This window comes from Mesorhizobium sp. M0816 (assembly GCF_040320005.1).
Taxonomy (GTDB): Bacteria; Pseudomonadota; Alphaproteobacteria; order Rhizobiales; family Rhizobiaceae; genus Mesorhizobium.
This window is the reverse complement of the sequence record NZ_JAMYOT010000002.1, coordinates 1-229,073: the sequence shown is the minus strand read 5'-3', so window position 1 is coordinate 229,073 and position 229,073 is coordinate 1. Positions and strand designations below refer to the sequence as shown.

The following is a 229,073-nucleotide window of genomic DNA, read 5'->3' as shown; positions in this document are numbered from 1 at the left end:
ACCGATCGAGAAATGCGCGCTCGCCGCCGCGTCGCCCATCAGCGCCAGGTTCTTGTAGGACCAGCGTTCGCACAAGACGCGCGGGAAATTAATCCACGCCGAGCCGCGGATATGATTGGCGTTGGTCATCAGCGCGTGGCCGCCGAGATGACGGGCAAAGATGCGCTCGCAGACGGCAATCGATTCCTGCTGCGACATCGCGCCGAAGCCGAAGCGCTGCCAGGTCTGCTCGCTGCATTCGACGATGAAGGTCGCGGTATCGCTGTCGAACTGGTAGGCATGCGCCCACACCCAGCCATGCTCGGTCTTTTCGAAGATGAAGGTGAAGGCGTCGTCGAATTTCTGGTGGGTGCCGAGCCAGACGAACTTGCATCTACGAATGTCGATATCGGGCTTGAACACGTCGACGAAGGCGCTCCGCGCTTTCGAGTTCAACCCGTCGGCGGCGACAACCAGGTCGTGCGTCTCCATATATGGCTTGGGATCGGCGATGTCGGTTTCGAAGACCAGCTTGACGCCGAGTTCGCGCGCCCGCCGCTGCAGCAACGTGAGCAGCCGCTTGCGGCCAATGCCGCAAAAGCCGTGACCGGTCGAGACCGTGCGCACGCCATCATGGATGACGGCGATATCGTCCCAATAGGCGAAATGCTTGCGGATCCAGACGGCGCTGACCGGGTCGTTCTTGGTCAGGTTCTCCAGCGTTTCGGCCGACAGCACGACGCCCCAGCCAAACGTATCATCGGCACGGTTGCGCTCGAACACCGTGACCTCATGCGCGGCATCCCTGAGCTTCAGCGAGATGGCAAAGTAGAGCCCGGCTGGTCCGCCGCCGAGAACCGCAACTTTCATCGTGCGATCTCCTCTTCGCTTCTGTTTGTCGAGTTTACGCCTGAGACGGATTAATTCAAGCTTGAAGTTTCAGGATTGAAACAATCCGCCCCAGAAACCCAACTTGCCGGCAGTCGGCTTGCGCAGGCCGGGGACGCCCCGGGCTATTTTTCCGGGTTCTTCGGGCTCCACAGCACCGTCTCCGCTTCTTTTTCATAGGCCATGCCATTGGGATAGCTGATCGCTTCCAACTGCAAGCCCCAGGGCGCCTGGAAGTAGAGGATGGTCTGGCCGGCGGCCGGGCCTTCGGTAACCGGCAGCGGTCCCATCCGCGTCTTGACGCCCTTGCCGTCAAGATAGGCTTTTGCGGCGGCGATGTCGTCGACATAGAAGGCGATATGGAAGCCGCCTATGTCGCTGTTGCGAGGCGTCAGGTCCTTCTGGTCCGGCGCGGTGTATTTGAACAGCTCGATGTTCGACCCGTGTCCGCAGCGGACCAGGGTGATCTCCTCAATCACCGCCTTGGGATCGACGCCCAGCAGATCCTGCATGAATGTGCCCTTGTCGTCGGCGAACGGGCCGAACGACATCGCCTTCTTGCAGCCAACCACCTCGGTGAAGAAATCGACCGCCTGCTCCATGTCGGGGACGGTGACGCCGGTGTGGTCGTGGCCACGCATGCCGGGAATGGAACTGGCGTAAGCCGTGCCGATGCCTCCCAGCACGGTGGCGGTGAGCACTGCGTAGCGGATTGCATTCTTCATGTCAGTCATCCTCCATCGCGGGACATTTTGCCGGGTGCACGCCTGAGGCCCGCTCTTTAGCGTGCGAATAGGATTGTGTTTCATGCCGGCGCCTTTGCGGTGGGAAGTAGCCAGGCATCATCGATCTCGGGCAGCGGAATGGCGGCGAGGAGGTCGCGCGTGTAAGCCTGCTGCGGCTGCTCGAACAAAGTATCCGTCGCACTGGCTTCGACGATCGCCCCTTCGCGCATGACGATCACTTGCCGGCAGAGCCGCCGAATGACAGAAAGATCATGGCTGATGAAGGCAACGGTCAGGCCCATTTCGGCGGCGAGTTTTTCCAGCAGCGTCAGGATCTGCGCCTGCGTCGACACGTCGAGGCCTGAGACGATTTCGTCGGCCAGCACGAATTTCGGCGACAGCGCCAGCGCGCGGGCAATGCCGACGCGCTGGCGCTGGCCGCCCGACAGTTCGTGGCGATAGCGGCTGGCGAAGCCTTGCGGCAGGCCGACGCGCTGAAGCGCTTCAGCAACTCGGGCTTTCAGATTGTTGCCGAGGCCATTCTGCTTGAGTGGTGCGGCGATGATGCTGGCGATGGTGCGGCGCGGGTTGAGCGACGACATCGGATCCTGGAAGATCATCTGCAGATTACGGCGCAGCGGCCGGAGCTCGGCCTCAGGCAGATGTGTGATGTCGCGGCCGTCGAAGATGACCTTGCCGGCGCTGGGCTCCAGAAGTCGCACCAACGCGCGGCCAAGCGTCGATTTGCCGGAGCCGGATTCGCCGACGATGCCGGTCACCGATCCCTTTGGCAGGTCGAAATCCAGCCCTTTCAGGATCTCGGCCAAGGGCGCGCGGCCGATCAGCGGCTTGCGCGTCATGTCGGGCAGCGCGACCTTCAGCCCACGCACGGAAAACAGCGGCTCAGCCATGCGGGCGCCTCCAGGCCTGATCGGCGGCGGCGATCTCCGCGGCTAGCCCGGCCAGTACCGCCTCGTCCACGGGTTTCAGCGAAGTGAAGGGATCGGTGTAGCGCGGCGTCGCGGCCATCAGCGCTCGCGTGTAGGGGTGCTGCGGGGCAGCGAAGAGAGCAGCCGTCTCGGCCTCCTCCACCACCTTGCCGGCATAGAGCACCGAGACCTTCTGGCTGATCTTGGCGACGACGCCGAGATCATGGGTAACGAACAGGATCGCCGTGCCGTGCTCGCGCTGCAGCTGCGCGATCAGCCGCAGGATCTGCTTCTGCACGGTCACGTCGAGCGCCGTGGTCGGCTCGTCGGCGACGATCAGCCTTGGTTCGGCCGCAAACGCCGCGGCGATCAGCACGCGCTGGCGCATGCCGCCGGACAGCTCGTGCGGATAGCATTTGAGGACACGCTCGGGGTCGCGGATCTGCACCTCGTCCAGCAATTGGCGGATGCGTGCATCGGCCTTCTCGCCGCTCCAGCCGAGGATGCGCACCAGCCGGTCGGTCATCTGCGGGCCGATGCGGCGTGACGGGTTGAGCGCGGTCAGCGGGTCTTGCGGGATCAGCGCCGTGCGCGCGCCGATTAGCGTGCGCCTTGCCTTTGGCTGAAGCTTGCCGAGGTCCTCGCCCTCGAGCAACATATCGCCTTCGACGATACGCACGCTCGAAGGCAGCACGCCGAGCACCGCCTTGCCGATCATCGTCTTGCCGGCGCCGCTCTCGCCGACCAGCGCGCGCACCTCGCCGGGCTCGACGGCGAGCGACACCGAGCGCAGCACGCGCAAGCCATTAGGCAGCACCGCGCTAAGGCTGCGTATGTCGAGGCAGGGTTTCGCCAGCGCGTTCATCGCAGCACCGGATCGAAACGTGCCCTGAGGCCCTCGCCAAACTGGCTGAATGACAGCACCGTCAGGATCAGCGTGACCAGCGGGAACACCAGCACCCACCAGGCCTGATGGATCGACAGGCGGCCCTCGGCGATGATGCCGCCCCAGGTCGGGTCGTCGGTCGAGATCGACAGATTGACGAAGGACAGGATCGCCTCGACGATGACGGCAATGCCCATCTCCAGCGACAGCAGCGCCACGATCGACGGCACCACATTGGGCAGCACCTCGCGCAGCATGATGCCGATGCGGCCGTAGCCGGCGATGCGGGCGTTCTCGACATAGTCCATGCGCGACTGGCCCATCGTCTCGGCGCGGATCACCCGGCAGAAGCGCGTCCAGTCGATGACGGCAATGGCAATGATAACCGAGCTCAAGCCGGTGCCGAGCACTGCGACCAGAAGGATGGCAAACAGCACCGGCGGAAACGCCATCCAGACATCGACGATACGCGAGATGATGCGGTCGGCCCAGCCGCCGAAATAGCCAGCGATCAGCCCCAGCGTCGAGCCGACCAGGCAGGCGGCAAGGGCTGCCGCGAAGGCGACGATGAAGGCGATGCGGGCACCGAAGATCAGCCGTGACAGAAGATCGCGGCCGAGGCTGTCGGTGCCGAGCCAGTAGCCGGGCTCAGCACCGCTCAGCCAGAACGGCGGCAGCCGCTCCAGCATCAAATCCTGCGCCAGTGGGTCCTGCGGCGCGACCAACGGCGCAAAAATCGCGGCCAGCAGCGCAATCAGCAGCCAGCCGCCGGCCAGCCACAGGCGTGCCCGCGAGCCATGTCTCGAAATGCGGGCCTCATCCATGGCGCAGCCTCGGATTGAGCAGGGCGTACATCATGTCGACGGCAAGGTTGATCAGCACGAACAGCAGCGCGAAGACCAGCACGATGCCCTGGATCAGCGGCAGGTCGCGGTTGATGACGGCATCGATCGCCATGTTGCCAAGACCTTCATAGGAAAACAGTCGTTCGACAATGACCGTGCCGCCGATCAGGAAGGTGAACTGCACGCCGACCAGCGTCAGCGTCGGCAGGGCCGCGTTCTTCAGCGCCTCGCGCAGGATGACCTGCGTTTCCGAAAAGCCCTTTACCCGCGCCAGCACGACGTAGTCGAGGTCGAGCACTTCCTTCAGCGACTGTTTCAGCAGCTGCGAGATGATCGCGGCCAGCGGCAGCGCCAGCGCAATCGCCGGCATCAGCATGTGTGCCAGCAGGTCCCTGGTCAGGTCGAAGCGCAGCCGTACGAAGCTTTCGAACAGATAGAATTGCGTGGCGAAGGGCAGGTCGAGCTGCGGCGACACCCGGCCAGAAATATCGAAGATGGGCACCAGCACGCCGAACAGAAGGATCAGCACCAGGCCCCACAGGAAATCGGGAATCGAGAGCGCCGCACCGCTGGCAATGTCGATGCCGGCTTCGACCGCGGTGCCGCGTTCGCGCGCGCCGAGGATCGCCGTCGTGCCACCGATCGCCAGCGCCATCACAAGCGCGACGATGGCGAGTTCCAGCGTCGCCGGGAGGCGATTGAAGACCAGCCCAAGCACGTCCTGCCGCAGTGAGATCGACGTGCCGAAATCGCCCCTGACGACACCGGCCAGCCAGATGAAGAACTGCTGGACGATGGTCTTGTCGAGCCCGTAAAGCGCGCGCAGCCGCGCGATGTCGGCATCGGTCGCGCCGGGCGGCAGCATCATCGCGATCGGGTCGCCCGGCGCGACACGGATGACGATAAAGACGACGACGGCCACACCGAACAGCGTGATCGCCATCGTCAGAAGACGGATCAGGAATCTTTGCAGCAGCATGGTCGCCCGTGGCGGAAAATGCGCGCCGTCATTCCGGACGGCGCGCGACAAACCGAAGACTGTCTCAGGCCGGGCTCATCAGCGCCGGCAGAAGTGCGCCCGACACATGCTGCACGACATTGACGCCCTTGGCATGCACAATCGGCTGCGCATACTGGATCAGCGGCAGCACATAGGCCTGTTCGGCGATGTATTTGTCGACGGCCTTCCAGCCGGCAATGCGCTTGGCCTCGTCCTTCTCGCCCCATAGTGGATTGATCATGTCGATCAGGTCCTGGCTGTCCCATACCGAATGCGGGCTTGGGCCATACATGGCAAAGCCGGTCGACGTGGTGGGATCGCCGATGGCATTGCCCCAATTGTAGAAGGCCGCCGGCGCCAGCTTGTCGGCGGCGCGCAGCTCGTAGTGCTTGGCGATCTCGTAGACCTCGATCGTTGCCTCGATGCCGACCTTGCGCCACATGCCGACGATCGCCTGGATCATCTCGTAGTCCTTGGGCTTGAAGCCCTTGGTCGTCTGTATCGTGAACTTGACCGGCTTTTCCGGCGAATAGCCGGAGGCGGCCAGCAGTTCCTTGGCCTTGTCCGGATTGTGCTCCACCTTGATCGACGCATCGTGGGCCTCGTATTCCGGCGTCTCCAGCGTATCGATGGGCTGGCCGTAACCGCGCAGCAGCCGGTCGACCAAAAGCTTTTTGTCGACCGCCATCACCGCCGCCTGGCGCACGTTCTTGTCCAGCATCACGTCGATGTCGTTGAAGAAGATCATGCCGATGTCGGAGACGTTCTTGCATGAGCCGGCAAGTCCATCCTTGGCGATCAGGCGGTCATATTCCTCATAGGGGATTTCCAGCGTCACCTGCGAGGAACCGGACTCGATCTCGGCGACGCGGCTCGCCGCATCGGTGACGAACTTGATGGTTACGTTTTCGAAGGCCGGCTTGCCGCCCCAGTAGTTCGGGTTGGCCTTGAGCCGCAGGAAGGCGTTGCGCTCGAATTTGTCGACCATATAGGGCCCGGTGCCGATCGGGGCTTTCTCAAAACCCTCGGCGCCGACCTTTTCGTAATAGGCCTTCGGCATGATGTAGCCGGTCAGGAACGACATCCACTTGAAATACACCGGGTCGAATTGCACGACGTCGCCGGTGATCTTGTTGCCGTCGATCTTGAAGTTGTTGACGTTCTTCCAGACGAACTGGATCGGGTTGCCGGTCTTTTCATCGCCCGCCCGCTGCAGCGACCAGACCACGTCTTCGGCCGTGAATGGCGAGCCGTCATGCCAGGTGACGCCCTCGCGCACCGTCATCATGATCTTGCTGCGATCCTCGTTCCAGCCCCATTCGGTGAGCAGGCCGGGCGCGAAAGAAAGATCCGGCTTCTGCGGGATGAACTGGTCGAACACCGACTGGTAGAGACCCTGGATGGTCGGGTTGACCGCCGAAGGCCCGGTGGTCGGGTCCCAGGACGGCAAATTGACATTGTAGGCGATGGTCAGTTCGCCGGCAGCCTTGGCGATTTGCGGCAGGCCGAGCGCCGTGGCGCCAAGTGCGGCCGCGCCATATCCGAGCAATTCTCGTCTGTTGATTGTCATGGTCGTTCCCCTGTTGCTTTTATGCGCGGTGTCGTTGTCAATCGGTGGGTTCAGGCTCCTTGGGCAACCGCGCCTTGTCCTCCTTCACCCTAGATGAAAAATGGAGCCTACCTCCCGCCAAGTTGTTGCGCGAGCATGTAGCCCGACGCCGCCCCGGTGCCGGCGCCGGGCCATGTTGCCGCCCCGGTCAGGTGCAGATTGCCGACCGGCGTGTTCCAGCCGGCGTAACCGCGCGCCGGCCGGAACAGGAAATTCTGCGCCAGATGATGGCTGCCGCAGATCTGGTCGCCGCCGACAAGGTTCGGGTTCTCGCGTTCGAGGTCGATGGGCGAGAACACGGCGCGGCCGAGGATCTTCCGACGAAGGCCGGGCGCATAGCGCTCGATAATGTCGAGGACACGCTCGGCGTAGTGCTCCCTAGCCTCGTCCCAGTGAGCCGCCGCGATCGTGCCCGCTGCATCGCCTGCAATCTCGGCTGGCAGCATGCGCACCTGCACCCAAAGTACGTGCTTGCCGTCCGGCGCGCGCGAGGGATCGACGGCCGTCGGCTGGCCGACGACCAGCACCGGTTCGTCCGGCAGCACCCCTGACATCGCCTGCTGATAGGTCCGCGACATGGCATCGAGCGACGGCGACAGATGCACATAGGCGAACTGCCGAAGCTCGGCGCCGGCGCGCCAGTCCGGCAGGTCGTCGAGCGCCAGATGGATCATCAACGTCCCCGGCGCGTGGCGGAATTTTTTCACGGCCGTGTCGAAGCCGGTGTCGCCCGATCCGTTAGGCAACAGTTTCCCGGTCAGCGCCTTGGGCGCGACACCGGCGATGACGGCCTTGGTGGCTGTGTGGGTCTCGCCGGAAGCGAGCCGCACGCCGGTCGCTTTGCCGGCCGAAACCGTGATCTCGGCGACATCAGCCCCAGTGACGATCTTGCCGCCGGCGGCCGTGAGCATGCCTGACAAAGCGCGGATGATGGTGTCGGCGCCGCCTCTGCCGAGCACCATGCCGAAGCACTGGTTGGCCATGGATTCGAGGTAAGGGAACACCGCGCCGCCGGCGATATCGGGCGCGAAATCGAGATGCATGCCCCAGGTGGCCAGGGTCGCCCTGACATGCGGTGACTGGAAAGTCTCCTCGAGCCACGCGCGGGGTGAGGAAAGCAGTAATCGACCGGTATCGAGCGCGCCGGCCAAACCCTTCTTGCGCCAGAGGTTCCAGGCGGTGCCGGCGAGCGCACGGCCGCTCATCGGCGAGCCCAGCAGCCGGAACAGATGCTCGGCCTCCGCCGGGAATGCCGCAACCAGACGGCGCCATGTCTGTGCGTCGGCGTCGGAAAAAGCGGCCATGCGCGAGGCGGTCTTTTCCAGGTCGCTGCTGACGCCGAACCAGCTTCCGTCCGGGAAGGCGCTGGCAAAGCAATCGGCCACCGGCGCGAATTCCAGCCCGTGGGTTTTCAATTCATTTGCATATTTCTTGTGAAAGGCCGAGCCGGCGAACAGGCTGAGATTCATCGCGCCGAAATCGTGCCGGAAGCCCGGAAGCGTCAATTCGCGCGTCTGGACGGCGCCGCCGATCGTTGCATTACGCTCGAAAACTGCCGTTTTCCAGCCTTTGAGCGCCAGATGCGCGGCGCATGCCAGACTGTTGTGGCCTGCTCCGACAAATATGGCGTCGAACTCGCTCACGCCCCGTCCCATTTCCTTTATGCTTAAAGATAATTGCAGATGCATATGTTTTCGTCTAGTAGGATATTAAGGGCCGCGAGAGCCTTCAGCACCATCGAGAAAGAGGGAACAGAGACCATGGACACACAACAACTTCTAGGCGAAGTCGCCGGCCAGCTGCTTTCAGGCGCCATCCAGGTGGTCGACCTGACGGCGCCGCTCGGGCCCGACACGCCACTGATCAAGCTGCCGCCGGAACTGGCGGTCGACACGCCGAAGATCGAGATCCACGCCATCTCCGCCTATGACAAGAATGGCCCGTGGTGGGCGTGGAACTGGCTCAAGCTCGGCGAGCATTCGGGCACGCATTTCGACGCACCCAACCACTGGATCACCGGCAAGGATTATCCGGACGGCGCCACCGACACCATTCCGGCGCAGAACTTCGTCGGCCCGGTCAATGTCATCGACTGTTCGAAGCAAGCGGCAGCCGATCACGATTTCCTGCTCACCGTCGATCACATCAAGGCATGGGAAGCCGAACATGGCGCTATCAACCCCGGCGAGTGGGTGGTGATGCGCACCGACTGGTATAAGCGCAACGGCTCGGAAGCCGAGTTCCTCAACGCCAATGAGACCGGACCGCACACGCCTGGCCCGACCGCCGAAGCCATCCAGTATCTGATTAGCAAGGACATCAAGGGCTGGGGCAGCGAGACGATCGGCACGGATGCTGGAAAAGCAGGGGGAATGGAGCCGCCGTTCCCGGCGCATAGCCTGATGCACAAGGCTAACCGCTACGGCCTCGCCAGCCTTTGCAACCTCGACCGGCTGCCGCCGAAAGGCGCGATCCTCATCGCGGCGCCGCTCAAGATCGAGCACGGCACCGGCAGCCCGATCCGCGCGTTGGCGTTGGTGCCAAGGCAATAGGATAGCTGCGGTCTTCGGGAGAAGATCATGTGTGGAAGTGGCACTGTGGTGACGGAGTGGGAGGGGCAGCCTTGCAAAGCTGCGGCTCTACGGCGCCGTAGAGCGCCAATCTCTGCAATTGAACTCCTGCCGGCTAGGAGCACGCATCGATGAGCGCTCCCGATCACATCGTCGTCGGCAGCGGCATCAACGCGCTGGTCTGTTCGGCGATGCTTGGCGGCAAGGGGGCGAAGGTGCTGGTGCTCGAGCGCAACGACCGCATCGGGGGCTGCATGCGCACCGAAGAAATCACCGCGCCCGGCTTCATCCACGACGTGATGGCGACGACCTTTGTCCTGTTCATCACCTCGCCGGCCTATGCGGCGCTGGGCAAGGATCTCGCGCGGCACGGCCTGGAGTTTTGCAACACCTCCACGCCGACCGGTGTGCTGCGCCCGGACGGCAGCCATGCCGTCCTGCGCACAGATCGTATCGCCAATGTAGCGGCGATCAATGCGCTTGCCGCGGGCGACGGCGACCGGCACGCAAACGATGTCGGCGAGATCGAGCGCAACGCCGGTCTGCTGTTCGGACTGCTCGGTGGCAGCCTGTGGTCCTACCCGACGGCCAGGCTGCTGGCGGGTGAAGCCAGGCGGCGCGGCCCGCGTGGCCTTGCCGCCTTTCTCGGCAGCGCGCTGGTGCCGGCGCGCGGTTGGCTGGAAAGCACCTACCAGTCGGAAACCATGCGAGCGCTGTGGGCGCCCTGGGTGCTGCATGCCGGCCTCGGACCTGAGGACGTGTTCTCCGGCCAGATCGCCAAGGTCATCGCCTTCGCGCTTGAGGCGGCCGGCGCGCCGATCGTCAAGGGCGGTGCCAGGAATCTGCTGGCCGCCTTCCAAGCCCTGATCAGGGAACGTGGCGGCGAAATCCGCACCGGCGCCGACGTCGCGGCTATTGTCCAAAGCGGAGGCCGCGCCGCCGGCGTGCGGCTGGCTTCGGGCGAAACGATCAACGTGAACAAGAGCGTCATCTGCTCGGTCACGCCGACCCAGCTCTACGAGCGGCTGCTCGGCGACGCGGCGCCGAAAGCAGACGTCGAGGCAGCGCAAAAATACCGCTACGGCAAGGGCAATTTCCAGATCCACTATGCCTTGGACAAGCCGCCGGCATGGCGCGGCGAGGGCCTGGACAAGGTCGCGCTGCTGCATCTGACGCCGGGGCTCGACGGCGTCTCGAAGGCCTGCAACGAAGCCGTGCGCGGCATGCTGCCGGAGGTGCCGACCATGTGCGTCGGCCAGCCGCACGCGCTCGACCCATCGCGCTGCCCGGCCGGCAAGGCGGTCCTGTGGCTGCAACTGCCCGAGGCGCCACGGCATATCAAGGGCGATGCCGCCGGCAAACTGCAAACACCGGCAGACGGTCGCTGGACCGAGGCGCTGCGCGAAGCCTATGCCGACCGTGCCGAAGCGATCCTCGCCAGCCATATCGATGGGTTCAAGGACAGCGTCATCGCACGCCGCGCCTGTTCGCCGACCGACCTGGAAGCTATGAACATCAATCTGGTCGGCGGCGACCCCTATGGCGGTTCCTCGGCTATCGACCAGTCGTTTCTGTGGCGGCCGTTCAAGACGAGCCGCAATCACGCCACCGAGGTCAGGGGTCTCTACCACATCGGTGCCTCGACCCATCCGGGTGCTGGCTTGGGCGGCGGCTCCGGCTTTCTCCTGGCGGGGAGGCTGTGATGGAACAGAAGGTTGAAAAGCGCCAGCGCATCTCGACTTTGGGCCAGATCGGCCTGCAGCAATTCGCGCCCTATCTGATGAACCGCATCATGGGCCGCTACAACGCCACCTTGCGCGACAATTTCCGCAAGCAGGGCCTGACCATTCCGCAGGTGCGCACGCTGGCGGTGTTGTCGGTCACCGATGGCGTTACCGTCAACGATCTCTCGGTCTATACCGTCATCGAGCAGTCGACCTTGAGCCGGACGCTCGACACGCTGGAGGGGCAAGGGTTTGTGCGGCGCGAGCAGGGGGTCACCGACAGCCGTATCCGCCATGTATTCCTGACCGACGATGGCCGCGCCGAGTTCGCGCGCGCCTGGCCGGCCATGCACGACGCTTTCGAGGCAATGTTCGACGATGTCGACGATGCCGAATACGCGGCGCTGATCGCGACATTGCAGAAGATGCTGAAGAACATTCGCAAGCACGACATCTGATCTTACGCGCCGCCATCGGGGCGGTAACGGAAGGAGCCCAAAATGGCCGAACGGTCTTTTGCCAAGGAAGTCGAAAAGCTCAGGCTCGGCGCCGGCGAGGAGTTTTCCGGCGAAGGCATTCTCGCCATCACCAAGGCGCTGCTGCAATGCGGCGTCGGCTATGTCGGCGGCTATCAGGGCGCGCCGATCAGCCATTTGATGGACGTGCTGGCCGACGCGCAGGATATCCTGGGCGAGCTCGGCGTGCATTTCGAGGCGAGCGCCTCGGAAGCCACGGCCACCGCCATGCTTGCCGCATCGGTGCATTATCCTATCCGCGGCGCGGCGACCTTCAAGTCGACGGTCGGCACCAATGTCGCCTCCGACGCGCTCGCCAATCTCGCTTCCGGCGGCGTCACCGGCGGTGCATTGATCATCGTCGGCGAGGATTACGGCGAAGGCTCCTCGATCATGCAGGAGCGCAGCCACGCCTTTGCCATGAAGAGCCAGGTCTGGCTGCTCGACCCGCGACCGAACCTGCCGTCGATCGTCAAGGCGGTGCAGGACGGCTTCGAGCTGTCCGAGGTTTCCAACACGCCGGTCATGCTGCAGGTCCGTATTCGCTGCTGCCATGTCCACGGCCATTTCATCGCCAAGGACAACAAGCGCCCGGCAATGACTGTGGCCGATGCGCTCGAGGCGCCGCGCCGCGACACCGGCCGCATCGTGCTGCCGCCCGCGTCCTTCCTGCACGAGAAGGAAAAGGTGCAGAAACGCTGGCCGGCGGCGGTGGATTTCATCCGCACCAACAAGATCAACGAGTTTTTCGGCCCGGAGCACGGCTCGGTCGGCATCGTCATGCAGGGCGGCATGTACAATTCGGTCATCCGGGCGCTGCAGCGGCTTGGCCTCGCCGACACTTATGGCGACACCGACGTGCCGCTCTATGTGCTCAACGCCGTCTATCCCTTAGTCGACGACGAGTTCCTGTCTTTCTGCGAAGGCAAGGACGCCGTCCTCGTCGTCGAGGAAGGCCAGCCCAACTACATCGAACAGGCCTTTGCCGCGATGCTGCACAAGGCCGGCCGCGGCACCAGGCTCGTCGGCAAGGAACATCTGCCTATGGCCGGCGAATATACCGGCCAGGTGATGCTCGACGGCATCGGATCGTTCCTGCGCGCCACCATCCCGCATCTGCTGCCAAGCGAGGTCCGCGCGCCGAACAAGATCGGCGACGGGCTCGACACCGCCGACCTGATCAACGTCGTCCCGGGCCGGCCGCCCGGCTTCTGCGTCGGCTGCCCGGAGCGGCCGATCTTCGCCGCCACCAAGCTGGTCGAGCAGGAGCTGGGCAAGCACCACATCGCCTCCGACATTGGCTGCCATCTGTTCTCGATCATGCCGCCTTTCGAGCTAGGTGCCACTACCATGGGCTACGGGCTGGGGCCGGCCTCGGCTTCGGCGTTCAATTCGCCCGATGCCAAGCGCCGCTCGATCTCCTTCGTCGGCGACGGCGGCTTCTGGCACAACGGTCTGACCTCGTCGATCGGCAACGCGGTGTTCAACAAGAACGACGGCGTCATCGTCATCGTCGACAATTTCTATTCGGCCGCCACCGGCGGCCAGGACATCCTGTCGTCCCGCGCCGGCAACAAGACCAAGTCGACCAAGCACCCGATCACCGAGGCGGTGAAGGGCATGGGCGTCAAATGGCTGCGCCACATCGACCGCACCTACGACGTAACCAAGATGCAAGACACGCTGCGCGAGGCGCTGACGACGGACGAAAAGGGCCCGAAAGTCATTGTCGCCTCGTCCGAATGCATGCTCAACCGGCAGCGCCGCGAAAAGCCGCTGGTCGACAAGGCGATCAAGGGCGGGGCGCGCATAGTCAAGCCGAAATTCGGCGTCGACGAAGATATCTGCACCGGCGACCATGCCTGCATGCGGCTTTCCGGCTGCCCGTCGCTGTCGGTGAAGTCGCTGGACGACCCCCTGCGCGACGATCCGGTGGCGCATATCGACCAAAGCTGCGTCGGTTGCGGCAATTGCGGCGAGGTCGCCGATGCGGCGGTGCTCTGCCCATCCTTCTACCGCGCCGATGTCGTGCACAATCCGAGCCGCTGGGACCGTTTCCTTGAAGCCGCTCGCCGCGCCATGATCGGTCTCTTGCAGCGGCGCCGTGAAAGCCGGCGCCTGATATTCGCCGATGCTTGACGCCGTGCCCTCATCGCGCTCGAAAGCCGGCGCCCCCGAAGACGAGCGCGTCATCAAGCTTGCCGTGCTGGCGGTCGGTGGCCAGGGCGGTGGCGTGCTGGCCGACTGGATCACCGACGTCGCCGAGCGCAACGGCTACGTCGCGCAATCGACCTCGGTCGCCGGCGTCGCCCAGCGCACCGGCGCCACCATCTATTATGTCGAAATGTGCCCCGACACCGGCCGCCTGCCGGTCTTCGCGCTGTCGCCGTCGCAGGGCGACGTCGACATCCTGATTGCCGCCGAACTGATGGAGGCCGGCCGCGCCATCATCCGCGGCTTCGTCACGCCCGAGCGCACGACGCTGATCGCCTCGTCGCACCGCATCGCCGCGGTCTCGGAGAAGATCGAGCCCGGCGACGGCCGCGCCTCGTCCTCCAAGGTGCATGCCACGGCGGAAGCCGCGGCCAAGCGCTTCATCGCCTTCGATATGGAGAAGATCGCCGCCGACAATGGCTCGATGATCTCGGCCAGCCTGCTCGGCGCGCTGGCCGGCTCCGACGCCTTGCCGTTTACACGCGAGAGCTACGAGCAGGCGATCGGCGCCGGCGGCCGTGGTGTCAAGGCCAGCCTCGCCGCCTTCGGCGCCGCCTACGATCGGGCGCGCGGCATCGCGAGTGCGCCTTCGGGCGACAAGACTGCAGGGCCGGCAGCCGCTGAAACCGGCTCGGGCGCAACGGCAAAGGTGAGCGGCCCGCAAAGTCTCTTGCGAGGCTGGCAGCAACTGGCCGCCCGGGTCGATGCTTTGCCGGCTCCTGTCGCCGACATGGCGCTTCGCGGCCTGAAAAAAGTGGTCGACTATCAGGACGTTGCTTATGGCGGCGAGTATCTCGATAGGCTCGACCGGGTCGTCGCTCTGGACGATGCCGAACACGCCTACGCGCTGTCGATCGCCGCCGCCAAGCATCTGGCCAACGCCATGTGCTACGACGACATGATCCGCGTCGCCGACCTGAAGACGCGCTCTAGCCGCGACCGACGCGTACGCCGTGAGGTTGGCGTCAAGGACGGCTCGGTCCTGCAGGTGACCGAATATTTCCATCCGCGCATCGAGGAATTCTGCGGCACGCTGCCGGCCGGGCTCGGCAGCTACATCGAGGCGCGGCCGAAGCTCGCCGCCTTCCTCGACCGCCGCATCAACCGCGGCCGCCATATCCGCACCGACAGTTTCGCCGGCTTTGCCGCTTTGTGGTTCATCGGCGGCCTGCGCCGCTGGCGCCGCCGCCTGCTGCGCCACAAGGTCGAGACCGCGCATCTCGAGCGCTGGTATGCGCTGGCGCTGGGCCAAGTCGGCGAGGACTACGCGCTTGGCACGGAGATCCTCAACTGCCGCCGGCTGATCAAGGGCTACAGCGACACCCACGCCCGCGCGCAGTCGAAATTCGACCGGGTGCTGTCGGCACTCGACCTGGTCAAGGGCCGCCCGGACGCCGCCGACTGGATCCGGCGCCTGCGCGAAGCCGCGCTGAAGGACGAGAAGGGCGACATGCTCGACGGCGCGCTGAAGACCGTGGCGTCGCTGGGTGATAGCGACGTTCCATCGAGTTGATCTGTGAAATGGTCCCGTTTAATTCATCGAGAATTTTGGTGCCGCTTAGGTGACTCGAACACCTGACCCCATCATTACGAATGATGTGCTCTACCAACTGAGCTAAAGCGGCCCGGGAAGCCGAGCTTCCAGGATGGGCTGCGTGATAGACGCAACCGGCCGCGAATTCAAGATGGCAGTCGCGATTTCAGGACGAGGCAATTCGTGCCGCCTCCGGCCGGGCGCAAGGGCAGCCGCCGCGCCGATCTACCATTGGCCGCGCGATGCCGCATCGGCACGCCGCGCGACCGCCACGTTGGCCGTGACCGGAAAATCAGCGAAAAATGTTGATTCCTTTACCGAAAACCGCCGAAATAAGCTTTGTACCCCTCGGCAAGGCAGAATGCGGCCGCTCGCTTGTTGATTGATTGGTCGCCTGCGGCTAACGATCATGACAAAGTGAGTGAAATTGCAGAGGGAATTCGCTTGGACGCGATCGAAAAAGCGATCCGCAATGCCTTCGAGAAAGGCAATGCCGACGACCGGGCGTTTCGCGAGCGGGTCTATCGATCGGCTTTCGCGGCACTCGACCGTGCCCTGCAGGCCAATCCAAACGTCACCGTGGAGGTCGCCATCAAGCGCCGCAAGGCGGTCCAGGCGAAGATCACCGAAATCGAATCGGAATTCCTGCCGGCGGTTGCCGACGTTGCCGCGCCGACCGACAGTTTAGAGGCAGCACCGGAGGTGGAGCCTCCGGCCGAAGCCGAAGCCGAGCCCGCGCCGTCGCCCGATGTCGTCGTTGACGGTCCGGCGCAGCCGCCCGAATCCGATGCGCCCCGGTCGCGCGTCCTGCCGGTCGTTCCCGACATCATGCCCGATGCGCCTGTTCCCGAGGCGCCGGTTATCGACATGGGGGCCTCGGTTCCGACCGAAGCCGACGTCGAAACCGACGACGCGGAAGTGACGCCCGACCGCGACGACCGGCGGGCGAGGCGGCGCCGCCTGCCCTTGACCGCGATCTTCTTCGGTGTGACGCTGCTCGCAGCCGCCGGCATCGGCCTTTATTTCGCCAACCAGACCGGCGTCTTCAAATCGGCGACCGAGCTCGACACAGCGCCACCGGAAGCGCCGCCAACGGTCGATGGCGAAGATTTCACGCCGGACGACACCGCTTCGCCGCCAAAGCAGGGCGAGGAGGACCAGGCGCGCGACTGGATCAACGTTTTTTCGCCGGGTGACCCGACGCAGGTCAATGCACCGTCGGACGCCAAGGCCGACGTCATCCAGGACGAAAGCGGTTCCTTCCTGCGCATCCGCTCGGGGGCATCCGGCTCGGCCATCAGCTTCGACGTCGGACAAGGCGTGTTGGAAAAACTAGCCGGCAAGCATGCCACATTCGACATCATCGCGCGCTCCGAGGAGGGGCAGGAGACGCAGATTTCCGTCGATTGCAATTTCGGCGAACTCGGCGACTGCGGCCGCAAGCGCTATGCGGTCGGTCGCGAGCGCAATGAATATCTGTTCGACGTGCGCTTTCCCGACAAGCGTCCGGGTGCTGCCGGCACCATCGCCATCAATTCCGACTTCGACAAGCAGGGCAAGTCGGTCGACATCTACGAGATCCGCGTTTCAGTCGTTCCCTAAAGCACGTCGCGTTCGGACCGGCCTCATGCGACGCACTTTAGGTTCTTGTTTTGGTGCATGTCGTTACCGCAAAACCGCTGCACACTTTTTGCGCCACATGCACTAACTATCGAGCAGCGCCTGCAGCGTCTCGATGCGGTCGGCTTCGGCCGCCGGCTTGTCCCAGCGCAGCCGCGAAATGCGCGGAAAGCGCATGGCAACGCCGGATTTGTGCCGCGTCGAGCGGTTGAGCCCTTCGAAGGCTACCTCAAGCACCAGCCCGTTCCTGCGGTCGGCACGCACCGAGCGGACCGGGCCAAAGCGCTCGATCGTATTGTCGCGGACATATTTGTCGATCTGCCTCAGTTCCTCGTCGGTGAAGCCGAAATAGGCTTTTCCCACCGGCACCAGCTCCTCCGATCCTTCCGGCCCGGACCAGACGCCGAATGTGTAGTCGGAATAGAAGCTCGAACGCTTGCCGTGGCCGCGCTGGGCATACATCAGCACCGCGTCGACCGTGTGCGGATCGCGCTTCCATTTGAACCACGGGCCCTTCGGCCGCCCGGCCACATAGGGCGAATCCCAGCGCTTCAGCATGACGCCTTCGATGACCGGATGCAGCGGCTTGCGGCGCAATTCCTCCAGCGTCTGCCAGTTGGTGAATTCGACCAGCGGCGACAGATCGAAGCGGCCCGGATCGAGTGTCCTGACGAAGGCCTCGAGCCGGCCGCGCCGTTCGCGGAAGGGAAGTCCGCGCACATCCTCGTCACCAATCTGCAGCGCATCGTAGCAGCGCATGAAGGCGGGGTATTGCTGCTGGATCTTGGGTGACACGCTCTTGCGGTTCAGCCGCTGCTGCAGGTCCGAGAAGGTGCCCGTCGCCTGCCTGGGGTCACCGACCAGAAGCTCGCCGTCGAGGGCGCCGGAAAAATCCATCGCCTCGGCAAGATCCGGAAAGGCGCCGGAGACATCGTCACCGGTGCGCGAATAGAGCCGGCGAATGCCGCCTTGGCAAACCGCCTGGACGCGGATGCCGTCCCATTTCCATTCGGCCGCGTAGTCGGCCGGGTCGAGCTTTTCGAGGTCGCCGTCGCCGACGGCATTCGACAGCATCACCGGCCTGAACAGCGCCAGCGCCGTCTTCCTGGGTTTTTCGGCCTTGCCTTCGAGCCAGGCGAACAGCGCGAGATAGGGCGGCGTCAGCCCGTGCCAGAGTTCCTCGATCTCGGCGACATCGACCTTGCCGAAATCGGCCAGCGCCTGCTTGGCGAGCCGCGCCGAGACACCGATGCGCAGGCCACCGGTGACCAGCTTTATGATGGCAAAGCGCGCCGAAGTGCTGGCGCTGTCGAGCAGCCGGGCCAGCACCTGCGGCCCGTCGGAACGGCTCGCCGCCTGCAGCTTCGCCACCACCTCGGCCAGCGTCGGCTCGTGGTTCGCAATGTCGACCGGCGCCTGCGGCCAGACCAGCGACACGGTCTCGGCCAGGTCGCCGACATAGTCGTAGGAATAGCCGAACAGCACCGGATCCATGCGCTCGATCACCAGTGTGCGCAGCATCGCCGGCTTGACCGCGGCGATGGACAGATCGCCGGTGATGGCAGCCAGCGCCAGCCCGCGGTCCGGATCCTCGACGCTGCGGAAATAATCGGTCAAGAGCGTCAGCTTGCCGTTGCGCGACGGCGTCAGCACCAGCCGGTCGAGAAGCTCGGCGAAGCGGTTCATGGGAGGGGCGACGCCAATGGGAAAGGCTTGCGTTCTGTCGCGCCCCCCTCTGTCCTGCCGGACATCTCCCCCTCAAGGGGGGAGATTTGCTGTCGCGACTGCTTTCGCCAATTTCCAACGTTGCAGGATGAGCGGCAAAACCAAAGCTGCCGATCTCCCCCCTTGAGGGGGAGATGGCCGGCAGGCCAGAGGGGGGCGCCGTAGAGCGCCGTACCGGCGATTGCTGGATCCAAAAACACCATCAATCGCCCTCGTCCTCATAGCCAACGAGATGCAGCGGCCGAGCCGCAATGCCTTCGAGTTCGCACCAGCGCACCAGAGCCTCCTCGCGGCCATGCGTTACCCAGATTTCTTCGGCGCCGGTCTCCTTGATCGTGGCGGTCAACTCGTCCCAGTCGGAGTGGTCGGAAATGATCAGCGGCAGCTCGACGCCGCCCTGCTTGGCGCGCTGGCGGATGCGCATCCACCCTGAGGCGAAGCAAGACATCGGATCGGGAAAACGCCGCGCCCAGCGATCGGCGAAGGCGGATGGCGGGCCGACGACGATGGCGCCGGCAAAGTCGCTTTTTTGGCCGGTCTCGACGGTCGCCGGTTCCAATGTGCCGAGATCGATATTCTGGCTCTGGTAATACTCGCTGAGCTTGGCCAGCGCGCCGTGGATGTAGATCGGCTTTTCGTAGCCGGCATCGCGCAGCAGGCGCATGACACGCTGCGCCTTGCCCAGCGCATAAGCGCCGACCAGATGCGTGCGCTCGGGAAACTGTTCGGTCGATTTCAGCAGCCGGGCGATCTCTTCGGAATCGGGCGGATGCCGAAACACCGGCAGGCCGAACGTCGCCTCGGTGATGAAGACGTCACACTTGAGCGGCTCGAACGGCTCGCAGGTCGTGTCCTTCTGGCGCTTATAGTCGCCGGACGCGACGATGCATGTGCCCTGATGCGCGACCTTGATCTGCGCCGAGCCCAGCACATGGCCGGCCGGGTGAAAGCTGACGGCCACACCGCCAAGCGCAATCGTCTCGCCGAGCACGGCGGCTTGCGTCGTTCCGGCAAAACCTTCGCCGTAACGCAGCCCCATGATATCGAGCGTCTGCTGCGTCGCCATTACCGAGCGGTGGCCGGAGCGGGCATGGTCGGAATGGCCATGTGTGATCAGCGCCCGGTTGACCGGCCGCACCGGGTCGATGAAGAAATCGCCGGGCGGGCAATACAGCCCTTCCGGCCGGGGATGAAGCAGGTCGCTGGCGCGCATGGCCCCAAGATAGGCGCTAATTCCGGCGCGGGAAGCCTGTTGTAAGTCACTGCTGACTCCAGCATAGAGCGCAAGCCGGCTGCAAACACCCGGCGGAACCCGATCGCATGAAACCGCTCCAGACCTCGTCCGGCGATTTGACCGCCGACCGCCGCGCCGACTATGCCGAAATGCTCTATGCATCCGGCGATCATGCGGCAGCGGCGGAATTGCTGCTCGGCGCGCTCGAACTGGCGCCGCAATGGCCAGCCGGCTGGTTCCGCCTCGGCGAGATGCAGGAAGCGGCAGGCGCGCCCGATCGTGCCGCGCAGGCCTGGACGACGGCACTGCGGCTCGACCCGGCGGACAGGCTCGGCGCGGTGCTCAAGCTGCAATTGATCGGCAGGGCAGCGGCGGCCCCGGCGCCGCCCAGCGCCTTTGTCGAGACGCTTTACGACCACTATGCCGGGAGCTTCGAGGGTGAGCTGGTCGACAGGCTCGGGTATCGTCTGCCCGAATGCCTCGACCGCGCCATCCAGGCAGCACGGCCGGGCCGGTTTTCGCTGGCGCTCGATCTCGGCTGCGGCACCGGCCTCATGGGCCAGAGGCTGCGGCCGATCGCCGATCGGCTGGAGGGCTACGACATCTCGACCGGCATGCTGAGGCAGGCGCGCGCCAAAGGCGTCTACGATCTGCTCGTCAAGACGGACCTGCAGGATTTTTGCTATTCTGGCCCGAAAGCCGATCTGGTGACGGCGGCCGATGTGTTCATCTATGTCGGCGCACTCGAAAAGGTGGTGAACAAGATTGCCGGAATGCTTGCCGGCGGCGGTCTGTTTGCGTTCTCCGTCGAGACGCTCCTTGGCGGCCACTCGTCTGGCAGCGGCGATTTCGCCTTGCTGCCGTCCCGCCGCTACGCGCATTCCCAAAGCTATGTAGAGCGGGTTCTGGACGCCAACGGCTTTTCGGTCCTGTCGCTGCAGGCAACAATCATCCGGCAGGATCGCCGCCAACCGGTCGAAGGGCTGGCCGTAGTGGCAAGCTTGCTTTCCGGCAGCGTAAAATCTGGCTAAGACTCCTGCCGCTGCGCATGAGAAGCCGCAGCTGCGAACGACAAGGAGCACGTTCATGCGCTGGAACATGATGGTCTTGGCGTCTTGCCTGGCGATGGCCGGCTGCGTCGGCAATTCGATGTCCGAACGGCAGGACGAAAACGTCCAGTCCTCGCTGCTATATGACAATGTGCCTTGCGATCAATTGCTGGCGCAACGAAACGGCCTGGCGCAGCAATATCATTTGCCGGTGGACGCCAAGCCGTCCTTCTCCAACCCGGCGACGGGCTTTGGCCCGTTCACGCCGGACATGCGCTCGAAAGCCAAACGCGACGCCGACCAGGCAAGCGGCAAGATCGACGCCATGAACCGGTCGATCAGCCGGCGCGAATGCGGCAAGCCGGCCAAGCAGAACAAGCTCGGCCTGACCTGACCGGATCCTAATCCGCTACCTTCCATTGCTCGCGCGAGGCGCTGGCGGGATAGACGCCGAGAATGCGCATTTCGCGCGAGAAGAAGGCGAGCTCGTCGAGTGCCAGCTTCACCAGCGGATCGTCGGGATGGCCCTCTATGTCGGCGTAGAACAGCGTCGCTGTAAACGCGCCGAGCTGGTAGCTTTCCAGCTTGGTCATGTTGATGCCGTTGGTGGCAAACCCGCCCATCGCCTTGTAGAGCGCTGCCGGCACGTTGCGGACGCGGAAGATGAAGGTCGTCATCATCCTGGCGTCGGCCGAGGGACGTTCGGCCCATTGCTTGTTCTTGGTCAGCACGACGAAGCGGGTGACGTTGCTGTCGGTGTCCTCGACATTCTCCTCAATGATGTCGAGCCCGTAGAGGGTCGAGGCCAGCGCCGGCGCCAGCGCGGCCATGGTGCGGTCCTTCATCGCGGCGACCATCTTGGCGGCGCCCGCGGTGTCGCCGGCAACCGTCGCCTTCCAGCCGTTCTTGCGGATGTATTTGCGGCATTGGCCGAGCGCGTGGATGTGGCTGTGCACGGTCCTGATCTCGTCGCGCCTGACGCCGGGCAGCACCATCAGCTGGAAATGGATCGGCAGAAAGTATTCGCCGATGATGTGCAGCTTCGATTCCGGCAAGAGGTGATGGATGTCGGCGACGCGGCCGGCAATGGTGTTCTCGATCGGGATCATCGCCAGATCGGCCTTGCCGGTCTCGACCGCGTTGAAGACGTCCTCGAAGGTCGGGCACGGCAACGGCTCCATCGACGGGAACATGTTGCGGCAGGCGGTGTCGGAATTGGCACCCGGCTCGCCCTGGAAGGATATTTTGTTGGTCTTTTCAGGCATGCGCAGTGTCTCGGGATTGGGGGAGGAATTTCTTAGTTGGAAAGGAGCGCCCTGGCGCGTTCTAGATCGTCCGGCGTGTCGACGCCAAGCGGCACCGACTGCACGATCTCCGCATCGATGCGCATGCCGGCCTCCAGCGCCCGCAACTGCTCCAGCCGCTCGCGGCGCTCCAGCGGCGACGGCCTCAGCGCAACGAAGCGTTCGAGCGCGGCGCGGCGATAGGCATAGAGGCCGATATGATGGTAGAGCGGGCCTTCGCCCCAAGGGGCGGTGGCGCGGGTGAAATAGAGCGCCCTGAGCCGCGTCGTCGAGAGTGGCGAGCCGACCAGCTTGACGACGTTCGGATTGGTCTTTTCCTCGTCGCGTACGATCTCGACGCAGAGCGTGGCGATATCCACCGCTGCGTTCTCGAAAGGCTTCAGCGCGGCGCCGATAACAAGGGGGTCGATGGTCGGCAGATCGCCCTGCACATTGACGATGGTCTCGACGCTGTTGCCGGGATCGAGAATGGTCAGCGCTTCGAAGATGCGGTCGGAACCGGTTTCGTGGTCCGCCCGCGTCATCACCGCCTCGAAACCATGCGCGCGCACCGCCTCCGCAACGCCTTGCGTATCGGTGGCGACGACGACCCGGCCGAGCCCCGCCTCGGCAGCACGGCGGGCGACGTGGACGATCATCGGAGTGCCGGCAATGTCGGCCAGCGGCTTGCCCGGCAGGCGCGTCGAGGCCATGCGGGCCGGGATCAGGATGAGGGTGGACATGAGGCGGGCAGGGGCTCGAAAAAGAGGAGGACAAAAGTGGCAAAAGGTCTCACTGGCAGCGCCCTTATAGGTGTTGCAACGCCGGAGCAAAAGACCTAGTTTCCGCGCGATTTGACCGCCTCGCAGGGTGGTTCACGATACCGACGGACGGAGTGGACGGATCGGTCCGCCGGAAAAGGGAGCCTGGGGCGTATGGATTCCAACGAAGTCAACAAGCTGCTCGCCGGTCTCCTCGGAACCGTGTTCATCGTCTTTTCCATTGGCATCGTGTCCGACGCGCTGTTTGCCTCGCCGGCGCCGGAAAAGCCGGGCTTCGCCATCGAGGCGACCGAGCCCGCCGAAGGCGGCCCGGCCGCTCCCGCCGCGGCCGTGAAGCCGATTGCCGAGCTGCTGACCACTGCCAACGCCGAAGCGGGCGCCGCCATCTTCAAGAAATGCCAGGCTTGCCACTCCGGCGAAAAGGGTGGCCCCAACAAGGTCGGCCCCGATCTCTGGGACATCATCGACCGTCCGGTCGCCGAGCATGAGGGCTTTGCCTATTCGGCCGGCATGAAGGAGTTCTCCAAGGGCGGCAGCGAGAAGTGGACCTACGACAATCTAAACCACTTCATCACCTCGCCGAAGAAGTTCGTAAAGGGCACCGCGATGGGCTTCGCCGGTCTGCCGAAGGATGAGGACCGCGCCAACGTCATCGCCTATCTGCGCACGCTGTCGGACAATCCGAAGCCGCTGCCGGCGCCCGGCGCCTCGGCCGAAAATGAGGCCGCCAAGCCGCCCGAAGGTGCGGCCCCTGCCAAGCCGGCAGAAGGCGCGGCGCCAGCCGCTCCGGCGCCGGCTGCGCCCGCAAAATAACAAAACTGTAATGGCATAATCCTTGAAAAAGCCGGGTTCAGCCCGGCTTTTTCGTTAGGAAAAATGCATATGCAACGACAAAGCCGCTCGGTTGCGGTTTTCAGCGCCGCCAAATGATCTAGATTGGGCCCAGACGCTATGGTGACGGCGCTATATCGCGAAGAGGAGAACGCATGACGGTTGGCCGAGCGCGGACGCTTCTGAAATCAGTGCTGATGCTGGCCGCTTTTGCCGGCGGATTGCAGGCGGCCTTCGCGGACGAATGGCGTACGACCTCCTCGCTGATCGGCGAATCCAAATACGGCGACAACTTCCAGCACTACGACTACGTCAATCCGGATGCGCCGAAGGGCGGCACAGTGAACTCAGTGGTGCTCGGCACGTTCGACAGCTTCAACCCCTATATCGTGCAGGGTTCGCCGGCCGCCGGCTTCGCGCAGTTCGGCGGCGGCCTGCTCTACGACACGTTGATGGAGCAGGCGACCGACGAGGGCAGCACCAGCCATCCGCTGATCGCCGACGCCTACAAATATCCGGCCGACTATTCCTCGGCGACCTACCGGCTCGATCCGCGGGCGAAATGGCATGACGGCCAGCCGATCACCACCGAGGACGTGATCTGGTCGTTCCAGGTGCTGAAGGCCAACAGCCCGATGTACAGCCGCTATTTCGAAAACGTCACCGACTCCGTCGCGGTGTCCGACCGCGAGGTCGAATTCCACTTCAGCCAGAAGGGCAACCGGGAGCTACCGAAGATCATCGGCGATCTCGTTGTGCTGCCCAAGCACTGGTGGGAAGGCACCGACGCCAACGGCAAGAAGCGCGACGTCACAAAGCCGACGCAGGAGCCGCCGCTCGGCTCCGCCGCCTACAAGATCGCCAGCTTCAAGCCTGGCTCCGAAATCATCTGGCAGCGCGTGCCCGATTACTGGGCGGCCAAGCTGCCCGTAAAAATCGGCCGCGAGAATTTCGACAGGCAGCGTTTCACCTATTTTCTCGACGACAATGCCGCCTGGCAGGCCTTTACCAAGGGCGGGCTGGACGACATCAAGCCGGAGAACAGTTCGAGGCGCTGGAACACGGCCTATAATTTCCCGGCAGTTCAGGCCGGCGACGTCATCAAGAAGGAATTCAAGACCGCGTCGCCCGAACCGATGCAGGCCTTCATGCTCAACACCAGGCGCCCGCTGTTCCAGGATCGCCTGGTGCGCGCCGCGTTGATGTATCCGTTCGATTTCGAGACGATGAACCGGACCCTGTTCTTCGGTTCCAACACCCGCACCAGCAGCTATTTCCAGGGCACCGAACTGGCGTCGAGTGGCCTGCCGCAGGGCAAGGAACTCGAAATCCTCGAGCAGTACCGTGACAAGCTGCCGCCTGAAGTCTTTACCCAGGAATTCAAGCTGCCGGTCTACGACAACCCGCAGGCTGAGCGCAAATACCTGAAGACCGCGGTCGATCTGTTCGCCAAGGCAGGCTGGATCATCAAGGGCGGCAAGATGGTCAACGCCAAGACCGGCGAACCGTTCAAATTCGAGATCCTCGGTTGGAACGACACCGACCAGGTCATCGCCAGCCCGTATATCGCCAATCTGCGCAAAATCGGCGTCGACGCAACGCTGCGCCTGATCGACCAAACCCAGTATATCAACCGAGTCACCCACTTCGACTTTGACGTGGTCACTTCGATACTCGGGCAGTCGGACTCTCCCGGCAATGAACAGCGCGATTTCTGGAGTTCCAAGGCCGCCGATTCGCCGGGATCGCGCAATTACGCCGGCATCAAGAATCCGGTCGTCGATGCGCTGGTCGACCGCATCATCTTTGCCACCGACCGCGACGATCTGGTTGCCGCCACCCATGCGCTCGACCGGGTGCTGCTGTGGAACTACTATGTCGTGCCGCAATATTACCGCGCCGTGGTTTGGCTGGCCTACTGGAACAAGTTCGGTATGCCGGAGAAACAGCCCGCCTATAGCGGCGTCGACCAGAATTCCTGGTGGATCGACCCGGACAAGGAAAAAGCGCTGGCCGCCAAATATAAGAGTGGCAATTGATGGCTGCGCTGCCCCGTCGCGATTTCCTCGCCCTTGGCGGTGCGGCCGCCGCTGCAGCGCTGCTGCCCGGCCGGGCTTTCGCCGCCATCCCGACCGGCGTGAAACTGCACGGGCTGTCTGCCTTCGGCGATCTCAAATATCCTCCGGATTTCACGCATTTCGACTATGTCAATCCAGACGCTCCCAAGGGCGGCCGGATGAATTTCGGCCCGCCGAACTCCACCCTCAATCAGAGCTTTCTGACTTTCAACACGTTGAACTCGCTGGTGTTGAAGGGGGATTCGCCGCCGCGCACCGAGCTCTGTTTCGATTCGCTGATGGCAAGGGCGCTCGATGAGCCGGATGCGGTCTACGGCGTGCTTGCCGAATTCGTTACCTTGTCGCAGGACCGCAACGGCTTCCGCTTCAGCCTGCGGCCACAAGCGCGCTTCCATGACGGCTCGCCGCTGACGGCTGAGGACGTTGCCTTCGCCTTGAACCTCTACAAAGACCGGGGACACCCGAACCTTTCCCAAGCGCTGCGGCATATGACGGATGCGGTCGCAATCGATCCGCTTACTGTCAGCCTTACCTTCAACGGCAAACAGTCGGCGCAGAATATCCTCGCGATCGCCGTAATGCCGATCGTGTCCAAAGCCTTCTATACGGCCAATGATTTCGACGCCTCGACGATGACCCCGCCGCTCAGCTCCGGGCCGTACAAGATGGGACGGGTCGTGGCCGGGCAGACTATCGAATATGAACGCGTCGCCGATTATTGGGGGCGCGATCTCGCCGTGAACCGCGGGCTTAATAATTTCGACCGTATCCGTATCGATTTCTACCTTGATCGCCAGGCAGCGTTTGAAGCGTTCAAGAAAGGCGATACGCATTTTCGCGAGGAGTTCACCGCGCGCGTATGGGCGACCGGCTACGACTTTCCAGCGCTGAAGGATGGCAGGGTCGTCAAACGCGAATTTCCCGGCGAGAAATCGCCCGACATGCAGGCTGTCGCGCTGAACCAGCGCCGGCCGCAATTCCGCGATGTGCGCGTGAGACAGGCGATCGCCTATTGCTTCGATTTCGAATGGACCAAGCGGGTACTGTTTTTCGGCTCCTACGAGCGCTCGCAATCGAACTTCGAACGATCGGATTACAAGGCCGAGGGCCTGCCCTCGCCTCAGGAATTGAAACTGCTTGAGCCGTTTAGAGCCGAGTTGCCGCCGGAAACCTTCGGCGAACCGGTGGTGCAACCCGTCTCGGACCGTTCCGGTCACGACCGTAAGCTGCTGCGCGAAGCTTCGAGGCTGCTTGCCGAAGCCGGCTGGAAGCGAGCGGGCAATTTCGTCGTCAATGAGAAGGGCGAGCGACTGCGGGTGGAAATGCTGGCCGAGGACGAGGGTCTCGTTCGCATTTTCGCGCCGTGGTCCGAGAATATGAAGGCGATTGGCATCGACGCTTCGATCCGGCAGGTCGATTCGACGCAATTTGAAGCGCGGCAAAGCAACTACGATTTCGATTTCAACATGCTACATTGGTTGATCGGGGCGACGCCTACTGCCGACGGCCTGGAAATCCTCTACAATTCCCGGATGGCGAAAACGCCGGGGATGCGCAACTATCCGGGCACGGAAAGCAAAGCCATCGACGCGCTGATCGAGGCAGCCGGCAAGGCGCAGAGCCGGATCGAACTCGTCACAGCGCTCAACGCGCTCGATCGGGTCTTGCGCGCGCGGCTAGACTGGATTCCAACGTATCATCTGGCGAATCACCGGGCAGCCTTCTGGGACATGTTCGGCTTTCCCGCTCAAAAGCCGGATTACGACTTTCCGGTCGAGGCGCTGTGGTGGTTCGACAAAGACAAGGCGGCAAAGATTGGCAAAGCCTGAGATTTTTGCACAAGCGAGGCAGGGAACCTGATGGGCGCCTATATACTGCGCCGCATCCTTTTGATGATCCCGACCCTATTCGGCATCATGGCGGTGTCATTTGCCGTCATCCAGTTCGCGCCGGGCGGGCCGGTCGAGCAGGTCATCGCCAGGCTGACCAACCAGGGCGGCAGCGATCGCCTCGGCGGCGGCGGCGGTGATGCCGGCGGCGCCAATTTCGACGTCGCCGGCGACGTCGGCTCGAAATACCGCGGCGCGCAAGGGCTCGATCCGGAATTCATCAAGAAGCTGGAGAAGCAGTTCGGCTTCGACAAGCCGCCGCTCGAGCGCTTCGGCATGATGCTGTGGAACTATCTCCGCTTCGATTTCGGCGACAGCTATTTCCGCGACATCTCGGTGCTCGACCTGATCCTGGAAAAGATGCCGGTGTCGATCTCGATCGGGCTGTGGATCACGCTTTTGTCCTATCTGATCTCGATCCCGCTCGGCATCCGCAAGGCGGTCAAGGACGGCTCCACTTTCGACGTCTGGACCAGCGGCGTCGTCATCGTCGGCTACGCCATTCCGGGCTTCCTGTTCGGCATCTTGCTGATGGTGCTGTTTGCCGGCGGCTCGTTCTGGGACTGGTTTCCGCTGCGCGGCATCACCTCCGACAATTGGGACCAGCTGTCGTGGCCGGCGCGGATCGTCGACTATTTCTGGCATATGACCTTGCCGCTGACCGCGCTGGTATTGTCGGCCTTCGCCACGACGACGCTTTTGACCAAGAATTCCTTCCTCGAGGAAATCCGCAAGCAATATGTCGTCACCGCCCGCGCCAAGGGCCTGTCGGAGCGGCAGGTGCTTTATGGCCACGTCTTCCGCAACGCCATGCTGATCGTCATCGCCGGTTTTCCCGGTGCTTTCATCTCGGCCTTTTTCACCGGCTCGCTGCTGATCGAGAACATATTTTCGCTCGACGGCCTCGGCCTGCTCGGCTTCAACTCGGTGGTGCAGCGCGACTATCCGGTGGTGTTCGCCAATCTCTTCATCTTCTCGCTGCTTGGCCTGTTCGTCGGGCTTTTGTCCGACCTGATCTATACCTGGGTCGACCCGCGCATCGATTTCGAGCGGAGAGACGTCTGATGGCGCAGGCCTCAGCCGAAACGGCGCCGGCTCGGATCGCGCGGCCCTTTCTGTCGCCGCTCAACCAGCGGCGCCTGCAGAACTTCAAGTCCAACCGGCGCGGCTACTGGTCGTTGTGGATATTCCTGTTCCTGTTCGTGCTGTCGCTGGTTTCGGAATTGGTCGCCAACGACAAGCCGATCATCGCCTCCTACAAGGGCGAGATCCTGTTTCCGGTCCTGGTCGCCTATCCCGAGGAGAAGTTCGGCGGCTTCTATGCCGTCACCGACTACCGCGATCCGGTGATCCAGGACGAGATCAACGCCAATGGCTGGATGGTCTGGCCGCCGGTGCGCTACTCCTACCAGACCGTCAACAACGCTATTCCCGAAGCAGCACCGACCAAGCCGTCCTGGCTCTACGACAAGAAGACGCGCTGCAACCAGTATCCGAAAGGCGAGGCAGACCCCAATTGCAACGTCGGCAACTGGAACTGGCTGGGCACCGATGACCAGGCCCGCGACGTGCTGGCGCGCGTTATCTACGGCTTCAGGGTCTCGGTGCTGTTTGGCCTGATCCTGACTGCCGGCTCAGCGCTGATCGGCGTGGCGGCCGGCGCTCTGCAGGGCTATTTCGGCGGCTGGACCGACCTTCTGTTCCAGCGTTTCATCGAGATCTGGTCGGCGATCCCGGTGCTGTACCTGCTCTTGATCGTCGCCGCCATCCTGCCGCCTGGCTTCTTCATCCTGCTCGGATTGATGCTGCTGTTCTCCTGGGTGGCACTGGTCGGCGTGGTGCGGGCCGAGTTCCTGCGCGCCCGTAACTTCGAATATGTCAATGCGGCGCGCGCGCTCGGCGTATCCAATGTCACCATCATGTTCCGGCATCTGCTGCCCAACGCCATGGTGGCGACGCTGACCTTCCTGCCCTTCCTGCTCAGCGGCTCGATCTCGACGCTGACCTCGCTCGACTATCTCGGCTTCGGCCTGCCGCCCGGCGCCGCGTCGCTGGGTGAGCTGTTGAAGCAGGCGCAGCGCAACCTCAACGCGCCCTGGCTCGGCATTTCCGGCTTCGTCGTCATCTCGCTGATGCTGTCGCTGCTTGTCTTCGTCGGCGAGGCCACCCGCGACGCCTTCGATCCGCGCAAGACGTTCAGATGAGGGCGATGCAGGCTGGCATTCGGCATGTTATATTCCGGAAATGGCAATGAATAGGATCATCCTTGAACACTACCCGGCATCGAAGCTCCCGGATGAACTGCGAAAAGGCATAGCTCCGAGCGCCTCGGTCAAAGTGACAGTGGAGGAGGAGGCCAACAGGCCCCTTGGCCGCGAACAATTGCTTGAACTCATGCGGGATGCTCAGGCCAACGCGCCGGGAACAAGCCTCGACGAGGCTGTCGCGCGTGTTCGTGCCCTCCGCGATGAGTGGGAGGATTGATGGCTGCAGTCCGGCTTTACGTCGACACCAACATTTTCATCTATGCCTTTGAAAACAATGATGCGCTTGCAAAAAAACTGCTTCAGCTCATTTCACTGAACGAGGGCAGAAAGCAGCCTTTCCTGGCGACGAGTGAGATCGTGCTCGCGGAGTTGATGGTCGATCCCTTGAGAAAGAACAATGAGCGACTGATCGAGCTCTACGACAATATTTCAATCGGCAATGCCTTCATCTCAATTGGGACGATAACTCGCGACGTTCTCTGGCACGCAGCACAGTTACGTTCGGAATTCCTTTCCTTGAGATTACCAGACGCGATCCATCTTTCCACAGCGATGCACTTCGGCTGCACACAATTTCCGACCGCGGATACGAGATTGAAAGAGACCTATTCCATCGCACCAACTCGTCTCGTCCCACGTCAAATGGCAGCCAAAATATCGATCATACGACCGGAAATTTCCGCCTTGGACAGGGTTGTCGCGGAAGTTGAGCTATGACCGCCCCTCTCCTTTCGGTCCAGGACCTCAGCGTCGCCTTCACGCAAGGCGGCGACCAGTCGATCGCCGTCGACCATATTTCCTTCGACCTCGCCAGGGGCGAGACGGTGGCGCTGGTCGGCGAATCCGGCTCCGGCAAGTCGGTCACCGCGCTGTCGGTTCTGAAGCTGCTGCCCTATCCGACCGCCAGCCACCCGTCGGGAAAGATCCTGTTCCTCGGCGCCGACCTGCTTGCCGCCGACGAGAGAGACCTGCGCCGCGTGCGCGGCAACAAGATCACCATGATCTTCCAGGAGCCGATGACCTCGCTCAACCCGCTGCATACGATCGAGCAGCAGATCGTCGAGGTATTGAAGCTGCATCAGGGCCTGGGGGATCGCAAAGCCAAGGCGCGCACGCTGGAACTTCTGCACGAGGTCGGCATCCGCGAGCCGGAGAAGCGGCTCGACGCCTATCCGCACCAGCTTTCCGGCGGCCAGCGCCAGCGCGTCATGATCGCCATGTCGCTGGCCAACGAGCCTGAACTTTTGATCGCCGACGAGCCGACGACGGCGCTCGACGTCACCGTCCAGGCGCAGATCCTCGAGCTGCTCGCCGGCCTGAAAAGCCGCAAGAACATGTCGATGCTGTTCATCACCCACGATCTCGGCATCGTCAGGAAGATCGCCGACCGGGTCTGCGTGATGACCAAGGGCAAGATCGTCGAGACCGGCCCGACCAAGGAGATATTCGCCAATCCGCAGCACGCCTACACGCGGCATCTGCTTGCCGCCGAGCCGAAAGGCAAGCCGCCGGCGGCCAACCAGGCCGCCAAGCCGGTGATGGTCGGCAAGGACGTCAAGGTCTGGTTTCCGATCAAGAAGGGCTTCTTCCGGCGCACCGTCGACAATGTGAAGGCGGTCGACGGCATCGACGTCACCGTGCGGGCCGGCCAGACGCTTGGCGTCGTCGGCGAATCCGGCTCAGGCAAGACGACGCTCGGCCTGGCGCTGGCCAGGATGATCTCGTCGACCGGGACCATCCAGTTCAACGGACGCGGCATCAATCAGCTGTCCTTCAACGAAATGCGGCCGCTGCGGCGCGAGTTGCAGATCGTCTTCCAGGATCCGTTCGGTTCGCTCAGTCCGCGCATGTCGGTCGCCGAGATCATCGAGGAAGGGTTGAAGATCCACGAGCCGAAGCTGTCTCCTGATGGGCGCGACGAGCGTGTCGTCGACGTGCTGAAGGAAGTCGGCCTCGATCCGGCGACGCGCAACCGCTATCCGCACGAATTCTCCGGCGGCCAGCGCCAGCGCGTCGCCATCGCGCGCGCCATGGTGCTCAACCCGCGTTTCGTCATGCTGGACGAGCCGACCTCGGCGCTCGACATGAGCGTGCAGGCGCAGGTCGTCGACCTCTTACGCAGCCTGCAAGCCAAGCACGACCTCGCCTACCTCTTCATCAGCCACGATCTGAGGGTCATCCGCGCGCTCGCCAACGAAGTCATCGTCATGCGTAACGGCAGGATCGTCGAGGCCGGTCCTTCCGAACAGATTTTCGGCAACCCGCGGACCGACTACACAAAGGCGTTGATCTCGGCCGCCTTCAAGATCGAAACGGCGCCGGTCGGCATCGTCAGCGAGTAGATTTTCGCCAGAGATCATGCACAAAATCAAAACACTGCCGCGCCTTGCGCGTCGGAACGCGAACGCTGTTGGTAAAAAGGGAAAAACAATCCACAATGGAAAAAGGCCGCATCCTGCTTGCCCTCACCGGTATTCATCCGCTGCGCTGGCGCGAACTGCTGTCGGCGGAGCGCGAGGTGGTGCTCGAGCCGAATGGCGCCGGCGATCCCTCGATTACCTATGCTGTGGTGTGGAAACAGCGGCCGAACCTGTTGTCGTCGCTGCCCAATCTGCGCGCCATCTTCTCGATCGGCGCCGGCGTCGACCACATCTTCGCCGATCCCACCTTGCCCGACGTACCGGTCGTCAAGGTGGTGGCCGACAACCTGACCCAGTACATGACCGAATACGTCGTCTGGCGGGTGCTCGACCACCATCGCCAAGGCATGCTCTACCGCGCCCAGCAGCAGAAGAAGATCTGGCATGAACCGCAGCAGCGGCCGGCCAGCGACATCTCGGTCGGCATTATGGGGCTCGGCACGCTTGGCCGCGCGGCGGCATCGGTGCTGTTGTCGCTCGGCTTTCCCGTCAATGGCTGGTCGCGCAGCGATCGGCCGATGCAAGGTGTCTCGACTTACGCGGGCGAGGCCGGCCTGATCCCGTTCCTAAACGCCACCGACATCCTGGTGGTGCTGCTGCCGCTGACGCCGCAGACGCACGGTATCATCAACCACGGCGTGCTGAAGGAGCTGCGGAAGCGCAACGGCCTCGGCGGCTCAGTGCTGATCAATGCCGGGCGCGGCAGGCTGCAGAAGGACGCCGACATTTTGCGCGCGCTGGACGACGGCACGCTGAAGGAAGCCAGCCTCGACGTTTTCGAGGTCGAGCCGCTGCCGAAGACCAGCCCGCTATGGAGCCACCCCAAAGTGTTCGTGACGCCGCATGCGGCGGCAACTTCCGATCCGGTCCACCTGGCGCCGATCATGCTGCGCCAGATGGATGCTTTCGAGAGCGGCGAACCGCTGGAAAATGTGGTGGATCGCGACGCCGGGTATTAATTTTTAGAGCGCCGCTTTCCAGTCTCAGCCCCAGCCGAGCGGCACGTAGTCGATCTCCATAAACGCCTCGACTTCCGGGATCCAGCGGTCGCGGACGAAGGCGACGTGGTCGGGATGGTCGTTGTAGCCGGAATAGGCCCGCTGATCGGCGAACTCCATCGAGAAGCCGAAGCGGTAGTCGTTCTTGGGACTGACCTGCCGCAACTGCTCGAAATGCGTGACGCCCTTTATCGCCGTGAGAATCCTCTTGGCGTCGGCGAGGAACCGTTTTTCCTCGAGCGAATGCGGCGGGTGTTTCAGCGTGAACACGACGGTGTGACGGATCATTTTTTGCTCCTGCGATATCTTCGTGTCACGCGCTGTCAGCCCAGGCGCGGATGAGGTTATAGGCGATCGCCCCCTTCGGCGGTGTCATCAGGCCGCCCGGATGCTCGCGGGCCAGCATCAAGAGCACCTCGTCGCGAAAGAACCAGCGGCAATCTTCCAGCTCGTTGAGGTCGGGCTGGATATCGTCGTTGAGCGGTTCGCCGAAGCAGCCGATCATCAGCGAATAGGGAAACGGCCAGGGCTGGCTGGCGTGGTAGACGACACGGCCTAGCCGGATGCCGGCTTCCTCCAGCGTTTCGCGGCGCACCGCCGCCTCGATCGTCTCGCCCGGCTCGATGAAACCGGCGAGCGCCGAATACATGCCGGGCCCGAAATGCCGGCCGCGGCCGAGCAGGCATTTTTCGCGTGTTGCCGTCAGCATGATCGCCACCGGGTCGGTGCGCGGAAAGTGCTCCGTACCGCAGGCCGGGCAATGCCGCTTGTAACCGCCCGCCCGCATCTCGGCTTCGGTGCCGCATTTGCTGCAGAAGCGATGGCTGGCATGCCAGGCGAGCAGCGCCGCCCCTTGCGCCAGCGCGCCGGCCGCCGCTTCGTCGATCAGCCCCTGCATATAGACCGAGCGATAGTCGATCGCCTTGATCGTCTCGGGAAGCTGCTCGGGCTCGACCCCGGCCGGCACCGCCAGCACCGGGCCGCTTTCGGAAAAACCGAGCAGGACGCCGTTTTCGAGCGACGCTTCGAGCGGTCGGCATTCGGCCACGCCGAACCAGGGGTCGAATGCGCCTTGCGCAAGCTTCAAATAGAGCCGGCCGCCACGCATCAGCAAAAGCCGCGCCGAGGGATCGGCGAGTGCCTTTTCGACGGAATCGTCGGCGCGGTTTTCGGACTGCCGGTCGATAATGTTGCCGGCGAAGCCGACGAACTGGCTCGGCTCGCGCAAGGGCGCGTCAAACAGGCGAAAGCTCATGCAGACTCGGGAAGGTTCAAGGTGGACACGGGAGAGGCTTATAGCGCTGCCTTGATCTTTTCCGCAAACTTGCGAAGGTCGGAGCGCTGATAGGGCTCGCGCAGGCCGTGCCCCCACACCGGGCCGGGCCAGCCGGGATCGCCTTCCGAGCGCGCAATGACGTGTACATGCAACTGGCGCACGATGTTGCCGAGTGCGCCGGTGTTGATCTTGGTGCAGCCGGTCACCCGCTTCAGCGCCAGCGCCACCATGTTGGTCTCGAAGGTCAGCATCGCCTGGTCCAGCGGCGTCATGTCGTGGATTTCCTCGATGCCCGGCCGCTGCGGCACCAGCAGCAGCCATGGCCAGCGGCGGTCGTTCATGACGCGCAATTCGCACAGGCCGAGCCACATCAACTGTTCGCTGTCGGCTTCCAGCTGGGCGTCAAGCGTGAATCCGGCCTTGAGGCCCGGCAGCATCGGCGTTTCCCTCACTTTTTGACGTTTTTTGAACTCCATCGACGCTAGAGCGGCTTCCGAAGGGCCGCAAGGGGCAGCAACCAACATTGGCCGTCGCGGCGCTGATTGTGCGCGAAGAAGTGAGGGCCCGGGCAAATTGCATCAGGTTGGCGCTGCCCCGCCGAGGTCGACGATTTTGATCGCGGCCACATTTTGTTCTTGCTTTGTGCCGGCAGCTATGCTACTAATTTCGCTATGGTGATTATTCGCACCAACGACCCGCCCGCCGAGGCGGGTTTTTGGTTTCAGCTTTCGCCGTCGCTCAAGGCCCCTATCATCCGCACTTGCATTTCATCGCCGGATTGCCGATATGGAGGCTGGGAGGTTGGTGGTGGACGGTCCACTCGCCAACCGGGTCAGGTCCGGAAGGAAGCAGCCCTAACGAGCCCGGAACGGGTCATTGTTCCAGCCTCCCGCCTCTTCGCCTTTTGCCCTGACATTGACGGCGCCAAGCCGAGCGGGCGAAACTATGCGCAGGAATCGGCCGCCTCCAGTGGCAGCCCTTGGAGCTTAACGGGCGAATGAGCGAAGCCGGAAACGAGGCCGGGAAATTGGACAAGCCTGCCGCCTACCGCGTGCTGGCGCGCAAATACCGACCGTCGAATTTCTCCGAACTGATCGGCCAGGAGCCGATGGTCCGCACGTTGACCAATGCCTTTGCCACCGGCCGCATCGCCCAGGCCTGGATGCTGACCGGCGTGCGTGGCGTCGGCAAGACGACGACCGCGCGCATACTCGCGCGGGCCCTGAACTACAAAACATCGACCGTCGACCAGCCGTCCGTCGACCTTGCCGTGCTCGGCGAGCATTGCCAGGCGATCATGGAAGGCCGGCATGTCGACGTCATCGAGATGGACGCCGCCTCGCATACCGGCATCGACGACATCAGGGACATCATCGAGCGTGTGCGCTACGCCCCGGTGTCGGCGCGCTACAAGGTCTACATCATCGACGAAGTGCACATGCTTTCCAACCAGGCCTTCAACGGCCTGCTGAAGACGCTGGAAGAGCCGCCGCCGCACGTCAAGTTCATCTTCGCCACCACCGAAATCCGCAAGGTGCCGATCACCGTCCTGTCGCGCTGCCAGCGTTTCGACCTCAGGCGCATCGATGCGGCAATGATCAAGGCCGACCTTGCCAGGATAGCCGGTCTGGAGGGCATCGAAGTCGAAGACGATGCGCTGGCGATGATCGCGCGCGCGGCCGAAGGCTCGATGCGCGATGCGCAGTCGATCCTCGACCAGGCGATCGCCCATGGCGGCGGCGCGGTCAGCGCCGAAGCGGTGCGTGCTATGCTCGGCCTTGCCGACCGTGCCCGCATCGTCGACCTGTTCGAACATGTCATGAAGGGCGACGTCGCCGCCGCACTTGCCGAATTCCGTGCCCAGTACGATACCGGCGCCGATCCTGCCGCGGTGCTGACCGACCTTGCCGAGTTCAACCATCTGGTCACCCGTCTGCGTTTCGTGCCGGCTGCCATCGACGACGCCTCGCTGTCCGAGGACGAGCGCCGGCGCGGCGCCGATTTCGCCAGCATGCTGTCGGTCAAGGTGCTGTCGCGGACGTGGCAGATGCTCTTGAAAGGTATTCCCGAGGTGCAGACCTCCAACCGCCCGGTCAGCGCCGCCGAGATGGTGCTGATCCGGCTGGCCCATGCCGCCGACCTGCCGACGCTGGACGAGGCGCTGAAATCGCTGGAGAACGGCGGTACCCTGCCGGGCACTGCGCCGCGCGTGAATGGCACGCCGGCAAGCCCCGGCCCCGCAAACCATGCGCCTGCAAGCGGTGGTGCCGGCGCCGTGGCGCAGGCGCGGATGCCGATGGCCAATGGCGGCGCCCAGACAATGCGTCTGGTCGAGGCCGAGCCGGTGCCGACCAACTTCGTTACTCCGCCGGAGCCGGCGGTCGAGGCGCCGCCGGTGCCGGTGAAATCGCTGGCCGACATTGTCGCCCTTGCCGACGCCCAGCGCGACATGGCCTTCAAGGTGTTGGTGAAGCGTTGCGTGCGCCTGGTGCGCGTCGAGCCCGGTCGTATCGACGTCAGCCTGACCGACGATGCGCCGAAGATGTTGCTCAACGATTTGACCGCCAAGCTGCGCGCCTGGACCGGCCGCAACTGGCTGGTGTCGCTGTCGAAGGAAGAGGGCGGCCAGACCTTGGCCGAGCTGGAATCGACAAAGCGCGAAAACGCCTTCCTCGATGCCAAGAGCGACCCGACGGTCGCCGCCATCCTGGCGCGCTTTCCCGGCGCCAAGATCATCGACGTGCGCATTCCCGACGCGCCGGAAGCCGACGAGGCCGACGTGCCGGTCGAGCCGCCGGCCGACGACGACGAAACCTGAAACAACCAGCACCAGCTGCAAAGGACCGTGCGATGAAAGACCTTCTCGGCATGATGGGCAAGGCAAAGGAAATGCAGGCCAAGTTCCAGGCCATGCAGGATGAGATCGCCACGCTGGAAGCCACCGGGCAGGCCGGCGGCGGCCTGGTCAGCGTCACGCTGACCGGCAAATTCGAGATGAAGTCGCTGAAGATCGACCCGTCGCTGTTCAAGGAAGACGAGGTCGAGATTCTCGAGGACCTGCTTCTCGCTGCCCACAACGACGCCAGGACCAAGGTCGAGCAGATCATGCAGGAGAAGACCAGGGCGCTGACCGCGGGCCTACCGATCCCGCCGGGAATGAAACTGCCGTTCTAAGGCTAGTGCATGTCGCGCAAAAGTGTGCAGCGGTTTTGCGATAACGACATGCATCAAAACAAGAACCTAAAGCGCGTCGCATGAGGCCGGTCGAACGCGACGCGCTAGTCAATCGGTATGCCGTTACAGTGGCCGAAGAGTGCAGCGGCCCAGTGCTCGCTCTACCGCCAGCTGTGTCTATTAGGCAACTCCCCACACTTAATAACGCTTTAGCCATCTTTTTGCCTGAAAGTGTCTCATTCTTGCCGCAACCAGAGGCGGGCTGGCAGCAGAATTGAGGGGACACCTGTTGATCTCTACCCGATGGAAGACGCCGTTGCGGCTCGGCGTCGTTATCTCGCCGCTGTTTTTGGCCGCTTGCAGTCAGACCGCCTCGCACGGCATGTCCAGCCTGACCGATGCTATTACGCCGAGTTTCCTGAGCTCGCGCTCCTACAATTCCACGCCGAAGGAAAAGGAGTGCCTGGAGCGGGCAATGTTCTTCGAGTCCAACCGGTCGAGCCGTGACGGCATGATTGCGGTCGGCACGGTGGTGATGAACCGGCTGCGGTCCGGCAATCACGGCAACACCATCTGCCAGGTCGTCGGCGAGCGCGGGCAGTTCGCGCCGGGCGTCATGACACGGCCGATGAATTCGAAGGCGATGCCCGACGTCGAGGAAGCCGCCGAGGCGGTGCTCAAGGGCGAGCGCAAAGCCAAGCTGAAGAACACCATGTTCTTCCACACCGCCGGCCTGCGCTTCCCCTACAAGAACATGCACTACACCATGGTCGCCGGCGGCAATGCCTTCTATGAAAAGCGCGGCCGCAACTGGCAGCCGCTGCCGGACGAACCGGTGGTCGCCATGGCCCAGGCCAAGCCGCAAGCGCCTGCCGCTCAGGCCATACTTGTCGCCTCGGCGGAGCCGGCACGCAGCGCCAAGCCGACATTCGCCAAAGCGACCTATGTGACCGCCGCGGCATCGCTGCCGGCAAAGCAGACAAGGGTGACTGCCGGGATGGCAACCGCGGCGAGGGCGACACCGGAGAAGCCGATGCTTGTGGCGCTGCAGGAACCAATGCAGGAGCCGGATGCGGCCCGTTTTGGCGGAACCGTGAGCGAGCGGCCTGTCACCTCCTTCCAGGCCGCGCCGGCAGAGCCGACAATGTCGTTCGAGGCGACGCCCGAGAACACCGACGCCATCGGCGCGATGATCGCCGGCCAGACCCGGCCACTGGAAGAAAACTGAGGGCGGCAGCACTGGCCGCGACGTCGGCCTTCCCTTCTCCCACAAGGGGAGAAGGGAAGAGCGGAGCCCCTGGCCGCTCAACTGTTCCAAAGCGTGCGGAAAAATCCTAAACCGGTGCGATGTCGAAGCGAATCGCCGGTCCCGAGATCGAACGCCTGATCCAGCTGCTGGCCAAGGTGCCGGGGCTCGGTCCGCGTTCGGCACGCCGCGCCGCGCTCCACCTCATCAAGAAGAAGGAACAGCTGCTGGCGCCGCTCGCCGCCGCCATGGGCGAGGCGGTCGACAAGGTGCGCATCTGCTCGACCTGCGGCAATGTCGATACCTCAGATCCATGCATGATCTGCACCGACCCCCGCCGCGACCCCACTACGCTCATCGTCGTCGAGGACGTGGCCGACCTTTGGGCGCTGGAGCGGGCGACAGCCATGAACGTGCGCTACCATGTGCTCGGCGGTACGCTGTCGCCGCTCGACGGCATTGGTCCTGATGAGCTAAACATCCGTTCGCTGGTCGATCGCGTCGCCGGCGGCGAAGTCAAGGAAGTGATCCTCGCCGTCAACGCCACGGTCGAGGGCCAGACCACCGCGCACTACCTCACCGACCAGCTTTCCGGCTTCGACATCAAGGTGACGCGCCTGGCGCACGGTGTTCCGGTCGGCGGCGAACTCGATTATCTCGACGAAGGCACGCTGGCCGCCGCACTGCGCTCGCGGACGGTGTTTTGAGCACGTTGGGGGAAGGGGTGCTCTTGAGATGATTGCGTTCCGTCGCGCCCCCCTCTGTCCTGCCGGACATCTCCCCCTCCAGGGGGGAGATCGGCAGCCTCGACATCCCCGCCAAGCTTGCGACGTTGAAGATTGGCGAAAACAGACGCGACAGCCAATCTCCCCCCTGGAGGGGGAGATGTCCGGCAGGACAGAGGGGGGCGCGACAGAACGTCGGCTTTGTGGATTGGCGATCTTTCTTGCAGTCCTCTTTGCCTTCCTCCTCGCCACCCCCGCCTCGGCGGCAAAGATCGACGACCAGTTCCGCGCCTGGCTTGGCAACGACCTCTGGCCCGAAGCCAAGGCCAAAGGCATCTCCAGGAAAACCTTCGATGCCGCCTTCGAAGGCGTCAAGCCGAACCTGAAGCTGCCCGACCTGGTGAAGCCGGGCGAGAAGGCGACGACGCCGCAGAAGCAGCATCAGGCCGAGTTCGGTTCGCCGGGCGCCTATTTCGCTGAAAAGATAGTCCGAGCGGTGACCGCCGGCGGCCGCACCCGCGAGGCGACCAACGCTAGGACGCTTGCCGCGATCGAGAAACGCTACGGCGTGCCTGGCGAAGTGCTGCTGGCGATCTGGGGCCGCGAGAGCGGCTTCGGCGCGGCGAAGATGCCTTATGACGCCTTCGAGGTGCTGGGCACCAAGGCGTTCATGTCGACCAAGAAGGAATTCTTCCGCACCGAGCTCTTGGCTGCGCTCGAGATCGTCGAGCGCGGGCTTGCCCCGGTCGGCGCGATGAAATCGTCTTGGGCAGGCGCGCTTGGCCAGCCGCAGTTCATGCCGACATCGTTCCTCAAGCATGCCGTCGATTTCGACGGCGACGGCCGCACCGACATCTGGAATTCGACGCCCGATATACTGGCATCGATCGCCAATTATCTCGTCCATTATGGCTGGGTCAGGGGCCGCGGCTGGGGCTTCGAGGTGACTGTGCCGGACAGCGTCTCGTGCTCGCTCGAAGGTCCGGACCAGGGCAAGAAGATTTCCCAATGGGCTGATATGGGCATCAGGCGTGTGTCGGGTAAACCGTTCCCGGCGAGCGAACTGAAAGCCGAGGGCTTTCTTTTGATGCCGGCCGGGCGTAGCGGCCCGGCCTTCATCGTCACCCCCAATTTCTATGTGCTGAAGCAGTATAACACCAGCGATCTCTATGCCCTGTTCATCGGCCATGGCGCCGATCGCATCGCCCATGGCGACAGCAATTTCTCGGGCAATTGGGGCGCGGTCGGCGGGCTCTACCGCTCCGACATCGCCGCCCTGCAGCGGGCGCTGGAAGCTAAGGGCTACGATGTCGGCAGCGCCGACGGCCTGCCTGGCTTCAAGACGCGCCGCTCGATCGGCAAATGGCAGGCCAGCAACGGCCGTTCCGCTACCTGCTTTCCCGACGCCGACCTGGTTACCGCGCTGAAATAGCCGGATTTTCGCACCGCCGGTCTGGCCCAATCGACCGTTCTGCAAATGCTCGTTGCCGCGCTCGAAACCGCCGGATATGGTGAACCGGAACCGCACAAAAAATTGCCAAGACAACGGTCCGGGGATCACCGTTCGACGCGGCAAGAAATGCCACAACCCTGAGCCGGGAACTCAGGTCAACAAAAACAGGGAACAGTTAAAATGATGATGGAAAAGTTTGCTCTACGCTCCCGCTTCTTGCTCGCGGGCGCGGCCATGTCCGCGCTGCTTCTGGCCGGTGCGCCTGCCTTCGCGGTCACGCCCGCCGACACGCTGGTCGAGGGTTTCGCCATCGACGACATCATCACCATGGATCCGGGCGAAGCATTCGAATTGTCGACCGCAGAGGTCACCGGCAACACCTATGATCTTCTGGTACGCCTCGACCTCAGCGACACATCCAAGGTCAAGGGCGATCTCGCCGAAAGCTGGAGCGTCTCCGACGACGGCCTGACCTACACATTCAAGCTCAAGCCCGGCCTCAAATTCGCCTCCGGCAATCCGATCACGGCGGCCGACGTCGCCTATTCGTTCGAGCGCGCCATCAAGCTCGACAAGAGCCCGGCCTTTATTATCGGCCAGTTCGGTATCGATGGCGGCAACGTCACCGAGAAGGCCAAGGCCGTTGATGACACGACGTTCCAGTTCACCGTCGACAAGGCCTATGCGCCGAGCTTCGTCTTGAACTGCCTTTCGGCGACCGTCGCTTCGGTCGTCGACGCCAAGCTGGTCAAGGAGCATGTCGCTGCGGTCACCCCGAGCGCCGACTACAAATGGGACAATGATTTCGGCAACGCCTGGCTGAAGACCGGCTATGCCGGCTCCGGTGCCTTCAAAATGCGCGAATGGCGGGCCAACGAGGCCGTCGTCCTTGAGCGCAACGACAATTACTACGGCGAAAAAGCCAAGCTTGCCCGCGTTATCTATCGCAACATGAAGGAAAGCTCGGGCCAGCGCCTGGCGCTCGAAGCCGGCGATATCGACGTCGCCCGCAATCTCGAGCCGAACGACCTCGATGCCATCGCCAAGAATGCCGACCTCACCACCACCAGCGCGCCGAAGGGCACGGTCTATTACATCAGCCTCAACCAGAAGAACCCGAACCTCGCCAAGCCCGAGGTTCGCCAGGCTTTCAAATATCTGGTCGACTACGACGCCTTGAGCACGACCATCCTCAAGGGCATCGGCGAGATCCACCAGACCTTCCTGCCCAAGGGCGTGCTCGGCGAACTGGACGAGAACCCGTTCAAGTTCGACGTCGCCAAGGCCAAGGAACTGCTCGCCAAGGCCGGCCTCGCCGACGGCTTCAGCGTCACCATGGACGTGCGTACCGGGCAGCCGACGACGGGCATGGCGGAATCGATCCAGCAGACGCTGGGACAGGCCGGCATCAAGCTGGAGATCATCCCCGGCGACGGCAAGCAGACGCTGACCAAATACCGCGCCCGCAACCACGACATCTATATCGGCCAGTGGGGCCAGGACTATTTCGATCCGAACTCCAACGCCCAGACCTTCGCCAGCAACCCCGACAATTCGGATGAAGGCAAGACCAAGACGCTGGCCTGGCGCAACGCCTGGGACATCCCGGACTTGACCAAGCAGACCGAAGCCGCCCTGCTCGAGAAGGACGCGGCCAAGCGCGCCGCAATGTACCAGGATCTCGAGAAGAAGATCCTCGATACCAGCCCCTTCGTCATCATCCACCAGCAGCTGGAAGTGGCCGGCCTGCGCAAGAACCTCAAGGGTTTTGCGCTCGGCCCGAGCTTCGACACCAACTTCGTCGGCCCCGTCTCGAAAGAGTGATGCCGGGGAGTGACGCCGGCGGACGCGCCGTATGAGTGTGGCTGAAAGCGAGGTGACGGCAGGGCGCGGCGGCGCCCGCGCCGTTGCCGTGGCCTCATCTATCGCCCGGTTCCTGGTCATCGCGATAACGACCTATCTCGGTCTGCTCGCGGTGACCTTCTTCATCGGCCGCGTGATCCCGATCGACCCGGTGTTGGCGGTGCTCGGCGACCGGGCGCCGGCCAACGTCGTCGAACGAACGCGCCGCGAGATGGGCCTCGACCTGCCGCTGGTCGAGCAGTTCTACATCTATGTCAAACATGCCCTGAACGGTGATTTCGGCACCTCGGTGCTGACCACCAATCCGGTGATGACCGATATCCGCCGCGCCTTTCCGGCGACGCTCGAACTGGCGACGTTGGGAACATTGATCGGTTCGGTGATCGGCGTGCCGCTTGGCGTGCTGGCCGCCGTGCGGCGCGGCAGCGTCATCGACCAGATCGTGCGCATCATCGGCCTTGTCGGCTATTCCGTGCCGATCTTCTGGCTGGGGCTGCTGGCGCTGGTGCTGTTCTACGCCAAGCTGCAATGGGTCGCCTTTCCCGGCCGGCTCGACGTCGTCTACGAATACACCTTCACGCCGATTACCGGCTTTTACCTGCTGGATGCGCTCTGGCAGCGGCAGTGGGATGTATTTGCCGATGCCTTCCGCCACATCATCCTGCCGGCTTCGCTACTCGGCTATTTCTCGCTCGCCTACATCAGCCGCATGACGCGCTCGTTCATGCTGAACGAACTCACCCAGGAATACATCGTCGCAGCGCGCGCCAAGGGCCTGTCGGAAACGCGCATCATCTGGGGTCACGCGCTGCGCAACGCCGCGGTGCCGATGGTCACGGTGATCGCTCTGTCCTATGCCGGGCTGCTCGAAGGCTCGGTGCTGACCGAGACAGTGTTTTCGTGGCCGGGCATCGGCCTCTACATCACCAACTCGCTGCAGAACGCCGACATGAATGCCGTGCTTGGCGGCACGATCATCATCGGCTCGGTCTTCATCGCCATCAATCTATTCTCCGACCTGCTCTACCGGCTGCTCGATCCAAGGACCAAGGCAGGATGAGGACCAAGGCAGGATGAGCACGGAAGCGATTCAAACCCGCCGCGACTGGCTGCTCAGCGAGCGGCCGGCGTCGCGCGTGCAGGCGAGGCTCGGCCGCGCCTATGTGGCGTGGCGGCGCTTTTCCGCCAACCGGCTGGCGTTTGCCGGCCTGCTCATCATCGTCGCCCTGCTGGTGGTCGCGGCATTCGCCGATGTGCTGGCGCCCTATTCGCCGACATTCGGCGACCTCAAGGGCTCGCGGCTGCTGGCGCCGAGTGCGGCGCACTGGTTCGGCACCGACGATCTCGGCCGCGATATCTATTCGCGCATCATCTTCGGCTCGCGCTGGACACTCTACGTCGTCATTCTGGTTGCCATTATCGCCGCGCCGATCGGCTTGCTGGTCGGCACCGTCGCCGGTTACGCCGGCGGCTGGACCGATGCGATCCTGATGCGCATCACCGACATCTTCCTCGCCTTTCCGAAGCTGATCCTGGCGCTGGCCTTTGTCGCGGCGCTCGGCCCCGGCATCGAAAATGCCGTGCTTGCCATCGCCATCACCTCGTGGCCGCCCTATGCGCGCATTGCCCGCGCCGAAACGCTGACGGTGCGCAATTCCGATTATATCAAGGCGGTGCAATTGATGGGCGCCTCGCCGTTTCGCATCGTGCTTCGCCACATCATGCCGCTGTGCATCTCCTCGCTGATCATCAGGGTGACGCTCGACATGGCCGGCATCATCCTGACCGCGGCCGGCCTCGGCTTCCTCGGCCTCGGCGCGCAGCCGCCGCTGCCCGAATGGGGCGCGATGATCGCGTCGGGCCGCCGCTTCGTGCTCGACCAGTGGTGGGTGGCGGGTGCTCCGGGCTTTGCCATCCTCATCGTCAGCCTCGGCTTCAACCTGCTCGGCGACGGACTGCGCGACGCGCTCGATCCCCGAAGTGGCGACCAATGAGTGGCGACCAATGAGCACGCTTCTCGAAGTCAACGACCTGCGCGTTACCTTCCCGACGCGCACCGGCCTGATCGAGGCGGTGCGCGGCGTCTCCTTCTCGCTCGGCCGCGAGCGGCTCGGCATTGTTGGCGAGAGCGGTTCGGGCAAGTCGCAGACCGGCCGCGCCATCATGGGCGTCACCCCGCCGCAGGCCGAGGTGACCGCGAAGACGCTCGCTTTTGACGGCATCGACCTGCTGGCCGCCCCGCCGCGCGAGCGCCGCGCGCTGCGCGGCAAGCGTATCGCCATGATCCTGCAGGATCCGAAATATTCGCTCGACCCGGTGATGAGCATCGGCCGCCAGATCGTCGAGACGCTGCGCACGCATGAGAAAGTCTCCAAGGCCGAAGCCCGCGACCGCGCGCTGGCCATGCTGGAGGCTGTGCAGATCCGCGATCCGGCCCGTGTCTTCGACCTGCATCCGCACGAGGTTTCCGGCGGCATGGGCCAGCGCGCCATGATCGCCATGATGCTGATCGCCGGGCCGGAAATGATGATCGCCGACGAGCCGACCTCGGCACTCGACGTCACTGTCCAGCTCGACGTGCTCGGCATCCTCGACCGGCTGGTCAGCGAGCGCGGCATGGGGCTGATCTTCATCTCGCACGATCTGCGCCTGGTCTCGTCCTTCTGTGATCGTGTGATCGTCATGTATGCCGGCAAGGTGGTCGAACAGCTCAAAGCCTCGGAGCTCGGCCGCGCCCAGCATCCCTATACGCGCGGCCTGCTCAACTGCATGCCCAAGATCGGCGCCGACCGTCACCCGCTGCCGGTGCTCGACCGCAAGCCGGAGTGGGCAGCATGACGGCAGCCCTTTCCGTCGACAGGCTGGAGGTGGTCTTCGACCGCTTCCGCGCGTTGAAAGGCGTCAGCCTCGAGGTCGAATCCGGTGAATCCTTCGGCCTGGTCGGCGAGTCCGGCTCCGGCAAGTCGACGTTGCTCAGGGCAATCGCCGGCCTGGCGCCGGCCGCATCAGGCACCATCGCGGTCAACGGCAAAATGCTCGGCGCGCGTCGCGACAAGGCGTTCTACCGCGAGGTGCAGATGGTCTTCCAGGACCCGTACGGTTCGCTGCACCCGCGCCAGACCGTCGACCGCCTGCTTCAGGAGCCGCTCGCCATTCACGGCTTCGCCGACGGCGAAAAGCGCATCCAGCGGGCACTCGACGAGGTCGGCCTCGGCACCGGGTTCCGTTTTCGCTATTCGCATCAATTGTCCGGCGGTCAGCGCCAGCGCGTGGCGATCGCCCGCGCCCTGATTCTGGAACCGTCGATCCTGCTGCTCGACGAGCCGACCTCGGCGCTCGACGCTTCGGTGCAGGCGGAGGTGCTGAACCTGCTGGAAGAGATCAGGCGCCGCCGCAAGCTGACCTTCCTGATGGTCAGCCACGACCTAGCCATCATCACCCACATGTGCGAACGGCTGATGGTGATGCAGAACGGCGAGGCGATGGAGAATCTGACCGCGGACGATCTTGTCGAACGCCGTGTCACCAAGGATTATACGCGCAATTTGCTGAGGGCCAGCGAGGGGTTCGTGAGGACGTAGTTTAACATTCCAGGTCGCGCTCTGTCGCGCCCCCCTCTGTCCGGCAGGACAGAGGGGGGCGCGAAGGAACTCAACTTCCGCCTTAGGCCCCGCTACCCTCCACAATGGCACTGCTATCTCCCGCCTCACCCTCCTGCCGCCTCTTTCGGCTCCTTGATCCGAAACCACGTCACATAGAGCGCTGGCAGGAACAGCAGTGTGATCGCCGTGCCGGCGATGATGCCGCCCATCATGGCATAGGCCATCGGCCCCCAGAACACTTCGCGTGCGATCGGGATCAGCGCCAGGCTCGCGGCCGCCGCCGTCAGCGCGATCGGCCGCATGCGATGCTCGGTCGCCTCGATGACGGCGGCCCAGCGGTCCTTGCCCACGTTCACAAGATCCTCGATCTGGACGATCAGGATGACAGAATTGCGGATCAGGATGCCGATCAGCGCCAGCACGCCGAGGATGGCAACGAAGCCGAGCGGTGCCCCGCTCGGCACCAGCGCGGCCACCACGCCGATCAGGCCGAGCGGCGCCACCGCCACGACCAGGAACAGGCGCTGGAAGCTCTGCAACTGCACCATCAGGATGGTCGCCATGATGAACAGCATCAGCGGCACCACGGCGGCTATCGGTCCCTGACTGTTGGCGCTTTCCTCGACCGAGCCGGCGGTGGCGATCGAATAGCCCGGTGGCAATTTGGCGATGAAGGCGTCGACCGACGGTTTCACCTCGTTGACCACGGTGGCGGGCAGCACGTCGCCGACCAGCCCGGCGCGCACGGTGATGGTCGGGATGCGGTCGCGGCGCCACACTGTCGGCTGTTCGAGCTCGTAGCGGAAGTTCGCCACAGCGGCCAGCGGGATCGCCTCGCCGGTTCCGGTTGGCAATTGCATGTTCTGCAGTGTGCCGATCGAACCCCGTTCGGCCTCGCGCGAACGGGCCACCACATTGATCAGATAGGTCGCGTCTCGCACCTGGGTGATGGTGGAGCCGCCGACCGTGCTGTTCAGCGCGCTGGCGATGTCCGAAGAAGTGATGCCGAGTTGCCGTGCCTTGTCCTGCAGCACGTCGACCCTCAGCACGCGCTCGGGCTCGTTCCAGTCGAAAGTGGGTGCGGCCAGCTGCGGATTGGCGGAAATGATGCCGGCGAATTCCTGCGCCAGTGTCCGTACCGTCTGGACGTCAGGACCGCCGACGCGGTACTGCACCGGCCGCCCGACCGGCGGCCCGAGTTCGAGCGGCTTGACGAAGGCGTCGGTGCCGACGAACTCGTCGCGCAGCAGCTTTTCGAGCGCCGGCTTGACCCGATTGCGCGCCTCGATGCTCTTGGTGACGATGACGGTCTGGCCGAAATAGGGATTGGCCGGTTGCACGTCATAGGCCAGCACGAAGCGAACCGCGCCCTGGCCGATATAGGAGCTGAAGTGGTCGATATCGGGATTGCCGACCAGCGCCCGCTGTTCGAACCGCTCCATCTGGTCCCGGGTCTCGGCAATTGAGGAGTTCTGCGGCAGATTCCAGTCGACGATCAGTTCGGGACGGTCGGATGGTGGAAAGAACTGCTGCTGGACGAGGCCAAAGCCGCCGAGCGACGCCGCGAACAACAGCACCGTGGCGATGATGGTCAGCCAGTGATGGCGCACCGATCCGACGAGGACGCGCCGGAACAGCGCGGTGAAGCGGCCGGGCTTTTCATGGTGCTGCTTCATCGTCGCCGGCAGGATGGTGACGCCGAGCAGCGGCGCAAACAGCACCGCGACGATCCATGACACCAGGAGCGACACGGCGATGACGACGAACAGCGTGAAAGTGTATTCGCCGGCGGCGCTGTTGTTGAGGCCGATCGGGATGAAGCCCGCGACCGTCACCAGCGTGCCGGTCAGCATCGGAAAGGCGGTCGAGGTATAGACATATGTCGCCGCCTTGCGCAGATTGTCACCGACCTCCAGCCGAGCCACCATCATCTCCACCGCGATCATGGCGTCATCGACCAGAAGGCCGAGCGAGATGATCAGCGCGCCGAGCGAAATGCGCTGCAGCGATATGCCGAGATAGGCCATGACCGTGAAGGTGATGGCCAGCACCAGCGGGATCGACAGCGCCACCACGAAGCCGGCGCGCATGCCGAGGCTGATGAAGGACACGGCAAGCACGATGGCGACCGCCTCGAACAGGGCGCGCGTGAAACCGGAAACCGCCTCCTCGACGATGACAGGCTGGTCGGCGACCAGATGCACGCCGACGCCGACCGGCAGGTCGGCCAGCACCTTGTTCATCTCCTCGTGCAGGGCCTCGCCGAACTCCAGCAGATTGGCGTTGGGCTTCATGCCGATGGCAAGGCCGATCGCGTCCTGCCCGTTGAAGCGGAACAAGGCCGTCGGCGGGTCGACATAGCCGCGCGAAATCGTCGCCACGTCGCTCAGCCGGAAGAAGCGATCGTTGACGCGCAAATTGATGGCGCGAAGGCTCTCTTCCGAGGTGAACTGGCCGCCGACGCGCACGCTGATGCGCTCCGGCCCGGACTGAATGACGCCGGAAGGCGTGATTGCGTTCTGGGCCTGCAGGCTGGCCACGATCGCTTGCTGGTTGAGGCCTAATGCCGCGATCTGGCGGGTCGAGAATTCGAGGTAGATCGCTTCGTCCTGGGCACCGACCAGATCGACCTTGCCGGCGTTCGGCACGGTCAGGATCTTTGTCCTGACATCCTCGACATAGTCGCGCAACTGACGCGGGGTCAGCCCGTCGGCGGTGAAGGCATAGATGTTGCCGTAGACGTCGCCGAAGCGGTCGTTGAAGAATGGTCCCTGCACGCCTTGCGGAAACTGCGCCCAGATGTCGTTGACCATGTTGCGCACCTGCAGCCAGGTCGGCACGACGTCGCGCGCCTTGGTCGTCGGCTTCAGGTTGACGAAGATGACGGTCTTGCCGGCAGAGGTGACGGATTTGGTATAGTCGAGACTGTCGAGCTCTTCGAGCTTCTTCTCGATGCGATCGGTCACTTGCCGCACCGTCTCGTTGACCGATGCGCCCGGCCAGTTGGCCTGGATGACCATGGTCTTGATGGTGAAGGCGGGGTCTTCCTCGCGGCCGAGATTGAGATAGGCAAAGACGCCGGCCACGACGAAGACCAGCATGAAATACCACACCAACGAGCGATGGCTCAGCGCCCAGTCGGAGAGGTTGAAGCCTTTCATATGGCCTCTCCCTCAGAGATCTTGACCTTCTGTCCCTCGGTCAGGCTGTGGACGCCGGCGGTGACGACGCGCATGCCTGCATTGAGGCCCTCGGCGACGGTGAAAGTGGCGGCACCCTTGGCGGCAATTTTGATGTCGCGGGCACTCACGCTCGACGTCTGCTGGTCGACGATCCAGACCTTTTCTCTGCCGTTCTTCTCCAGTAGCGCCGACAGCGGCAACTCGATCGTCGGCGTGATCTTGGCAATGCGGGTCGCCGTCACCGTCGAACCAAGCCTGAATGCCGGCGGCGGATCGATGAGCGTCAGCCGGACGCGGCGCGTGCGGGTCGAACCTTCGGCCTGCGGGGCGATCTCGCGCAGCTTGGCGTCGCTGCGTATCGTCGGCCGCGATTGCAGGATGATCTGGAAGGGCGTGCCGAAGGCGAGATCGCCGGTCAACTGGTCGGGAATGTCGACGACTGCTTCGCGTGGATCAGAGCGCGCCACCGTGACGACGGTCTGGCCGGGCGAGACCGTCTGGCCGACCTCGGCGCCGACGGCGGTGACAACGCCATCGAAGTCCGAGAACAACCTGGTATAGCCAAGCTGTTCCTGCGATTTGGCCAGCGCCGCATTGGCCCGCTCGACACCGGCCGCGGCGGCCTGCCTGGCTTGCCGCGCGGCGTCGAAGACGGCCTGCGAGGTGTTAGCGGCGACAAGCAACTGGCGCTGGCGCTCCTCGCTGGCGGCGGCATTGGCAAATTGCGCCTGCGCGTTGGAGAGTTCTGCCTTCGCCGCCTGCACGGCAAGCTCCAGCGCCGTCGGATCGAGCGCCGCGATCGTCGTGCCCCTGGTGACGATATCGCCGACCCTGACATCGCGGACGACGACCCGGCCAAGCAGGCGGAAGGCAAGGTCGGCGCTGAACTGCGGTTCGACAGATCCGGCGAATCCGAAGGTCTCTACGGTGCGGGGCTCGACCACCACCGACAGCACAGGCCGGATGATCTCGGGCGGCTTCTCTTCCGATTGCGAGCAGGCGCCGAGCACGAGCCCAAACAGGGCAGGAACAAGCGGGGCAGGGCTGCGCAGGAGCCGGTTCATTGCTCCGCTCCCGCTATCTCGACGGTCTGGCCGGGGCTGAGCAACTGGCCGCCGGCGGTGACGACGGTTTGGCCTGCCTCGAGCCCCTTGTCGATGATGACCGAGCCGGATCCGAAGGCCAGCACCTCCACCTGTCTCGCTGCCACCGCCTTGGTCGCTTGATCGACGACCCAGACGGCCGGCTTGCCCGCGCTCGAGGTCAATGCCTGCCACGGCACGATGACGGCCTTCGACGGCTGGGCGCTGACCGAGCCGATGACGGCCGCGCCGAGCGGCATGCCCGCGGGCGTGTCGGGAATGGCGACCTTGACCCGGATCGAGCCTGAAGCCGGATCGACCGCCGGCGAGATTTCACGCACCTTGCCCATCGCCTTGATCTGCGGATCCGACAACAGCGTGATTGTCACCGCGGGTGCTGCCGGCGTCTTTGCTACCATCGTTTCCTCTACGTTGAAGACCGCATCGCGGTCGCCATCCTCGGCAAGGGTGAAGACGGTCTGCGCCGCCTGCACCACCTGCCCGGCTTCGACCTGGCGCACTGTGATCACGCCTGCCGCACCCGCCTTGAGTTCGGTGAAGGAAAGGTCCTCTTTAGCATTGGCGAGCGAGCTCTGAGCGGCATCGACGCTGCCTCGCGCCACCTTCGACGCCTGTTCGGCCGCATCATAGTCGCGCCTCGTGGTGTAGCCCTGGGCAAGCAGTGTCTTTTGCCGTTCGAAGGCGGCGGCGGCCTGGGTCAATTGCGCCTGCGCGGCGTCGAGATCAGCCTGCGCCGAGCGCAAGTCGAATTCCTGTTCCTGCGGATCGATGCGGGCGAGCACGGTACCTTGATCGACATGCTGCCCGACGTCGACAAGCCGTTCGGCGACGCGGCCGCCGACCCGGAACGAAAGATTGTTTAGCGTGCGCGCCGCGATCACACCGGTGAGCGAAGTCCTTGGCGCATAGTTGGCGATCGCCACGGTCTCGGTGAGGACCATCACAGGCAGTTTCTTCGCGGCGGCCTCCTGCTTCTGGCAACCGGCCAAAAGCAAAGGCAGCATTGCCATTGCGCAGGCTAGAATTGTGGAGGCAGGAAAAGACAAATGGGTTTTGACCGGCGGCGGCGAGACGGACGATGTCGCGTTCCTGCTCATAGCTCCCTCAACCGCGCGGACCGCCCCCTGTAGCAAGACGGCGCGGACAATGGCGAGGATAATTGATCCCCGCAAAAAGGAAACCTCTTCTCGTACGCGTATAGGCGGTTGGGTAAGCTGGCCAGTTAACGCATCGGCGACAGGCCCAATCACCCGCCGCCAGTGCCAACTTGAGGAAAACCTGAAATAAGCCCAGAAGAGTCTCAACAGCCATCAAACGAGAGCGGGCGCCGGCCCGGTGAGGGATACGATGACAAATTCAGCCATTTCCGAACGCAAGAGCCAGTCGATTTCGCGCGGCGTCGGCATGACCACTCAGATCTATGCCGATCGCGCCGAAAACTCGGAGATCTGGGATGTGGAAGGCCGCCGCTACATCGATTTCTCGTCCGGCATCGCCGTCGTCAACACCGGTCACCGTCACCCCAGGGTGATCGAAGCGGTCAAGGCGCAGCTCGACCGCTTCACCCACACCTGCTATCAGGTCGTGCCCTATGAGAGCTATATCAGGCTGGCCGAACGGCTGAACGGCATGCTGCCCGGCAAGTTCGACAAGAAGACGATTTTTGTCACCACCGGCGCCGAAGCGGTCGAGAACGCGATCAAGATTGCGCGCAACGCCACCGGCCGGCCGGCGGTCATCGCTTTTTCCGGCGGCTTCCACGGACGCACCTTCATGGGCATGGCGCTGACCGGCAAGGTCGTGCCTTACAAGGTCGGCTTCGGCGCCATGCCGGCGGATGTCTTCCATGCGCCGTTCCCGGTTCCGCTGCACGGCGTGTCGGTCGCCGATTCGCTGGCTGCGCTCGACCGGCTGTTCAAGGCCGATGTCGATCCGGCCCGCGTCGCCGCGATCATCGTCGAGCCGGTGCAGGGCGAGGGCGGCTTCTACGAGGCGCCGCGCGATTTCATGACCGCATTGCGCAAGATCTGCGATCAGCACGGCATGCTGCTGATCGCCGACGAGGTGCAGACCGGCTTTGCCCGCACCGGCAAGATGTTCGCCATGGATCACCACGAGGTGGCGGCCGACATCACCACCATGGCCAAGAGCCTGGCCGGCGGCTTCCCGTTGGCGGCGGTCACCGGGCGCGCCGATGTCATGGATGCGCCGAACCCCGGCGGGCTCGGCGGCACCTATGGCGGCAGCCCGATCGGCGTCGCCGCGGCGCATGCCGTGCTCGACGTCATCGACGAGGAGAAGCTCTGCGACCGGGCCAACACGCTGGGCAACCGTCTGAAGCAGCGCCTGCAAGCGATCCGCGACGAAGCCCCGGAAATCGTCGATATCAGAGGCCCCGGCTTCATGAACGCGGTCGAGTTCAACGATGTGGCGAAGGGGCTGCCGTCGCCGGAACTCGCCAATGCGGTCCGGCTGAAGGCGCTCGACAAGGGCCTGATCCTGCTCACCTGCGGCGTCTACGGCAACGTCATCCGCTTCCTCGCGCCGATCACCATCCAGGACGGAGTCATGAACGAGGCGCTCGACATCCTGGAAAGTTCGATCCGCGAGGCCCGCGCTGCCTGAGCGATACGATTATCCTGCCGCGCGGGCCGGCTCTGCCTGCTGGAAGGCGGCGAGCGCTGCCTTCAGCCCGTCGGGCCCGGTCGCGACAGTCTGCGGCGACGGCGAAAAGCCGGCGCCGAGCATCTTGCGGCCAAGCATGTGGTCGCCGGGCCGGTTGACCGATTCGATGCCGAGCAGCCGGCTTGCGGCATAGTGGTAGATCGAGAATTTGTTCTCGGCCACGTCGCCCAGCACGACATGGCTGTCGCCGCCCGAAATCAGGCCGACCATCTGCAGCTTCATGTCGCCGATATCGGACCAGAACCACGGCACCGCCGAGTAATTGTCGGTGTGGCCGACGATGGTGCGCGCGGCGAGCCGCGCCTGGTCAGTGGCGTTCTGTACCGATTCCAGCCGCACATCGCCGCCGGTGAACCAGTGCCGGTAGGAGGCGGCATCGCCGATGGCGAGGATTTCCGGCACCGACGTGCGCATCTGCTGGTCGACGCGGATGCCGTTGGCGATGGCAATGCCGGCGGCTTCGGCCAATTCGACATTCGGCACGACGCCGATACCGATGACGACCACCTGCGCCGGCAATCTCTCGCCAGATGAGGTGATTGCAGCCGAAACACGGCCGTTCTCGCCCTCCAGCCGTTCGATGGTGGTGCCGGTAAGAATGCGCACACCGGTGGCCTCCAGCCGCTGGCGCACATGGCCGGCGATGACCGGTGCCACGGCGCGGCCGAGCAGCCGGTCGACCGCCTCGACCACCGTAACCTTGCGGCCTGCCGCGGTGAGCGTCGCGGCAATCTCCAGGCCGATGAAGCCGCCGCCGAGGATGACGACCTCCTCGCTTTGCGCGCTCAATTCGCGGATCAGGCGGGCATCGCCGAGCGAGCGCAGCGACACAACGCCAGAAAGCTCCGAACCCGGCAGCGGCAGCAGGCGCGGCCGCGCGCCGGTGGCGAGGATCAGCCGGCCGAACGGCAGCACGCCGCCGCCCGATATCTCCAGCCTGCGGCCGCCTACGTCGATCCGCTCGACCCGGATGCCTGGCCGGAAGTCGATGGCGCTGCCGGTATAAAAAGCCTCGCCGCGCAACGGCTGCGGCTTTGCTTGCTGATCCTTGATGAAGGTCTTCGACAGCGGCGGCTTGTGGTAGGGCAATTCGTTTTCGTCGCCGACCAGGATCACCGGGCCGTCATAGCCTTCTTCGCGCAGGCTGGCGGCCGCTTGCACGCCCGCATGACCCGCACCGACAATGACGACCCCGTTCTTCATAACAGCCCGATTCCTCATCCAAATCTAGGACGTCTCGCCAGGTGGCGATTGTCCGGCGCCGCCGCAAGAGCGCCGATCCGGGTCGCACCCGGAACGGCCGCCTGTCAACTGCGTCATGCGCCGGCATTCCTCATACGTCGGTGTTAAAGTTGACAGTTCTAGTTTAGAATAATTCTAAACTATTGTTTCAATTGAATTTTTTCTATGCCACCAGTTGACATCCGGCGTCTTCGCCGTTTTATGGAAGCTCGCGCGTCAGCGCATCCCTTTGATGTCTGGGCCTTGAACCCTTTCGATTGGAGGCATTTCGGTGTCTTTCTTCCGCGAACCGCGCGATGGCGCGACCCTTCTTTGCCCGCTGGCAACTGCCCGCCGCGGCGCCGGCATTTCATTGATTCCCGAGGAGAGACAATCATGAGAACGATGATCACGGCGCGGTATGGCGGCAGGCTTGCGGCGATCGGCGCCACCGCGATGCTGACGGCGGCCGTGTTCGTGCTGCCGGCCAAGGCGCAAACCGATGCCAAGGCGGTCATCAAGACCTATTCCGACATTGCGCTCGCCAAATACGAGGATTCGCTGATCACGGCCGAGGCGCTCGACAAGGCTGTCGATGCGCTGCTCGCCAAGCCATCTGCCGAAACGCTGAACGCCGCCCGCGAGGCCTGGAAGGCATCGCGCGTTCCCTATCAGCAGACCGAGGTCTATCGCTTCGGTAATGCCATCGTCGACGACTGGGAAGGCGAGGTGAACTCCTGGCCGCTCGACGAAGGCTTGATCGACTATGTCGCCAAGAGCTACGGCACCGAGTCGGACGCCAACGTGCTCTACACCGCCAATGTGATCGCCAACAAGTCGATCGAGATCAACGGCAAGAAGGTCGACGCCACCGACCTGACGCCGGAGTTCCTCTCCGGCACCCTGCAGGAGGCCGGCAGTATCGAGGCCAATGTGGCGACCGGCTATCACGCTATCGAATTCCTGCTTTGGGGTCAGGACCTGCACGGCACCGGTCCGGGCGCCGGCGAACGGCCCTACACCGACTACGACCTCGCCAATTGCACCGGCGGCAATTGCGACCGTCGCGGACAGTATCTGAAATCGGCGAGCGACCTTCTGGTTTCCGATCTAAAGGATATGGTCGACGACTGGAAGGAAGGCGGCGCCGCCCGCAAGAACCTTGTCGATGGCGAGCTGAACGCCGCCATTTCGACCATCTTCACCGGCATGGGCTCGTTGTCCTATGGTGAGCTCGCCGGAGAGCGGATGAAGCTCGGCCTCTTGTTGCACGACCCGGAAGAGGAGCACGATTGCTTCTCCGACAATACCTACAACTCCCATCTTTACGATGCGATCGGCATCCGTGCCGCCTATCACGGCAGCTACAAGCGGCTCGACGGCACTGTCGTCGAGGGGCCGTCGGTGGCCGACATGGTCAAGGCGGCCGACCCGGCGGTTGACAAGGAATTGTCGGACAAACTGGACGTCACCGTCGCCAAGATGGAGGCCATCAAGGCGCGGGCGCTTGCCGGCGAGGCCTATGACCAGCAGATCGGAGAAGGCAACACGGAAGGCAATGCCACCGTGCAGGCGGCGATCGACGCGCTGGTCGATCAGACCAAGTCGATCGAACGCGCCGTCGGCACCCTGAAGCTCAATGCGATAGCCTTCGAGGGTTCGGACAGCCTCGATTCACCGGACAAGGTGTTCCAATAAACTATCGAAACCACCAGCCACACGCCGCAACGAAGCGCCGTTAGCCAGAGCGACAAATGCTGATCTGCCATTGCAACATTATCACCGAAAAGGAGATAGAGCAGACGATCGTCGGACTGCTGGATGAGGACCCCTGGCAGCTGATCGTGCCGGCCAAGGTCTATCACGCCATGCACAAGCGCGGTCGCTGTTGCGGCTGCTTCCCAAATGTGGTCGAAACGATCATTCGGGTCACCGAAAATTACCATGCCCGCTCGGCGGCGAGTGGCGTGGACATCGTTTCACACCTGGATCGCGTCAGAGGCCTACGCGTCCAATACGGGAGCAGAACCCATGAAAGGCGAACAGCAGATCATAGAGCGGCTTAACGAGGCTCTGTTTCTGGAACTTGGGGCGGTCAATCAATACTGGGTGCATTTCCGGCTGCTGGAAGACTGGGGATACGCCAAGCTAGCGAAGAAGGAACGCGCTGAATCGATCGAGGAAATGCACCATGCCGACCGGCTCGTGGCGCGCATCATCTTCCTCGAGGGCCATCCGAACCTGCAGTCCGTGGCGCCGCTGCGCATCGGGCAGAATGTCAAGGAAGTGCTCGAATCCGATCTTGCCGGCGAATATGACGCGCGCACCGCCTACAAGCGTTCGCGCGAGGTTTGTAACGAAGCAGGCGACTACGTGACGATGAAGCTGTTCGAGGAATTGCTGGCTGACGAGGAAGGTCACATCGACTTCCTCGAGACGCAACTCGACCTGCTCGCCTCGATCGGCGAAGAAAAGTACGGCCAACTCAACGCAGCGTCGGCCGACGAGGCGGAATAAGGACATGCCGGAATGCGGCGCCCCCTAGATTTCATGCGCCGCTTGCGGCCGGCCGAGCATTGTGGCCTGCCGCCTCAGAAGAAGCCGCGATACGGTATCCTTCGCGGCGCCTTTCTTGCCGTGGTGGCGACGCTCACAGCCTCGGCGCTGGCCGGGGCGCCGCAACCGGCGGGGCTTGCCACCAGCCGCACGGATCTGACGCCGAAGGATCTGGCGCGCGTCATCGCCATCACCAGGCCGACCAGCGATTTCTCCAAGCCCGAGCAATTCGAGCTGATGCAGGGCGGCGCCGGCACCTCGAAGAAGGACGTCAACAAGGACGCCTTCTCGCAATCCTCTGCCAACATCAGCTTCGAGGAAGAGGGTACCTTCAAGCTCGGCAACGCCATTTTCCGCAAGAACTGGGTGTCCTCGCCATCCTCGACACAAGCCTCGGATGGGCTCGGCCCGTTGTTCAACGAGCGCGCCTGCCAGAACTGTCATCTGAAGGACGGCCGCGGCCATCCGCCCCAAGGCGACAGCGGCACCACCTCGATGTTCCTGCGCCTGGCAAGGGAAGCCAGTACCGAGGAGGAGAAAGCCGCGCTCGCCGATCACAAGGTGCTCAACTTTCCCGACCCGGTCTATGGCACACAACTTCAGGAGCTAGCCGTTCCCGGCCTGCAGGGCGAAGGCAGGATGCATGTCGATTATCAGGAGCAAAAAGTAAAACTGGCGGACGGCAGCGTCGTGTCGCTGCGCAAGCCGAGCTATTCGGTCGACGGTCTCGCCTACGGGGCGCTCGATCCACACACCACGCTGTCGCCGCGCATGACGCCGCCGATGATCGGCCTTGGCCTGGTCGAGCAGATCGCTCCTGCCGACATCCTTACGCGTGCCGATGCGGCCGACCGCGATGGTGACGGGATTTCCGGCAGGCCAAACATAATACGCGACGCCAGCAGCGGTGAACTGACGCTCGGCCGTTTCGGCTGGAAGGCGCAGGCGGCATCGATCCGCCAGCAATCGGCCGACGCTTTTGCCGGCGATATCGGCATTTCGACGCCTGAGGTGCCGAAGCACTGGGGCGATTGCAGCGCCGCGGAAAAGACCTGCCTTGCCCAACCTAACGGTGTACAGGAGCGCCTCGGTCCGGTCGAAGCGCCGCCGCCGGTCATGGACCTCGTGACCTTCTATTCGCAAAACCTTGCCGTGCCGGCCCGGCGCGATCTCGACAGACCGGACGTGCTCGCCGGCAAAAAACTGTTCTACGATATGGGCTGCATCTCTTGCCATACGCCGAAATTCGTCACCCGTCGCGGCACCCCGAACAAGGCGCAGGCCTTCCAGCTGATCTGGCCTTATTCCGATTTCCTGCTGCATGACATGGGACCCGGCCTTGCCGACGGACAGGCGGTGGGCGAGGCCACGGGAAGCGAATGGCGCACGCCGCCACTGTGGGGCATCGGGCTCACCCAGACCGTCAGCGGCAACACCTTCTTCCTGCATGACGGGCGCGCACGAAGCCTGGCCGAGGCGATTCTGTGGCATGGCGGCGAGGGCCAGAAGGCGCGTGACCGCTTTGCCGCTGCCGATGCGGCCGACCGCGCCGCGCTGATCAAGTTTCTGGAGTCGCTCTGATGCGGAAGCGTCTTGCATTCGCTCTGATGCTGGTCCTCGCCGGTGCGCTGCCGGCATCCGCGGCGGTGAAGGCTTCGGATGTGATCCAGCGGGCGATCGACGGCTTCGTCCGCCCGGCCTATGCCAGACTGCATGACCATGCGGACAGCTTGGCCAAGACCATGCACGCGCTTTGCCAAGCGCCCTCGCGAGACAATCTCGATGCGGCACGCGCCGAATTCTCGGGTGTCGTGGATGCCTGGTCGGTGGTGGAAATCATCCGTTTCGGGCCGATCGCGGAAAACAACCGGCTTGAGCGCATGCTGTTTTGGCCGGACCGCAAGAGCATCGGCCTGAAGCAGGTGCAGGCGGCACTTGCCGGCAAGGATCCGACAGCCGCCGATCCGGCCCAGCTGGCTACAAAGAGCGTCGCCATGCAAGGGCTCGGCGCACTGGAATTCGTCCTCTACGGCGACGGAGCCGGTCAATTGGTCGGCAGGGACGACGCCTATCGCTGCGCCTACGGTGCGGCCATTGCCGGCAATGTCGAGACGATTGCCGGCGAGGTTGGCGATGACTGGAACGAGCCCAACGGCTTTGCCGCGCTCTGGGCCAATCCGGGTCCGCAGAACGCGCTCTACCACCACGGAACTGAAGCGGTGACCGAACTGGTCGGCGTCTTCATCAACGAGCTGGAAATGGTCCGCGACGTACGCCTGAAAGGCTTCCTGGGCGCCAAGCCGGAGGCCGACAAACCGAAACAGGCGATCTATTGGCGCTCGCAAAACACCGCCCGCTCGCTGACCGGGAATCTGGCCGGCATGGACACGCTGTTCCAGGCCTCGCAGCTTGGCGACGCGCTGCCGCCCGATGCGCGCTGGATGGCAGAATCGGTCCACATCCAGCTCACCAACGGGATCGAGGCGGCCAAGGCGATCAGGGGACCGATCGACAAGGCACTTGCCGATCCGGCGCTGCGCCAGAAGCTCGACTATTTCTCGCTGGTGACATCCAGCCTGACGACCCTGATCGGCACCAGGCTGACCGCCGAATTCGGCCTGACCGCCGGGTTCTCGTCATTGGATGGCGACTGATCATGAGGACGCCGCTGATCGATCGGCGCGATTTCCTGAGGGCCGCCGGCGCTGGTTTCGTAGCGGCGATGGCGCCGTCGGCCTGGGCAAAGACACTCGACGCCGACGCGGTCTTCGCCACCGCTTTCGTCAAGCGCGACGGCAGCTATGGCGCGGCCGTCCTGTCCGAGGCCGGCAAGTTGTTGCACACGATCGATCTGCCCGATCGGGGTCACGACGTTACCTTCGACCCGGTGTCCAAGCGTTCGGTGGTGTTTGCCAGGCAGCCGGGCACCTTTGCTGTCGTCTTCGACCATACCGGCCGCGGTGAACCGCGCACCATTGCCAGCGTTGCCGGCCGGCATTTCTTCGGCCATGGCGTGTTCTCGGCCGATGGCACGCTGCTCTACGCAACCGAGAACGATTTCGACAATGCCGCCGGCGTCGTCGGCGTCTATGACGCGCATGCGAAATTCAAGCGCATCGGCGAGTTCCCGACCTACGGCACAGGCCCGCACGAGCTGTTGCTGCTTTCCGACGGCAGGACGATTGCTGTGGCCAATGGCGGCATCGAGACGCATCCGGATTATGGCCGCGCCGAGCTCAACATCGCAACGATGAAGCCTTCCTACGTTCTGGTCGACCGCCTTACCGGAGATCTCACCGAAAAGCACGAATTGCCGCCGGCGCTGCACCAATTGTCGATCCGCCATATGGATGCCGACCGGTCCGGCACCGTCTGGTTCGGCTGCCAGTACAGGGGGCCGGGTACCGATCGTCCCCCGCTGGTTGGCCGCGCGCCGCGCGGCAAGGACTTGCAATTGCTCGATATGTCGCAGGATGTGCTCTCCGGCTTCAGGAATTATATCGGCTCGGTCGCCGCCAACCCTGCCGCCGGCACCATCGCCGTGTCTTCGCCTGAGGGCAATTCGCTTGCTGTGATCGACGCGGCCAGCGGCCGCATCGTCGCCACCAAGGCGCTGGTCGAGGTTTGCGGCGTTGCAGCCGATGGGGAAAGCTTCATGGCGACGACCGGCGCCGGCGATATCGTCGAGTCCGGTGGCTCGATACGTTCCGAGCCGGACTATGTCTGGGACAATCACGTGCTGCGTATCGAGCAGGTCGGCTAGTCCCGATACCTATTGTGGCGATTGCGTGCGTTGGAACTTACATTCTTGGACCCGCGCCGAAGCCAAGTCGCCTGACGATTTATCCATTATTCCCTTGCGGGGATCAGCCCTGGCGGGCAGAGGGAAGTTGTTTTCGAAACTGTCTCAACCGGCCGCTTCATGAAATTGCTTGCCATCGACTGTGCCGCCAATCTCTGCGCCGCCTGCGTCTACGACGCGGCGGCCGGGAAAGAACTCGGCCGTTCGGTGCTCGATCTCGGTAAGGGTCATGCCGAGCATCTGATGGGTGTCATCGAAAAGGCGTTGGGGACCAGCAGAACCGACTATTCCGGCCTCGGCGCCATTGCCGTTTCGACGGGTCCGGGCTCCTTCACCGGTCTGCGCGTCGGCGTCTCGGCGGCGCGCGGCCTTGCGCTGGCGCTGAAAATCCCGGCGATCGGCGTGACGACTCTGGAGGCCCTGGCGGCGCAAGCGAGAGCGGCATTTCCCGGTCGCGCCGTGCTCGCCGCGCTCGATGCAGGTCGCGAGGAGATCCATGCGGCACTTTACGATGAAGCATCCGTTTTGATTTACGGTCCCTCGGTGACCACGCTCTCGCAAGCCGCCGCCAAGGCGGTTGACAGCTCCGCGGTTCTGGCCGGTACGGCGGCAACGCAAATTGCCGCCTCGGCCGGGCGCGCCTTCGACGTCGGCGCGACAGCGGCCACCGCCGACATCGCCGTCTATGCCCGGCTGGCCGCCGCCCAACGTGCCGGTAAAAAGGGCGAGGGCGAAAAGCCGAAACCACTCTATCTGCGCGGCGCCGACGCAAAGCCTCAGGCAGGCTTTATTCTATCGAGGCAAGACCATGATCCCAAAAAGTGGAAACCGGTTTTGGGAAAAGATCATGGTCCAAACGGAAACAAGTCCTGATGCGCATTCCTTTCCTCCAGTCGCGCCGCAGGGACTATGCGCTCGAGCCGTTGACGGTTGCCGATAGCGCGGCCATGTCGGTGCTGCATCGCGAGGATTTCGCGCGGCCGTGGACCGACGACGAATTCGCCGCGCTGCTCGAGCAGGACACGGTGTTCGGCTATGCCGCGCGCGAGACCGGACAGGGTGCCAAGCCGCCGGTCGGCTTCGTGCTGGCGCGGCTCGCGGCCGGCGAGGGCGAGATCCTGACGGTCGCGGTGGCACGCTCGCATCGGCGCCGGGGGCTCGGCTGGCAATTGATGGATGCGGTGCTGCGCGAACTGCACGCACAGCGCGCCGAGGCGCTTTTCCTCGAGGTCGACGAGACCAATGTCGCCGCGATCGCGCTCTACCGGCGGTTCGGCTTCCGCGAGGTCGGCAAGCGCGCCAACTATTACAAGTCGCCGGAGCACGGCCCGACCGGCGCGCTTGTCATGCGCCGCGATCTTCGCTAGCCAAACGCCGGGGTGGTGCGGATGATCGGAAAAATCAGGATTTTCCTGGCCCTGGGGCTGGTTGTCGTCGGCTCGCTGGTGCTTGTGCCGCTGCAGATATTGTCGATGCGGACCGGGCTCTGGCGCGAGACCTTCATCCTGAAAATCTGGCACAGGATGATCGTCAGGACGCTGGGGCTGCGCATCCATGTCAAGGGGACTCTGTCCGAACAACGCCCATTGCTGGTTGCGTCCAACCACATCTCCTGGACCGACATCATGGTGCTGGGGTCGATGGTCGACGTGACGTTCATCGCCAGGGCCGACATGGCCGGCTGGCCGTTGATCGGCATGCTGTCGAAGCTGCAACGCACGGTCTTCATCGAACGTGAGCGTAAGCGTTCGTCGGGCGACCAGGCGAGCGAGATCGCCGGCCGCATGGCCAAGGGCGACGCCATGGTGCTGTTTGCCGAAGGCTCGACCGGCGACGGCAACATGATCCTGCCGTTCAAGAGCACGCTGTTCGGCGCCGCTACAATGGCGATTGCGGAAGGGGCGGCCGAACAGGTCTTCATCCAGCCGGTGGCGATCGTCTATACGCGCCTGCATGGCGTGCCGCTCGGCCGCCGGCATCGGCCGGTTGCCGCCTGGATCGGCGACGAGGAGCTGATGCCGCACCTCAAGGTGCTGATGGCCGAGGGCGCCCTCGACGTCGAGGTGCATTTTGGCGAGGCGATTGCTTTCTCCAAGGGCTCCAGCCGCAAGGAGACAGCAAAGCAGATGGAACGCCAGGTACGCGAGATGGTACAAGCGGCGCTCGCCGAACCGCGTCCGAGCCGGTAGGCTGCGCAGGTTCCGGCCAGATTCGTCTGTTTTTTGTCGGGGAAAGGCGCTAGAAGCCGCGAAATGGAATTGAACACGATAGAACGCGACGACATCGGCGCTGCCGCCGAAGACCTGGTCGTTCCGCCTGCCGCGACCAGAAAGGTCTTCGTCAAGACCTATGGCTGCCAGATGAATGTTTACGATTCGCAGCGCATGACCGATGCGCTGGCGGCCGACGGCTATGCCGCGACAGACGCTATCGGCGAGGCCGATCTGGTGCTGCTCAACACCTGCCACATCCGCGAGAAAGCGGCGGAAAAGGTCTATTCCGAACTTGGGCGCATCCGTGAGTTGAAGGCCGAGCGTGCAAAGGCCGGGCGCGAAATGCTGGTCGGCGTCGCCGGCTGCGTGGCGCAGGCCGAGGGTGCCGAGATCATCCGCCGCTCGCCGGCCGTCGACCTGGTCATCGGCCCGCAGACCTACCACCGGCTGCCCGGTGTGCTGGCGAGGGCGCGTGGCGGCGAAAAGATCGTCGAGACCGACTATGCCGTCGAGGACAAGTTCGAGTATCTGCCGCAGCCGAAGCGCGCCGAACTGATCAGGCGCGGCGTGACGGCGTTCTTGACCGTTCAGGAAGGCTGCGACAAGTTCTGCACCTTCTGTGTCGTGCCCTATACGCGCGGCTCGGAAGTCTCGCGGCCGGTGGCACAGATCGTCGCCGAGGCCGAGCGCCTGGCGGATGCCGGCGTGCGCGAGCTGACGCTGCTCGGCCAGAACGTCAATGCCTGGCATGGAAGAGGCGAAAACGGCGGGGAATGGGGCCTTGGCCGACTGCTGTTCAGGCTGGCCGAGATTCCAGGCCTGGCGCGGCTGCGCTACACGACCAGTCATCCGCGCGACATGGAGGATGAATTGATCGCCGCCCATCGTGATTTGCCGACGCTGATGCCCTATCTACATTTACCGGTGCAGTCCGGCTCCGACCGCATACTCAAGGCGATGAACCGCAGGCATATGGCCAAGGACTATCTGACGTTGATCGACCGCATCCGTGCCGCACGGAACGACATCGCACTGTCCGGCGATTTTATTGTCGGCTTTCCCGGTGAGACGGAAGCGGATTTCGAGGCGACCATGCAGTTGGTCGAAGACGTCAACTATGCCTCGGCCTTTTCGTTCAAATATTCGCCGCGCCCCGGCACGCCGGGCGCCGAGATGAGCGATCACGTGCCGGAGGCCGTCAAGGACGAGCGCCTGCAGCGGCTGCAGGCGCTGCTGCTGAAACAGCAGCAGGATTTCGGCACCAGCCTGGTCGGCAGGACCATCGACACGCTGATCGAAAAGCCGGGCCGCCAGGCCGGCCAGAAGGTTGGCCGCTCGCCCTGGCTGCAGCCGGTTATTGTTGATGAAAAGGCCGGCGAAATCGGTGACATTATCCAGGTACGAATCACGAAGACGGGCTACAACAGCCTGTTCGCCGAATTGGCCTGAAGGTCTCGGCAGATGAGGAGAGACGGTTGAGCGCTGCTGAAGTGAAGAACCTGCCCCAGAACCTACCCTCGGGGGCCTCGGATATCGCGCACATCGTACTGACTTTCGACAACAACAAGCTTGCCAGCGCCCTTTACGGCCAGTTCGACGAGAATCTGGCCCGACTCGAGCAGAAGCTCGGCGTCGATATCCGCTCGCGCGGCAATCAATTGACCATCAAGGGCTCTTCCTCGGCCGCCGAGCAGGCACGCCGCGCCTTGGACAATCTTTACGGCATTCTGCAGAAAGGCACCGACATCGGCCAGTCCGATGTCGACGGCGCCGTGCGCATGGCGATCGCCAGCGACGACCAGCTGACGCTGCCGACGCTGGAGCGCAAGGGCAAGGTGTCCGCCGCCCAGATATCGACGCGCAAGAAGACCATCTATGCCCGCTCGCTCAACCAGGACGCCTACATGCGCGCGCTGGAGCGGTCGGAACTCGTCTTCGGCATCGGCCCGGCCGGCACCGGAAAGACCTATCTGGCGGTGGCGCATGCGGCAATGCTGCTCGAACGCGGCATGGTCGAACGCATCGTGCTGTCGCGCCCCGCGGTCGAGGCGGGCGAACGGCTTGGCTTTCTGCCGGGTGACATGAAGGAGAAGGTCGATCCCTATCTGCGGCCGCTCTATGACGCGCTCTACGACATGATGCCGGCCGACAAGGTCGAGCGGGCGATTGCCGCCGAGGTCATCGAGATCGCGCCGCTGGCGTTCATGCGCGGCCGTACGCTGGCGCACGCTGCCGTCATACTCGACGAGGCGCAGAACACTACGCCGATGCAGATGAAGATGTTCCTGACCCGCCTCGGCGAGAACTCGCGCATGATCGTCACCGGTGATCCGACCCAGATCGATCTGCCGCCAAACACCAAGTCCGGCCTGGTCGAGGCGCTGAGAATCCTCGACGGCGTCACCGGCATGGTGACGGTCCGCTTCAACGAAGGCGACGTCGTCAGGCATCCGCTGGTCGCCGAGATCGTCAAGGCCTATGACCGCGACGGCAAGCTGGCCAGGGGCCTGGGTGTCGAAAGCTGATATGATTATGCGGCCGCATGGCTGAGGAGCAAAAGGCGGGGGGGCCGCTTCCCGTCGAGATCGACATCGCGATCGAGGCGGGCGACTGGCCCGACGAGACGACGCTGACGCGGCTGGTCGACCACGCCGTCTCGGCCGGCTTTGCCGAAACCGGTGCCGACGGCCGTTCCGAGCTCAGCATCGTCTTTTCCGACGATGCCCATATCCGTACGCTCAATGCCGGCTGGCGCGGCAAGGACAAGCCGACCAACGTCCTGTCTTTTCCGGCTTTTCCGTTTGCCAGGGGCGGGCCTCTGCCGCCGATGCTCGGCGACATCGTGCTGGCCGCCGAGACTGTCGCGCGCGAGGCGGCACTGGAAGACAAGCCCATCGAGGACCATATCTCCCATCTCGTCATCCATGGCCTGCTGCATTTGCTGGGCTATGATCACGAAACCGATGCCGAAGCGGAACTGATGGAAGCGACAGAGCGCGCAGCACTTGCGAGGCTTGCCATTCCCGATCCCTACACGTAATTACAAAAGACCAATTGACCGGACGATGATGAACGACAAACCAGAGACTGCCGCCCGCTCCGACGCCGGCAGTGTGATCAAGCCTTCCGAAACGACGGAAGAGGGCTCGAGTCCGAGTACCTCGACCGGCAGCTTCGCCAGCGAGGCATCGCCTGCCGGTCCTTCCCTGTTTGATCGCGTGCTCGGGCTTTTCAGGCACCGCAACGGCACCAGCCTGCGCGAGGAGATTGCCGGTGCGCTTGCCGAAACGGCGAGCGATGCAGAATCCTTCTCGCCTGGCGAACGCGCCATGCTCAACAACATCCTGCGCCTGCGCGAAGTGCGCGTCGAGGACGTCATGGTGCCGCGCGCCGACATCGAGGCGGTCGAGATCACCACGAAGCTGGGTGATCTTCTGGGGCTGTTCGAGCAGTCCGGCCATTCCCGCATGCCGGTCTATTCGGAGACGCTCGACGATCCGCGCGGCATGGTTCATATCCGCGACGTGCTGGCGCACATCACCAAGGTCGCCCGCGTCAGAAAGGGCAGGACGACAAGGAAAACTCCGGTCGCGACGGTTCTCGATCTCGCTCAGGTCGATCTGGCGCGCACCATCGGCGATCTCAACCTGATCCGACCGGTGCTGTTCGTGCCGCCGTCGATGCTCGCCTCCGACCTGATGGGGCGGATGCAGACGACGCGGACCCAGATGGCTTTGGTCATCGACGAATATGGCGGTACTGACGGTCTCGTCTCGCTCGAGGACATCGTCGAGATGGTGGTCGGCGACATCGAGGACGAGCATGACGAGGACGAGCCGATGATTACCCAGGCCGGCGAAGGCGTCTTCATCGTCGACGGCAAGGCCGAGATCGACGACGTCGCCAAGATGATCGGCGAGGATTTCGCCGCCGGCGAGCACGGTGAATATGTCGACACGATCGGCGGCATGATCTTCAACACGCTTGGCCGGGTGCCGGCGCGCGGCGAAGTGGTGCAGGCCATACCCGGCTTCGAGTTTCATGTGCTCGACGCCGACCCACGCCGCGTCAAGCGCGTGCGCATCGTCGAGACCCTGAAGGGCGAGCGCCGCCGCCGCGCCGTCCGCACCGAGCAGGCTTGAAGGACGCGGCTTGCCCGATGCCGGTTGAGGACCCGTTCAAGCACTCAACCTTGGGCTCGGGTGTCTTCTACCAGAATCCGCGGGCCGCATTGACATGGCTTGAAAAGGCTTTCGGCTTCGAGCCGAGCATGGTGGTCAGCGATGCTAATGGCAGGCTCGTCCATTCCGAGATGCGGTTCGGCGACGGCTATATCATCGTCGATTCCGAATGGGCCGACCCTATAGCCAGCCCGGCTTCAGTTGCAGGCAAGAACACGCAGTCGGTCTATGTACGTCTCAAGGACGGGATAGATGCCCACTGCGATCGTGCAAGGGCGGCGGGAGCCGAGATCGTCGAGGGGCCTGCCGACCAGCTCTACGGTGAACGGCAGTACAGGGCGCGCGATCCTGAAGGCCATATCTGGACCTTTTCCCAGACTGTCCGCTCCGTCCCACGCGAAGAGGCTGAGCGGCTGGGCGGACTGAAGATCGAAGGCTGGCATCGATAGCTATGAGCGGACTTGTTCGCTCTTATCCGGTTTGGAGCCAAGGCCGCGGCCTGATAAATCTTGCTTCCTGATTCGCACGACTCGGAAGCATAGATGGAGCGCCAGGCCGGCCGGATAATTCTGCTTTGGGGCTGGCGGCGCGCGCTGGTTGCGTTTCTTGCCGGGGCGCTGGCGGTTCTTGCCCAGGCGCCGTACGATTTCTTCGCCGTCTGTTTCGTTTCGTTTCCCCTGCTGGTGTGGCTACTCGACGGCGCGACCGGCGAAGCCTCGGACGGTTTTCTGCGGCGCTTGCTGCCGGCTTTCGCCATCGGCTGGTGGTTCGGTTTCGGCTACTTTCTTGCCGGTCTCTGGTGGGTCGGCTCGGCGCTGCTGGTCGAGGCCGACAGCTTTGCCTGGGCCTTGCCGTTCGCGGTGGTCGGCATCCCCCTCGCGCTCGCCTTCTTCTATGGCTTCGCCGCTGTGGTCGCCCGGCTGTTGTGGAGCAATGACATCGGCCGCATCGCGGCACTTGCCTTCGGCTTTGCCTTGGCGGAATGGCTGCGCGGCTTCCTGTTCACCGGCTTTCCGTGGAATGCCGTCGGCTATGCGGCGATGCCGGTACCTTTGCTGATGCAGAGCGTCTCGGTGACCGGCATGGTCGGCATGGACGCGCTTGCGGTCTTCGTCTTTGCGCTGCCGGCGCTGCTTGCGGCGCGCCGGCATCTCCGCCTCGGCGCGGCATTGCTTGTCGTTCTCGTCGCCGCCCATGCCGGCTTCGGCTATATCCGGCTCGCCGCCCCCGAAAAGCCGGCCGCCCGCAGCCTTGACGTCCGTATCGTGCAGCCTGCCGTCGACCTTACGGAAAAATGGGATACCTCGGTGCGTGACCGTATCTTCGCCACCATGATGGGGCTTTCGGCCAAGGCGCCGGAACCCGGCCATGACAGGCCGCAATTGATCCTGTGGCCGGAGACGTCCGTGCCGTTTCTGTTCACCGAACGTCCGGATGCCCTGCCTGCGATCGGAGAGATGCTTGGCGATGGCCAGATGCTGGTCGCCGGCGTCGTTCGCGAGGAAGGCGGCTCGGCGGCCGGCAGCCGTTACTACAACTCTGTGGTGGCGATCGACGAAAGGGGCGAAATCGTCGATGCCGTCGACAAGGTCCACCTGGTACCCTTCGGCGAATACCTGCCTTTCGCCGATCTGCTCGGCCGCTTCGGGCTTGAGCAGCTTGTTGCCGGTCCAATGACCTTCGCGGCGGGCAATGAGCGGCATCCGATCGCGCTGCCCGGCGGTATCCGGGCGCTGCCGTTTATTTGCTATGAGGTCATCTTTCCCGATCTGGTCGCAGTTGACGCAACGTCAGCCGAGCTTATTGTGAACGTCACCAATGACGCCTGGTTCGGCGACACGCCGGGGCCGTACCAGCACTTCAGGCAGGCGCAGATCCGGGCGGTGGAGAATGGGGTGCCCCTGTTGCGCGCGGCTAATAACGGCATTTCGGCCGTTGTCGACCCGCGCGGTCGCATCGTCGACGCGCTGGCAATCGATGCACGCGGCGCGATCGATGTGCGGGTGCCGATCTCCAACCAAGCCATCGTTTCCTCCGGCCAGCGACGCATTAACGGAATGCTGATCATGTTTTTGCTTGCCGTTGCGGCATGCATTTTGAACGTAAGGCAAAGGCTACGGGCGAATTGACAGCCGACACATTAGAAACTCATACTGTAAGCGCCTGAAAATTTTCGAAGTCGATAAGGTCGTTCTGTTGGGGCACGGGCCGCGGCGTCGTTTGGGCAGCAAAATAGAAAAAGCCGGAAAAATTCGGCGAGGAAAAAATGACAGAAGAAAACAAGAAAAAGCCGAATCCGATCGACATCCACGTCGGAAGCCGCATCCGGCTTCGCCGCAATATGCTGGGAATGAGCCAGGAAAAACTGGGTGAAAACCTCGGCATAACGTTCCAGCAGATCCAAAAGTACGAAAAGGGCACCAATCGCGTCGGCGCCAGCCGTTTGCAGGCAATCGCCTCCATACTCGGCGTCCCCGTCGCCTTCTTTTTCGAGGATGCGCCCGGTCAGGAGCCCGTGGGCAACCGTGGATTTGCCGAGGATGCTTCGATGACCTCCGCCGTCGAATTCTGCGGCAGCCCGGAAGGCCTCCAGCTGAATCGCGCCTTCGTCAAGATCGCCGACGTGAAAGTGCGCCGCAAGATCATCGAGCTGGTGAAGTCGCTTTCCACCGACGAAGTCGATTGACTGGCCCGTGAAGAGTTCAACAAGGAAGGGGTCGCCGTAGCTGGGCATGCAATTTCTCGCGGCTGCGCGCATTGAGGGATGTTCATTCCGCAGATGCGCTGAAGCGCAGGTCGATTTCGCTCGACACGCTTCCTCGAAGCCGTTTTCCTCAGTCTGTTGGTGCAAGGGCTGATCGCAGTGCGCCCTGCCGCCGTCTCGGGATGCAAAGATAATAACGTCAAAATTCATGCCAGAACGGCTGCATGGCTTGACGAGCGACGCCCGGCACCGTTAACAACTGGCGCGCCAAAATCGGCGGCCTGCCGATATTTTTTTCAAGAGGGGACACCCGTGACGCGGCACAATTACTTCTTCACCTCGGAATCCGTTGCCGAGGGCCATCCCGACAAGGTCTGCGACCGCATCTCCGACGAGATTGTCGATCTCGTCTATCGCGAAGCCAGAAAGACCGGCATGGACCCGTGGAAGGTCCGCGTTGCCTGCGAGACGCTTGCGACGACCAATCGCGTTGTCATCGCCGGCGAGGTGCGCGTCCCCGAGACGCTGCTCAAGAAGGACAAGGAGGGCAACGTCCTGAAGGATGCGGCCGGCCATCCGATTGTCAACCCGGCCAAGTTCAAGTCGGTCGCTCGCAAGGCGATCCGCGAAATCGGCTACGAGCAGGCCGGTTTCCACTGGAAGACAGCCAAGATCGAGGTCCTGCTGCACGGCCAGTCGCCGGATATCGGCCAAGGCGTCGATAACGCCTCCGACCGGCAAGGCGAGGAGGGAGCCGGCGACCAGGGCATCATGTTTGGCTATGCCTGCCGCGAAACCCCGGACCTGATGCCGGCGCCGATCTATTACAGCCACAAGATCCTCGAATTGCTGGCGGCTGCGCGCCATGAAGGCAGCGGTGATGCCGGCAGGCTCGGGCCGGATGCCAAGAGCCAGGTCACCGTCCGCTATGTCGACGGCAAAGCGGCGGAAGTGACGCAGATCGTGCTGTCGACCCAGCATCTCGATGAGACGTGGGATTCGAAGAAGGTGCGCAACGTCGTCGAGCCCTATATTCGCGAAGCACTGGGCGACCTGAAGATTGCCGACAATTGCAACTGGTATATCAATCCGACCGGCAAGTTCGTCATCGGCGGGCCTGATGGCGACGCCGGCCTGACCGGCCGCAAGATCATCGTCGACACTTATGGTGGGGCTGCGCCTCATGGCGGCGGCGCTTTTTCTGGCAAGGACACCACCAAGGTCGACCGCTCGGCGGCCTATGCGGCGCGTTATCTCGCCAAGAACGTGGTTGCCGCAAAGCTCGCCGATCGCTGCACCATCCAGCTTTCCTATGCGATCGGTGTCGCCCAGCCGCTGTCGATCTACGTCGACCTGCACGGCACCGGCAAGGTCGACGAGGCAAAACTCGAGCGTGCACTGCGCGCCGTGATGGACCTGTCGCCGTCCGGCATCCGCCGCCACCTCGATCTCAACAAGCCGATCTATGCCAAGACGTCGTCCTACGGCCATTTTGGCCGCAAGGCCGGCCGCGACGGATCCTTCTCCTGGGAGAAGACCGATCTCGCCAAGGCGCTCAAGGACGCTCTCGCCGAACCGGTCGCCGAAGCAGTCGCCGCCTAACCGCGGCGCCTATGGATCCGAAGGACCGGCCAAGCCGTGCGACCGAGGCCTTTTTCGGTCGCCGGCGCGGCAAGACCATTCGACCACAACAGGCAGCGGCGCTGGAGAGCGGCTTCGCCGCCTACAGGCTCGATCTGACGGTTGAACCGCCGGCCGACTTGCGCAGCCTTTTCGAAGCCGAAGTTTCGGCTGTCCAGCTCGAAATCGGTTTTGGCGGCGGCGAACATCTTCTGCACCGTGCTACGGCCAGCCAGGCGACCGGCTTTATCGGCGTCGAGCCTTTCGTCAACGGCATGGCCAAGATGATGATGGCGGTCCGGGAGCGGCCGCTTGCCAATCTGCTCGTCTATGACGACGACGCCACACGTCTGCTGGACTGGCTGCCGCAGGCTTCGCTTGACGGCATTGATCTTCTCTATCCGGATCCGTGGCCGAAGAAGAAGCACTGGAAGCGGCGCTTCGTCAGCCCGGTCAATCTCGACCGCTTCGCGCGCGTCCTGAAGCACGGCGGAAAGTTCCACTTTGCGTCCGATATCGATAGCTATGTGAACTGGACGCTCCTGCATTGCCGGGCGCACGACGCCTTCACGTGGCAGGCAAGCGAAGCAGCCGACTGGCACCGGCCCTATGATGGCTGGCCGGGGACGCGCTATGAGGCCAAGGCCATTCGCGAAGGCCGACGGCCCGCCTATCTCACCTTCGTGCGGAAATAAGCGGGAAAGTAGAGCTGAGCACAAGGCGAGCGGGCCGAAGGCTCTCGGCGCTCACTTGGCTCAGAAGCGACGGATCTTGTCGAAGGCTGCCGGCTCCATGCCGAGATTGCGCAGATCATGCGCACGCGGCTTGCGACCGCTTTCCACAGCCCGCGACGCGGCTACGGCGCTGCCGAACACGCTAAAGACATCGCCTATGGCTGAAAAAAATCCACGATTGTTCATGATGGTACCCTTTTGAGCGCAGTGAGCGCTCCAATTGTGCAATGCAACATAGATAGTCGTGTGTGGCCGGTGCTCAAAGGGGGATCACTGCATGGGCGCCATGCATTTGGCGCAGCGCTGCGGACTCGGAGCCTTGCCGTCATGCAGGACGGGCTTGAAACGAGGACCACGATCGTCTATATGAGCTTCAAATTCTTGGTCGCTATGACGAAGAGTGGGTCCACCCGGTCCCGCTCTTTTTTATTACCTGCCGACCAACAGAAATCGAGTGACAGGACCGAATGACAGTGACGGCAAGCGAAGGCGACGACCGCATCATCCGCGAAAGCGGCATCGATGCGCGCATCGCGCTGATCGTTCAGCCGGTACTGCGCGCCATTGGTTTCCGCTTGGTACGTGTGCACCTGTCGGGCCAGAACGGGCTGACGCTGCAGATCATGGCCGAGCGCGAAGACGGCACCATGACGGTCGAGGATTGTGAAGAGGTCAGCCGGGCGGTGTCGCCGGCGCTCGATGTCGATGATCCGATCGAGAAGGCTTATCATCTCGAAGTGTCGTCGCCGGGCATCGACCGGCCGCTGGTCCGCAAATCGGACTTTGCAGCCTGGACCGGCCATCTGGTGAAGATGGAAACATCGGTTCTCGTCGCCGACCGTAAGCGCTTCAAGGGCAAGATCGCCGAAAGCGACGCGGACGGTGTGCTGATCGAGCGTGACAAGGCCGCTTACGGCGAGGAGCCGACGGTACGTGTTCCCTACGATGCGATTGCCGAAGCGCGGCTGATTCTGACCGACGACCTTATCCGCGATGCGCTCTCGAAGGACAATCGGGCGCGCAAGGAAGCCAGGAAACGCCGCGGCGAACCCGAAGACGCACCAGAGGGTGCGGAAGACGAAACCGAACAGGAAATGTGATTGGGCTGCCGGCCGTAAAGGTCGGCAACAAGCTCGGGAGAAAGAAGATGGTTGTAAGCGCCAACAGGCTTGAACTGCTGCAGATCGCCGATGCGGTCGCGCGTGAAAAGTCGATCGACAAGTCGATCGTCATCGCCGCCATGGCCGATGCGATCCAGAAGGCCGCGCGCTCGCGCTACGGCCAGGAAACCAATATCCGCGCCGACATCAATGCCAACACCGGCGAGATGAAGCTGCAGCGGCTGATGGAAGTGGTCGAGAAGGTCGATGACTACGCGACGCAGATTGCCATTTCCTCGGCGCGCGAGCGCAATCCGGACGCCCAGCTCGGCGATTTCATTGCCGAACAGCTACCGCCGATGGATTTTGGCCGCATCGCCGCCCAGTCCGCCAAGCAGGTCATCGTGCAGAAGGTGCGCGAGGCCGAGCGCGACCGGCAATATGACGAATACAAGGACCGTATCGGCGAGATCGTCAACGGCACCGTCAAGCGCGTCGAATACGGCAACGTCATCGTCGATCTCGGCCGCGGCGAAGCGATCATCCGCCGCGACGAGCTGATTCCGCGCGAAAACTACAAGTATGGCGATCGCGTCCGTGCCTATGTCTATGACGTGCGCCGCGAACAGCGCGGCCCGCAGATCTTCCTGTCGCGCACCCATCCGCAGTTCATGGCGAAGCTGTTCACCATGGAAGTGCCGGAAATCTACGACGGCATCATCGAGATCAAGTCGGTCGCCCGCGATCCGGGTTCGCGCGCCAAGATCGCTGTCATCTCGCGCGACAGCTCCATCGATCCGGTCGGTGCCTGCGTCGGTATGCGCGGCAGCCGCGTCCAGGCGGTCGTCGGTGAATTGCAGGGCGAGAAGATCGACATCATTCCGTGGTCGCCTTCGGCGGCGTCCTTCATTGTCAATGCATTGCAGCCGGCGGAAGTCGCCAAGGTCGTGCTCGACGAGGATGCCGAGCGCATCGAGGTCGTCGTTCCCGACGATCAGCTGTCGCTGGCCATCGGCCGCCGCGGCCAGAACGTCCGTCTTGCCTCGCAGCTGACCGGCTGGGATATCGACATCCTGACCGAGCAGGAAGAGAGCGAACGCCGCCAGAAGGAATTCGTCGAACGGTCGTCGCTGTTCATGGAAGCCCTCGACGTCGACGAGATGGTCGGCCAGGTGCTCGCTTCCGAAGGCTTCACCAGCGTCGAGGAGGTCGCGTATGTCGACTCCGGCGAAATCGCGTCGATCGACGGCTTCGACGAGGACACGGCTTCGGAAATCCAGACTCGCGCCCGCGAATATCTGGAGAAGATCGAAGCCGAGCATGACGAGAAGCGCAAGGCGCTCGGCGTCAAGGACGAGCTGCGCGAGATTCCCGGCATCACCACCGCCATGATGGTGACGCTCGGCGAGGACGGCGTGAAGACGATTGAGGATTTCGCCGGCTACGCCGCCGACGACCTGACCGGTTGGAAGGAACGCAAGGACGGCGAGACGAAGGTATTCCCGGGTGTGCTCGCCAACCACGGCGTATCACGCGCCGATGCCGAGCAGATGGTCCTGGCCGCTCGCCTGAAGGCTGGCTGGATCACCGAAGACGAGCTTGCCGCCGAGGGCGTGCCGGCTGACGAAACCGTCGGTGCGTGAGGTGAAACCGCATCGCACCGAACCCGCCCTTGGACGAGATGAACGATCGCACCTGCATCGTCACCCGCAGGCAAGCCGAACCGGATGAACTGATCCGTTTCGTCGTCGGCCCGGATTCGGCCGTCGTTCCGGACATCAAGAGAAACCTGCCCGGCCGCGGTTGCTGGGTGACGGCCGACCGCCTACATATAGAAAAGGCAGCGGCCAAAAACCTGTTTGCCCGTGCTTTTAAGGCGCAGGTGAGCGTGCCGGCCGATCTTGGCGGCATGGTCGACGCGCTGCTTTCCAGGTCCGCTCTGGGCATGCTTGGCCTGGCCCGCAAGGCGGGCGCCACAGCGCTCGGAGCGACCAAGGTCGAGAGCGCCGTGCGCGGCGGACTTGCACTTTTCGTGCTCCACGCGACCGAGGCTTCCGACGATGGCGTCCGCAAGATAAGCCAGGCGCGACGGGCAACCGTCCACCTCGGCGGGCCTGCGATCCGCGCTTACAAACTTTTCTCCGAGGCCGAGTTGAGCTTGGCATTGGGGGGTACAAATGTGATACATGCTGCCGTCCTCGCGGGAGACGCGGGCAGGGCGGTCCAGAAGCGCATGGTTGCGCTCGACCGATATCGGGGCGGTTCCCCGGACGATCTGGCAATGCTTGCGGCCGTTGCTGACGAAGATGATGCCGCAGAGGATATGGAATGAGCGATACGAAATCGGGCGACGACAAGACGCTGAGTGTTACGCCGAAGAAGACCTTGACGCTGAAGCGCCCCGGTATGGAACAGGGCACGGTGCGCCAGAACTTCTCACACGGCCGCACCAAGTCGGTGGTCGTCGAGACCAAGAAGCGCAAGTTCTCGCTGCCCGGCGACAAGCCGGAGCCGGCGGCAGCGCCTGTGTCCGTCTTCACGCCGAAGCCGGTCGCGGCAGCGCCCGCCGTGCAGGAAGCTCCCAAGGCGCCTCCCCCTCCGCCGCCGGTCGAACGCGGCGGCATGGTGCTGAACGAGTTGTCGCGCCAGGAAATGGAAGCACGCCGCCGGGCTCTCGAGGGCTCGAAGGTCCGCGATGTCGAGGATCGCCAGCGCGCCATCGAGGAAGCCAAGCGCCGCAGCGAGGACGAAGAGCGCCGCCGCCGCGAGCGCGAGGAATCGGCTCGCCGTCAGGCCGAGGAAGAGGCACGGCTGCAAGCCGAGGCCGAATCCCGCCGCCGTGCCGAGGAAGAGGCGCGCCGCCGTGCGCCGCTCGCCGCCGAACTGGCAACAGTCGATGACGAGGAAGAGGTCAAACCGAAGCGGACCGGTGCCGGCGCACCAGTGCGCCGTCTGGTCACGCCGGAAGTGGCGCGTCCGGCCAAACCGACCAAGGGCGAGGAAGACCGCCGCCGCGGCAAGCTGACGCTGAATTCGGCGCTTTCCGACGAGGATGCGCGCGCCCGCTCGCTCTCGTCGATGCGCCGCCGTCAGGAGAAATTCAAGCGCGCGTTGCATAACGAGCCACGCGAGAAAGTCATGCGTGAAGTGATCCTGCCCGAAACCATCACCATCCAGGAGCTGGCGCAGCGCATGTCCGAGCGCGCTGTCGACGTGGTCAAGTTCTTCATGAAGCAGGGCCAGATCCTGAAGCCTGGTGACGTCATCGACGCCGACACGGCCGAACTCGTCGCCACCGAATTTGGCCACACGGTCCGCCGCGTCGCCGAGTCCGACATCGAAGAGGGCTTGTTCAACATCGCCGATCGTCCCGAGGACCTGCAGCCGCGTCCGCCGGTGGTAACGATCATGGGCCATGTCGATCACGGCAAGACCTCGTTGCTCGATGCCATCCGCAATGCCAACGTCGTCTCCGGCGAGGCCGGCGGCATTACCCAGCATATCGGCGCCTATCAGGTCGAGAAGAACGGTCACAAGGTTACCTTCATCGACACGCCCGGCCACGCCGCCTTCACGGCGATGCGTGCCCGCGGTGCCCAGGCGACCGATATCGCCATCCTCGTGGTGGCAGCTGACGACAGCGTCATGCCGCAGACGATCGAATCGATCAATCACGCCAAGGCGGCCGGCGTTCCGATCATTGTGGCGATCAACAAGATCGACAAGCATGACGCCGACCCGCAGAAGGTGCGTTCGGAACTGCTGCGCCACGAGGTGTTCGTCGAATCCATGGGCGGTGAGGTGCTGGATGTCGAGGTGTCGGCGACCAAGGGCATCAATCTCGACAAGTTGCTCGAAGCGATCCTGCTGCAGGCCGAAATCCTCGACCTGAAGGCCAATCCGGACCGCACCGCCGAAGGCGTGGTCATCGAAGCCCAGCTCGACAAGGGCCGCGGCCCAGTCGCTACCGTGCTGGTGCAGACCGGCACGTTGATGCCGGGCGACATTCTCGTCGCCGGCAACGAATGGGGCCGGGTACGCGCGCTCGTCAATGATCGCGGCGAGCAGGTCAAGGAAGCGCCGCCGGCAATGCCGGTGGAGGTGCTCGGCCTGCAAGGCACGCCGCAGGCCGGCGACCGCTTCGCCGTGGTCAACAACGAGGCCCGCGCCCGCGAGATCACCGAATATCGCCAGCGTCTGGCGCGTGAGAAGGCGGTGGCCAGGCATGCCGGCCAGCGCGGCTCGCTTGAACAGATGATGTCGCAGTTGCAGACCAGCGGATTGAAGGAATTCCCGCTGGTCATCAAGGGCGACGTGCAGGGCTCGATCGAGGCGATCAACGCCGCGCTCGACAATCTCGGCACCGACGAGGTGCGTGCGCGCATCGTCCATGCGGGGGCTGGCGGCATTACCGAAAGCGACGTGTCGCTGGCGGAAACTTCGGGGGCTGCGATCATCGGCTTCAACGTTCGCGCCAATGCGCAGGCCCGCGCAGCCGCGGCTGCGGCCGGCATCGAGATCCGCTACTATTCGATCATCTACAATCTGGTCGATGATGTGAAAGCGGCGCTCTCCGGCCTGCTCTCGCCGGAGCGTCGCGAGACCTTCATCGGCAATGCCGAGATCCTCGAGATCTTCGACATCACCAAGGTCGGCAAGATCGCCGGCTGCCGTGTCACCGAAGGCAAGGTCGAGCGTGGTGCGGGCGTGCGCCTGATCCGCGACAACGTCGTCATCCACGAAGGCACGCTGAAGACCCTGAAGCGCTTCAAGGACGAGGTTTCGGAAGTTCCGGGCGGCCAGGAATGCGGCATGGCCTTCCAGAACTACGAGGACATGCGCGTCGGTGACGTCATCGAGTGCTTCCGCGTCGAGATGGTGACCAGGACGCTATAAAGCGCTTGGCACCGATATGGGCCAGGACGTTCCAAATTTGGAAGGTATGTTCCCTCTATGGGAGTATACCTTCCAGACAAATGATACGCAGCTTAAACGTGCTGCGCGTTCGTTTTCCGATCTGAGGTATGGTCGATCCAGGCGTTGGATTCTTACAGGGCTTGCTTGGCTGATTTTGATAGCCGCAATTCTTTTGATTATCTGGACATCTGCGTTGGCCGTCGCTCTGCTGGAGTACCTTGCAAAGGGCGTGGTTTCCAGTGAGACAATTTACGTTCTGGCCCCAATTGCTATGGGGGCAATATATATAATAACAGCTCGTAGTTTTTTGGTTCCTTTAAAAAGGAAGGCAAATAATAAGAAGCTTGGCAATATCGCTGAATCGGTTAAGATTTTCGACGGGTATATTATCCAGTTTTTGGACGAGAGCTCGATAAAGAATCGAAAGATAGAACGGATGCATCTCAGCAACGATTATTTATTCTTCGTTATTGACGACGGCACCCGTTTCGTTTTTGTCCCGAGAGATGTCGTTACCGCCGATGCGCTTGCGAAAATAATAATCTGGGTAGCTGACGCTCGGTCATAGAATGAGGACCAATTAACGCAGGTTCCCAAGGGTAGCCAAGCCAGTTCAACAGCGCTAAGTGGGCGGCTTGAGGCGGTTCGAACCCGCGCGAAGGAAGAATTTTTATGCCTAGACCATCAACGGCTGGCCCATCCCAGCGCATGCTGCGTGTCGGCGAGCAGGTGCGCCATGCGCTGTCCGAGACCTTGCAGCGCGGCGAGATCCTCGATCCGCTGATCGAGAACACGGTGGTTTCGGTCTCGGAAGTGCGCATGTCGCCCGATCTCAAGATCGCCACCGCCTTCGTTTCGCCGCTCGGCGCCAAGGATGCCGGGGCGGTGATCGAGGCGCTCAACAAGCATGCGAAGTTCGTGCGCGGCCGCGTCTCCGGCGCGCTGCGCCAGATGAAGTACATGCCGGAATTCCGCTTCCGGCTCGACACCAGCTACGACAATTTCCAGAAGATAAACGAGTTGCTGCACTCGCCCGAAGTGGCGCGCGATCTCGACCCCGACGACAAAGACAAAGACGACAGGAAGGACAGCGAATAGTGGCGCGTCGCGGCAAGAAGAAGGGCCGGCCGATCTCGGGCTGGCTGGTGCTGGACAAGCCGGTCGGCATGGGCTCGACTGAAGCCGTCTCCAAGATCAAATGGCTGTTCCAGGCGGAAAAGGCCGGCCATGCCGGCACGCTCGACCCGCTGGCGTCCGGCATGCTGCCGATCGCGCTCGGCGAAGCGACCAAGACCGTGCCATACGTCCAGGACGGCGCCAAGGTCTACCGCTTCACGGTTGCCTGGGGCGAGGAGCGCTCGACCGACGACCTCGAAGGCCCGGCGACCAAAAGCTCGGACCGCCGTCCGGCGGAAGCCGACGTACGGGCGCTGCTTTCGAAATATACCGGCGTCATCATGCAGACGCCGCCGCAATTTTCGGCGATCAAGATCGCCGGCGAGCGCGCCTACGACCTTGCCCGCGATGGCGAGACGATCGACATTCCGGCACGCGAGGTCGAGATCGGCCGGCTCGATCTGGTCGAGCACATGGCCGATCGCACCATCTTCGAGGTCGAATGCGGCAAGGGCACCTATGTCCGCTCGCTGGCGCGCGACATGGGCCGCGACCTTGGCTGCTTTGGTCACATCGCCGAGCTGCGGCGGGTCGAGGTCGAGCCGTTCACGCAGGAAGATTTCGTTACCCTGGCCGAGCTGGAAGCCGCCCGCTTCGGCGAGCAGGGCGAGCCGCAAGCAGCAGACGCCCCGATCGACTTCGGTGCCATCGATGCACTTCTGGTCGACACCGCCGCCGCGCTCGAATGCCTGCCGCAGGTCGCGATCAGCGATGATGCGGCAACCAAAATCCGCCTCGGCAATCCGGTCATCATTCGCGGCCGTGACGCGCCGGTAGAAGCGGAGGAGGCCTGCGCCACCGCGCGCGGCAAGCTGGTCGCCATCGGCGCCATCGAGCAAGGCATGTTCAAGCCAAAGCGGGTCTTTATCGGGTAACAGCTGTCTCGCGGCGCATGATCTCCAACCGGATTCTATTTTGGGAAAGGATCATGCGCTAAATCAACAGGGCGACGGCGTCGTTTGCCGTCCGAAGGGATGCGCGGCACCGACGCTGCATTCGAGGGGGCACATGGCAAAGGCTGAGACGGGCAGGAAGCGGGCGGTGCTCAACACACGGCGGCCGCCCGTCGGGGCTTCGCCCGGCACGCTGATCGCCGACCCGGCGGCACGCCGTTCCGAGCTCAGGCTGACATTGATCTCGCCCGAAAAGTTCAAGACCATCGACAATGCCAGCATCGACGACGTCAACACCCATTGCCACAATTGGCCGGTTATCTGGCTCGATTGCACAGGCCTCGCCAACATCCAGCTGATCGAGGAGATCGGCCGGATCTTCAACCTGCATCCGTTGGCGCTGGAAGATGTCGTCAACACCGGCCAGCGGCCGAAGGTGGATTTCTTCGAGGACCATGCCTTTGTCGTCGTCAGGATGATCGACGATGTCACCGCGCATCGCTACGAACAGATCGCCGTCTTCTTCGGCAGGAACTTCGTCGTCACCTTTCAGGAGCGCGAAGGCGACCCGTTCGATCCCGTGCGCAAGCGGATCGCAAGCTCGGTGCCCAACCGCTTGCGCTCGCGCGGCGCCGACTATCTCGCCTATGCTTTGATCGACGCCATCGTCGACAGCTATTTCCCGCCGATCGAGGCTGCCGGCGAATTGGTCGACAGCATTGAGGACCAGATGCTGAACCAGGCGCACAAGCATCAGATGCGGCAGCTTCACGAATTGCGGCGCGATGCCAATGTGCTGAAGGGCGTGCTTTGGCCGATGCGCGACGCGCTGGCGACCATGATCCGCAACGACGTCTCTTATGTGAAGGCCGAAACCAAGATATTTCTGAACGACACGCTCGATCATTCGCTGCGATTGATCGAACTGGTCGAAACCCAGCGCGACATGCTGACCGGCCTGATCGAGATGCACTTGTCGCTCAGCCAGGCGCGCACCAACGACGTCATCAGCTATCTGACGATCGTCTCGGTGATCTTCATGCCGCTTACCTTTCTCGTCGGCGTATGGGGCATGAATTTCGACCCCGACACCTCGCCCTGGAACATGCCGGAGCTGAAAGCCTATTACGGCTATCCCCTGTCGCTCGTCTTCATGGCGCTTGTTGCGGTCGGGCTCTTTGCGTACTTCAAATGGAAGAAATGGCTCTGACTAGGCGGAAGTGCCCGTTTATGCAGCAAAAAGCCGGCTTGTGAATTAGGCTGGCCTTTTTGTCGGAATTGCACTATATGCGCCGCAGCCTCGCGCTTTGACGCGTTGCTTGCACCGGCCCCTGCTGGACGACATCCCGGCTGAGGGCGTCCCGTTTCCTCAAACAGACAAGGAAAAACACGATGTCGATTACTGCCGAACGCAAGAAGGAATTGATGGGCGAATTCGCAACCGCCAAGGGCGATACCGGGTCTCCGGAAGTCCAGGTGGCCATCCTTTCCGAGCGCATCAAGAACCTGACCGACCATTTCAAGGACCACAAGAAGGATAACCATTCCCGCCGTGGTCTGCTCGCTCTCGTTTCCCAGCGCCGCAGCCTGCTTGATTATCTCAAGCGCAAGGACGACGCGCGCTATCAGACGCTGATCGAGAAGCTCGGTCTGCGCCGTTGACGAATTGACCGGCGGGTTCTTTCGAGAGCCCGCCGGTCGCGCATTGGAGCATCGGGTCATCCAAGGCTCCATGAAGGAAGTAGGAAGGAAGTAGAGCGCCGCGCATCGGTTTGGATGCGCAAAGGACGCTCTGAAGTTTAGATTTGCGCAGGATATTTTCCGAAAACCTGGTTTTCGGGTTCACGCGCAAGGCCACTCGGATCGATTGGCCAACCCGGTTTCGAAACAGCAGAGGGCCGCTCGAAACCGCCCATGGACGGTCATGGGGCAGGATTGCAGGACGCTCGTGCGGCACCGCGCCGAATAAGCCGAGCCTCCCGTTGTCTTGCCCGTGGCTGCCCGAGAAAGGAAGCCAAGGGAAAGGGGCATCCGCGCACGCTGAAACGGCGCGGCCCTTTCCGCATACGAAGGACAAGACATGTTCAATTACCACAAAGTGGAAATCGAATGGGGCGGCCGCCCGCTCATTCTCGAAACCGGCAAGATCGCGCGTCAGGCTGATGGCGCGGTGCTGGCCACCTACGGCGAAACCAAGGTTCTCGCCACCGTCGTCTCGATGAAAGAGCCGAAACCCGGCCTCGATTTCTTCCCGCTGACGGTCAACTACCAGGAAAAGACTTACGCCGCCGGCAAGATCCCGGGTGGTTATTTCAAGCGTGAAGGCCGTCCGAGCGAGAAGGAAACGCTGGTTTCCCGCCTGATCGACCGCCCGATCCGCCCGCTCTTCGCCGAAGGCTACAAGAACGACACCCAGATCGTCGTCACCGTCGTCCAGCACGATCTCGAAAATGACCCGGACATCCTGTCGATCGTCGCCACCTCCGCCGCCCTGACCTTGTCCGGCGTGCCGTTCATGGGCCCGGTTGGCGGCGCCCGCGTCGGCTACATCAACGGCGAATATGTGCTCAACCCGCATGTCGACGAGATGCAGGAATCGAAGCTCGACCTGGTCGTCGCCGGCACCGCCGACGCCGTGTTGATGGTCGAGTCCGAAGCCAAGGAACTCGGCGAGGACCTTATGCTTGGCGCCGTCATGTTCGGCCACAGGGGCTTCCAGCCGGTGATCGACGCGATCATCAAGCTGGCTGAAGTCGCGGCCAAGGACCCGCGCGACTTCACCGCGCCGGACTATTCCGCACTTGAAGCCGAGATGCTCAAGATCGTCGAAGGCGAGCTTCGCGACGCCTACAAGATCACCGACAAGCAGAAGCGCTATGCCGCCGTCGACGCCGTCAAGGCGAAGGTCAAGGCCGCGTTCGCGCCGGCAGAAGGCGAAGAGGCCAAATACACGTCCGAACAGATCGGCACCGTGTTCAAGGAGCTCCAGGCCAAGGTCGTGCGCTGGAACATTCTCGACACCGGCTCGCGCATCGACGGCCGCGACCTGAAGACGGTCCGCAAGATCGTCTCGGAAGTCGGCGTCCTGCCGCGCACGCACGGCTCGGCGCTGTTCACTCGCGGCGAGACCCAGGCACTGGTTGTCGCCACGCTCGGCACCGGCGAGGACGAGCAGTATGTCGATTCGTTGACCGGCATGTACAAGGAGAAGTTCCTCCTGCACTACAACTTCCCTCCCTATTCGGTCGGTGAAACCGGCCGCATGGGTTCGCCGGGCCGCCGCGAAATCGGCCATGGCAAGCTCGCCTGGCGCGCCATCCGGCCGATGCTTCCGACCGCCGACCAGTTCCCCTATACGTTGCGCGTCGTTTCGGAGATCACCGAGTCCAACGGCTCGTCGTCAATGGCTACCGTCTGCGGCACCTCGCTGGCTCTGATGGATGCCGGCGTGCCGCTTGCCAAGCCGGTCGCCGGCATTGCGATGGGCCTGATCAAGGAAGGCGAGCGCTTCGCCGTGCTCTCCGACATCCTTGGCGACGAGGACCACCTCGGCGACATGGACTTCAAGGTTGCCGGCACCGCCTACGGCATCACCTCGCTGCAGATGGACATCAAGATCGAGGGCATCACCGAGGAGATCATGAAGATCGCCCTCGACCAGGCCAAGGATGGCCGTCAGCACATTCTCGGCGAAATGGCCCACGCGCTGTCCGGCGCACGTGCCGAGCTCGGCGAGTTCGCGCCGCGCATCGAGGTCATGCACATCCCGACCGACAAGATCCGCGACGTGATCGGCTCGGGCGGCAAGGTCATCCGCGAGATCGTCGAAAAGACCGGCGCCAAGATCAACATCGAGGACGACGGCACCGTCAAGATCGCCTCGGCCAATGCCAAGGAGATCGAGGCGGCGAAGAAGTGGATACACACCATCGTCGCCGAGCCGGAAGTCGGTGAAATCTACGAAGGCACGGTCGTCAAGACCGCCGACTTCGGCGCTTTCGTCAATTTCTTCGGTCCGCGTGACGGCCTCGTCCACATCTCGCAACTCGCCAATGATCGTGTCGCCAAGACCTCCGATGTGGTCAAGGAAGGCGACAAGGTCTGGGTCAAGCTGATGGGCTTCGACGAGCGCGGCAAGGTCCGCCTGTCGATGAAGGTCGTCGACCAGGCCACCGGCAAGGAAATCGTGCGCGACAAGAAGAGCGAAGGCGAAGAAAACGCCGCCTAAGCTGATCTAACTATGCAATCGAAGCGGGCGCGCCGGAAGGTCGCGCCCGTTTGCGTTTCAACAACAGCCTTGCAGTTCAAGAGTGGTGAATGTCCGCCGAGCCGCTGAAAACGCTTTTCCATTCGTTCGAGGCCGGTGCTGTTTCCCTGCCACGAAAGGATGAACGCATACTCTTTCTCGGTGCCGAGCCCGGCTTTCGCTTGCCGGAAGGGTTTGATGCCAAGCTTCATCTTGTCCAAGGCTTCAGGCCGCACTTTCGCGCCTTGCAGGCGTCCGGCTTCGCGGTCACGCCGCAGGTCGAAGGCGAGGCTTTCGACGCGGCATTTGTGCTCGCTGGCCGCCATCGCGGCCAAAACGAGTTGCGCGTTGCCGAAGCGGTCGAACGCGCAGCACCAGGCGGGTTGATCGTCGTCGCCGGCAGCAAGGACGATGGAATCGCCAGCCTGCGCAAGCATGTCGGCGCCCTTGTGCCGCTCGAAGGCCACCTGCCGAAGCATCACGGCATTGCCTTCTGGTTTCGCCGGCCGGCCGATACCGTTGCCGCGGCAACGCTTCGCGCTGCCAATCCGGATTTGGTGGTCGAGGGCTGCTTCCGCACGGCGCCAGGCATGTTTTCCTTCGACAAGATCGATGCCGGATCGAAACTGCTGATCGAAAATCTGCCCAACGATCTGCGTGGCAGCGTTGCGGATTTCTGTGCCGGTTGGGGCTATGTCGCCGCCGAGGTCGGCGCCCGCTCACCTGGCATATCGGCGCTTGACCTTTACGAAGCGGATTTCGAGGCGCTGGAGGCGGCGAAGGCCAATCTCGGCAACACAGGCGTGGAGCCAGGTTTCTTCTGGATCGATCTTTTGAGCGAGCCGGTCGAGCGCCGCTATGACGTCGTCGTCATGAACCCGCCCTTTCATCGCAGTCGGGCGACTGAGCCGGAAATCGGTGCCGGCATGATCCGCGCGGCAGGCAAGGCGCTGAAGCCGGGCGGCCGGCTGTTCATGGTGGCGAACCGTCAACTTCCCTACGAACCGGTGCTGGCGGCCGCCTTCTCCAGCCATGCGGAGCTCGCCCGCGACGGCATGTTCAAGGTCTTATCGGCGCGACGCTGAAATCCTGCGGGGCAAGCCGGCGATACGTCGCTCGCGCTATTCCCGCCCGCCGTCGGTCTGCTTCAATTCGTCAAGCGTCGGCATGGAAACGATGTGATAGCCGGAATCGACATAGTGGATTTCGCCGGTGACGCCGGAGGACAGGTCGGACAGCAAATAGAGCGCGGAGCCGCCGACTTCGTCGATCGTCACTGTACGGCGTAGCGGCGAGTTGCGCTGCTGGTAGGAGAACATGTGGCGTGCGTCGGAAATCCCGGCGCCCGCAAGCGTCCGTACCGGTCCCGCCGATATGCCGTTCACCCTGATGCCGCGCGGGCCGTAGTCGTTGGCGAGATAGCGGACGCTGGCCTCCAGCCCCGCCTTGGCGACACCCATAACGTTGTAGTTCGGCATGACACGGACCGAACCGGCATAGGTCAGCGTGATCATCGAACCGCTATCCTTCATCAATGTGGCGGCGTGACGGGCGATCTCGGTGAAGGAGTAGCAGGAGATCACCATTGTGCGGATGAAGTTGTCGCGGCTCGTGTCGGCGTAGAGGCCTTTCAGCTCGTTCTTGTCGGAAAAGCCGATTGCATGGACGACGAAATCCAGCCCGCCCCACGCCTTCCCCAAAGTCTCGAAAGTCGCGGCGACCGACACGCTGTCCTCGACGTCGCAAGGCACCACCAGGGATGCGCCCAATTTCTCGGCGAGCGGCTTGACCCGGCGCCCGAAGGCCTCGCCCTGATAGGTGAAGGCGAGGTCCGCGCCATGTTCGGACAGTTTGCGGGCGATACCCCAGGCGATCGAATGATCGTTGGCAACACCCATGACAAGCCCGCGCTTGCCCTTCATCAATCCGTCCATGGTCGGCAAATCCTTATGCGGAATAGCGCTGGAAAATCAGCGTTGCGTTGGTGCCACCGAAACCGAACGAATTGGACAAAACGGTGTCGATCCTTGCATCGTCGATGCGCTTGCGCACGATCGGCATGCCCTCGAATTCCGGATCGAGGTTCTCAATGTGGGCGCTCTCGCCGATGAAGCCGCCTTGCATCATCAGGATCGAGTAGATCGATTCCTGCACGCCGGCGGCGCCCAGAGAATGGCCGGTTAGCGATTTGGTCGACGTGATGAAAGGCATCTTCTCGCCGAACACCTCGCGGATGGCGCCCATTTCCTTGGAGTCGCCGACCGGCGTCGAGGTGCCGTGCGTATTGATGTAGTCGACCGGCGAGGACACCGTTGCGAGCGCCTGCTTCATGCAGCGCGCCGCGCCTTCGCCCGACGGCGCCACCATGTCGTAGCCGTCCGATGTCGCGCCATAGCCGACGATCTCGGCATAGATCTTGGCGCCGCGTGCCTTGGCATGCCCGAGCTCTTCAAGAATCAGCACGCCGGCGCCGCCGGCAATGACGAAACCGTCGCGATCGACGTCGTAGGCGCGTGAGGCGACCGATGCCCTGTCGTTGAACTTGGACGACATGGCGCCCATGGCATCGAAGAGATCCGACATCGTCCAGTCGAGATCCTCATGGCCGCCGGCGAAGACGATGTCCTGCTTGCCCCACTGGATCAGCTCGTAGCCATTGCCGATGCAATGCGCAGACGTCGAGCAGGCCGATGAGATCGAATAGTTGACGCCGTGGATCTTGAACCAGGTGGCAAGCGTCGCCGACGCGGTCGACGACATCGCTTTTGGCACCGCGAACGGCCCGATCCGCTTGGGGCTGCCGTTTTTGATCGTGGTCTCGGCCGCCTCGACGATTGCACGGGTCGACGGTCCGCCGGAGCCCATCACGATACCGGTGCGCTCGTTGGTGATGTCGGCCCCGTCGAGGCCGGCGTCTGCGATCGCCTGGTCCATTGCGACATGGTTCCAGGCAGCACCCTGCGACAGGAAGCGCATGGCGCGACGGTCGATCATGCCCGATGGGTCCAGCGTCGGCGCACCCCACACCCGGCAACGGAAGCCATGCTCGGCGAAAGAGTCGGAGAAGCTGATGCCGGATCTGGCATCGTGCAGCGAGGTCTGCACCTCGTTGGCATTGTTGCCTATCGACGACACGATGCCGAGACCTGTGACTACGACCCGTCTCATTCGCAACTCCTTCCAGCGCGGACCCCGAACCTGAAATCAATTTCCGGAATGGAACCATGCGCAAAATTAAAGTGCTACAGCGTTCATCAGACGTCCAAGACGTCGTACTGTAGGGTCTTCGTTCAGACGGCGGCCGATTGCTTGGACAGACCGACCTTCAGATCCGTTGCCGCGTATATGGGCTCGCCATCTGCCTTCAGCCAGCCATCGGCGATGCCAAGCACAAGCCGACCGCGCATCACTCGCTTGAAGTCGACGCCATACTCCACCTTCTTGACCGAAGGCGTGACCATGCCTTTGAACCTCACCTCACCGGTCGACAGCGCCATCCCCTTGCCGGGTTCACCGAGCCATCCGAGATAGAACCCCGTCAACTGCCACATGGCGTCCAGGCCTAGGCATCCTGGCATGATCGGATTACCGATGAAATGGCAGGCGAAAAACCACAAATCCGGCTTGATATCGAATTCCGCGCGGATGAAACCCTTGTCGAACGCACCGCCGGTCTCGCTGATCTCGGTGATGCGGTCGAACATCAGCATCGGCGGATAGGGCAGCTGCGCATTTCCCGGTCCGAACAGCTCGCCGCGGGCGCAGGCAAGCAATTCCTCGTAACCGTAGCTGGATTTCGAACCCGCCATCAATCTCGTCCCCGTGATCGTCCCGGGCGATAGGCGCCCTTGTCGGTGGTTTCCTAACACAATCTGTTTCAGGCCGGAAACCGGCGCTTGCGCTTAACCTGCCCGTCTGCCCGGGTCAATGCGCGCTATTGATCGCATTCGGTCGACAGAATATATGTCAGGACACGTCCGGTTTCGGCAGATGCTCAATTTCTGCCATTTTGGACCTGTCTGAGGCGGAACTGTGAGCGCGACGGATACATGGATCTGGGTTGCCGGAAGGATAATGTCGCTGTGGACAAGCGCGTTCGCGAGGCCGGTCTGAGGCCGACACGCCAGCGCATCGCGCTGGCCGATCTGCTTTTCGCCAAGGGCGACCGCCATCTTTCGGCCGAGGAACTGCACGAGGAGGCGCTTGCCGCCGGCGTGCCGGTGTCTCTGGCCACCGTCTACAATGCTCTGCACCAGTTTACCCAGGCCGGTCTTCTCCGCATCCTTGCCGTCGAGGGATCGAAGACTTATTTCGACACCAACACCTCCGATCACCATCATTTCTATATCGAGGGCGAAAACAGGATCTTCGATATCGACAGCGGCCCGGTGACGGTTTCCAACCTGCCGGAACCGCCGGAGGGCATGGAGATCGCCAATGTCGATATCGTGGTGAGACTGCGTCCGAAACGCTGCGACTGACCGGCGCCTTATGAAATTCCTGGATTTGACGCTCCGGCTCGAATGGGTCGCCGTCGCGGTGGCGGCTCTTGTCTTCTATGCAATCGCCGGTGTTTCCTGGTGGCTGTTTGCCGTGCTCATTCTGGCGCCCGACCTGTCGATGCTGGGTTACATGGCCGGGCCGCGCGTCGGGGCCGTCGCCTACAACGCCTTGCACATACTGATCTTGCCCGTTCTGCTGGCGCTTGTCGGCAGCGTCTTTGACAATGCAATGGCGATAGCTGTCGCGCTGATCTGGATCGCCCACATCGCCATCGACCGCGCTCTGGGCTATGGTTTGAAGCTGTCGAGCAGTTTCCAGGATACCCATCTCGGCCGCATCGGCCGCTAAACCATCCCCGAACCGAAGATCAGCGAAACAAATGCCGGATCCGGTGCTTGCAGCGCTGGCCTGACCTCCGGTTCGGAAAGGTCAGTTCTTGACCTTTTCGCCGGGATAGGCACCCCAGACGAGCGACTGTGCGAGCCAGCCGGTATGGCCGTCGAAGGTCATTTCGCACCATTGGCCATCGCAGGACTTGATTGTGCCCATCACCCCCGGTTCGAGGATCGCAATGACGCCTGCATCTTTTGCCGGGTCGTCAAGGAGGTTGACGCGAGCGTCCTTGCCGCGCTGCCAGGGGGCGACGATCGCCGTGCGACGGCCCGAAAGCAGCGACTGATTGATCCAGCCTTCCGAGCCGTCGGCATCACGCACACGGCGCCACGTATCGAACTCCTGGATGATCTCCATCGGCAGGCCTGGCTTCATATACATCCAGTCGACGGAATAATTGACGCCCGGCCCAACGCGCGAGTTGACGCGGCCGGATTTCAGGCTGACGAAGCGCGGCAGCGGCAAGCCGCTTGGTCCGAGCGTGACGCGCTGGGCGGGTGCGGCGGCACTTTGCGCCATCACCAGTGGGCTATGGATGAGAGCGCCGAGGAATGCTGCACTGAGGGTCAGGCGGAGCGACGCGAAACCAGACACTTTCGTTCCTTTCGGCGCCCGCCCATCGGCCTTCGCGCCCATTTTTCTTTGTCTTCGGCGGAACCGCTTGTTACATGGATGACCGGTACCGCGATCGGCTCTCAGTTTCGCCGTTCTTGGTTAAAGAGGTCTCAACGAGATCGGGTTCGAGGAAACAATGGCAGGCAAAAAGAAGCCCCTCGTCGTCATCACGCGCAAGTTGCCCGACCTAGTCGAGACCCGCATGCGCGAGTTGTTCGACGCCCGCTTGAATGTGGAGGACAGGCCGATGACGCAGCCGGAACTGGTGGCGGCGGTCAAGGAGGCCGACGTGCTGGTGCCGACTGTGACCGACAATATCGACGCGGCGCTGATTGCCCAGGCCGGCGACAACCTCAAGCTGATCGCCAACTTCGGCAATGGCGTCGACAAGATCGACGTTGCGGCAGCGGCCAAGAAAGGCATCACCGTCACCAACACGCCGAACGTGTTGACCGAAGATACGGCCGACATGACCATGGCGCTGATGTTGGCCGTACCGCGGCGGCTGGCCGAAGGCGCCAACGTGCTGACCGGCGATAAGAAATGGGCGGGCTGGTCGCCGACCTGGATGCTCGGCCGGCGCATTTGGGGCAAACGGCTCGGCATTGTCGGCATGGGTCGCATCGGCACCGCTGTCGCCAGGCGCGCCAAGGCGTTTGGCCTCTCGATCCACTACCACAACCGCCACCGCGTACTGCCGGCAATCGAGGACGAGTTGGAAGCGACGTATTGGGAAAGCCTTGACCAGATGCTCGCCCGCATGGACATTATCTCGGTCAATTGTCCATCGACACCGGCAACCTTCCACCTGCTTTCGGCACGGCGGCTAGCGCTTCTGCAACCGTCAGCTTACATAGTCAACACCGCGCGCGGCGATATCATCGATGAGGAATCGCTGGTCAAGCTCATCCATGACGGCAAGATCGCTGGCGCCGGCCTCGACGTCTACGAGCACGAGCCGGCGCTGAACAGCAAGCTGCTGAAGCTTGCCCACAAAGGCAAGGTCGTGCTGTTGCCGCATATGGGTTCGGCGACGCTCGAAGGCCGTATCGACATGGGCGAGAAGGTGATCATCAATATCCGCGCCTTCTTCGATGGTCATCGCCCGCCCGACCGCGTGCTGCCGTTGAGGGCGTGACCTGCCGTCACGCCGGCACGGTCTTGCCGCGGCAACCGCGCGTTCGTCGTTGGATAGCTTTGGCTTACGAAAACGCCTTGCGCATGGTGATTGAGGTCGGCCGGTCGTAGCCCTTGTGCGCTGTCCGTTCGGTTTCACGAAAACCGAGGCGGGCAAAGGCTGCGTGATTTCCGGTCAGCTCGATCCGGGTCTGGAGCTCGATGGCGGTCCTGTTGTGGCTGCGGGCAAGATCTTCGACGGCCTGCATCAGCTGTTTTCCAATGCCTTGTCCCTGAAGAACCGGCTCGACCGCGAGCTTTCCAACATAGAGCTCGTCTGCGCGCTTCAGGATGAAGACGCAACCGACGATCTCGTTTTCCTTCAGCGCCAGGAATGCTGTCTCCTCCAGCGCTCTAGCCCTGAGATTTTCAACGGTGAGCCGATGCGCCGAGGACGGCGGGTCAATAACCCCGTCCATAAAGGCGAAGGCCCGCATGACCAGCGCCAGCACCTCGTCCCAACAGTCGAAATCGGCCGCAAGCTGCACGATGGAAACGTCGGCAGGCAGGCTCACGGGCTGGTTCGCTTGTAGCGGATCGTGTCGAAGCGTGCCGCCAGCGCATCGTAGAGCAGCAGTCGTCCGACCAGCGGCTCGCCAATCCCGGTGATCAGCTTGATCGCTTCCATGGCTTGCAGCGTGCCGATGACCCCGGTCAGCGCACCGACAATGCCGGCCACCGCGCAGGATGGCACCAGTCCCGGCGGCGGCGCCTCGGGAAAGAGATCGCGGTAGCTTGGGTTCAACTTGCCGTCCGGGCCGGTTTCGAATGGCTTCAGTACGGTGACCGAGCCGTCGAAGCGGCCAACGGCGGCATGCACGAGCGGCCGGCTTTCCGCGGCGCAGGCGTCGGCCACCGCGTAGCGTGTCTCGAAATTGTCGGAGCCGTCAACGACGATGTCATAACGGGCAATGAGGGTAGGGGCGTTGTCCACGGTCAGCCTGAAATTGTGCTCTTCCACGACGACGTTTGGATTGATGCGGATGATCGCCGCTCTGGCGCTGTCGGTTTTCGCCACCCCGACATCGTCCGTGGCGTGGATCACTTGTCGTTGCAGGTTGGAAAGCGAAACGATGTCGTCGTCGACGATACCGAGAGTGCCAATCCCTGCGGCGGCGAGATATTCGAGCACCGGCGCTCCCAATCCGCCGGCGCCAATGACGAGCACCCGCGCCCGCTTCAGCCGCTGCTGGCCGGCGCCGCCGATCTCGGGCAGCACGATGTGGCGGGCGTAGCGTTCGAGCTCTTCATCGGTGAGGGCGGCTGTGATCATCGCCGGACCATATAGCGGAGGAAAAAGCTTGTCAGGTATCAATGCATGCCGCTCAGAAGTGCGCCATGAACCAAGTTCAAATGGTCGGCCTGACCGTGCCGTGATCGACGGTCAGGAATTGCGCGCGTCCCTTGAGGCTGTCAAACAACGCGGCATCGGTCCCGGTCATGAAGGCCTGGCAGTTTAGTTCCTCCAGGATCGAGAACAAGGCCGCCCGTCGACCGCCGTCGAGATGGGCGGCGATCTCGTCGAGCAGCAGGATCGGTGTCATGCCCGACATCTCGCCGGTTAGCCGCGCATGCGACAAGACAATGCCGACCAGCAGCGCCTTCTGCTCGCCGGTCGAACAGAGCTCGGCCGGCATCGCCTTGGGCCGGTGGCGCACCACGAGGTCGGAACGGTGCGGGCCGTCGAGCGTGCGTCCGGCGGTGCGGTCGCGGTCGCGCCCCTGGGCAAGCGCACGACGGAACCGTTCCTCTACGTCGACGGCCGGCAAAATACCGAGTTCGCCTTCCAGTTCGCCAGAGATGCCGATGTCGGCTTGCGGAAACGGTCCGTCGCCGGGCAGCCGGTCGATCATGGCGGCGAGCAGGCGCACCAGTTCGGCACGCGCCGCGGCAATCGCCACGCCGGTCTCGGCCATTTGCATCTCGATCGCATCGAACCAGGCACCGTCGCGTGAACCGTCGGCGAGCAGTCTGTTGCGGCCGCGCATTGCCTTTTCGTAGTCAAGCGCGCGCTGGCCGTGGCCAGGATCGATCGCCAGCACCAGCCGGTCTAGGAAGCGCCGGCGGTCGGCAGCCGGCCCGGGGAACAGGCCGTCCATGGCCGGTGTCAGCCAGACCACGCGCAGCCATTCCAGCATGTCTTCGGCTGAGCGTGCCGTCGCGCCGTTGATCCGCACCCGCCGGCCGGCTTCGCCGTCGCTGCCCGATATTCCGGTACCGATCTCGACCTGGCCTTCCGGCCCGTCAAGCCGGGCATGCAGCGCAAAGCCACCGTCGCCGCCTTCGCGCGCCACCTCGGAATAGGGTGCGCGGCGCAGGCCGCGGCCCGGCGTGAGCAGCGAGATCGCTTCAAGCAGATTGGTCTTGCCGGCGCCATTGTCGCCGGAGAAAACCACAGCACCGGGATCAAGGTCGATTGCCAACGCCGCATAGTTGCGGAAATTCGTAAGTGTGAGCTTACTTATGTACGTCTGCTGCGGTTTTGCAGATCTGGTCACGACAGCAAGATGGCCCCGTTCGGGCCCTACACCCGCATCGGCATCAGCACGTAGAGCGCGGTCTCGTCGGCCATGTCGTGGATCAGCGTCGGGGAACCGGCATCCGCCAGCATGAACTTCGCCTCCGTGCCGGTCAGTTGCGCGGCAACGTCGAGCAGGTATTTGGCGTTGAAGCCGATTTCGATCGGATCGGACGAATAGTCGGCCGCCAGTTCCTCGGTGGCACTGCCCGAATCCGGGTTGTTGACCGCAAGCGTGACCTGCCCTTCGGCGATCGAAAGCTTCACCGCCCGGCCGCGTTCGGACGAAATGGTCGAAACGCGATCGACGGCAGCGGCGAAACTCTGGCGATCGATAATCAGCTTCTTGTCGTTGCCGGTCGGAATGACGCGCTGGTAGTCCGGGAAAGTGCCGTCGATCAGCTTGGAGGTCAAGATAACGCTGCCGATGGTGAAACGGATCTTGGTGTCGGACAACTCGGTGGTGACTGCAACATCGGGATCGTCGACCAGCTTTTGCAGCTCGCTGACCGTCTTTCGCGGGATTATGACGCCAGGCATGCCCTCAGAGCCTGCCGGCGCATCGATCTCGGCGCGCGCCAGCCGGTGGCCGTCGGTCGCGACAGAGCGCAGCTTCAGCTTGCCGCCGGCCTCGTGCGTGTGCAGATAAATGCCGTTCAGATAATAGCGCGTCTCCTCGGTCGAGATGGCGAACTGGGTCTTTTCAATGAGGCCCTTTAGTCCGACGGAATCGAGCCGGAAAATATGCGAGAACGACCCGGCTGAAAGCTCGGGAAAGTCGGACTGCGGCAGGCATTGCAGGCGGAAGCTCGAGCGCCCCGACGTCACCGTCATGGCGTTGCCGTCTTCGTCGGTCTTCAGCGCCACCTCCGCGCCGTCGGCAAGCTTGCGCACGATGTCGTAGAGCAGATGTGCCGGGACCGTCGTCGCCCCGCCACGTTCGACCTTTGCCGGCGTTGCTTCGGTCACCTCCAGGTCGAGGTCGGTCGCCTTCATTTCAAGGCTGGCCCCCTCGGCGCTGAGCAGCACGTTCGACAGGATCGGAATGGTATTGCGCCGCTCGACCACGCGGTGAACATGGTTGAGCGACTTCAGGAGATTTGACCGTTCCAGGATAACACGCATGACGAAACAGGCTCGCTTGAATGAATGAACGGGTCTCCGGCAAGCGGCGCCCCGCGAAAGGTCTGAACAGGCTCAGAATCTGCGTAAACTGACAGGAAAAACCCGGCAAACGCAAGCCCGCGCCACCGGTTCGGACCGGCTGCACGGGCTTTCTGGGGATAAAAAGGCCGGAGTCCGCGAGCCGGCGTTTTTCGGGCCGTCAGGCCTGGTCGTTGATCAGCCTTCTCAGCAATTCGAGTTCCTGCGCCAGTGTGTTGTCGGCACCGGAAAGATCCTCGATCTTGCGCACCGCATGCAGCACGGTCGTATGGTCACGACCGCCGAACCGCCGCCCGATCTCCGGCAGCGAGCGCGGCGTCATCACCTTCGACAGATACATGGCGACCTGCCGTGGCTTGACGATGGTGCGTGTGCGCCGGTTGGACAGAAGTTCGGTCTTCGACACGTTGTAGTGGCGCGCGACGATGCGCTGGATGTCCTCGATACGCACCCGCTTGGGTTCGCCCGAACGATAGATGTGGCCAAGGATCTCGTCGATGCGGTCGATGGTGATCTGCGGTTCGAAGGATTGACGAAACAAAAGCTGGTTGAAGGCACCTTCGAGCTCGCGTCCGCTGCCGGTCACCGTGCGGGCGACGTGGTTGAGGATCTCTTCGGAAATATCGAGCGACGCATCGTCGAGCTTGGCGGTGGCAAGCCTGAGCTTGAGCATACCGATACGCATGGCGAAATCCGGGGCTGACATTTCCAGCGCGACGCCGCCGTTGAGGCGCGAGCGGACGCGTGGCTCCAGCGACTCCAATTCCGACGGCGGCCGGTCGGCAGCGACCACCACTTGCTTGGCGCTGTCGAGCAGCATGTTGATCAAATGGCAGAATTCGTGCTGGATCGACTTGCCCTGCAGGAACTGCATGTCGTCGATGATGAGGAGGTCGATGTCGCGCAGCTGTTCTTTCAGCGTCAGTGCGTTGTTGTCGCGGATCGCGGTGGCGAACCGCCACATGAAATACTCAGCCGTCAGATAGACGACCCGCGATTTCGGATTCTGCTTCAGCGATTCTGCGGCGATCGCCTGCAACAGGTGCGTTTTGCCCAGCCCGACCGTCGCGTGAAGAAAGAGCGGATTGAAACGCACCGCGCTCGACTGCGATTCCGCGACCGCCTTGGCGGCGGCAAAAGCCACTCGGTTCGATTGTCCTTCGATGAAGGAGGTGAAAGTATAGCGTGGATCGAGTGGCGAACCGAGAACATTGTGCCGGAACTCGGTTTCTGCCGGCATCCCCGGGCGGGGTACCGGGACCCGTTCGACCCTGCTGGGGCTCGCCGTGCCCGCAGAGAGCGCGGTTTGCGTCTGCCTGGTCATCTTGCGCGCCGGGGCCACTTCTGGCTCGACGCTGTTGCGGCCCTGCCGTGTGGCGGTGCGAACCACTATCTCGATCTTGAGGATCTCCGGATCCTCGTGCTTCCACAACTCGGTGATGAGATCGAGATAGTGGCCGTTGATCCATGAACGCAGGAATGCGGTTGGCACTGAGATGCGGACAATGCCCTTAGAGGATTCAGCGACCTTCATGCGCCCGAACCAGCTCGAATAGACCTCGGTTCCCAGACGCGCCTTCAACTGGGCCTTGACCCGATCGAACTTCTGTTCAGCTTCATTGGAAGCCGCCATGTCGTTCCTTCCGATTAACGTTCCAGGAAATGGGAGGTCGCCTGTAAGCTCCCTTTCGATGCCGCCGCTCTGCATGATCGAGTTCCTTGTCTCTTGTACCTGTTTTCCGCCGGGGATGCGCCTCCTGCATCCATGTTTCCGGCGACCGTGTCTTCGCTGCGACACCATCGCCGCCGCCGGCTGATGAATCGCCTCGTTGTCGGTCCGGCGCCGAAGAGCCGATCCGCTTTGGTCATGTCAGGGCAACAAAATGCCGTCCGGCGAAAAACCGCCGGCGCACCGTCGACCTGCCATGTACAATTACGCCAGTCCCCTACCGTATCGAAAAGACAAACCAACCCCGTCCGCGGAGTTGAATCCGCGGTGTAAACTCTGCCAATTTGAGCTGGCCGGTTTCAGGCTGGTCAAGGGCCAAGGGCCCGTCCCTTCGATGGACAGACATTACCGAAATCGCTGTGGATAGGGCAAGGCCACCCCTACCGGATTTTTAAGGAATCTGACTAGCAAGGGACGTTTCGAACGCCATGCTGCAACAGTTGATTTTGACAAAGCCATTGTGATTCAAACCCTTTTCCGGCGAATATGAAAAAGGCCACACAACGCGAAATTTTCTGAAATAATTCACTTGACAGCCAATTGCCGCCTATCGGCCACAGCCGATGTGAACAAGCTGTGGATCACCATCGGTAAGCCTCTGAAAAAAAACAGTAATCTGTGACGTTCGGAAATTTTCGCATTGGCGGTTTCGAAGGCTGCGAATATCAGCAGGCATGTATATGCCGGCAAAGCATTTCGAACTTTGAAATGCCCGCGGAGCGCCATTTTGCGGGCTTTCTTTTAAGTACTTGCCGGCAAACGAAAAAAACCCGGCGCGATTGGCCGGGTTTGAAGAAGCGCAGTTCAGGAAAAGGTATATTAGGCCGACAGCACCTTGACCCGTTGGGCCAGCCGCGACACCTTGCGCGATGCCGTGTTCTTGTGCACCACGCCCTTGGTCGCGGCGCGCATCAATTCCGGCTCGGCCACCTTGAAGGCAGCCTGTGCGGCCGCCTTGTCGCCAGCTGCGAGCGCCTCTTCGACCTGGCGGATGTAGGTCCGGACGCGGGAGCGGCGGTTCTTGTTGATCGCTGCGCGACGGGCGATCTTGCGCGTTGCCTTTTTGGCCGAGGAGGTATTGGCCATGGTGCCTCTCTTCTGATCTGGTGGGCGCTTGCGGGATACCGCAGGGCGCAAAAAACAAACGGGCAGCCACAGGGCCGCCTCGATTGGTGCGGCTTATAGTTCAGCTTTTCCGGCGCGTCAACGCTGCAGCGCTTTCTTTTTGACCGGCGCCTTCGTCATCTCATCGGTTCGTGAAATTCGGCTTCCGCTTGCCGGTGAAGGCCGCCATGCCTTCCTTCTGGTCATCCAGCGCAAACAGCGAATGAAACAGCCGGCGCTCGAACCGCAGACCCTCGGTGAGCGTCGTCTCATAGGCGCGGTTGACGGCCTCCTTTGCCATCATCACCGACGGCAAGGAAAAACCAGCGATCTTGGACGCTGCCTTAAGCGCTTCCTCGATCAACTCGCCGGCTGGCACCACGCGCGAGACAAGGCCGGAACGCTCGGCCTCGGCTGCGTCCATCATTCGACCCGTCAGGCACATATCCATCGCCTTTGACTTGCCGACAAAGCGGGTCAGGCGCTGCGATCCGCCCATGCCGGGCATGACGCCCAGCGTGATCTCGGGTTGGCCAAACTTGGCGGTGTCGGCGGCGATGATGAAGTCGCACATCATCGCCAGTTCGCAGCCGCCCCCCAGCGCATAGCCCGCCACCGCCGCGATGATCGGCTTTCGTGCCCGCGTAAATTCTTCCCAGCCGACGAAGAAATCCTGCAGATAGGCATCCACATAGGAGATGGACTGCATTTCCTTGATATCGGCACCTGCCGCGAAAGCCTTTTCCGAACCAGTGATGACCATGGCGCCGATGTCGGCATTGGCGCCCATGCTATTCACCGACGCGACCAGTTCCGCCAGCACTTGTGAATTCAGCGCGTTGAGCGCCTGCGGCCGGTTCAGCGTAATCAGCCCGACCTTGCCGCGGGTTTCGACGATGATGGTTTCATAGCCCATGCTTTGCTCCTCCTCGCTTCTGGTTCAAGCCTGACAGGCCCGGCAGTGGAAAGTCGAACGACCGCTTTGCACGATACGCTCGATGTGGCCGCCACAACCAGGCTTGGAGCAGGCTTCCCCCTCGCGATCGTAAACCGCGAAGGAATGCTGGAAGTAGCCCAGCGATCCATCGGTCTGCATATAATCGCGCAACGACGAGCCGCCGGCGGCGATCGCATCGGCGACGACCGAGCGGATTGCTTCGGCCAGGCGTTCGCTCTGCTCTTTGGCTTTCTTGCCGGCTCTCGCGAGGGTGCCCGCTTCGCGCAGCGGCGACAGGCCGGCCCGCCAAAGCGCTTCCGAGACGTAGATATTGCCTAGCCCGGCAATCAGCCTCTGGTCCAGAAGTGCCGCTTTCAGCGGTGACTTGCGACCTTTCAGCAACGAAGCGAGCAGCGCGCCGTCCAGTGCGTTGCCTGTAGGCTCGACGCCTAATCCCGCCAGCATCGGATGCATGTCGGGCTCGCCTTCCGAAAACAGCATGAACCCGAAGCGGCGCGGGTCGTTGAAGATCACGCGAGAGCGGACGCCGGCAGGGGATGCGATGTCGAAGACGACGTGATCGTGAGCAGTGTTTTTCGAACGTTCGTGGTGGAACGCGCCGGGCGTTGCGCTCTCGTCGGCCGTTTCGATGCGAAACGAACCCGACATGCCGAGATGGCAGATCAGAACCGGGCCGTTGTCCATGTGCATTGTCAGATATTTGGCACGGCGGCCGAGCGCCGCAATCGTCTTGCCGGTCAGCCGCTCCGAAAATCTCTCGGGGAACGGAAACCGCAAATCCGGCCGGCGTGCCTCGACACCGACAATGCGGGCACCTTCAAGGGCCGGCTGCAGACCGCGCCTGACTGTCTCTACCTCCGGCAGCTCAGGCATGGCCACCTATCGTGGCATGGAAGGAGGTGCCGTGACGGCCGCGCGCCAGCCCGAGATGTTCGGCCACGGTTTCGCCGATGTCGGCAAATGTTGTCCTCAGTCCGATCTCTGCGCCTTTGAAACCCGGCCGTGTCCCGATAATCGGAATACGCTCGCGCGTGTGGTCGGTGCCGCGCCACGTCGGATCGTTGCCGTGATCGGCGGTCAAAATGAGCAGATCGCCTGGCCTCAGCCGTGCGAATGCCTCGGGCAGGCGCCGGTCGAAAGCTTCGAGTGCGGCGGCATATCCCGCAACGTCGCGCCGATGCCCGAACTCGGTGTCGAAGTCGACAAAGTTCGCGAAGACGAGGTCGCCGTCGCGGGCGTCTTCCATGGCACCAAGCGTTTTGTCGAACATCGCCATGTTGCCGGCAGCCTTGCGGACTTCCGAGATCCCCCGATGGGCGAAAATGTCGCCGATCTTGCCGATCGCGATAACCCGGCTGCCGCGCGCCGTCAGCCGATCGAGCAGCGTCGGTTCCGGCGGCGGTACGGCATAGTCGCGACGATTATGCGTTCGCTCGAACGTGGCGGCGGTTTCACCGATAAACGGCCTCGCGATGACGCGGCCGATATTCAGCGGATCGACGAGCCTGCGCACCACTTTGCAGAACTCGTAAAGCCGTTCCAGGCCGAAATGAACCTCATGCGCGGCGATCTGCAGGACGGAGTCGATCGAGGTGTAGCAGATCGGCTTGCCGGTGCGGATATGGCCTTCGCCGAACCGTTCGATAATCTCGGTGCCCGGAGCATGGCAATTGCCGAGGATGCCAGGCACCTTCCCTTCACGCACCATTGCGTCGGTCAACTCGGCCGGAAAGGCGGGAATCTTGTCTGGGAAGTAACCCCAGTCGAAACGGACCGGCAGGCCGGCTATTTCCCAATGGCCCGATGGCGTGTCCTTGCCGCTCGAAACCTCTTGGGCCGCGCCGTGAAAGGCGGCGGCAAGCGGCGCACTGCCGGCATTCTCGAACCTGAAACCCGTCGCCGTTGCCGCGGCCTGGCCGAGGCCGAGCGCGAGCATGTTTGGTACAAGAAGGGGTCCGGCACGCAGGCTTTCGCGATCGGCGCGGCCTTCTGCGCAGGCCCGCGCGATGTGTGCGAACGTATTAGAGCCGGTGTCGCCATAACGTTCGGCATCGGCCGCGCCGCCGATGCCGAAGGAGTCGAGGACAAAAAGGAAGGCGCGTGCCATCGAAAGGTTCATCATTGCCTGTGTGTTGGCTCAGACATAGGGTTCCGCGCCGCCATTGGCAATTCGGAAACCCAACGGCACGGCTTGGCGTGCTGGTCCCGGAGAGACGAATCGCGGCATGGTCGATCTGCGGATGGAAATGCGCGGCGCGGAGCTCGCATGAGGCTTGCCCTGACGGCATTCGCCGCCGTACTGGCTTTGCTGCTGGATGCGTCTTGCACAAACCTGGCGCGAGCCGATTGGCGCGATGTTATCGGAACGTTCCGTATCGGTATCGTCGCCGAACCGTTGCCGGTCCGAGGGACTATGTGCTGGCTGCAGCCATCGTGCGTCTAGTCTCGGCCCGCGGTCGCAAGCAATAGCAACAGACCGGTTAGCGGGCTTCAGGCGTCAGCAATCGCTGCACGGAATGGTCGGGCTCCTGCGCGGCCGCAGATAATAAGTTTCCGCCATCGATATCGAATTGAAGACCGAGCTCAACCCGAACCGGCTTTGGCCGTCCGCCGACCAGGTGATGATTGGCTTGTAGGCGAGATCGCTTTCGACCCGAATGAGGAACGTGCCTTTGATCTTGAGCGCGCTCGGGACCGTTGTGGTGGAATCCTTGACAGCGTCGACGCTAGAGACGCCATCGACCAGTTTGCGCGACCACACGACCAGGACTTTCGGCGTCGTCTCGTTCGTCACCTGTATCGCCGTGATAATGATCTTCGGTTTCGAGCGGTTGTAGGGCTGGAGCGTGGAACTGCCGATCGCCATGATGGCATCGACATCGGCCGCCTTGACGGTCTGCTGCTGCGTGACGAGGTCCGCTACCATGCTGCCGATGCGGCTGACCTTCTTGCTGGTCTCGATGGCTTGCGAGGCCTCCATTGTCATAAAGTACATGATCAACAGGACAGGCACGATGAGGGCAAACTCGACAGCCGCAATACCGCGGCGGTCCGAGCAAAGCCGGACTGCTCTTGTACAAATCCCTGCGATGCCCAGCTGTGCCCCCGCACGAATCATGGCTTTGCCCTTTTCAAGCGACTACGTGGTTCAGTTGTCGAACGGCTCGTTCTGCCAAGTGATCGAAGCAAAATGCAGCGTTTTGCCGTCCTTCAGGTTGGCCATCGATTTGGCCATGAAGTCGGTCATCACCGGCCATTTGTAAAAAACACGCAGCATGTTTCTCGACTCCGCCAGGCCAGGTGCGACGGTGAAGGTCTGTGTGCTCGTGCCCTTGGTCAGCACGACATCGCCATCCTGAATCTTGAAACCGGCCAGCGCCGCATCGGCGAAGGTCGGATATTCCCGCAAGTCCACCAGCAATCCGGGACAGGTCTTGGCGACCATGATCTCCAATTTGGTGCAGATCATATCCCGCAGCTTGGTCCCGGACACATCGGCCGGTCTTAGTTGGCCGGTACGCAGCTGGCGCGCGATGTCGTCGGTGGCGTTTGCCATCACTTCCTGTGCGGCAAAAGAAATGCAGCTCTCCAGGATGGCGAAGACAAGAAGCGCGAAAGGAATTGCAAGCATGGCGAATTCGATCGCCGTGCTTCCGCGGCGGTCGCCCAAAAACCGTCTTGGAGAACCTGCTCGTCCTGCCTTGTTCATGTCCTCTGCCCGCCGATGCCGCTTCTGTATCGGTCCCACCCTTAGTCGGAACCGATTGAAGTCCGGTTGGAATGACCGTTAAATTCAACGGGAAGGCCTTAACCCGGCGATAACCGAAGCACGTTCCCGCCAAAGGCGGACACGTCGGCTAGCTAATGCCCGGCGCTCATTTCGGCTTCAGAGGCCTTCTCGGCATCGCTCTTATACGAGCTTTCGCAATATGGCGCGCAGGACATGGTCTGTACTTCGGAACGCCGATAGATGCGCACCGACGACGCTGCCTGGCGCACGACGGTTATTTGCTCATCGACGATCGGGTTACCCTCCTGGTCGAGGACGACGAGATTGGTGACGCCAAATCCCTTGCCGGTCAGTACGATCGTCGATGCGTCCTGCACGGAGGCGTCGGCGATCGCCGGATTGCCGACGACAATCGTATCGGCGGCGCGCGACAATTTGATGATCTTTGCCTGGTTCATCGTCACCTCGATGCCGGCGCCGGCCTTGGCTGGAAAGGCGAAAGCCGCTGCGGCAAAAAGCACGGCAACTGGAAATGATGATCTCGGCCCGGCCATTGAGGCGCCCCCTGGCAAACTGTTCAACGGAACATGAACGAGATTGGTGAACCAACCGTTAAGCGGCTGGAGTTCAGGATCAAGCCGGAACCGGCATTGGGCCTAGCCGGCACGGCTGGAACGTCTTTGCCGAATTGCGCCTTTTGCGCCTTTTGTCAGCCCGGGCGCCTAGCGGCGGGTATTTTAGTTCTGGGTTAACCACGCAATCTCGTCGAAGCGGGAAAGGAATCGGTAAGCCTGTTTATTAAGCCGATTGAAACAGCTTCTCCTTAGATTCGCAGTATCCGATCAGCCACCAAGAGAAGTTGACGGAAGTGCTGTAACAATTGGAGTAGGAGCTCGAATGTCTAACCTCATCGCACGTTTTGTGAAGGACGAATCCGGCGCGACCGCTATCGAATACGGTCTGATCGCCGCTCTTATCGCACTCGCCATCATGGTCGGCGCCGGCCAGCTCGGCAACTCGCTGAACGCCAAGTTCACCGCCATCTCCACTAAGGTGAACGGTAGCTGACCGTAACGGGTTCGGTTGTTCTGAAATAAGGGCCGCCGCACTGGCGGCCCTTATTTAGTCCTGGTATGATTTGAAATTTAGGCCTCATCAGTCGTTAATCGAATAGGATTAGGCTGGGGCCAGATGCAATTGGGTCATAGGCGCGCCGATGCTTGAAGCCGTGATCTTCGTCGTGTTTCCGTTCTGCATGCTTTTTGCCGCGATCTCCGACATGCTTTCGATGACGATCGCCAATCGCGTGCCGGTGTTGCTTGTGGTTGTCTTCGCCTTGGTTGCGCCTTTGACCGGCATGGACTGGGCCACCTATGGCTGGCATTTCGCCGCCGCCGGCCTGGTTCTCGCGGTGACGTTCGGCCTGTTCGCGCTGGGCGGCATGGGCGGCGGCGACGCCAAGCTTCTGGCTGCCACTGCCATGTGGATGGGACTGAACATCCATCTCATCGAATACCTCGTCGCCTCGACATTCATCGGCGGCCTGCTGACGCTAGCCATCCTCGCCTATCGAAAATCGCCGCTTGCCGCCGTCACAAGCCACAATCCGTTCCTGCGCCATTTCGCCGATGAGGCGACCGGCGTTCCGTACGGCATTGCGCTTGGCATTGGCGGTCTGCTCACCTATTCCGACTCGCCGTTGATGGCCTGGGCACTTACCAGGCTGGCGGGCTGAATTTCGCTTTACGCCATTGGCGCCGAGCAGGCGAGTTGGCCACGTTTTCCTTCGGGCCGGGCTTGTCGGTCCAATTTATGTAAACGTTAAATTAATCACGATCGTAAGTATAACATTAACCTTGTTTTGACGATTGCCGCTGCAAAGTCCCGCTTGGCTACGTGGTTTGCCAAGGCGAGGTTCGGACAGATGCCAGCATCCCGATTGATTATTCTGAGCGTGGCGATAGCCGCGGCCGGTGGTGCAGGCTATGTCGCGAAGAACATGGTCGTGGCTCCGCCGCCTCCGGTTGTCGATTCCGGTCCTCAGGCGCCGGCGATCGCGCTGCAGGATGTGCTTGTTCTTTCCGGCGACGTTCCGATGGGCAGTCCGCTTGAAAACAACATTTCCTGGGAGTCATGGCCGTCCGCAGGCATCAACGCAAATTTCATCACCCGCGCCGCCGAGCCTGAAGCGCTGGACAAGCTGAAGGGCGCCGTCGCTCGCGTGGCGCTCTACGCCGGCGAGCCGCTGCGGCGCTCGAAGCTGATCGGTGAAGGGCAAAGCTTCATGTCGTCGATCCTGCCCTCCGGCATGCGGGCCGTTGCCACAAGCATCTCGGCCGACACCTCGGCCGGTGGCTTTATTCTTCCCAACGATTTCGTCGACGTCATCATGACCCGCAGAGCCGATCCCGCCAATGGCGGTGGTCCGGGCTTCACGACCGAAACTATCCTGAAGAACATTCGCGTCCTGGCGATCGACCAGACCATTCAGGAGGACGAGGAAGGTAAGAAGACCAGGGTTGGCCAGACCGCCACCCTGGAACTGACGCCGCAGCAGTCCGAGATCATCACCGTCGCACAGCAGATGGCGGATCGCCTGACATTGGCGCTGCGCTCGATCAAGGACAGTCAGGACAAGAATGTGGGCGAAGCCGATTACCTGGTTTCCGGCAATGGCCGGCGCGGAACCGTGCGGTTGATCAAGTCGGGCGAAGTTTCCGAAGTGGGGGCGAGGAAATGAGGCTAAAAACCAAATTGCCGGTCACGCTGGCTGCGGCGATCGGCCTGCTTTTCCTTGGAACGAATGCATATGGCGTTCTCTGTGCCAGCGCAGCAGGCGACAACGCCAGGGTCACGGCTTCGACCGCCACCCAGCGGGTCAAGCTCGGACTGAACAAATCGGTGGTCATCGACCTGCCGAGCGATGCCTACGATATTCTCGTCGCCAACCCAGCTGTAGCCGACGCGGTGACCCGCACTGCCAGGCGCATCTATCTGTTCGGAAAGGCGGTCGGCGAGACCAACATCTTCGTCTTTGGCCCGAATGGCGAGCAGATCGTCAGCCTTGATCTGGCGGTCGAACGCGATGTTGCCGGGCTGGAGGACTATATCAGGCGCTTCATCCCGTCATCGACCGTCAAAGTCGAACTCCTGAACGACAATGTCGTTCTGACCGGAACCGTGGACACGCCCCTGGATGCCAAGCGGGCGGAACAGCTGGCCACCATCTTCGTGTCGGGCGGTGAAGCGACCACGGGACAATATTCGCAGACTGCCGCCGGCGGTTCGGCCGAGGCTGGCGTCGCCATTGACAACCCGGATGCCGAGCGTCGCGTCAGCCAGATCGTCAACCTGCTGCAGATCATCGGCGACGACCAGGTCACGCTGAAGGTGACGGTTGCGGAAGTCAGCCGCTCGGTGATGAAGCAGCTCGGCGTCAATATGATGGGCAGCGGCAGCAGCAACGGCATCAGCTGGGGTGCGGTAAGCGACAATTTCACCGGTTTGGGCAAGTCGCTGTCGAACTCGGGCCTCGCCATCGGCAGCTCGACGCTGCAGGCCTACATCAACGCCATGGAACAGTCAGGCGTCATGAAAACCCTGGCCGAGCCAACACTGACAGCGGTATCCGGCGAGAAGGCGACCTTCAAGGTCGGCGGTGAATACAATATGGTGACCAGCGTTTCCCAAGCCGTATCCAACGATAACCAGACAGGTCTGAAGACCTATTCAATCGAGAAGATCGAATATGGCATTGGCCTGGAATTCCAGCCGGTGGTGCTGTCTCCCGGCCGCATCAGCCTGAAGGTCAGGACCTCGGTCTCCGAGCCGACAACGGAGGGATCAGTATCTTTGTCCGAAGGCGTAACAAGCCCCGGCATGAACGCCCTGTCGCTCCGCAAGCGCTTGGCCGACACAACAGTGGAACTGCCTTCGGGCGGCTCGATGATGATTGCCGGCCTTGTCCGCGATGATCTCAGGCAAGCCGTCAACGGCTTGCCCGGTCTGACAAAGATTCCAGTGCTTGGCGCGCTGTTCCGCAGCAGGGATTTCGTTCGCAACGAGACCGAGCTCGTCATCATCATTACGCCGTATCTGGTGAAGCCGGTGGCGCGCAACGATCTTGCCAAGCCGGATGACAATTTCAACGCCGCCAGCGATGGTGCCGGCATTTTCCTTGGCCGCGTCAACCGTGTCTACGGCACCATGCAGACCGACAAGCCCAACGGCCGTTACCACGGCGTTGTCGGCTTCATCTACAAGTAAGCGGGGAAGCGGTCATGTCTAAGGCAGCATCGAAGGCACGGGCGATCACCGCGACGCGGTCGGTCCATTCGCGAATCTGGCGGCCGGCCGTTCCCATTATGGCGATCGCGGTGGCGGCATTGCTGGCCGGCTGCGCCAATCGCGACAGCGTCACGGTGGGTGCCATACCGGACGATTATCGCACCACCCATCCGATCGTCATAGCCGAGAAGATACAGAAGATCGACCTTCCGGTCGGCGCCGGCGACCGTGGCATGACCAGATCCCAGCGCGACACGCTCCTGGGCTTCCTGGACGGATACGACAGGAGCGCGGCTCCGGTGCTGACGATCGAGATTCCGAGCGGTTCGGCCAACGAAATCGCGGCGGCCGCCGCCGGCCGCGATTTCGCCAGGCTTGCCATGGCCAGCGGCATCAGCCGGAAGCGGATCGCCATGCGGTCCTATCAATCCGGTTCGGTCGAAGCGTCCGCCCCGGTCCGTGTCGCCTACGTCTCGGTGAAGGCTCAGACGGATAAATGCGGGCGCTGGCCCGAAGACCTGCTGGAGACTTCGGAAAACAAGCACTATGCCGATTTCGGCTGTTCGTACCAAAACAACCTTGCCGCCCAGATGGCCAATCCGGTCGATCTGATCGGACCGCGCAAACAGACACCCATCGACGCGGCAAATCGGAGCGCGGTGATCGACGTCTATCGTGACAGAGGTATTTCGGACGAATTCCTCGGCAATTCGGAAGTCGAATATTAACGAGTGTTGAGGCTCAACAAACCCTAAGCCGCGCAAGTCACGGAAAGTGATGACAATGAGCAATCTTGCCTACGACACAGAGGTACCGGGCGGCGAAACCTCGGAGCAGGATATTGCCGCGATGCAGGCGTTGCGGCCGATCCCGCGCATTTCGATCCAGGCATTTTGCGAGACCGAAGGCGTAGCCAATCCGGTCGAGCGCGCCGGCGAGGATCGCCGCATGGCCAAGGCCCATCTGAAAGTGCATATGGGGGGCATCCCTACCGCTATCGAATTCTATCAGTCGGCGCCGACACCGAACCTGATCCTGCTTGAATCGCGCAGCGAGCCGAAGCTGTTGCTGGAACAACTCGCCCAGCTCTCCGAGCATTGTGACCCGACCTCCAAGGTGGTGGTTGTCGGCCACTACAACGATGTCGGCTTGTACCGCGAACTCATCCGTTCGGGCATTTCCGAGTATGTCATCGCGCCCGTATCGATGGCCGACATCGTCAGCGTGGTGTCTTCGATCTTCGTTGATCCGGAAGCTGAGCCGATCGGCCGCTCGATTGCCTTCATCGGCGCCAAAGGCGGCGTCGGCTCCTCGACCATAGCCCATAATGTGGCCTGGGCCATGTCGTCCCTTTTCAAATCCGAAGTGGTTGTCGCCGATCTCGACCTCGCCTTCGGAACGGCCAATATCAATTTCGACCAGGATCCGGCGCAAGGCATTGCCGAGGCAGTCTTCTCGCCGGAACGCGTCGACGAGGTCTATCTCGACCGGCTGCTCGCCCAATGCGCCGAGCACCTGTCGCTGCTTGCGGCCCCTTCGACGCTGGAGCGGGTCTACGATTTCGATCCCGACGCCTTCACCCAGCTTATCGACATAGCCCAGCGTAGCGCGCCGCTCCTCGTGCTCGATGTTCCCCACGTGTGGGCCGGCTGGACCAAGAACACGCTGGTCAAGGCCGACGAGATCGTCATCACGGCGACGCCCGAACTGGCCAATCTGCGCAACACGAAGAACCTGGTCGACATGCTGAAGCGGCTTCGTCCGAACGATCCCGCGCCAAAGCTTGTGATCAACCAGGCCGGTGTGCCGAAACGTCCTGAGATTACGCCGTCCGACTTCTCCGAATCGCTCGGCCTTTCGCCGATGTCGGTCATCCCGTTCGAGCCGCTTTTGTTCGGAAATGCTGCCAACAACGGACGTATGCTCGGTGAGATGGATGCCAAGAGTCCGGTTGTCGCCACGATCAACGAGATCGCCCATGTGCTGACAGGGCGCAGCGAAATCAAAGTGAAGAAAAAGGCTGGCCTCGGCAATCTGATCGGCAAGCTTTCGCGCAACAAGAAGTGATGCCTCAGCGGTGGAATTGGTAAGCGATCATGTTTGGTAAAAGAGGCAGCGACGACGGCAACCGGACCATTCCGGAATTCCGTCAGCCAGCACCCGCACCTGCTGCGCCGGCGGCCGCGAACCCTGTGGAAGCGGCTGTAACTGCCAGGTCGGCGGCGCTGCCGCCATCCGGCGCGCCTGCCGCGCCGGCGGTTCGCCGTGCGGTCGAGCCGCCGCCATTGGCCCCGGAGCCGAAAAGTATCCAGCGCCAAAAGAGCGAAACCTACTACGACACCAAAAGCCAGGTCTTCGCCGCACTCATCGATACGATAGATCTGTCGCAGCTCGCCAAACTCGATCCCGAAAGCGCGCGCGAGGAAATCCGCGACATTGTCAACGACATCATCGCGATCAAGAATTTCGCGATGTCCATCGCCGAGCAGGAAGAGCTTCTCGAGGATATCTGCAACGACGTTTTGGGCTACGGGCCGCTGGAGCCACTGCTTGCCCGCGACGATATTGCCGACATCATGGTCAATGGCTCCAAGAACGTCTACATCGAAGTCAACGGCAAGGTCGAGCAGACCGGCATCCGTTTCCGCGACAACCAGCAGCTCCTCAACATCTGCCAGCGTATCGTCAGCCAGGTTGGCCGCCGCGTCGATGAATCAAGCCCGATCTGCGATGCGCGTCTTCCTGATGGCTCCCGTGTCAACGTCATCGCACCGCCCCTGGCTATCGACGGCACCGCACTTACCATCCGCAAGTTCAAGAAGGACAAGCTGACGCTCGACCAGCTGGTCAAGTTCGGCTCGATTTCTCCGCAAGGGGCCGAGATTCTCAAGATCATCGGGCGTGTCCGCTGCAACATTGTCATCTCGGGCGGTACCGGCTCAGGCAAGACGACGCTGCTCAATTGCCTGACCAACTATATCGACCGCGAAGAACGCGTCATCACCTGCGAGGACTCAGCTGAGCTGCAATTGCAGCAGCCGCATGTGGTGCGTCTCGAAACCCGTCCGCCCAACCTCGAAGGCGAGGGCGAAGTGACCATGCGCGACCTGGTCAAGAACTGTCTGCGCATGCGCCCCGAACGTATTATCGTCGGCGAAGTGCGCGGACCCGAAGTGTTCGACCTGCTGCAGGCGATGAACACCGGCCATGACGGCTCGATGGGAACGATCCACTCGAACAGCCCGCGCGAATGCCTCAACCGTATAGAGTCGATGATCGCCATGGGCGGCTATACGCTGCCGCAAAAAACCGTGCGCGAAATCGTCGTCGGCTCCGTCGACGTGATCATACAGGCTGCACGCCTGCGCGACGGATCGCGGCGTATCACCCACATCACCGAGGTGATCGGCATGGAAGGTGACGTCATCATCACCCAGGACATCGTTCTCTATAACATCAAGGGCGAGGACGCGAACGGCAGGCTGCTGGGCGAGCACGTGTCGACTGGGATCGGCCGTCCGCATTTCTGGGAGCGCGCCCGCTACTACGGTGAGGAGCAGCGCCTCGCGGTTGCGCTCGAGGCGATGGAGAAACGCGCTGATTGATCCGTCTGGAAGCGTGGGGGCCAGGGTCGATGTTCGGAATTGACGGCACCGTATTGGCATTCGTTGTGCTCGCCGGCTTCAGCGCCGGCGCTGTGGCCTATGCTTTCCTGTTCAACCGGATCAGCACCGAGAAGCAGGTCGGCAAGCGGCTTGAATCGATCAAGACCGCCGAGACGGATCGATCCGTCGTCAAGGCGTCGCGCGATCGCGTGGCGGAAGCGGCCAAGCGTCGCAAGTCCGTCCAGGATTCGCTGAAGGATCTCGATCAAAAGCAAAAGTCCAATCAGAGCCTGGTCAAGAAACCACCGCTGAAGATCCAAATCCGTCAGGCCGGCATGAAGATCTCGCTCGAGCGCTTCTATGTCTACTCGGCGGTCTGCGGCGTCGTCTTGACGGCTCTTGTTTATTTCATCGGCGCACCGCTGCTGGTCTTGCCGGCTGCGCTGCTGGTCGGCGTCTTGGGTCTGCCCCGCTGGTTCGTCTCGTTTCGCCGCGCGCACCGCGTCAAGGCGTTCCTCAACGAATTTCCGAACGCGCTCGATATCATCGTGCGTGCGGTAAAATCCGGCCTGCCGCTGAACGACGCCGTGCGCCTGATCGCCAACGAATCCCCCGAGCCGGTCAAGACCGAGTTCCGCCGCATAGTCGATTCGCAGCAAATGGGTTTGTCGATCCCCGACGCGGCCATGCGCATGCCAGAAACGATGCCGTGCACCGAGGCGAGCTTCTTCGGCATCGTCATCCAGATCCAGTCTCAGGCCGGCGGCAATCTTTCCGAAGCGCTGGGCAATCTTTCGCGCGTGCTTCGCGACCGCAAGAAAATGAAAGCCAAGGTCCAGGCATTGTCCATGGAAGCCAAGGCATCCGCCGTGATCATCGGCGCGTTGCCTTTCGTCGTCGCCTTTCTCGTCTATTTGACGAGCCCGAACTACATCATGCCCCTCTTCATCACCAGCACCGGCCATCTGATCCTCGGTTGTTCCGGCATCTGGATGTCGATGGGCGTCCTGGTAATGCGCAAGATGATGAATTTCGAAGTCTAGGACTCGCGTATGACCGATCACGTCATCAGAACTCTCACCGACCCGTCCCTGCTGATCGCACTGCTGGTCGGCATCGCGGTGTTTGCGACCGTCTTCACGCTGCTGCCCGCTTTTGGCGGGAACCAGCTCAAGGCGCGCATGAAATCCGTAGCGCTGGAGCGCGATGAGCTGCGCGCCAAGCAGCGCGCGCGGCTGGCAGTCGAAGCCGACCGCCGCCGCAAGGGCCTGCGCGAAGAACAGTCGGTCGGCATGCGCAATATTGTCGATCGCCTGGATCTCAGGCGTGCGCTGGCGGATGAAGGTACCTTGCAGAAATTGAAAGTGGCAGGTTTTCGCGGGCAAAATCCGCTGACGCGCTTCCTTTTCTTCCGTCTCGTCCTGCCCTTCATCGGCTTTGCATTGGCGGCGATGTATCTGTTCGTGCTCGGCGGATTGCCCGAGCAGCCGCTTTTCGTGAAGCTGTTCGTGTGCATCGTGGTAGCCTATGCGGGATTCTACGCGCCGGTGCTCTACGTCAACAACCGCGCTACCAAGCGCAAGCAATCGATTCAGATGGCGTGGCCGGACGCGCTCGACCTGTTGCTGATATGCGTCGAGTCCGGCATGTCGGTGGAAGCGGCGCTTCGCAAGGTCGCCGATGAGATCGGCGCGCAATCGGTGGCATTGGCGGAAGAATTCATCCTGACAAACGCCGAGCTTTCCTATCTGCAGGAGCGCAAGCAGGCCTATGAGAACCTTGCAAGCCGAACTGGCCTGGAATCCGTCAGGTCGGTGTCCCAGGCGTTGGTTCAGGCCGAGCGCTACGGCACGCCCGTGGCGCATGCGTTGCGGGTGCTTGCCAGTGAGAGCCGCGACATGCGCATGAATGCCGCCGAGAAGAAGGCGGCCGCGCTGCCGCCGAAGCTCACCGTGCCGATGATCCTGTTCTTCCTGCCGGTGCTGTTCGCCATCATTCTGGGTCCCGCCGGCATCCAGGTGAGCCAGCGCGGCATCTTTGGCGACCAGCCGAAATCCAGCAGCGAGTAGCGCCAGCGGCGTTGCCAGAAACGCTGATACGATTCAGAGCCACGCTGCCGGTGCAGCGCGGCTCTTTGCGTTAGACATGTTGCGGAATTCGCGCGCCGGTTCGGCGCTCGAAGCGGTCAGTTGGTGGCGGGCTTTGCCTTGTCCTGGTCCTTGAGCTGGCTCCAGGCATTCTGCTGCGCCAGCATCTGGCGAAGGTAAGCGACGTTAGCCTGCGCCTGATCCTGCGACAGCTCTTGCGAGGCGATCTTCTCAGCCTCGTCGAAACGGCCTTGCAGACCGACGACCAGCGCAAGGTTCTGGCGGACGCGGCTATCTGCATTCGGCTGCTGGGCGGCTGAGCGCATATAGGTTTCGGCCGTGCGCAAATCACCTTCCAGCACGTACGACATGCCGAGATTGGAAAGGATCGACGGTTCGTTCGGCCTGAGGTCAAGCGCCTTGCGATAGCCTTGGCGCGCCTCGTCCTTCTGGCCGAGCTGGTCGAGAATAGCAGCTTCCGCCGATACCAGTTTCCAGTCAGGATATTCGGGCGTCTGGGCGCGGCGCACGGCATCGAGAGCCGGTTCGAACTGTCCGTTGGCGGCAAGCGCCTTGCCATAGGCGGCGAGCACGTCGCGGTCCTTCGGCAGGGCGATCGCCAGCTTGCGCATCACCGCAAGCGATTGGTCTGCGTCGCCGTCCATCTGCAGCGCCGCGGCATAATTTGTCGCGATCCGCTTGTCGCTGGGGTTTTTCGAATAGGACTGGCCGAGCGCCATCGTAGCGTTGTGCAGTTCGCCCGCCGACATTGTTTCCAGCGGCTTGCCGCTTGGACGAGAAATCGAGCCAGTCGTCAATTTGCTGGTTCCGCAGCCGGCGACGCCTGCGGCAAGCGCCATCATCAACGCCGTGCTGATCAGCCTATTTGCGCTGGCGTTCATCCTGCGGTTGGTCGGCATCGGCACCAGGGCTCCGTTCATGCGCGTGACCATTTGCGAGGTCATCTTTCCTCCCGCAGAAATATTCTGTTAACCCTAACGGAGAGTTAAGAAACGTCGACTCGGAAGCCGGAGGCCAGCGAATGCCTGTCGAACTCGTCGAGAAAGAATTGAGCAATGCGCTGCCGGTCCATCTGGTGGCGAAGGATGCTCTGGCGGCGTCGGGCCTTGCGCCATCCTCGGTCGCCTGGGCCAAGGCCAACGGCTTTTCCGGCGAGGCCGGCAGGACGCTCATCGTGCCTGGCGACAACGGCGCGATTGCCGGAGCCCTGTTCGGCACCGGTGATGGCGAGGGCGCACTGGCCATCGGCGCACTAGCGAGAGCCTTGCCCGAAGGCGAGTGGCATTTTGCGTCCGCACCGGCCAAGCCGGAGCTTACGGCACTCGCCGTGGCGCTCGGCGGCTATGTCTTCACCCGCTACGGCAAGAAGCCAGGCAAGACGCTTCGCCTCGCGCTGCCGGCAGGCACCGACGCCGCCCGCATCCGCCGCCTCGCCGATGGCATTTTCCTGGCGCGCGATCTGGTTAACACGCCGACCAGCGATATGGGCCCCGGGCAGTTGGAGAAGGCCGCCCGGACCTTGGCCGCGACGCACAAGGCCGAAATATCGGTGACCAAAGGCGACGATCTTCTTACCGCCAACTTTCCGATGATCCACGCCGTCGGTCGGGCTTCTGCCGACGCGCCACGCCTGATCGACATGATTTGGGGGCCGAACAATGCCCCCAAGATAACGCTGGTCGGCAAGGGCGTCTGCTTCGATACAGGCGGTCTCGACATCAAGCCGTCCTCGGGCATGCTTTTGATGAAGAAGGACATGGGTGGCGCTGCCAACGTGCTGGGTCTCGCTTCCATGATCATGGCCACCGGGTTGAAGGTTCGGCTGCGCGTGCTCATCCCGGCTGTCGAGAATTCGATAGCCGGCAATGCCTTCCGGCCAGGCGACGTGCTGGTGAGCCGCAAGGGCATCACCGTCGAAATCGGCAACACCGACGCCGAAGGGCGGCTGGTGCTCGCCGATGCCCTGGCCTTGGCCGATGACGAAGAGCCGCAGATGCTGGTCGATATGGCGACGCTGACAGGCGCTGCCCGTGTTGCGCTCGGTCCCGACCTGCCGCCGTTCTACACCGGTGACGAGGCGCTTGCATCCGAGCTGGCGGACGCCTCCGTTGCGGTCGAGGATCCGCTATGGCGCATGCCGTTGTGGAAGCCCTATGACGCCAAGCTGGCGTCGAAGGTGGCCAACATCAACAACGTCACGTCGGACGGTTTCGCCGGCTCGATCACCGCGGCGCTTTTCCTGAAGCGCTTCGTCGAAAAGACCGCCGGCTGGGCGCATGTCGACATCTTCGCCTGGAACCCGTTCGACCGCCCGCACGGCCTTGCGGGTGGCGAAGCGCAAGGCATCCGGGCGCTGGAGCAGGTCATTTCGAACCGCTACGGCTGATTCTAGGACATAGCCGACGAAGGTATTGACTGAAACGGAACCGAAACAATTTTCCGACATGCTGGACGGATGTCGATTATCATGCGTCCAAGCCAAGCGTTGCGACTATGGCAACAGGTGGTGCTGTCGGAGGTGCGCGACGACGCGCCCGATCTCACCATGCGCCAGACGGCGATCCTGTTCACCATCTATCTCGATCCGCCGCCACACACGGTGCGGGGGTTAGCCGCCCGCCTCAACGTCACCAAGCCGGTGATCACCCGTGCGCTCGATACGATGGGGGCACTGAAACTGGTGTCGCGCCATCGCGACGAGCTCGACAAGCGCAACGTGCTGGTCAGGCGTACAGTCGAAGGCGCGCTCTTTGTCGAGCGCTTTGGCGATGTTATCATTGCCAGAGCCCAAGAGTTGCCCATTTGAACGAGTTGCCGATTTGACCGCCAGGGATGCCCGCCTCCATGCCTTCCGCTCCGATCTCGCCGACGCCAGGCTGACAGGCGAGGTCGCCGCCGACCGTTTCGTCGCCGGCCGGCCGGCTCGCATATCAGCCTCCGCGGCCGATGTCCGCAAGGCTCCGCGCCCGGATGCCGGCGTCGATACCCAGCTTCTGTTCGGCGAAGACGTCCTCGTCTTCGAGGACGTTGAGGGCTGGGCCTGGATACAGGCCGAGCGCGACGGCTATGTCGGCTATGTCGCCGACACTGTGCTGGGCGGTCGGGACCATGCACCCACGCATGTTGTCTCGGTGCCGCGCACTTTCCTCTATCCGGGACCGGATTTGCGGTTCCCGGTGAGCGGGGAGCTCTCGATGGGGTCAGCGGTAACAGTGAAAGGCGCGGCTGAAACACGCCGCACGTACTATGCTCTGCTGCCATCCGGCGAGGCGGTCATATCTGACCATCTCAGGCCTGTCGCCGAGGTTGCCCCCGACTACGTCGCGGTCGCCGAGGCGTTTCTCGGCACGCCCTATCTATGGGGCGGCGTTTCCGGCTTCGGCATCGATTGTTCCGGTCTCGTGCAACTTGCAATGCACATGGCTGGCAGGCAAGTGCTGCGCGACACCGACATGCAGGCGGCGACCGTCGGTGAACCGCTCGACCTCGGGCCGGATTTTGCCGGGTTGCGGCGCGGCGACCTGGTCTTCTGGAAAGGCCACGTCGCGATCATGACGGATCCGGAGACCATGATCCACGCCAACGGCCACACCATGCTGGTGTCGCGTGAAGGACTGAGGGAGGCGGTCGCCCGTATCGGCTATCTCTATGGCGGACCGACCGGGTTTCGCCGGCCATAACGCGAATCGATCACCTTTTGTTCTGATTCTGCTTGGCGATTGCGCGTCGCCGCGCTACCTCTGGCGCGTGACAGAGCAGCCGCGCCTTGCCCAACAGAATGCCGCCGTCGTCCTGCCCCAGCCATTCGTCAAATGGTTTGCGGAAAAGGGCTGGTCGCCGCGCGCCCACCAGATCGATTTGCTGGCCAAAGCCCAGGGTGGGCAGTCGGTATTGCTGATCGCCCCGACCGGCGCCGGCAAGACGCTGGCCGGGTTCTTGCCATCGCTGACCGAACTGGCCGGCCGACCGAGGAGAAGGCCGGGGCAGGCGCATCGAGGCATCCACACACTTTACATCTCGCCGCTGAAGGCGCTGGCCGTCGACATCGAGCGCAATCTCGGCAAACCCGTCGCAGAAATCGGGCTGCCGGTCACCGTCGAGACGCGCACCGGTGACACGCCCGCACACAAGCGCCAGCGGCAGAAGCTGGCGCCGCCCGACATTCTCCTGACCACGCCCGAGCAATTGGCGCTGCTGATTGCCGCGCCCGATGCCAAGCGCTTCTTCGAGGACCTGCGCTATGTCGTGCTCGACGAATTGCATTCGCTGGTGACCTCGAAGCGCGGGCATCTCCTGTCGCTCGGGCTGGCCCGGCTGCGCTCGTTTGTGCCCGCCCTGCAGACGATAGGCCTGTCGGCGACGGTCGCCGAGCCTGACGAATTGCGGCGCTGGCTGGTCAGCCAGAATCCACCGGGGCCGATGGCCGAACTGATCGTCGCCACTGGCGGCGCCAAGCCCGACATCTCCATTCTCGATTCGGAGGAGCGCGTGCCGTGGGCGGGACATTCGGCCCGCTACGCAACGCCGGAAATCTACAACGAGATCAAGGGCCACAAGACAACCCTGCTGTTTGTCAACACGCGCAGCCAGGCGGAGTTGCTGTTCCAGGAGTTGTGGCGGGTCAACGAGGAGACCTTGCCGATCGCGCTGCATCACGGCTCGCTCGACGTCGCGCAGCGCCGGCGTGTCGAAAAGGCAATGGGCGAGAACACCCTGCGCGCCATCGTCGCCACGTCGACGCTCGACCTCGGCATCGACTGGGGCGATGTCGACCTGGTCGTCCATGTCGGTGCGCCGAAAGGTGCCAGCCGGCTGGCGCAGCGCATCGGCCGCGCCAACCACCGTATGGACGAGCCGTCCAAGGCGATCCTGATACCGGCCAACCGCTTCGAGGTGCTGGAATGCAGGGCGGCGCTCGACGCCAATTATCTCGGTGCCCAGGATACGCCGCCGCTGGTCGATGGCGGGCTCGACGTCCTGGCGCAGCACGTGCTGGGCTGTGCCTGCGGTGCGCCGTTCCATGCCGATGCGCTGTTCGAGGAGGTGCGGACGGCAGCACCCTATGCCGATCTCGATCGCCCGACATTCGATCGCGTCATCGATTTCGTCGCCACTGGCGGCTATGCGCTAAGGAACTACGAGCGCTATGCCCGCATCCGGTTGAACAAGGACGGACTGTGGCGGGTCTCAAATCCTCGCGTCGCCCAGCAATACCGGCTCAACGTCGGCACCATCATCGAAGTGCCGGCGCTCAACGTCCGCTACGTCCAGGCCGGCAGCAGAGGCGCGGCTTCGCGTGGCGGCCGGGTTCTGGGCAAGATCGAGGAGGCGTTCCTCGAAACGCTGACGCATGGCGACACCTTCATGTTCGCCGGCAAGGTGCTGCGCTTCGAAGGTATCCGCGAGAATGAGTGCTTTGTCTCGAATGCACCCGGCAGCGACGCCAAGGTGCCGTATTACGGTGGTGGCAAATTCCCGCTTTCGACGTACCTGGCCGAACAGGTCCGCGCCATGCTGGACGATCCGCAGCGCTGGAAGAAGCTGCCGGAGCAGGTCGCCGACTGGCTACGCTTCCAGGCCGACAAGTCGGTGCTGCCGAAACGCGACGATCTGCTGATCGAGACCTTTCCGCGCGGCAACCGCTACTATCTGGTGGCCTATCCGTTCGAGGGCAGGCTGGCGCACCAGACGCTCGGCATGCTGCTCACCCGCCGCCTCGACAGGGCGGGAGCCAAGCCGCTCGGCTTCGTCGCCACCGACTATGCGCTTGCCATATGGTCGCTGGCCGATATGGGCCATATGTTCAGGGCGAAGAAACCGTCGCTGGCTGCGCTATTCGATCAGGACATGCTGGGCGACGACCTCGAAGCCTGGCTCGCCGGCAGTTGGTTGTTGAAGCGCACCTTTCGCAATTGCGCGCTGATCTCGGGATTGATCGAGAAACGCCACCCGGGGCAGGAGAAGAGCGGCCGCCAGGTAACCGTGTCGACGGATCTCATCTACGACGTGCTGCGCAGCCACGAGCCCGACCATATCCTTTTGCAGGCGACGCGTGCCGATGCCGCGACCGGTCTCTTGGATGTCAGCAGACTTGCCGAGATGCTCTCGCGCGTCCAAGGTCGAATCATGCATAAGAACCTCGAGCAGATATCGCCGCTCGCCGTGCCGATCATGCTCGAGATCGGCAAAATGCCGGTGCATGGCGAGGCCGATGACACGCTGCTGATGGATGCAGCCACGCTGGTCGAGGAGGCCATGGGGACGAAATGACTGTCGCGCTCGCCATGGCTGCGCCTCTGGCGGATGCGGGCGCTGTCCGTATCGCCGGCGAACGCGCGATCTGCGACCGTCGCGGCGTGCTCTATTTTCCCGAATTCCGGCTTCTGACCGTATCCGACCTGCATCTGGAAAAAGGCTCATCACTGGCCAGGCGCGGCACGCTGGTCCCACCTTACGACACCGGTGCGACGTTGCTCCGGCTGCAGGCGGTGATGGCCGATTATCAGCCTGCGATCGTTATCAGCCTGGGCGACAGTTTTCACGATGGCGGCGGCGCCGCACGTATGCACGCGAGCTTTCGCCAAAGGCTGGAAGGGTTGATGGTCGGGCGCGACTGGTTCTGGGTCGCCGGCAATCATGATCCTGAAGCGCCGGCCGACTTGCCAGGCGAGACCGTACGCGAGCTGGCCATAGGCTCGCTACTCTTCCGGCACGAGCCTTCGGCGGTGAGAGTGGAAGGCGAGATATCAGGCCACCTGCATCCTTGCGCCCGCATCGTGCAGCAAGGCCGTTCGGTGCGGCGTCGTTGCTTTGCCGGCGATGGCGGCCGCATGATCATGCCGGCTTTCGGCGCCTATACCGGCTCGCTCAACGTGCTCGATCGCGCCTATGCCGGGCTGTTCCGCCGCGAAACGCTGATGGCCTATATGCTTGGCACAGAGCGCATTTTCGCGATTTCCCACGCGATGCTCAGACCGGGCTGAACCTACCTGCCGTAGTACAAAGTGACCGTGTGCTTGGCCTCGGCGAAGAACAGCCAGCGCTCGACCAGCATTCCGGCGAGTTGGGCGATTGCGGCGAGTATCGACAGTGCTGCCGCATAGGGCCACGGCAAGGCGAACGCCGCGACCAGCAGCAACGCGGGCAAAGCAAAGGCCAGCACCTGCGTGATCTGGCGGAGTTTAGCGCTGTGCTTGCGCGCAATGCGAAAACCCATCTCCTTGAGCAGATAGTTTTCCTCGGTATGCGGCCATTCCAGCGACCGCACCGTGCCGCCGGAAAGCCCGGTTGCGGTGTTGGCATTGGTCGGGATCTCCAGCCTGTCATTGTATCGCCAGGTCGCCAGCTTCAAACCCCAGCCGAGCGCGGTCAGCAACAGGGCACCCGCCAGAAGCATATTCGAGCCTGCGGCAAATCCCTGCAGCAGGGCGTTGAGCAGTACGCTGCCGGTCATCGCCGAAAAGACCAGGTAGGCGGGCAGGGTGAAGCGGCTGTGCCACTGGGCAATCGGCTTCAACGACGCGTAGATCATGCCGGTGGTGCAGACGGTTGCGACCGCGCCGATGGCAGCGAGCAGCCCGGCGACAGCCGCCCAGCCGCTCGTACGGCCGAGGACCACCCAGCCAATACCGAACAACCCCGCCGGCACGAAGGTGGCGACCGAGGCAACACCTTCGCGCGACAGCCATGAGCTACGCCATTGCGAGAAGGCACGCCAGGCGCGTTCGGGCCGGCCGAGATGGCCGGCCGACGACAGCAGGCCTGTCGAGATCAGGCTAAGCGCCAGCCCCATGCCGGTGAGGCCAAGCCAGAAATCGGGCGGGATAAAGCCCTGTCCGGCGAGCACGCCAAGCAGCGCGAGCAGGCCGTAACCGGCGCCCGTGGCCGTGGTGAAAAAGACGACGGAGAAGGCTGGATGCATGAAGGCACGGGTCAGTTCGAAAGCATGCGGTCGACCCAGCCGAGGAAGCCGCCTTCGGCCCGCACCGCTTCAAGCGCTGGCGCCGGCACCGATGCGGCGCGGGTGGTGTGGGCACGTGGCGGCAGATATTTGTTGGTCGGCTTATAGCCCATTTCCGGCATCAGATCGACACCGCCGCGCTCGGCCACCAGTTGCGAGATAGCGGATGCCGGATCGCCCAGATCGCCAAAATGCCGCGCGCTGGTCGGGCAAGCAGCGACGCAGGCCGGCACGCGATCTTCTTCCGCCAGATTGTCGTTGTAGATGCGGTCGACGCACAACGTGCATTTCTTCATCACGCCGACATTGGTGTCGAATTCGCGCGCTCCGTAGGGACAGGCCCAGCTGCACAGTTTGCAGCCGATGCATTTGTCCTCGTCGACCAGCACGATGCCATCCGACGCCCGCTTGTAGGAGGCGCCGGTCGGGCAGACCGTGACGCACGCCGGCGTCTCGCAGTGCAGGCAGGAGCGTGGGAAATTGACCGTGCGCCCACCCATCTCGGTCATGTGCTCATAACTGTGCACGCGGTTGAACCAGACGCCGTCGACATTGCCGCCATAGGGGTCGATGTCGGTTAGCGGCGCCATATGGCCGCCGGTGTTCCATTCTTTGCAGGCGGTAACGCAGGCCTGGCAGCCGACGCAGGTGTCGAGATCGATGACAAGGCCGAGCTTCTTGTCGGTATGGGTGGGAAGGCAAGTCATTTGGCAGCTTCTCTTTCCCGACGGAATTCGGCGCCGAAACTAAGCTTATCGGGCGGGGGCTCAAAATGCGGGGGCTGTCGGAACCGCTCGAACTGCGGTTCGGTGAAGCCTGCTTCCTCGTCTGCGCATTTGACGATGCGCACGCGCAGGTCGAACCATGCCGCCTGGCCGGTGACAGGATCGGAATTCGAATAGTGTTTGCCATTCGCATCGGCAGAGGTCTGGTCGCCGATGATGTGGTTGAGTAGAAAGCCGCGATTGGATTCGGCCGCATCATCCTTCAGCCCCCAGCTGCCGCGACGCTTGCCGATCGCATTCCACGTCCACACCGTATTGGCGTTGACGCCGTCGACCAGCTTGATCTGTCCTTTGACCTTGCCGTTGATGCTCTCGATCCACACCCAGTCGTCGTCGACAAGGCTGAGGCCGGCTGCCGTCCGGTAGTGCACGAACAGTCGGTTCTGGCTGGTGATCTGCCTTAGCCAGGCATTCTGCCCGCCCCAGGAATGATACATGTGCATCGGCCGCTGCGTCAGCGCGTGCAGCGGATAGGCTTGGCTGTCGACCGCAGCCTCTTCGAAGGGCGCATACCAGAATGGCAGCGGATCCATATAGGTCTCGATGCGGCTGCGCTCCGCCTCCGGCGGCAGCACCCCGCCATGGCCGCGCGCCGCAAGGCGAAAGCGCTGCATCGGCTCCGAATAGAGTTGGAAGACGATCGGCTCGGCCTTCGGCATGAAGCCCATGCCCTCAGCCAATTCGAGATACGAGCGGTTGGCCATCTTGTAGTAGCGCTGATCGGCGGCGAAATCCTGGTGCCAGAAGCCGCCATTATCGATGTAGCGCTGCAACTGGTCGGGATTGACCTCGCCCTTGCCGACCGAGGCCCCGTCCTTGCCGCGCCAGCCGGCGAGCGGACCGACACCTGGCGTGCGCTCGTGATTGACGATGTAGTCGGCATAGTCGCGGTATTTGGCGGAGCCGTCGTCGTCAACGAAGCCGGGCAGGCTGAGCCGCGCGCCGAGTTCGATCAGCACCGTCTGGAACGGCCTGACGTCGCGGTCCGGCTCGACGACGGGATGGCGGATGGCGTCGCCCGGCCCGTCGGCGTGGCTGATCGGCCGGTCGAGCAGACTGATACAGTCATGACGCTCGAGATAGGTCGTGTCCGGCAGCACCAGATCGGCAAAAGGCACGGTCTCGGAATAATAAGCGTCGGAATAGATGATGAACGGGATCTTGTATTCGCCCGATATGTCCGCGTCGGTCAGCATCGCCATCGTCTCGACGGTGTTCATCGACGAGTTCCAGGCCATGTTGGACATGTACATGAACAGCGTGTCGATCGTGTAGGGATCGCCGGCCCAGGCGTTACGAATGACCGTGTGCATGAGTCCGTGTGCGGCCAGCGGCGCATCCCAGGAGTAGGCCTTGTCGATACGGATCGGTTTGCCGCCTCCGTCGATCAGCAGGTCTTCCGGCCCGCAGACGAAGCCGAGCGGCATGCCTTCGAGTGGTGTCATCGGCTTCACATTCTTGCCGGCGGGCTTTGGACCCGGCGGCGCGGACCGCGGATAAGGCGGTTTGAAGCGGAAGCCGCCCGGCACGTCCACCGTGCCGAGAAGCACCTGAAGCAGATGAATGGCGCGGCAAGTGTGAAATCCGTTCGAATGGGCCGAGATGCCGCGCATCGCATGCATCGACACCGGCCGACCCTTGATGGTCTCGTGCCGGCGGCCGGCCCAGTCCGTCCAGGCCACCGGCAGTTCGATTTGCTGTTCGAAGGCGACATGAGCGAGTTCTGCAGCAATGCGTCGGATGGTGTCGGCGGAGATGCCGCACCGGTCAGCGACGGCGTCGGGCGAATAGCACTCGTCCAGATAGCGGTCGGCGACGAGTTGGAAGACCGGCACGCATCGGCGGCCGTCGACGAGAACGCTGCCGGTCAGTGCGGGCTTTGCGTCGGTGTCGCCGGCGTCGACAGGCGTCTTCGCCACCCTGTCCCAAGCCAGCGGATTGCCGTCGCCGTCGCGCATGAACAGCCCGTCATCGGCAGCTCCAGGCTCCTGAACGACCAGGATGTGGGTGTTGGTGTAGCGCAAGAGGTAGTCGAGATCGACGCGCCCTGCCTTCAGCAATTCGTGGATGAGGGCGAACACGAACAGGCCGTCGGTGCCGGGCCGGATGCCGATCCAGTCGTCGGCAATCGCGTTGTAGCCGGTGCGGCAGGGATTGATTGAAACCACCTTGGCACCGCGCGCCTTGAGCTTGCCGAGGCCGATCTTGATCGGATTGGAATCATGGTCTTCGGCAACCCCGAACAGCATGAAATATTTGGTGTTGTCCCAGTCGGGCTCGCCGAACTCCCAGAACGAACCGCCAATCGTGTAGAGGCCGCCGGCCGCCATATTGACCGAGCAGAAGCCGCCATGGGCGGCAAAATTCGGCGTGCCGAACTGGCTCGCCCACCAGCCGGTCAGCGATTGCGACTGGTCGCGCCCGGTGAAGAAGGCAAGTTTCTTCGGATCGGTTCGGCGGATGTTCGAAAGCCGTTCTGTCGCGATCGACAAGGCTTCCTCCCACTCGATTTCGCGGAACTCACCCGAGCCGCGCGGGCCGGTGCGCAGTAGCGGCTTCTTCAGCCGGGCCGGGCTGTAATGCTGCATGATGCCGGCGCTGCCCTTGCCGCACAGCACACCGCGGTTGACCGGGTGATCCTTGTTGCCGTTGATGTAGCGGACCTTGCCGTCCTTGATGTGGACGTCGATGCCGCAGCGGCAGGCGCACATATAGCAAGTCGTCTTGGCGACGCTGTCGGAGACATCGGGCGACGTATCGACGCCGTCGCCTTCAGCGGGCGAGCGGGTATCGGCGAGCGGCCGTTGGGATGGTGCTGAGTTGGCGCCGCGCAGCGGTCTGTTGGTCATGATCCGGCGATGTTTTTGCGTTCGGCGGCCTTGGCTCTCGTCTTCGGACCTGGGCCGCGCATGTAATGTTGTTCCGGACGATAGCGTTCACCGACGAGCCGCCACCGCAGGCTGCGGGACCAATGCGTGAACACCGATTTGAACAGCCTCACCAAATCTCTACCCTCGACTGTTCTGGCGCGACTTTTTTCCAATTTCGAGCCAAAATTTAGAACAAAGCAATCAATCTGTCTAACAACTTGCTCTTGTAATTCCAATCGGACTTGCTTCTTAATTGCTGGCATGACTCTGGACCAATTGCGGATCTTCGTCGCCGTCGCGGAACGGGCGCACATGACCAAAGCGGCCGAGTTGCTGGGCATCTCACAGTCGGCCGCGTCGGCCGCCATCCGCTCGCTCGAACAGCAGCACGGCGTCCAGTTGTTCAACCGAGTGGGCCGCAATATCGAGCTCGCGGAGACCGGACGCCGATTCTTGCCCGAGGCCAAGGCGGTCCTCGAGCGGACTGCGGCCGCCCACAATGTGCTGGAGCATGTCTCGCAAACGATATCAGGCAGTCTCTCGATCGCTGCCAGCCAGACCATCGCCAGCTATTGGCTGCCGCGCCGGCTCGCCTCTTTCCACGAAGCCTATCCTGCCGTCAGGCTGAGCGTGAGCATTGGCAACACCAGGCAGGTCGAGACCAATGTACTTGATGGCGCAGCCGATTTTGGCTTGGTCGAGGGGCGCACCGAATCCGACATTTTGCGGCGTGCCAAGGTCGATATCGATCGCATGATGCTGGTCGTGGCGCGCTCGCACCCTGAGATCGCGGAAGTTTCGCCTGGACATCCCGACCTTGGCGGGCTTCGCTGGATCATTCGCGAAGGCGGGTCGGGCACGCGCGAGGCGCTGGAGGACCTTGCCCGACGCGACGGGATTTCGTTCGCGGACCTGCAGATATTCCTGGTATTGCCGAGCAATGAGGCTATTCGCCAGGCGGTCGAGGCCGGCGCCGGCGCCAGCATCATTTCGGAACTCGTCGTCGCGCGCGCGGTCGCCGAAGGCAGTCTGCGTTCCGTGCCGATCGATCTGCCGAAGCGCGAATTTGCCATGATCACGCATCGCGACCGGCAGCCAAGCCTGGCCCAGATGGCGCTCAAGGCGCATCTTGGCGGCAAAGCCGAGAGATCCGCGCCGCTTTAAGCCGATCAGCCGAACTTCCGCTGCGCGTCGAGCGCCAGCCCAAGCCCGACCGAGCCGAACACATCGCCTTCGATTACCGACGCCTGCGGCACCAGCGCCAGGATCTGCTGCCTGGCCAGCGGGATCGCGGTCGATCCGCCGGTCAAGAACACCGCGGTGATATCCGAGGCCTTCACCTGTGCGTCGCGGACGGTCTGCTCGACCGTAGCCGCAACACGCTCAATGTCCCTGGCTATGGTGGCTTCGAGACTCTTGCGCGTGATTTCTGCCGTGAACCTCACCTCCGGCAGCGCGACCTCGACATCGGCCGACGATCGGTCCGTCAGCTCGATCTTGGCCTTTTCGACCAGCGCCGCCAGCGCGTGGCCGTAACGATGCTCGACGATGTGGATGAAGCGGTCGACCAGGTCTGCGCGCTCCGCCTCATAGCGGATCTGGCGCAGATGCGTCATCGCCCTTGCGGTATAGACCAGGTTGATGCGCTGCCACGTCGCCAGGTCGATGAAGTAGCTCGCCGGCAGATTACGTTTGCCATCCTTGGTCGGTGAGAGATGGCCGAGCTGCGGCATCACATGGGCGATGCTCAACAGCCGGTCGAAGTCGGTGCCGCCGATGTGGATGCCGCGGCTGGCCAGGATGTCGTCCTTGCGGTCAAGCGAGCGGGCGCGCTCGGGCGAGACCCGCACGATTGAGAAGTCGGACGTGCCGCCGCCCATGTCGACGATCAGCGCCAGTTCCTCGCGCGTCACCTTTTGTTCGTAGTCGAGTGCCGCGGCAATCGGTTCGAACTGGAAGGCGATGTGCTTGAAGCCGTGGGCACGAGCGGCATTTTCGAGTTCGTGCTCCGCCTTGGCGTCGGCCTCGGCATCGTCGTCGACGAACTGCACGGGCCGTCCCAGCACGACGCTGTCGACCGCGTCATGGGCTTCTTCTTCCAGCTTCTTTTTCAGATGGCCGACGAACAGGCCGACAATCTCCATGAAGCCGATCGAGCGCGCCTTGATGCGCGTCTTTTCGTGGGCGAGCGAGCTGCCGAGCACACTCTTCAACGAGCGCATCAGGCGGCCTTCGATACTGTCCGTATAGTTGGCAAGGGCGCGTCGCCCGAAATAGGTGCGGTTGTCCTCGAAATTGAAGAATACCGCACTGGGCAGCGTGACCTGGCCGTCTTCCAACGCCACCAGCCGCGGCTGCCCGTTCCTGACCACGCTCACGGTGGAATTCGAAGTGCCGAAGTCGATACCGGCAAATGCTGGTCGCATCGTGCGTTCCTGTAGTTCTGATTTGGGGAGCAGCAGCTCGTATCCGGTCGGGCCGGGGGTCGCGGTCTAACCCATACCCTCGGAAAGGGAAACCACTTTTACGAGAGTTCAGTCTTTCCTGAACACCAGTCTTCCGAGCCAGCCGGTCAGCATGGCCAGCGATACGGCAAAGACACCGTAGAGGAAGGAATAGTCGTGCGCGACGCGGAAGATCGACTGTTCGAAACCGGACTTGCGGATTTCGAGCTGGGCGGAGCTTTCCTTGATGAACAGGCCGCTCTTGAACAGGAACGCGCGGGCCTTATGGGTGCCGACCGGAACGTTTGGGGCGAGCCTGACGGTGGCGCGGAACAGGTTCTGCGACAGGAACTGCACACCGCCGACATTCTCGCTGTAGAGGCCGGTCGCCGCCTTGCGTTCGCGCAGCGCGGCGGTGAACTCCTCGATTGTCGCCGGGCTGTCCTCCGCGTCGGCCGGCTGCAAATAGAGGTTGGAGGCGCCAAGCGATAGCTGCTTGTAGCTGTTCGGATCGGTGACGTCCTGCAGCGGCCGCGTCGTCGCCACCGAATAGGAGACAGGTACGTTTTTGAAGGTCTCCGACTCCAGATTGACCCAGACGCCGAGCACCCGGTCCTTGCGGCGCACGACGACCGGCCGAGCCGGGCCTTCCAGCACGACGATCACGTCGTAGCGCCCTTGCCGCGCGACAAGCGGATCGGCATTTTCCAGTGAGCCGAAAATGGTCAGGTCGGCGCCGGAAAAGCCGGCGGTAATCGAGACATTGTCGGTGGAAAGGCCGATCTGGATGTTTTCGGTTAGTGGCGCCTGCGCCTTCGCCGGTGGCGCAGCAGCCAGCAGCGACAGCAAGACGGCGGCCGCGAGCGTCCTTAGGCCGGCCATCAGCTCAGGCCCACGCCGGACAGAGAATAGAGATTGGGCGGCGTGACGAAAAGATCGATGGCAAGCCGGATGGCTACCGCCAGCACGAGCAGCGCCAGCAGCGCCCTGAGTTGCTCGCCCCGCAGCCTCTGACCAGCCTTGGCGCCATATTGCGCGCCGGCAACGCCGCCTGCCATCAACAGGAAGGCGAGCATGACGTCGACCGTCTGGTTGGTGGTGGCGTGGACCAGCGTGGTGTAAGCCGAGGTGAAGATGATCTGGAACAGCGAGGTGCCGATGACGACGTTGGTCGGCACTTTCAAAAGGTAGATCAGGGCCGGCACCATGATGAAGCCGCCGCCGACGCCCATGATCGAGGACAGGAAGCCAATCGCCGCGCCCAGCCCAAGCACCGGAATGACGCTGACGAAGAGCTTCGAGGCCCTGAACCGCATCTTCAGCGGCAGGCGGTGGATCCAATTATGCTGGCCGGATTTCTTCAACACCGGTGCGGCGCCGCTGCGAGTGGCGCGCAGCGCATTGACGCTCTCGACCAGCATCAGTCCGCCGACGGTGCCGAGCAGCACGACGTAGAGCAGCGAGATGAACAGGTCGAGCTGGCCGAGCCGGCGCAGGAGCGCAAAGACATAGATACCACCGGTCGAGCCGACGATGCCGCCGGCTAAAAGCACGCCGCCGAGCTTGAAGTCGAGCGTGCCGCGCTTCATGTGCGACAGGGCGCCGGAGAAGGAGGAAGCGATGACCTGGTTGGCGCCGGTGGCGACCGCGATTGCCGGCGGTATGTTGTAGAAAATCAGCAGCGGCGTAATGAGAAAGCCGCCGCCCACGCCGAACATGCCCGACAGGAAACCCACCGCCGCACCCATGGCCAGCAGCACGAAGATGTTGACGGAAATTTCCGCGATCGGGAGATAGATGCCCACCCGTCAGTCTCGATCAGTTTGCCTCCTGGCGAATGCAACCGTTGCGGGCATTTTGCGTCAGAAGGCTATCTCGTTCTTGCGCCGGCCGGGCCGTGAAGTCAAACTTCGCCGCACCGCCGAAACAAAAAACAACTCAATCAGTTAACAGGCAAATCTGTGGCAAGGGCGTCGCGGAAACGACGCATCCGCCGTTATTTACGCGCAAGCAGCGCCTTGACCAGCTTTTCGTCGATCGCGCCGGTTGCCTTCATATCGTTGTCGGCCTGGAAGGCCATGATCGCGTTCTTGGTTTTCTGGCCCATCATGCCGTCGGGATTGCCGGCCTCGTAGCCGTTCTTGTTGAGAATGCGCTGGATGTTCTGGACCGCTTTCTTCATGTCGATGCCGGCGGTCGTCTGCGGTGTGCCGTCCTGCCACGATTCAGGAACGTCGGCCGAATTGGCGGCTGGATCGAGCGGCTTGGCCTTCCACAGTTCAGCCGCGGCCCGCGCGCGCTCCAGCTGCTCGGGCCTCAGCGCCTTGGCGATCTCGTCGCGCTTGGCCGCCGCATCCTTGTCGCCGGTCTTGGCGACGAGTGCGAACCATATGTAGCTCTCCTCGAGGTTCTGCTTCATGCCGACGCCCTTCGCCGCGAGGATGCCGAGATTGAACTGGCTATCCTTGACGCCGAGATCCGCCGCCGCCTGGAACCAGCGCGCTGCCGATTCATTGTCGGTCACGCCATCCGCCGCCATCGCAAACAGCACGGCAAGATTGTGCATCGCGCTGGCATTGCCCTGCGCTGCGGCAAGCTCGTACCAGGTTTTCGCTTTCTTGATGTCGCGTGCGACGCCGATGCCCTTCTCGTAGAAATTGCCGATGCGGTATTCTGCCGGTGCGAAACCGAGTTCGGCAGCTTTCTCATACCATTTGGCCGCCGCCGCCATGTCTTCTTTGACGCCGCGAGACTCGGCGTAGCGCGAGCCGATCTCGAACAGCGCCTTGGCGTCGCCGCCGGCCGCTGCATCGCGCAGGGCGGCCGGACCGGCATCGGCCGGAACGTCGATCTTGGCAACGCCTGCCGCGGCAGCATCCGCCGGCGGCACCGTGCCGGTCGTGTCCTGCGTCGCAGCGGTGGCTATAGCAGGCGCGGCAGCCATTGGCTCGGCGTCGCTGGCCGTCGCCGCTGCCGGCGCGGGCACCGCGGCCGCGGTGTCTTGCGCCGCCAGGTCAGCGGGCGCCGCAGAAGCCGAGGGCGCCGTCGATGTCTCGGCTGCCGGTGTAGCGGGGCCGGTTTGCGCCGCCGTGTCGTCCTTGGTCATCGATGCGGATGGCTCTGCCTGCCTGACCGTGGGCGACGGCGCGCTCTCCTGTGTTGTCGTCTGCGCGTCCGCCTTCGGCTCGCTGGCAATGCTGGCCAAAGCGGTTTCCACCGGCTGTACGGCCACGGCCGGTGCCGCCTCATTGTTGGTGACTTCGACCGGGTCGGAGAAGAAGGCTTTGCCCAGTTGCAGGCCGGCAAGCGCCAGCATGATGGCGATTGCCCCCATCAGGATCGGCTTGCGTCGCGCCTTGAGCAGGTCGCCGATCCTGAGTGCCTTGACCGGGCCTTTCATCGTCGACTGGCGCTTGAGGGCGTCCGCCTCGGCGGCCGCCGCTTGCGCAGCCCGTCTGGCTGCCGCGATGAAGTCCGATTTCGCCGCCTCAGCGCCGCCTTCCCGGGTCGGCTGCCCGCGCTCGTCGCGCACGCGCTTCATGATGGCGCTGAGGTCGGGTGCGCCGGAGCCGGGTTCCAGTGGCCGGTTGGCGAGCTTGGGGTCGAGGGGCTCGTCGAGATCGACGCTCGGTATCTCGGCGCTCTGCGCCGAGCCTGCAAGCGGCGGCATCTCGGCGTCCTTCTTGCCCTTCAAGGCGCGCGCCAGCCCGCCTAACATCGATTTCCTGCCGCCGCCTTGCTCGGTTTTTTCACGCGTCGTGTCTGAACCGAGAGCCGCCAGGGCTGCTGCGGCGGCGGCCTCGGCTGGCGTACGCGGACCTGGCTCGTCGCGCACGAGCGCCGCGGCGCGGCCGTCGAGATCGGCCATGCTGCCCGTCAACGGCAGCGGCTGGTCGAGGTCCATCGACGGTGCGTCCTGCACCGAGATCTTGGATGGCCGGCCGAAACGCTTGCTCAACTCCGCGCTTGCCGGTTCGCCCGTCTCCAATGAACCAAGCCTGTCAACGATCTTGAGCAGCGTATCGTGGATAGCCTCGAACGTTCTCGAATTGCGCTCGTCCGAACGGCGCGTCAGTGCCTCGAGCGTCTTCAGGTCCTGGGCGAGGCCGGTAACGGCCGCCGTGTTGGCGCTTGATCCGGCCAGTGAGCGGACGGCGCTCTCAGCCGCCTCGCGCGCCGCGCCGAGGATGGAATCGCGGGTTCCGGCCAGCGACTTCTCGATTTCGTTGAGACGCGGGCTGATGTCGTCGAATTCCGGCAGCGGCGTGCCGGGCTTGGAAAGATGCGCCGTCAGGCCGGCGACCTGCGCTTCAAGGCTGCGGATCAACGCCGGGTCGATGCTGGCGACCTGCGCCGCGGACGAATCCAGCCGGCTTGAGATGTCTTCGAGCCGGCTCTCCAGGCCACGGATCGCCGCCTCGTTGGCGGGATCTGGAACGCGCGTCTCAATCCGCTTGGCCAGTGCGGTGAAGCGGGCGTCGATGGCATCCATAATGCCGGCGCTATCGACCTGCGGCATGCGCTGGTCCAGCCTGTCGGCGACCTCGTCCAACCGGCGCTCAAGGTCGCGAAACAGCATGTTGCCTTGTTCGATTGCGTCGCCCTGACGACGTTCCATCATGCTGGACAGCACGTCGAAGCGCTGCTCGAGCCCCTGGAAGATGTAGTCGGCGTCGGGCATGGCAGGTGCGTGGTCGATCTTGTCGGCAATAAGCGCGACTTGCCTGGCAAGGCGCTCCATCGCCTGTTCCGGCAGATTGGCTCGGCCGGCCAGTTCATCCACGCGGCTCGACAATGTGTTGAGACGGTCAATGACCTCCCGACCCGGACGATCCTGCGACACTTCTTCGATTTGCTGGGCCAGTGAATCGATCCGCTTCTCGATGCGTTCGAAGGGCTCGGGGTCGAACGAATTGGCTTGCGCGGCAACCGTCGAGGCGACGATCGCGCGGGAAATCTCGTCGAGCCGCTCGTCGATCTGACTGAATGTGTCGCCGCCGCGATTGTCCTGCTGGCGGGCGAAATGGTCGACCGCTCCGGCAAGCGTGCGGACCTTTTCCTCGAGCGAGCGCAGCGACAGCGATTCCGGCAGATTGCTGACGGCATTGCTGATCTGTTCGAGCCGCTCCGTCAGCGCCGACAGGCCGGGTGCATCGGAACGCTTGCGCTGATCGGCCTCGACGCGATCCTCGAAAGCGTTCCAGCGGCGGTCGAAATCGTCCCAGCGGCGTCCGACCGCCTGCACGCTCTCCTCGCGCGCCAGCGTATCGAGCGCGGCTTTGACCTGCTCAAGCTCGAGCCGCAGCATATTGACGCTTCTGTCGTCGCTTTTTTCGGCCAGTGTCTGGATGGCGCCGGAAAGCCGCTCGAATTCGACGCTGAGTTCGGCGCTGCCTTTGCCGCCGCCATTTGACTGGAAGGCTCGCCCAATATTCTTGCGCAGTACCTCGAACTCGCGTTGCAGGCCGGAGGTCATCTGCTGGCGCAAGTCTTCGCGCAGGCCGCGCAATTCCCCGGCGATCTTGCCGGCTAGGGCGACGCTGTCCTCCTGGCCGCGCACCCGGTCGATATCGCGGGCGATCGCCTGGTAATTCTGGTCGAAAGCCGCTGCTGGACCTTTCGGCCGCTGCGCGCGTGGATCCTCATACCGGCGCTGCTGGCCATAGGGTTGGGCGCTGGGATAGCGTGGTTCTGCCGCTGGTCGGCGCGGATCGGGGTGGCTTGCCGTCTCCTCGCGCGTCCGCTCCAGCCGCTGCTCCAGAGTTTCCAGGGAGCGGTTGAGCTCTTCAAGCGTCGTGTGCGGCCGGCGTTGCCTGCCGGCGTTGAGTGTATCGAGGTAGGACCGCTTGCTGTTCATCAATGCGCCCGTTTCAGAATTGCTGGCTTTCACCAGGTTCCCAAAGTCCTGCCGGGACGAAGGCGACTGCTTGGCTTGTTGCAGTGGAAGACGAGCTTCCCGGGTCTCATCCGCGCTCCGAAAAACCGTGAAAAATTCAGTACAGGATAGACACGGGTAACCGACATGCGCACATTTCGCCCCAACGTGGTAAACAACGCGTTAACCAAGCTTAAGAAGTTGCAACTTTGTCGGCTGGCTGCCGACGGCGCCGGGTGTTTTTTTTTGGACGCGCAAAAGACGTTGTAGAATTTTGATCAGCCGCATGATCGCTCCCGAAATCGGGAACGACCTTTTAGGTTGTCCGCTGGTGCTGCGGCATAAAGTTGCAAGACCAGAACGCTCTTGCGTGGTGAGGCGGCTATCGATATAGAATTGACGTAAACGTAAATGAGCGGATTACGCCGTTTGCGATTTGTTTGTTGAAACCACGAGTGGAAGCACGCCCCCGCTTTCACTCAGGCGACGCAAGGTCCGCGACCGCGACGCCACCAGACGGGGAAAGCCAGTGACCATGAAACTTATTTCGCCCGGCCAAGCCGCGGCCAACACCAACGATATGTCGAGCGAAGCCGGTGAAGAGCTTGTCCGCATCGGCGAAATGGCCAAGAAATACGGAGTGACGCTGCGTACGCTGCGTTTCTATGAGGACAAGGGTCTGCTCAACCCGCAGCGCGACGGCTCGACCCGTCTCTATACACGCCGCGACAGGGCCCGGCTGAAGCTGATCCTGCTTGGCCGCAAGGTCGGGTTCTCGCTGCGCGACGTCAAGCAGATGATGGACCTCTATGATCCGAACGGCTCCAACACCAAGCAATTGCGGCTGGCGCTCGACAAGTCGGAGAAGCAGCTTGCCCGTCTGCAGAAGCAGCGGGCGCTGATCGACGACGCCATCAGCGAACTGAGTGCTTCGATGTCGACCGTCCGGCAAATGCTGATCGAGCGCTCGACGCCGCAGGCCAGCGTAGCGAGCTAAACTAAGCTTTCGATTTGTGACGAATAAGAGCCGCGTGGCTTTCGCTGCGCGGTTCTTCGTCGTTTGCCGTGCTTTGTCGTTTGTCGTCCTGGCGCGCGGGAGAAAATTTGACGCACCGCCGAATTGACGTTTACGCAAACGTCAATATTTGTTATCTCGACCACAACGTTGGTCCGTCTGCCATCCTCATATGCTGGGGCTGATTTCGGGGCCAAGACCGCATGGTGGAGGAAACGCATGCCGATCTACAGAGCGCCGGTCCGGGACACGCTGTTCGTGCTGAACGAAGTGCTGGGATATCAGCGTTATTCCAATCTTCCCGGATTTTCCGACGCGACGCCGGATGTGCTCGAGGCCATCCTTGCCGAGGGCGCGAAGCTCGCCGAAAACGTGATGCAGCCGCTGAACCGCGTTGGCGACGTGGAAGGCTGCATGCGCCATGACGACGGTTCGGTAACGACGCCGAAAGGCTTCAAGGAAGCTTTCGACCAGTATCGCGAAGGCGGCTGGATGGGGCTCGCGGCACCTGTCGAGTTTGGCGGGCAAGGCTTGCCCTACGCGGTGCACACTGCGGTTGCCGAATACATGGTGTCGGCCAATATGTCGCTGATGATGTATGCCGGCCTGACGCAAGGCGCGATCGCTGCGATCATCACCCATGGCACCAAAGAGCAGAAGGCAACATGGTTGCCGAAGCTGGTCGAGGGTGCCTGGACCGGCACCATGAACCTGACCGAGCCACACTGCGGAACCGATCTTGGCTTGCTGCGCACCAAGGCCGTCCCAAATGGCGACGGCACCTACAGGATCTCCGGTCAGAAGATCTTCATCTCGGCCGGCGAGCATGACATGTCGGACAATATCGTCCACCTGGTGCTGGCCCGTATCGAGGGCGCGCCGGATGGCGTGAAGGGCATCTCGCTGTTCATCGTGCCGAAGCTCAAGCTCGATGCCTCAGGCAATCCGGGCGAGAAGAACACCGTCTCCTGTGGCTCGATCGAGGAGAAGATGGGTATCCATGGCAACTCGACCTGCGTCATGAATTACGACGACGCTGAAGGCACGCTGCTCGGCGAGGCCAATGGCGGGCTGAAAGCAATGTTCACCATGATGAATGAGGCGCGGCTTGGCGTCGCCCTGCAGGGACTTTCGCTATCTGAGGTTGCCTACCAGAATGCGGTTTCCTACGCCAAGGATCGTCTGCAGGGCCGCTCGCTGTCAGGGCCGAAGGCGCCGGACAGGAAGGCCGATCCGATCATCGTCCATCCGGACATCCGCCGCAGCCTGATGACCATGAAGGCTTTCAACGAGGCCGGCCGCGCGCTGGCGCTGTGGACGGCGATCAAGTCCGACATCGCTCACCGCTCCGGTGACGACAAAGATCGCCAGGTCGCAGACGACTACACCGGCCTGATGACGCCGGTGGTCAAAGGCGTGCTCACCGACAAGGGGTTCGATCATGCGGTAATGGCGCAGCAGGTCTTCGGCGGCCACGGCTATATAGAAGAGCACGGCATGAGCCAGTTCGTCCGCGATGCGCGCATCGCCATGATCTATGAGGGTGCCAACGGCATCCAGGCGCTCGACCTCGTCGGCCGCAAGCTGGCCTTGAATGGCGGCCGCGCGGTCCAGGCTTTCTTTAAGGAAGTCGGAGAGTTCTGCGAGGAAAACCGCACCGACGAGACGATGGCGACCTTCACCAAGGCGCTGAAGAAGGGCCTCAACGATCTGCAGACGGCGACGATGTGGCTGGTGCAGAACGGCATGGCCAAGCCCGATAACGCCGGTGCCGCCTCGACCGACTACATGCATCTCTTCGGCCTGGTGGCGCTGGGCTATATGTGGGCGCAGATGGCCAGGGTGGCCGCAGCGAAATTGGCGAATGGCGCCGACGGCGCTTCGTCTTTCTACGACCACAAGCTGGTGACGGCGCGCTTCTTCATAGAGCGGATCATGCCGGAGACGTCGGCGCATCTTGCCCGCATCTCCAGCGGTGCCGACACATTGATGGCACTGCCGGCGGAAGCGTTCTAGCTTCGGCGTTCCCCTCCCCCTCGAGGGGAGGGTGGCCCGAAGGGCCGGGAGGGGTCCTGGGTGCAGTGCGCCGACCTCCATTCTGGTGCATGCCTTGGAGGAAAATGATCGCAATGCCGTGGCATATGGCGCAGGTTGTAAAAGACAAGGTCGAGCACGTCATCGGCGACCCCACCCGGCCGCTTCTCGGCTACCCTCCCCTCGAGGGGGAGGGGAACGTTGGCGCGAGGGAGAAACCATGACCCACCCCGCCGAAATCCTTGGCCTTCCCAAGCCCGCCTGGGCGGCGGACGAGGTCGGCATGCTTTACGACATGGCGCACCGCTTCATGTCGGAAGAGATCGCGCCGCGTTACGACGAATTCGAGAAGAACGAAATGGTCGACCGCGAGAGCTGGCTGAAGGCGGGTGCTGCCGGCCTGCTCTGCGCCTCGATGCCGGAGGAATATGGCGGATCGGGCGGCACCTTCGCGCATGAGAGCGCCATCATCGAGGCGATCGGCCATGTCGGCGTCGACGGGTTCGGCATTGGCCTGCACAATTCGATCGTTGCCCCCTATATCCTCCACTACGGCTCGGAGGAGCAGAAGAAGAAGTGGCTGCCGAGGCTGGCGACCGGCGAGCTGATCGGCGCCATCGCCATGACCGAGCCGGGTGCGGGCTCCGACCTTCAAGGCGTCAAGACGCGCGCCGAAAAGGACGGCAACCGGTACAAGCTCAACGGCTCGAAGACCTTTATCACCAACGGCCAGCTCGCCAATTTCATCATCGTCGTTGCCAAGACCGATCCTGAGAAGGGCGCCAAGGGCATCTCGCTGATCGTCGTCGAGACCGACGAGGTGGAGGGTTTCGAGCGCGGCCGCAACCTCGACAAGATCGGCCTCAAGGCCAACGACACGTCGGAACTGTTCTTCAACGACGTACGTGTGCCGACCTCGAACCTGCTCGGCAACGACGAAGGCCAGGGCTTCGTCCAGTTGATGCAGCAATTGCCGCAGGAGCGGCTGCAGATCGGCACCACTGCTATCGCCATGGTCGAGCGGGCCCTGGCGCTTACCATCGACTACGTCAAGGAGCGCAAGGCCTTCGGCAAGCCCATCATCGAATTCCAGAACACCCAGTTCAAGCTTGCCGAATTGAAGACCGAGGCGACCATCGGCCGCGTCTTCTATAATGACTGCGTTGCCCGTCACATTAACGGCGGCCTCGACCCGGTGACCGCGTCTATGGCCAAATACTGGCTGTCGGACCTGCAAGGAAAAGTCGTCGACGAATGCCTTCAATTGCATGGCGGCTATGGCTACATGAATGAATATCCGATTGCGCGCATGTTCCGCGACGCCCGCGTCCAGCGCATCTACGGCGGCACCAACGAGATCATGAAATTGCTGATCGGGCGCTCGCTCTGAGCGAGTTTCAGCAAACCCAAGGAGCAGGAAAATGGCCGAAGCTTATGTCTATGATGCCGTGCGCACGCCGCGCGGCAGGGGCAAGAAGGATGGCTCGCTGCACGAAGTGCCGGCGGTGCGGCTCGGCGCCAAGGTGCTCGAGGCCATCCGCGACCGCAACGGGCTGGACACCGGCACCGTCGACGACATCATCTTCGGTTGTGTCGATCCGGTTGGCGAGGCGGGTGCGGTCATTCCACGTGCCGCCGCTTTCGAGGCCGGCTACGACACCAAGGCGCCTGGCATGCAGATATCGCGCTTCTGCGCCTCGGGCCTCGACGCCATCAATTTCGGCGCCGCCAAGATCGCGCAGGGCGCCGACGAGATCGTCATTGCCGGTGGCGTCGAATCGATGTCGCGCGTCGGCATGGGCGCCTCCGGCGGCGCCTGGTTCATGGACCCATCGGTCGGCCTGCCCGGCTGGTTCGTGCCGCAAGGAATCTCGGCCGACCTGATCGCCACCAAATACGGCTTTTCGCGCGACGACGTCGATGCCTACGCAGTCGAAAGCCAGAAGCGTGCCGCCAAGGCGTGGGGCGAGGGCCGCTTCAAGAATTCGGTGATCTCGGTCAAGGACCAGAACGGCCTGACCATTCTCGACCATGACGAACATATGCGGCCCTCGACCGACATGCAGTCGCTGGCCGCGCTCAACCCGTCCTTCGTCATGCCCGGCGAAATGGGCGGCTTCGACGCCGTCGCCGTGCAGAAGCATCCCGAGGTGGAACAGGTCAACCACGTCCACCATGCCGGCAATTCCTCCGGCATCGTCGATGGCGCGGCGGCCGTGCTGCTCGGCTCGAAAAAGGCGGGAAAGACGCTCGGCCTCAAGCCGCGCGCACGCATCCGTGCGTTCGCCAATATCGGCTCCGAACCGGTGCTGATGCTGACCGGCCCCGTCGACGTCACCGAGAAGCTGTTGAAGCGGGCGAAGATGAGGCTGTCGGACATCGACCTGTTCGAGCTCAACGAGGCCTTCGCTTCGGTGGTGCTGCGCTACATGCAGGCTTTCGACATTCCGCATGACCGGATCAACGTCAATGGTGGGGCCATCGCCATGGGCCATCCGCTCGGCGCCACCGGTGCGATGATCTTCGGTACGGTGCTGGACGAATTGGAACGCCGCGACCTCAACACCGCGCTGGTGACGCTTTGCATCGGCGCCGGCATGGGCACTGCAACGATCATCGAACGCGTCTGACGGAGAGAGATGATGAGCTACACCAATTTCACCCTCGACATCGACGCCGACGGCATTGCGCTGGTCACCTGGGACATGCCGGACCGTTCGATGAACGTCTTCACCGAGGAGGTGATGCTCGAACTGAATACCATCGTCGACAAAGTGGCGAGCGATGCAGCGATAAAGGGCGCGGTGATCACCTCCGGCAAGGATACGTTCTCGGGCGGCGCCGACATCACCATGCTGCAGAAGATGCTGGCGACCTTCGCCGCCGACAAGGCGAAGGACCCGGAGAAGGCGACCAAGGCGCTGTTCGACAATGCGGGCACCATGAACGGCCTGTTCCGTAAGCTGGAAACTTCGGGAAAGCCATGGGTTTCGGCGATCAACGGCACATGCATGGGTGGCGCGTTCGAATTGTCGCTCGCCTGCCATGGCCGTGTCGCGGCCGATTCAGACAAAGTGAGGATGGCGCTTCCCGAAGTGAAGATCGGCATTTTTCCGGGGGCCGGCGGCACCCAGCGCGTGCCACGGCTGACCGACCAGCAGCAGGCGCTGCAAATGCTGACGTCCGGCCAGACGCTGTCGCCTCAGAAGGCCAAGTCGATGGGCCTGATCCATGAGATTGCCGAGCCGGACAAGCTGGTCGAAACCGCCAAGGCGATGATCAGGAACGGCTTGAAACCGGTGGCGCCATGGGATGAAAAGGGCTTCAAGCTGCCCGGCGCCCCGATCTATTCGGTGGCCGGTGCCAATCTGTGGCCGCCGGCCATCGCCATTCTGCGCCGAGAAACCTATGGCAATTATCCCGCCGCTGCCGCCATCCTGAAATGCGTCTATGAGGGCCTGTTGGTGCCGTTCGACACCGCCTTGCGGATCGAGCAACGCTATTTCACCGAGATCATGCAGACCAGGGAAGCGGCAGCGATGATCCGTTCGCTGTTCGTGTCGCTGCAGGAACTGAACAAGGGCGCGCGCCGCCCGGCCGGTGTGCCGGAAACGAAGTTCAAGAAGATCGGCGTACTCGGCGCCGGCTTCATGGGCGCCGGTATAGCCTATGTGACGGCCAAGGCCGGCATTCCGGTGGTGCTGCTCGACCGCGACATGGAGTCCGCCGCCAAGGGCAAGGCGCATTCCGACAACCTGATCTCGGATCAGGTAAAGAAGGGCCGTGCCAAGCCGCAGGACAAGTATCAGTTGCTGTCGCTAATCACGCCGACGGCCGACTATGCGGATCTCGCCGGCTGCGATCTTGTGGTCGAGGCGGTATTCGAGGATTCGGCCGTAAAGAAGGGTGCCACCGAACAGGCCGAGGCTGTGCTCAAGCCGTCGGCGATCTTCGCCTCGAATACGTCGACCATACCGATTACATCGCTGGCCAGGAATTCGGCGCGGCCGAAGAATTTCATCGGCATCCATTTCTTCTCGCCGGTCGACAAGATGATGCTGATCGAGATCATCCTCGGCAAGAAGACCGGCGACAAGGCGTTGGCAACCGCGATCGACTTTGTCCGTGCCATCAAGAAAACGCCGATTGTCGTCAACGATACGCGCGGCTTCTATGTTAATCGCTGCGTGCTGCGCTACATGTCGGAGGCCTACAAGATGCTGATCGAAGGTGTTCCGGCGCCAATGATCGAGAACGCGGCCAAGGCCGCCGGCATGCCGGTCGGTCCTTTGGCGTTGACCGACGAGACGGCGATCGACCTTGCCCAGAAGATCATGAAGCAGACCATGCGCGACCTCGGCGACAAGGCGGTCGATCCGAAGCAGATGGCGCTGATCAACACGATGGTCGACACGCATAGTCGCTTGGGCCGCAAGAACGGCAAGGGCTTCTATGACTATCCGGCAAAACCGGCCAAGAAGAAGCTGTGGCCAGGCCTCAGGGATCTCTACCCGCAGCTGGCGCCGGAGCAGGTCGATTATGAGGAACTGAAGCAGCGGCTGTTGGTCACCATCGCGCTTGAGGCGGTACGGGTGATGGAAGAGGGCATCGTTACCGACCCACGCGAGGCCGATGTCGGCTCGATCCTGGCCTTCGGCTTCGCGCCCTATACAGGCGGTGCACTGTCCTACATCGACGGCATCGGCGCGAAGAAATTCGTCAAACTCGCCAAGCGCCTGCAGAAGAAATACGGCACCGAGTTCAAGGCGCCGAAGCTGCTGCTTGATATGGCCGAGAAGGGCGAGACCTTCTACGAGCGCTTCGATCCCTATACCAGAGACGAGGCCAAGGAGGCAGCCTGACCCCGTCTTCGGCGGTGGACAAGATGGCGGCCAAGGGATAGAACAGGGAAGGTATTTTTTCCTGTTTCGAAGGAAGAGCAAGGTGCTCTCGCACGACCGCGTTTGGGCCGCCATCGACGCTCTTGCCGAGCGTTATTCGCTTTCGGCCTCTGGACTGGCCAGGCGCGCTGGCCTCGACTCGACCGCCTTCAACAAATCGAAGCGGCTGTCCTCAGATGGACGGCCGCGCTGGCCGTCGACCGAATCGCTGGCCAAGATCATCGAGGCAACCGGCGCCTCGCTGGATGAATTTGCGGGGCTGGTCGAGGGTCGGAGTCATTCCGGCGCACTACCCGTGCAGAGATCGTCGGTGCCGCTGCTCGGCTTCGCCCAGGCGGGCGCCGGTGGCTTCTTCGACGACGCCGGGTTTCCAGCGGGGCAGGGATGGGACCTGATCGAGCTTCCGGCACGGGCAACCGAAACCTCCTATGCCTTGAAGGTCCAGGGCGATTCCATGCTGCCGCTCTATCGCAATGGCGATGTCCTGATCGTCGAGCCAGGGGCTACCATACGAAAGGGTGATCGCGTCGTCGTCAAGACCAATGCCGGCGAGGTGATGGCCAAGGTGCTCGACGGCCAGACACCGAGGTCAATCGCGCTGGTCTCCCTCAATCCCGATCACCCGGACCGCGACATCCCCATGCGCGATGTCGAATGGGTGGCGCGGATTGTCTGGGCAAGCCAGTAGGCGCGGGGCCGGTGCGTCTGCCTCACCTTGCCTTGGCTGTTCTGGCGATCCCGGCGATGGCCACGGCAATTGTCGCCGCCGGCCGCGCCGTCCAGAGCGAAAGCGGCGGCCCCTGGGAGCAAATCCAGGTCGGCGCTGAACCGCAGCCCGCCGCGCCGGCTACGTCGGCCATCCCGAAGCCAGTGCCGGCCAAGCAGGCGGCGCATTCGAGGGCAATCGATCCAGAAATCGTGGTGCCGCCGCAGCTCGGTTCCAACGAGCTTGAACGGATAGAGCCGCGCGCCCCGTTGAGCGATCTGGCATTGGCCGGACCGCCCAAGCCGCCAAAAACGAAAATGCCCGACGACTGGAAAGGCACGAAACTATTCCAGCCAGTCGCGTCGGCCGCCGGGGTCATCGAAGTAAAGGGCTATTCGATTGCGGTTTCCGGTATCGACATCGTCAAGCAGGAGGAGACTTGCACCGACGGCGGCGAGTCCTGGAATTGCGGCATTCGGGCGCGAACGGCCTTCCGCGCCTTTCTCCGCAGTCGTGCGGTGGTCTGTGCCGTGCCGCCCGAAGGCGGTCGTGATCTGATCGCCGCCGAGTGCCGGATCGGCAATCAGGATATCGGCCAATGGCTGGTCGAAAATGGCTGGGCGCGCGCCGCCAAGGGCGGCCCTTACGCAGAAGCCGGCGAGAAGGCGCGTGCAGCAAAAAAAGGCGTCTTCGGGCCGCCGCCGAGCGTTTCAGGCCTGCCGCCGCTCCCGGCTGCTGCGTCGCGATCCGCGCCTGTAGCGCCTAGCTCGATCCTGGAGGAGCAAGACGGCGTCCTCATGCCGCCAGCTGACCAGCCAGCGCCCGCTGAATGAGCTCGCGCGTTTCGGCGATGCCGTAGAGCGCGGCGAAGGAGCCGAAGCGCGGCCCGCGTTCCTGACCTATCAGCACCTGATAGATCATCTGGAAGAAGGCGACGGAGACACCGGGTCCGCCCTCCGGGCTCTGCTTGGAATGATCCTGGTAGCGCTCGATCTTGCGCGCAACATTGAGGGCAGCGTTCTGGATTGCCTCGCTGTCGGCATCAGCCGGCAGCGCGGCGAGCGCTTCCGAAAGCTTGGTCAGCGCCTCGCGCTCGACCGCGTCGGCAGCACGGTACACTTTCGCCGGCTTCACGAAATCGTCGAAATAGCGGATGGCATATTCGGCCAGCCGGTCGAGCTCGGGATGGGTTGTCGGCGTCACACCCGGCGCGTGGCGCGAAATGAAACCCCACAGCACGTCCCTGTTCTGCGCATTCGAGGCGCTGACCAGGTTGAGCAGCAGCGAGAACGGAACCGGCAGGTCGACTGCCGGGGGATTGCCGTCATGCATGTGCCAGACCGGATTGCCCAGCCGCTCCTTCCAGTCCTGCCTCTGATAGGCAGAGAGGAACGTGTAATATTCGTCTACCGCCCTCGGGATGACGTCGAAATAAAGCTTCTTCGCGGTTCGCGGGCGCTGGAACATATAAAGGCTAAGGCTCTCGGTCGGCGCGTAAGTCAGCCACTCGTCGATGGTCAGCCCATTGCCCTTCGACTTCGAGATCTTCTGGCCGTTCTCATCGAGGAACAGCTCATAATTGAAGCCCTCCGGTGCCGGAGCATCGAGCGCGCGGCAAATCTGCCCGGCGAGCTTGACGGAATCGATCAGATCCTTGCCGGACATCTCGTAATCGACGCCGAGTGCTGCCCAGCGCATCGCCCAATCTGGCTTCCATTGCAGCTTGGCATGACCGCCGGTCACCGGCGTCTCGAAGCGCTCGCCGGTGTCCGGGTCGCGCCACACGATGGTGCCGGCGTCGAGCTTGCGCTCGTCGATCGCGACTTGCATGACGATGCCGGTCTTGGGATGGATCGGCAGGAAGGGCGAATAGCTCAGCGCCCGCTCCTCGCGCAGCGACGGCAGCATAATTGCCATCACCTTATCGAAGCGCTCGAGCATCTTGAGCAGCGTCGCGTCGAAGCGGCCGGAAGTATAATAGTCGGTTGAGGAAGCGAATTCGTAATCGAAGCCGAAACGGTCGAGGAAAGCGCGCAGCCGTGCGTTATTGGCGGCGCCGAAGGACGGATACTCATTGGAGAACGGGTCCGGTATCCTGGTCAGCGGCTTGCCGAGATAGGCGCGCAGCATGTCCTTGTTAGGCACATTGTCCGGCACCTTGCGCAATCCGTCCATGTCGTCGGAGAAGCACAGCAGCCGCGTCTTGACCTTGTCTTCAGTCAGCACGCGGAAGGCGTGGCGCACCATAGATGTGCGCGCCACCTCGCCGAACGTGCCGATGTGCGGCAGGCCGGACGGGCCGTAGCCGGTCTCGAACAGCACCGTTTCCGGGTAGCCGCTGCTCGCGTAGCGGGCGACGATCTTTTTCGCTTCCTCGAATGGCCACGCCTTGCTTTCGGCGGCGGCGGCGAGGACTTCCGGGCTGAGATCGATCGGCTGTTGTTCGGCCATGATGCTATTCCTGCAACTTTGCCAGCATCCATGCCGGCAGCCGCATGCTCTAGACCATGATCCCGAAAAGTGGAACCCGGTTTTCGGGCAGCACCGTGATCAGGCAAGAAGATTAAGAGCCCCCGTCCCGATAGTCAGGATGGATCAAGTTCCAAGGCGTGATCGGAGCGCCAACGATCGCGGCTGTTTTTCCTTGCGGCGCCGGTCCCTCGTTCCTAACTTCGGGACCGTCTCAAGGAGTTGTAAATGCCATTGTCGCCACACGAAGCCATGATCTACCTGATGGTCATCACCTCGGCGTCAGACCGCGACATGACCGACGTCGAACTGGCGCGGATCGGCGACGTCGTTCGATCCTGGCCGGTGTTTGAGGATTTCAACCAGGAGCGGCTGGTCGAGGTCGCCCAGGCCTGCCAGAAAATGCTGCATGAAAAGGATGGGCTGGAGGGCGTCCTGGCGCGCGTCGCCGAGGCGCTGCCCGAACGCCTGCGTGACACCGCCTATGCCGCCGCCTTCGAGGTCGCAGCTGTCGATCTCGAAATGCGCCTGGAGGAGGTGCGCGTCCTGCAGCTCGTCCGCCGGGAACTCGACCTCGATGCGCTGACGGTCGCCGCCATTGCGCGAGCCGCCAAGGCCCGCCTTCGCACGCTGACCTGAGCCGGCGGCCAAGCTCAGAAAAAACTGACGGGAAAATAGCGCAGATAGAACTCGGCGAACGTGCCTTTCACCGAGATTTCCTGCAGCGCGTAGTCGAAAGCGGCGGCCAGTGCCGGATCGTCGGCCCTGGTGGCGATTGCCATGCCTGAGCCGAGATATTCGGGCGCCAGATAGGGGCCGCCGGCAAAGCGGCAGCAGCCCGCTGCATCCGAACCGCCGAGCCAGAAGGCGAAACGCATGCCGTCGCCGAAGGCGGCGTCGATCTTGCCGGCTTTCAGCTCGCCATAAAGCTCCTCCGGCTTTGCGAACGGGACGATTTGGACGTCGCCGAAATAATCGCGCAGCATCCGCTCGTGCGCGGAGCCGGCGATCACGCCGACACGCTTGCTGCGCAGCTTGTCGAACATTGGTTCGGTCAGCGCCTGTGTCTTCAGCATGATGAAGCGTGCCGGAAATTGCAGGTAGGAGCGTGAAAATGCGTATTTCGACCGCGACTCCGGCGTCGCGGCGATGCCGGCAATGATCGCTTCGCCCTCGCCTTTCCCGAGCGCACCTTCGAGCTCGGCCCAGGGCAGCGCCTGGATCTGGCATTTTTCGGCAATGCCGAGCTCGGCGCAGATGGCGCGCGCCAGGTCGACATGGAAGCCCGACAGCCGGCCTGCCCCATCGAGGAAATTGAACGGCGGGAAATCCGTGGTGGTCAGGAATCGCAGCCGCGGCAGCATCGAAAGGTCCGGCTTTGGCAGCCGCTCCTTGGCGTCCCAGAACACCGGCACCTGCGGCTCCGCGGCGAGCGCAGCAGCCGCAAGCGATTGCGCTCCGATCAATATCAAGATCAATGAAATGGATATGCGCCGAAACGCCACGCGACGACTCCGTCCGGTCTTGCCCCGCCTTTCGTACGAAATAACACAGGTTTTTGTACGAAAAAAACACAGGTACGACGGTTTTTGGTTTCATCATTGCAATTTAGGGATATTGTTTAGTGAGTTTGCAAGTGACTGCGTGATGCCGGCTGAAGAGGAGCAGTAGGACGCACAGGGGAGGCAGCTTTGCAGTCCGGGGTTGATGGCGTGGTGCGGGTTGATCACTGCCATTGGCCTCAAGAGCGGAAGGCAACATGGGGTAGATGTTGCGATGGGTCATTTCGATCGTACGCTGGAGTTGATAGATCAGTTGCAGCACGCCGGCACAGCCGCCGCCGTCTGCGAAAAGCTGCTGGGGGTAACAAGCGGGTTCGGGCTGACGGCGCTGATGGCCGGGACGGTTCCGCAACCTGGCACGCCGAGAAACCAGCAAAAGGACCATGTGCTGCTCTGCGACTGGCCGGCTGAATGGCTTGAGCGCTACGTCGCGCGCAACTACGTCGATCACGACCCCGTCGTCAGCCACATGAAGCAGCTTCAAGCGCCATTCCAGTGGCGGGAAGCATCTCAGGGCATCCGCATCGGCAAGAGCGGCGGCGAGGTGATGGGCGATGCCGGCGAATTCAAGCTGCGCGACGGGTTGGCCTTCCCGCTAATCACGCTCGATGGCCAGATCGTCATGGTGTCGCTAGGCGGCGAGGCTGTTGAATTGTCGAGTGCCGAGTTCGGGTTGGTGTCGCTGGTCTCGACTTATGCGATTGGCCGCGCAATGCAGCTCCACACCATGGCGGGCAAAACCATCGATCATGTCGAATTAACGCCGCGTGAGCGCGAATGCCTGCAATGGGCTGCTGTTGGCAAGTCCGAATGGGAGATTTCACAAATTCTCGGCATTTCGGAACACACGTCAGAGAAACACCTTCTTAACGCCAAAAGCAAACTCGGTGCCGTCAACCGGGTCCAGGCCGTCGCGGAAGCGATAAGGCGCGGCTATATTAACTAGGTCGGCCGCGCCGGCCTAGAAATTCTTGCTTGCGTGATCGCGTAATTTTTTTGGGAAAGCACGGCCGTATCTTCCTATTGAAACTAGGAGACGGCAAATGCTTTTTTCCCTCACGACCCAGGAATTGATGGAACGGCCCGACCTCTGGGAGGCAGTTCATCGTTTGCGTTACAGAGTTTTCGTCGAAGAGATGGGATGGACCGATCTGCAGCGCCCTGATGGCCTCGAGATCGATCAATTCGACCACGACGAGGCAGTGCACCAGATCGTCATCCGCAATGGCGAGCTCGCCGGTTATCAGCGGATGTTGCCGACGACCCGGGCACATCTTCTAACCGATGTGCTGGCGGACCTTTATGAGGGAACCCCACCGTCGGGCCCGAATGTCTATGAACTGACCCGCTATGCGGTTGCGCCGGGATTCCGCGACGGTCGGCGCGGCGTGTCGACGGTCGGCACCGAGCTGATCGCCGGCTTCGTCGAGTGGGGTCTGAAGCGCAACGTCAATCAGGTGATCATCGAATTCGAGCCGATGTGGGTGCTTCGCGCGCTGCAGCTGCATTTCCTGGCAACGCCGCTCGGTTACCAGCGTACCTATGGCAACCAGCAGGTGGTTGCCACACTGCTCACCTTCAACGAGCACACGCTCGACGTGGTGCGTTCGCGCCGCAACCATTTTGCGCCGGTGCTGGCCAGAGGGTACCCGGACATGCTCGGACAGAGACGCGCCTCGTGAGATTGGAGAGAGGCCATGAACGTTCACGCAAAAGCAGAATTCCGCAATCACACGCTGATCGTCACGGTATCGTCGGGTGACGGCCGCCCGGTGCTGGACAGGCGGGCCTATGAAAGCCTGGCCAGGACATTCCACGAAGCCGCTGTCGACGACGACGTCCGCGTCGTGGTCCTGCGCGGCTTGGCCGGGTGCTTCTGCCTCGGTGCCGATTTCTCCGAATTTCTCGACGCCACCAAACATCGGCGACTGATCGCCGCCGTCACCGATATGTTCCGCACGCTGGCGACGTTCCCGAAACCGGTCCTTGCCTGTGTCGACGGCGACGCCGTCGGCGTCGGTTGCACCATCCTGTTCCACTGCGACATGGTGATCGCCTCGAGCAAGAGCACGTTTCGGGTGCCGTTCGTCGATTTCGGCCTGGTGCCGGACGCGGCGACCAGCATTCTGGCGCCGCAGAAGCTCGGCTATGCCGGGGCGTTCCGCTTCTTCTGCCTGGGCGACACGCTCGCCGCCGAAGATGCCAGGGCACTGGGCCTTGTCGGCGAGATCGTGACGGACGGCAGCGTCGAGGAAGCCACGTTGGCAAGAGCCAGGCAACTCGCCAAGAAGCCTGTCGCGGCGCTGCTACAGACGCGCGACCTGCTTAGGGGCGACACCGGCGCGCTCTGCGACCGCATCGACCAGGAGATCTCGCTTTTCCAGCAGGCGCTGCAGGACGACACCACGCTGAAGCGACTGCAGCGGATTGCCCGGCTGGCGGCATGAGAGCCGCGTATCGATGAGGTGAGCTTATTTTTCGAGGAAAGTCGGCCCTTCGCCGATGATCTTCTTGTCCTCCTTGCCGATGACGTCGAGGTCGCGGCCGTCATAGGGAAGCGAAAGGAGAATGCGCTGCATCACGGCCAGCCGCGCGCGCCGTTTGTCGTTCGCCCGCACAATGATCCAGGGCGCGAACTCCTTGTGCGTGCGCTCGACCATCAGGTCGCGCGCTTTGGTGTATTCGTCCCATTTGGTGATGCCGGCGATGTCGATTGGCGAAAACTTCCAGCTCTTCAGCGGGCTCCAGCGGCGGTCGTGGAATCGCTCGAGCTGCGTTTCCCGGCCGATGTTCAGCCAGAATTTGAAGAAATGTATGCCCTCGTTGCGGATCATCCGCTCGAAATGCGGAACCTCGTTCAGAAATTGCTCGTGCTGCTCGGGCGTGCAGAATCCCATCACCGGTTCAACGCCGGCGCGGTTATACCAGGAGCGGTCGAAGGTGACGAATTCGCCCGACGTCGGGAAGTGGTCGACGTAGCGCTGGAAGGACCATTGTCCAAGCTCGGTGGGCGTTGGCTTGGTCAGCGCCACGTTGCGCGCCGTGCGAGGGTTCAGATACTGGCGCAAAACGAAGATCGTGCCGCCCTTGCCGGCAGCGTCGCGCCCCTCGAACAGCGACATTGCCCGCTTGCCCGTCGACCGCAGCCACGCCTGCGCCTTGACCAGCTCGATCTGCAGCTTCTCTAGCCTCTCGTCATACTCCTCGCTCTTCATCTTCTTGTCGTAAGGGTAACCGCCGGCGGTGAGCTTGCGGTCCTCGACCCAGTCGGGAAGCGCGGGGGCCTCGATGTCGAACGCCCTCTCCTTGCCGTCGATCATGATCTTCAGCGGCCCCGATGAGGGTGCGGCGGGGCTTTCCTTAGCGTTTTTCATCGAGGCGAACCTTTCCAGCTTCCGGACTCGTGCTATTGGGAGCCTTACTGCATCGGCCCGAAAATCGGAATCGATTTTCGGAAAGAACGATGCAGCAGATAAAGTGGTAGAGCGTCCTTTGTGCGTCCAATTGGACGCACTGCGCTCTAGCGCCGGTCCAGCAAGAAGTTCTTGAAGTGGCCGCAGACGGAGCGCAAATGGCCGACATCGGCACAGAGCGGAGAGGCAGGGCGCAAGCCGTCGCCATGCGGCTGTGGAACAGCCGCTGGCTGCTGGCGGCCGGCCTCGTTGCAGTTCTGATGGTCTATGGTTTTGCCGGCATGTCTGGCTATGTGGTGCTGCTGGCTGGCGCCGTGCTGGTTGCCGCTGCGATGCTGCCGGCCGGCATCGCCCGCCAATCGACCGAAAATGCCGCGGCCATCGAGTCAAGCGTGCAACAACTTTCCGGCGAATATCTCGCGGCGGCGGTTGCCGATCCGCTGATCATTTTCGATCGCTCCGCCGCCATCGTCCACGCCAACGCCGCTGCCTTTGCCGCCTTCGGCGGGATTGCCCCCGGCATGTCGCTGTCGCTGAAATTCCGCGCGCCGGAAATGCAGGCCTTGCTGGATAGTATCTTGGCGGGCAACGTCGCTTCGGACAGCGTCGACTACATAGAAAAGCTGCCGGTCGAACGAGCCTATCGGGTGAGCGCGTCTTCAGTCGGCCATGCCACGGATCTCTACGTGCTGGTGTTCAAGGACCAGAGTGAGGCGCGCCGGATCGACAGAATGCGTGCCGACTTCATTGCCAATGCCAGCCACGAGCTGCGCACGCCTCTCGCCTCGATCGCCGGCTTCATCGAGACGCTGCGCGGGCCGGCCCGCAACGACCCCGCGGCGCGCGAGCAGTTCCTGCAGATCATGCAGAACCAGACCAGCCGCATGGCGCGCCTCATCGACGACCTTCTGTCGCTGTCGCGCTTGGAGATGAAGCCCTATCTCAAGCCGGGAACCGAGGTCGACCTGCGCCAGGCCATCGACAGCGTCATCGATTCGCTTGGGCCGCTCGCAAAGGAAAACGGCGTCGTCATCGAGCGTGATTTCGCGGAAGGGCCGCTCGACGTGCCCGGCGATCGGGACGAGCTTTTCCAGGTCTTCGAAAACCTGCTGGAAAACGCCTGCAAATATGGTCAGTCGGGCGGACGCGTCGTGGTGTCGATCATACGCAGCGACAGCGATCCCGAACCAGGCATCGACGTCACCATCAGGGATTTCGGCCCCGGCATCCCCGAAGAGCACATCCCGCGCATCACCGAGCGCTTCTACCGCATCGACGTCGAGAACAGCCGAACCCAGAAGGGCACCGGCCTTGGCCTGTCCATCGTCAAGCATATCCTGACCCGCCACAACGCCAGACTCTCCATCAGGTCGGAGGTCGGCAAGGGTGCGGCGTTCACGGTCCATTTGCCGGCTCGCTAACGTAGTACTATCTCTAGCACATAATGGGCCGTTTCTTTTTTCTGTCATCCGGCTAGCGTATCAGCGGGGATTCGAGGGAACGACTCAACCACGAGATCCCGGGAAGGCATTTCGTCCATGCAATCCGTGCATATCGTCAGCGCCTATGACGAGGAGCTGAAATATCTGTCGAAGCGCATCGCGGCGATGGGCGGGCATGCCGAGCGCATGGTCGAGCAGGCGGTCGCGGCGCTGGTCAATGCGGATCCGGGGCTTGCCCAGAAAGTCATTCGGGACGACCTGGTTCTGGATGAGGGACAGCGCGAGATCGACGACAAGGCGATCATCATCATCGCCAAACGCCAGCCGATGGCGACGGATCTGCGCGAGATCGTCGGCGCGATCCGCATCTCGGCTGACCTCGAACGGGTAGGCGACCTCGGCAAGAACGTCGCCAAGCGGGTGGTTGCCGTCGCAGACGGGCGCCAGCCGAACAGCCTGTTCCGCGGCCTCGAGGCTTTGGCCAATCTGGCACTGACCCAGCTCAAGGAAGTACTCGACGTCTACGCGTCGCGGTCGGTGGAGAAAATCGGTTTCGTGCGCGACCGCGACGACCAGATCGACGCCATGTACACCTCTCTGTTTCGCGAATTGCTGACCTACATGATGGAAGACCCACGCAACATCACGCCCTGCACACATCTCCTGTTTTGCGCCAAGAACATCGAGCGCATCGGCGACCACGCTACCAACATCGCCGAGACGATCTACTATATCGTCACCGGCGATCAGATGCCGGCCGATCGTCCGAAGGGCGACAAGACGGACAAGATTATTCTTCCCGCAACCCAACCAGCGAAGTGAGTTCTCTCAGAACTGATGCGAATTTCGGATTCGCCACCTGACAGAAAATTGCGCTAAGCTTTCGACGCGCCGACTTCTCAGTTCCGCGATGAAGGCCCCGCCTTCAGGAGGCTGCGATGGAATACGTCCGCGAGTTTGCTCCTGCGCCGCCGATGTCGGGTATAATCGCTTGCGGCGTCTATACGGCTGGGCGGCGCATCGCCGACATTCCGATCGAGGAAGCCGGCGAATGGGCCGGGAAGCCGGGCCACGTGGTCTGGATCGGACTGCTGGAGCCCGACCGCAATTTGTTGCTGCGCGTCCAGGCGCAATTCCATCTGCATGAGCTGGCGATCGAGGACGCCGAGCATCCGCACCAGCGACCGAAGATCGAGCAATATGGTGATGCCCTGTTCATCGTTGCCCGCACGGCGCAGCTGATCGACAGCCGCGTCACCTTCGGCGAGACGCATCTGTTCGTCGGCGCGGGCTACATTGTCAGCGTCAGGCATGGCCCGTCGACCTCCTACGCGGCCGTTCGCCAGCATTGGGAAAGCTGCCCGCATTCGCTTGCCAAGGGCGAGGATTTCGTCCTCTACGCCATTCTCGATTTCATCGTCGACAACTATATGCCGGTGCTTGAGCAGATCGAAAACGAGGTCGAGGCGATCGAGGACAAGGTTCTGCTGAAACCGATGACCGGCTCCGATATCGAACGGCTTTATATGCTGCGCCGCGATCTCTTGCGCCTGCGTAATGCGGCCCTGCCGCTGGTGGAGGTCTGCCGGCGGCTCACCAGCGCCGATCTGCCGCAAATCCACACAGCCATGCACCCGCTGTTTCGCGACGTCACCGACCACATCCGCACTGTCCAGGAAAAGATCGACAGCCTGCGTGAGGTTCTCGCCTTCGCCTTCGAGGCGAGCCTTCTGGTCGGTCAAAGCCAGGAGACGGCGATCTCCAAGAAGCTTGCCTCATGGGCCGCAATCTTGGCCGTGCCGACGGCATTCGCCGGCATTTACGGCATGAATTTCAGCGACATGCCGGAACTGAGGATGGAATATGGCTACCCGGCCGTCCTGGCGGCAATTGCCCTGATCTGCACGTTTCTTTACTGGCGGTTTCGCAAGAATGGGTGGCTTTGAAGCGAGGGCAGGAGGGCAGGAGGGCAGTAGGGCAGTAGGGCAGTAGGGCAGTAGGCTATCGCTTCGGGAGCGCGCTTCTCTACAATTCACCTACTGCCGTACTGCCTTACTCCCCTATTCCCCTAACTATCTGCTCCGCCGCCGCTCCGATGCCGGCTGGAACGCCACGCGGGCGTGGTACTTGCAGTAGGGGCCGGTTTCGGCGGCGTCGTTGCCGCAGAAATGGAAGTCTTCCGAAAGCGGATCGCCGTTCGGCCATTTGCAAGTGCGCTCGTTGAGTTCGACAAGTTGCAGATGCCGCGAGATCGGCACGACGACGTTCTCGACCGGGCGGATATAGTGGCGCGCCACCGGTTCGGCATCGAACTGCGCCTTGAGCGCGGTCGCACCGATCGACATCGAGGTGGTGGCATGGCGCGTGGCGCTTGCTGCCCGGGACACCGATTTCTGGATCGTCGATCCCTGCACCGTCTTCTTCTGGCGTGCCGGTGAGGCGGTCGTGCGTCCGCGACCGGACAGTTTCAGCCGGTGCACTTTGCCGATGACCGCATTGCGGCTGACCCCGCCAAGCTGTGCGGCGATCTGGCTGGCGCTGAGGCCCTCCGACCACAATTTTCTGAGAAGTTCGACTCGCTCGTCAGTCCAGTTCATGAGACCGCGCTCCTGCTGAAACGTGCGGCAATCGGAATCCATTCCCGACCCGGCTTCTGCCGGGCAGACACCACATATATCGGGTGATTAGGTCCGCCGCACGAAATCTAGTTATTTCTCTACTACAATTACCTTATGCGCTGACTCGGTGACAAGAGTCCCAAGGCCAACACGAATCGGTTTTTTCGGTTTTCCCCAACTTGCCCGGTCGCTTATGAGCCGGCGTTATGCTGGGGGGCTTGCCGCGCGACCTTGCGCGACCTTTTCGTTGACTTCACGGCCGAAAAACACGATAAGCCACAAGGGCCGCCGCTTTGGCGGCTTTTTGATTTTTCCGGTTCCGGAGACGCATATAATGAGCGGTTCGGCGCTTTTCGAGACCTTTGTTCGCGCACCCCTGGCTTTCGACCACGGTGAAGGCACCTGGCTGGTCACCGACAAGGGCGAGCGATATCTCGATTTCGCCGGCGGCATCGCCGTGAATTCGTTGGGCTACAGCCATCCGCATCTGGTCGCGGCCCTCACCGAGCAGGCCGCCAAGCTCTGGCACGTCTCCAATCTGTACGAGATTCCGGGACAGAGCCGGCTCGGCGAGCGGCTGGCCGACGCAAGCTTTGCCGACAAGGTGTTCTTCACCAATTCCGGCGCAGAGGCGCTCGAATGCGCCATCAAGACGGCGCGGCGGTACCACTTCGTCAAGGGCCATCCCGAGCGCTACCGCACAATCACCTTCGAAGGCGCCTTCCACGGCCGCACCCTGGCGACCATCGCCGCCGGCGGCCAGTACAAGTATCTGGAAGGTTTCGGCCCCAAGGTCGACGGCTTCGACCAGGTCGGTTTCGACGATGTGGATGCCGCCGAGAAGGCGATCACGCCTGAAACCGCGGCGATCCTGATCGAGCCGGTGCAAGGGGAGGGCGGCATCAGGCAAGTGCCGACGCAATCGCTGAAGCGGCTCAGGCAGCTCTGCGATCAGCACGGACTGCTCCTGATTTTCGACGAGGTCCAATGCGGCGTCGGCCGCACCGGAAAGCTGTTCGCGCATGAATGGGCGGGTGTCACACCCGACCTCATGGCGGTGGCCAAAGGCATCGGCGGCGGCTTCCCGATGGGTGCCTGCCTCGCCACCGACGAGGCAGCGGTCGGCATGACCGCCGGCGTGCACGGCACCACCTTCGGCGGCAATCCGCTGGCAATGGCGGTCGGCAACGCCGTGCTCGACGTGGTGCTGGAAGACGGCTTTCTCGAAGACGTCCGGCGCAAGGCACTGCTGTTGAAGCAGGGGCTCGCTGGCGTCGCCGACGAATTTCCGGATGTTATCGAAAGCATCAGGGGCACCGGCCTGATGCTCGGGCTTAAATGCGCGATGCCCAACACCAAGGTTACGGTGGCACTGCGTGACCAGCATCTCTTGACGGTTCCGGCCGGCGACAACGTTATCCGCCTGCTACCGCCTCTCACCGTCACCGACGCCGAGATCCACGAAGCGCTCGAGCGCATTCGTGCCGGCGCCAAGAGCCTGGCAGATGCCATCGTCGCTGCCGCTGCGAAGTAATCCTGGAATTCCTGATGTCCCTTCGCCATTTCACCGATCTTTCCGCCGTTTCCGAAGGCGATCTGCGCTTCATGCTCGACGACGCAGCGGTGCGAAAGGCAAGGCTCAAGGCCGGCGAACGCAGCAAGCCGCTCGAAGGCAAGGTGCTGGCGATGATCTTCGACAAGCCGTCGACGCGCACGCGCGTGTCGTTCGACGTCGGTATGCGGCAGTTGGGTGGCGAGACGATCATGCTGACCGGCACCGAGATGCAGCTTGGCCGCTCGGAGACCATTGCCGACACGGCCAAGGTGCTGTCGCGCTATGTCGATGCCATCATGATCCGCACCACCTCGCATGACCGGCTGCTGGAACTGACGGAAAACGCTACGGTCCCCGTCATCAACGGGCTGACCGACGAGACCCATCCCTGCCAGCTGATGGCCGACATCATGACCTTCGAAGAGCACCGCGGTCCGGTGGCCGGTAAAACGATCGCCTGGACCGGCGACGGCAACAACGTGCTGCATTCGCTGCTGGAGGCATCCGCGCGGTTCCATTTCAAGCTGAACGTCGCCGTGCCCGAGGGCAGCGAACCGGCCCAGAAGCATGTCGACTGGTCGAAAGCCAATGGCGGCAAGCTGAAATTCACCCGTTCGCCCGAGGAGGCCGTTCACGAGGCCGACTGCATCGTCACCGACTGCTGGGTGTCGATGGGCCAGGAGCACCGTGCCCGCGGCCACAATGTCTTCCTGCCCTATCAGGTCAATGCGGCACTGATGGCGAAAGCCAAGCCGGACGCGCTGTTCATGCACTGTCTACCGGCGCATCGCGGTGAGGAGGTTACCGACGAGGTCATCGACGGACCGCATTCGGTGGTGTTCGATGAGGCCGAGAACCGGCTCCATGCCCAGAAGGCGGTCCTGGCCTGGTGCCTGGGCGCTTGATACGAGCCGCGGTGATCCGGGCCGGCCTGATCTGCGCCGCCTTGATCTGGGCCGCCTTGATCCGGGAGTTGGTGGTGCCTATCTCAGGCGCACCACGCAAATCGAGCGCGTCTCGTCGCATGCGCCCCGGAGGGCGGCATCGCCGCGCCCCGGAGCTTTGTCATGTTGGAAACTCATCAATTGGCTGAACATAAACCCAAGCTCGGCGAATTCGGCTACGCCGGCGACGACCATGTCGTGCCGTTCGAGGTCGGCCCGCTCGACGTGCGCGGTCGCACCGTCCAGCTCGGGCCGATGCTCGATGCTATTCTGAGCCGCCACGACTATCCCGAGCCGGTCGCCCGGCTCCTGGCTGAAGCCTGTGTGTTGACGGTATTGCTCGGAACTTCGCTGAAGTTCGAGGGCAAGTTCATTCTGCAGACCCGCACCGACGGGCCGGTCGACATGCTGGTCGCGGATTTCTCCACGCCGCAAGCGCTGCGCGCTTATGCCCGCTTCGATGCCGACCGGCTGCAGGCTTTGACTTCTGCCGGCGAGACGTCACCGCAGACGCTGCTCGGCAGCGGCGTCCTGGCGCTGACCATCGACCAGGGCGCGCACACACAACGCTACCAGGGCATCGTCCAGCTCGACGGCGTCACACTGGAACATGCCGCACGCACCTATTTCCGCCAGTCGGAGCAGATTCCGACCGACCTCCGGCTTTCGGTTGCCAAGCTTCTGACGCCCGGCGTCGGCGGTGCCCGCGAGCAATGGCGGGCCGGTGGCCTGCTGGCACAATTCCTGCCGCAGTCGGCGGAGCGCATGCGCGTACCCGACCTTCCCGGTGGCGACGGCGATCCGCGTGAGGAAATCCACGACCCGACCGACAATTCCTGGCAGGAGCTGCTGGCGCTGCTTGGTACTATTGAACCGACCGAGCTGATCGATCCGACGATCGGCGCCGAACGGCTGCTTTACCGGCTTTTCCACGAGCATGGCGTCCGCGTGTTCGGCGGGGTGCCGGTCGCCGACCAATGCTCATGCTCGAGGGAGAAGATCCACGGCATCCTCGAAGGCTTTTCCGCCGAGGAGATCAGGGACAGCACCGAGGATGGCAGCATTCACGTCGCCTGCGAATTCTGCTCGAAGCAATATGACTTCGACCCGGCGGAGTTTGCAGCGGCCGGATGACGGCCGTCAATTGACGGTGCGCCGCATTCCCGGCAAGTCGAGCGAGAAGGCGGGGATGGCGACGTCGAACGTCTCGCCCCGCTTGTTGCGCATGGTGTAGTGCCCGACCATGATGCCGGACGGCGTCGAGAGCGGGCATCCAGACGTATACTGATAGCTGTCGCCGGGGTTGAGTCCGGGTTGCTCGCCGACGACCCCGGGGCCGCGCACTTCCTCGACCTTGCCGGTGCCGTCGGTAATGTGCCAGTAGCGCGACAGAAGCTGCACGAACTCATCCGACTGATTGTCGATGGTCACCTGATATCCCCAGACATAGCGGTTTTGCGGCGGGTCGGAGTGATCCTCCAGATAGAACGGCCTGACCTGCACTTCGATGTTGCGGGTGACGGCGCTGTACATAAACTGCTCCAAAGCAATGTAGATGGAACTTCGACGCTCAGCGCAGTTTGATCAACGATGCGCGTCATCTTCTTGCCCGACTCGAGGGCAGGTGCCGAAAAACAATGTCATTTAAGTGACACATGACAATGATGGTGTGCAGGCTTGTGCCGGGCGACTCAGCGTTCTGTCGAATTGTTGAAAACGGCCGTCATGCGGCCGGCACTTCTGGAGTGACCAGATCTCGATGGAACCGACATTCGCAGCCGCCCTCCTTTCCATAGCCCTCCTTCTTTCAAATCTCGCCAGCATCCTGTTAGCTTCGCTGAAGCTGAAGCGACCAGGCAGGATCGCACCGCCCGCGGCCAACGCGCCGCCGGTATCGATCGTCATCCCGGCGCGCGGCGTCGAGCCGTTTGCCGAAGAGACGCTGGAGCGCGCCTTCTCACTTGACTGGGCGCGCTACGAACTCATCTTCTGCGTTGCCCATGCCGACGACCCGGTGGTCAAGCCGATCACCGCCGCAATGGCGCGCTTTCCAGCTATTCGCGCCCGCCTTCTAGTCGGTGACGACCGCATCAGCGGCAATCCAAAACTCAACAATTGCGTGAAGGGTTGGGAAGCGGCGCATTATAGCTGGGTCATCCTTGCCGATTCCAACGTGCTTATGCCGAGCGACTACGTCCAGCACCTGATGGCGGCGTGGCGGCACGACACCGGCCTCGTCTGCTCGACGCCGATCGGCTCGCGGCCGGACGGCTTCTGGGGGGAGGTCGAATGCGCCTTTCTCAACACGCTGCAGGCACGCTGGCAGTACGCCGGAGAGGCGCTCGGCCTCGGCTTCGCGCAGGGCAAGAGCATGTTGTGGAATAAGCCGATGCTCGACGCCAATGGCGGCATCTGCGCGCTTGCTGCCGAGATCGCCGAAGACGCCGCCGCGACCAAGCTGGTCAACGGGTTCGGACTGCGGGTCAATCTTGTCGCCTCGCCCTTCGAACAGCCGCTCGGCCGGCGCACGTTTGGCGAGATCTGGTCGCGGCAGGCGCGCTGGGCGCGGCTGCGCCGCGTCACCTTCGCGCTGTTCTTCGCCCCCGAGATCCTGATCGGCGCAGCGCCGCCGCTGGTGCTTGCGCTGATCGCGGCGGCTGACGCCGGCGTCAGCCTGCCGGCAACCGCCATCGCCGTGCTGGTCGCGGCCTACCTGCCGGAATTCGCCTTGGCCTCGGCCAAGGGATGGCACCTGTCGCTGCGCACCATCCTGGCGATGATGGCGCGAGACCTGATGCTTCCCGCCATTTGGGCGCGCGGATGGCTGAGCGGCGCCGTCGACTGGCGCGGCAATGTGATGACTATCCAGACCAAGGCCGTCGCAGAGCTGGAAGAGACCCCGTCCGGCGCCTGATCGGCGCGTCCCCGCTCGCCTCTATTCGGCCAGCCCTTATCCGGCAACTCTCAGTGCCTGCTCGATGTCTTCGAGCAGGTCGTCGGCGTCCTCAAGGCCAACTGACAGCCTGAGCGTTCCCGGTCCGATGCCGAGCTCGGCGCGGGCCTCATCGGTCAAGTTCTTGTGCGTCGTCGTCGCCGGATGGGTGATCAGGCTCTTGGCGTCGCCGAGATTGTTGGAAATCAGCACGACCTCGAGTGCGTTCTGGAAGGCAAAGGCCGCCTGCTTGCCGCCCTTCACATCGAGGCAAATCAGCGTCGAGCCGCCCGACATCTGCTTCTGGACCACGGCCGCTTGCGGGTGGTCGGCGCGGCCGGGATAGATGACGCGGGCGATTTGCGGGCGCTCGGCCAGGAAATCCGCGATGCGGCCGGCACTTTCCGTCTGCTGGCGTACGCGTAGCGGCAGCGTCTCCAGGCCTTTCAGCAGCGTCCAGGCATTGAAGGGCGAGAGGCTTGGGCCGGTGTGGCGGAAATAGTCATGCAGGTTCTCGTCGATCCATTTCTTGTCCGACAGAACGATGCCGCCAAGACAGCGCCCCTGGCCGTCAATATGCTTCGTGGCCGAATAGACGACGATGTGGGCGCCAAGCTGCAGGGGTTTCTGCTGCAAGGGCGTAGCGAAGACATTGTCGACGATCAGCCTGGCGCCGATCGAATTGGCAAGTGCCGCGACGGCGGCAATGTCGACTACCTCCAGCGTTGGATTGGTAGGGCTTTCCAGGAAAAACAGTTTGGTGTTGGGCTTGACCGCCTTTTCCCAATTGGCGATGTCGGTGCCGTCGACCAGCGTTGCCTCAATGCCGTATTTCGGCGCCAGCGTCTCGACCACCCAGCGGCAGGAGCCGAACAGCGCGCGCGCCGCCACGATATGGTCGCCCGCCTTGGCGCTGCACAGCAGTGCTGCCGTCACCGCCGCCATGCCGGATGCCGTGGCGCGCGCGTCCTCGGCTCCTTCCAGCGCGCACATGCGTTTCTCAAACATGTCGACCGTCGGATTGGCATAGCGCGAATAGATGAAGCCCGGCTCCTCGCCCTTGAAGCGAGCCTCCGCCGCTTGCGCCGTCTCGTAGACATAGCCTTGGGTGAGATACATCGCCTCGGAGGTCTCGCCGAAGCCGGAACGCAGCGTCCCGGCATGCACGAGTGCGGTCTGAGGCTTCCAGTCGCGCTTCTTGGTCATCATTCCATCCAAACACCAAAATTGGTCCAAACAACAAAAAACCGGTCGCGAAAGTCGCAACCGGTCCATATGGCCTTGCGGCCCGACGGTCCTTTAGCGACTTGTTTAACGTGGCTGCAAGCCGACCGGCCAAATCACCACGGGATAACGAGCTTTAGACCCGCGCCACGCTTGCGTCAATTGCCGGCATGATTAAGAGGGTTGTACCAAGCAGGTGCCAAAGGCGTCCTGCGACAGAACAAGACCTCGCCCGGCGTTCGAACGGAGCCAGACCCTTGCGGCAGACAGGCATTCTTCCCGATCAGGATATTTCCGCGCTGTTCCAGACGGGCGCGCTGAAATCGCCGCGCACGCTCGATGCCGATCAGATCCAGCCGGCCAGCCTTGACCTCAGGCTCGGCGACAAGGCCTGGCGGGTGCGCGCTTCCTTCTTGCCCGGCCCGGACCACAGGGTTGTCGACAAGCTCGACCGGCTGAAGCTGCACGAGATCAACCTCGCCGAAGGTGCCGTGCTGGAAACCGGCTGCGTCTACATCGTGCCGCTGCTCGAAAACCTGGCGCTGCCCGCCCATATTTCCGCCTCCGCCAACCCGAAAAGCTCGACCGGACGGCTCGATATCTTCACCCGGGTAATGACCGACCGTGGCCACGAGTTCGACAAGATCGCCGCCGGCTATGAAGGCCCGCTCTATCTGGAGGTCAGCCCGCGCACTTTCCCGATCGTCGTGCGGACCGGCTCGCGGCTGTCGCAGATCAGGTTCCGCACCGGCAATGCGCTCTTGTCGGAAAGCGAGCTGCACGAGTTGCACCGCGCCGAGATGCTGGTCGCCACCGAACCGCCCAACATCTCAGGCGGCGGCATCGCGCTGTCGATCGATCTCGACGGCGACAAGGACGGGCTGGTCGGCTATCGCGGCAAGCACCACACCGGCCTGGTCGACGTCGACAAGCGCGCCGCGCAGGATGTGGTCGATTTCTGGGAGCCGCTCTACAAGAGCGGTGCCGGCGAGCTGGTGCTCGATCCGGACGAATTCTATATTCTGGTGTCGCGCGAGGCGGTGCATGTGCCGCCACTCTACGCCGCCGAAATGACGCCTTTCGACCCGCTGGTCGGCGAATTCCGCGTCCACTATGCCGGCTTCTTCGATCCGGGTTTCGGCCATTCGGCGTCGGGCGGCACCGGCAGCCGGGCGGTGCTCGAGGTGCGTAGCCACGAAGTGCCGTTCATCCTCGATCACGGCCAGATCGTTGGACGGTTGGTCTACGAGCACATGCTGAAACGGCCGCGGGCGCTCTACGGCACAGATCTAGGCTCGAACTATCAGGCGCAGGGTCTGAAATTGTCCAAGCATTTCCGCGCCGCGCGCTGAGCTTGTTCGCAATTCCGTCAGCCGCGAAACAGATATTCTTTCGCGGCGCCAAGGCAGCCATGAAACTGACCGATAAAGAGCAGTTCTCGCACTGCCAATCGCTTCTTCCCCCAAAATCCTCTGGTTTGCTTCTCGTCGTCAAGTGAGGCGCTTGAGCTGGACTGCAAGGGGAACAACTGCTTGTCGATACATCCCAGCACATGGGCTCTGGCGGAGTCGACACCGCAGGCTCTGCCATTGTCGTTCAGTCTGTCAGCGCGGAGTGCGGACGTCATGCGATCCGCGTTGCGCATCAGAAAGCTCACTTGCGATTTCGAATAGCCGGTGGCCAGAAGCCGGTTAGTCATCGACATCCGGGCCTCGCGATAGGATTTTGCGCTGCATTGTCCGGCGCTGTAAGCCGCTGGGGAGAAATAGGCGAGGAACAGGACTAAACTTACGAACACAGTGCCAATCCGCAGGCCGTTCATTTCTCGCCCCTGAATTATGTCACCAGTTTACAACGCCTTCACCGCCACCTTCACCGGCTGCTCGATTTCAAGCGGGTTGCGCAAAGGCAGGCCGAAATCCTGCGCCTCGATTTCGAATACGTCGCCGGCCTCGGTCCTGATGCCGTCGGCGAAGGACAGCGTCGCCGTGCCGAACATGTGCACATGCACGTCGCCCGGCTGGCGGAAGGCCGAGTATTTGAAGTGGTGATGCTCGAGATTGCCAATGGTGTGCGACATGTTCGCCTCGCCCGACAGGAACGGCTTTTCCCAAAGCAGCTTGCCGTCGCGCAGGATGCGTGAAGCGCCGCGGATGTCGGACGGCAGGTCGCCGATCAGGATCTCCGGCCCGAACGAGGCGTTGCGCAGCTTGGAATGGGCGAGGAAGAGGTAGTTCACACGCTCGGTGACGTGGTCGGAAAACTCGTTCGACAGGGTGAAGCCGACACGGAACGGGGCGCCGTCGTCACCGATCACATAGATGCCGGCAATTTCCGGCTCCTCGCCGGCATCCTGAGCGAAGGCGGGCGACATAAGCGCCGCCCCGGGCGCTACTGCCATGGTGCCGTTGCCCTTGTAGAACCATTCCGGCTGCACGCCGGTCTGGCCTTTCGCCGGCTTGCCGCCCTCAAGCCCCATGCGGAACATCTTCATGGAATCGGTCAGCTGTTCCTCGCCGTCCGTGCTGAGCTTCTTGTGCATGGAATCGCGGGTCGCGGCGGAGCCGAGATGCGTCAGCCCGGTGCCGGTGAGATGGAGATGCGCCGGATCGGGATGGTTGATCGGCGACAGCAGCCGGCCCTTCTTGTAGGCTGCGTCGAGATCGACGGTTTCGCCGAAGCCCTTGCGCTCGATCAGGGCGACAAGCCCGCTGCCGGTACGCGCGGCTTCCATCGCCAGCGAATAGACGCTGCGGGCGCCGTTGATGACGCGGGTCTTGCCGCCGTTGCGGGCAACGACGCGGATCGTCTCGGCGTCGTCGAGGATTTGTGAGATCAGCATGGTAACCCTCTCTGAATTGTGGGCTGGCCTGCCCTTTCTCGGCAAACCCTGCCCCGCGCGGCCCGGACCCTGTCCGCGCCTCGGTTGAAATTCTTCGTCCGGATTGCGCTCGCGGATCAGGTCCCTCGGGGGGACTTCTTTGCGCCGCCCGGCAGCGCCGCGATGTGACCCGTATGCCTCCTGGTTGCCTCTCAAGCCTTGTTCTTGTTGTAGACGTCGAAGACGACGGCGCCGAGCAGCACCAGGCCTTTGACCACCTGCTGCCAATCGACATTGACGCCCATGATCGACATGCCGTTGTTCATGACGCCCATGATGAAGCCGCCGACCACCGCGCCGATCACCTGGCCGACGCCGCCCATCGCCGAAGCGCCACCGATGAACACCGCGGCGATGACGTCGAGCTCGCTGCCGAGGCCGGCCGCCGGCACAGCCTGCCCCAGGCGCGCTGCGATAATCAGGCCGCCGAGTGCCGACAGCACGCCCATATTGACGAACACCATCAACGTCAGCCGTTCGGTCTTGATGCCCGATAGCTGGGCTGCCTTGGCATTGCCGCCCATCGCATAGATGCGACGGCCGATCGTCATGCGTTTGGTAACGAAGACGAACAACGCGATCAGCACGCCCATCACCATGAGAACGATGGGGAGGCCCCTATAGGTGGCGAATTGGTAGACGAGAAACAGCGCCAGCGCGCTGATCACCAGGGTCTTGACGACGAACAGCGAGAAGGGCTCGGCTTCGTAGCCATGCTTTTCGCGGGTGCGCCGTGCCCTGAGCCCGAAATAGGCATAGGCGAGCACGGCGACGAGGCCGATCACGATCGTCGTCAGGTGCAGCGTCAGGCCGCTGCCGACAATGGTTTTGCCGGCGGCGTTCACGGTTGGCGGTATCAGCGTCAATGGGCCGATCAGGTCCGGAATGAAGCCGGAACTGAGCGCCTTGAAGCCGACGGGAAGCGGCCCTACGGAAGACCCGCCACCCAGCAGCGCCTGGCAGATGCCGCGGAAGATCAGCATGCCCGCCAGCGTGACGATAAAGCTCGGTATTCGGTGATAGGCAATCCAGTAGCCTTGTGCCGCGCCGATCGCACCACCGACGATCAGGCAGATGATCGACACCACCAGCGGATTGCTCAATGGGCCAAGCGGCCAGATGACCATCATCATCGCCGCCAGTGCGCCGATGAAGCCGGCGACGGAGCCGACGCTGAGATCGATGTGACCCGAAACGATCACCAGAAGCATGCCCAGCGCCATCACGATGATGAAGCTGTTCTGCTGCACGAGATTGCTGAGGTTCACCGGCTTGAACAGCGTTCCGGACGTGGTGAACTGGAAGAACACCATGATTGCGATCAACGCCAGCACCAACCCGTATTCGCGCAGGTTGGTGACCAGCGCCGAGACGGCAATGCGAGGTCCCTGTTGTAGATCCTGGGCAACGCCGGTCTGCGGCCCGGGAGCGCTTTCGGTGCTCATGATGCTTTTCCTTCTCCGCGGACGATGGCGCGCATTATCTTTTCCTGGCTGGCGTCGCTTGCCGCCATTTCGCCGACGATGCGTCCTTCGTTCATGACGTAGATGCGGTCGGTGATGCCGAGCAGTTCGGGCATTTCCGACGAGATGACGATGATTGCCTTACCCTCGGAGGCGAGACGCGCGATGATCGTATAGATTTCATACTTGGCGCCGACGTCGATACCGCGTGTCGGCTCGTCGAGGATCAGCACTTCCGGATTGGCGAACAGCCATTTCGACAGCACCACCTTCTGCTGATTGCCGCCAGAAAGGTTGCCGGTCATCTGGTAGACGCTCGAGGCGCGGATATTGGTCCTGCCGCGATAATCGTTGGCGACCGAAAGCTCGCGCAAATCGTCGATCACGCCGTGGCGCGACACGCCGGGCAGGTTGGCCAGCGTGATGTTGTGCTTGATGTGGTCGATCAAGTTGAGACCGTAGGTCTTGCGGTCCTCGGTAACGTAGGCGATGCCGTGTTCCACCGCCTTGCTCACCGAAGAGACGTCGATCGGCTTGCCGTTGAGGAACACCTCGCCGGTGATGCGACGGCCATAGGAGCGGCCGAACAGGCTCATGGCAAACTCGGTCCGGCCGGCGCCCATGAGCCCGGCAATGCCGACCACTTCGCCCTTGCGGGCGTTGAGGTTGATACCCTTGATGACCTGCCGCTCGGCATGGATGGGGTGGTAGACCGACCAGTTTTTCACTTCGAGAACGGTCTCGCCGATCTTCGGCTCGCGCGGCGGATAGCGGTCGTCGAGCGAACGGCCGACCATCGAGGTAATGATGCGGTCCTCCGAGATGTCCTTCTTGGCCAGCGTCTCGATGGTCCGCCCGTCACGGATGATGGTGACCTTGTCGGCGACCCGGTTCACCTCGTTGAGCTTGTGCGAGATCAGGATCGAAGTGATGCCTTGCCGCTTGAATTCGAGCAGCAGATCGAGCAGCGCCTGGCTGTCCTTTTCGGACAGGCTCGCGGTCGGCTCGTCGAGAATGAGCAACTTCACTTCCTTGCTGAGCGCCTTGGCGATCTCGACCAGCTGCTGCTTGCCGACGCCGATATTGGTGATCAGCGTGTTGGGGTCTTCCTTGAGGCCGACCTTCTTGAGCAGGGCGCTGGTGCGCGCCTCATTGGCATTCCAGTCGATGACGCCGTATCTGGCGTGCTCGTTGCCGAGAAAGATGTTTTCGGCGATCGACAGCATCGGCACCAGCGCAAGCTCCTGGTGGATGATGACGATGCCCTTGCGCTCGCTGTCATGGATGCCTTTGAAATGGCACTCATCGCCGCGATAGATGATCTGGCCGTCATAGGTGCCGGACGGATACACACCCGACAGCACCTTCATCAGCGTCGACTTGCCGGCGCCGTTCTCGCCGACCACGGCATGGATCTCGCCTTCCTCGACCATGAGCTTGACGTTCGACAGCGCCTTGACGCCGGGAAACGTCTTGGTGATGTCGCGCATCTCCAAAATCGTCGATGCCATTGAGAATACCACTCCTGCGAGGTCCGCAAACAATACCGGGCTGGCTCGCCAACGAAAAGGGGCCCTGCCTGCGCAGGACCCCAGGCTTTGTAACCGCGATTACTTCAGCTCTTCGGCCTTGATGTAGCCGGAGTCGACCACCAGGGCCTGATAGTTCGACTTGTCGACGTCGTGCGGTGTCAACAGGATCGAGGGAACGACCTTGACGTCGTTGTTGTAGGTCGTGGTGTCGAGGCCTTCCGGCTTGCCGCCCGAGAGCACCTTGTCGACGAGTTCGACCGTCGCCTTGGCGAGTTCGCGGGTGTCCTTGAACACGGTCGAATACTGTTCGCCGGCGATGATCGCCTTGACCGAAGCGGTCTCGGCGTCCTGTCCGGTGACGATCGGCCATGGCTGATCGGCGGTGCCGTAGCCTACGGCGCGCAGCGAAGCGATGATGCCGCGCGACAGGCCGTCATAGGGCGAGAGCACGCCATCGACGCGGCTGCCGTCCGAGTAGTTGGCGGAGAGCAGATTGTCCATGCGGGCCTGGGCGGTTGCCGCCAACCAGCGCAGCGTGCCGACCTTGTCCATGCCCATCTGGCCGGACTTCACGACGAGGGTCTTGTCGTCGATCAGCGGCTGAAGAACCGACATGGCGCCGTTATAGAAGAAGAACGCATTGTTGTCGTCCGGCGAACCGCCGAACAGCTCGATGTTGAACGGGCCCTTCTTCTCGGGATAACCGAGACCCTTGAGCAGCGATTTGGCCTGGATGACGCCGACGCCGAAATTGTCGAAGGTGGTGTAGTAGTCGACATTTGGCGTCTTCTTGATCAGGCGGTCGTAAGCGACGACGACAACGCCGGCGTCATTCGCCTTCTGCAGCGCATCGCCCATCGTGGTGCCGTCGATCGAAGCGATGATCAGCGCCTTCGGGCCCTTGGTGATCTCGTTTTCCAGCTGGCTGAGCTGGTTCGGAATGTCGTCCTGCGCGTACTGCAGGTCGACAGTGTAGCCCAGAGCCTCGAGCTGGGACTTGACGGCGTCGCCGTCGTTGATCCAGCGCTGCGAGGTCTTGGTGGGCATCAGCACGCCGATCAGGCCTTCGCCCGCCTGCGCCGGCAGCGTCATGGCCGCGATGCCTAGGGCCGCGACGGCGGCCAGTGTCTTGACAATCTTCACATTAACTCTCCCTGGTTGATGGACGCGTACCCTTGGGTTTCGTGGGCCGCGCAATCGTGCAGGAGCGCCAAACGCGCCGCTGCCGTCAATCGATCTCCGGTATCCTCCCAATCGGCCCCGAGACTCTGGTTTCATCGATACGAGTTTTCCCTCGTCACCGACCGTCAAGCCTCAGGACGCGCGAAGGGTGTGTCGCTTTGCCATAACTGTCAAATGCGATCTTTGATGGTTGCTATATCGAGACTGATATGGCTTAGGCTAGTGACGACGCTGCCGGATTTTGCCGGGGCGCCGGGCGTAAGAGTAGGGAAGAATCATGGCGGCGCTGCGAAATCCTGACGGAATATCAGCCAGTTACGATGAAATTCCGGGTGATGGCGGAACCTTGCTGCGCAGCGGCTTGAGCCTGCGTCACATGCGCATGATCGCAGCCCTCGACGAGCACGGCCGGGTGAGCGCCGCGGCCCAGGTCATGAACATCTCGCAGCCGGCGGCCTCGCGCATGATCGCCGAGATGGAGGCCGTGCTCGACGTCAAGCTCTGCGAAAGGCTGCCGCGCGGCATCACGCTGACACCCTATGGCAAGGCGTTGGCACGGCGCGCGCGATCGATCCTGCTCGAGATGCGCGAGGTCGACCGCGAGATTTTCGAGCTCAAGGCGGGCAAAGGCGGCTCGGTGTTCCTGGGCGCGGTGACAGCACCGGCGATCGAGCTGGCGGTGCCGGCGATCCGCGAAATCCGGCGCCTTTATCCGCGCATCGAAATCACCATGCAGGTCGAGACCTCGAACGTCCTGGCGCGCGAGCTGATCGCCTCGCGCCACGATTTCATCATCGCCCGCATCCCCGACGACCTCAATCCGCGACTGTTCGAAGCGCGCGTCATCGGCGTCGAGAAAGCCTGCCTGATCGTGCGCCGCGGCCACCCGCTGACCAAGGGCAAGGCGGTGCGGCTGGAAGACACCGCCGCCTATGACTGGGTTTTCCAGTCGGGCGGCTCGCCGCTGCGCCAGGCGATGGAGAGTAACTTCCTGAACCGAAACATCGCGCTGCCGGACCGCATTCTCAACACCAGCTCGCTGCTATTGACTCTGGTCATGGTCGCGCAATCCGACGCCATCGCGCCGGTGTCGATCCAGGTCGCGAAGTTCATCCAGAACCCCGAAGGCCTGGCCGGCGCTATCGATGTCGTCCAGACTGAATTCGACATCGAGGTCAGGCCCTACAGCCTGATCACGGTGAAGAACCGCGCGCTGTCACCGGCAGCCAAGATGCTGCACGATTTTATCTTGCGAGAGGTGGGCTGAGGGTTGGAGCGGGTAGCGGGCGCATCCCGTGGCCGGCCAGACGACCAGACAGGCCCGCCAGCAGCGGCGCCGATGCACGTCGGCCACTACTGCCTGATGCTCAAAAAAAGCCCGCCAGCAGAAGCCAGCGGGCCAAGGGTAGACTTTCCGGTTGGGGTCATGCGAGGCCCCGCCGACCCTCAATGTGAGATATTCCACGAACTGGCACATCGGCCAAACAGATGAAAGACGGCCAGCCGGGCTGTAAAACTGCCTATAAATCCGCTGGTTTTCAGCTTGGCCAGAACAAGTGCAATGCACCGGGGGCAAAAGCTGGAGCGGGTAGCGGGAATCGAACCCGCGCGTTCAGCTTGGGAAGCTGACAAGCTACCATTACATCATACCCGCGCTGGTTCCTCCGATATCATGGCCCGGCGCCGATGCGCAATCCGGTTTGAGGGCTCGGCTTGATGCAGGGCTATCAACTGCGTATTTCTAGGCATGTGCCCGAATCGCGGCACCCGACTGTGGAGACAGGCTTGTCCGCACTGAACCGCTTTCTCGGCGATACGCCGCTCCGGGTGATCCTGAAGCTGCTTGTGGTGTCGTTCCTCGTCGGGCTGGTCATGAATGCCTTCGGCTGGTCGCCGATGGATGTGCTTTATGGCATTCGCAAATTCTTCATCGACCTGTGGAATTTGGGCTTCCACGCCATCGACCGCTTTCTCGGCTACATCCTGCTCGGTGCCGCGATCGTCGTGCCGGCCTTCATCCTGCTCAGGATCGCTAACTACCGGAAATGAATTTTCAGGCGTAGCCCGCCGCCACCTCGAACAGGATGGCGTGCCGTGCAGCAAGTGCTGCGACATCCGTCGAATAGCCTCCGCCGATAACGCCGCATACCGGTATGCCAAGCGTGCGGAAATGGCGGATCACCATATCGTCGCGGGCACGCAGCCCGTCATCCGTGAGCGACAACCTGCCGAGCCGGTCCTCGACATGGACATCGACGCCGGCATTGTAGAAGACGAGGTCCCAGCGCCTTCGCGCCGACAGCTCCGGCAGGATGGCGTCCAGCAGCTCCAGATAGGCTGCATCGCCGGCGCCGTCGGGCAGGGCGACATCGAGATCGGAGGCGATCTTGCGCGCGGGGTAGTTGCGGTCGCCATGCATGGAGAAGGTAAACACGCGCGGCTCGTCGTTCAGGATATCCGCCGTGCCGTCGCCCTGATGCACGTCGAGGTCGACGACCAGGATGTTTTGGACAGCAGCTTCGGCGAGCAGCACCAGCGCGGCAACGGCTACGTCGTTGAAGGTGCAGAAGCCGGCGCCTTGCGCGCGCCGTGCATGATGGCTGCCGCCGGCGGTGTTGCAGGCGATGCCGTTCAGCAACGCCAGCCGCGCTGCCAGCACCGTGCCGGCCGTTGCGAGCTGCGCCCTCAGCGAAACCCGCGGTCCCACGGGAAAGCCGATCTCGCGCTCGATCGCCACCGGCACTTCGCAGGCAAGCACCTGGTCGACATAGTCGACCGCGTGGGCAAGCTTCAGCCATGATGGCCGCGCCGCCTCCGGCATGTTGAGCGCTTCGGGCTGCGCCAGGCCGCGTGCCCGCAAGGCATCCATCAGCAGCGGATATTTGCTCATCGGGAAGCGGTGGTTGACGGCGAAGCCGGCGTCGTAGTCGGGATGATGAACGATCTGCAAGGGCATGGGACGGGCGGTGCGCCAGAGGCGGGTTTCGGTTGACCATAGCGGGGTGGATGGTTGCGCGAGGTCCGCAAACTGGGGCACATCGGCTAGCCGATCAAGCCGCAACAGGAAGCAACACGCGTTTGGAGCAGGCTTTACCCACCGAAGTCCACGCCACCGAAGCCAGGGCCTTCGTCGTCACCAACCGCTCGGTGCTCGCCATCGCCGTGCCGATGACGCTTGCCTATCTGACGACGCCGTTGCTCGGAATTGTCGACACGGCGGTGGTTGGGCAGTTCGGCGACGCCGCCCTTCTCGGCGGCCTGGCGGCCGGCGCCCTGATCTTCGACGTCGTTTTCACGACCTTCAACTTCCTGCGCTCCGGCACCACCGGCCTCGTCGCCCAGGCCTTCGGGCGCGGCGATGCGCTGGAGGAGCAGGCGGTGTTCTGGCGCGCCGTGCTGATCGCGGTCGTCGCCGGCGTCGTGCTTGCCGCGCTTGCGCCGCTGGTCTCCACCGCCGGGCAATGGTTCATAGGCGCCGAACCACGCGTCAGCGCGGCGATGGACGTCTATATCCGCATCAGGATGCTCGCAGCACCGTTCTCGCTGATCAATTACGCCATCCTCGGTTACGTGCTTGGGCGCGGCGAGGGCGGGCTCGGGCTGATGCTGCAGTTGATACTGAACGGCATCAACATCGCCCTCTGCTTCCTGCTTGGCCTGGAGCTCGGCTGGGGCGTTGCCGGCGTTGCCTGGGCAACGGTCACCGGCGAATTCGTCGCCATGCTGCTTGGTCTCGCCATTGTCGGCCGGCGCTTTTGGGCGGCGCCCAAGCTGCCGCGCCGCCGCGTCCTCGATCTGCCGGCATTCCTGCGCATGATGTCGCTCAATCGCGATATCATGATCCGCTCCTTTTCGCTGCTCGCCGCCTTCGCGCTGTTCACGCGCCAAGGCGCGCAATTCGGCACTCTGACGCTGGCCGCCAACGCCGTGCTGATGAACCTCTTCCTGGTTGCCGGCTATTTCCTCGATGGTTTCGCCACCGCCGCCGAGCAGCTCGCCGGGCGCGCCATAGGCGCCCGTGCCGCCACGGCGTTTGACCAGGCGGTGCGGCTGACGCTGCTTTGGGGGCTCGGGCTGGCGGGCGCGGCGACGCTCTTCTTCCTGCTGGAGGGCACCGATCTCGTCGCCCTGATCACGACCGCGACGGACGTCCGCGCCATTGCCGACATCTACTTGCCCTGGGCGGCGTTCACCGCGCTCAGCGGCGCGCTGGCTTTCCAGATGGACGGGGTTTTCATCGGCGCGACGTGGTCGCGCGACATGCGCAACATGATGCTGTTGTCGTTCCTGGCGTTCAGTGCCGCGCTGCTGATCCTGGCGCCGGCCTTCGGCAATCACGGCTTGTGGGCGGCGTTGCATGTCTTCCTGCTTGTACGCGGCTTCAGCCTGCTCGCCATATTGCGGCTGCGGGTGCGCGCGGTCTTTGGCTGATCGCTAAAACGGTTTCGCCGCCCATTGATCGAGGCGGCTGTCGCGAAGCTCGCGCAGCGACTTCAGCCCTTGACTGTCCATGAAACGGACCATGCCGGAAAGAATACGCCCCGGCAGCGCAGGCCCGGCATAGATCATGCCGGTGTAGAGCTGGACGAGATCGGCGCCGGCACGGATCTTTTCCAGCGCCGTCTCGGCGGAATCGACGCCGCCGACGCCGATGATAGTGGGATCCGGGCCAAGCAGTTTTCGCATCCTTGCCAGCACGATAGTCGAGCGCTCGAACAAGGGTTTCCCCGAAAGCCCGCCGGTCTCGCCGGCAAGGCCGGCGCTGCTCAGGCCGGCTCGCGCGATCGTTGTGTTGGAGACGATGACGCCGTCCATTTGCTTGTCGCTGATCTCGGCGGCGATGTCCTCAAGCTCGGCCTCGACCAGATCCGGCGCGATCTTGAGGAACACGGGCGGTTTTGCCGGTGCCGCCGCACGCGCAGCCATGACCCGCGACAGGAGATCTCCAAGCTGGTCGCGCGCCTGCATGTTGCGCAGGCCCGGCGTGTTCGGCGAGGAGATATTGATTGCCAGATAACTGGCATATCGCGCGAACCGGATCACGCCGCGCTCATAATCACTGACGCGGTCGGCGCTGTCCTTGTTGGCGCCGATGTTGATCCCGACGATGCCGGGGCGGCCTTTTCGGGCGGCAAGACGCTTCTCTGCGGCGGCGTGGCCTTCATTGTTGAAGCCCAGCCGGTTGATCACTGCCCCGTCCGAAGGCAGCCGGAAGATGCGCGGCTTCGGATTGCCCGTCTGCGGCAGCGGCGTGATCGTGCCGACCTCGGCGAAGCCGAAGCCGAGGCCGAGCAGCGCGTCCGGCACTTCGGCATTCTTGTCGTAACCCGCGGCCATGCCGAGCGGGTTCGGGAAATCGAGCCCGCAACGGCTGACCTTTAACCTGTTGTCCTGCGGCGGACGACCGGCGACCGACAGCCCGCATCTCAGCGCGGCAATCGACAGCCCATGCGCGGTTTCCGGATCGAGCGTGAACAGCAGTTTCTGGCCGATCCGGTCGAACGCGCTCATTCGGCCTCCAGCGCCGGGAATTCATGCCGGCCGTCAGCGCCGAGCGGCAATGCCTGCACCGAAACGACCGCATCAAGGCCGAGCCCGCCATAGAGATGCGGGAACAGGGCGCCGCCGCGCGAGACCTCATATTTCAGCGCATCGCCGAGGCGCGCGCTATCGACGGCGACCAGCAGCAACCGGCTTTGGCCGGCGAAATGTTTGGCCGCCGTTTCCCGAACCTGCCCGGCGGTAGAAAAATGGATGAAGCCGTCGGCGACGTCGATCGGCGCGCCGGTGAAGCCGCCTTCTCTTTCAGCCTCGCGCCACAGCGCCTCGGGAACTATCTTGTAGATGATCTCGGACATGGTTGCGCTATAGTCCGAACCGACCACGCGGGGAAGGGCAGGCCCGTGTTCTTCCCCATTTCAGGTTCATCCCCATTTCAGGCGCAAACTGTGATAGATTGCGCTGACTGGCTCATGGAGGAAAACATGCGTCTGAAACACGTCTTGATCCCCGCAGCACTGGTGTCGCTTGTCGCGGCGTCGGCCTTTTCCGAGGAAGCCGATCGCTACCGGTTGGAGAAATCGGCCAATGGCTATGTCCGCATGGATACGCAAACCGGCGCCATGTCGCTCTGCGAGGAACGCTCCGGCCAGCTCGTCTGCAAGACGGCGGCCGACGAACGTGCCGCCCTACAAGATGAGGTCGACCGGCTGCAAAATTCGGTGAAGGCGCTCGACGAACGCGTCGCCAAGCTCGAAAATTCGCTTGCCGCGCGTTTCGAATCGACTTTGCCCAGCGAGGAGGATTTCAACAAGACGATGGGCTACATGGAGCGCTTCCTGCGCAGCTTCATGGATATCGTCAAGGACATGGACAAGGACGACGACGGCGCCAAGCTCAATTCGCAAAAGACCTGAGGACCTGGAATCGCCTACGGCATGCCGCTCGAAACAGCTGGCGCCGCCGCATAAGTTCAGGTCCCGTAAGGCGGAAAATCGCCAACGGGATTCGGGGAGGGATATCACCGTTGGGCTACACATTCGTCATTGCCGATGATCACCCGCTTTTTCGCGGTGCATTGAGGGAGGCTCTCGCGGGCATCGGAGATGTTGCCGCCATTCACGAGGCTGGCGATTTCGAAAGCGCCAAGGCGCTGGTCCTGGCCAATGAGGATGTCGATCTGGTGCTGCTCGATCTCTCGATGCCGGGGGCAAGCGGTCTTTCCGGCCTGATTTCGCTGCGCGGCATCCATCCGGCGGTGCCGATGATGGTGGTCTCGGCGCATGACGATCCGGTGACGATCCGGCGCGCGCTCGATCTCGGCGCCTCCGGCTTCATCTCCAAATCGGCCAGCATGGAGGAGATCCGCAATGCGGTGCAGTCGGTGCTTGCCGGTGATATCGCGGCTCCCGTCGGCATCGATCTCGGGGTGGAGCGCGATCCCGAGATTTCCGACCTGATCAAGCGGCTGCAGGCGCTGACCCCACAGCAGACGCGCGTGCTCGGCATGCTGGCTGAGGGGCTGCTCAACAAGCAGATCGCCTATGAGCTCGGGGTCTCCGAAGCGACGATCAAAGCGCATGTCTCGGCCATCCTGCAGAAGCTCGGCGTCGACAGCCGCACTCAGGCGGTGATCCTTTTGTCCAAAATCGGCAGCGACCCGCTGCAGACGGCCGGCTGATTCCTATTCGGCCGCCGGCGCCAGCGGCCTGACCCTGGCCATCATCGAGCGCAGCATCGCCGGTTTCAGTGGTTTGCTGATCACCGGCACGTCGAGCCTGCCGGCAGCGGCGCGAACCTCGCTGGAACGGTCGGCGGTGACCAGCACGGCCGGCAGGTCCTCGCCATGGATCGCACGCAACTGGGCGATCAATTCGAGGCCGGTCCTGTTGTCGAGATGATAGTCGGCAAGCACGATGTCCGGCCGATGCACGCCGGACCTCTCGAGATCCTCCGCGCCGGAAAGCGTGTCGACGCTGCAGCCCCAACCCTCGAGCAGCAGCCGCATGCCGTCGAGGATGCGGACGTCGTTGTCGATGCAGAGCACATGGAGCCCGGCAAGCGAGGCCGCGGCACGGGCAGGCGGCTTCGCCTCGGCCTCGCGCCGCGGTGCCTGCACGGCCACCACCGGCAGCAACACGGAAAAGCGTGTGCCCTTGCCTGGGTTGGAGAAGATCCGGATTTCGAGGCGCAGGACGCGGGCGATGCGGTCGACAATGGAGAGCCCAAGGCCGAGGCCTTCCGCCTCGCGTGCGCCCTCGTCGAGCCGGGTGAATTCGCGGAACACGGTGTTGAGCTCGTCGCCGGCAATGCCGATGCCGGTGTCGATAACCTGGATCTCGGCCAGTTCGCCGCGCCGCCGCGCGCCGACCAGGATGCGGCCACGGCGCGTATACTTGATGGCGTTGGAAACCAGGTTCTGGATCAGCCGGCGCAGCAGATTGCGGTCCGTCATGACGCTGAGCGACGACGGCATGATCGAGAGTTCGAGCTTCTTTTCGGCGGCAAGCGGCCGGAAGTCGTTGCCGATCTGGCGCAGCAGCCCGTCGAGGCCGAAGCTCGTATCGTCCGGCTTCATCGCGCCGGCATCGAGGCGCGAAATGTCGAGCACCGCGCCGAGGATGGTCTCGACCGATTCCAGCGACGATTCGATGTTCATCGCCGCCTTGCCGGCAGGTCCCTTGCCGGTCTTCTCGATCAGCGACGAGCAATAGAGGCGGGCGGCGTTCAGCGGCTGCAGGATGTCGTGGCCGGCGGCAGCGAGGAAGCGGGTCTTGCCGAGATTGGCCTCCTCGGCCAGCATCTGCGCCTGCGCCAGCTCCTCATTGACGCGGGTGAGCTCGGCGGTGCGGCTCTTCACTCGCTGTTCCAGGGATTCGTTGGCGCGCTTCAGCGCCAGATCCTGCTCGACACGTCCGGAAATGTCGGCGTAGGTGGCGACGATGCCGCCGTCCGGCATCGGATTGGAGCGCAATTCCAGGATGCGCCCGCTTGTCTTCAGCTCCATCTGCCATGGGCTGACGAAGCTGGTCAGGCGGTTGAGCATGGTGACGCGCTGGTCTGCCGGTATGTCACCGCGCTCGGCAAGGTGGCGCAGGATACGATCGAGTGAGACGCCGACCTGGCCCATCTCGTCGGGCAGGTCGAACAGCGCCCGGTACTGGCGGTTCCAGCAAATCAACCGGAAATCGCGGTCGAAGACAGTGATGCCCTGTTCCATCTGGTCGAGTGCGATCTGCAGCAGATCGCGATTGTGCTGCAGCGCCTCGGTGGCGTCGTCGAGCAGGCGGAAGGCGTCCTTGGATTCGCGGTCGTTGCGGCGCAGCAGCAGCGACAGGATCAGCCGCGCCGAGGATGAGCCGACGGCACTGGCCAGAAGCTGTTCGGAGAAGCGGATGACGTCCATGCTGGCCTGTTCGTTGCCGAGCAGGGAAGTGCCGCTGCTCTTTTCGAACGACTGAAAGGACCGCTCGGTCCGTTCGACACCGAGATAGCGCGCGATCGTGTCCTTGAGGTCGTTGACGGTAATGGTGGTGCGAAAGCGGCGCAGGCTGGGCAGCGGACCCGCTTCGCGCGGCACGAAGATCGACGCCTGGATGCGTTCCAGCGGCACCGACGCCCGCGACAGCGAGCCGAACACAAAAAACAGCGTGTTGATCGACAGGCTCCACAGCACGCCATGGTTCAGCGGCTCGGCGACGGTGCCGAAAAGAGCCTGCGGCCGCAATGCATCGAAGCCGAACAGGCCGTGGACGAGGATGCCGGTATCGGGCGCGACGAGCGAGGGAAGCAGCAGCGTATAGCTCCAGACGACGATGCCGGCGACCATGCCAAGTGCGGCACCCCTTCCGTTGGCGCCGCGCCAGACCAGGCCGCCGATCATTGCCGGCGCGAACTGCGCGATCGCGGCGAACGACATCAGGCCGATCGAGGACAGCCGCGCGCTGTTGGTGCTCTCGCGGTAGTAGAGAAAGGCGATGAACAGCATGATGAAGATCGCCGCCCGCCGTACATTGAGGATGAGCGTCGACCAGTCCTCGTTCTCGGATGTCGTGGTCCGCAGCAGCCGGCGCACGAACAGCGGAATGACTAGGTCGTTGGAGATCATGATCGACAGCGCGACGCTTTCGACGATCACCATTGCGGTCGCCGCCGACAGCCCGCCGATGAAGGCGGCCATGGCCAGCACGTCGTGGCCGCTGAACAGCGGCAGCGACAGCACGTAAAGGTCGCTGCTGGTCCTGGGGCCGACCAGTTCCAGGCCGGCCAATGCGATCGGCAGCACGAACAGGTTGATTGCCACCAGATAGAGCGGAAACACCCATGTCGCGGTGCGCAGCTCGGCCTCGCTGCGGTTTTCGACGATGGTGACGTAGAACTGGCGCGGCAGCATGAGGATGGCAAAGCCGCTCAGGCATGTCAGCACCAGCCAGGTGGCGAGCGAGGTGTTGTAGCCCATCGCCTGGCGCACCTGCGTGTTTTCGGCGAGCTGGTCGAACATATCGCCTGGCCCGCCGAAGATCAGGAACGTGACCATCAGGCCGATCGCCAGGAAGGCGGCGAGCTTGACCACGGTCTCGACCGCCACAGCCAGCACCAGCCCGTCCTGGTGCTCGGTGGCATCGGCATGGCGCGTGCCGAACAGCACCGCAAACAGCGCCAGCAGCATGGCCACGACCAGCGAGATGTCACTGACGAACGGATCGAAGGACGGCGGCGAGCCGGTATAGTGCTCGACCATCAGGCTGACCGAGCCGGAGATCGCCTTCAATTGCAGCGCGATGTAGGGCACGGCGCCGATGGTCGCGATCAGCGTAGCGATCGCCGCAACAGCGAAGCTCTTGCCGTAGCGGGCACCGAGAAAGTCGGCGATCGAGGTGATCTTCTCGGTCTTGGCCAGCCTGACGATGCGCTGCAGCAGCGGAAAGCCGAACACGAACACCAGAACAGGCCCGATATAGATGCCGAGGAACTCCAGGCCGCGCTCGGAGGACAGCCCGACCGAGCCGAAGAAAGTCCAGGAGGTGCAGTAGATGGCGAGGCTGAGCGCATAGATGAAGGGCCGGGCGCGGCCAGGCCCCGATGACGTCGAGCGCCGGTCGCCCAGGCTGGCGATAGCAAACAGCAACGTCACATAGGCGATCGCGATGATGACGATGAACCAGCCCTGCACGCCTCGAACTTCCTCCCTGCGCCGGTTTTTTCATCCGGCCTTCCAGACGCAATCACAGCTTGGCGATCAAGTCCATCGCGGCTTTCGGCGTATTATATCGGCTGCGTCGGGCAATCGTGACCGGCTGAAACCAGCTTTTGATCCTGTTGCAACCGCAGGTTTTTGCTATTCTGCCCGCCGGTCGATGCCGAAGGGTGGACGGCAGCACGGCCGGTCAGGACAAGGAGGCGTCGAATGCTGAAAGAATTTCAGGAATTCATTTCCAGGGGCAATGTGATGGACCTGGCCGTCGCCGTCATCATTGGCGCTGCCTTCGGCAAGATCGTCACCTCGCTGGTCGACGACATCATCATGCCGGTCATCGGGGCGATTTTGGGCGGATTGGACTTCAACAACTACTTTCTGCCCTTGTCCTCGGCCGTTAACGCCACATCGCTGGCTGAGGCAAAGAAACAGGGCGCGGTCTTCGCCTATGGCAGCTTCATCACCGTGGCACTGAATTTTCTCATTCTCGCCTTCATCATCTTCCTGATGGTCAAGGCGGTGAACAATCTGCGCAAACGGCTAGAGCGTGAGAAGCCAGCTGCGCCGGCCGCTCCGCCACCGGCCGACGTCGCCCTCCTCACCGAAATTCGCGATCTCCTCGCCAGGAAATAGTTCGAAGACAGATTCCCTGGACCAAAACCCCGGCCGCAAGCGACCGGGGTTTTCTGTTTTCGTCCGCCCTGAAACACGCTAGCAGTCGAGCAAACGAAAACGGACCCATCCATGACCCTGATCGATACTCTGCGCGCCGAAGCGCGGGCGGCGCCTGAAAGCGGCATTGTCGCCGTCATGAACCGCGGCCGCGGCCGCGACGGCATGATCCCGCTCTGGGCCGGCGAGGGCGACCTGCCGACGCCTGCCTTCATCACCGATGCAGCCGCCAAGGCACTCGCCGGCGGCGAGACCTTCTACACCTGGCAGCGGGGCATTCCCGAACTCAGGCAGGCGCTCGCCCGCTACTACACCAGGCATTTCGGCAAGACTTTCGCCAACGAGGAATTCATCGTCACCGGCTCCGGCATGCACGCCATCCAGATGGCCATCGATGCGGTGGCCGGCAAGGGCGACGAACTCGTCTACCTGTCGCCGGCATGGCCGAACTTCGCCGCCGCCGCCGGCGTCGCGGGCGCTGTTCCAGTCGCGGTCACGCTCGACGAGTCGGGCAATGGCTGGTCTTGCGATGTCGACAAGATCGCAGCGGCGATCACGCCACGGACCAAGGCGCTGTTCGTCAACACGCCGTCCAACCCGACCGGCTGGACCGCCGACAAGGAGACGCTGCAGGCGATCCTCGATCTTGCCCGTGAAAGGGGCCTGTGGATCATCGCCGACGAGATCTACTCGCTGTTTCATTACGGCCATGGCCGCGCGCCGTCCTTCATCGACATCATGGCCGATGAGGACCGCATCCTGTTCGTCAATTCCTTTTCCAAGAACTGGGCGATGACCGGCTGGCGCATCGGCTGGATCAAGATTCATCCCGCCTTGCAGCAGGTGTTTGAGAACCTGGTCCAGTATTCGACTTCCGGCGTTGCGCAGTTCATGCAGCGCGGCGCCGTCGTTGCCCTGGATGAGGGCGACGCCTTCATCGTCGAGCAGGTGGAGCGGGCGAGGGCGGCACGCGACCTGGTCTGCGGCATTCTCGCCGAAACCGGCAGGGCGCGGTTCACCGTGCCGCAGGGCGCATTCTATCTGTTCTTCGCGGTCGACGGCATCTCCGATTCCCGCGCCGCCGCCTTCGACATGGTCGACCGCGCCAATGTCGGCCTGGCTCCCGGCACCGCCTTCGGCCCCGGCGGCGAAGCCTTCTTCAGGCTGTGCTTCCACCGCCGCCTCGACCAGCTCGAGGAAGCCGCACACCGGCTGGCGAAATGGATGAAGAGTGTGTGAGCTGCCTCGAAGCCCGAGTTGAAACTCGCTCCGGCGAGTCAGCTGGCGTGGGTTTCGAGAACCGGAGCGCAGCGGACATTTGGGTCCGTGAGCACCGGAAGCGCAGAAAGCCGCGTCAGATGGCCGCCGGAGTAGAGTTTCAAACGGGCTTCACCCGCCCGACTTCGGCACCAGCAGCGGAATGACGCGGTCGCTTTTGGCGACTGAAGGCCGGCCGGCGGACCCGTAGGGAATCCCCAACGCGTCCCATGTCTCGACCAGTGCGTCCTGCAGCGAGGCGATCAGCGCGTCCGAATGGAACGGTGTAGGCGTGATGCGCAGCCGCTCGGTGCCGCGCGGCACTGTCGGGTAGTTGATCGGCTGGATGTAGATGCCGTGCACACCGAGCAGGCGGTCGCTGGCCATCTTGCAGAGCTCGGGATCGCCGACCAGAAGGGGCACGATGTGAGTAGGCGACTCCATCACCGGCAGGCCGGCTGCGGCCAGCACTTGCTTGGTCCGTGTCGCCTGACGCAGCTGCGCGTCGCGCTCGGCGTGCGAGCGCTTGAGATGGCGGATCGAGGTGGTTGCCGCGGCAGCGATCGCCGGCGGCAACGCGGTGGTGAAGATGAAGCCCGGCGCATAGGAGCGCACCGCGTCGATCACGGCGCTGGTGCCGGCGATGTAGCCGCCAAGCGTGCCGAACGCCTTGGCCAGTGTGCCCTCGATGATGTCGATGCGGTCGGCCAGCCCTTCGCGCTCGGTGATGCCGCCGCCGCGCGGCCCGTACATGCCGACGGCGTGGACCTCGTCGATGTAGGTCATGGCGTTGTAGCGCTCGGCGAGATCGACGATCTGCTTGATCGGCGCGGTGTCGCCGTCCATCGAATAGACGCTCTCGAAGACGATCAGCTTGGCGCGCTCGCGGCCGGCTGTCTGCAGCAGGCTTTCGAGATGCGCGACGTCGTTATGGCGGAAGATCTTCTTCTCGGCGCCCGAGCGCCGCACGCCCTCGATCATCGAAGCGTGGTTGAGCTCGTCCGAGATGATCAGGCAATTGGGAAGCAGCTTTGCAATGGTCGAGATCGACGCCTCGTTGGAAACGAAGCCGGAGGTGAAAACCAGTGCGGCTTCCTTGTCGTGCAGGTCGGCCAGCTCCAGTTCGAGCTCGACCAGCGGGTTGCTGGTGCCGGAGATGTTGCGGGTGCCGCCGGCCCCCGACCCCATCTTGCCTGCCGCCTTCTGGAACGCGGCAATGACGTCGGGATGCTGGCCCATGCCGAGATAGTCGTTGGAGCACCAGACGGTGATTTCCTCGGCGCGGCCATTGGCGCGCCAGATGGCGCGCGGGAATTTCCCGACGATACGCTCAAGGTCGGCGAAGACGCGGTAGCGACGCTCCGCATGGAGCTGGTCGATCGCTTCCTCGAAAAACCGCTGATAGTTCATGTCGCCTTCCCAGTTTTGCGCGGGATCATAGTCATTGGCCCATTCGTCGTCCACCTGGCCTTTTTGGTCAAAATGCCACGCCCCGAGCCTGTTCCTAACGACCACGGAACGTGGCCTATTCCCTTGATGTGGATCAATCTTGTTTCAGGACAATGCCACGCGCCGATGAGACTGGTTACCGCAGGTTCTAATGGCCTGGCGGCAGATTTTCCAGTACGGCGACGATTGAGACAGTTCCGACAAATCATGAATAGCGAGGATGCGGATGACGGTTTTGGTGACAGGCGGTGCCGGCTATATCGGCAGCCATATGGTCTGGGAATTGCTGGACACGGGCGACAACGTGGTCGTCCTCGACCGGCTTTCCACCGGCTTTGAATGGGCGGTGGCCCCGGAAGCAAAGCTCGTCGTCGGCGACGTCGCCGACAGGGAACTGGTCGCCTCGATCATTCGCGACAATAAGGTCGACGCGATCATCCATTTCGCCGGCTCGATCGTGGTCCCCGAATCGGTCGCCGACCCGCTTGCCTATTACGAGAACAACACCTGCAAGACGCGCACCCTGATCGAGACCGCGGTGCGCGAAGGCGTGCCCAATTTCATCTTTTCCTCGACCGCCGCCGTCTATGGCGGCGCCGGCCTGGAGCCGGTGCGCGAGGATGCCCGGCTTGCGCCGGAATCGCCCTATGGCCTGTCCAAGCTGATGAGCGAATGGATGCTGCGCGACGCGGCAATTGCCCATGGGTTGCGCTATACGGCGCTGCGCTATTTCAACGTCGCCGGCGCCGATCCGAAGGGCCGCACCGGCCAGTCGACGCCCGGTGCCACGCATCTGATCAAGGTCGCTTGCGAGACGGCGCTCGGCAAGCGCCCCTTCATGCAGGTGTTCGGCATCGACTATCCGACGCCGGACGGCACCTGCATGCGCGACTATATCCACGTCAGCGACCTGGCGGCGGCGCATCGGCTGGCGCTTCAGCGGCTGCGTGCCGGCGGATCGAGCCTGGTCGCCAATTGTGGTTACAGCCACGGCTATTCGGTGCTCGAGGTCATCGACAGCGTCCGCCGCGTCTTCGGCCATGATTTCGAGGTACGGATGGGCGATCGCCGCGCCGGCGACGCCGCCGCGGTCGTCGCCAATTCGGAGCTGGCGCGCGGCGAGCTCGGCTGGACCCCACAGCGCGACAACCTCGACCAGATCGTTGCCGATGCGCTTGCCTGGGAGCGCATCCTGACCAGCAAGAATTCGGCTCTGGGGTGAAGTGGGCTCTCCGCAAAGGTTGGCTCAGCGCGCTGGGGGCGGAATGAAAATCCTGGTGCTTGGGGCCGGCGTCGTCGGTACGGCGGCGGCCTATTATCTGGCCAGCGACGGCCATGAGGTGACGGTGATCGAGCGCCATCCGGCGGCGGCACGCGGCACCAGCCAGTCGAATGCCGGCCTGGTGTCGCCCGGAGACGCCACCGCCTGGGCCTCGCCAGCCGCGCTGAAGACGTTCCTGCGCGGCCTCTACAACCACGATCTCGGCATCAAGGTGCGGCTGCGCTTCGATCCGTATTTTTTCGCCTGGAGCCTGCGCTTCCTGCGCCAGTGCACGCATAAGCGCATGCGCGCCAACACCGACGTCAAGCTGCGTCTGGCGCTCTATTCGCGCGACTGCATCAACGCCGTCTCCGCCGAAACCGGCATCCACTATGACGAGCGCAAGAAAGGCATTCTCTATTTCTTCCGCTCGCAGCAGAGCTTCGATACCGGCACCGACAATTATCGCTATCTCGGCGAACACGGCCTGCCGATCGAGATCGTCGGCCGCGACCGGCTGGTCGAGCTTGAGCCCGGCCTTGCCGGCGCCAAGGACAAGATAGCCGGCGGCGTCTATTCGCCGATCGACCAGACCGGCGACTCCAGCCAATTCACGCAGCGCCTCGCTGCCTATGCCGCCGAGAAACTCGGCGTCCAATTCCTCTACGGCACCACGGTCGAAGGCCTCGACATCGACGGCGACCGGGTGCGCGCCGTGATGACCTCGGCCGGCCCGGTCGCCGGTGACGCGGTGGTCATTTCCATGGGGCCGGAGAGCGGTCTGCTCGGCCGCCGCTACGGCATCGATCTGCCCGTCTATCCCGTGAAGGGCTATACCGTGACTGTTCCGCTGGAAGATGAAAGCAAGGGGCCGATCATGGGCGGCGCCGACGAGGACCGGCTGATCGGCTATTCCAGGCTGGGAAATCGGCTGCGGATGTCCTCGACGGCGGAGTTCACCGGGTTCGACCGCAGGTTCAAGCCACGCGATTTCAACTCGATCCTGAACACCGGCAAGGACCTGTTCCCCGGCGCTTTCGACGAGAGCAAGGCCGAGGTCTGGGCTGGACTTCGGCCGATGATGCCGAACTCCGTGCCGGTCATCGGCCGGGCGCGGTACGACAATCTCTACCTCGACACCGGCCACGGCCATCTCGGCTGGACCATGGCCTGCGGTTCGGGAAAATTCCTTGCTGACGTGGTCGCCGGCCGCAAGCCGGAGATCGATCCGCAAGGGCTGGTCTACAGGAACTAGGCATCTCCAGACATCAGGGCGTCATGAGCTCGGCGGTCAGGCTCGTTCGTCGACCGCCGAACGCCAGGAGCGCACGTAACTTGTCCAGAGTGGATCGGCCGACGGTTCGGTCCTTTCGCCTCTGCCTTGCGGTGTCCCCTGGTCCGACGCCAGCAAGGCGGCGCCGATGCTGGTGCCTGTCGCAGCCTCGGAGGCAATGACGGCGCGCGCCGCCGCCGCAGCCAGCATGCGGGTGAACAGCCGGTTGCGGGCGAAGGGTCCTTCGACGATGGTGGGACCGTCCGCGCCGATCAGGTCGAGGCAGGTCGCGGTCATCAGCGCCAGGTAGAACGAGATGGCGACAAAGCGCTGGCCGACGCTCATACCGTCCGCGTTAAGCCATGATGCGGCGTGATGCGGAAACGGCCCCGAACCCTGTTGGGTCGAGGGCAATAGGGACGTCTTGCGCGCTAGCACCGTGGCAACATCGTCTTCCGTCCAGTTCTCCGATTGGCCCTCGGTCAGCACGGAGAACTCGCGGCCACCCATGAAGCGCGCCGACGGCACGGGATCGCCGAGCGCGTTGACATTGACCAGCGTATCGCGTGCCGGGTCGAGCGCGATCTTGTTGCCTCCGACTGCCATCGACACCACCCAGGTGCCGGTCGAGATCACGGAGAAAGGCGGTCTGTCGGACAGGAGATGCGGCAGCAGCGAGGCGTTGGAATCGTGCAGGCCGCAAAACACCGGCGTTTGCGGGTCGAGCCCGGTCCGTGTCGCAAGCGCGGGCAGGATCGGCCCGAGGCGGTCCTTCGCCGGCCGTACCGGCGCCATTAGCCGGCGCCATTGCAGCCGGTCGACCAGCGACGAAAAATCCGCTTTCCACGGGTTCCACAGATCGGTGTGGCAGCCGAGCGAAGTCGCCTCGCTGGCGGCGACGCCGGTCAGGCGCAAGGCCCAGTATTGCGGATACATCAGGATCGCGGCGGTTCTGGCGAAATCCGCCGGAAAGCGCTTCTGCTGCCAGAACAGCTGCGCGCCGAGATTGAGGCCGGCCGGCAGGCGCGGCGTGCCGGTCTCGGAGAACGCCGGACGGATCGTGTCATAGTCCCCGGCAAGGGCATCCGGCCCGTCGAATTCGTAGTCGAGCACCGGCAGCGCCAGTTCGCCTGATGCGTCGACCAGCACGCCCGTTGCGCCATGGGTGGTGATCGATATCGCATCGATGCGCTGCTCGCGATCGATCTCGGTCAGGCTGCCAAGGATAAACGCCCATAACCGCTCGACGTCATGGTGCGGGTATGGGCCTTGCCGAAGCGGCTCGTTCACCATCCTGCGCAGCGCGACTTCGCTTGCTGCGGCAAGATCGACCAGCGCCACCTTGGCGTTGGTCTTGCCGATATCGATGACGGCGACGTGGCGGGTCATTCCATATGGAACATTGTTTCCAGCCGCACCGCCACCGGCTCGTTGTTCGGCTTGGTCTCCATGATGTCCGCCATCTCGGCCCACCAACGCTGCATCACCGGATGCTTCGGCAATTCGTCCATGCCATGGTCGTCACGGCGCCACAGCACGCCGAACAAGATGTTGGTCTCTTCGTCGAGATGGATCGAGTAATCGGAGATACCGGCCTGCTTGAGCAGCGCGACCAGCGACGGCCAGATGTCGTCGTGGCGCCTCTTGTATTCGGCCTTCATGCCCGGATTGAGCTTCATCTTGAACGCGTATTTCTCCGGCATCAGGCAAAGCGCTCCCGCCGCACGCGCCGCCACAGGATCGGCAGCGCGATGACGATGATCAGCAGCAGGCCGATGAAGATCGACATAACGATCCCCGGCACGTTGAGCAGGCCGAGGCCGAAGGTCACCAGTCCCATGATGAAGGCGGCCAGCACCACACCCAGAATGCTGCCGGCGCCGCCCAGGATGCTGACGCCGCCGAGCACCACCATGGTGATGACTTCCAGCTCGTAGCCCTGTGCGATGGACGGCCGGGTCGAGCCGAGCCGCGATGTGATCAGCACCGAGGCGATGCCCGCCATCAGGCCGGTCAGGCAAAACAGGATGAATTTGATACGGCCGACGCGTACGCCGGAAAACTGCGCCGCGACCGGGTTGTTACCGATGGCAAAGACCCGGCGGCCGAAGCTCGTCCGGTGCAGAAGGAACCAGTAGACGACTGCCGCGATCAGGAAAAGCGTCAGTTCGAACGACACCACCCACCAGACATAGCCCTGGCCGAAGAAGGCGAAGCTCGCGGGATAGCCCTTGTAGGCCTGGTCGCCGAGGATGATGAAGGCAATGCCGCGAAACAGGCTCATCGTGCCGATGGTGACGACGATCGACGGCAAGCCGAGCCTGGTGACGAGCAGTCCGTTGAAGGCGCCGCAGCCGAGCCCGACGACGAGGCCGATTGCCACCAGTTCAGGCATGCCGGCGCCGGCCTGCACCGCCATGCCCATCATTGTTGACGCCAGCGCGATGATGGCGGCCACCGACAGGTCGATTTCGCCGGAGATGATCAGCAGCGCCATGGCCAGCGCGATCAGCGCCTTTTCGGTGAAGTTGAAGGTTAGGTCCGACAACGACCACGCGTCGAGGAAGTAGGGCGAGGCAAAGCTGTTGACGGCAAAGATGGCAACCGCAACGACGACCAGCAGCGCCTCCCATGAGAAGATCGCCGACGTCAGCGGCTTGTCGAGCCGGTCGGGAATATGGCGTGGGGCAGGGGTGTCGGTCATGCCGCTTCCGCCTTCTTGAGGATGATGCGGCCTTGCCGGCGTTCGCCGCGCGCGTTGAGCACCACGGCCAGGATGATGGCGCTGCCTGAAATCGCCATCTGCCAGAAGGGTGAGATGTTGATCACCGGCAGCGCGTTGGAGATGATGCCGAGGAACAGCGCGCCGAGCACCGCGCCGCCGACCGAACCGATGCCGCCGGCAATCGAAATGCCGCCGATGACGCAGGCGGCGATGATATTGAGCTCATAGCCATTCGCGACCTCGACCGAGGCGATGACGTAGCGCGAAATCCAGAGATAGCCGCAGAGGCCGCCGATCATCCCCGAAATGCAGAAGACGGTGAATTTCGTCCGGCCGACATCGATGCCGGCATAGACCGATGCGGTCGGGTTGACGCCGATGGCATAGATCGAGCGGCCGAGCGCGGTGCGCGTCATCACGAGGAAGAACAGCGCAATAACCAGCACGGCGATCCACGACAGTACCGGAATGCCGAGGAAAGCCGCGCGCTGCAACCCGATGAAATCAGCGCTCATCTGGTCGGCGTTGACCCAGGCGCCGCCTGAAATGACGAACGTGGCGCCGCGGTAGATGGTGAGGGTGCCGAGCGTTACCACGATCGAGGGAATGTTCAGCCGCCATACCAGCAGGCCGTTGATGGCGCCGAGCACCAGGCCGACCAGAAGTGCGATGACGATCAGCAGCGGGATCGGGATCGCCGGATGCGCGGCGTTCAGCATTGCCACCACCATGCCGGTGAAGCAGAGATTTGAAGCCATCGACAGGTCGATCGAGCGGGTCAGGATGACGACCATCTGGCCGAGCGCCAGGATCATCAGGATCGACGTGTCGTTGAACACCTGGCGCAGGTTGGCCGGATCGGCAAAACCTGGAAACCGCGTGGAGATCAGCCCGATCAGCACGACGATTGCCGCCAGCAGCCAGACCTCGCGGTATTTGAGAAGAGCCTTCATGCCGCGATCCCCGCTGCCGTCCTGACCAAGGTTTCGGCGTCGAGCCCTTTATTGTCGTAGACCGCGGCAATGCGGCCCTCGCGCATAACGACGACGCGGTCCGACATGCCGAGGATTTCCGGCAATTCGGACGACACCATGATCACCGACAGGCCTTGCGCGACGAGCTCGGCCATGAAGCCGTGCACGGCGGCCTTCGAGCCGATGTCGATGCCCTTGGTCGGCTCGTCCAGGATGATCACCTTGGGCGCGGTCGCCAGCCATTTGGCGATGACGATCTTCTGCTGGTTGCCGCCCGACAGCGTGCCGACGTCCTGGCTGAGCGAGGAGGCGCGCAGATCGAGCCGCTCGGTGTAGGAGCGGGCCAGCGCGAACTCTTCGGCCAGCCGCAATATGCCGGATTTGGATGTCCGTTTGAGCGAGGGCAGCGAGACATTCTGGAAGATCGGCAGGCCGATCACCACGCCTTGCTTGCCGCGCTCCTCCGGCACATAGACGATGCCGGCGTCGATCGAATCCGCCGCCGATTTCGGCGCGATTGCCTTACCCTCCAGCGTGATCGTGCCGCCGCTGGTGCGGGTGATGCCTGATATCGCCTGCATCACCTCGCTGCGCCCGGCGCCGACAAGGCCGTAGAAGCCGAGGATTTCGCCCCTGTGCAGCTCGAAGCCTATGTCGTGGAACTCGGTCGGGTGCGACAGGCCGGAGACGGCCAGCACCGGCGCGCCGATCTCGGCCTTGCGCTGCGGAAAGATGTGATCGACCGAGCGGCCGACCATCATGCGCACGATCTGGCTCTGGCCGGCGTCCTTGATCAGGCCTTCGCCGACCATCTCGCCGTCGCGGAACACGGTATAGCGGTCGGCGATGCGGTAGATCTCATCGAATTTGTGGCTGATGAACAGGATCGCCTTGCCGTCGCTCTTGAGGAATTCGATCAGCAGGAAAAGCTCTTCGATCTCCTTCATCGAAAGCGCTGCCGTCGGCTCGTCCATGATGACGATCCGCGCGTCGATGGACATGGCGCGGGCAACCGCGACTAGGTGCTTGTTGGCAATGCCGAGATCCTTCAGCCTGGCGTCGGCGTCGATATGGCCGGCGCCCATCGTGTCGAGCACCTCGCGGGCATTCTTGCGCATGGTGCGCCAGTCGATGGTTTTGAAACGCGTGCGCGGCGCATGGCCGAGGAAGATGTTTTCGGCCACCGTCAGGTCGTCGAACAGCACGGTTTCCTGGTGGATGGCGGTGATGCCGTGCCCGAACGCGGCGTGGGCGCTGGGCAGTGTGATCGGCTGGCCGTCGATGCTGATCGTGCCAGCATCCGGCTGGTAGATGCCGGTCATGATCTTGACCAGCGTCGACTTGCCGGCACCGTTTTCGCCGATCAGCGCGGTTACCTGGCCGGGATAGAGCGACAGGCCGACATTGTGCAGCGCCCGCACGCCGGGAAAGCTTTTCGAGATGCCGGACAGCGTCAGGCGCGGTCCGGATGACAAAGGCGCTTCATTTGCCACTTCGTGCTGGGCTGTCGTGTCCATAATCGTATCAAGCCCTGTAGCAAGGTTCGTTTGAAAGCGCGGCGGAACCTGAGCCCCGCCGCACCGTTTCGAAGGTTCCAGGATCAATAGATCTTGGAGAACTTTTCGATGTTCGACTTGTCGAACTGGAATGGCGGAGCCATCGCAGCCGAGTTGGTGTCGTCGAGCGTGACCTTGCCGACGCGGCCGATCGACAGCGTAGCACCGGGCTTGGCCTCTTCCTTCTTCACCGCCAGGTCGTGGGCGAGGTAGACGGCGGAGTAGCCGAGATCGATCGGGTTCCACAGCGCAACCGCCTGGCTGGCGCCATTGTCGATGAACTTCTTGAACTCCGACGGCAGCGCCAGGCCGGTGACGTTGACCTTGCCGATCAGGCCTTCATCGGTCACCACCTGCGCGGCGGCAACGACGCCGACCGTGGTCGGTGCGATGATCGCCTTGAGGTTCGGATAGGACTTCAGCAGGCCCTTGGCTTCGTCCGTGCTCTTGGCCGAGTCGTCGTCGCCATAGACGGTGGCGACGAGCTTGATCTTGGGGAACTTCTCCGGCAGCACCTTCTTGGCCGCGTCGATCCAGGCATTCTGGTTGGTCGCGGTCGAAGAAGCCGACAGGATGGCGACATCGCCGCCTTCCGGCAGGTAGTCGGCGGCCAGCTTGATGATGGTCTCACCGATCAGGTTGGTATCGGAGGGGTTGAGGTGAAGCTGGCGTCCTTCCGGCGCGACGCCTGAATCCCACGAGATGACGGTAATGCCGCGCTGCATCGCCTTCTTCAGCACTGGCACCAGCGCGTCGGCGTCGTTCGCCGAAATGGCGATGGCATTGACCTTCTGGGCGATCAGCGAATTGACCACTTCGATCTGCGCTTCGGCGGTCGCCTTGGTCGGGCCGGTGTAGATGATGTCGACATCGCCGAGCTCCTTGGCCGCCTCTTCGGCGCCCTTGTTGGCGGCGTCGAAGAAGCCGTTGCCGAGCGACTTCACCACCAGCGCGATCTTGACGTTTTCGGCGTAGGCGGCATTCACGAACATGGCGGCGGAGAACGCCGCCGTAACCATCAATTTCTTCAGAAAGCTCATCGAATATCCTCCCTTGAGCGTTGCATTCCATCACCGCTGCGGGCGTGAGTGGTTCTCAGGCCTGCAGCGAAGATTCTTCCTTGTTGGTTGCCGTTGTGCGGGCGATGATCAGCGTCACGCCGGCGGTCTCCAGCATCTTGGCTTCGCGGTCCTCGATGCCGTCGTCGGTGATCACCGTGGCGATGCGCGACAGGCCGCACAGGATCAGGCTCGAGCGTTTGCGGAACTTCGAGGAATCGACCAGCACCACCAATTCGTCTGCCTGGTCGATCAGTTTCTGCTCGGCCTGGATCAGCAGCGGGTCGCCTTCCATAAGACCGAGCGGCCCCAGCCCTTGCGCGCCCATGAACATGCGGCGCGCGTAGAAATTGCGCGTCACGTCATTGTCGAACGGCGACAGGATGATGTTCTGCTCGCGGTAGATGGTGCCGCCCGACAGCATCACCGTGTTCTTGGAGTGCCTGAGCAGGTGCTCCGCGATCGGGAAGGAATTGGTGAAGATCGGCATGCGGCGGCCGGTCAGGAAATGCACCATCTGGAAGGTGGTGGTGCCGCCATTGATGATGATCGGCTCGCCGTCCTTGCACAGATCCACGGCTTCCCGCGCGATTGCCCGCTTCTGCGAAGCGTTGATGGTCTCGTTGACGGAAAAGGGCCGGCCGGCAAGGCCGATGAACTGCGGCGGCGAAAGCGCCTCGGCGCCGCCGCGCACCCGGCGCAGCCGTTTTTGCACATGCAATGCCGCGATGTCGCGCCGGATCGTCGCCTCCGACGACTCCGTCAGGTCGACCATCTCCTGCACCGTCACCACAGGCTTTTCCTGGACGGCGGACAGAATGATCCTGTGGCGCTCTTTCTCGTGCATGGTTCCTCCCTGCCGGAGCATCTAGGCACCCAAAGCGCGCAGTGTCAATCATTTCCGATCAGATAATTTCATTGTGCAATGCAATATGATTGATGTTGATCGTTTGTGATTGACAAGACCGCCGCTTGCGTAGAAATTCGCACAAAAGGGACCCGCGCCGTTTGCGTGTCCCAAAGGGAGGATACCTATGCTCGACAAGCGCTCCGGCACGCGCCTCGCCAATCTTTGGGATGACGCAAAAGCGCAAGCAATGAGCGAGCCCGAACGTCTGGTCTATCGCTCGAATGTTCTTGGCTCCGACAAGCGCGTCACCAACTATGGCGGCGGCAACACCTCCTCCAAGATCTGGCAAAACGATCCGCTCACCGGCGAGAGCGTGGAAGTGCTGTGGGTCAAGGGCTCGGGCGGCGACAGCGCCTCGATCAAGCTCGACGGCTTCGCCACGCTCTACATGGACAAATTGCGCGCGCTGAAAGGTCTCTATCGCGGCCTCGAACATGAAGACGAGATGGTCGGCTATCTGCCCCATTGCACCTTCAACCTCAACCCGCGCGCGGCTTCCATCGACACGCCGCTGCATGCCTTCGTGCCGAAGCCCTATGTCGACCATATGCATCCCGATGCCATCATCGCCATTGCCGCCGCCAAGGATTCGCAGGCGCTGACCAAGGAAATCTTCGGCGACACGATCGGCTGGCTGCCATGGAAACGTCCGGGCTTCGAGCTCGGCCTATGGCTGGAGAAATTCTGCCGCGAAAACCCCGAAGCCAAGGGTGTCGTACTGGCCAGTCATGGCCTGTTCAGCTGGGGCGACACGCCGAAGGAATGCTACGAGACGACGATCTCGGTGATCAACCAGGCGATCGACTGGTTCGAGCGCAAGAGCCATGGCAAGCCGATTTTCGGCGGCGAAGTCGTCAAATCCCTCGATGCGCCTGCGCGTCGCGCCGTGGCCGCAAAACTGATGCCGAGGATCCGTGGCCTGATCTCGGAGAACAGCCACAAGCTCGGCCATTTCGACGATTCCCCTGCCGTGCTCGAATTCGTCAATTCCAGGGATTTGCGGCCGCTGGCGGCACTCGGCACGTCCTGCCCGGACCACTTCCTGCGCACCAAGATCCGGCCGCTGGTCATCGAGTTCGACCCCCAAAATCCCGACGTCGATGCCGTCATTGCCCGTCTTGCCGATGATGTGGCGGAGTATCGCGTCGGCTATCAGGCCTATTATGACCGCTGCAAGCACGCCGACTCGCCTCCGGTGCGCGACCCTAACGCGGTGGTCTATCTGATGCCCGGCGTTGGCATGTTCACCTTCGCCGGCGACAAGGCGACGGCGCGCATTTCGGGCGAATTCTACGTCAACGCCATCAACGTCATGCGCGGCGCCTCGACGGTCTCGACCTATGTCGGCCTGCCCGACCAGGAAGCCTTCGACATCGAATACTGGCTGCTCGAAGAGGCAAAGCTGCAGCGCCTGCCGAAACCAAAGGCTCTTGCCGGCCAGATTGCGCTGGTCACCGGCGGCGCCGGCGGCATCGGCCGGGCCACCGCCAACCGGCTGCTGCGCGAGGGCGCGTGCGTCGTGCTGGCCGATATCGACGAAGCAGCCCTTGCCAGCGCCAATGACGAGCTTGCCAAGGCCTATGGCAAGGATTTCGTGCGGCCCGTAGTCATCAACGTCACGTCCGAGGATCAGGTGATCTCCGGCTTTGCCGAAACGGCGGTCGAATTCGGCGGCATCGATATTCTGGTCTCCAATGCCGGCCTGGCCTCCTCGGCGCCGATCGAGGACACCACGCTGACGCTGTGGAACAAGAACATGGACATCCTGTCGACCGGCTATTTCCTGGTTTCGCGGGAGGCGTTCCGGCTGTTTCGGGCGCAGAAGATCGGCGGCAACGTCGTCTTCGTCGCCTCCAAGAATGGGCTTGCCGCATCGCCAAACGCCGCCGCCTATTGCACTGCCAAGGCCGCCGAAATCCATCTGGCACGCTGCCTGGCGCTGGAAGGCGCGGAAGCGCAGATCAGGGTCAATGTCGTCAACCCCGACGCTGTGCTGCGCGGCTCGAAGATCTGGACCGGCGAATGGAAGGAACAGCGCGCCGCCGCCTACAAGATGTCGACCGACGATCTCGAGGAGCACTACCGCTCGCGTTCGATGCTGAAGCGGTCGGTGTTCCCCGAAGACATCGCCGAGGCGATCTATTTCTTCGCCTCCGATATGTCGGCCAAATCGACCGGCAACATCATCAACGTCGACGCCGGCAACGCACAGAGCTTTACGCGATAAGCAGTCGTTTGAGGGTTGGCGCCGACGCCGGAGCTTTACCCTTCTCCCCGTCACCATACGGGGAGAAGGTGCCGGCAGGCGGATGAGGGGCAGCGCCAACCGAACGCATTTGGGAGGAAACTTTAGTGTCCGAAACCATCATCTCCGCCGATGTTGTCGAGAAAGACAATGCCGCGCGCAACGCCAATCTCAAGCGCGACTACGAGTCCCTCGGCGAGCGCCTCGACCGCCGCGGCATCGCCATCGACGCCATCCGCGACAAGGTCGAGAAATTCGCCGTCGCCATCCCGTCCTGGGGCGTCGGCACCGGCGGCACCCGCTTTGCCCGCTTTCCCGGCGCCGGAGAGCCGCGTGACATTTTCGACAAGATCGAGGACTGCGCCGTCATCCGGCAATTGACGCAGGCGACGCCGACCGTCTCGCTGCATATTCCCTGGGACAAGGCCGATCCGAACCGGCTGAAGCAGGCGGCATCCCGCTTCGGCCTCGGCTTCGACGCCATCAACTCCAACACCTTCTCCGACGCCAGGGACCAAAAACTTTCCTATAAATTCGGCTCGCTGTCGCATGCCGATGCAGCAACACGCCGGCAGGCGGTCGAGCACAATCTCGAATGCATCGAGATCGGCAGGACGCTGGGCTCCAAAGCGCTGACGGTATGGATCGGTGACGGCTCGAACTTTCCCGGCCAGGTCAATTTCGCCAAGGCATTCGAGCGCTATCTCGACGCGATGAAGGAGATCTATGCCGGACTGCCGGACGGCTGGAAACTGTTCACCGAGCACAAGATGTACGAGCCGGCCTTCTATTCGACCGTCGTGCAGGATTGGGGCACCAACTACATCATCGCCAAAGAGCTTGGCGACAAGGCGTTCTGTCTGGTCGACCTTGGCCATCACGCCCCCAACGTCAACATCGAGATGATCGTGTCGCGACTGATCCAGTTCAAGAAACTTGGCGGCTTCCATTTCAACGATTCGAAATATGGCGACGACGATCTCGACGCCGGCTCGATCGATCCCTACCGGCTGTTCCTCGTCTTCAATGAACTGGTCGATGCCGAGCTTGCCGGTGCCGAAGGTTTCGATCCGGCCCACATGCTCGACCAGAGCCATAACGTCACCGATCCGATAGAAAGCCTGATGTTGTCGGCGGTCGAGGTGCAGCGCGCCTATGCCCAGGCGCTGCTGGTCGACCGCAAGGAGCTCGAAGGCTTCCAGGACGCCAATGACGCGCTGATGGCGACGCAGACGCTGAAGACAGCCTATCGCACTGACGTCGAGCCGATCCTTGCCATGGCGCGGCTGAAGACCGGCGGCGCCATCGATCCGGTCGCCGCCTACCGCGCCGCCGGCTACCGAGCGAAGGTCGCAGCCGAACGGCCGGCGGTGGCGAGCGTCGGCGGCGGGATTGTTTGATGTTGAGGGTGAAAATGAAAAACCCGCCTCGGGAGGGCGGGTCGTTGGAGCCAATTAGCACCACAGCCAGATTAGTAGCATAGCTGCCGGCACAAAGCAAGAACAAAATTGCTGTGTAACTGAAAAATTCTGAGAGCCGCGATGAAGCGTGGCCTTGCTACCAACGCTGCGGCGCTCAGAAGTTACGGCATGGATCCTAGGGTCTCCGCGACGTCGCTTCGCTCCTGCTCCGCCCTAGGATGACGAAGGCGTGAGGGCCTACAGCTAATCGCAGATGTTGGGGATTGGCGGCTGATGGCAATGGCAAACGTTGCAGGCTGGCGGCTGCTGGCAAATCGCAAACTTTCGGGATTAGCCGATCCCTCCCCCCCTCGTCATCCTAGGGCGGAGCAGGAGCGAAGCGACGTAGCGGAGACCCTAGGATCCATGCCGTTGCAGTCGCCGAAGATTGCAACGGCGGTTGCGAGGCGAACCGGCACAGGCGTGCGAACCCTCCCGATTCTTTCGATCTTCGCAGTAGACTCAACCGCTCCAAGCGCGTTTCCTAGGCCTACCCAAGCCTCGGAGGACGGCCATGCACAACACCCGCCGAACCCTAATCGCCGTAAGCCTTTCCCTCACCCTGAACTTCGTACCCTTCCTCGCCTATGCCGCCTCGCCGCAGCCGGCGAAGGGCGAGCACGGCATGGTGGTGACCGCCCAGCATCTTGCGTCTGAGGTCGGCGTCGAGGTGCTGAAGCAGGGCGGCAACGCGGTCGATGCCGCGGTCGCCGTCGGCTATGCGCTGGCCGTGGTCTACCCGACCGCCGGCAATATCGGCGGTGGCGGCTTCATGACCATCCGCTTCAAGGACGGCCGCTCGACCTTCCTCGATTTTCGCGAGCGCGCGCCGCTGGCCGCGACCAAAACCATGTATCTCGACAAGGACGGCAAGCCGGTAAAAGGCGCCAGTCTCGACGGCTATCTGGCGGTCGGCGTGCCGGGCTCGGTCGCTGGTTTCGAGATGGCGCGGGAGAAATACGGCACGCTGTCGCGGCAGGACTTGCTGGCGCCGGCCATCCGCTTTGCCAAGGAAGGCTTCGTGCTGGAGCAGGGCGATGCGGCCTCGCTCCAGGGCGGCGCGGAGCGGTTGGCGAGGGACCCAGCGGCGGCGGCCATTTTCCTCAAGCCGGACGGCAAGCCTTATGCTGTCGGCGAGCGCCTTGTTCAGCCCGATCTCGCGGCTTCGCTTGCCGCCATTTCCGAACGCGGGGCGGATGCCTTCTACAAAGGCGCGACCGCCGACGCCATCGTCAAGGCGAGTGGCGAGAAGGGCGGCATTCTGGCCAGGGCTGATTTCGAAAACTATGCGGTGCGCGAGCTCAAGCCGGCGACCTGCAATTATCGCGGCTACGAGATCATTTCCTCGCCGCCGCCGAGCTCCGGCGGCGTCATCATCTGCGAGATCCTCAACGTGCTTGAGTTCTATCCGTTGTCCTATCTCGGCGCCGGTTCGGCCGAGACGGTTCACGTCATGGTCGAGGCGATGCGCCACGCCTATGTCGACCGCAATTCGGCGCTCGGCGATCCCGGCTTCATCGACAATCCGGTCGCAAAACTGCTCGACAAGAATTACGCCAGGGAAATTCGTGAAAAGATCGATCCGTTCCGGGCCGGCGTCTCGCAGGAATTGATGCCGAAGGGTTTTGGCGAGAGCAACGAGACGACGCATTTTTCGATCATCGACAATGATGGCAATGCCGTCGCGGTAACCTACACGCTGAACGGCTCTTTCGGCGCCGGCGTTGTCGCCGCCGGCACCGGCATCCTGCTCAACAACGAGATGGACGATTTCACCCAGAAACCCGGCGTGCCCAATCTCTATGGCCTCGTCCAGGGCGAGGCGAATGCGATTGCGCCGAAAAAGACGCCGCTGTCATCGATGAGCCCCACCATCCTCGCCAAAGACGGCAAGCCGTTCATGGTCATCGGCAGCCCCGGCGGTTCACGCATCATCACCATCACGCTGGAGGCGATCGTCAACGTCGTCGACCACGGCATGAACATCCAGGAGGCGATCGACGCGCCGCGCATCCATCACCAATGGCTGCCCGACACGGTCTATATCGAACCCTTCGGCCTGTCGCCCGATACCGAAAAGCTGCTTACCGGCATGGGCTACCGCCTCGATCTTGCCGGCACGACCTGGGGCCAGGCGGCCGGCATCCTGGTCGGCGGCAAGAGCCTGGCGGAAATCGAGAAGGGTGGCGGCGCCCGCTACAACGGCGCCATCGACAGCCGCGCCGCAGCCGGCAAGGCTATCGGGTATTAAACCCCAAAAGTGGGAACCGGTTTTCGGATAAGATCATGGTCAACAAGAAGATTGCGCCTTGCTTCAGGTGACCAGCGCGATCGTCGACGCAATCAGCATCAGCGCCGCGATGCCGACGAACAGGGCGTAGATGCGCGGCCGGTCGAGCAGAAGCGCATTGCCGGATATCCATGCTGCAGTGGCGCCACCAAGCGCGAAAAAGAAGGTGCTGCGGCGCCCGAAGCTCAAGCCGGCAGCCATCAGGCCACCGATGATCAGGGCGCCGAACACGATGATCACGGCGACTGCGTATTTTTCGAAATCGTTGCTGCCGGCGCTCGGGCCGATTGCGTTCAACCTCGACAGATCGTCCGGATCGAACGGGCTGGTCGACCCATATTCGTCTTGACCGACAGGCTCATGCATTATTCGTTCTCCGCAAACCGACAGCAAATCATCAAGCCTCGTCGAGCGCAACCGCTCGCCGAATGTGATCGGCACGGTGTTCAACACTTTCTGGCGACGGCTTGCCAGAGATTTTTGAATTCGCGCTTGGATCGCCGCCCCGCTGCGCGGCCTGGTCAAGCGCTTTGCCCGAGCTGAATCTTCATGCCGCCCTGGCCAAAGACTGCGTTGCCTGAACGGAAGCCCCAAGCACCGCCTGTGCGGTGTCGGCCTGCCTTTCATCGACATGCGCCAGCACCAGGATCACACCTGGTGCGGCATTCGTCTGGTCTGGCTGCTTGCCGATATCGGACAATGTGTCGAAAAGTCTGCCGGCAACACAGCCCAAGGCTGCACCGACGAGGGCCGATGCCAGCCATCCCGCGCCGAGGGGATCGATGCCGGGGATATCGAACGCGCCGAGGCCGGCCAACAAACCGGCTGCCGCGCCAAGAGCGGCACCGGTGCCTGGACCGCGCAAGACGGCGCCGATTTCGTCGTCGTAGGGTCCGATGATACTGATCTGGTGGCGCGCAATTCCTGCCGCCTGAAGTGCTTCGACGGCACGCGCCGCCTGGTCATGGGAATCAAAAAGTCTGCTGATTGTTCGCATTGAAACTGCCTGTGAGGCCCCCCGGCCCTCGACGGTACGGCGGGTTCCTGCTGAGCGACGACGCCGAGGAACCGCCTAACGCATACGTCGCCCCCCGCTCATTTGCGCGCGGCGGGCGACGACTGCCCGAGCTTTAACGTCACTCGATGATCTCGACGATCTTGCGCGTGCCTGGGTCGACGACGACGGTGCGGTTGTCGACGATGACATAGCGGTATTTGACACTGGGGACTTCATGAAGCTCGACGGTATCGGGGAGCGCCGAGCCGATGTTGAGCTCCACCCCAGGGATTTTCACCGAGGCCAGCGGCTGCTTTTTCACATACTCCTTGATGACCGTTTCCCGCTGCGGTTCGATGACAACGTCTTGCGCTGCAGCGGCGCCGATGCCTGCCAGCAGCAAAAATCCCGCCACCGCGGTGGAAAGATGCATTCTCATGGTCGTCTCCTTTGCGAACTCGGTCCGCTCTTCGCGCCAAGGCTCATTCGAACGGAAGGCAGCTGAAAACGTTCCGTCGACGGGCTTCGGTCCCGCCCGGCAGGGACCAACCGACGTGTTGCCGCAGGACCTAAGTCTGATCCTTGCGCGCAAAGGGCGGGTTTGCCGCGTGACCCGGAACCGCCGCGGCACCTAGCCGTTGCTGGCTGCACGTGCCGGGAGGATTCTTTGGAAAATATCGATGGCGGCTCGCACCGATCTTGGCTGTTTCCATTTCGATCGAATACAGCATCTGCGCAGCCTTGTCCCTTCCTGCGCCGATAGGGTTCGCGCGTCACTTTGGTGGCGGGCGAACCCTCGATTGCAGCGTGCGTCAGTCCAAAGTTGGCCCTGAGGCGAGGAGAACAGAAATGGCCGACGACAAGACCAAGCGAGACTTCAGCGACCGCAATCGCGTTTCGGCGGATGAATATTATGAGGTCGAACATTTCGCGCGGGAAAATGGTGTTTCGCCCAGCCAGGTGAGCAAGTTGATCAAAAGGACCGGCGGCGACCGGATGATCCTCTCGCAGGCGGTGAAGGCATTGCGCGAGCGCAAGTGAGCTGGCGGCGAAGCCAACGGTGGAGAGGCGCTGATCGCGATCGGCCGAGATCCGGCCAGCAATCGACAACGTGCTCGGATGCCGCCGCTTCGGCCAAGCGCAATGCCCCGCTACTTCTTCGATTCCGATGAAGACGGAATCGTCTATTCCGACGATCAGGGAACGTTATATGACGATCTCCCGCTGCTCAGGAAAGAAGCCCTTCGCACATTGGCCGAGATGGCCAGGGATGGCCTTCCTCATCGCAGGATTGCAGTCAAGGTCCGGGACGACCGTGGCGGTCTGGTCCTTGAAGTGGCTTTGACCTTTGCCGTTGAAACGCGGCACTTCGACGAGCGGATTTTCCAGATCGACTTGCGCACGAACTGACGGCTCGATCATCATCGCGCCGACCATCATCAGATTTCTGGTGCAGCGGCATCTTCCCCTGGCGCGGAACATTAGAAGTCTCTAATTGTTATCTTAAGCAGCGGGAACCTCCCAGGATTCTGCTGCAGATCGGGTGCAACCCGGTCGGCCCGCGCCCTCCGCCAGAGGCGCGGGCTTCGTTTGTTTAGCCGATGCGCAACGCCATGCGGCGGCAGCATATTGGAGACCTGCGGGAGCACTAGTAACATCAGTCGCTACCGCGGCGCCCTGGCGCCCAGGCAACGGAGCCCGTCGTCCGACAGGGCGGCGGGCTTTTTTGACGCGGGTCGGTCATCACGCAATCGATGGAATTCTGGCCGGCGCTGATTCGTGTGGCATGGGGTAAGGTGCCCTGACGCAGCGCCGGCCAAGCGGAAATCAGGTCCGCCGCAGCCAGATAGTAGCCGCGTTGGCGCAGCAGGTAATTGCGTGATCGCGGAAGCCGCACCATTGCAGAGCCCTCCCCAGCAGTTCGGCCTGCCCAGCGGCTGACCCGAGGCATTCATTCATTCTGACGATGCACCGGACGCCCCGACGGCGGAAATTGGACGCCGCGCTCGCTCGCGACTATGGCGGCCGGCGGTATTCCCTGCAGATTTCGGACGAAAGGCCATTCTACCCTTGTTGCGCCTGGATTCTTATCAGATCGTGGCAAGGATTGCCTTTCCGGCCGCGTTTGCCGGCGTTCTGCTGTTCGCCCTTCTGCCGGAGCGGCTCTTGCAGGGTCTTGGCCTGGCTTTCACGTTTGATCACGACAAGCTCAATCACGCCGCCGCCTTCGTCGTCCTGGCGGCTCTCGGAAGTCTCGGCTGGCCGGAACGCAAGGCGAAGCTGATCGTACTCCTCGTTCTCACGGGTGCGGCGATCGAGGGGCTTCAGGCCGTGCAACTGATAGGGCGCGACCCGGATTTATTCGACTGGGTGGCCGACTGCGCGGGAATCGCGTGCGGACTGATGGTTGCAGGCTGGACAAAGCGGCTCGCCGGCGGATTGCCATAGCTCGAAAGCGCATAACGGAATCGGCGCGCCCATGCCCCAATAAGGGGAAAATGGCCGGCGCCACTTGGGGGGCGCGTTGGGGTAAGTTGCCTGATGGGGCGCCGGCCAGGCGGAAAAATTACGTCCGCCGCAAAGTAACATAGCAGGAACGGCAATGCGCGGCAGTAGCGTGATCGCGGAAGGTCCGCGCTCGCGCCTCCGGTGCGGTGACCCGTTTTGGGTCAACAATTCTGGCACCTGAATTGCACTGTAGGCAATGCCGGGGAATCCCGGCAATCGTCCCCGAATATGGGGCCTCGCCGCTTCGCAAATGGAGCGGCGGGCCTTTTTGCCGGATGTTGAAAAGTAGGCCGATCAGCGGCTTAGCCGATCACAGTGTGCTTAGCCCGATTTCCCCTACCAAGTGCTTATTCTCACAAGAGAAATTCCAAAGCGCCCAAGCATCGGTGCTTGACACAGGTTTCGAGAACTGGATAAGTGGATACACAGATACGCTCTGATCGGACCCAAGACATGGCAGCTGACGCAATCGAGCCGTTGGGCATCACGACCGCCGAGGAGGAAGCTTATCGCCACATTCAGCGGGCCCTGAGGATGGGGCGTTATCGGGCCGGGGACCGGCTGATCCCGGAAGAGATCGCGACGGAAATCGGCATGAGCCGCATGCCGGTTCGCGAAGCATTCCGCCAACTGGCCGCGGAAGGTCTTGTGCTCATTCGCCCGAACCGTGGCTGCATCGTCGCCGGGCTTACCCTCGATGAGATCCACGAAACATTTGAAATACGCTCGGTGCTCGAAGGGCTGGCGGTGAGGCTTGCCATGCCGCACATCGATGTCGAAGTGCTTGAAGAACTGGAACGCCAGCTCGACCGGATGGAGCGCGCCAGCCAGACCGGCAGCAGCGACTGGGTCGTGCGCCATCAGGCCTTCCATTTGCAGATTTGCCAATTGAGCAACCGGCCCAAGCTGGTCCGGCAGATCGCCAGCCTGCACGTCGTGATCGAGCCCTACCTGCGCATCTGGTTCGACTATGTCGACAAGCCCGCCAGCGCGCGTGCCGAGCACGAGATCCTGATCGACGTGCTGCGGTCAGGTGATGCCGGCAAGGCTGAGATCGTCATGCGGGATCATATCGTCGAGACGGCGCCGCTTCTGGCCAACTTCGCAAGTCCCGGCCGCCGCTAGGGAATACCATCTAACTCGTTGAAGCCGGAAGATAATCCGGCACGACGAAAGGGAACTGTCATACCGGCAAAAAGAGGAGAATGATATGAAAATTAGCCGCATCGCAGCCATTGCGTCGGTCCTGTTCGGCCTGGTCCAGGCCGCCGTTGCACAAGAAACACCAAAGGCAATTACCATTGCCACCGAAGGAGCCTACGCGCCCTGGAATTTCACAACAGCCGACGGCAAGCTGGACGGCTTCGAAGTCGATCTCGCCAATGATCTGTGCGGGCGAATGAAGATCGAGTGCAAGATCGTCGCACAGGACTGGGACGGCATGATCCCCGCGCTGACCGTCGGCAAGTTCGACGTGATCATGGCGAGCATGTTCATCACTGAAAAACGTCTGAAGATCATTGAGTTTACCCAGCCATATGCGGTGGATCCCTCAGGTTTCGCGGTCGCCAAGGATAGCGAACTGGGCAAGCTCGGCATTTCCAACGAGCGGTTCAAGCTGGAGAATGAAGCCTCTGCGCAGGCGGCAATCGACAAGCTCAAGCCATTGCTGAAGGGAAAGATCATTGGAGTTCAGGCTGCAACGGCGAACCTGGAATTTGTGAAAAAATACTTCTCGGACGTCGCCGAGATTCGCGAATATAAGACCACCGAGCAACACGATCTCGATCTCGCCGCGGGTCGCATCGACGCGCTCTTCGCGCAACAGACAGCGCTGGCCGCCACGCTGAGCAAGCCGGAGTTCAGCGACTATACGCTTGCAGGACCAGGATTTGTCGGGGGTCTCTTCGGTCTTGGCTCCGGGGCCGGTATCCGCAAAGAGGACACCAAGCTGAAAGACATGCTCAACGGCGCCATCGACGCCGCGACCGCCGACGGCACGATCAAAACCCTGTCGCTTAAATGGCTCAAGAGCGACGTCACTCCAGTCAAGTAAGCGCTTGCCGGCGAACGGCCATTCCTGACCACGTTCCGGAGCTGAGCCGTTCGTCCTGCCGGGGGTATCAATGCCGGGGGTATCAATGGTTGACGCATTCCGGCTGCTTGGTTTCCAGCACGGAGGTTGGGGGGCTGCTCTTCTCATGGCGGCCTCGGTCACAGTGCTCCTGTCCGTGCTGGGGTTTGCGCTTGGCGCTGTCTTTGGCGGGCTGGCAGCGGCCGGGCGTCTCCGCAACTCCAAGGTATTGAGGTTCTTGGCCCTTGGCTATTGCACGGTTTTCAGGGGCGTGCCCGACCTTCTGACCATTTATCTGCTTTACTATGGAGGTAGTGTCGCCCTGACCTCGCTTGGTCATAGCCTGGGCGGGTCCGGATTCGTCGGCGTTCCGGCCTTTGCCACTGGAACCTTGGCTATCGCGATCATCTCGGGCGCCTATCAAGCCGAGGTCTATCGAGGGGCTTACGTCGCCATCGACCAGGGACAGCACGATGCCGCTTGCGCGCTTGGTCTCAACCGGCTGCAGCGGCTGCGACAGGTTATTTTTCCCCAGCTCCTGAGATACGCGCTGCCAGGTCTCGGCAATGTGTGGCAGTTGGTTCTGAAGGACTCGTCGCTGATATCGGTAATCGGCCTCGTTGAACTGATGCGCCAGGCGCAGATCGCTGCAGGTTCGACCCGTGAACCGTTCATCTTCTACATTGCTGCAGCCTTGCTCTATCTGGCTATCGCTTCCGTCACGGGCCACGCCTTTTACCGTCTGGAACGAAAGGCGCCGTGGCGCGTCAGGTCGGCATGATAGATTTCGGTTTTTTCCTCGAAATCCTGCCGAAGCTACTCGCCGGCCTGCCGCTCACGATGGAACTGGCCCTGACTTCCATCGTTGCCGGCTTCGTTCTTGCCGTCACATTGGCGCTTGCCCAGCAATCGGAATCGCCCTTCGTCGTCTTGCCGATCCGCGGCTTCGTTGCCGTGTTCAGGGGCACGCCTCTGCTGGTGCAGATTTTTCTGACCTATTATGGCCTTGGTCAGTTCCGGCACCAACTGTCGGCAATTGGATTATGGGCCGTTTTCCGCGAACCCTACTGGTGCGCAATCATCGCGCTGACACTCAACACCACCGCCTATGGCAGCGAAATCCTCCGCGGCGCGATTCAATCGGTGCCACGCGGCCTTGTCGAGGCGGCCCGGTCTGTCGGCCTGTCCACCTATTTGACCTATCGGCACGTTATCCTGCCGCTGGCCTTTCGCCAGGCGCTGCCGAGTTACGGCAATGAAATCATCCTGATGATCAAGGGCACGTCTCTGGCTTCCATCGTGACCTTGATGGAGGTGACTGGAATTGCCCAGGGATTGATCTCCCAGACCTACCGCGCCTTTGAAGTCTTCATCTGCGCGGGCGCCATTTATCTCACTTTGAACTTCGCGATCATCCGTGCCTTGGCGGCACTCGAATACTGGATGTCGCGGCATCTGCGGCACCGCCCCTCGACGATGAGCGACGCCGCCTCTTGAGCACTATCAGAAGGGCATAGCATGCGAAATTTTGAGAAACCAACGCGCTCGGTCGTCGTTTCACGCGAGGCCATGGCCGCCACCTCTCATCCGTCGGCGACCCTCACGGCGGTGGAGATCATGGCGGCCGGCGGCAACGCCATGGATGCCGCCATCGCAGCCTGCGCGGTGCAATGTGTCGTCGAGCCAGCCTCGACCGGCATTGGAGGCGACTGCTTCGCTCTTCTGTCGCGAAACGGATCCGGCGAGGTCATCGCCTACAACGGATCGGGCAGGACACCCGCCGCCCTCACAATTGACTGGTTCCTCGAACGTGGCATGGCGGAGGTGGCCCGCAATTCTCCTGGCTCCGTCACCATCCCGGGAGCCATCGATTCCTGGACCAGATTGCACGCTGATCATGGACATATGCCCTTCGATCAAATCCTGGCCCCCGCTATACGTTTCGCCGAGGAAGGCTACGCCATTTCACCGCGGGTCCATCGTGACTGGGCGTTGGAAGAAGAACTTCTGGCCTCCGATGTAGCCGCGAAACGGATTTTCCTGCCAAACGGCCGCGCGCCAGGCGTTGGCGAAGTGCATCGCCAGCCTGAGTTGGCTGCAACGCTGCGGCTGATCGCCAAGAAGGGACGAGAGGCCTTCTACACTGGCCCTGTGGCCGGAGACATGGTCGCCTATCTTCGAGGGCTCGGCGGATTGCACACACTCGAAGATTTCGCCTCGGCAACAGGCGAATACGTGATCCCGATCAGCACCGCGTTTCGAGGCTGCGATGTGTTCGAATGTCCGCCCAATGGCCAGGGTGTGATCGCGCTGCTCATTCTAAATATCCTCTCGCGCTTCGAAGCGCACGGCGACCCGCAATCCGCGGACCGGCTTCACCTGGAAATCGAAGCGACACGCCTCGCTTACGCCGCGCGTGACCTGCTCGTCGCCGATCCTGATGCGTCCGAGGTCCCGGTGGCCGACATGTTGTCGAATGCCTGGGCCGATCGTCTGGCCGGCATGATTGACCTAAAGCGCGCCCGCGCGGACCTGCCGGCGTTCGATATGCCGCTGCACAGCGACACGGCCTATATTTCCGTTGTCGATAAGGATCGCAATGCGGTCAGTTTCATCAACTCGGTCTTCGACAGCTTTGGCTCGGGCCTGGTCTCGCCACGCTCCGGTGTCGTCTTGCACAATCGCGGGCAAAGCTTTTCGCTTGACCCCAAGCACCCCAATGCAGTGGCGCCGAACAAGCGACCTTTGCATACCATCATACCCGGGATGCTTGCGAGAGACGGCCGGGCAGAAATGCCTTTCGGCGTTATGGGTGGCTACTACCAGGCAATGGGCCACGCGCACCTGCTGACGAAGGTGCTCGACTTCGGGATGGATCTGCAGGAGGCGATTGATCTGCCGCGGGTCGCCCCCGTCAGCGGCACCATGAACGTCCAGGCCGAACACGGGCTCGCTGGCGAAACCGTAGCTGAACTTAGCCGACGCGGTTTCGAAATCATTCCCGCCACGGACCCGATCGGCGGTGCGCAGGCCATTCGCATCGATTGGGCAAACGGGACCCTGCTGGGCGGTTCTGAACCGCGCAAGGACGGCTGCGCCCTCGGTCTGTAGACCGGTTATGGCCAGAGTGGGATCCAAGATGCCGAAGATGCTCTTCATCGACATTTGGCCGGCGAGCAGGAGCCGCTGGCGCCATGGTCCAGATAATTCTTGCACGCCATCGACAATCCGATCGGCGCGAGGTTGTCACCCATGTCTTAGGTACAAACTGTTACCCATCTCCGGGCCGTACAGGGAAAAATGGTGCCCAGAGGCGGATTCGAACCACCGACATGCGAATTTTCAGTCCGCTGTCGGTGATTGATATTGTTCAGATTTTAGGTCGAATGTCGCGTTTGTGTCGCGTCAAGCCAAAAGCGCCCGCTCGGCCTGAACTCGTTGCCTTGTTCAGCGCCCAAACACGCGTGCCGTGGTGCCGACAGTCATTCAGATGGATGATGGTATGGTTCGGCACTCCTAGTAAGCTCCGATCACCAGGCAATTTAGAGACTTTCTGAGGTCCATGTTCCTATGGGCGCAAGCGGCGCGACGACGGAGGTGTTGGCGCAGGCGGCGGGGTCGGCGTCGTCGAGGCTCGCACGCCTGGAAGCCACAACGACCGACGTCGACCAACGGGCAACCGTGGGGCACGCGCTCGATCAGGAGATGGCACGGGCGACGAGCCAGTTCGACAGCGACAGGCGTGTCAACCAGCCGCAAGCGCAGGCGATCGAGAAGCAATTGCAAGTTCCCAAGTCAACCGGCAACGCTGTCGCGGCTCAACAGGCGGGACTGCACGCCATGGAAAGGCAGTTCCCGCCGCATCGCATCTCCTCCAAATCTTTTTGCGGCGTCAGCAGGATGCCAGCGAGCGGGGTCAACTCGGCCAGGCGGATGCCAGAGTGTTTACGCTCGCCACACCGCCGGAGCGGGCGAGCTCGCTTCATCCGATCTTTCTGTTTCCTGTTCGGGAGGTCCCTACATGATTATCGAGTTGTTCGGTCCGCCTGGTGCAGGCAAGACGACCCTTCTCCGCGCCCTTTGCCGTGAGCTGGCGAAACGCGACATCCGTGTGAAGACAGTCAATGGCTATCGCCGGATTGATTTTGTGTCTTTCGGCAGCGAAGTCGATTCGGTCGAGGATGAAGGCCCGGAGACACGCCATGGCATCCAGCGTCTGGTGCACAAGCTCGCCACCGCGAGTCCGGTCTTGTTCTCGACCCCGCCGAGCGAGGGGGCCGCTGCGCGGCTTTTGGCATCGATCCCTCCAAAAAGTCGAATATGGGCGTTGCGTCTGAAGATCGACGTCGTTTTGCTCTTCGAAGCCTGGAATACGGCGCAGGCCTCAGAAGGGTACTTCATTTTCGAAGAGGGCATCGTTCAGGCGTTGTGTGCGCTCGTCCTGTTGGCACGAAATCCAAGTATCGACATGGTTCGTAATTGCATGACGTTCCTGCCGCGACCGGATCTCCTCATTCAAGTCGACGCGCCCGGGGAAACGCTGCGCCACCGCCTCATTGAGCGGTATGCGCGGCAGCCGTACCTCGAGCGCCTTCTCGAAGTCGGAGTGGTCAGGGGCCTGAAGCAAGCGGATATCGCGAGGGAGATCGGCCAATGCCTGCAAGACAAATGGCCGCTGATGCGTGTCGACGGCCTCGACCCACGCAATTTCGAACAGGTCGTCGCGCGCATCGTGGGGCACGGATTGCCCGCGACGGCATGCGTCGGGCCAGACTAGAGGCGCGAGTTGCATGGTGCTCACGGTGAGATCGTTCGTTGGCATTCGCAGATTTCTACGGGCGCAGCGGCGACCGTTAGGCAGCGTCCATGAGAACCGTGCACCCGCTCGTCGGGATTACCGAGCAAGCCACCAGACGGATGGGTACGGTGCCCATTACTCCGACACGTTCCGGTCCGGCTACTATGCAGCTCTGTGGTCGGGTATCGAAAAGCCCTTGGTCGAACGTACTCTCCTGCCTGTCGGCGGGCCGAACCGGAAATGCCTGGACTTCGCATGCGGCACAGGCCGCATAGCAAATATCGCAGCTCAATTTTTTGGTGAAGTCGTCGGCGTTGACATCTCCCAATCTATGCTGGCTAGCGCACGGGTTCCGAAGAACGTGAAATTGGTCCGCGCTGATATTACGCTCTCTCCGCTCGCCGAAAGGTTCGACGTGGTCACGGCATTCAGATTCTTCCTCAATGCTGAAGATGAGCTCAGGAAGGATGCACTGTCGGCCATCAGCGCGCATTTGAACGAAGGTGGATTGCTAATCTCGAATATCCACATGAATGCGACCTCGCCAATAGGGCTGGTCTGCCGCATTCTGAACCGTTATGCAGGAGGGACAGTCCGCCACACTTTGAGCATTAAAGGATACGAGCAGACGCTCATTGCAAACGGCTTTATTGTCGAGCGGATAGTTGGGTACGGTTTTTTGCCGCGACCCGGGAAATTGCTGCCAAGACTCTGCGAAATATTGATCGTGCCGTTTGAAAGGATCTGCGCAAGTGCCAGGATTCCGGCGGAGCTTGCGCAGAATTTCCTGGTGGTTGCCAGAAAGCGGTAAAGCCGGCGGGCACATGAAATTTGAAACCGAGCATTTGCCATGAGGCTGGTCTTTGTTGAAGCTATTGGCAGGAAAGTATCGAGTGTCGTTTTTGGCTGCGCTTCGCTTGGCTCAATCAGACAAAGCGCTGCTCGCCTCTGCTCATCAGTGCGTTTGGCGACGGCGCTCGCCGGTGACCAACGATGCACTTGCCCTTTTGAGGCAGGACGATCGCAAGCATCCCGACGTCGCGAGGTACTTTCGTAGGTTGGGGGATTCCGGCAACGTAACGCGGGTTCGCGCCGTAATTTCCAGACGTCTTGAGGTTCAAGTATCTCCCTGCCGATTGCGGGACGCGAATTCCTCGTAATGCCTGCGTATGAACTCCGGTTTGGCCCGATGCCGCACCTGCCGGCCTGTAAGCCTCTCGTAAACAGTGCCCACGCATCTCGAACCATAAAGACCGCATGAGAGAACGTCTGAAAGCGGCTTGCTCGGGCCTTAGCTCAGCGCTGGCGAACCGCCTCTCGAAGCCATCGGCAATATCCTGCTGATCCGCGTCAAGCGCCTCTTCCTCAGCGGATTTCGGCATGGATTGCGTGTATGCAGCGATGAGGATCTGCCTTTTGCGGTCGGCGACACCTATCGCATCCCGGAATTGAGAGACGTCTTCGTCGCTGACCTCTATCGTTCGCCCTGTTGAGGCGGCCTGACCGAATCCTCTGGTATGGCCTTTGCCCCGCGTACAAAAGTCATACCAGATCTCATTCGCTTCGCTTCTTACAGTCCGTGCTCGCTCATCGAGCAGCCGATTGATCGGACAGCAACATCGGCGCGACATGAAATGCCGTAAGTCGCCAAGTTGGCGACACCGCAAGCCATTGATTCTATATGAGGAAGTAGTGGTGCCCAGAGGCGGATTCGAACCACCGACACGCGGATTTTCAGTCCGCTGCTCTACCAACTGAGCTATCTGGGCCTGCTCCGGTGGGCGGCAATCTGCACACCGGGTTCATGAAAGCGCCGTCGGCACCCCTTGAAAGCGCGTGGGTTATAGCACGGGAATTCGGCCTGTCCAGCGCTTAGAGCATGATCCCGAAAAGTGGAATCCGGTTTTCGGAAAAGATTATGCTCAGACAAAAAGCATGATCCCGAAAAGTGGAATCCGGTTTTCGGAAAAGATCATGCTCAAACAAAACGCCAGAACCTGTTCCGTCCGACAGTGCCCTGATGGAACAAGTTCTGGACATTGATTTCAGGCGGGAAACGACAGGCAGTCCGCAAGGCCGATCATCGGTCACGATCGCGGCTGCGAAACCGTCCCAAACCTGTGGAAAACCGCAGGTGGACGGCGCTATTTCTGGTCGTCGTTCTCGTCCTCGTCGTCGCGGCCCGGGATGACGTAGACCCCCTTCAGCCAGCGGTTGAGGTCGATGTCCTTGCAGCGCGTCGAGCAGAACGGGTAGGTTTCGCGCGCCGATGGCTTGCCGCATTCGGGGCAGGGCCGCTTGGGCCGCAATGGCGTGACCTTGTCGTCCGGGCTCATATCCGCGCACCCGACAGCCAGTTGGCGTGCACCTTAAACCCTTCGCCGCTCAAAAGCGCTACCGTCTCGTAGAGCGGCAGGCCGACGACGTTGGTGTAGGAGCCGACAAGCTTGACGACGAAGGCGCCGGCGAGCCCCTGGACGCCATAGCCGCCGGCCTTGCCGCGCCATTCTCCCGATGCGATGTAGGCCTCGATCTCCTCGCGCGGCAGCCGCTTGAAACGCACCCTGGTCTCGACCAGCCGCAAGCGCTGCTTGCCGCCCGGCGTGATCAGGCAGATGCCGGAATAGACCCGGTGCGAACGGCCGGACAAAAGCCCGAGGCAGTTGGCGGCGTCGTCGAGCGTCTCGGCCTTGGGCAGGATGCGCCGCCCGACGGCAACCACCGTGTCGGCGGCCAGCACGAAGCTCGGCAGGTAGTCGGCTTCGGTCTTCAGCGAAGCCAGCGCCTTCTCGGCCTTTTGTGTTGCCAGGCGCTTGGCCAGCGAGCGCGGGTGTTCGGCGCGCAGCGGCGTCTCGTCGACATCGGCCGGCAGCACACGGTCCGGCTCGATGCCGGCCTGCTGCAGCAGCTCGATCCGGCGCGGCGAACCCGAGGCAAGCACGAGCTTCTGCAAAATGCCCATCGCGATCCCGGCCGGGTTCTTGAACTTACTTGAAGCGGTAGGTGATGCGGCCCTTGGTCAGGTCGTAGGGCGTCATCTCGACCAGGACCTTGTCGCCGGTCAAAACGCGGATGCGGTTCTTGCGCATGCGGCCGGCCGTATGGGCGATGATTTCATGTTCGTTTTCGAGCTTGACCCTGAACATCGCGTTGGGCAGCAGTTCCGTCACGACACCCGGAAACTCGAGGACTTCTTCCTTCGGCATTCGATACCTTTGCTTGGATGGGTACTTCCAGCGCCCCGGCCGGAAAGTTGCGCGGAACCTATATGATAAACGTCCGCTTGTGAACATGCTTAATCCGCGGCGTTTTCAGCCCCGGTGCCGAGAAAACGGCGGCCGATCCGCGCCTTCAGCCGCTCGCGCACGTCGCGGTAGGCGGCCATGATCTGCTCGCGCGTGCCGCTGACGCCGGTCGGGTCGGGCATAGGCCAATACTCGACCTCGACGGCCAGCGAGCGGGTGAGCTCGAGCGCGGTGTGGTGAGCTTCCGGCGCCAGCGTCACGATCAGGTCGAAATAGTCGTCCTCGAGGTCGTCCATCGTTCTCGGGTGCCGTTCGCCCAGCGACAGCCCTTCTTCGGCCAGCACGGCATCGACGAACGGATCGCGTTCGCCGCCGCGCACCCCGGCCGAGGCGACGAAGGTGGTGGGCGGAAGCACCTTGCGCGCCAGCAATTCGGCCATCGGCGAGCGCACGGCGTTCATACCGCAGACAAACAGGATCGAGCGGGGCAGGATCGGGCGGGGCAGCGGGGCGGCCAGTTCAGCCTCGCCAGTGCAGCACGCAAACCAGCGTGAACAGCCGGCGCGCCGTGTCGAAGTCAATCTCGATCTTGCCGGCAAGCCGGTCCATCAGCGTCTGCGAGCCTTCATTGTGCAGGCCGCGCCGGCCCATGTCGATCGCCTCGATGTGGCTGGGCGTCGCGGTGCGGATGGCATCGTAATAGCTTTCGCAGATCATGTAGTAGTCCTTGACGATGCGCCGAAGCGGCGTCAGCGACAGGATGTGGGTGACCACGGCTGCGCCGTCCTCGCGCGCCACCGCGAACACCAGCCGGGACTCGGCCAGCGACAGTTTCAGCCGGTACGGGCCGGCGCCGTCGTCATTGACCGGCTGGAAGCGGTTCTCCTCTATCAGGTCGAAGATCGCCACCGCCCGCTCATGCTCGACATCGGGCGTCGAGCGGCCGATCGTCTCGTCGAGCTCGACATCGATCAGCCTGGCGCGGGTTTGGTCGTAGTCGGACATTTCTACATGTTCAGCCGAATGCCGACGGAGCGTCCATGCGCATCGAGCCCTTCCGCCTTGGCGAGCGTGATCGCCGCCGGCGCCAGCGCCCGCAACTGCTCCGGCCCGAGCTTCAGGATCGAAGTGCGCTTGACGAAATCGAGCACCGAAAGCCCGGACGAAAAGCGCGCCGAGCGCGCCGTCGGCAGCACGTGGTTGGAGCCGGCGACATAGTCGCCGATGGCTTCCGGCGTATGACGGCCGAGAAACACCGCACCGGCATTGCGCATCCGCGCCAGGAAGGCCTCTGGGTCGTCGATGGCAAGCTCGACATGTTCGGCCGCGATGCGGTCGACCAGCGGCAGTGCTGCCTCGATCGTCGGCACCAGGATCACGGCGCCGAAATCGCGCCAGCTCGCCGCCGCCGTTTCTCCGCGCGGCAGGTTCTGCAACTGGCGTTCGACCGCCTGTTCGACCGCTGCGCCAAAGGCACGGTCGTCGGTGATCAGGATCGACTGCGCCGACACATCGTGTTCGGCCTGGGCGAGCAGGTCGGCGGCGATCCAGTCCGGATCGTTGCTGCCGTCGGCGACAACCAGCACTTCCGACGGCCCGGCGATCATGTCGATGCCGACCGTGCCGAACACCTGGCGCTTGGCCGCCGCGACATAGGCATTGCCGGGGCCGACGATCTTGGCGACGGGCTTTATTGTCTCGGTGCCATAGGCAAGGGCCGCGATCGCCTGGGCGCCACCAACACGGTAGATTTCGGAGACACCGGCAAGGTCGGCTGCCACCAGCACCAGCGGCGGCACCTCGCCGCCGGAGGCCGGCACCACCATGGCGATGCGCTCGACGCCGGCGACCTTGGCCGGCACCGCGTTCATCAGCACCGAACTAGGATAGCTCGCCGTGCCGCCCGGCACGTAGAGCCCGACGGCCTCGATCGCCGTCCAGCGCGAGCCGAGCTCGACGCCGGCGGCATCGGTGTAGCGGTCGTCCTGCGGCAGCTGCCGCTGGTGATGGGAGCGGATGCGCTCGCGCGCGAATTTCAGCGCCTCGACCGTCTGCGGATCGGCGGCCTCGTAAGCCTTGGCAATGTCGTCCCTGGAGACGGCGATGCCGACCCTGGCCAGGTCACCGCCGCCGAATTTCTGCGTGTACCCGACCAGCGCCGCGTCGCCCTCCGCACGCACCTTGGCGATGATCTCGCGCACCACGGCGTCGACATCGGCCGAGACTTCCCGCTTGGTCAGCAGGAACGCGGCAAAGCGCTGCTCGAAATCGGCGTCGGACTGGCGAAGCGTGATGGCCATCACATCAGACCCTGTGGACCGGGCGCGACGTCGCTTCCCAGGCGCCGCCGACATCGGCAAGCCGCGCCTCGACGCATTCGACATCGAGCATGATCGCGCCGCCGCCCGAAAAGATCAGCTCGACGATGCCGGCCGGCTTGTCGAGCGCGAGAAAGCTGATCGCCAGCAGCGACAGCACTTCGTCGGGCTTGTCGCGGGCAATGCCGCTGGTCTTGGCGCCGAGCACCCGGTCGAAATGCAGCACGGCCTGCCGCCGCTCATTGTGCCGGCGCAAGAAGCCGGATTTCGCCTCCCACACGAAGCGGTTCATGGTCAGCACGAAGCGCTTTACAGAAGGCAGGTATTCGAGATCGCTGACCTTCATGACGGCATCCTGGACATGCGCCGAGATGATGCTCAGATCCTGATCGTCGAGCGCGACAAGCTTGAGGCCATTCATGCGGAATTCGCACCTGCGAGTTGATTATTCGACCTTCTGTTAGGCGGTCTTTCCGGCTCGTGCAACCGCGCCGGAGGTCTTGGCCAGGCAATCGCTCCGGTCGGCGCCGCCCCTCATCCTCCTGCCGGGACCTTCTCCCGTATAGGGACGGGTGTAGGGGCTGGCCGCAACCTCGGCACCCTCTCCACAACGCCGGAGATTGGCGAAATCCTTCGCGAGGCGGTCCTACTTCCCGTCCCTATACGGCGAGAAGATGCCGGCAGGCAGGCGAGGGGCAGCGCCGACCTGAGCCTGCTATCGTTACCCCGAAATGCGCTCGATTTCCGCGCCGCAACCAGACAGCTTTTCCTCCAGCCGCTCGAAGCCGCGGTCGAGATGGTAGACGCGGTTGACCGTGGTTTCGCCTTCGGCAGCAAGGCCGGCAATGACCAGCGACACCGAGGCCCGAAGATCGGTCGCCATGACTGGCGCGCCCTTCAGTTTCGCTACGCCGTCGACGATCGCCGTCTGGCCGGACAGCGTGATGTGGGCGCCTAGCCGGGCGAGTTCCTGGACGTGCATGAAGCGGTTCTCGAAGATCGTCTCGGTGATGCGCGACTTGCCCTTGGCCATCGTCATCAGGCCCATGAACTGCGCCTGCAGATCGGTCGGGAAAGCCGGGAAGGGCGCCGTCGTCACGTCGACCGGCGAAATGCCGGCGCCGTTGCGCCTGACGCGGATGCCGGAATTGGTCTGCGTGATCTCGGCGCCGGTCTGTGAAATGATGTCGAGCGCCGTCTGCAACAGGTCGGGCCGCGCGCCTTCCAGCACGACGTCGCCGCCGGTCATCGCCACCGCCATCGCATAGGTGCCGGTCTCGATGCGGTCGGGGATCACCCTGACGCGGGCACCCGACAGCGCCTCGACGCCGTCGATGGTGATGGTCGCCGTGCCGGCGCCGGAGATCTTCGCGCCCATGGCGTTGAGGCATTCGGCGAGGTTGACGATCTCCGGCTCGCGCGCGGCGTTTTCGAGCACCGTCTCGCCCTTGGCCAGCGAGGCCGCCATCATCAGCACATGGGTGGCGCCGACCGAGACTTTCGGGAACACATAACGGTTGCCGACAAGCCGGCCGTTCCTGGTTTTGGCGATGACGTAGCCGGTGTCGACGTCGATATCGGCGCCCAGCGCCTGCAGGCCTTCGAGGAAGAGGTCAACCGGCCGTGTGCCGATGGCGCAGCCGCCGGGCAGCGACACCTTGGCCTCGCCCATGCGGGCCAGCAGCGGGCCGATCACCCAGAACGAGGCCCGCATCTTCGACACCAGCTCGTAAGGCGCCGTCGTGTCGACGATGTTGCGGGCGGAGAAAGTGATGGTGCGCGAATAGCCTTCCTGCTGCTTTTCGCGGCGGCCATTGACCGAATAGTCGACGCCGTGATTGCCGAGGATGCGGATCAGCTGCTCGACATCGGCCAGATGCGGCACGTTTTCCAGCGTCAGCGTGTCATCGGTCAAAAGCGCGGCGATCATCAGCGGCAGCGCGGCGTTTTTCGCGCCCGAGATCGGAATGCTTCCGGCAAGCTTGTTGCCGCCGACAATTCTGATGCGATCCATGAAGAGCGTCCCCTCGGCGCCAAGGCCGGTTTAAATCGGTTGAGTCTGTTGCGGCCATCTAGACCATTGGCCGGCTTGGTTCAAGAAACAGGCTACTCCCCACTTTGGCCCACGCCGACTTGGCCAAAGTACCGGCGACCAACATAGCCGATTCGCGTTAATCTTTTTTCATCGCCGCCTGCAGCCCCTCCGGCCGCTCGTCGGCGTCGCCAGCGCGCCGCTTGTCGGCGTCGCCGGTCCTTCGTGAGCGCGATTGCGCCTTGCGCTTCTGCAGGTTGGCGCGCAACTGCTCGGCCAGCCGGTCCTTGCGGCCGGTTCCGGCCTTTTTCGCTGAACCATCCTTCTTCGGTGATCCATCCTTGTTCGGAGAAACTGTCTTGCCGTTCATCGTTCTGTCCCCGGCCGGCGACCCGCCGGTGCGTATCAAGGGATAGCCAACATTGTGGCACGGCCATGTCCGCAACGATCGCCCGGTGCGGCCTTTCAACCCGTCTTTGTCTTGGCCTTGCGCTTGCCGGTTCGATATGGCAGAAGCCCCGCCATCGGCGGCTGCGGTAGCTCAGTGGTAGAGCACTCCCTTGGTAAGGGAGAGGTCGAGAGTTCAATCCTCTCTCGCAGCACCAGATTGTTTTCGCTGGCGCATCTTCCAAGGCTCCCTGACCTGCTCGATGATGATTGTGCGCGGTTGGCGAGGTTGCCGAAAAATATGGCGCCCCGCGATCTGCCGAGTGCCACGCGCACAAGCTCGTCGAAACAGTGGTCTTGCACGCTCACCTCCCGGCGCTCGCACGAGCCATGATGCGCGGGGAAAGCGTTCCAGTCTGCCCTGCTGCAGGCTGCTTAACAAAGCTTGCAGCCGGGAACAATCGCTCAATGACTCGCGTTTCTTGCGAAGACCCGCTTCTTTTGCACGGGCAGCGGCCTCGAAGGCTCGCAAATGTCGCGCCGGCGTTTCAATCGCACTCGCCTCAGCCCTCACGATTTGGCTATTTGTGAACGCGTGTTTGATCAGGTTTGCGCAGATGAGCACATTGACCCTCTAAGCCTGGATGCCGAAGCCTTAGCGGTGATGATTGTCGCAATCTTCCGAAACGTGACTACCAATGAGCGCGAACTGCTGGAGGAAGTTAGGTCTCTTCGTCGCTCAAAAGGCGCAGAGAAGGCGCACTAGCTAGGCGGCGTTCCGAGGCGAATTGTTCTAGTCCCGCATTGGCACAATCGGATTGGCATCTGAATTGCCCATTGATGATCGCCAGAGTGTAGCCACCGAGCTTGCGAAGGGGATAGAAATGGGTTTGGCCGAAGACTTATCTGATGTCGCGCTCACATTCGAATGTCCGGATTGCTCACACCCGGCGGTAAGAAAGGGCTCCGCACTAAGAACAATCGCGCACTTCAGATGCGACGGGTGCAACGCCAAGGTGCGGATGACCTATCCGCAGAAGCTCGCGATCTTCGAAAAGCACAAGCTATTGGCCGCAAGCAGCCGGCAAAGCCGCGGGAAGCGATTATACGCCCCCTACCGGGGCTGATTGCCGCCGACAACACGACACAGAAGGAAAAAAATGCCCGAGGTCAGGGGCACAGATGCGGCCGAAGTGGCTTCGCGACCTCTGCCGCGTGCAGCGACGCCTGCTAAGCCTTCCTCATCCGCGCGGCCTTCGCCCCTTTTGACGCATGTTGACCATGACAATGCGCCCAATCGGACTAATTCGGGCGAACGGCTCGTTAGTTCGTTAGACGGTGCTAAAATACGGCAAAGTGTCCGAATGTCATCTCATGAAGCCCGCCAGACAGGCTGCGGCTCGCTCTGGCCTAACCGCGAAGGGAACCAGGAATGAAAACGGCTGTTTCGACCTCTTTGACAAGACGAAGTGTTGTCGCCGCGCTGGCGCTGACCGCGGCATCGACGGCGGTATTGCCTACCGACAACACGCTCGCCCAGGCCAAGAAAACCACAGCTGAGAAAAGTCTGTATGAGCGGCTGGGCGGCGTGTTTGCCATCGCAGCGGTGATCGATCACTTCAGCGACGCCGTCGTGAAGAACCCGATCGTCGGCAAGAAATCCAAGAATCCGCAGCTGCGCAAATGGCACACCAAGAACCTGGAAAGGTTGCCCGGCCTCAAGTTCATGCGCACGCTGTGGGTCTGCGACGTTTCTGGCGGGCCCTTCAAGTTCGTCGCCACCAAGCCCGGCACGACGCCGCTCGGTCTCGAGGAGGCGCATCGCGACCTGCGGATTTCCCCCGCGGAATTCGATGAGGTCGCAGCCGAACTCGGGCGGACCTTGGATCATTTCAAAATTCCGAAGCCTGAGAAAACCGAAGTCCTGGAAGCTTTCGCCGCCCACAAAGACGAGGTCACCGCCGGCTACGTCAAACCGGGCTGAAGCGCTTATATCGCGCGGGCATTCGTTCTCAGCATGGCGCGCATCGCCGTGACGATGCGGCGCGGCCGTAGCTCAGCGCGCGCAGTCTTCCGATGGATCCTACTCGGAACCTGCGCGAACTGTTTCCGCGCTGAGCGACCCTTCCGGCAGTGGCAGCATGAGTTCAGCCTCGGACTTCGTCAGATGGATCCATGCCGCCCAGTCCGATGGCCGCAGCACAACCACTTGCCGATTGTGATATGGCGCCACATCCGGCCCCGGATCGGTCGTCAGCATCGTGAACGTCGGCGGCTTGTTGCCGACACCCTCGCGCCACAGCCCGGCAATCGCCATGAACGAATGGCCATTCAGCGTGAACCTGTGCTTGGTCTTTGGATATTTCGTTCCCGTGAATTCGAAGAATGCCGACGCCGGAACGAGACAGCGCTTGCTGTTGCTGAACTGCCGGCCCTCCGAGCGAAAGTTGAATACAGGTCCGCCTTTTGGCCCGGCCGGGGGAAAGCCGAACGTCATCGACGCCAGTTCGATTGCGTCGCCGGCGGCGCGCATTACAGGCGCGGGGTCGTTGATGTGGATGTCATCCGCCTGCGGCAGATCCAGTTCGGTTTGATGGCTGGGGATTTTGAGCGCCAGCGATTCCATCATCCGGCAGTATTCGGCCCAGGCGATGTGCTGCTCGTAGTCATTGCACATGGAAAGGCTCCGTACGCTCGACCGAGATCAGTTCAACATAGCGTTTATCGGTTGGCGCCGATTGCTGGCGGATTTGATATAAGCCTATTTGGGCCGGCGTGCGGCAGCGATGGCCTGCAACAGATTGATGCTGTTCACGTCGGGTTCGCTGGATGCGGCAACGGCAAGTGCGGCGGCTTCGGCTATTTTCGCGACGTCGTCGCTGCTGATCGTTCCACGCTTTTCCAGCAGATTTACGAGTTCGACAACGAGAAGAAAGGCGTTCACACCATATCGTTCGGCTTTGAGCTCGAACTCGCCTCGAGCCAATCTCTCCGCGTCTCCTTCAGCCCGTTTGTCCACGTTGGCGTCCTCTCCTATGGCTACAAGCTATTAACGCTTAGCACGAATGGTTTAATCCTTCGAACTGGCCACAACCTTCGCCAATTGCCGGGCATAGTGTCGCCGGTGGCAAGGGCATGGGTTCAGCCAAGGATGAGACCAACCAACAGAACGGTAAGAATAAAGGACAACACGACGGCAAGTAGCCCGCATGCTTCCAAAGTGTTGGTTTGCCAAGCTTTCGTCGGGCGCCTCCGGTTTGAATTCCTGTTTCGCGAAACAAACTTCATCGGGCACCAGATCGGACGCGGAGCCGGCTTGAATTTGGCAAAGCGCTCCTCTTCATCGGCCCGGAAGGCATCTCCGCGAAACTCCGGAGCACCGTATGCGCGGCGCCGGCCTGCCTTTCATCGACGCGGGCCATCACCAGTACGACACCTTCTGCGATCTTCGGCTTGCGCGGCTTCTGGGCGAAATTGGCGAAAGTTCCGAGAAGCACGCCGGCAAAGCCGCCCCAAGCCGCACCGACCAGGGCCATGCCGGTCATCCCCGCAGGATCAACGTCTTGAGCTCCAAAAGCGCTGAAGCCGGCCAACAGACCAGCCGTGGCGCCAAGTGCGGCACCAGCAACCGCACCCCGCCAGAGAGCGCTCATCTCATCGTCGTAATATCCAGCAACGCTGATCGGTTCATCATTGTCGTTGTAAGATCCGACCACGCTGATTTGCCGGCGACGAATCCCGGCAGCCTGAAGCCTCGCAACGGCACGTGCTGCCTGGGCATGGGAATTGAACAGCCTGCTGATCGTTTGCATTTACGCCCAGGCCCGCCGCCCGTTCGGAGCGTCGGGCCTCTCCTCCCTGGCTTGAACTCTTCCGCCCGGACGCATCTTCGTCGCGCCAAAGCTCACCACAACGTGAGCCAGCCGGCTACGTTCCCAGCCGGGGCTTCGGTCCAATCCTGGAGTATCTTGCTTGGGACCTAAGTCTGACCTGCTTGAATGCAACGGGCAGTGAGGCCACGCCGAGAGGGAGCCGTTGCTGAATCGAAGAGGTCGAGGAGAGGGCTAAGGCCTATCGCAGACCCAAAAAGCTCAAAATGGCTATTACGATCACGATCGCGCCGACCAGCCAGATAATGTTGTTCATGATTGCACTCCTTCGCCTCCGGGTGGGGTGCACGCCGAGGCGAAGCCCGCCACGCAAGTAGAACATCAGATATGGCTAAAGGTTCCTCGCTCGCCTCGCTGTCGAAAGAGCCCACCGCACCAGTCGGCACGGCGGGCGACGCAGAGTTTCACCCCGGTGGTGGGCAGCAAACGGCATTGCATCCAAAGGCTCAGCTGATGCTTCTGGACCAGTTATCAACCTGGCGCTCCGCCTCTTCCTTGGCGATGCCATATCGCTCCTGGATGCGTCCCAAAAGCTGGTCTCGGTTGCCCTCGATGCGATCAAGATCATCGTCGGTGAGGTCACCCCACTGCTCTTTCGCCTTGCCTTTGAACTGCGTCCATTTTCCCTTGATTTGATCCCAGTTCATATGTTCCTCCTTGCTTCCTAGGCCCGCACTAAAGCGGAGCGCGGACCGATCAGCATTGCATGTCGGTGACGAATGAAGATTAGCGGCCGCTAAAAGTTCCGGTGCCGGCGCAAAAAGCCCGCCGTGCCCGTGCCTGACTGTGAGCTGATGTTGATGATGTCCGGAGCTTGATGCTCTTTCGCGGCACTATCTTATGCCGTTGAAGTCGCCGAGCTTCTTGCTGGTTGGCCTTGGCTGGCAAGCCTCGAAAGGCTACCCGGCAGCATTGTTCTGTCCTTGCCGATCATCAGCACGCCGCTGTCGGGCGCCAACAGTGCCGAGAACGGCAGCATCGCCGCGCCGATCGGCGAAGCCTCGGGGCCGAATTGTCCCGACACGATTTCCGGCGCCACGATGCCGATGGCGCTGATCCTGTTGAACTGGGTCTGCACCTTTGCCAACAGCTCGAGATGAATCGGCCGCGGCAGGATGCTGTCGAGAACGATCGCCTCGATGTCGATGACGGAGGTGATGGCGATGATCGCCTCGACCAGCGCATTGGCGCAATCGTCGATCCATTCGGACAGCGGCTCGCGCGCCCCCGGCGGCAAGGGATCGAGTTCGCGCACACGGTTGATCTCGATGCCGCGCGATTTGAGATGATTGACCAGCACATAGATCGAAGCGCGATGCAGCAGGCTCTGGTAGCGCGCCGGCTTGGCCGCCACCGAATCGAGGCTTGAAGGCGAGACCGGCAAAGGACCGAGCGCGGCGCTGTTGCCGTGCGGCCCGGTATGGACCTTGCCGCCTTGCACCAGTCCGCCGCCGACAAAGGTGTCGATCGAGATATGCATGAAGTCGCGGAACCGCGCGCCGGTCCCCTGGATGAGTTCGGCGAGTGCGGCCGATGATGCGTCGTTTTCCACGAAGACCGGGGTCTTCGGCTTTGTGGCGAAGAACGTCGTCAGATCGATTGCTTCCCAGCGGCTGCCGAGATCGTCGGGAAAGCCGAGCTCTTCGCTCCAGCCGCCGAGGAAATATGGCGAGGCGATGCCGACGCCGACGATGCTGGCATCGCCAAGCCCCTCGACCAGCTTGTCGAAATTGGCCAGCGACATGTTGCCGGCCTTGAGCACCATGTCGGGATCCGGAAAGCGATATTCGTGCGACTCGCGCGAGCGGACCTCGCCGGCAAAGTCGACGAGCACGGCTTCCAGCGCGCGCCGGCCGATCTTGATGCCGACGCTGTAGATACGCTCAGGTGCAAGTCGGTAGAGAGTGGATGGCGATCCGCGTTGCCCGAACCTTTTCCCCACTTGCTTTACGAATCCGGACGATTCCAGCCCGTCGACAATGGTGGCGACCGCGGCCGGCGTCAGATTTGCGGCGCGCGCCAGATCGGACTTGGATGCCTCCTTCAGGCGGCGAATGGCATCAAGCACGAAGCGCTCGTTATAATGCCGAACCTTGACCGAATTGCTGCCTTTTCCGGACAAAACCGGCGCCTCCCCATTCATTCCCGCAGAGCCACTCCAGCCGCTTGCAGCTTTGAGGCTGCCGCGGGGTCGAGCACTCCAATCGCACCCGTGCGCGACGCGACAGTGCCCTTCGCGGCCATGGAAGTCAATTTTCCAGTTGCGGCATTCGGCCATTTAATATAGCAAATTGAAAAAACAGGACCAGGGAGGAAAGGTGCTGCACTTGGGCGCATTAGGCGAAGCCGACGCCATGGTGAAGAGCGACGCGGCTGTCCCCGTTGCCCTGGTTCAGGCGACAAAAGCCTTCGGCGGCACGATTGCCCTCAAGGACGCGTCCTTCGAATTGCGCTCAGGCGAGGTGCTGGCTCTGCTTGGCGAAAACGGCGCCGGCAAGAGCACCTGCGTAAAGCTGCTGGCCGGCGTGTATCTCCCGACCGGCGGCCATGTCGAAGTCGATGGCAAGCCTGTGGTCTTCCATTCGCCGCACGACGCCCAGGCTGCCGGCATCTCGGTCATGCACCAGCACCCCGGTCTTTTCCCTGATCTTTCGGTGGCGGAGAACATCTATCTCGGCCATATGCCGCGCGACCGCTTCGGCGGCATCGACAACGCCGCCATGCTTGCCGGCGCGCGCAGGGTGCTGGCGACAGCCGGCCTCGACGTGCCGGCCGAAACCCGGCTCGGAACGTTGCGCACCTCCGAACAGCAACTGGTCGAGATCGCCCGCGCCCTGTCGCTCGACGCGCGGGTGCTGATCATGGACGAGCCGACGGCCGCCCTGTCGCAGCGCGAGGTCGAGCGGCTGTTCACCGTCGTCGCCGACCTGCGGCTGCACGGCGTGGCGATGATGTTCGTCGGCCACCGCATGGACGAGATCTTCCGCATCGCCGACCGCATCGCCGTGCTGCGCGACGGGCGTCTCATTGGCGTCAAGCCGAGGGCCGAGCTTGGCCGCGCCGCCGCCATCGGCATGATGGTCGGCCGCGAGGTCACCGACCTCTATCCGCAACGAAGCCACGCGACCGGTGCACTGGTGCTGGAGGCGAGGGGGCTTTCGCACGCCGGTGGCTTTTCCAATATCGACCTCAAGCTCCATGCCGGCGAGGTGCTCGGGCTCGGCGGCCTGGTCGGCAGCGGGCGGACCGAGATCGCGCGCGTGCTGTTCGGAATCGACCAGCCCGATGCCGGCGAAATCCTGATCGACGGCGAAGCTGTGCGCTTCGCGTCGGCACGCGACGCCATGGGTGCGCGTATCGCCTATGTCTCTGAAGACCGCATGGGCCAGAGCCTGGTGATGGATTTTTCCATCCTCGACAACGCGGTGCTGCCAGTCCTCGACAAGGCAGCCCGCTCCGGCTTCTACGGCACGAACCGCGCGATCAATCTGGTTTCGGACTGGCTGAAGCGCATGAAGCTTCGCTTTTCCGGCTACGCGCAGCCGGTAAAGGAACTGTCCGGCGGCAACCAGCAGAAGGTGGTGTTGGCCAAATGGCTGCGCACCGAACCGCGCGTCCTCATCCTCGACGAGCCGACGCAAGGCATCGATGTCGGCACCAAGGCGGAAGTGCATGCGATGATCGCCGACCTTGCCGCGCAAGGCATGGCCATTATCTTGATCTCCTCCGAAATGCCCGAGCTCATCGGCATGTGCGACCGCGTCATCGTCCTGCGCGAAGGCCATCGGACGGCCGAATTCAGCAGGGGCGAAGCCACTCAGGAAAAGGTGCTGGAAGCAGCGACCAAGGCCGGCGAAAGCGCCGATGCGGCGGCACAGGCCGCCGGCGAGGAGAAGAGAAAAGGACCGCTCGACATACTGAAGCGGCGGGAGTTCGGTCTGCTCGCCGCGATGCTGGCGGTCGCCATCCCGGTCACCATCATCAACCCGCGCATGGTGAGCGCTGCAAACCTGACCGCCGTGTCGATGGATGCCGCCTTGCTCGTCGTTGCAGCACTCGCGCAGATGCTGGTGCTGATCACCCGCAACATCGACCTTTCGATCGCTGCGGTGATCGGCCTGTCGGCTTACATGGCGGCCAGCATGGTCCAGGCCTATCCAGGGCTCGACATCGGCATTGGCCTGATAACCGCATGCGCCGTCGGTGGCGTCGCCGGCCTGATCAACGGCCTCGTCGTCACCAGGGGAAAGATCCCGGCGATCGTCGTCACGCTGGCCTCGATGTCGATCTTCCGCGGCTTCAACTCGATCTGGGCAGCCGGTGACCAGATCAGCGCCGACGAAGTCACGCAAGCCTGGCTCGACATGACCGGCCTGAAGATCGCCGGCGTGCCGCTGATCGTCGTCATCGCGATCGTCATCCTGTGCCTGGGTTATGTGCTGCTCTATCGCACGGCCATCGGGCGCGAACTGTTCGCCGCCGGCTCCAATCCCGACGGCGCGCGTCTGATCGGCATCCCCGTCGACCGGCGCATTCTGCTGGCCTTTGGCATGGCCGGCCTGCTCGGCGGCCTGTGCGGTGCGCTGTGGGCATCGCGCTATGCGACCATCGATGCCCGCGTCGCGCTCGGCTTCGAACTCACCGTGATCGCGTCGGCGGTGGTCGGCGGCGTCGCCATCCGCGGTGGTTCGGGCACGCTGCTCGGTATCATCCTCGGCGCGCTCACGCTGCTCGTCATCAAGAACGGGCTGACGCTGGTGCGCGTCGACCCGCTGTGGCTGCAGGGCGTCTACGGCCTGGTTATCCTGGTGGCCATCGGCATCGACACCTTCATCGTGCGGCGTGCCGAGCAGGCAAGACAGGCGAGGGCGCGGTGAAAAAGTTCCTCCGTTCGATCGACTTCTGGGATCTGCTGCTGGCGACCTCTTGCGTGGCCATCTTCCTCTATGCCGCGATCTTCGTGCCGAATTTCGTTTCCGGCTTCAATCTCTCGCAACTGGCCGCCAGCGCCTCGGAAAAGGCATTGCTGATCCTGCCGATGACGCTGCTCATCATCACCCGCGAGATCGACCTGTCGATCGCCTCGGTGCTGGCGCTGACCTCCGTCGTCTTTGGCTTGCTGGTCCAGGCCGGTGTGCCGACGCTTGCCGCAATCCCGCTGACGCTCGTCATCGGCGGCCTGCTCGGCGCCTTCAACGGCTATCTGGTCTCGGGCCTTGGACTGCAGTCGTTGGTTGTGACGCTCGGCACCATGGCGCTCTACCGAGGCATTGGCTACATCCTGCTCGGCACCGGCTCGGTCAACATCCTGCCGCCCGCGCTCGTCGATTTCGGCATCAACAACCTGCCTGGCACCGAGATACCGTGGACCATCGTGCCCTTCCTGGTGCTGGCGCCGGTGTTTGCGGTCGTGCTGCAGAAGACGCCGACCGGCAAGCGCATCTACGCGCTCGGCGGCAGCCCCGAAGTGGCGCGCTATTCCGGCATAAACACGCGCCGGATGGTGCTGAACCTGTTCGTCGTCTCGGGCGTCGTCGCGGCGATAGCCGGCATCGTTTATACCGCGCGCCTTTCCAACGCCCGCGCCAACAATGCGCTCGGCATGGAGCTCGACGTCATCACCATCGTGCTGCTCGGCGGCGTCAGCGTCTTTGGCGGCAAGGGCCGCCTGACCGGCGTCATGCTGGCACTGGTCCTGATCGCCATCATCCGCAACGTGCTGGCGCTGAACCAGATCGGTGGCGACGCGCAGGGCATGATCATCGGCCTGCTTCTGATCGGCTCGCTGCTGGTCGGCAATTACTGGCGCTCCACACAGGAGATGCTCAGCAGATCCCGCGCAATGCGCGAGACAAAGGGGTGATCTCGGGCCCCTTCCTTCAAGCCCGAATTTTGACGGAGGAGTCACAATGAAAGCGTTTAGATTAGCCCTGCTCGCATCCGCGGTTCTGCTTGCGCCAAGCTCGCTGGCCTTCAGCCAGGAGTGCGCCAAGGAACCCGTAACGGTCGGTTTCCTGCCCAAGCTCGACACGGATCCCTACTTCAAAGTGGCCTTCGGAGGCGCACAAGAGGCAGCCAAGGAAATTGGCGGCACCGCTACGCAGGTCGCCCCATCGCAGGCGACCGCCGAGGCGCAGATCGAATTCATCAACAGCCTCGTGTCGCAGAAGGTCGGAGTCATCGCAATTGCCGGCAACGACGCCAATGCCGTCGCGCCTGCGCTGAAGCGCGCCGTTCAGCAGGGGGTCAGGGTGATTTCGTATGACTCCGATGTGGCCGCCGATGCGCGTGCGGTGTTCGTCAATCAGGTGAAGGGCGACAGCCTCGCCGAGATGATGCTCGAAAGTGCATTCGCCCTCAGCGGCGGTGAAGGCGAATTCGCGATCCTGTCGTCGACGCCGACGGCGACCAACCAGAATGCCTGGATCGACTTCATGAAGGCGAAGATGGCGGCCGAGCCGAAGTTCTCCAAAATGAAGCTGGTGCAGGTGGCCTATGGCGAAGAAAGCGAACAGATCAACCAGCAGCAGGCATTGGCGCTGGTGCAGGCGTTTCCCGATCTCAAGGTGATCATCGTCCCGGCAGGCATCGGCCTTCCGGCGGCCGCGCGTGCACTCGAGGAAGCGGGCATGATCGGCAAGGTCAAGCTGACCGGGCTCGCGCCGGCCACTCTGATCTCGAAATACATCAAGGACGAAGCGGCTCAGGATATCTGGTGGAACGTCACCGATCTTGGCTATCTTACTTATCAGACGGCCCAGGCGTTTGCGCAATGCAAGATCACCGGCAAGGAGGGTGAGAAGTTCACGGCAGGCAGGCTCGGCGAATACACGATTGGCGCCGGCGGCGAACTGATCCTTGGTCCGGCCAAGATCGTGACTCCCGAAAATCTGGCCGAGTTCAAATTCTGATCCTATAGAGCTTGAGTTCTAGGGGGCGCCGGTCCATCCGGCGCCCTTCCTAAAAACCTCTCGAATGAAAACAGTGCGGGGCGGCAATGAAGATATTGCTTGCAGGCGAAACCTTTGCAGCGACGACCTCGGTTGCCATCGGCAGCGACGTGCTTACAAGTGCGGCCTCGACAAATGGTGCGACGGCCTTCAATGCCGCGCTGGCCACTGAAGGCATCGCGGTCACGCAGATCGGCGGCGAGCGTTGCAGCGCGGCGTTTCCCTATGACCTCGATGGGCTCGCCCAATATCAGGCGGTGGTGATCTCCGACGTCGGCGCCCTGACATTGCTGGTGACGCCGGATGCCCGCGCCGGGCGTGTCGGCGTCAACCGCCTCGATGTGCTCAAGGCCTATGTCGAAGGTGGCGGCGGGCTGATGCTGGCCGGCGGTTACATGGGCTTTCAGGGCATGTTCGGGACGGCGCGTTTCCACGACACCCCGGTCGAGGACGTTCTGCCGGTCCGTTGCCTACCCTACTGCGACGGCATGGAGGTGCCGCAAGGCGTGCAGGCCTCCATCCTGCAGTCGTCACATCCGATTTTTTCCGGGGTGGAGGGGCCTTTGCCGCCGATTCTCGGCATGAACAAGCTGGAATTCAGGCGCGACGGTTCGTCCCGGCTTCTGGCGACCTGCCACCATCGCGGCACCGACTGGCCGCTCCTTGCCGTCGGTAGCCATGGCCGCGGCCGCACGATTGCCTGGGCAACCGATATCGGCCCGCATTGGCTCTCGCAGGATTTCCTCGGATGGCCGTTCTACGGAAGACTGATGGCGAACATGGTCGGTTGGCTCGCCGGCGATGGATGAGAAAGCTGGTTTGACCAGTGCGGCTGCCCAATCCTCCAACGAAAGACCAGGCTATCAAGCATGCGTTGAATCAGGACGGCAGTGGCTGATAAACCGAAACCCCGATGTATCGATCGTATGAGCCACGATCTTTCTCAGGAAGCTTGTCTCGGGTTACACGTAATGTGAATCCCCCCTGCAAGTGCCCCGCGTCGAGAACCATCCAATCGAAAATATCATCGCCTTCAAACGAAAGTCGCTGTCCGACTTGATGCCATTTCTGAAGCTCGGGTGGCACCTCGAAAAACGCACCTGAAAATAGCCGCTCCTCAGCATGATAATGCACAGCGGCAAGCCAAAGGAAAACAAAGTGGTCCTCCCGAAGACGTACGGACTCGTCGGGATCGCGAAACCGAAGCTTCGCGGAACAGAAGGCATCTGCATTTCCCTCGATATGTTCGACAAATGTCGGCACACTCGCAAGCGCGCGATCGTAAGCTGCTAGGAAGGCGGGGTCTGTCTGCGAGATAGCCGCGAAGAGTGGCTCATTCCGCGGTTCGTCGAATTCACCGTTCGATTGAGATTTTTCGCTCATAAAAGACCTCTTGGACTAACCTTGCGAAGTCCGCGCGCTTCTTCCTGGTGTGGGGAGACGGCGCTCGCGAAGCGGTGTCGCACTACCAGCCAAAGAGCCCTATCACGCTACCGACCAACCGCCATCCACCAATATATTCGCGCCAGTGATCAGTGACGCCGCCGGCGAGGCGAGGAACACCACGGTGCCCGCGACGTCGATCGGGTCGCCGATGCGGCCGAGCGGAATGTGGCCAGCACATGCAGGCGAGTGCGCAGGCGCGGCCGCGCGAGGCCCCGGTGACCAGTACTACCTTGCCGGCGAGATCGAATTTCGGCGTGATCTCATTTGTCATGCGATTCCACCTTGTTCTTCAAATCGGACCGGCTGCCGTGTCGGACCGAATAGGCTCGCGTGAATTCGGCGCCCAGCAGAAATATCTCGGCCGAATAATAGACCCATAACAGCACGACGAGCAGGGCGCCGGCCGCGCCGTATGACGATGAGATGGCGCTGGTTCCGATATACCAGCCAATCAGCGACTTGCCGATGGTGAACAGAAACCCGGTGACCACGGCGCCGATGCCGACATCGCGCCATTGCAGGCTGCGGTCCGGCAGCACCTTGTAGATTGCGGCAAACAGCAGCGTGATCAGGGCAAACGAGACGATCCCGTTGATGGCGCTCAGGATGATGGTGCCGAACGGCAGGTAGGCGTTGATGACTTCTCCGAGCCCCGAAATTGCAGCGCTTACGACCAGCGACACCAGAAGCAGAAAACCGAGGGCGGCGACCAGGCCCAGGCTTGCAATGCGTGCCCGAACCATTCGTGAAATCGTTGCCCCGCTCGGTTTGACTTTCCAGATTTCGTTCAACCCCAGCTGCATCTCGCCGAACACGCCGGATGCGGCGACGAACAGCGTGACCAGCCCCAGAATGCTGGCGAGGGTTCCGGCTTCCTTCTGCGAGGCGTTTTCGATCGTAGCTCGCAGCAGCTCGGCACTTTGCGGCCCCATCAGGCCAGCGATCTGTGCCGAAAGGGCGAGTTGCGCCGCCTCGTGCCCGAAGGCCATGCCGGCAATAGCGACAACGATGAGCAGGATCGGCGCAAGCGAGGTCGTGGCATAAAACGCTATCGCCGCCCCATGGCTCAGCGCATTGTCGTCGATGAAGCCGATGACGCTCTGCTTGAGGAGTCTCCAGCCCTCTGCTGCCAAATTCCACATGTAGGCCTCGCATGCCTGTCAACAAACAAGTAGCGGCGGCGCAGCGCTGGGCGAGGGGTGGGGGCTCGGCCGGAACAAAGCCGGCAACGGCACGCTGTACAAGGCGATCGCCTATAAAGGCGGCGTGCAGCGAACATCCTGCGAAAGGTGCCGCTCGACTGGCCGGGGACGTGCTCACGATGCAATCAGGGGAACTGTGACAGTTGTCTGATAATTTATCGGATATCGGTTGAAATACGGGAACTCGATCACGAACGCATATTGGGCGGTCAGATGTGCCATGCGAAAGCCGCCGCTGGGGGCGTCGATTGCTATTGTTACGTCGACGTCTTTCAATCCCAAATCCAGTAATTTTTCCGTGGCAATGGCTTGGATCTGGGCCTGCGTCAGCGAGTTCTTCATTTGCAGCGCACGTGACGACGTTTCCAGCGTGTACCGAACACTCGACATAGCATTCAGAGCCCAGCCGAATGCAAAGATGCCGATCAAAAGCATTA

The 229,073-nt window shown here is 62.7% G+C and carries 208 protein-coding genes, 4 tRNA genes, 1 other RNA gene, 2 pseudogenes and 1 riboswitch (1 of these 216 running past the window's edge); of the genes and pseudogenes, 124 read left to right on the top strand and 91 right to left on the bottom strand.

Translation table 11 applies throughout. From position 1 onward, the window contains the following. The 8 genes from NKI17_RS03280 to NKI17_RS03245 form a co-directional block, all read right to left on the bottom strand. Positions 1-849, bottom strand: the 5' end (the start) of a protein-coding gene (locus NKI17_RS03280) for a bifunctional salicylyl-CoA 5-hydroxylase/oxidoreductase (RefSeq protein ID WP_352570269.1). The gene continues 1,446 nt to the left of window position 1, outside the view; only the first 849 of its 2,295 coding nucleotides appear in the window; its start codon is at positions 847-849; the stop codon falls past the left edge of the window. A 143-nt stretch (positions 850-992) separates the two neighbouring features. Next, complete coding sequence (locus NKI17_RS03275) at positions 993-1,592, bottom strand: VOC family protein (RefSeq protein ID WP_352756003.1); 600 nt, start codon at positions 1,590-1,592, stop codon at positions 993-995. 80 nt (positions 1,593-1,672) lie between these two features. Next, the gene (locus NKI17_RS03270; protein WP_352756005.1) at positions 1,673-2,503 is read right to left on the bottom strand and encodes an ATP-binding cassette domain-containing protein; all 831 of its coding nucleotides are present in this window, start codon (positions 2,501-2,503) and stop codon (positions 1,673-1,675) included. Beyond that, the gene (locus NKI17_RS03265; RefSeq protein ID WP_352756006.1) at positions 2,496-3,386 is read right to left on the bottom strand and encodes an ABC transporter ATP-binding protein; all 891 of its coding nucleotides are present in this window, start codon (positions 3,384-3,386) and stop codon (positions 2,496-2,498) included. The genes NKI17_RS03270 and NKI17_RS03265 overlap by 8 nt, the downstream gene beginning before the upstream one ends. Next, on the bottom strand, positions 3,383-4,231 hold the full coding sequence (locus NKI17_RS03260; RefSeq protein ID WP_352756007.1) for an ABC transporter permease: 849 nt from the start codon (positions 4,229-4,231) through the stop codon (positions 3,383-3,385). The genes NKI17_RS03265 and NKI17_RS03260 overlap by 4 nt, the downstream gene beginning before the upstream one ends. Next, positions 4,224-5,231 (bottom strand): ABC transporter permease, encoded by a 1,008-nt coding sequence (locus tag NKI17_RS03255; RefSeq protein WP_352756008.1) that lies wholly within the window; start codon positions 5,229-5,231, stop codon positions 4,224-4,226. The genes NKI17_RS03260 and NKI17_RS03255 overlap by 8 nt, the downstream gene beginning before the upstream one ends. Before the next feature lie 64 nt (positions 5,232-5,295). Beyond that, positions 5,296-6,822, bottom strand: coding sequence for an ABC transporter substrate-binding protein (locus NKI17_RS03250; protein WP_352905390.1), 1,527 nt, complete (start codon positions 6,820-6,822; stop codon positions 5,296-5,298). A gap of 107 nt (positions 6,823-6,929) precedes the next feature. Continuing rightward, entirely contained in the window at positions 6,930-8,504 is a 1,575-nt protein-coding gene (locus NKI17_RS03245) for a phytoene desaturase family protein (protein ID WP_352756009.1), read from the bottom strand. A 117-nt stretch (positions 8,505-8,621) separates the two neighbouring features. Here NKI17_RS03245 and NKI17_RS03240 point away from each other — a divergent pair, with 117 nt between their 5' ends. From NKI17_RS03240 to NKI17_RS03220, 5 genes are all read left to right on the top strand, one after another. Next, positions 8,622-9,413 (top strand): cyclase family protein, encoded by a 792-nt coding sequence (locus NKI17_RS03240; RefSeq protein ID WP_352540480.1) that lies wholly within the window; start codon positions 8,622-8,624, stop codon positions 9,411-9,413. Positions 9,414-9,562: 149 nt separating this feature from the next. Then, entirely contained in the window at positions 9,563-11,134 is a 1,572-nt protein-coding gene (locus tag NKI17_RS03235) for a phytoene desaturase family protein (RefSeq protein ID WP_352905388.1), read from the top strand. After that, entirely contained in the window at positions 11,134-11,613 is a 480-nt protein-coding gene (locus NKI17_RS03230; protein WP_352455076.1) for a MarR family winged helix-turn-helix transcriptional regulator, read from the top strand. Before NKI17_RS03235 ends, NKI17_RS03230 begins: the two co-directional genes overlap by 1 nt. Before the next feature lie 42 nt (positions 11,614-11,655). Then, a complete protein-coding gene (locus NKI17_RS03225; protein ID WP_352570280.1) occupies positions 11,656-13,809 on the top strand; it encodes a thiamine pyrophosphate-dependent enzyme in 2,154 nt (717 codons plus the stop codon). Further along, on the top strand, positions 13,802-15,397 hold the full coding sequence (locus NKI17_RS03220; RefSeq protein ID WP_352698181.1) for an indolepyruvate oxidoreductase subunit beta family protein: 1,596 nt from the start codon (positions 13,802-13,804) through the stop codon (positions 15,395-15,397). Before NKI17_RS03225 ends, NKI17_RS03220 begins: the two co-directional genes overlap by 8 nt. Positions 15,398-15,433: 36 nt before the next feature. On the opposite strand, the gene NKI17_RS03215 is transcribed toward NKI17_RS03220, so the two are convergent. After that, positions 15,434-15,509: transfer RNA gene (locus NKI17_RS03215), tRNA-Thr, on the bottom strand. A 353-nt stretch (positions 15,510-15,862) separates the two neighbouring features. Here NKI17_RS03215 and NKI17_RS03210 point away from each other — a divergent pair. Then, positions 15,863-17,020, top strand: a complete 1,158-nt coding sequence (locus NKI17_RS03210) for a hypothetical protein (RefSeq protein WP_352698179.1) — start codon at positions 15,863-15,865, stop codon at positions 17,018-17,020. Positions 17,021-17,122: 102 nt separating this feature from the next. Here NKI17_RS03210 and NKI17_RS03205 read toward each other — a convergent pair whose 3' ends face one another. Further along, on the bottom strand, positions 17,123-18,724 hold the full coding sequence (locus NKI17_RS03205; protein WP_352698177.1) for a cisplatin damage response ATP-dependent DNA ligase: 1,602 nt from the start codon (positions 18,722-18,724) through the stop codon (positions 17,123-17,125). 241 nt (positions 18,725-18,965) lie between these two features. Further along, a complete protein-coding gene (locus NKI17_RS03200) occupies positions 18,966-19,976 on the bottom strand; it encodes a ligase-associated DNA damage response exonuclease (RefSeq protein WP_352570288.1) in 1,011 nt (336 codons plus the stop codon). A 107-nt stretch (positions 19,977-20,083) separates the two neighbouring features. Between NKI17_RS03200 and NKI17_RS03195 the strand changes: the two genes are divergently transcribed. Both NKI17_RS03195 and NKI17_RS03190 read left to right on the top strand, forming a co-directional pair. Continuing rightward, the gene (locus tag NKI17_RS03195; protein WP_352698175.1) at positions 20,084-21,028 is read left to right on the top strand and encodes a class I SAM-dependent methyltransferase; all 945 of its coding nucleotides are present in this window, start codon (positions 20,084-20,086) and stop codon (positions 21,026-21,028) included. 55 nt (positions 21,029-21,083) lie between these two features. Beyond that, positions 21,084-21,440 carry a hypothetical protein gene (locus NKI17_RS03190; RefSeq protein WP_352588981.1) on the top strand — a complete coding sequence of 119 codons (357 nt, stop codon included), beginning with the start codon at positions 21,084-21,086 and terminating at the stop codon, positions 21,438-21,440. A gap of 7 nt (positions 21,441-21,447) precedes the next feature. Here NKI17_RS03190 and NKI17_RS03185 read toward each other — a convergent pair whose 3' ends face one another. Beyond that, entirely contained in the window at positions 21,448-22,311 is an 864-nt protein-coding gene (locus NKI17_RS03185; RefSeq protein ID WP_352905387.1) for a prephenate dehydratase, read from the bottom strand. 32 nt (positions 22,312-22,343) lie between these two features. Next, positions 22,344-23,072, bottom strand: a complete 729-nt coding sequence (locus tag NKI17_RS03180) for a 3-deoxy-manno-octulosonate cytidylyltransferase (protein WP_023676856.1) — start codon at positions 23,070-23,072, stop codon at positions 22,344-22,346. 192 nt (positions 23,073-23,264) lie between these two features. Here NKI17_RS03180 and NKI17_RS03175 point away from each other — a divergent pair, with 192 nt between their 5' ends. The 9 genes from NKI17_RS03175 to NKI17_RS03135 all read left to right on the top strand — a co-directional run bounded on the left by NKI17_RS03175 (position 23,265) and on the right by NKI17_RS03135 (position 33,555). Further along, the gene (locus NKI17_RS03175) at positions 23,265-23,924 is read left to right on the top strand and encodes a c-type cytochrome (protein ID WP_352698171.1); all 660 of its coding nucleotides are present in this window, start codon (positions 23,265-23,267) and stop codon (positions 23,922-23,924) included. 173 nt (positions 23,925-24,097) lie between these two features. Continuing rightward, complete coding sequence (locus NKI17_RS03170; RefSeq protein ID WP_352570296.1) at positions 24,098-25,981, top strand: extracellular solute-binding protein; 1,884 nt, start codon at positions 24,098-24,100, stop codon at positions 25,979-25,981. Further along, positions 25,981-27,849 carry an extracellular solute-binding protein gene (locus NKI17_RS03165; protein WP_352905386.1) on the top strand — a complete coding sequence of 623 codons (1,869 nt, stop codon included), beginning with the start codon at positions 25,981-25,983 and terminating at the stop codon, positions 27,847-27,849. The genes NKI17_RS03170 and NKI17_RS03165 overlap by 1 nt, the downstream gene beginning before the upstream one ends. A gap of 30 nt (positions 27,850-27,879) precedes the next feature. Next, on the top strand, positions 27,880-28,974 hold the full coding sequence (locus NKI17_RS03160; protein WP_352570300.1) for a microcin C ABC transporter permease YejB: 1,095 nt from the start codon (positions 27,880-27,882) through the stop codon (positions 28,972-28,974). Next, on the top strand, positions 28,974-30,113 hold the full coding sequence (locus NKI17_RS03155) for an ABC transporter permease (protein WP_352905385.1): 1,140 nt from the start codon (positions 28,974-28,976) through the stop codon (positions 30,111-30,113). Before NKI17_RS03160 ends, NKI17_RS03155 begins: the two co-directional genes overlap by 1 nt. 46 nt (positions 30,114-30,159) lie before the next feature. Then, complete coding sequence (locus NKI17_RS03150; protein ID WP_031211801.1) at positions 30,160-30,393, top strand: hypothetical protein; 234 nt, start codon at positions 30,160-30,162, stop codon at positions 30,391-30,393. Beyond that, positions 30,393-30,893: a type II toxin-antitoxin system VapC family toxin gene (locus NKI17_RS03145; RefSeq protein ID WP_023676863.1), complete on the top strand. Its 501-nt coding sequence runs from the start codon at positions 30,393-30,395 to the stop codon at positions 30,891-30,893. Before NKI17_RS03150 ends, NKI17_RS03145 begins: the two co-directional genes overlap by 1 nt. Beyond that, positions 30,890-32,518, top strand: a complete 1,629-nt coding sequence (locus NKI17_RS03140) for an ABC transporter ATP-binding protein (protein WP_023676864.1) — start codon at positions 30,890-30,892, stop codon at positions 32,516-32,518. Before NKI17_RS03145 ends, NKI17_RS03140 begins: the two co-directional genes overlap by 4 nt. 95 nt (positions 32,519-32,613) lie before the next feature. Beyond that, positions 32,614-33,555 (top strand): 2-hydroxyacid dehydrogenase, encoded by a 942-nt coding sequence (locus NKI17_RS03135; protein ID WP_023676865.1) that lies wholly within the window; start codon positions 32,614-32,616, stop codon positions 33,553-33,555. Between the two features lie 24 nt (positions 33,556-33,579). On the opposite strand, the gene NKI17_RS03130 is transcribed toward NKI17_RS03135, so the two are convergent. The 3 genes from NKI17_RS03130 to NKI17_RS03120 are packed head-to-tail and all read right to left on the bottom strand — an operon-like array spanning position 33,580 to position 35,307. Beyond that, positions 33,580-33,882: a Dabb family protein gene (locus NKI17_RS03130; RefSeq protein WP_023676866.1), complete on the bottom strand. Its 303-nt coding sequence runs from the start codon at positions 33,880-33,882 to the stop codon at positions 33,580-33,582. 25 nt (positions 33,883-33,907) lie between these two features. Further along, a complete protein-coding gene (nudC, locus tag NKI17_RS03125) occupies positions 33,908-34,849 on the bottom strand; it encodes an NAD(+) diphosphatase (RefSeq protein WP_352570306.1) in 942 nt (313 codons plus the stop codon). A 38-nt stretch (positions 34,850-34,887) separates the two neighbouring features. Further along, positions 34,888-35,307 (bottom strand): HIT family protein, encoded by a 420-nt coding sequence (locus NKI17_RS03120; RefSeq protein WP_023676868.1) that lies wholly within the window; start codon positions 35,305-35,307, stop codon positions 34,888-34,890. 359 nt (positions 35,308-35,666) lie between these two features. Between NKI17_RS03120 and ffs the strand changes: the two genes are divergently transcribed. From ffs to NKI17_RS03065, 11 genes are all read left to right on the top strand, one after another. After that, an RNA gene (gene ffs, locus NKI17_RS03115) (signal recognition particle sRNA small type) lies at positions 35,667-35,763 on the top strand. Positions 35,764-35,867: 104 nt separating this feature from the next. Further along, positions 35,868-37,688: a DNA polymerase III subunit gamma/tau gene (locus tag NKI17_RS03110; protein ID WP_352570308.1), complete on the top strand. Its 1,821-nt coding sequence runs from the start codon at positions 35,868-35,870 to the stop codon at positions 37,686-37,688. Positions 37,689-37,720: 32 nt separating this feature from the next. Further along, a complete protein-coding gene (locus tag NKI17_RS03105; RefSeq protein WP_023676870.1) occupies positions 37,721-38,044 on the top strand; it encodes a YbaB/EbfC family nucleoid-associated protein in 324 nt (107 codons plus the stop codon). Between the two features lie 289 nt (positions 38,045-38,333). After that, positions 38,334-39,272: a cell wall hydrolase gene (locus tag NKI17_RS03100; RefSeq protein ID WP_352570310.1), complete on the top strand. Its 939-nt coding sequence runs from the start codon at positions 38,334-38,336 to the stop codon at positions 39,270-39,272. Between the two features lie 119 nt (positions 39,273-39,391). After that, entirely contained in the window at positions 39,392-39,997 is a 606-nt protein-coding gene (gene recR / locus NKI17_RS03095) for a recombination mediator RecR (RefSeq protein ID WP_352448580.1), read from the top strand. A gap of 178 nt (positions 39,998-40,175) precedes the next feature. After that, positions 40,176-41,447: a lytic murein transglycosylase gene (locus tag NKI17_RS03090; protein WP_352703401.1), complete on the top strand. Its 1,272-nt coding sequence runs from the start codon at positions 40,176-40,178 to the stop codon at positions 41,445-41,447. Between the two features lie 201 nt (positions 41,448-41,648). Beyond that, the gene (locus NKI17_RS03085) at positions 41,649-43,292 is read left to right on the top strand and encodes an ABC transporter substrate-binding protein (protein ID WP_352905384.1); all 1,644 of its coding nucleotides are present in this window, start codon (positions 41,649-41,651) and stop codon (positions 43,290-43,292) included. A gap of 31 nt (positions 43,293-43,323) precedes the next feature. Continuing rightward, positions 43,324-44,391, top strand: a complete 1,068-nt coding sequence (locus NKI17_RS03080; protein ID WP_023676874.1) for an ABC transporter permease — start codon at positions 43,324-43,326, stop codon at positions 44,389-44,391. Between the two features lie 13 nt (positions 44,392-44,404). Beyond that, positions 44,405-45,325, top strand: coding sequence for a nickel transporter permease (gene nikC, locus NKI17_RS03075; RefSeq protein WP_352448584.1), 921 nt, complete (start codon positions 44,405-44,407; stop codon positions 45,323-45,325). Between the two features lie 10 nt (positions 45,326-45,335). Continuing rightward, positions 45,336-46,169 carry an ABC transporter ATP-binding protein gene (locus NKI17_RS03070; RefSeq protein ID WP_352698168.1) on the top strand — a complete coding sequence of 278 codons (834 nt, stop codon included), beginning with the start codon at positions 45,336-45,338 and terminating at the stop codon, positions 46,167-46,169. Beyond that, complete coding sequence (locus tag NKI17_RS03065; RefSeq protein ID WP_352698166.1) at positions 46,166-46,912, top strand: ABC transporter ATP-binding protein; 747 nt, start codon at positions 46,166-46,168, stop codon at positions 46,910-46,912. Before NKI17_RS03070 ends, NKI17_RS03065 begins: the two co-directional genes overlap by 4 nt. Positions 46,913-47,037: 125 nt before the next feature. Here NKI17_RS03065 and NKI17_RS03060 read toward each other — a convergent pair whose 3' ends face one another. The 3 genes from NKI17_RS03060 to NKI17_RS03050 are packed head-to-tail and all read right to left on the bottom strand — an operon-like array spanning position 47,038 to position 52,159. Beyond that, complete coding sequence (locus tag NKI17_RS03060; protein WP_352577511.1) at positions 47,038-50,094, bottom strand: efflux RND transporter permease subunit; 3,057 nt, start codon at positions 50,092-50,094, stop codon at positions 47,038-47,040. Further along, entirely contained in the window at positions 50,091-51,179 is a 1,089-nt protein-coding gene (locus NKI17_RS03055) for an efflux RND transporter periplasmic adaptor subunit (protein WP_352905383.1), read from the bottom strand. Before NKI17_RS03055 ends, NKI17_RS03060 begins: the two co-directional genes overlap by 4 nt. After that, on the bottom strand, positions 51,176-52,159 hold the full coding sequence (locus NKI17_RS03050; protein ID WP_352905436.1) for an efflux RND transporter periplasmic adaptor subunit: 984 nt from the start codon (positions 52,157-52,159) through the stop codon (positions 51,176-51,178). The genes NKI17_RS03055 and NKI17_RS03050 overlap by 4 nt, the downstream gene beginning before the upstream one ends. 406 nt (positions 52,160-52,565) lie before the next feature. Here NKI17_RS03050 and NKI17_RS03045 point away from each other — a divergent pair, with 406 nt between their 5' ends. Continuing rightward, the gene (locus tag NKI17_RS03045) at positions 52,566-53,843 is read left to right on the top strand and encodes a 4-aminobutyrate--2-oxoglutarate transaminase (RefSeq protein ID WP_352576922.1); all 1,278 of its coding nucleotides are present in this window, start codon (positions 52,566-52,568) and stop codon (positions 53,841-53,843) included. 9 nt (positions 53,844-53,852) lie between these two features. Here the strand turns inward: NKI17_RS03045 and NKI17_RS03040 are convergent, their stop codons facing one another. Then, positions 53,853-55,106, bottom strand: coding sequence for an NAD(P)/FAD-dependent oxidoreductase (locus NKI17_RS03040; RefSeq protein WP_352698164.1), 1,254 nt, complete (start codon positions 55,104-55,106; stop codon positions 53,853-53,855). 423 nt (positions 55,107-55,529) lie between these two features. Between NKI17_RS03040 and NKI17_RS03035 the strand changes: the two genes are divergently transcribed. From NKI17_RS03035 to trmB, 18 genes are all read left to right on the top strand, one after another. Continuing rightward, entirely contained in the window at positions 55,530-56,822 is a 1,293-nt protein-coding gene (locus NKI17_RS03035) for an imelysin family protein (RefSeq protein ID WP_031211806.1), read from the top strand. Between the two features lie 56 nt (positions 56,823-56,878). Further along, positions 56,879-57,190 (top strand): (2Fe-2S)-binding protein, encoded by a 312-nt coding sequence (locus NKI17_RS03030; protein WP_023676882.1) that lies wholly within the window; start codon positions 56,879-56,881, stop codon positions 57,188-57,190. Beyond that, entirely contained in the window at positions 57,156-57,641 is a 486-nt protein-coding gene (gene bfr / locus NKI17_RS03025; RefSeq protein ID WP_023676883.1) for a bacterioferritin, read from the top strand. Before NKI17_RS03030 ends, bfr begins: the two co-directional genes overlap by 35 nt. Positions 57,642-57,653: 12 nt before the next feature. Next, positions 57,654-59,261 (top strand): di-heme oxidoreductase family protein, encoded by a 1,608-nt coding sequence (locus tag NKI17_RS03020; protein ID WP_352646426.1) that lies wholly within the window; start codon positions 57,654-57,656, stop codon positions 59,259-59,261. Further along, positions 59,261-60,334: an imelysin family protein gene (locus NKI17_RS03015; protein ID WP_023676885.1), complete on the top strand. Its 1,074-nt coding sequence runs from the start codon at positions 59,261-59,263 to the stop codon at positions 60,332-60,334. Before NKI17_RS03020 ends, NKI17_RS03015 begins: the two co-directional genes overlap by 1 nt. 2 nt (positions 60,335-60,336) lie before the next feature. After that, entirely contained in the window at positions 60,337-61,443 is a 1,107-nt protein-coding gene (locus tag NKI17_RS03010; protein WP_023676886.1) for a DUF1513 domain-containing protein, read from the top strand. Positions 61,444-61,602: 159 nt separating this feature from the next. Continuing rightward, a complete protein-coding gene (gene tsaB, locus NKI17_RS03005) occupies positions 61,603-62,355 on the top strand; it encodes a tRNA (adenosine(37)-N6)-threonylcarbamoyltransferase complex dimerization subunit type 1 TsaB (protein WP_023676887.1) in 753 nt (250 codons plus the stop codon). After that, positions 62,355-62,849, top strand: coding sequence for a ribosomal protein S18-alanine N-acetyltransferase (gene rimI / locus NKI17_RS03000; RefSeq protein WP_023676888.1), 495 nt, complete (start codon positions 62,355-62,357; stop codon positions 62,847-62,849). The genes tsaB and rimI overlap by 1 nt, the downstream gene beginning before the upstream one ends. Positions 62,850-62,870: 21 nt before the next feature. Continuing rightward, positions 62,871-63,671, top strand: a complete 801-nt coding sequence (gene olsA, locus NKI17_RS02995) for a lyso-ornithine lipid O-acyltransferase (protein WP_023676889.1) — start codon at positions 62,871-62,873, stop codon at positions 63,669-63,671. Between the two features lie 63 nt (positions 63,672-63,734). Next, on the top strand, positions 63,735-65,144 hold the full coding sequence (gene miaB, locus NKI17_RS02990) for a tRNA (N6-isopentenyl adenosine(37)-C2)-methylthiotransferase MiaB (protein WP_023676890.1): 1,410 nt from the start codon (positions 63,735-63,737) through the stop codon (positions 65,142-65,144). Positions 65,145-65,170: 26 nt separating this feature from the next. Continuing rightward, a complete protein-coding gene (locus NKI17_RS02985) occupies positions 65,171-66,220 on the top strand; it encodes a PhoH family protein (RefSeq protein WP_023676891.1) in 1,050 nt (349 codons plus the stop codon). Between the two features lie 17 nt (positions 66,221-66,237). Continuing rightward, on the top strand, positions 66,238-66,735 hold the full coding sequence (gene ybeY / locus NKI17_RS02980) for an rRNA maturation RNase YbeY (protein ID WP_023676892.1): 498 nt from the start codon (positions 66,238-66,240) through the stop codon (positions 66,733-66,735). A 28-nt stretch (positions 66,736-66,763) separates the two neighbouring features. After that, entirely contained in the window at positions 66,764-67,837 is a 1,074-nt protein-coding gene (locus tag NKI17_RS02975) for a hemolysin family protein (RefSeq protein ID WP_023676893.1), read from the top strand. Positions 67,838-67,854: 17 nt separating this feature from the next. Beyond that, positions 67,855-68,325: a VOC family protein gene (locus NKI17_RS02970; RefSeq protein ID WP_352691034.1), complete on the top strand. Its 471-nt coding sequence runs from the start codon at positions 67,855-67,857 to the stop codon at positions 68,323-68,325. A 93-nt stretch (positions 68,326-68,418) separates the two neighbouring features. Continuing rightward, complete coding sequence (gene lnt / locus NKI17_RS02965) at positions 68,419-70,005, top strand: apolipoprotein N-acyltransferase (RefSeq protein ID WP_352576933.1); 1,587 nt, start codon at positions 68,419-68,421, stop codon at positions 70,003-70,005. 137 nt (positions 70,006-70,142) lie between these two features. Continuing rightward, entirely contained in the window at positions 70,143-70,562 is a 420-nt protein-coding gene (locus tag NKI17_RS02960; RefSeq protein WP_023676895.1) for a helix-turn-helix domain-containing protein, read from the top strand. Between the two features lie 330 nt (positions 70,563-70,892). Continuing rightward, positions 70,893-72,182 (top strand): methionine adenosyltransferase, encoded by a 1,290-nt coding sequence (gene metK / locus NKI17_RS02955; protein ID WP_023676896.1) that lies wholly within the window; start codon positions 70,893-70,895, stop codon positions 72,180-72,182. Positions 72,183-72,193: 11 nt separating this feature from the next. Next, the gene (gene trmB / locus NKI17_RS02950; RefSeq protein WP_352576935.1) at positions 72,194-72,895 is read left to right on the top strand and encodes a tRNA (guanine(46)-N(7))-methyltransferase TrmB; all 702 of its coding nucleotides are present in this window, start codon (positions 72,194-72,196) and stop codon (positions 72,893-72,895) included. A gap of 60 nt (positions 72,896-72,955) precedes the next feature. Here the strand turns inward: trmB and NKI17_RS02945 are convergent, their stop codons facing one another. After that, entirely contained in the window at positions 72,956-73,120 is a 165-nt protein-coding gene (locus NKI17_RS02945) for a hypothetical protein (RefSeq protein ID WP_352448601.1), read from the bottom strand. Between the two features lie 281 nt (positions 73,121-73,401). Between NKI17_RS02945 and rimP the strand changes: the two genes are divergently transcribed. The 11 genes from rimP to NKI17_RS02890 all read left to right on the top strand — a co-directional run bounded on the left by rimP (position 73,402) and on the right by NKI17_RS02890 (position 86,351). Continuing rightward, positions 73,402-74,034: a ribosome maturation factor RimP gene (rimP, locus tag NKI17_RS02940; RefSeq protein WP_023676900.1), complete on the top strand. Its 633-nt coding sequence runs from the start codon at positions 73,402-73,404 to the stop codon at positions 74,032-74,034. A 47-nt stretch (positions 74,035-74,081) separates the two neighbouring features. After that, on the top strand, positions 74,082-75,677 hold the full coding sequence (gene nusA, locus NKI17_RS02935; protein WP_023676901.1) for a transcription termination factor NusA: 1,596 nt from the start codon (positions 74,082-74,084) through the stop codon (positions 75,675-75,677). Between the two features lie 38 nt (positions 75,678-75,715). Beyond that, the gene (locus tag NKI17_RS02930; protein WP_352905382.1) at positions 75,716-76,366 is read left to right on the top strand and encodes an RNA-binding protein; all 651 of its coding nucleotides are present in this window, start codon (positions 75,716-75,718) and stop codon (positions 76,364-76,366) included. Next, positions 76,363-78,930 (top strand): translation initiation factor IF-2, encoded by a 2,568-nt coding sequence (infB, locus tag NKI17_RS02925; protein WP_352589066.1) that lies wholly within the window; start codon positions 76,363-76,365, stop codon positions 78,928-78,930. The genes NKI17_RS02930 and infB overlap by 4 nt, the downstream gene beginning before the upstream one ends. Positions 78,931-78,946: 16 nt before the next feature. Next, positions 78,947-79,519, top strand: a complete 573-nt coding sequence (locus NKI17_RS02920) for a hypothetical protein (RefSeq protein ID WP_352905381.1) — start codon at positions 78,947-78,949, stop codon at positions 79,517-79,519. Between the two features lie 104 nt (positions 79,520-79,623). After that, positions 79,624-80,049, top strand: coding sequence for a 30S ribosome-binding factor RbfA (gene rbfA, locus NKI17_RS02915; protein WP_352589072.1), 426 nt, complete (start codon positions 79,624-79,626; stop codon positions 80,047-80,049). Then, the gene (gene truB, locus NKI17_RS02910; protein ID WP_023676905.1) at positions 80,049-81,002 is read left to right on the top strand and encodes a tRNA pseudouridine(55) synthase TruB; all 954 of its coding nucleotides are present in this window, start codon (positions 80,049-80,051) and stop codon (positions 81,000-81,002) included. The genes rbfA and truB overlap by 1 nt, the downstream gene beginning before the upstream one ends. A gap of 133 nt (positions 81,003-81,135) precedes the next feature. Continuing rightward, positions 81,136-82,230: a magnesium/cobalt transporter CorA gene (gene corA, locus NKI17_RS02905; RefSeq protein ID WP_023676906.1), complete on the top strand. Its 1,095-nt coding sequence runs from the start codon at positions 81,136-81,138 to the stop codon at positions 82,228-82,230. A 140-nt stretch (positions 82,231-82,370) separates the two neighbouring features. Continuing rightward, positions 82,371-82,682, top strand: coding sequence for a 30S ribosomal protein S15 (gene rpsO / locus NKI17_RS02900; RefSeq protein ID WP_280940423.1), 312 nt, complete (start codon positions 82,371-82,373; stop codon positions 82,680-82,682). A 418-nt stretch (positions 82,683-83,100) separates the two neighbouring features. After that, on the top strand, positions 83,101-85,248 hold the full coding sequence (gene pnp, locus NKI17_RS02895; protein ID WP_292654001.1) for a polyribonucleotide nucleotidyltransferase: 2,148 nt from the start codon (positions 83,101-83,103) through the stop codon (positions 85,246-85,248). Between the two features lie 89 nt (positions 85,249-85,337). Beyond that, a complete protein-coding gene (locus tag NKI17_RS02890; protein ID WP_352570340.1) occupies positions 85,338-86,351 on the top strand; it encodes a class I SAM-dependent methyltransferase in 1,014 nt (337 codons plus the stop codon). 36 nt (positions 86,352-86,387) lie between these two features. Here the strand turns inward: NKI17_RS02890 and fabI are convergent, their stop codons facing one another. From fabI to fabA, 3 genes are all read right to left on the bottom strand, one after another. After that, on the bottom strand, positions 86,388-87,200 hold the full coding sequence (gene fabI / locus NKI17_RS02885; protein ID WP_023676910.1) for an enoyl-ACP reductase FabI: 813 nt from the start codon (positions 87,198-87,200) through the stop codon (positions 86,388-86,390). A gap of 13 nt (positions 87,201-87,213) precedes the next feature. Then, positions 87,214-88,434, bottom strand: coding sequence for a beta-ketoacyl-ACP synthase I (fabB, locus tag NKI17_RS02880; RefSeq protein ID WP_352570342.1), 1,221 nt, complete (start codon positions 88,432-88,434; stop codon positions 87,214-87,216). A 122-nt stretch (positions 88,435-88,556) separates the two neighbouring features. Continuing rightward, positions 88,557-89,075, bottom strand: coding sequence for a 3-hydroxyacyl-[acyl-carrier-protein] dehydratase FabA (gene fabA / locus NKI17_RS02875; RefSeq protein WP_023676912.1), 519 nt, complete (start codon positions 89,073-89,075; stop codon positions 88,557-88,559). Positions 89,076-89,315: 240 nt separating this feature from the next. On the opposite strand from fabA, the gene irrA reads away from it, so the two are divergent. Further along, the gene (gene irrA / locus NKI17_RS02870; protein WP_023676913.1) at positions 89,316-89,747 is read left to right on the top strand and encodes an iron response transcriptional regulator IrrA; all 432 of its coding nucleotides are present in this window, start codon (positions 89,316-89,318) and stop codon (positions 89,745-89,747) included. Positions 89,748-89,757: 10 nt separating this feature from the next. Then, positions 89,758-90,117 (top strand): DUF4260 domain-containing protein, encoded by a 360-nt coding sequence (locus tag NKI17_RS02865; RefSeq protein ID WP_023676914.1) that lies wholly within the window; start codon positions 89,758-89,760, stop codon positions 90,115-90,117. Positions 90,118-90,198: 81 nt separating this feature from the next. On the opposite strand, the gene NKI17_RS02860 is transcribed toward NKI17_RS02865, so the two are convergent. Beyond that, on the bottom strand, positions 90,199-90,756 hold the full coding sequence (locus tag NKI17_RS02860; protein WP_352746938.1) for an SH3 domain-containing protein: 558 nt from the start codon (positions 90,754-90,756) through the stop codon (positions 90,199-90,201). A gap of 157 nt (positions 90,757-90,913) precedes the next feature. Between NKI17_RS02860 and NKI17_RS02855 the strand changes: the two genes are divergently transcribed. After that, on the top strand, positions 90,914-91,915 hold the full coding sequence (locus tag NKI17_RS02855; protein WP_352680479.1) for a 2-hydroxyacid dehydrogenase: 1,002 nt from the start codon (positions 90,914-90,916) through the stop codon (positions 91,913-91,915). 64 nt (positions 91,916-91,979) lie between these two features. Here the strand turns inward: NKI17_RS02855 and NKI17_RS02850 are convergent, their stop codons facing one another. The 9 genes from NKI17_RS02850 to NKI17_RS02810 all read right to left on the bottom strand — a co-directional run bounded on the left by NKI17_RS02850 (position 91,980) and on the right by NKI17_RS02810 (position 101,533). Further along, positions 91,980-92,468 (bottom strand): GNAT family N-acetyltransferase, encoded by a 489-nt coding sequence (locus NKI17_RS02850; protein WP_352589093.1) that lies wholly within the window; start codon positions 92,466-92,468, stop codon positions 91,980-91,982. After that, positions 92,465-93,226 carry a molybdopterin-synthase adenylyltransferase MoeB gene (locus tag NKI17_RS02845; RefSeq protein ID WP_352905380.1) on the bottom strand — a complete coding sequence of 254 codons (762 nt, stop codon included), beginning with the start codon at positions 93,224-93,226 and terminating at the stop codon, positions 92,465-92,467. The genes NKI17_RS02850 and NKI17_RS02845 overlap by 4 nt, the downstream gene beginning before the upstream one ends. Positions 93,227-93,302: 76 nt before the next feature. After that, positions 93,303-94,451, bottom strand: a complete 1,149-nt coding sequence (gene recF, locus NKI17_RS02840; RefSeq protein ID WP_352576939.1) for a DNA replication/repair protein RecF — start codon at positions 94,449-94,451, stop codon at positions 93,303-93,305. Between the two features lie 26 nt (positions 94,452-94,477). Then, the gene (dnaN, locus tag NKI17_RS02835; RefSeq protein ID WP_023676920.1) at positions 94,478-95,596 is read right to left on the bottom strand and encodes a DNA polymerase III subunit beta; all 1,119 of its coding nucleotides are present in this window, start codon (positions 95,594-95,596) and stop codon (positions 94,478-94,480) included. Between the two features lie 199 nt (positions 95,597-95,795). Further along, on the bottom strand, positions 95,796-97,268 hold the full coding sequence (dnaA, locus tag NKI17_RS02830) for a chromosomal replication initiator protein DnaA (RefSeq protein WP_352698153.1): 1,473 nt from the start codon (positions 97,266-97,268) through the stop codon (positions 95,796-95,798). 915 nt (positions 97,269-98,183) lie between these two features. Next, the gene (rpsT, locus tag NKI17_RS02825; RefSeq protein ID WP_023676922.1) at positions 98,184-98,450 is read right to left on the bottom strand and encodes a 30S ribosomal protein S20; all 267 of its coding nucleotides are present in this window, start codon (positions 98,448-98,450) and stop codon (positions 98,184-98,186) included. A 160-nt stretch (positions 98,451-98,610) separates the two neighbouring features. Next, positions 98,611-99,384, bottom strand: a complete 774-nt coding sequence (locus tag NKI17_RS02820; RefSeq protein WP_023676923.1) for an enoyl-CoA hydratase — start codon at positions 99,382-99,384, stop codon at positions 98,611-98,613. 24 nt (positions 99,385-99,408) lie between these two features. Continuing rightward, positions 99,409-100,299 carry a bifunctional DNA-formamidopyrimidine glycosylase/DNA-(apurinic or apyrimidinic site) lyase gene (mutM, locus tag NKI17_RS02815; RefSeq protein WP_352448614.1) on the bottom strand — a complete coding sequence of 297 codons (891 nt, stop codon included), beginning with the start codon at positions 100,297-100,299 and terminating at the stop codon, positions 99,409-99,411. Further along, positions 100,292-101,533 (bottom strand): phosphopentomutase, encoded by a 1,242-nt coding sequence (locus tag NKI17_RS02810; RefSeq protein WP_352570350.1) that lies wholly within the window; start codon positions 101,531-101,533, stop codon positions 100,292-100,294. The genes mutM and NKI17_RS02810 overlap by 8 nt, the downstream gene beginning before the upstream one ends. Positions 101,534-101,692: 159 nt before the next feature. Here NKI17_RS02810 and NKI17_RS36985 point away from each other — a divergent pair. Beyond that, positions 101,693-101,821: pseudogene (locus tag NKI17_RS36985) on the top strand (phosphate/phosphite/phosphonate ABC transporter substrate-binding protein); the annotation flags it as partial. A gap of 102 nt (positions 101,822-101,923) precedes the next feature. Here the strand turns inward: NKI17_RS36985 and NKI17_RS02805 are convergent. The 3 genes from NKI17_RS02805 to NKI17_RS02795 form a co-directional block, all read right to left on the bottom strand. Further along, positions 101,924-102,544: a TadE/TadG family type IV pilus assembly protein gene (locus NKI17_RS02805; protein ID WP_023676926.1), complete on the bottom strand. Its 621-nt coding sequence runs from the start codon at positions 102,542-102,544 to the stop codon at positions 101,924-101,926. A gap of 30 nt (positions 102,545-102,574) precedes the next feature. Beyond that, positions 102,575-103,135: a TadE/TadG family type IV pilus assembly protein gene (locus NKI17_RS02800; RefSeq protein WP_352455127.1), complete on the bottom strand. Its 561-nt coding sequence runs from the start codon at positions 103,133-103,135 to the stop codon at positions 102,575-102,577. 152 nt (positions 103,136-103,287) lie between these two features. Beyond that, positions 103,288-103,710, bottom strand: coding sequence for a pilus assembly protein N-terminal domain-containing protein (locus NKI17_RS02795; RefSeq protein WP_352455128.1), 423 nt, complete (start codon positions 103,708-103,710; stop codon positions 103,288-103,290). Positions 103,711-104,053: 343 nt separating this feature from the next. Between NKI17_RS02795 and NKI17_RS02790 the strand changes: the two genes are divergently transcribed. The 9 genes from NKI17_RS02790 (at position 104,054) to NKI17_RS02750 (ending at position 113,117) form a co-directional block, all read left to right on the top strand. After that, entirely contained in the window at positions 104,054-104,224 is a 171-nt protein-coding gene (locus NKI17_RS02790; protein ID WP_023676929.1) for a Flp family type IVb pilin, read from the top strand. Positions 104,225-104,372: 148 nt separating this feature from the next. Beyond that, a complete protein-coding gene (locus NKI17_RS02785; protein ID WP_023676930.1) occupies positions 104,373-104,891 on the top strand; it encodes an A24 family peptidase in 519 nt (172 codons plus the stop codon). A gap of 189 nt (positions 104,892-105,080) precedes the next feature. Further along, positions 105,081-105,896 carry a Flp pilus assembly protein CpaB gene (gene cpaB / locus NKI17_RS02780; RefSeq protein ID WP_023676931.1) on the top strand — a complete coding sequence of 272 codons (816 nt, stop codon included), beginning with the start codon at positions 105,081-105,083 and terminating at the stop codon, positions 105,894-105,896. After that, positions 105,893-107,422 (top strand): type II and III secretion system protein family protein, encoded by a 1,530-nt coding sequence (locus NKI17_RS02775; protein ID WP_352589099.1) that lies wholly within the window; start codon positions 105,893-105,895, stop codon positions 107,420-107,422. Before cpaB ends, NKI17_RS02775 begins: the two co-directional genes overlap by 4 nt. 14 nt (positions 107,423-107,436) lie before the next feature. Then, positions 107,437-108,171: a CpaD family pilus assembly protein gene (locus NKI17_RS02770; RefSeq protein ID WP_352589101.1), complete on the top strand. Its 735-nt coding sequence runs from the start codon at positions 107,437-107,439 to the stop codon at positions 108,169-108,171. 55 nt (positions 108,172-108,226) lie between these two features. Next, positions 108,227-109,510, top strand: coding sequence for a CpaE/TadZ family protein (locus NKI17_RS02765; protein ID WP_352621909.1), 1,284 nt, complete (start codon positions 108,227-108,229; stop codon positions 109,508-109,510). Positions 109,511-109,539: 29 nt separating this feature from the next. Continuing rightward, positions 109,540-111,048, top strand: coding sequence for a TadA family conjugal transfer-associated ATPase (locus NKI17_RS02760; protein ID WP_352455132.1), 1,509 nt, complete (start codon positions 109,540-109,542; stop codon positions 111,046-111,048). 29 nt (positions 111,049-111,077) lie between these two features. Next, positions 111,078-112,091: a type II secretion system F family protein gene (locus NKI17_RS02755; RefSeq protein ID WP_023676935.1), complete on the top strand. Its 1,014-nt coding sequence runs from the start codon at positions 111,078-111,080 to the stop codon at positions 112,089-112,091. Between the two features lie 9 nt (positions 112,092-112,100). Next, a complete protein-coding gene (locus NKI17_RS02750; RefSeq protein WP_023676936.1) occupies positions 112,101-113,117 on the top strand; it encodes a type II secretion system F family protein in 1,017 nt (338 codons plus the stop codon). A gap of 116 nt (positions 113,118-113,233) precedes the next feature. Here the strand turns inward: NKI17_RS02750 and NKI17_RS02745 are convergent, their stop codons facing one another. After that, positions 113,234-114,055 carry a tetratricopeptide repeat protein gene (locus NKI17_RS02745; protein WP_023676937.1) on the bottom strand — a complete coding sequence of 274 codons (822 nt, stop codon included), beginning with the start codon at positions 114,053-114,055 and terminating at the stop codon, positions 113,234-113,236. Positions 114,056-114,177: 122 nt separating this feature from the next. Between NKI17_RS02745 and NKI17_RS02740 the strand changes: the two genes are divergently transcribed. From NKI17_RS02740 to pdeM, 5 genes are all read left to right on the top strand, one after another. Next, a complete protein-coding gene (locus tag NKI17_RS02740; protein ID WP_352455133.1) occupies positions 114,178-115,542 on the top strand; it encodes a leucyl aminopeptidase family protein in 1,365 nt (454 codons plus the stop codon). 69 nt (positions 115,543-115,611) lie between these two features. Beyond that, complete coding sequence (locus NKI17_RS02735) at positions 115,612-115,962, top strand: MarR family winged helix-turn-helix transcriptional regulator (protein WP_023676939.1); 351 nt, start codon at positions 115,612-115,614, stop codon at positions 115,960-115,962. Next, positions 115,925-116,836, top strand: coding sequence for a C40 family peptidase (locus tag NKI17_RS02730; protein ID WP_084641121.1), 912 nt, complete (start codon positions 115,925-115,927; stop codon positions 116,834-116,836). Before NKI17_RS02735 ends, NKI17_RS02730 begins: the two co-directional genes overlap by 38 nt. A gap of 67 nt (positions 116,837-116,903) precedes the next feature. Continuing rightward, positions 116,904-119,426, top strand: a complete 2,523-nt coding sequence (locus NKI17_RS02725) for a ligase-associated DNA damage response DEXH box helicase (RefSeq protein WP_352905379.1) — start codon at positions 116,904-116,906, stop codon at positions 119,424-119,426. After that, complete coding sequence (gene pdeM / locus NKI17_RS02720) at positions 119,423-120,139, top strand: ligase-associated DNA damage response endonuclease PdeM (RefSeq protein ID WP_352905378.1); 717 nt, start codon at positions 119,423-119,425, stop codon at positions 120,137-120,139. Before NKI17_RS02725 ends, pdeM begins: the two co-directional genes overlap by 4 nt. Positions 120,140-120,141: 2 nt before the next feature. On the opposite strand, the gene NKI17_RS02715 is transcribed toward pdeM, so the two are convergent. Genes NKI17_RS02715 through NKI17_RS02705 form a run of 3 tightly spaced genes read right to left on the bottom strand, consistent with a single transcriptional unit; the run spans position 120,142 to position 124,750 of the window. Then, a complete protein-coding gene (locus tag NKI17_RS02715; protein WP_352455136.1) occupies positions 120,142-121,077 on the bottom strand; it encodes a dimethyl sulfoxide reductase anchor subunit family protein in 936 nt (311 codons plus the stop codon). A gap of 11 nt (positions 121,078-121,088) precedes the next feature. Continuing rightward, entirely contained in the window at positions 121,089-121,823 is a 735-nt protein-coding gene (locus NKI17_RS02710) for a 4Fe-4S dicluster domain-containing protein (RefSeq protein ID WP_352455137.1), read from the bottom strand. Then, positions 121,820-124,750: a molybdopterin oxidoreductase family protein gene (locus NKI17_RS02705; RefSeq protein WP_352905377.1), complete on the bottom strand. Its 2,931-nt coding sequence runs from the start codon at positions 124,748-124,750 to the stop codon at positions 121,820-121,822. Before NKI17_RS02705 ends, NKI17_RS02710 begins: the two co-directional genes overlap by 4 nt. A 282-nt stretch (positions 124,751-125,032) precedes the next feature. On the opposite strand from NKI17_RS02705, the gene NKI17_RS02700 reads away from it, so the two are divergent. Further along, entirely contained in the window at positions 125,033-125,935 is a 903-nt protein-coding gene (locus NKI17_RS02700) for a LysR substrate-binding domain-containing protein (protein WP_352455139.1), read from the top strand. 5 nt (positions 125,936-125,940) lie between these two features. On the opposite strand, the gene NKI17_RS02695 is transcribed toward NKI17_RS02700, so the two are convergent. The 4 genes from NKI17_RS02695 to NKI17_RS02680 form a co-directional block, all read right to left on the bottom strand. Further along, positions 125,941-127,197, bottom strand: a complete 1,257-nt coding sequence (locus NKI17_RS02695) for an Hsp70 family protein (protein ID WP_352756033.1) — start codon at positions 127,195-127,197, stop codon at positions 125,941-125,943. Positions 127,198-127,305: 108 nt separating this feature from the next. Further along, on the bottom strand, positions 127,306-128,097 hold the full coding sequence (locus NKI17_RS02690; protein WP_352448631.1) for a TIGR02186 family protein: 792 nt from the start codon (positions 128,095-128,097) through the stop codon (positions 127,306-127,308). Next, on the bottom strand, positions 128,097-129,020 hold the full coding sequence (locus NKI17_RS02685) for a sulfite exporter TauE/SafE family protein (RefSeq protein ID WP_023676949.1): 924 nt from the start codon (positions 129,018-129,020) through the stop codon (positions 128,097-128,099). The genes NKI17_RS02690 and NKI17_RS02685 overlap by 1 nt, the downstream gene beginning before the upstream one ends. 191 nt (positions 129,021-129,211) lie before the next feature. Continuing rightward, positions 129,212-133,072, bottom strand: a complete 3,861-nt coding sequence (locus NKI17_RS02680; protein ID WP_352905376.1) for a peptidoglycan-binding protein — start codon at positions 133,070-133,072, stop codon at positions 129,212-129,214. Positions 133,073-133,625: 553 nt separating this feature from the next. On the opposite strand from NKI17_RS02680, the gene NKI17_RS02675 reads away from it, so the two are divergent. The 7 genes from NKI17_RS02675 to NKI17_RS02645 all read left to right on the top strand — a co-directional run bounded on the left by NKI17_RS02675 (position 133,626) and on the right by NKI17_RS02645 (position 142,579). Continuing rightward, positions 133,626-134,087, top strand: a complete 462-nt coding sequence (locus NKI17_RS02675) for a MerR family transcriptional regulator (RefSeq protein ID WP_023677331.1) — start codon at positions 133,626-133,628, stop codon at positions 134,085-134,087. A 237-nt stretch (positions 134,088-134,324) separates the two neighbouring features. Next, positions 134,325-136,121, top strand: a complete 1,797-nt coding sequence (locus tag NKI17_RS02670) for an acyl-CoA dehydrogenase (RefSeq protein ID WP_352635733.1) — start codon at positions 134,325-134,327, stop codon at positions 136,119-136,121. A gap of 238 nt (positions 136,122-136,359) precedes the next feature. Further along, on the top strand, positions 136,360-137,529 hold the full coding sequence (locus tag NKI17_RS02665; RefSeq protein ID WP_352635731.1) for an acyl-CoA dehydrogenase family protein: 1,170 nt from the start codon (positions 136,360-136,362) through the stop codon (positions 137,527-137,529). 31 nt (positions 137,530-137,560) lie between these two features. Beyond that, positions 137,561-138,769, top strand: coding sequence for an acetyl-CoA C-acetyltransferase (locus NKI17_RS02660; RefSeq protein WP_352570361.1), 1,209 nt, complete (start codon positions 137,561-137,563; stop codon positions 138,767-138,769). 12 nt (positions 138,770-138,781) lie between these two features. Continuing rightward, positions 138,782-141,001 carry a 3-hydroxyacyl-CoA dehydrogenase NAD-binding domain-containing protein gene (locus tag NKI17_RS02655; protein ID WP_352724915.1) on the top strand — a complete coding sequence of 740 codons (2,220 nt, stop codon included), beginning with the start codon at positions 138,782-138,784 and terminating at the stop codon, positions 140,999-141,001. Between the two features lie 82 nt (positions 141,002-141,083). Then, positions 141,084-141,728: a S24 family peptidase gene (locus NKI17_RS02650; protein WP_352570363.1), complete on the top strand. Its 645-nt coding sequence runs from the start codon at positions 141,084-141,086 to the stop codon at positions 141,726-141,728. Between the two features lie 11 nt (positions 141,729-141,739). Then, positions 141,740-142,579, top strand: coding sequence for a thermonuclease family protein (locus NKI17_RS02645; protein WP_352905375.1), 840 nt, complete (start codon positions 141,740-141,742; stop codon positions 142,577-142,579). Here the strand turns inward: NKI17_RS02645 and NKI17_RS02640 are convergent. Next, complete coding sequence (locus NKI17_RS02640; RefSeq protein ID WP_352570365.1) at positions 142,542-144,197, bottom strand: lysine--tRNA ligase; 1,656 nt, start codon at positions 144,195-144,197, stop codon at positions 142,542-142,544. The genes NKI17_RS02645 and NKI17_RS02640 overlap by 38 nt on opposite strands. A 246-nt stretch (positions 144,198-144,443) precedes the next feature. Here NKI17_RS02640 and NKI17_RS02635 point away from each other — a divergent pair, with 246 nt between their 5' ends. Further along, positions 144,444-144,854: a tellurite resistance TerB family protein gene (locus NKI17_RS02635; protein ID WP_023677339.1), complete on the top strand. Its 411-nt coding sequence runs from the start codon at positions 144,444-144,446 to the stop codon at positions 144,852-144,854. A 14-nt stretch (positions 144,855-144,868) separates the two neighbouring features. On the opposite strand, the gene NKI17_RS02630 is transcribed toward NKI17_RS02635, so the two are convergent. Then, positions 144,869-145,720 carry an ABC transporter substrate-binding protein gene (locus tag NKI17_RS02630; protein WP_352570366.1) on the bottom strand — a complete coding sequence of 284 codons (852 nt, stop codon included), beginning with the start codon at positions 145,718-145,720 and terminating at the stop codon, positions 144,869-144,871. 271 nt (positions 145,721-145,991) lie between these two features. Here NKI17_RS02630 and NKI17_RS02625 point away from each other — a divergent pair, with 271 nt between their 5' ends. The 3 genes from NKI17_RS02625 to NKI17_RS02615 all read left to right on the top strand — a co-directional run bounded on the left by NKI17_RS02625 (position 145,992) and on the right by NKI17_RS02615 (position 148,224). After that, the gene (locus NKI17_RS02625) at positions 145,992-146,723 is read left to right on the top strand and encodes a helix-turn-helix transcriptional regulator (protein WP_023677341.1); all 732 of its coding nucleotides are present in this window, start codon (positions 145,992-145,994) and stop codon (positions 146,721-146,723) included. A gap of 97 nt (positions 146,724-146,820) precedes the next feature. Further along, the gene (locus tag NKI17_RS02620) at positions 146,821-147,459 is read left to right on the top strand and encodes an acyl-homoserine-lactone synthase (RefSeq protein ID WP_023677342.1); all 639 of its coding nucleotides are present in this window, start codon (positions 146,821-146,823) and stop codon (positions 147,457-147,459) included. Positions 147,460-147,474: 15 nt separating this feature from the next. Further along, positions 147,475-148,224, top strand: a complete 750-nt coding sequence (locus NKI17_RS02615; RefSeq protein ID WP_352570367.1) for an enoyl-CoA hydratase-related protein — start codon at positions 147,475-147,477, stop codon at positions 148,222-148,224. Between the two features lie 24 nt (positions 148,225-148,248). On the opposite strand, the gene ppk2 is transcribed toward NKI17_RS02615, so the two are convergent. Beyond that, positions 148,249-149,151: a polyphosphate kinase 2 gene (gene ppk2, locus NKI17_RS02610; RefSeq protein ID WP_352905374.1), complete on the bottom strand. Its 903-nt coding sequence runs from the start codon at positions 149,149-149,151 to the stop codon at positions 148,249-148,251. A 197-nt stretch (positions 149,152-149,348) separates the two neighbouring features. Here ppk2 and NKI17_RS02605 point away from each other — a divergent pair, with 197 nt between their 5' ends. The 3 genes from NKI17_RS02605 to NKI17_RS02595 all read left to right on the top strand — a co-directional run bounded on the left by NKI17_RS02605 (position 149,349) and on the right by NKI17_RS02595 (position 152,578). Next, positions 149,349-150,611, top strand: a complete 1,263-nt coding sequence (locus NKI17_RS02605) for a sensor histidine kinase (RefSeq protein WP_352570369.1) — start codon at positions 149,349-149,351, stop codon at positions 150,609-150,611. A 117-nt stretch (positions 150,612-150,728) separates the two neighbouring features. Then, complete coding sequence (gene phoU, locus NKI17_RS02600) at positions 150,729-151,454, top strand: phosphate signaling complex protein PhoU (RefSeq protein ID WP_023677346.1); 726 nt, start codon at positions 150,729-150,731, stop codon at positions 151,452-151,454. Between the two features lie 116 nt (positions 151,455-151,570). Beyond that, positions 151,571-152,578 (top strand): magnesium and cobalt transport protein CorA, encoded by a 1,008-nt coding sequence (locus tag NKI17_RS02595; RefSeq protein WP_023677347.1) that lies wholly within the window; start codon positions 151,571-151,573, stop codon positions 152,576-152,578. A 126-nt stretch (positions 152,579-152,704) separates the two neighbouring features. Here the strand turns inward: NKI17_RS02595 and NKI17_RS02590 are convergent, their stop codons facing one another. Beyond that, a complete protein-coding gene (locus NKI17_RS02590; protein ID WP_023677348.1) occupies positions 152,705-153,229 on the bottom strand; it encodes a GcrA family cell cycle regulator in 525 nt (174 codons plus the stop codon). 355 nt (positions 153,230-153,584) lie between these two features. Here NKI17_RS02590 and NKI17_RS02585 point away from each other — a divergent pair, with 355 nt between their 5' ends. The 3 genes from NKI17_RS02585 (at position 153,585) to NKI17_RS02575 (ending at position 156,883) form a co-directional block, all read left to right on the top strand. Continuing rightward, entirely contained in the window at positions 153,585-154,784 is a 1,200-nt protein-coding gene (locus NKI17_RS02585; protein WP_023677349.1) for an aspartate aminotransferase family protein, read from the top strand. Between the two features lie 14 nt (positions 154,785-154,798). Next, positions 154,799-155,710, top strand: coding sequence for an ornithine carbamoyltransferase (gene argF / locus NKI17_RS02580; RefSeq protein WP_254816329.1), 912 nt, complete (start codon positions 154,799-154,801; stop codon positions 155,708-155,710). A gap of 162 nt (positions 155,711-155,872) precedes the next feature. Beyond that, positions 155,873-156,883, top strand: coding sequence for an Hsp33 family molecular chaperone (locus NKI17_RS02575; RefSeq protein WP_352576981.1), 1,011 nt, complete (start codon positions 155,873-155,875; stop codon positions 156,881-156,883). Between the two features lie 6 nt (positions 156,884-156,889). Here NKI17_RS02575 and apaG read toward each other — a convergent pair whose 3' ends face one another. Beyond that, positions 156,890-157,282: a Co2+/Mg2+ efflux facilitator ApaG/CorD gene (apaG, locus tag NKI17_RS02570; RefSeq protein WP_023677352.1), complete on the bottom strand. Its 393-nt coding sequence runs from the start codon at positions 157,280-157,282 to the stop codon at positions 156,890-156,892. A gap of 226 nt (positions 157,283-157,508) precedes the next feature. Here apaG and NKI17_RS02565 point away from each other — a divergent pair, with 226 nt between their 5' ends. Beyond that, complete coding sequence (locus NKI17_RS02565) at positions 157,509-158,663, top strand: glycosyltransferase (RefSeq protein ID WP_352905373.1); 1,155 nt, start codon at positions 157,509-157,511, stop codon at positions 158,661-158,663. 36 nt (positions 158,664-158,699) lie between these two features. Here NKI17_RS02565 and NKI17_RS02560 read toward each other — a convergent pair whose 3' ends face one another. Beyond that, entirely contained in the window at positions 158,700-159,890 is a 1,191-nt protein-coding gene (locus tag NKI17_RS02560; protein WP_352576987.1) for an O-succinylhomoserine sulfhydrylase, read from the bottom strand. A 70-nt stretch (positions 159,891-159,960) separates the two neighbouring features. Next, positions 159,961-160,038: riboswitch (SAM riboswitch) on the bottom strand. A 124-nt stretch (positions 160,039-160,162) separates the two neighbouring features. Here NKI17_RS02560 and NKI17_RS02555 point away from each other — a divergent pair. Further along, a complete protein-coding gene (locus tag NKI17_RS02555) occupies positions 160,163-161,257 on the top strand; it encodes a 2'-deoxycytidine 5'-triphosphate deaminase (protein ID WP_352576988.1) in 1,095 nt (364 codons plus the stop codon). 17 nt (positions 161,258-161,274) lie between these two features. Here NKI17_RS02555 and NKI17_RS02550 read toward each other — a convergent pair whose 3' ends face one another. The 5 genes from NKI17_RS02550 to chvE form a co-directional block, all read right to left on the bottom strand. After that, positions 161,275-161,727: a hypothetical protein gene (locus NKI17_RS02550; protein ID WP_352541309.1), complete on the bottom strand. Its 453-nt coding sequence runs from the start codon at positions 161,725-161,727 to the stop codon at positions 161,275-161,277. Between the two features lie 27 nt (positions 161,728-161,754). After that, positions 161,755-162,747 carry an AraD1 family protein gene (gene araD1 / locus NKI17_RS02545; RefSeq protein ID WP_292659523.1) on the bottom strand — a complete coding sequence of 331 codons (993 nt, stop codon included), beginning with the start codon at positions 162,745-162,747 and terminating at the stop codon, positions 161,755-161,757. Between the two features lie 191 nt (positions 162,748-162,938). Beyond that, positions 162,939-164,231 (bottom strand): multiple monosaccharide ABC transporter permease, encoded by a 1,293-nt coding sequence (gene mmsB / locus NKI17_RS02540; RefSeq protein WP_352576990.1) that lies wholly within the window; start codon positions 164,229-164,231, stop codon positions 162,939-162,941. Further along, the gene (mmsA, locus tag NKI17_RS02535; RefSeq protein WP_023677359.1) at positions 164,228-165,760 is read right to left on the bottom strand and encodes a multiple monosaccharide ABC transporter ATP-binding protein; all 1,533 of its coding nucleotides are present in this window, start codon (positions 165,758-165,760) and stop codon (positions 164,228-164,230) included. The genes mmsB and mmsA overlap by 4 nt, the downstream gene beginning before the upstream one ends. A gap of 99 nt (positions 165,761-165,859) precedes the next feature. Then, positions 165,860-166,924 (bottom strand): multiple monosaccharide ABC transporter substrate-binding protein, encoded by a 1,065-nt coding sequence (gene chvE, locus NKI17_RS02530; RefSeq protein ID WP_023677360.1) that lies wholly within the window; start codon positions 166,922-166,924, stop codon positions 165,860-165,862. A 316-nt stretch (positions 166,925-167,240) separates the two neighbouring features. Between chvE and NKI17_RS02525 the strand changes: the two genes are divergently transcribed. Next, positions 167,241-168,230: a LysR family transcriptional regulator gene (locus NKI17_RS02525; protein WP_352448650.1), complete on the top strand. Its 990-nt coding sequence runs from the start codon at positions 167,241-167,243 to the stop codon at positions 168,228-168,230. Between the two features lie 313 nt (positions 168,231-168,543). Here NKI17_RS02525 and NKI17_RS02520 read toward each other — a convergent pair. Continuing rightward, positions 168,544-168,617 (bottom strand) — tRNA-Gly (locus tag NKI17_RS02520). Between the two features lie 131 nt (positions 168,618-168,748). On the opposite strand from NKI17_RS02520, the gene NKI17_RS02515 reads away from it, so the two are divergent. Beyond that, positions 168,749-169,012: a DUF6460 domain-containing protein gene (locus NKI17_RS02515; protein WP_023677362.1), complete on the top strand. Its 264-nt coding sequence runs from the start codon at positions 168,749-168,751 to the stop codon at positions 169,010-169,012. A gap of 4 nt (positions 169,013-169,016) precedes the next feature. On the opposite strand, the gene NKI17_RS02510 is transcribed toward NKI17_RS02515, so the two are convergent. Next, positions 169,017-169,919 carry a histone deacetylase family protein gene (locus NKI17_RS02510; protein ID WP_352589155.1) on the bottom strand — a complete coding sequence of 301 codons (903 nt, stop codon included), beginning with the start codon at positions 169,917-169,919 and terminating at the stop codon, positions 169,017-169,019. A gap of 50 nt (positions 169,920-169,969) precedes the next feature. On the opposite strand from NKI17_RS02510, the gene NKI17_RS02505 reads away from it, so the two are divergent. Then, on the top strand, positions 169,970-171,394 hold the full coding sequence (locus NKI17_RS02505) for an MATE family efflux transporter (RefSeq protein ID WP_352589320.1): 1,425 nt from the start codon (positions 169,970-169,972) through the stop codon (positions 171,392-171,394). Between the two features lie 3 nt (positions 171,395-171,397). Here the strand turns inward: NKI17_RS02505 and NKI17_RS02500 are convergent, their stop codons facing one another. Beyond that, positions 171,398-172,474 (bottom strand): quinone-dependent dihydroorotate dehydrogenase, encoded by a 1,077-nt coding sequence (locus tag NKI17_RS02500; RefSeq protein WP_352905372.1) that lies wholly within the window; start codon positions 172,472-172,474, stop codon positions 171,398-171,400. Then, positions 172,471-172,821, bottom strand: a complete 351-nt coding sequence (locus NKI17_RS02495) for a DUF952 domain-containing protein (protein ID WP_023677366.1) — start codon at positions 172,819-172,821, stop codon at positions 172,471-172,473. Before NKI17_RS02495 ends, NKI17_RS02500 begins: the two co-directional genes overlap by 4 nt. A 126-nt stretch (positions 172,822-172,947) precedes the next feature. Between NKI17_RS02495 and NKI17_RS02490 the strand changes: the two genes are divergently transcribed. Both NKI17_RS02490 and NKI17_RS02485 read left to right on the top strand, forming a co-directional pair. Further along, positions 172,948-173,379, top strand: coding sequence for a hypothetical protein (locus NKI17_RS02490; RefSeq protein ID WP_352589161.1), 432 nt, complete (start codon positions 172,948-172,950; stop codon positions 173,377-173,379). Between the two features lie 101 nt (positions 173,380-173,480). Further along, entirely contained in the window at positions 173,481-174,143 is a 663-nt protein-coding gene (locus tag NKI17_RS02485) for a response regulator transcription factor (protein ID WP_031211969.1), read from the top strand. A 3-nt stretch (positions 174,144-174,146) separates the two neighbouring features. Here NKI17_RS02485 and NKI17_RS02480 read toward each other — a convergent pair whose 3' ends face one another. Next, entirely contained in the window at positions 174,147-177,635 is a 3,489-nt protein-coding gene (locus NKI17_RS02480) for a PAS domain-containing hybrid sensor histidine kinase/response regulator (RefSeq protein ID WP_352905370.1), read from the bottom strand. A 234-nt stretch (positions 177,636-177,869) separates the two neighbouring features. On the opposite strand from NKI17_RS02480, the gene mscL reads away from it, so the two are divergent. After that, entirely contained in the window at positions 177,870-178,292 is a 423-nt protein-coding gene (gene mscL / locus NKI17_RS02475; RefSeq protein ID WP_352635705.1) for a large conductance mechanosensitive channel protein MscL, read from the top strand. Between the two features lie 111 nt (positions 178,293-178,403). Further along, a complete protein-coding gene (locus NKI17_RS02470) occupies positions 178,404-179,570 on the top strand; it encodes a pyridoxal phosphate-dependent aminotransferase (protein ID WP_352905368.1) in 1,167 nt (388 codons plus the stop codon). A 150-nt stretch (positions 179,571-179,720) separates the two neighbouring features. Here NKI17_RS02470 and hemA read toward each other — a convergent pair whose 3' ends face one another. Beyond that, positions 179,721-180,998 (bottom strand): 5-aminolevulinate synthase, encoded by a 1,278-nt coding sequence (gene hemA, locus NKI17_RS02465; protein ID WP_352905435.1) that lies wholly within the window; start codon positions 180,996-180,998, stop codon positions 179,721-179,723. A 265-nt stretch (positions 180,999-181,263) separates the two neighbouring features. Between hemA and galE the strand changes: the two genes are divergently transcribed. Both galE and NKI17_RS02455 read left to right on the top strand, forming a co-directional pair. Next, positions 181,264-182,259 (top strand): UDP-glucose 4-epimerase GalE, encoded by a 996-nt coding sequence (gene galE, locus NKI17_RS02460; RefSeq protein ID WP_352635701.1) that lies wholly within the window; start codon positions 181,264-181,266, stop codon positions 182,257-182,259. A 43-nt stretch (positions 182,260-182,302) separates the two neighbouring features. Beyond that, on the top strand, positions 182,303-183,553 hold the full coding sequence (locus NKI17_RS02455) for a D-amino acid dehydrogenase (RefSeq protein ID WP_352853908.1): 1,251 nt from the start codon (positions 182,303-182,305) through the stop codon (positions 183,551-183,553). A gap of 36 nt (positions 183,554-183,589) precedes the next feature. Here the strand turns inward: NKI17_RS02455 and NKI17_RS02450 are convergent, their stop codons facing one another. The 7 genes from NKI17_RS02450 to NKI17_RS02420 form a co-directional block, all read right to left on the bottom strand. Next, positions 183,590-184,960: an FGGY-family carbohydrate kinase gene (locus NKI17_RS02450; RefSeq protein WP_352905366.1), complete on the bottom strand. Its 1,371-nt coding sequence runs from the start codon at positions 184,958-184,960 to the stop codon at positions 183,590-183,592. Further along, positions 184,957-185,274 (bottom strand): L-rhamnose mutarotase, encoded by a 318-nt coding sequence (gene rhaM / locus NKI17_RS02445; protein WP_352724922.1) that lies wholly within the window; start codon positions 185,272-185,274, stop codon positions 184,957-184,959. The genes NKI17_RS02450 and rhaM overlap by 4 nt, the downstream gene beginning before the upstream one ends. Next, positions 185,274-186,275, bottom strand: coding sequence for an ABC transporter permease (locus NKI17_RS02440; RefSeq protein ID WP_352448661.1), 1,002 nt, complete (start codon positions 186,273-186,275; stop codon positions 185,274-185,276). The genes rhaM and NKI17_RS02440 overlap by 1 nt, the downstream gene beginning before the upstream one ends. After that, complete coding sequence (locus NKI17_RS02435) at positions 186,272-187,249, bottom strand: ABC transporter permease (RefSeq protein ID WP_352572216.1); 978 nt, start codon at positions 187,247-187,249, stop codon at positions 186,272-186,274. Before NKI17_RS02435 ends, NKI17_RS02440 begins: the two co-directional genes overlap by 4 nt. Then, on the bottom strand, positions 187,246-188,787 hold the full coding sequence (locus NKI17_RS02430; protein WP_352905364.1) for a sugar ABC transporter ATP-binding protein: 1,542 nt from the start codon (positions 188,785-188,787) through the stop codon (positions 187,246-187,248). Before NKI17_RS02430 ends, NKI17_RS02435 begins: the two co-directional genes overlap by 4 nt. A gap of 83 nt (positions 188,788-188,870) precedes the next feature. Beyond that, complete coding sequence (gene rhaS / locus NKI17_RS02425) at positions 188,871-189,866, bottom strand: rhamnose ABC transporter substrate-binding protein (RefSeq protein WP_352448664.1); 996 nt, start codon at positions 189,864-189,866, stop codon at positions 188,871-188,873. A gap of 55 nt (positions 189,867-189,921) precedes the next feature. Beyond that, positions 189,922-190,731 carry a DeoR/GlpR family DNA-binding transcription regulator gene (locus tag NKI17_RS02420; RefSeq protein ID WP_352572215.1) on the bottom strand — a complete coding sequence of 270 codons (810 nt, stop codon included), beginning with the start codon at positions 190,729-190,731 and terminating at the stop codon, positions 189,922-189,924. A gap of 187 nt (positions 190,732-190,918) precedes the next feature. Here NKI17_RS02420 and NKI17_RS02415 point away from each other — a divergent pair, with 187 nt between their 5' ends. From NKI17_RS02415 to ggt (NKI17_RS02405), 3 genes are all read left to right on the top strand, one after another. Continuing rightward, positions 190,919-193,021 (top strand): bifunctional rhamnulose-1-phosphate aldolase/short-chain dehydrogenase, encoded by a 2,103-nt coding sequence (locus NKI17_RS02415; RefSeq protein ID WP_023677381.1) that lies wholly within the window; start codon positions 190,919-190,921, stop codon positions 193,019-193,021. 125 nt (positions 193,022-193,146) lie between these two features. Then, on the top strand, positions 193,147-194,439 hold the full coding sequence (gene rhaI, locus NKI17_RS02410) for an L-rhamnose catabolism isomerase (RefSeq protein WP_352797794.1): 1,293 nt from the start codon (positions 193,147-193,149) through the stop codon (positions 194,437-194,439). A gap of 574 nt (positions 194,440-195,013) precedes the next feature. Beyond that, entirely contained in the window at positions 195,014-196,750 is a 1,737-nt protein-coding gene (ggt, locus tag NKI17_RS02405; protein ID WP_352797791.1) for a gamma-glutamyltransferase, read from the top strand. A gap of 63 nt (positions 196,751-196,813) precedes the next feature. On the opposite strand, the gene NKI17_RS02400 is transcribed toward ggt (NKI17_RS02405), so the two are convergent. From NKI17_RS02400 to NKI17_RS02390, 3 genes are all read right to left on the bottom strand, one after another. Further along, positions 196,814-197,155, bottom strand: a complete 342-nt coding sequence (locus tag NKI17_RS02400; protein ID WP_292663955.1) for a hypothetical protein — start codon at positions 197,153-197,155, stop codon at positions 196,814-196,816. Between the two features lie 181 nt (positions 197,156-197,336). Next, complete coding sequence (locus NKI17_RS02395; RefSeq protein ID WP_023677386.1) at positions 197,337-197,786, bottom strand: hypothetical protein; 450 nt, start codon at positions 197,784-197,786, stop codon at positions 197,337-197,339. Between the two features lie 139 nt (positions 197,787-197,925). Next, complete coding sequence (locus tag NKI17_RS02390) at positions 197,926-198,225, bottom strand: DUF1236 domain-containing protein (RefSeq protein WP_352905361.1); 300 nt, start codon at positions 198,223-198,225, stop codon at positions 197,926-197,928. Between the two features lie 410 nt (positions 198,226-198,635). On the opposite strand from NKI17_RS02390, the gene NKI17_RS02385 reads away from it, so the two are divergent. The 10 genes from NKI17_RS02385 (at position 198,636) to NKI17_RS02340 (ending at position 207,977) form a co-directional block, all read left to right on the top strand. Further along, complete coding sequence (locus NKI17_RS02385) at positions 198,636-198,827, top strand: DUF3606 domain-containing protein (protein WP_023677389.1); 192 nt, start codon at positions 198,636-198,638, stop codon at positions 198,825-198,827. 78 nt (positions 198,828-198,905) lie between these two features. Next, positions 198,906-199,196 carry a DUF6894 family protein gene (locus NKI17_RS36980; RefSeq protein ID WP_502894410.1) on the top strand — a complete coding sequence of 97 codons (291 nt, stop codon included), beginning with the start codon at positions 198,906-198,908 and terminating at the stop codon, positions 199,194-199,196. Positions 199,197-199,856: 660 nt separating this feature from the next. After that, positions 199,857-200,234 (top strand): VanZ family protein, encoded by a 378-nt coding sequence (locus tag NKI17_RS02375; protein WP_352571657.1) that lies wholly within the window; start codon positions 199,857-199,859, stop codon positions 200,232-200,234. A gap of 513 nt (positions 200,235-200,747) precedes the next feature. Next, on the top strand, positions 200,748-201,419 hold the full coding sequence (locus NKI17_RS02370; protein WP_352726140.1) for a GntR family transcriptional regulator: 672 nt from the start codon (positions 200,748-200,750) through the stop codon (positions 201,417-201,419). Positions 201,420-201,504: 85 nt separating this feature from the next. Then, entirely contained in the window at positions 201,505-202,350 is an 846-nt protein-coding gene (locus tag NKI17_RS02365) for a transporter substrate-binding domain-containing protein (RefSeq protein ID WP_023677394.1), read from the top strand. A gap of 85 nt (positions 202,351-202,435) precedes the next feature. Further along, positions 202,436-203,149 carry an ABC transporter permease gene (locus tag NKI17_RS02360; protein WP_352726138.1) on the top strand — a complete coding sequence of 238 codons (714 nt, stop codon included), beginning with the start codon at positions 202,436-202,438 and terminating at the stop codon, positions 203,147-203,149. Further along, a complete protein-coding gene (locus NKI17_RS02355; RefSeq protein WP_352453426.1) occupies positions 203,146-203,865 on the top strand; it encodes an ABC transporter permease in 720 nt (239 codons plus the stop codon). The genes NKI17_RS02360 and NKI17_RS02355 overlap by 4 nt, the downstream gene beginning before the upstream one ends. A gap of 21 nt (positions 203,866-203,886) precedes the next feature. After that, positions 203,887-205,479, top strand: coding sequence for a gamma-glutamyltransferase (gene ggt, locus NKI17_RS02350; protein ID WP_352571655.1), 1,593 nt, complete (start codon positions 203,887-203,889; stop codon positions 205,477-205,479). Positions 205,480-206,389: 910 nt separating this feature from the next. Further along, entirely contained in the window at positions 206,390-207,145 is a 756-nt protein-coding gene (locus tag NKI17_RS02345) for an AAA family ATPase (RefSeq protein ID WP_051406149.1), read from the top strand. 217 nt (positions 207,146-207,362) lie between these two features. After that, entirely contained in the window at positions 207,363-207,977 is a 615-nt protein-coding gene (locus NKI17_RS02340) for a class I SAM-dependent DNA methyltransferase (RefSeq protein WP_245274725.1), read from the top strand. An 882-nt stretch (positions 207,978-208,859) separates the two neighbouring features. On the opposite strand, the gene NKI17_RS02335 is transcribed toward NKI17_RS02340, so the two are convergent. From NKI17_RS02335 to NKI17_RS02290, 10 genes are all read right to left on the bottom strand, one after another. Beyond that, positions 208,860-208,935: transfer RNA gene (locus NKI17_RS02335), tRNA-Phe, on the bottom strand. A 375-nt stretch (positions 208,936-209,310) separates the two neighbouring features. Continuing rightward, entirely contained in the window at positions 209,311-209,502 is a 192-nt protein-coding gene (yacG, locus tag NKI17_RS02330; RefSeq protein ID WP_023677402.1) for a DNA gyrase inhibitor YacG, read from the bottom strand. Further along, positions 209,499-210,128, bottom strand: coding sequence for a Maf-like protein (locus NKI17_RS02325; protein ID WP_352457706.1), 630 nt, complete (start codon positions 210,126-210,128; stop codon positions 209,499-209,501). Before NKI17_RS02325 ends, yacG begins: the two co-directional genes overlap by 4 nt. Positions 210,129-210,153: 25 nt before the next feature. Beyond that, positions 210,154-210,372, bottom strand: coding sequence for a translation initiation factor IF-1 (gene infA / locus NKI17_RS02320; protein WP_006200926.1), 219 nt, complete (start codon positions 210,370-210,372; stop codon positions 210,154-210,156). An 89-nt stretch (positions 210,373-210,461) separates the two neighbouring features. Continuing rightward, on the bottom strand, positions 210,462-210,929 hold the full coding sequence (locus tag NKI17_RS02315) for an arsenate-mycothiol transferase ArsC (protein ID WP_352571660.1): 468 nt from the start codon (positions 210,927-210,929) through the stop codon (positions 210,462-210,464). A gap of 1 nt (position 210,930) precedes the next feature. Next, on the bottom strand, positions 210,931-211,416 hold the full coding sequence (locus NKI17_RS02310; protein WP_292663977.1) for a UPF0262 family protein: 486 nt from the start codon (positions 211,414-211,416) through the stop codon (positions 210,931-210,933). A 2-nt stretch (positions 211,417-211,418) separates the two neighbouring features. Beyond that, a complete protein-coding gene (hisD, locus tag NKI17_RS02305; protein ID WP_352905357.1) occupies positions 211,419-212,711 on the bottom strand; it encodes a histidinol dehydrogenase in 1,293 nt (430 codons plus the stop codon). A gap of 4 nt (positions 212,712-212,715) precedes the next feature. Continuing rightward, positions 212,716-213,150, bottom strand: a complete 435-nt coding sequence (locus tag NKI17_RS02300; RefSeq protein ID WP_352691070.1) for a DUF2948 family protein — start codon at positions 213,148-213,150, stop codon at positions 212,716-212,718. A 300-nt stretch (positions 213,151-213,450) separates the two neighbouring features. Then, a complete protein-coding gene (murA, locus tag NKI17_RS02295) occupies positions 213,451-214,743 on the bottom strand; it encodes a UDP-N-acetylglucosamine 1-carboxyvinyltransferase (RefSeq protein WP_023677408.1) in 1,293 nt (430 codons plus the stop codon). Positions 214,744-214,900: 157 nt separating this feature from the next. Continuing rightward, the gene (locus tag NKI17_RS02290) at positions 214,901-215,131 is read right to left on the bottom strand and encodes a hypothetical protein (protein ID WP_352843478.1); all 231 of its coding nucleotides are present in this window, start codon (positions 215,129-215,131) and stop codon (positions 214,901-214,903) included. Positions 215,132-215,291: 160 nt separating this feature from the next. Between NKI17_RS02290 and NKI17_RS02285 the strand changes: the two genes are divergently transcribed. Continuing rightward, positions 215,292-215,366, top strand: a tRNA-Thr gene (locus NKI17_RS02285). Between the two features lie 1,214 nt (positions 215,367-216,580). Next, positions 216,581-217,132, top strand: a complete 552-nt coding sequence (locus tag NKI17_RS02280) for a group I truncated hemoglobin (protein ID WP_352571652.1) — start codon at positions 216,581-216,583, stop codon at positions 217,130-217,132. 99 nt (positions 217,133-217,231) lie between these two features. Here NKI17_RS02280 and NKI17_RS02275 read toward each other — a convergent pair whose 3' ends face one another. From NKI17_RS02275 to NKI17_RS02255, 5 genes are all read right to left on the bottom strand, one after another. After that, complete coding sequence (locus NKI17_RS02275) at positions 217,232-217,825, bottom strand: SOS response-associated peptidase (RefSeq protein WP_352707548.1); 594 nt, start codon at positions 217,823-217,825, stop codon at positions 217,232-217,234. Positions 217,826-217,909: 84 nt separating this feature from the next. Then, on the bottom strand, positions 217,910-218,167 hold the full coding sequence (locus NKI17_RS02270; RefSeq protein WP_352571650.1) for a hypothetical protein: 258 nt from the start codon (positions 218,165-218,167) through the stop codon (positions 217,910-217,912). 265 nt (positions 218,168-218,432) lie between these two features. After that, the gene (locus NKI17_RS02265) at positions 218,433-218,864 is read right to left on the bottom strand and encodes a hypothetical protein (RefSeq protein ID WP_352691073.1); all 432 of its coding nucleotides are present in this window, start codon (positions 218,862-218,864) and stop codon (positions 218,433-218,435) included. 620 nt (positions 218,865-219,484) lie between these two features. Beyond that, the gene (locus NKI17_RS02260) at positions 219,485-219,685 is read right to left on the bottom strand and encodes a CsbD family protein (protein WP_023719429.1); all 201 of its coding nucleotides are present in this window, start codon (positions 219,683-219,685) and stop codon (positions 219,485-219,487) included. A gap of 191 nt (positions 219,686-219,876) precedes the next feature. After that, a complete protein-coding gene (locus tag NKI17_RS02255; protein ID WP_352577521.1) occupies positions 219,877-221,160 on the bottom strand; it encodes an ROK family transcriptional regulator in 1,284 nt (427 codons plus the stop codon). Between the two features lie 196 nt (positions 221,161-221,356). Here NKI17_RS02255 and NKI17_RS02250 point away from each other — a divergent pair, with 196 nt between their 5' ends. From NKI17_RS02250 to NKI17_RS02235, 4 genes are all read left to right on the top strand, one after another. Continuing rightward, complete coding sequence (locus tag NKI17_RS02250; RefSeq protein WP_352691075.1) at positions 221,357-223,915, top strand: ATP-binding cassette domain-containing protein; 2,559 nt, start codon at positions 221,357-221,359, stop codon at positions 223,913-223,915. Next, on the top strand, positions 223,912-224,901 hold the full coding sequence (locus tag NKI17_RS02245) for an ABC transporter permease (RefSeq protein WP_023677419.1): 990 nt from the start codon (positions 223,912-223,914) through the stop codon (positions 224,899-224,901). The genes NKI17_RS02250 and NKI17_RS02245 overlap by 4 nt, the downstream gene beginning before the upstream one ends. A gap of 46 nt (positions 224,902-224,947) precedes the next feature. Beyond that, a complete protein-coding gene (locus NKI17_RS02240; RefSeq protein WP_023677420.1) occupies positions 224,948-225,949 on the top strand; it encodes a rhamnose ABC transporter substrate-binding protein in 1,002 nt (333 codons plus the stop codon). 86 nt (positions 225,950-226,035) lie between these two features. Then, a complete protein-coding gene (locus tag NKI17_RS02235) occupies positions 226,036-226,797 on the top strand; it encodes a glutamine amidotransferase (RefSeq protein WP_023677421.1) in 762 nt (253 codons plus the stop codon). 70 nt (positions 226,798-226,867) lie between these two features. On the opposite strand, the gene NKI17_RS02230 is transcribed toward NKI17_RS02235, so the two are convergent. The 4 genes and pseudogenes from NKI17_RS02230 to NKI17_RS02215 form a co-directional block, all read right to left on the bottom strand. Then, a complete protein-coding gene (locus tag NKI17_RS02230) occupies positions 226,868-227,371 on the bottom strand; it encodes a DUF2314 domain-containing protein (protein WP_352577524.1) in 504 nt (167 codons plus the stop codon). Between the two features lie 102 nt (positions 227,372-227,473). Next, positions 227,474-227,614 (bottom strand): annotated as a pseudogene (locus NKI17_RS02225) (SDR family oxidoreductase); the annotation flags it as partial. An 80-nt stretch (positions 227,615-227,694) separates the two neighbouring features. After that, positions 227,695-228,576, bottom strand: coding sequence for a YihY/virulence factor BrkB family protein (locus tag NKI17_RS02220; protein WP_352577525.1), 882 nt, complete (start codon positions 228,574-228,576; stop codon positions 227,695-227,697). A 174-nt stretch (positions 228,577-228,750) separates the two neighbouring features. Continuing rightward, positions 228,751-229,073 (bottom strand): pilus assembly protein (locus NKI17_RS02215; RefSeq protein ID WP_352905354.1); only part of this gene is annotated, 323 nt, incomplete at its 5' end.

What these genes read in the sequence shown, in the direction of transcription:
- nikC (WP_352448584.1), top strand. Translation starts at nt 44,405, where the DNA reads ATGAGCACGGAAGCGATTCAAACCCGCCGCGACTGGCTGCTCAGCGAG.
- NKI17_RS02695 (WP_352756033.1), bottom strand. Translation starts at nt 127,197, where the DNA reads ATGCGACCAGCATTTGCCGGTATCGACTTCGGCACTTCGAATTCCACC.
- NKI17_RS02845 (WP_352905380.1), bottom strand. Translation starts at nt 93,226, where the DNA reads ATGATCACAGCCGCCCTCACCGATGAAGAGCTCGAACGCTACGCCCGC.
- NKI17_RS03240 (WP_352540480.1), top strand. Translation starts at nt 8,622, where the DNA reads ATGGACACACAACAACTTCTAGGCGAAGTCGCCGGCCAGCTGCTTTCA.
- mmsA (WP_023677359.1), bottom strand. Translation starts at nt 165,760, where the DNA reads ATGGCATCGACGATTTTGGAGATGCGCGACATCACCAAGACGTTTCCC.
- NKI17_RS02590 (WP_023677348.1), bottom strand. Translation starts at nt 153,229, where the DNA reads ATGAACTGGACTGACGAGCGAGTCGAACTTCTCAGAAAATTGTGGTCG.
- nusA (WP_023676901.1), top strand. Translation starts at nt 74,082, where the DNA reads ATGGTTGTAAGCGCCAACAGGCTTGAACTGCTGCAGATCGCCGATGCG.
- NKI17_RS02575 (WP_352576981.1), top strand. Translation starts at nt 155,873, where the DNA reads ATGTTGGAAACTCATCAATTGGCTGAACATAAACCCAAGCTCGGCGAA.
- rpsT (WP_023676922.1), bottom strand. Translation starts at nt 98,450, where the DNA reads ATGGCCAATACCTCCTCGGCCAAAAAGGCAACGCGCAAGATCGCCCGT.
- NKI17_RS02670 (WP_352635733.1), top strand. Translation starts at nt 134,325, where the DNA reads ATGCCGATCTACAGAGCGCCGGTCCGGGACACGCTGTTCGTGCTGAAC.
- NKI17_RS02890 (WP_352570340.1), top strand. Translation starts at nt 85,338, where the DNA reads ATGTCCGCCGAGCCGCTGAAAACGCTTTTCCATTCGTTCGAGGCCGGT.
- NKI17_RS02945 (WP_352448601.1), bottom strand. Translation starts at nt 73,120, where the DNA reads ATGAACAATCGTGGATTTTTTTCAGCCATAGGCGATGTCTTTAGCGTG.
- NKI17_RS02365 (WP_023677394.1), top strand. Translation starts at nt 201,505, where the DNA reads ATGAAAATTAGCCGCATCGCAGCCATTGCGTCGGTCCTGTTCGGCCTG.
- nudC (WP_352570306.1), bottom strand. Translation starts at nt 34,849, where the DNA reads ATGAGCTTTCGCCTGTTTGACGCGCCCTTGCGCGAGCCGAGCCAGTTC.
- NKI17_RS03080 (WP_023676874.1), top strand. Translation starts at nt 43,324, where the DNA reads ATGAGTGTGGCTGAAAGCGAGGTGACGGCAGGGCGCGGCGGCGCCCGC.
- araD1 (WP_292659523.1), bottom strand. Translation starts at nt 162,747, where the DNA reads ATGCTGATCTCACAAATCCTCGACGACGCCGAGACGATCCGCGTCGTT.
- NKI17_RS02790 (WP_023676929.1), top strand. Translation starts at nt 104,054, where the DNA reads ATGTCTAACCTCATCGCACGTTTTGTGAAGGACGAATCCGGCGCGACC.
- NKI17_RS03155 (WP_352905385.1), top strand. Translation starts at nt 28,974, where the DNA reads ATGGCGCAGGCCTCAGCCGAAACGGCGCCGGCTCGGATCGCGCGGCCC.
- NKI17_RS02455 (WP_352853908.1), top strand. Translation starts at nt 182,303, where the DNA reads ATGAAAATCCTGGTGCTTGGGGCCGGCGTCGTCGGTACGGCGGCGGCC.
- NKI17_RS03010 (WP_023676886.1), top strand. Translation starts at nt 60,337, where the DNA reads ATGAGGACGCCGCTGATCGATCGGCGCGATTTCCTGAGGGCCGCCGGC.
- NKI17_RS02975 (WP_023676893.1), top strand. Translation starts at nt 66,764, where the DNA reads ATGAACGACAAACCAGAGACTGCCGCCCGCTCCGACGCCGGCAGTGTG.
- NKI17_RS02345 (WP_051406149.1), top strand. Translation starts at nt 206,390, where the DNA reads ATGATTATCGAGTTGTTCGGTCCGCCTGGTGCAGGCAAGACGACCCTT.
- rimI (WP_023676888.1), top strand. Translation starts at nt 62,355, where the DNA reads ATGCGCATTCCTTTCCTCCAGTCGCGCCGCAGGGACTATGCGCTCGAG.
- NKI17_RS02360 (WP_352726138.1), top strand. Translation starts at nt 202,436, where the DNA reads ATGGTTGACGCATTCCGGCTGCTTGGTTTCCAGCACGGAGGTTGGGGG.
- mutM (WP_352448614.1), bottom strand. Translation starts at nt 100,299, where the DNA reads ATGCCTGAGCTGCCGGAGGTAGAGACAGTCAGGCGCGGTCTGCAGCCG.
- NKI17_RS03090 (WP_352703401.1), top strand. Translation starts at nt 40,176, where the DNA reads ATGTCCGGCAGGACAGAGGGGGGCGCGACAGAACGTCGGCTTTGTGGA.
- mscL (WP_352635705.1), top strand. Translation starts at nt 177,870, where the DNA reads ATGCTGAAAGAATTTCAGGAATTCATTTCCAGGGGCAATGTGATGGAC.
- NKI17_RS02750 (WP_023676936.1), top strand. Translation starts at nt 112,101, where the DNA reads ATGACCGATCACGTCATCAGAACTCTCACCGACCCGTCCCTGCTGATC.
- NKI17_RS02240 (WP_023677420.1), top strand. Translation starts at nt 224,948, where the DNA reads ATGAAAGCGTTTAGATTAGCCCTGCTCGCATCCGCGGTTCTGCTTGCG.
- rhaM (WP_352724922.1), bottom strand. Translation starts at nt 185,274, where the DNA reads ATGCCGGAGAAATACGCGTTCAAGATGAAGCTCAATCCGGGCATGAAG.
- NKI17_RS02620 (WP_023677342.1), top strand. Translation starts at nt 146,821, where the DNA reads ATGCTTTTTTCCCTCACGACCCAGGAATTGATGGAACGGCCCGACCTC.
- NKI17_RS03145 (WP_023676863.1), top strand. Translation starts at nt 30,393, where the DNA reads ATGGCTGCAGTCCGGCTTTACGTCGACACCAACATTTTCATCTATGCC.
- NKI17_RS02395 (WP_023677386.1), bottom strand. Translation starts at nt 197,786, where the DNA reads ATGCGAACAATCAGCAGACTTTTTGATTCCCATGACCAGGCGGCGCGT.
- rimP (WP_023676900.1), top strand. Translation starts at nt 73,402, where the DNA reads ATGACAGTGACGGCAAGCGAAGGCGACGACCGCATCATCCGCGAAAGC.
- NKI17_RS03190 (WP_352588981.1), top strand. Translation starts at nt 21,084, where the DNA reads ATGCGCTGGAACATGATGGTCTTGGCGTCTTGCCTGGCGATGGCCGGC.
- NKI17_RS02370 (WP_352726140.1), top strand. Translation starts at nt 200,748, where the DNA reads ATGGCAGCTGACGCAATCGAGCCGTTGGGCATCACGACCGCCGAGGAG.
- NKI17_RS03170 (WP_352570296.1), top strand. Translation starts at nt 24,098, where the DNA reads ATGACGGTTGGCCGAGCGCGGACGCTTCTGAAATCAGTGCTGATGCTG.
- NKI17_RS02635 (WP_023677339.1), top strand. Translation starts at nt 144,444, where the DNA reads ATGCCATTGTCGCCACACGAAGCCATGATCTACCTGATGGTCATCACC.
- ybeY (WP_023676892.1), top strand. Translation starts at nt 66,238, where the DNA reads ATGGCTGAGGAGCAAAAGGCGGGGGGGCCGCTTCCCGTCGAGATCGAC.
- NKI17_RS02355 (WP_352453426.1), top strand. Translation starts at nt 203,146, where the DNA reads ATGATAGATTTCGGTTTTTTCCTCGAAATCCTGCCGAAGCTACTCGCC.
- NKI17_RS02660 (WP_352570361.1), top strand. Translation starts at nt 137,561, where the DNA reads ATGGCCGAAGCTTATGTCTATGATGCCGTGCGCACGCCGCGCGGCAGG.
- NKI17_RS03085 (WP_352905384.1), top strand. Translation starts at nt 41,649, where the DNA reads ATGATGATGGAAAAGTTTGCTCTACGCTCCCGCTTCTTGCTCGCGGGC.
- NKI17_RS03225 (WP_352570280.1), top strand. Translation starts at nt 11,656, where the DNA reads ATGGCCGAACGGTCTTTTGCCAAGGAAGTCGAAAAGCTCAGGCTCGGC.
- NKI17_RS02770 (WP_352589101.1), top strand. Translation starts at nt 107,437, where the DNA reads ATGTCTAAGGCAGCATCGAAGGCACGGGCGATCACCGCGACGCGGTCG.
- NKI17_RS02310 (WP_292663977.1), bottom strand. Translation starts at nt 211,416, where the DNA reads ATGTCCGACTACGACCAAACCCGCGCCAGGCTGATCGATGTCGAGCTC.
- apaG (WP_023677352.1), bottom strand. Translation starts at nt 157,282, where the DNA reads ATGTACAGCGCCGTCACCCGCAACATCGAAGTGCAGGTCAGGCCGTTC.
- NKI17_RS02735 (WP_023676939.1), top strand. Translation starts at nt 115,612, where the DNA reads ATGTCGATTATCATGCGTCCAAGCCAAGCGTTGCGACTATGGCAACAG.
- NKI17_RS36980 (WP_502894410.1), top strand. Translation starts at nt 198,906, where the DNA reads ATGCCGCCGCTTCGGCCAAGCGCAATGCCCCGCTACTTCTTCGATTCC.
- NKI17_RS03200 (WP_352570288.1), bottom strand. Translation starts at nt 19,976, where the DNA reads ATGCGCGCCAGCGACCTGCTTCATCCCCGGCCGGAAGGGCTGTATTGC.
- NKI17_RS03055 (WP_352905383.1), bottom strand. Translation starts at nt 51,179, where the DNA reads ATGAACCGGCTCCTGCGCAGCCCTGCCCCGCTTGTTCCTGCCCTGTTT.
- corA (WP_023676906.1), top strand. Translation starts at nt 81,136, where the DNA reads ATGGCAAAGGCTGAGACGGGCAGGAAGCGGGCGGTGCTCAACACACGG.
- NKI17_RS03060 (WP_352577511.1), bottom strand. Translation starts at nt 50,094, where the DNA reads ATGAAAGGCTTCAACCTCTCCGACTGGGCGCTGAGCCATCGCTCGTTG.
- NKI17_RS03065 (WP_352698166.1), top strand. Translation starts at nt 46,166, where the DNA reads ATGACGGCAGCCCTTTCCGTCGACAGGCTGGAGGTGGTCTTCGACCGC.
- NKI17_RS02510 (WP_352589155.1), bottom strand. Translation starts at nt 169,919, where the DNA reads ATGCCCTTGCAGATCGTTCATCATCCCGACTACGACGCCGGCTTCGCC.
- rhaS (WP_352448664.1), bottom strand. Translation starts at nt 189,866, where the DNA reads ATGAGCTTTCTGAAGAAATTGATGGTTACGGCGGCGTTCTCCGCCGCC.
- dnaA (WP_352698153.1), bottom strand. Translation starts at nt 97,268, where the DNA reads ATGGCGGCTTCCAATGAAGCTGAACAGAAGTTCGATCGGGTCAAGGCC.
- NKI17_RS02785 (WP_023676930.1), top strand. Translation starts at nt 104,373, where the DNA reads ATGCTTGAAGCCGTGATCTTCGTCGTGTTTCCGTTCTGCATGCTTTTT.
- NKI17_RS02820 (WP_023676923.1), bottom strand. Translation starts at nt 99,384, where the DNA reads ATGGGCTATGAAACCATCATCGTCGAAACCCGCGGCAAGGTCGGGCTG.
- NKI17_RS02275 (WP_352707548.1), bottom strand. Translation starts at nt 217,825, where the DNA reads ATGTGCAATGACTACGAGCAGCACATCGCCTGGGCCGAATACTGCCGG.
- NKI17_RS02795 (WP_352455128.1), bottom strand. Translation starts at nt 103,710, where the DNA reads ATGGCCGGGCCGAGATCATCATTTCCAGTTGCCGTGCTTTTTGCCGCA.
- NKI17_RS03050 (WP_352905436.1), bottom strand. Translation starts at nt 52,159, where the DNA reads ATGGTCCTCACCGAGACCGTGGCGATCGCCAACTATGCGCCAAGGACT.
- ggt (WP_352571655.1), top strand. Translation starts at nt 203,887, where the DNA reads ATGCGAAATTTTGAGAAACCAACGCGCTCGGTCGTCGTTTCACGCGAG.
- tsaB (WP_023676887.1), top strand. Translation starts at nt 61,603, where the DNA reads ATGAAATTGCTTGCCATCGACTGTGCCGCCAATCTCTGCGCCGCCTGC.
- NKI17_RS03150 (WP_031211801.1), top strand. Translation starts at nt 30,160, where the DNA reads ATGAATAGGATCATCCTTGAACACTACCCGGCATCGAAGCTCCCGGAT.
- NKI17_RS02745 (WP_023676937.1), bottom strand. Translation starts at nt 114,055, where the DNA reads ATGCCGACCAACCGCAGGATGAACGCCAGCGCAAATAGGCTGATCAGC.
- murA (WP_023677408.1), bottom strand. Translation starts at nt 214,743, where the DNA reads ATGGATCGCATCAGAATTGTCGGCGGCAACAAGCTTGCCGGAAGCATT.
- NKI17_RS02970 (WP_352691034.1), top strand. Translation starts at nt 67,855, where the DNA reads ATGCCGGTTGAGGACCCGTTCAAGCACTCAACCTTGGGCTCGGGTGTC.
- NKI17_RS02290 (WP_352843478.1), bottom strand. Translation starts at nt 215,131, where the DNA reads ATGAACGGCAAGACAGTTTCTCCGAACAAGGATGGATCACCGAAGAAG.
- fabB (WP_352570342.1), bottom strand. Translation starts at nt 88,434, where the DNA reads ATGAGACGGGTCGTAGTCACAGGTCTCGGCATCGTGTCGTCGATAGGC.
- NKI17_RS02920 (WP_352905381.1), top strand. Translation starts at nt 78,947, where the DNA reads ATGGGCCAGGACGTTCCAAATTTGGAAGGTATGTTCCCTCTATGGGAG.
- NKI17_RS02775 (WP_352589099.1), top strand. Translation starts at nt 105,893, where the DNA reads ATGAGGCTAAAAACCAAATTGCCGGTCACGCTGGCTGCGGCGATCGGC.
- NKI17_RS02760 (WP_352455132.1), top strand. Translation starts at nt 109,540, where the DNA reads ATGTTTGGTAAAAGAGGCAGCGACGACGGCAACCGGACCATTCCGGAA.
- yacG (WP_023677402.1), bottom strand. Translation starts at nt 209,502, where the DNA reads ATGAGCCCGGACGACAAGGTCACGCCATTGCGGCCCAAGCGGCCCTGC.
- NKI17_RS02385 (WP_023677389.1), top strand. Translation starts at nt 198,636, where the DNA reads ATGGCCGACGACAAGACCAAGCGAGACTTCAGCGACCGCAATCGCGTT.
- NKI17_RS02505 (WP_352589320.1), top strand. Translation starts at nt 169,970, where the DNA reads ATGGTTGCGCGAGGTCCGCAAACTGGGGCACATCGGCTAGCCGATCAA.
- NKI17_RS02715 (WP_352455136.1), bottom strand. Translation starts at nt 121,077, where the DNA reads ATGCATCCAGCCTTCTCCGTCGTCTTTTTCACCACGGCCACGGGCGCC.
- NKI17_RS02690 (WP_352448631.1), bottom strand. Translation starts at nt 128,097, where the DNA reads ATGGCCGGCCTAAGGACGCTCGCGGCCGCCGTCTTGCTGTCGCTGCTG.
- NKI17_RS02565 (WP_352905373.1), top strand. Translation starts at nt 157,509, where the DNA reads ATGGAACCGACATTCGCAGCCGCCCTCCTTTCCATAGCCCTCCTTCTT.
- NKI17_RS03140 (WP_023676864.1), top strand. Translation starts at nt 30,890, where the DNA reads ATGACCGCCCCTCTCCTTTCGGTCCAGGACCTCAGCGTCGCCTTCACG.
- hisD (WP_352905357.1), bottom strand. Translation starts at nt 212,711, where the DNA reads ATGGCCATCACGCTTCGCCAGTCCGACGCCGATTTCGAGCAGCGCTTT.
- NKI17_RS02525 (WP_352448650.1), top strand. Translation starts at nt 167,241, where the DNA reads ATGGCGGCGCTGCGAAATCCTGACGGAATATCAGCCAGTTACGATGAA.
- argF (WP_254816329.1), top strand. Translation starts at nt 154,799, where the DNA reads ATGTCCCTTCGCCATTTCACCGATCTTTCCGCCGTTTCCGAAGGCGAT.
- NKI17_RS02390 (WP_352905361.1), bottom strand. Translation starts at nt 198,225, where the DNA reads ATGAGAATGCATCTTTCCACCGCGGTGGCGGGATTTTTGCTGCTGGCA.
- NKI17_RS02470 (WP_352905368.1), top strand. Translation starts at nt 178,404, where the DNA reads ATGACCCTGATCGATACTCTGCGCGCCGAAGCGCGGGCGGCGCCTGAA.
- NKI17_RS02220 (WP_352577525.1), bottom strand. Translation starts at nt 228,576, where the DNA reads ATGTGGAATTTGGCAGCAGAGGGCTGGAGACTCCTCAAGCAGAGCGTC.
- NKI17_RS03035 (WP_031211806.1), top strand. Translation starts at nt 55,530, where the DNA reads ATGATCACGGCGCGGTATGGCGGCAGGCTTGCGGCGATCGGCGCCACC.
- NKI17_RS02430 (WP_352905364.1), bottom strand. Translation starts at nt 188,787, where the DNA reads ATGGACACGACAGCCCAGCACGAAGTGGCAAATGAAGCGCCTTTGTCA.
- NKI17_RS02595 (WP_023677347.1), top strand. Translation starts at nt 151,571, where the DNA reads ATGGAATACGTCCGCGAGTTTGCTCCTGCGCCGCCGATGTCGGGTATA.
- NKI17_RS02865 (WP_023676914.1), top strand. Translation starts at nt 89,758, where the DNA reads ATGAAATTCCTGGATTTGACGCTCCGGCTCGAATGGGTCGCCGTCGCG.
- NKI17_RS03040 (WP_352698164.1), bottom strand. Translation starts at nt 55,106, where the DNA reads ATGAAGAACGGGGTCGTCATTGTCGGTGCGGGTCATGCGGGCGTGCAA.
- fabA (WP_023676912.1), bottom strand. Translation starts at nt 89,075, where the DNA reads ATGGCGGGTTCGAAATCCAGCTACGGTTACGAGGAATTGCTTGCCTGC.
- NKI17_RS02500 (WP_352905372.1), bottom strand. Translation starts at nt 172,474, where the DNA reads ATGAGCGCGTTCGACCGGATCGGCCAGAAACTGCTGTTCACGCTCGAT.
- NKI17_RS02710 (WP_352455137.1), bottom strand. Translation starts at nt 121,823, where the DNA reads ATGACTTGCCTTCCCACCCATACCGACAAGAAGCTCGGCCTTGTCATC.
- NKI17_RS03235 (WP_352905388.1), top strand. Translation starts at nt 9,563, where the DNA reads ATGAGCGCTCCCGATCACATCGTCGTCGGCAGCGGCATCAACGCGCTG.
- NKI17_RS02400 (WP_292663955.1), bottom strand. Translation starts at nt 197,155, where the DNA reads ATGCATGAGCCTGTCGGTCAAGACGAATATGGGTCGACCAGCCCGTTC.
- galE (WP_352635701.1), top strand. Translation starts at nt 181,264, where the DNA reads ATGACGGTTTTGGTGACAGGCGGTGCCGGCTATATCGGCAGCCATATG.
- cpaB (WP_023676931.1), top strand. Translation starts at nt 105,081, where the DNA reads ATGCCAGCATCCCGATTGATTATTCTGAGCGTGGCGATAGCCGCGGCC.
- NKI17_RS02680 (WP_352905376.1), bottom strand. Translation starts at nt 133,072, where the DNA reads ATGAACAGCAAGCGGTCCTACCTCGATACACTCAACGCCGGCAGGCAA.
- NKI17_RS02740 (WP_352455133.1), top strand. Translation starts at nt 114,178, where the DNA reads ATGCCTGTCGAACTCGTCGAGAAAGAATTGAGCAATGCGCTGCCGGTC.
- NKI17_RS03160 (WP_352570300.1), top strand. Translation starts at nt 27,880, where the DNA reads ATGGGCGCCTATATACTGCGCCGCATCCTTTTGATGATCCCGACCCTA.
- NKI17_RS02855 (WP_352680479.1), top strand. Translation starts at nt 90,914, where the DNA reads ATGGCAGGCAAAAAGAAGCCCCTCGTCGTCATCACGCGCAAGTTGCCC.
- NKI17_RS03230 (WP_352455076.1), top strand. Translation starts at nt 11,134, where the DNA reads ATGGAACAGAAGGTTGAAAAGCGCCAGCGCATCTCGACTTTGGGCCAG.
- bfr (WP_023676883.1), top strand. Translation starts at nt 57,156, where the DNA reads ATGAAAGGCGAACAGCAGATCATAGAGCGGCTTAACGAGGCTCTGTTT.
- NKI17_RS03175 (WP_352698171.1), top strand. Translation starts at nt 23,265, where the DNA reads ATGGATTCCAACGAAGTCAACAAGCTGCTCGCCGGTCTCCTCGGAACC.
- NKI17_RS02655 (WP_352724915.1), top strand. Translation starts at nt 138,782, where the DNA reads ATGAGCTACACCAATTTCACCCTCGACATCGACGCCGACGGCATTGCG.
- NKI17_RS03130 (WP_023676866.1), bottom strand. Translation starts at nt 33,882, where the DNA reads ATGATCCGTCACACCGTCGTGTTCACGCTGAAACACCCGCCGCATTCG.
- hemA (WP_352905435.1), bottom strand. Translation starts at nt 180,998, where the DNA reads ATGAACTATCAGCGGTTTTTCGAGGAAGCGATCGACCAGCTCCATGCG.
- NKI17_RS02665 (WP_352635731.1), top strand. Translation starts at nt 136,360, where the DNA reads ATGACCCACCCCGCCGAAATCCTTGGCCTTCCCAAGCCCGCCTGGGCG.
- NKI17_RS02325 (WP_352457706.1), bottom strand. Translation starts at nt 210,128, where the DNA reads ATGGGCATTTTGCAGAAGCTCGTGCTTGCCTCGGGTTCGCCGCGCCGG.
- olsA (WP_023676889.1), top strand. Translation starts at nt 62,871, where the DNA reads ATGATCGGAAAAATCAGGATTTTCCTGGCCCTGGGGCTGGTTGTCGTC.
- NKI17_RS02420 (WP_352572215.1), bottom strand. Translation starts at nt 190,731, where the DNA reads ATGCACGAGAAAGAGCGCCACAGGATCATTCTGTCCGCCGTCCAGGAA.
- lnt (WP_352576933.1), top strand. Translation starts at nt 68,419, where the DNA reads ATGGAGCGCCAGGCCGGCCGGATAATTCTGCTTTGGGGCTGGCGGCGC.
- NKI17_RS02230 (WP_352577524.1), bottom strand. Translation starts at nt 227,371, where the DNA reads ATGAGCGAAAAATCTCAATCGAACGGTGAATTCGACGAACCGCGGAAT.
- NKI17_RS02450 (WP_352905366.1), bottom strand. Translation starts at nt 184,960, where the DNA reads ATGACCCGCCACGTCGCCGTCATCGATATCGGCAAGACCAACGCCAAG.
- trmB (WP_352576935.1), top strand. Translation starts at nt 72,194, where the DNA reads ATGGATCCGAAGGACCGGCCAAGCCGTGCGACCGAGGCCTTTTTCGGT.
- NKI17_RS02805 (WP_023676926.1), bottom strand. Translation starts at nt 102,544, where the DNA reads ATGATTCGTGCGGGGGCACAGCTGGGCATCGCAGGGATTTGTACAAGA.
- NKI17_RS02490 (WP_352589161.1), top strand. Translation starts at nt 172,948, where the DNA reads ATGCGTCTGAAACACGTCTTGATCCCCGCAGCACTGGTGTCGCTTGTC.
- NKI17_RS02675 (WP_023677331.1), top strand. Translation starts at nt 133,626, where the DNA reads ATGAAACTTATTTCGCCCGGCCAAGCCGCGGCCAACACCAACGATATG.
- NKI17_RS02440 (WP_352448661.1), bottom strand. Translation starts at nt 186,275, where the DNA reads ATGACCGACACCCCTGCCCCACGCCATATTCCCGACCGGCTCGACAAG.
- NKI17_RS02615 (WP_352570367.1), top strand. Translation starts at nt 147,475, where the DNA reads ATGAACGTTCACGCAAAAGCAGAATTCCGCAATCACACGCTGATCGTC.
- NKI17_RS03110 (WP_352570308.1), top strand. Translation starts at nt 35,868, where the DNA reads ATGAGCGAAGCCGGAAACGAGGCCGGGAAATTGGACAAGCCTGCCGCC.
- phoU (WP_023677346.1), top strand. Translation starts at nt 150,729, where the DNA reads ATGCAATCCGTGCATATCGTCAGCGCCTATGACGAGGAGCTGAAATAT.
- pnp (WP_292654001.1), top strand. Translation starts at nt 83,101, where the DNA reads ATGTTCAATTACCACAAAGTGGAAATCGAATGGGGCGGCCGCCCGCTC.
- NKI17_RS03015 (WP_023676885.1), top strand. Translation starts at nt 59,261, where the DNA reads ATGCGGAAGCGTCTTGCATTCGCTCTGATGCTGGTCCTCGCCGGTGCG.
- NKI17_RS02930 (WP_352905382.1), top strand. Translation starts at nt 75,716, where the DNA reads ATGAACGATCGCACCTGCATCGTCACCCGCAGGCAAGCCGAACCGGAT.
- NKI17_RS02640 (WP_352570365.1), bottom strand. Translation starts at nt 144,197, where the DNA reads ATGGCCGAACAACAGCCGATCGATCTCAGCCCGGAAGTCCTCGCCGCC.
- NKI17_RS02300 (WP_352691070.1), bottom strand. Translation starts at nt 213,150, where the DNA reads ATGAATGGCCTCAAGCTTGTCGCGCTCGACGATCAGGATCTGAGCATC.
- NKI17_RS03135 (WP_023676865.1), top strand. Translation starts at nt 32,614, where the DNA reads ATGGAAAAAGGCCGCATCCTGCTTGCCCTCACCGGTATTCATCCGCTG.
- ppk2 (WP_352905374.1), bottom strand. Translation starts at nt 149,151, where the DNA reads ATGAAAAACGCTAAGGAAAGCCCCGCCGCACCCTCATCGGGGCCGCTG.
- rbfA (WP_352589072.1), top strand. Translation starts at nt 79,624, where the DNA reads ATGCCTAGACCATCAACGGCTGGCCCATCCCAGCGCATGCTGCGTGTC.
- NKI17_RS03120 (WP_023676868.1), bottom strand. Translation starts at nt 35,307, where the DNA reads ATGCTGCCGGGCCTCAAGGCCGGATTCACGCTTGACGCCCAGCTGGAA.
- recR (WP_352448580.1), top strand. Translation starts at nt 39,392, where the DNA reads ATGTCGAAGCGAATCGCCGGTCCCGAGATCGAACGCCTGATCCAGCTG.
- NKI17_RS02810 (WP_352570350.1), bottom strand. Translation starts at nt 101,533, where the DNA reads ATGGCACGCGCCTTCCTTTTTGTCCTCGACTCCTTCGGCATCGGCGGC.
- NKI17_RS03105 (WP_023676870.1), top strand. Translation starts at nt 37,721, where the DNA reads ATGAAAGACCTTCTCGGCATGATGGGCAAGGCAAAGGAAATGCAGGCC.
- NKI17_RS03185 (WP_352905387.1), bottom strand. Translation starts at nt 22,311, where the DNA reads ATGCCTGAAAAGACCAACAAAATATCCTTCCAGGGCGAGCCGGGTGCC.
- NKI17_RS02700 (WP_352455139.1), top strand. Translation starts at nt 125,033, where the DNA reads ATGACTCTGGACCAATTGCGGATCTTCGTCGCCGTCGCGGAACGGGCG.
- NKI17_RS02730 (WP_084641121.1), top strand. Translation starts at nt 115,925, where the DNA reads ATGTTATCATTGCCAGAGCCCAAGAGTTGCCCATTTGAACGAGTTGCC.
- NKI17_RS02585 (WP_023677349.1), top strand. Translation starts at nt 153,585, where the DNA reads ATGAGCGGTTCGGCGCTTTTCGAGACCTTTGTTCGCGCACCCCTGGCT.
- NKI17_RS02560 (WP_352576987.1), bottom strand. Translation starts at nt 159,890, where the DNA reads ATGATGACCAAGAAGCGCGACTGGAAGCCTCAGACCGCACTCGTGCAT.
- NKI17_RS03180 (WP_023676856.1), bottom strand. Translation starts at nt 23,072, where the DNA reads ATGTCCACCCTCATCCTGATCCCGGCCCGCATGGCCTCGACGCGCCTG.
- NKI17_RS02280 (WP_352571652.1), top strand. Translation starts at nt 216,581, where the DNA reads ATGAAAACGGCTGTTTCGACCTCTTTGACAAGACGAAGTGTTGTCGCC.
- NKI17_RS03260 (WP_352756007.1), bottom strand. Translation starts at nt 4,231, where the DNA reads ATGGATGAGGCCCGCATTTCGAGACATGGCTCGCGGGCACGCCTGTGG.
- NKI17_RS03045 (WP_352576922.1), top strand. Translation starts at nt 52,566, where the DNA reads ATGACAAATTCAGCCATTTCCGAACGCAAGAGCCAGTCGATTTCGCGC.
- NKI17_RS02415 (WP_023677381.1), top strand. Translation starts at nt 190,919, where the DNA reads ATGCTCGACAAGCGCTCCGGCACGCGCCTCGCCAATCTTTGGGATGAC.
- NKI17_RS02960 (WP_023676895.1), top strand. Translation starts at nt 70,143, where the DNA reads ATGACAGAAGAAAACAAGAAAAAGCCGAATCCGATCGACATCCACGTC.
- NKI17_RS02705 (WP_352905377.1), bottom strand. Translation starts at nt 124,750, where the DNA reads ATGACCAACAGACCGCTGCGCGGCGCCAACTCAGCACCATCCCAACGG.
- NKI17_RS02495 (WP_023677366.1), bottom strand. Translation starts at nt 172,821, where the DNA reads ATGTCCGAGATCATCTACAAGATAGTTCCCGAGGCGCTGTGGCGCGAG.
- NKI17_RS02435 (WP_352572216.1), bottom strand. Translation starts at nt 187,249, where the DNA reads ATGAAGGCTCTTCTCAAATACCGCGAGGTCTGGCTGCTGGCGGCAATC.
- NKI17_RS02550 (WP_352541309.1), bottom strand. Translation starts at nt 161,727, where the DNA reads ATGAACGGCCTGCGGATTGGCACTGTGTTCGTAAGTTTAGTCCTGTTC.
- NKI17_RS03020 (WP_352646426.1), top strand. Translation starts at nt 57,654, where the DNA reads ATGCGGCGCCCCCTAGATTTCATGCGCCGCTTGCGGCCGGCCGAGCAT.
- NKI17_RS03030 (WP_023676882.1), top strand. Translation starts at nt 56,879, where the DNA reads ATGCTGATCTGCCATTGCAACATTATCACCGAAAAGGAGATAGAGCAG.
- NKI17_RS03250 (WP_352905390.1), bottom strand. Translation starts at nt 6,822, where the DNA reads ATGACAATCAACAGACGAGAATTGCTCGGATATGGCGCGGCCGCACTT.
- NKI17_RS03205 (WP_352698177.1), bottom strand. Translation starts at nt 18,724, where the DNA reads ATGAACCGCTTCGCCGAGCTTCTCGACCGGCTGGTGCTGACGCCGTCG.
- infA (WP_006200926.1), bottom strand. Translation starts at nt 210,372, where the DNA reads ATGCCGAAGGAAGAAGTCCTCGAGTTTCCGGGTGTCGTGACGGAACTG.
- NKI17_RS02765 (WP_352621909.1), top strand. Translation starts at nt 108,227, where the DNA reads ATGAGCAATCTTGCCTACGACACAGAGGTACCGGGCGGCGAAACCTCG.
- NKI17_RS03165 (WP_352905386.1), top strand. Translation starts at nt 25,981, where the DNA reads ATGGCTGCGCTGCCCCGTCGCGATTTCCTCGCCCTTGGCGGTGCGGCC.
- NKI17_RS02605 (WP_352570369.1), top strand. Translation starts at nt 149,349, where the DNA reads ATGGCCGACATCGGCACAGAGCGGAGAGGCAGGGCGCAAGCCGTCGCC.
- NKI17_RS02800 (WP_352455127.1), bottom strand. Translation starts at nt 103,135, where the DNA reads ATGAACAAGGCAGGACGAGCAGGTTCTCCAAGACGGTTTTTGGGCGAC.
- NKI17_RS03070 (WP_352698168.1), top strand. Translation starts at nt 45,336, where the DNA reads ATGAGCACGCTTCTCGAAGTCAACGACCTGCGCGTTACCTTCCCGACG.
- NKI17_RS03265 (WP_352756006.1), bottom strand. Translation starts at nt 3,386, where the DNA reads ATGAACGCGCTGGCGAAACCCTGCCTCGACATACGCAGCCTTAGCGCG.
- mmsB (WP_352576990.1), bottom strand. Translation starts at nt 164,231, where the DNA reads ATGAGCACCGAAAGCGCTCCCGGGCCGCAGACCGGCGTTGCCCAGGAT.
- infB (WP_352589066.1), top strand. Translation starts at nt 76,363, where the DNA reads ATGAGCGATACGAAATCGGGCGACGACAAGACGCTGAGTGTTACGCCG.
- NKI17_RS03275 (WP_352756003.1), bottom strand. Translation starts at nt 1,592, where the DNA reads ATGAAGAATGCAATCCGCTACGCAGTGCTCACCGCCACCGTGCTGGGA.
- NKI17_RS02755 (WP_023676935.1), top strand. Translation starts at nt 111,078, where the DNA reads ATGTTCGGAATTGACGGCACCGTATTGGCATTCGTTGTGCTCGCCGGC.
- NKI17_RS03195 (WP_352698175.1), top strand. Translation starts at nt 20,084, where the DNA reads ATGAAACCGCTCCAGACCTCGTCCGGCGATTTGACCGCCGACCGCCGC.
- NKI17_RS03255 (WP_352756008.1), bottom strand. Translation starts at nt 5,231, where the DNA reads ATGCTGCTGCAAAGATTCCTGATCCGTCTTCTGACGATGGCGATCACG.
- ggt (WP_352797791.1), top strand. Translation starts at nt 195,014, where the DNA reads ATGCACAACACCCGCCGAACCCTAATCGCCGTAAGCCTTTCCCTCACC.
- miaB (WP_023676890.1), top strand. Translation starts at nt 63,735, where the DNA reads ATGGAATTGAACACGATAGAACGCGACGACATCGGCGCTGCCGCCGAA.
- NKI17_RS02235 (WP_023677421.1), top strand. Translation starts at nt 226,036, where the DNA reads ATGAAGATATTGCTTGCAGGCGAAACCTTTGCAGCGACGACCTCGGTT.
- fabI (WP_023676910.1), bottom strand. Translation starts at nt 87,200, where the DNA reads ATGGACGGATTGATGAAGGGCAAGCGCGGGCTTGTCATGGGTGTTGCC.
- NKI17_RS03220 (WP_352698181.1), top strand. Translation starts at nt 13,802, where the DNA reads ATGCTTGACGCCGTGCCCTCATCGCGCTCGAAAGCCGGCGCCCCCGAA.
- irrA (WP_023676913.1), top strand. Translation starts at nt 89,316, where the DNA reads ATGGATCTGGGTTGCCGGAAGGATAATGTCGCTGTGGACAAGCGCGTT.
- NKI17_RS02625 (WP_023677341.1), top strand. Translation starts at nt 145,992, where the DNA reads ATGGGTCATTTCGATCGTACGCTGGAGTTGATAGATCAGTTGCAGCAC.
- pdeM (WP_352905378.1), top strand. Translation starts at nt 119,423, where the DNA reads ATGACTGTCGCGCTCGCCATGGCTGCGCCTCTGGCGGATGCGGGCGCT.
- dnaN (WP_023676920.1), bottom strand. Translation starts at nt 95,596, where the DNA reads ATGCGTGTTATCCTGGAACGGTCAAATCTCCTGAAGTCGCTCAACCAT.
- NKI17_RS03270 (WP_352756005.1), bottom strand. Translation starts at nt 2,503, where the DNA reads ATGGCTGAGCCGCTGTTTTCCGTGCGTGGGCTGAAGGTCGCGCTGCCC.
- NKI17_RS02260 (WP_023719429.1), bottom strand. Translation starts at nt 219,685, where the DNA reads ATGAACTGGGATCAAATCAAGGGAAAATGGACGCAGTTCAAAGGCAAG.